Annotated in this window: 232 protein-coding genes, 3 tRNA genes and 3 pseudogenes (2 of these 238 only partly in view); 120 read left to right on the top strand and 118 right to left on the bottom strand. The window is 68.2% G+C overall.

From position 1 onward, the window contains the following. The 4 genes in view from serB to DVW87_RS03805 are tightly spaced (at most 40 nt apart) and all read left to right on the top strand, a layout consistent with a single transcriptional unit that may run on beyond the window. Window positions 1–669, top strand: partial view of a phosphoserine phosphatase SerB gene (gene serB, locus DVW87_RS03820; protein WP_114686398.1) — the 3' portion only. 216 nt of this gene lie to the left of the window's left edge; 669 of the gene's 885 nt are visible here — the last part of the coding sequence; its start codon lies off the left edge, out of view; the stop codon is at window positions 667–669. Further along, on the top strand, window positions 666–1505 hold the full coding sequence (nadC, locus tag DVW87_RS03815; protein ID WP_114686397.1) for a carboxylating nicotinate-nucleotide diphosphorylase: 840 nt from the start codon (window positions 666–668) through the stop codon (window positions 1503–1505). The genes serB and nadC overlap by 4 nt, the downstream gene beginning before the upstream one ends. Before the next feature lie 40 nt (window positions 1506–1545). Beyond that, window positions 1546–1977 (top strand): hypothetical protein, encoded by a 432-nt coding sequence (locus tag DVW87_RS03810; protein WP_114686396.1) that lies wholly within the window; start codon window positions 1546–1548, stop codon window positions 1975–1977. Then, complete coding sequence (locus DVW87_RS03805; RefSeq protein WP_114686395.1) at window positions 1974–2687, top strand: ribonuclease T2 family protein; 714 nt, start codon at window positions 1974–1976, stop codon at window positions 2685–2687. Before DVW87_RS03810 ends, DVW87_RS03805 begins: the two co-directional genes overlap by 4 nt. 4 nt (window positions 2688–2691) lie before the next feature. On the opposite strand, the gene dapE is transcribed toward DVW87_RS03805, so the two are convergent. From dapE to DVW87_RS03765, 9 genes are all read right to left on the bottom strand, one after another. After that, window positions 2692–3810 (bottom strand): succinyl-diaminopimelate desuccinylase, encoded by a 1119-nt coding sequence (gene dapE, locus DVW87_RS03800; RefSeq protein WP_114686394.1) that lies wholly within the window; start codon window positions 3808–3810, stop codon window positions 2692–2694. Window positions 3811–3856: 46 nt separating this feature from the next. After that, a complete protein-coding gene (locus tag DVW87_RS03795; protein WP_114686393.1) occupies window positions 3857–4525 on the bottom strand; it encodes a glutathione S-transferase family protein in 669 nt (222 codons plus the stop codon). 112 nt (window positions 4526–4637) lie between these two features. Further along, entirely contained in the window at window positions 4638–5231 is a 594-nt protein-coding gene (locus DVW87_RS17745; protein WP_147276209.1) for a hypothetical protein, read from the bottom strand. Window positions 5232–5448: 217 nt separating this feature from the next. Continuing rightward, a complete protein-coding gene (gene yihA, locus DVW87_RS03790; protein WP_114687051.1) occupies window positions 5449–6066 on the bottom strand; it encodes a ribosome biogenesis GTP-binding protein YihA/YsxC in 618 nt (205 codons plus the stop codon). Window positions 6067–6095: 29 nt separating this feature from the next. Beyond that, on the bottom strand, window positions 6096–7796 hold the full coding sequence (gene yidC, locus DVW87_RS03785; RefSeq protein WP_114686392.1) for a membrane protein insertase YidC: 1701 nt from the start codon (window positions 7794–7796) through the stop codon (window positions 6096–6098). A gap of 21 nt (window positions 7797–7817) precedes the next feature. Beyond that, window positions 7818–8030: a membrane protein insertion efficiency factor YidD gene (gene yidD / locus DVW87_RS03780; protein WP_114686391.1), complete on the bottom strand. Its 213-nt coding sequence runs from the start codon at window positions 8028–8030 to the stop codon at window positions 7818–7820. Continuing rightward, window positions 8027–8353: a ribonuclease P protein component gene (gene rnpA / locus DVW87_RS03775; RefSeq protein ID WP_420822315.1), complete on the bottom strand. Its 327-nt coding sequence runs from the start codon at window positions 8351–8353 to the stop codon at window positions 8027–8029. The genes yidD and rnpA overlap by 4 nt, the downstream gene beginning before the upstream one ends. 29 nt (window positions 8354–8382) lie before the next feature. Next, a complete protein-coding gene (rpmH, locus tag DVW87_RS03770; protein WP_066813008.1) occupies window positions 8383–8517 on the bottom strand; it encodes a 50S ribosomal protein L34 in 135 nt (44 codons plus the stop codon). Window positions 8518–8604: 87 nt separating this feature from the next. Further along, window positions 8605–8883 carry a hypothetical protein gene (locus tag DVW87_RS03765; protein WP_114686390.1) on the bottom strand — a complete coding sequence of 93 codons (279 nt, stop codon included), beginning with the start codon at window positions 8881–8883 and terminating at the stop codon, window positions 8605–8607. A gap of 246 nt (window positions 8884–9129) precedes the next feature. On the opposite strand from DVW87_RS03765, the pseudogene DVW87_RS03760 reads away from it, so the two are divergent. Further along, a pseudogene (locus DVW87_RS03760) lies at window positions 9130–9861 on the top strand (magnesium chelatase domain-containing protein); the annotation flags it as partial. Between the two features lie 403 nt (window positions 9862–10264). Then, window positions 10265–10699 (top strand): hypothetical protein, encoded by a 435-nt coding sequence (locus tag DVW87_RS03755; RefSeq protein WP_114687049.1) that lies wholly within the window; start codon window positions 10265–10267, stop codon window positions 10697–10699. On the opposite strand, the gene DVW87_RS17740 is transcribed toward DVW87_RS03755, so the two are convergent. Beyond that, window positions 10696–10944 (bottom strand): hypothetical protein, encoded by a 249-nt coding sequence (locus tag DVW87_RS17740; protein WP_147276208.1) that lies wholly within the window; start codon window positions 10942–10944, stop codon window positions 10696–10698. The two genes, DVW87_RS03755 and DVW87_RS17740, sit on opposite strands and share 4 nt — an antisense overlap. Before the next feature lie 218 nt (window positions 10945–11162). Here DVW87_RS17740 and DVW87_RS17735 point away from each other — a divergent pair, with 218 nt between their 5' ends. Together DVW87_RS17735 and DVW87_RS17730 are read left to right on the top strand one after the other, a co-directional pair. Continuing rightward, window positions 11163–11561, top strand: a complete 399-nt coding sequence (locus DVW87_RS17735; RefSeq protein ID WP_147276207.1) for a hypothetical protein — start codon at window positions 11163–11165, stop codon at window positions 11559–11561. A gap of 51 nt (window positions 11562–11612) precedes the next feature. After that, window positions 11613–11810 carry a hypothetical protein gene (locus tag DVW87_RS17730; protein WP_147276206.1) on the top strand — a complete coding sequence of 66 codons (198 nt, stop codon included), beginning with the start codon at window positions 11613–11615 and terminating at the stop codon, window positions 11808–11810. A 259-nt stretch (window positions 11811–12069) separates the two neighbouring features. On the opposite strand, the gene DVW87_RS03750 is transcribed toward DVW87_RS17730, so the two are convergent. Continuing rightward, a complete protein-coding gene (locus tag DVW87_RS03750; protein WP_114686389.1) occupies window positions 12070–13029 on the bottom strand; it encodes an IS1595 family transposase in 960 nt (319 codons plus the stop codon). Between the two features lie 83 nt (window positions 13030–13112). Between DVW87_RS03750 and DVW87_RS18595 the strand changes: the two genes are divergently transcribed. Beyond that, window positions 13113–13337 carry a DUF6471 domain-containing protein gene (locus tag DVW87_RS18595; protein ID WP_114686388.1) on the top strand — a complete coding sequence of 75 codons (225 nt, stop codon included), beginning with the start codon at window positions 13113–13115 and terminating at the stop codon, window positions 13335–13337. Here DVW87_RS18595 and DVW87_RS17725 read toward each other — a convergent pair. Beyond that, window positions 13273–13896, bottom strand: a complete 624-nt coding sequence (locus tag DVW87_RS17725) for a hypothetical protein (protein ID WP_147276205.1) — start codon at window positions 13894–13896, stop codon at window positions 13273–13275. The two genes, DVW87_RS18595 and DVW87_RS17725, sit on opposite strands and share 65 nt — an antisense overlap. Window positions 13897–13994: 98 nt before the next feature. On the opposite strand from DVW87_RS17725, the pseudogene DVW87_RS03740 reads away from it, so the two are divergent. From DVW87_RS03740 to DVW87_RS03710, 8 genes and pseudogenes are all read left to right on the top strand, one after another. Then, window positions 13995–14411 (top strand): annotated as a pseudogene (locus tag DVW87_RS03740) (ATP-binding protein); the annotation flags it as partial. A 29-nt stretch (window positions 14412–14440) separates the two neighbouring features. Beyond that, the gene (locus tag DVW87_RS03735) at window positions 14441–16180 is read left to right on the top strand and encodes a recombinase family protein (RefSeq protein ID WP_114686387.1); all 1740 of its coding nucleotides are present in this window, start codon (window positions 14441–14443) and stop codon (window positions 16178–16180) included. 35 nt (window positions 16181–16215) lie between these two features. Beyond that, window positions 16216–16812, top strand: a complete 597-nt coding sequence (locus tag DVW87_RS17720) for a hypothetical protein (RefSeq protein WP_147276204.1) — start codon at window positions 16216–16218, stop codon at window positions 16810–16812. After that, window positions 16748–20125 (top strand): hypothetical protein, encoded by a 3378-nt coding sequence (locus DVW87_RS03725; RefSeq protein WP_147276203.1) that lies wholly within the window; start codon window positions 16748–16750, stop codon window positions 20123–20125. Before DVW87_RS17720 ends, DVW87_RS03725 begins: the two co-directional genes overlap by 65 nt. A gap of 24 nt (window positions 20126–20149) precedes the next feature. Next, complete coding sequence (locus DVW87_RS03720; protein WP_114686384.1) at window positions 20150–20566, top strand: tail fiber assembly protein; 417 nt, start codon at window positions 20150–20152, stop codon at window positions 20564–20566. Then, window positions 20533–20889, top strand: a complete 357-nt coding sequence (locus tag DVW87_RS03715) for a hypothetical protein (RefSeq protein WP_181814711.1) — start codon at window positions 20533–20535, stop codon at window positions 20887–20889. The genes DVW87_RS03720 and DVW87_RS03715 overlap by 34 nt, the downstream gene beginning before the upstream one ends. Beyond that, the gene (locus DVW87_RS18010) at window positions 20879–21049 is read left to right on the top strand and encodes a hypothetical protein (RefSeq protein ID WP_181814710.1); all 171 of its coding nucleotides are present in this window, start codon (window positions 20879–20881) and stop codon (window positions 21047–21049) included. The genes DVW87_RS03715 and DVW87_RS18010 overlap by 11 nt, the downstream gene beginning before the upstream one ends. Continuing rightward, window positions 21050–21385, top strand: coding sequence for a hypothetical protein (locus tag DVW87_RS03710; RefSeq protein WP_114686382.1), 336 nt, complete (start codon window positions 21050–21052; stop codon window positions 21383–21385). Window positions 21386–21885: 500 nt separating this feature from the next. Here the strand turns inward: DVW87_RS03710 and DVW87_RS17715 are convergent, their stop codons facing one another. After that, entirely contained in the window at window positions 21886–22290 is a 405-nt protein-coding gene (locus tag DVW87_RS17715; RefSeq protein ID WP_147276201.1) for a hypothetical protein, read from the bottom strand. 33 nt (window positions 22291–22323) lie between these two features. On the opposite strand from DVW87_RS17715, the gene DVW87_RS03700 reads away from it, so the two are divergent. After that, a complete protein-coding gene (locus DVW87_RS03700) occupies window positions 22324–22512 on the top strand; it encodes a DUF6771 family protein (protein WP_114687048.1) in 189 nt (62 codons plus the stop codon). A 329-nt stretch (window positions 22513–22841) separates the two neighbouring features. Here the strand turns inward: DVW87_RS03700 and DVW87_RS03695 are convergent, their stop codons facing one another. Both DVW87_RS03695 and DVW87_RS03690 read right to left on the bottom strand, forming a co-directional pair. After that, the gene (locus DVW87_RS03695; RefSeq protein WP_239017806.1) at window positions 22842–23702 is read right to left on the bottom strand and encodes an AbiTii domain-containing protein; all 861 of its coding nucleotides are present in this window, start codon (window positions 23700–23702) and stop codon (window positions 22842–22844) included. Between the two features lie 72 nt (window positions 23703–23774). After that, on the bottom strand, window positions 23775–24266 hold the full coding sequence (locus tag DVW87_RS03690; RefSeq protein ID WP_114686379.1) for a TIGR02594 family protein: 492 nt from the start codon (window positions 24264–24266) through the stop codon (window positions 23775–23777). A 171-nt stretch (window positions 24267–24437) separates the two neighbouring features. Here DVW87_RS03690 and DVW87_RS03685 point away from each other — a divergent pair, with 171 nt between their 5' ends. Then, window positions 24438–25160: a hypothetical protein gene (locus DVW87_RS03685; protein ID WP_114686378.1), complete on the top strand. Its 723-nt coding sequence runs from the start codon at window positions 24438–24440 to the stop codon at window positions 25158–25160. Here DVW87_RS03685 and DVW87_RS03680 read toward each other — a convergent pair. The 6 genes from DVW87_RS03680 to DVW87_RS03655 form a co-directional block, all read right to left on the bottom strand. After that, window positions 25129–25353 carry a hypothetical protein gene (locus DVW87_RS03680; protein WP_147276199.1) on the bottom strand — a complete coding sequence of 75 codons (225 nt, stop codon included), beginning with the start codon at window positions 25351–25353 and terminating at the stop codon, window positions 25129–25131. The genes DVW87_RS03685 and DVW87_RS03680 overlap by 32 nt on opposite strands. After that, complete coding sequence (locus DVW87_RS03675; RefSeq protein WP_114686376.1) at window positions 25346–25681, bottom strand: hypothetical protein; 336 nt, start codon at window positions 25679–25681, stop codon at window positions 25346–25348. Before DVW87_RS03675 ends, DVW87_RS03680 begins: the two co-directional genes overlap by 8 nt. After that, window positions 25678–25992: a hypothetical protein gene (locus tag DVW87_RS03670; RefSeq protein WP_114686375.1), complete on the bottom strand. Its 315-nt coding sequence runs from the start codon at window positions 25990–25992 to the stop codon at window positions 25678–25680. The genes DVW87_RS03675 and DVW87_RS03670 overlap by 4 nt, the downstream gene beginning before the upstream one ends. Then, window positions 25986–26177 (bottom strand): hypothetical protein, encoded by a 192-nt coding sequence (locus DVW87_RS03665; protein WP_114686374.1) that lies wholly within the window; start codon window positions 26175–26177, stop codon window positions 25986–25988. The genes DVW87_RS03670 and DVW87_RS03665 overlap by 7 nt, the downstream gene beginning before the upstream one ends. Window positions 26178–26250: 73 nt before the next feature. Next, entirely contained in the window at window positions 26251–26658 is a 408-nt protein-coding gene (locus DVW87_RS03660) for a hypothetical protein (RefSeq protein WP_114686373.1), read from the bottom strand. After that, a complete protein-coding gene (locus DVW87_RS03655; RefSeq protein WP_114686372.1) occupies window positions 26655–28133 on the bottom strand; it encodes a VapE domain-containing protein in 1479 nt (492 codons plus the stop codon). The genes DVW87_RS03660 and DVW87_RS03655 overlap by 4 nt, the downstream gene beginning before the upstream one ends. Before the next feature lie 577 nt (window positions 28134–28710). On the opposite strand from DVW87_RS03655, the gene DVW87_RS03650 reads away from it, so the two are divergent. Further along, complete coding sequence (locus DVW87_RS03650) at window positions 28711–29124, top strand: hypothetical protein (protein ID WP_147276198.1); 414 nt, start codon at window positions 28711–28713, stop codon at window positions 29122–29124. Here the strand turns inward: DVW87_RS03650 and DVW87_RS17710 are convergent. After that, complete coding sequence (locus DVW87_RS17710) at window positions 29108–29698, bottom strand: hypothetical protein (protein WP_147276197.1); 591 nt, start codon at window positions 29696–29698, stop codon at window positions 29108–29110. The two genes, DVW87_RS03650 and DVW87_RS17710, sit on opposite strands and share 17 nt — an antisense overlap. Before the next feature lie 36 nt (window positions 29699–29734). Here DVW87_RS17710 and DVW87_RS03645 point away from each other — a divergent pair, with 36 nt between their 5' ends. Further along, complete coding sequence (locus DVW87_RS03645) at window positions 29735–30118, top strand: HNH endonuclease (RefSeq protein WP_220149783.1); 384 nt, start codon at window positions 29735–29737, stop codon at window positions 30116–30118. A gap of 18 nt (window positions 30119–30136) precedes the next feature. Here the strand turns inward: DVW87_RS03645 and DVW87_RS03640 are convergent, their stop codons facing one another. Next, a complete protein-coding gene (locus DVW87_RS03640; protein WP_114686370.1) occupies window positions 30137–30685 on the bottom strand; it encodes a hypothetical protein in 549 nt (182 codons plus the stop codon). Window positions 30686–31012: 327 nt separating this feature from the next. Here DVW87_RS03640 and DVW87_RS03635 point away from each other — a divergent pair, with 327 nt between their 5' ends. The 11 genes and pseudogenes from DVW87_RS03635 to DVW87_RS03590 all read left to right on the top strand — a co-directional run bounded on the left by DVW87_RS03635 (window position 31013) and on the right by DVW87_RS03590 (window position 36737). Next, complete coding sequence (locus DVW87_RS03635; RefSeq protein WP_114686369.1) at window positions 31013–31441, top strand: hypothetical protein; 429 nt, start codon at window positions 31013–31015, stop codon at window positions 31439–31441. Continuing rightward, the gene (locus DVW87_RS03630) at window positions 31438–31620 is read left to right on the top strand and encodes a helix-turn-helix transcriptional regulator (protein WP_114686368.1); all 183 of its coding nucleotides are present in this window, start codon (window positions 31438–31440) and stop codon (window positions 31618–31620) included. Before DVW87_RS03635 ends, DVW87_RS03630 begins: the two co-directional genes overlap by 4 nt. A gap of 72 nt (window positions 31621–31692) precedes the next feature. After that, window positions 31693–32046, top strand: a complete 354-nt coding sequence (locus DVW87_RS03625; RefSeq protein ID WP_018251035.1) for a hypothetical protein — start codon at window positions 31693–31695, stop codon at window positions 32044–32046. Further along, window positions 32043–32255: a hypothetical protein gene (locus tag DVW87_RS03620; RefSeq protein WP_114686367.1), complete on the top strand. Its 213-nt coding sequence runs from the start codon at window positions 32043–32045 to the stop codon at window positions 32253–32255. Before DVW87_RS03625 ends, DVW87_RS03620 begins: the two co-directional genes overlap by 4 nt. Then, on the top strand, window positions 32252–32398 hold the full coding sequence (locus tag DVW87_RS18005; protein ID WP_181814709.1) for a hypothetical protein: 147 nt from the start codon (window positions 32252–32254) through the stop codon (window positions 32396–32398). Before DVW87_RS03620 ends, DVW87_RS18005 begins: the two co-directional genes overlap by 4 nt. Further along, on the top strand, window positions 32398–32610 hold the full coding sequence (locus tag DVW87_RS03615; protein ID WP_114686366.1) for a hypothetical protein: 213 nt from the start codon (window positions 32398–32400) through the stop codon (window positions 32608–32610). Before DVW87_RS18005 ends, DVW87_RS03615 begins: the two co-directional genes overlap by 1 nt. Further along, on the top strand, window positions 32580–33332 hold the full coding sequence (locus DVW87_RS03610; RefSeq protein ID WP_338056359.1) for an AbiV family abortive infection protein: 753 nt from the start codon (window positions 32580–32582) through the stop codon (window positions 33330–33332). The genes DVW87_RS03615 and DVW87_RS03610 overlap by 31 nt, the downstream gene beginning before the upstream one ends. A gap of 13 nt (window positions 33333–33345) precedes the next feature. Beyond that, a pseudogene (locus DVW87_RS03605) lies at window positions 33346–33714 on the top strand (magnesium chelatase subunit ChlI family protein); the annotation flags it as partial. A gap of 59 nt (window positions 33715–33773) precedes the next feature. After that, window positions 33774–34547 (top strand): helix-turn-helix domain-containing protein, encoded by a 774-nt coding sequence (locus DVW87_RS03600; RefSeq protein WP_114686364.1) that lies wholly within the window; start codon window positions 33774–33776, stop codon window positions 34545–34547. 71 nt (window positions 34548–34618) lie between these two features. Then, a tRNA-Leu gene (locus DVW87_RS03595) sits at window positions 34619–34703 on the top strand. Window positions 34704–34778: 75 nt separating this feature from the next. Next, the gene (locus DVW87_RS03590) at window positions 34779–36737 is read left to right on the top strand and encodes a CocE/NonD family hydrolase (RefSeq protein WP_114686363.1); all 1959 of its coding nucleotides are present in this window, start codon (window positions 34779–34781) and stop codon (window positions 36735–36737) included. A 106-nt stretch (window positions 36738–36843) separates the two neighbouring features. Here the strand turns inward: DVW87_RS03590 and DVW87_RS03585 are convergent, their stop codons facing one another. Beyond that, a complete protein-coding gene (locus tag DVW87_RS03585) occupies window positions 36844–37269 on the bottom strand; it encodes a winged helix-turn-helix transcriptional regulator (protein WP_220149782.1) in 426 nt (141 codons plus the stop codon). Window positions 37270–37370: 101 nt separating this feature from the next. Here DVW87_RS03585 and DVW87_RS03580 point away from each other — a divergent pair, with 101 nt between their 5' ends. From DVW87_RS03580 to DVW87_RS17705, 4 genes are all read left to right on the top strand, one after another. Further along, the gene (locus DVW87_RS03580; RefSeq protein WP_114686362.1) at window positions 37371–38141 is read left to right on the top strand and encodes an SDR family oxidoreductase; all 771 of its coding nucleotides are present in this window, start codon (window positions 37371–37373) and stop codon (window positions 38139–38141) included. A 137-nt stretch (window positions 38142–38278) separates the two neighbouring features. Continuing rightward, window positions 38279–40609 (top strand): GH92 family glycosyl hydrolase, encoded by a 2331-nt coding sequence (locus tag DVW87_RS03575; protein WP_114686361.1) that lies wholly within the window; start codon window positions 38279–38281, stop codon window positions 40607–40609. A 50-nt stretch (window positions 40610–40659) separates the two neighbouring features. Then, window positions 40660–42636: a hybrid sensor histidine kinase/response regulator gene (locus DVW87_RS03570; RefSeq protein ID WP_239017738.1), complete on the top strand. Its 1977-nt coding sequence runs from the start codon at window positions 40660–40662 to the stop codon at window positions 42634–42636. 217 nt (window positions 42637–42853) lie between these two features. Next, window positions 42854–43240, top strand: coding sequence for a hypothetical protein (locus tag DVW87_RS17705; RefSeq protein ID WP_147276196.1), 387 nt, complete (start codon window positions 42854–42856; stop codon window positions 43238–43240). Window positions 43241–43361: 121 nt separating this feature from the next. On the opposite strand, the gene DVW87_RS03565 is transcribed toward DVW87_RS17705, so the two are convergent. From DVW87_RS03565 to DVW87_RS03545, 5 genes are all read right to left on the bottom strand, one after another. Then, window positions 43362–44702: a sensor histidine kinase gene (locus DVW87_RS03565; protein WP_239017805.1), complete on the bottom strand. Its 1341-nt coding sequence runs from the start codon at window positions 44700–44702 to the stop codon at window positions 43362–43364. A gap of 5 nt (window positions 44703–44707) precedes the next feature. After that, window positions 44708–45427, bottom strand: coding sequence for a response regulator (locus tag DVW87_RS03560; RefSeq protein ID WP_114686359.1), 720 nt, complete (start codon window positions 45425–45427; stop codon window positions 44708–44710). A gap of 83 nt (window positions 45428–45510) precedes the next feature. Then, window positions 45511–45963: an EF-hand domain-containing protein gene (locus tag DVW87_RS03555; protein WP_114686358.1), complete on the bottom strand. Its 453-nt coding sequence runs from the start codon at window positions 45961–45963 to the stop codon at window positions 45511–45513. A 118-nt stretch (window positions 45964–46081) separates the two neighbouring features. After that, a complete protein-coding gene (locus tag DVW87_RS03550) occupies window positions 46082–46855 on the bottom strand; it encodes a thioesterase family protein (protein ID WP_114686357.1) in 774 nt (257 codons plus the stop codon). Beyond that, the gene (locus DVW87_RS03545) at window positions 46852–48384 is read right to left on the bottom strand and encodes a class I adenylate-forming enzyme family protein (protein WP_114687044.1); all 1533 of its coding nucleotides are present in this window, start codon (window positions 48382–48384) and stop codon (window positions 46852–46854) included. The genes DVW87_RS03550 and DVW87_RS03545 overlap by 4 nt, the downstream gene beginning before the upstream one ends. Window positions 48385–48489: 105 nt before the next feature. Here DVW87_RS03545 and DVW87_RS03540 point away from each other — a divergent pair, with 105 nt between their 5' ends. Continuing rightward, on the top strand, window positions 48490–49104 hold the full coding sequence (locus DVW87_RS03540; protein WP_114686356.1) for a glutathione S-transferase family protein: 615 nt from the start codon (window positions 48490–48492) through the stop codon (window positions 49102–49104). A 981-nt stretch (window positions 49105–50085) separates the two neighbouring features. Here DVW87_RS03540 and DVW87_RS03535 read toward each other — a convergent pair. Next, window positions 50086–51303, bottom strand: a complete 1218-nt coding sequence (locus DVW87_RS03535; protein WP_181814707.1) for an MFS transporter — start codon at window positions 51301–51303, stop codon at window positions 50086–50088. A 70-nt stretch (window positions 51304–51373) separates the two neighbouring features. Between DVW87_RS03535 and DVW87_RS03530 the strand changes: the two genes are divergently transcribed. The 7 genes from DVW87_RS03530 to DVW87_RS03500 all read left to right on the top strand — a co-directional run bounded on the left by DVW87_RS03530 (window position 51374) and on the right by DVW87_RS03500 (window position 61562). After that, the gene (locus DVW87_RS03530) at window positions 51374–51580 is read left to right on the top strand and encodes a TOBE domain-containing protein (protein ID WP_114687042.1); all 207 of its coding nucleotides are present in this window, start codon (window positions 51374–51376) and stop codon (window positions 51578–51580) included. Between the two features lie 2 nt (window positions 51581–51582). Further along, window positions 51583–51954: a winged helix-turn-helix domain-containing protein gene (locus DVW87_RS03525; RefSeq protein ID WP_114686355.1), complete on the top strand. Its 372-nt coding sequence runs from the start codon at window positions 51583–51585 to the stop codon at window positions 51952–51954. Window positions 51955–52080: 126 nt separating this feature from the next. Beyond that, complete coding sequence (locus DVW87_RS03520; RefSeq protein WP_114686354.1) at window positions 52081–54474, top strand: TonB-dependent receptor; 2394 nt, start codon at window positions 52081–52083, stop codon at window positions 54472–54474. Window positions 54475–54571: 97 nt separating this feature from the next. Then, on the top strand, window positions 54572–55786 hold the full coding sequence (locus tag DVW87_RS03515; RefSeq protein ID WP_114686353.1) for an acyl-CoA dehydrogenase family protein: 1215 nt from the start codon (window positions 54572–54574) through the stop codon (window positions 55784–55786). Between the two features lie 14 nt (window positions 55787–55800). Further along, window positions 55801–56874 (top strand): acyl-CoA dehydrogenase family protein, encoded by a 1074-nt coding sequence (locus DVW87_RS03510; RefSeq protein WP_114686352.1) that lies wholly within the window; start codon window positions 55801–55803, stop codon window positions 56872–56874. A 200-nt stretch (window positions 56875–57074) separates the two neighbouring features. Next, window positions 57075–60122 carry a TonB-dependent receptor plug domain-containing protein gene (locus tag DVW87_RS03505; RefSeq protein WP_114686351.1) on the top strand — a complete coding sequence of 1016 codons (3048 nt, stop codon included), beginning with the start codon at window positions 57075–57077 and terminating at the stop codon, window positions 60120–60122. A 117-nt stretch (window positions 60123–60239) separates the two neighbouring features. Continuing rightward, window positions 60240–61562, top strand: coding sequence for a spinster family MFS transporter (locus tag DVW87_RS03500; RefSeq protein WP_114686350.1), 1323 nt, complete (start codon window positions 60240–60242; stop codon window positions 61560–61562). Between the two features lie 23 nt (window positions 61563–61585). Here DVW87_RS03500 and cmk read toward each other — a convergent pair whose 3' ends face one another. Then, the gene (gene cmk / locus DVW87_RS03495) at window positions 61586–62224 is read right to left on the bottom strand and encodes a (d)CMP kinase (RefSeq protein WP_114686349.1); all 639 of its coding nucleotides are present in this window, start codon (window positions 62222–62224) and stop codon (window positions 61586–61588) included. Then, window positions 62221–63552, bottom strand: coding sequence for a 3-phosphoshikimate 1-carboxyvinyltransferase (aroA, locus tag DVW87_RS03490; RefSeq protein WP_114686348.1), 1332 nt, complete (start codon window positions 63550–63552; stop codon window positions 62221–62223). The genes cmk and aroA overlap by 4 nt, the downstream gene beginning before the upstream one ends. A gap of 102 nt (window positions 63553–63654) precedes the next feature. On the opposite strand from aroA, the gene DVW87_RS03485 reads away from it, so the two are divergent. The 5 genes from DVW87_RS03485 (at window position 63655) to DVW87_RS03465 (ending at window position 66658) form a co-directional block, all read left to right on the top strand. Then, entirely contained in the window at window positions 63655–63975 is a 321-nt protein-coding gene (locus DVW87_RS03485; RefSeq protein WP_114686347.1) for a TIGR02300 family protein, read from the top strand. Window positions 63976–64115: 140 nt separating this feature from the next. Further along, a tRNA-Ala gene (locus tag DVW87_RS03480) sits at window positions 64116–64191 on the top strand. A 91-nt stretch (window positions 64192–64282) separates the two neighbouring features. Further along, window positions 64283–64495 carry a hypervirulence associated TUDOR domain-containing protein gene (locus DVW87_RS03475; protein WP_114686346.1) on the top strand — a complete coding sequence of 71 codons (213 nt, stop codon included), beginning with the start codon at window positions 64283–64285 and terminating at the stop codon, window positions 64493–64495. Window positions 64496–64578: 83 nt separating this feature from the next. Further along, entirely contained in the window at window positions 64579–65829 is a 1251-nt protein-coding gene (locus DVW87_RS03470; protein ID WP_114686345.1) for an MFS transporter, read from the top strand. 49 nt (window positions 65830–65878) lie between these two features. Beyond that, a complete protein-coding gene (locus DVW87_RS03465) occupies window positions 65879–66658 on the top strand; it encodes an SDR family NAD(P)-dependent oxidoreductase (RefSeq protein WP_181814706.1) in 780 nt (259 codons plus the stop codon). Here DVW87_RS03465 and DVW87_RS03460 read toward each other — a convergent pair. The 6 genes from DVW87_RS03460 to DVW87_RS03435 form a co-directional block, all read right to left on the bottom strand. Next, window positions 66655–68022: a Coenzyme F420 hydrogenase/dehydrogenase, beta subunit C-terminal domain gene (locus tag DVW87_RS03460; protein ID WP_220149781.1), complete on the bottom strand. Its 1368-nt coding sequence runs from the start codon at window positions 68020–68022 to the stop codon at window positions 66655–66657. The two genes, DVW87_RS03465 and DVW87_RS03460, sit on opposite strands and share 4 nt — an antisense overlap. Continuing rightward, on the bottom strand, window positions 68015–69085 hold the full coding sequence (locus DVW87_RS03455; protein ID WP_114686344.1) for a polysaccharide pyruvyl transferase family protein: 1071 nt from the start codon (window positions 69083–69085) through the stop codon (window positions 68015–68017). The genes DVW87_RS03460 and DVW87_RS03455 overlap by 8 nt, the downstream gene beginning before the upstream one ends. Next, entirely contained in the window at window positions 69075–70052 is a 978-nt protein-coding gene (locus DVW87_RS03450; protein ID WP_114686343.1) for a Gfo/Idh/MocA family protein, read from the bottom strand. The genes DVW87_RS03455 and DVW87_RS03450 overlap by 11 nt, the downstream gene beginning before the upstream one ends. 79 nt (window positions 70053–70131) lie before the next feature. Then, entirely contained in the window at window positions 70132–71097 is a 966-nt protein-coding gene (locus DVW87_RS03445) for an MDR/zinc-dependent alcohol dehydrogenase-like family protein (protein ID WP_239017737.1), read from the bottom strand. A gap of 16 nt (window positions 71098–71113) precedes the next feature. Then, on the bottom strand, window positions 71114–72037 hold the full coding sequence (locus tag DVW87_RS03440; RefSeq protein WP_114686342.1) for a glycoside hydrolase 5 family protein: 924 nt from the start codon (window positions 72035–72037) through the stop codon (window positions 71114–71116). Beyond that, window positions 72034–72816, bottom strand: a complete 783-nt coding sequence (locus DVW87_RS03435; protein WP_114686341.1) for a TIGR04290 family methyltransferase — start codon at window positions 72814–72816, stop codon at window positions 72034–72036. The genes DVW87_RS03440 and DVW87_RS03435 overlap by 4 nt, the downstream gene beginning before the upstream one ends. Window positions 72817–73041: 225 nt before the next feature. Between DVW87_RS03435 and DVW87_RS03430 the strand changes: the two genes are divergently transcribed. Together DVW87_RS03430 and DVW87_RS03425 are read left to right on the top strand one after the other, a co-directional pair. Then, window positions 73042–73929, top strand: coding sequence for a glycosyltransferase family 9 protein (locus DVW87_RS03430; protein WP_239017736.1), 888 nt, complete (start codon window positions 73042–73044; stop codon window positions 73927–73929). Beyond that, a complete protein-coding gene (locus DVW87_RS03425) occupies window positions 73926–74375 on the top strand; it encodes a DUF6165 family protein (protein WP_114686340.1) in 450 nt (149 codons plus the stop codon). The genes DVW87_RS03430 and DVW87_RS03425 overlap by 4 nt, the downstream gene beginning before the upstream one ends. Here the strand turns inward: DVW87_RS03425 and DVW87_RS03420 are convergent. Further along, window positions 74356–74940, bottom strand: a complete 585-nt coding sequence (locus DVW87_RS03420) for a histidine phosphatase family protein (protein WP_114686339.1) — start codon at window positions 74938–74940, stop codon at window positions 74356–74358. The genes DVW87_RS03425 and DVW87_RS03420 overlap by 20 nt on opposite strands. Before the next feature lie 153 nt (window positions 74941–75093). Between DVW87_RS03420 and DVW87_RS03415 the strand changes: the two genes are divergently transcribed. Genes DVW87_RS03415 through DVW87_RS18665 form a run of 6 tightly spaced genes read left to right on the top strand, consistent with a single transcriptional unit; the run spans window position 75094 to window position 82702 of the window. Continuing rightward, window positions 75094–76209, top strand: coding sequence for an NAD-dependent epimerase/dehydratase family protein (locus DVW87_RS03415; protein ID WP_114686338.1), 1116 nt, complete (start codon window positions 75094–75096; stop codon window positions 76207–76209). Further along, window positions 76206–77276, top strand: a complete 1071-nt coding sequence (locus tag DVW87_RS03410) for an SDR family NAD(P)-dependent oxidoreductase (protein ID WP_114686337.1) — start codon at window positions 76206–76208, stop codon at window positions 77274–77276. The genes DVW87_RS03415 and DVW87_RS03410 overlap by 4 nt, the downstream gene beginning before the upstream one ends. Window positions 77277–77311: 35 nt before the next feature. Beyond that, entirely contained in the window at window positions 77312–78409 is a 1098-nt protein-coding gene (locus DVW87_RS03405) for a glycosyltransferase family 4 protein (RefSeq protein WP_239017735.1), read from the top strand. Then, a complete protein-coding gene (locus DVW87_RS03400; RefSeq protein ID WP_114686335.1) occupies window positions 78406–79521 on the top strand; it encodes a CgeB family protein in 1116 nt (371 codons plus the stop codon). The genes DVW87_RS03405 and DVW87_RS03400 overlap by 4 nt, the downstream gene beginning before the upstream one ends. Continuing rightward, window positions 79518–80630 (top strand): CgeB family protein, encoded by a 1113-nt coding sequence (locus tag DVW87_RS03395; protein ID WP_114686334.1) that lies wholly within the window; start codon window positions 79518–79520, stop codon window positions 80628–80630. The genes DVW87_RS03400 and DVW87_RS03395 overlap by 4 nt, the downstream gene beginning before the upstream one ends. After that, window positions 80627–82702 (top strand): NAD-dependent epimerase/dehydratase family protein, encoded by a 2076-nt coding sequence (locus DVW87_RS18665; RefSeq protein WP_338056358.1) that lies wholly within the window; start codon window positions 80627–80629, stop codon window positions 82700–82702. The genes DVW87_RS03395 and DVW87_RS18665 overlap by 4 nt, the downstream gene beginning before the upstream one ends. Before the next feature lie 158 nt (window positions 82703–82860). Here the strand turns inward: DVW87_RS18665 and DVW87_RS18000 are convergent, their stop codons facing one another. The 5 genes from DVW87_RS18000 to DVW87_RS17995 form a co-directional block, all read right to left on the bottom strand. Continuing rightward, on the bottom strand, window positions 82861–83025 hold the full coding sequence (locus tag DVW87_RS18000; RefSeq protein ID WP_181814705.1) for a hypothetical protein: 165 nt from the start codon (window positions 83023–83025) through the stop codon (window positions 82861–82863). A 198-nt stretch (window positions 83026–83223) separates the two neighbouring features. Continuing rightward, complete coding sequence (locus DVW87_RS03380; protein WP_239017734.1) at window positions 83224–83622, bottom strand: DUF2147 domain-containing protein; 399 nt, start codon at window positions 83620–83622, stop codon at window positions 83224–83226. After that, window positions 83619–86945 (bottom strand): trifunctional glycoside hydrolase family 18/polysaccharide deacetylase/glycosyltransferase family 2 protein, encoded by a 3327-nt coding sequence (locus DVW87_RS03375; RefSeq protein ID WP_114686332.1) that lies wholly within the window; start codon window positions 86943–86945, stop codon window positions 83619–83621. Before DVW87_RS03375 ends, DVW87_RS03380 begins: the two co-directional genes overlap by 4 nt. 82 nt (window positions 86946–87027) lie before the next feature. After that, window positions 87028–87444, bottom strand: a complete 417-nt coding sequence (locus tag DVW87_RS03370; RefSeq protein ID WP_114686331.1) for a secondary thiamine-phosphate synthase enzyme YjbQ — start codon at window positions 87442–87444, stop codon at window positions 87028–87030. Window positions 87445–87451: 7 nt separating this feature from the next. Next, window positions 87452–87652 (bottom strand): NUDIX hydrolase, encoded by a 201-nt coding sequence (locus DVW87_RS17995; protein WP_181814704.1) that lies wholly within the window; start codon window positions 87650–87652, stop codon window positions 87452–87454. Window positions 87653–87750: 98 nt separating this feature from the next. On the opposite strand from DVW87_RS17995, the gene DVW87_RS03360 reads away from it, so the two are divergent. The 3 genes from DVW87_RS03360 to DVW87_RS03350 are packed head-to-tail and all read left to right on the top strand — an operon-like array spanning window position 87751 to window position 90657. After that, window positions 87751–88578 carry a diacylglycerol/lipid kinase family protein gene (locus tag DVW87_RS03360; protein ID WP_114686330.1) on the top strand — a complete coding sequence of 276 codons (828 nt, stop codon included), beginning with the start codon at window positions 87751–87753 and terminating at the stop codon, window positions 88576–88578. Continuing rightward, a complete protein-coding gene (locus DVW87_RS03355) occupies window positions 88575–89348 on the top strand; it encodes a metallophosphoesterase family protein (RefSeq protein WP_114686329.1) in 774 nt (257 codons plus the stop codon). The genes DVW87_RS03360 and DVW87_RS03355 overlap by 4 nt, the downstream gene beginning before the upstream one ends. Before the next feature lie 31 nt (window positions 89349–89379). Beyond that, complete coding sequence (locus DVW87_RS03350) at window positions 89380–90657, top strand: dipeptidase (RefSeq protein WP_114686328.1); 1278 nt, start codon at window positions 89380–89382, stop codon at window positions 90655–90657. 1 nt (window position 90658) lies between these two features. On the opposite strand, the gene DVW87_RS03345 is transcribed toward DVW87_RS03350, so the two are convergent. From DVW87_RS03345 to DVW87_RS03330, 4 genes are all read right to left on the bottom strand, one after another. After that, window positions 90659–91690, bottom strand: a complete 1032-nt coding sequence (locus DVW87_RS03345; RefSeq protein ID WP_114686327.1) for a winged helix-turn-helix domain-containing protein — start codon at window positions 91688–91690, stop codon at window positions 90659–90661. A gap of 10 nt (window positions 91691–91700) precedes the next feature. After that, window positions 91701–92222: a pantetheine-phosphate adenylyltransferase gene (gene coaD / locus DVW87_RS03340; RefSeq protein WP_114686326.1), complete on the bottom strand. Its 522-nt coding sequence runs from the start codon at window positions 92220–92222 to the stop codon at window positions 91701–91703. 100 nt (window positions 92223–92322) lie between these two features. Then, on the bottom strand, window positions 92323–93222 hold the full coding sequence (locus tag DVW87_RS03335; RefSeq protein WP_181814703.1) for a polyprenyl synthetase family protein: 900 nt from the start codon (window positions 93220–93222) through the stop codon (window positions 92323–92325). Window positions 93223–93227: 5 nt separating this feature from the next. After that, complete coding sequence (locus tag DVW87_RS03330) at window positions 93228–93467, bottom strand: exodeoxyribonuclease VII small subunit (RefSeq protein WP_114686324.1); 240 nt, start codon at window positions 93465–93467, stop codon at window positions 93228–93230. A gap of 96 nt (window positions 93468–93563) precedes the next feature. Between DVW87_RS03330 and DVW87_RS03325 the strand changes: the two genes are divergently transcribed. Beyond that, window positions 93564–94952, top strand: coding sequence for an NAD-dependent succinate-semialdehyde dehydrogenase (locus DVW87_RS03325; protein WP_114686323.1), 1389 nt, complete (start codon window positions 93564–93566; stop codon window positions 94950–94952). A 150-nt stretch (window positions 94953–95102) separates the two neighbouring features. Here the strand turns inward: DVW87_RS03325 and DVW87_RS03320 are convergent, their stop codons facing one another. The 5 genes from DVW87_RS03320 to DVW87_RS03300 all read right to left on the bottom strand — a co-directional run bounded on the left by DVW87_RS03320 (window position 95103) and on the right by DVW87_RS03300 (window position 100809). Beyond that, window positions 95103–96791, bottom strand: coding sequence for a long-chain-fatty-acid--CoA ligase (locus tag DVW87_RS03320; protein WP_239017733.1), 1689 nt, complete (start codon window positions 96789–96791; stop codon window positions 95103–95105). Window positions 96792–96837: 46 nt separating this feature from the next. Beyond that, window positions 96838–97599: an ABC transporter permease gene (locus tag DVW87_RS03315; protein ID WP_114686321.1), complete on the bottom strand. Its 762-nt coding sequence runs from the start codon at window positions 97597–97599 to the stop codon at window positions 96838–96840. Then, window positions 97596–98537, bottom strand: coding sequence for an ABC transporter ATP-binding protein (locus tag DVW87_RS03310; RefSeq protein ID WP_114686320.1), 942 nt, complete (start codon window positions 98535–98537; stop codon window positions 97596–97598). The genes DVW87_RS03315 and DVW87_RS03310 overlap by 4 nt, the downstream gene beginning before the upstream one ends. Window positions 98538–98734: 197 nt before the next feature. Continuing rightward, the gene (locus DVW87_RS03305) at window positions 98735–99457 is read right to left on the bottom strand and encodes a DsbA family protein (RefSeq protein WP_114686319.1); all 723 of its coding nucleotides are present in this window, start codon (window positions 99455–99457) and stop codon (window positions 98735–98737) included. After that, a complete protein-coding gene (locus tag DVW87_RS03300) occupies window positions 99454–100809 on the bottom strand; it encodes a M48 family metalloprotease (RefSeq protein WP_114686318.1) in 1356 nt (451 codons plus the stop codon). The genes DVW87_RS03305 and DVW87_RS03300 overlap by 4 nt, the downstream gene beginning before the upstream one ends. A 143-nt stretch (window positions 100810–100952) precedes the next feature. Here DVW87_RS03300 and DVW87_RS03295 point away from each other — a divergent pair, with 143 nt between their 5' ends. The 3 genes from DVW87_RS03295 to DVW87_RS03285 all read left to right on the top strand — a co-directional run bounded on the left by DVW87_RS03295 (window position 100953) and on the right by DVW87_RS03285 (window position 104633). Next, window positions 100953–102248: a YihY/virulence factor BrkB family protein gene (locus tag DVW87_RS03295; RefSeq protein WP_114686317.1), complete on the top strand. Its 1296-nt coding sequence runs from the start codon at window positions 100953–100955 to the stop codon at window positions 102246–102248. 43 nt (window positions 102249–102291) lie between these two features. Further along, window positions 102292–102903 carry a 5'-methylthioadenosine/S-adenosylhomocysteine nucleosidase gene (locus DVW87_RS03290; RefSeq protein WP_114686316.1) on the top strand — a complete coding sequence of 204 codons (612 nt, stop codon included), beginning with the start codon at window positions 102292–102294 and terminating at the stop codon, window positions 102901–102903. 134 nt (window positions 102904–103037) lie between these two features. Beyond that, the gene (locus DVW87_RS03285) at window positions 103038–104633 is read left to right on the top strand and encodes an isocitrate lyase (protein ID WP_114686315.1); all 1596 of its coding nucleotides are present in this window, start codon (window positions 103038–103040) and stop codon (window positions 104631–104633) included. 380 nt (window positions 104634–105013) lie between these two features. Here DVW87_RS03285 and DVW87_RS03280 read toward each other — a convergent pair whose 3' ends face one another. From DVW87_RS03280 to ychF, 3 genes are all read right to left on the bottom strand, one after another. Continuing rightward, window positions 105014–105463 carry a MaoC family dehydratase gene (locus tag DVW87_RS03280; protein WP_114686314.1) on the bottom strand — a complete coding sequence of 150 codons (450 nt, stop codon included), beginning with the start codon at window positions 105461–105463 and terminating at the stop codon, window positions 105014–105016. A gap of 11 nt (window positions 105464–105474) precedes the next feature. Next, window positions 105475–106749 (bottom strand): alkaline phosphatase family protein, encoded by a 1275-nt coding sequence (locus DVW87_RS03275; RefSeq protein ID WP_114686313.1) that lies wholly within the window; start codon window positions 106747–106749, stop codon window positions 105475–105477. 655 nt (window positions 106750–107404) lie between these two features. Next, window positions 107405–108505, bottom strand: coding sequence for a redox-regulated ATPase YchF (gene ychF / locus DVW87_RS03270; protein WP_114686312.1), 1101 nt, complete (start codon window positions 108503–108505; stop codon window positions 107405–107407). 153 nt (window positions 108506–108658) lie between these two features. On the opposite strand from ychF, the gene DVW87_RS17990 reads away from it, so the two are divergent. Further along, a complete protein-coding gene (locus tag DVW87_RS17990; RefSeq protein WP_181814702.1) occupies window positions 108659–108814 on the top strand; it encodes a hypothetical protein in 156 nt (51 codons plus the stop codon). 36 nt (window positions 108815–108850) lie between these two features. Continuing rightward, window positions 108851–109009, top strand: coding sequence for a hypothetical protein (locus DVW87_RS17985; protein WP_181814701.1), 159 nt, complete (start codon window positions 108851–108853; stop codon window positions 109007–109009). Here the strand turns inward: DVW87_RS17985 and DVW87_RS03260 are convergent. The 6 genes from DVW87_RS03260 to DVW87_RS03235 form a co-directional block, all read right to left on the bottom strand. Then, window positions 109000–109578: a TIGR02466 family protein gene (locus DVW87_RS03260; RefSeq protein WP_114686310.1), complete on the bottom strand. Its 579-nt coding sequence runs from the start codon at window positions 109576–109578 to the stop codon at window positions 109000–109002. The two genes, DVW87_RS17985 and DVW87_RS03260, sit on opposite strands and share 10 nt — an antisense overlap. A gap of 971 nt (window positions 109579–110549) precedes the next feature. Continuing rightward, window positions 110550–111119: an aminoacyl-tRNA hydrolase gene (pth, locus tag DVW87_RS03255; protein ID WP_114686309.1), complete on the bottom strand. Its 570-nt coding sequence runs from the start codon at window positions 111117–111119 to the stop codon at window positions 110550–110552. Between the two features lie 168 nt (window positions 111120–111287). Continuing rightward, window positions 111288–111902 (bottom strand): 50S ribosomal protein L25/general stress protein Ctc, encoded by a 615-nt coding sequence (locus DVW87_RS03250; protein WP_114686308.1) that lies wholly within the window; start codon window positions 111900–111902, stop codon window positions 111288–111290. Window positions 111903–112052: 150 nt separating this feature from the next. After that, window positions 112053–112868, bottom strand: coding sequence for an aldo/keto reductase (locus tag DVW87_RS03245; RefSeq protein WP_114686307.1), 816 nt, complete (start codon window positions 112866–112868; stop codon window positions 112053–112055). Between the two features lie 25 nt (window positions 112869–112893). Further along, window positions 112894–113679, bottom strand: a complete 786-nt coding sequence (locus DVW87_RS03240; protein ID WP_181814700.1) for a TraB/GumN family protein — start codon at window positions 113677–113679, stop codon at window positions 112894–112896. Between the two features lie 156 nt (window positions 113680–113835). After that, window positions 113836–114741, bottom strand: coding sequence for a TraB/GumN family protein (locus DVW87_RS03235; RefSeq protein WP_114687036.1), 906 nt, complete (start codon window positions 114739–114741; stop codon window positions 113836–113838). A 151-nt stretch (window positions 114742–114892) separates the two neighbouring features. Here DVW87_RS03235 and DVW87_RS03230 point away from each other — a divergent pair, with 151 nt between their 5' ends. From DVW87_RS03230 to DVW87_RS03210, 5 genes are all read left to right on the top strand, one after another. Further along, complete coding sequence (locus DVW87_RS03230; RefSeq protein ID WP_114687035.1) at window positions 114893–115759, top strand: glycine--tRNA ligase subunit alpha; 867 nt, start codon at window positions 114893–114895, stop codon at window positions 115757–115759. 56 nt (window positions 115760–115815) lie between these two features. After that, window positions 115816–118170 carry a glycine--tRNA ligase subunit beta gene (glyS, locus tag DVW87_RS03225; RefSeq protein WP_239017804.1) on the top strand — a complete coding sequence of 785 codons (2355 nt, stop codon included), beginning with the start codon at window positions 115816–115818 and terminating at the stop codon, window positions 118168–118170. A gap of 123 nt (window positions 118171–118293) precedes the next feature. Continuing rightward, window positions 118294–120996, top strand: a complete 2703-nt coding sequence (gene ppdK / locus DVW87_RS03220; RefSeq protein WP_114686305.1) for a pyruvate, phosphate dikinase — start codon at window positions 118294–118296, stop codon at window positions 120994–120996. Window positions 120997–121078: 82 nt separating this feature from the next. After that, the gene (locus DVW87_RS03215) at window positions 121079–121657 is read left to right on the top strand and encodes a DUF1214 domain-containing protein (RefSeq protein ID WP_181814699.1); all 579 of its coding nucleotides are present in this window, start codon (window positions 121079–121081) and stop codon (window positions 121655–121657) included. Next, on the top strand, window positions 121657–122178 hold the full coding sequence (locus DVW87_RS03210) for a DUF1254 domain-containing protein (RefSeq protein ID WP_114686303.1): 522 nt from the start codon (window positions 121657–121659) through the stop codon (window positions 122176–122178). The genes DVW87_RS03215 and DVW87_RS03210 overlap by 1 nt, the downstream gene beginning before the upstream one ends. 78 nt (window positions 122179–122256) lie before the next feature. Here DVW87_RS03210 and DVW87_RS03205 read toward each other — a convergent pair whose 3' ends face one another. The 8 genes from DVW87_RS03205 to DVW87_RS03170 all read right to left on the bottom strand — a co-directional run bounded on the left by DVW87_RS03205 (window position 122257) and on the right by DVW87_RS03170 (window position 130161). Further along, window positions 122257–122712: a DUF983 domain-containing protein gene (locus tag DVW87_RS03205; protein WP_114686302.1), complete on the bottom strand. Its 456-nt coding sequence runs from the start codon at window positions 122710–122712 to the stop codon at window positions 122257–122259. 108 nt (window positions 122713–122820) lie between these two features. After that, window positions 122821–123816, bottom strand: a complete 996-nt coding sequence (locus DVW87_RS03200) for a type II secretion system F family protein (RefSeq protein ID WP_114686301.1) — start codon at window positions 123814–123816, stop codon at window positions 122821–122823. Between the two features lie 25 nt (window positions 123817–123841). Beyond that, entirely contained in the window at window positions 123842–124810 is a 969-nt protein-coding gene (locus DVW87_RS03195) for a type II secretion system F family protein (RefSeq protein WP_420822314.1), read from the bottom strand. 54 nt (window positions 124811–124864) lie between these two features. Continuing rightward, window positions 124865–126136, bottom strand: coding sequence for a CpaE/TadZ family protein (locus DVW87_RS03190; protein WP_114686299.1), 1272 nt, complete (start codon window positions 126134–126136; stop codon window positions 124865–124867). A 1-nt stretch (window position 126137) separates the two neighbouring features. Then, on the bottom strand, window positions 126138–126779 hold the full coding sequence (locus tag DVW87_RS03185; RefSeq protein ID WP_114686298.1) for a CpaD family pilus assembly protein: 642 nt from the start codon (window positions 126777–126779) through the stop codon (window positions 126138–126140). Window positions 126780–126805: 26 nt separating this feature from the next. Next, complete coding sequence (locus DVW87_RS03180) at window positions 126806–128566, bottom strand: type II and III secretion system protein family protein (RefSeq protein WP_239017732.1); 1761 nt, start codon at window positions 128564–128566, stop codon at window positions 126806–126808. Window positions 128567–128568: 2 nt separating this feature from the next. After that, a complete protein-coding gene (gene cpaB, locus DVW87_RS03175) occupies window positions 128569–129621 on the bottom strand; it encodes a Flp pilus assembly protein CpaB (protein WP_114686296.1) in 1053 nt (350 codons plus the stop codon). A gap of 51 nt (window positions 129622–129672) precedes the next feature. Next, the gene (locus DVW87_RS03170) at window positions 129673–130161 is read right to left on the bottom strand and encodes an A24 family peptidase (protein ID WP_114686295.1); all 489 of its coding nucleotides are present in this window, start codon (window positions 130159–130161) and stop codon (window positions 129673–129675) included. A gap of 49 nt (window positions 130162–130210) precedes the next feature. Between DVW87_RS03170 and DVW87_RS03165 the strand changes: the two genes are divergently transcribed. Both DVW87_RS03165 and DVW87_RS03160 read left to right on the top strand, forming a co-directional pair. Continuing rightward, window positions 130211–131161: an alpha/beta fold hydrolase gene (locus tag DVW87_RS03165; protein WP_114687033.1), complete on the top strand. Its 951-nt coding sequence runs from the start codon at window positions 130211–130213 to the stop codon at window positions 131159–131161. Beyond that, the gene (locus tag DVW87_RS03160) at window positions 131158–132246 is read left to right on the top strand and encodes an NAD(P)/FAD-dependent oxidoreductase (RefSeq protein WP_114686294.1); all 1089 of its coding nucleotides are present in this window, start codon (window positions 131158–131160) and stop codon (window positions 132244–132246) included. Before DVW87_RS03165 ends, DVW87_RS03160 begins: the two co-directional genes overlap by 4 nt. A 3-nt stretch (window positions 132247–132249) precedes the next feature. Here DVW87_RS03160 and DVW87_RS03155 read toward each other — a convergent pair whose 3' ends face one another. Genes DVW87_RS03155 through DVW87_RS03145 form a run of 3 tightly spaced genes read right to left on the bottom strand, consistent with a single transcriptional unit; the run spans window position 132250 to window position 135246 of the window. Then, the gene (locus tag DVW87_RS03155) at window positions 132250–133017 is read right to left on the bottom strand and encodes an SIMPL domain-containing protein (protein ID WP_114686293.1); all 768 of its coding nucleotides are present in this window, start codon (window positions 133015–133017) and stop codon (window positions 132250–132252) included. 32 nt (window positions 133018–133049) lie between these two features. Beyond that, the gene (locus DVW87_RS03150; RefSeq protein WP_114686292.1) at window positions 133050–134222 is read right to left on the bottom strand and encodes an acetyl-CoA C-acetyltransferase; all 1173 of its coding nucleotides are present in this window, start codon (window positions 134220–134222) and stop codon (window positions 133050–133052) included. A gap of 28 nt (window positions 134223–134250) precedes the next feature. Next, entirely contained in the window at window positions 134251–135246 is a 996-nt protein-coding gene (locus tag DVW87_RS03145; RefSeq protein WP_114686291.1) for an alpha/beta fold hydrolase, read from the bottom strand. Between the two features lie 92 nt (window positions 135247–135338). On the opposite strand from DVW87_RS03145, the gene phaR reads away from it, so the two are divergent. Beyond that, on the top strand, window positions 135339–135899 hold the full coding sequence (gene phaR / locus DVW87_RS03140) for a polyhydroxyalkanoate synthesis repressor PhaR (RefSeq protein ID WP_114687032.1): 561 nt from the start codon (window positions 135339–135341) through the stop codon (window positions 135897–135899). A gap of 5 nt (window positions 135900–135904) precedes the next feature. Next, the gene (locus DVW87_RS03135) at window positions 135905–136102 is read left to right on the top strand and encodes a hypothetical protein (protein ID WP_114686290.1); all 198 of its coding nucleotides are present in this window, start codon (window positions 135905–135907) and stop codon (window positions 136100–136102) included. Here the strand turns inward: DVW87_RS03135 and DVW87_RS03130 are convergent. The 3 genes from DVW87_RS03130 to DVW87_RS03120 all read right to left on the bottom strand — a co-directional run bounded on the left by DVW87_RS03130 (window position 136092) and on the right by DVW87_RS03120 (window position 140332). After that, the gene (locus DVW87_RS03130; protein WP_239017730.1) at window positions 136092–137537 is read right to left on the bottom strand and encodes a hypothetical protein; all 1446 of its coding nucleotides are present in this window, start codon (window positions 137535–137537) and stop codon (window positions 136092–136094) included. The genes DVW87_RS03135 and DVW87_RS03130 overlap by 11 nt on opposite strands. Window positions 137538–137539: 2 nt before the next feature. Beyond that, complete coding sequence (locus tag DVW87_RS03125; protein ID WP_114687030.1) at window positions 137540–138736, bottom strand: aspartyl protease family protein; 1197 nt, start codon at window positions 138734–138736, stop codon at window positions 137540–137542. Window positions 138737–138814: 78 nt separating this feature from the next. Next, entirely contained in the window at window positions 138815–140332 is a 1518-nt protein-coding gene (locus DVW87_RS03120; protein ID WP_114686289.1) for a TadA family conjugal transfer-associated ATPase, read from the bottom strand. A gap of 99 nt (window positions 140333–140431) precedes the next feature. Between DVW87_RS03120 and DVW87_RS17980 the strand changes: the two genes are divergently transcribed. Further along, complete coding sequence (locus DVW87_RS17980) at window positions 140432–140596, top strand: hypothetical protein (protein ID WP_181814698.1); 165 nt, start codon at window positions 140432–140434, stop codon at window positions 140594–140596. Window positions 140597–140959: 363 nt separating this feature from the next. On the opposite strand, the gene DVW87_RS03115 is transcribed toward DVW87_RS17980, so the two are convergent. From DVW87_RS03115 to DVW87_RS03095, 6 genes are all read right to left on the bottom strand, one after another. Beyond that, a complete protein-coding gene (locus DVW87_RS03115; RefSeq protein ID WP_114686288.1) occupies window positions 140960–141214 on the bottom strand; it encodes an ATP synthase F1 subunit epsilon in 255 nt (84 codons plus the stop codon). Continuing rightward, window positions 141214–142692, bottom strand: a complete 1479-nt coding sequence (gene atpD / locus DVW87_RS03110) for a F0F1 ATP synthase subunit beta (protein WP_114686287.1) — start codon at window positions 142690–142692, stop codon at window positions 141214–141216. The genes DVW87_RS03115 and atpD overlap by 1 nt, the downstream gene beginning before the upstream one ends. Window positions 142693–142701: 9 nt before the next feature. Beyond that, entirely contained in the window at window positions 142702–143124 is a 423-nt protein-coding gene (locus DVW87_RS17700; RefSeq protein ID WP_147276194.1) for a DUF6232 family protein, read from the bottom strand. A 1-nt stretch (window position 143125) separates the two neighbouring features. Further along, window positions 143126–144010, bottom strand: a complete 885-nt coding sequence (locus tag DVW87_RS03105; protein ID WP_114686286.1) for a F0F1 ATP synthase subunit gamma — start codon at window positions 144008–144010, stop codon at window positions 143126–143128. 142 nt (window positions 144011–144152) lie between these two features. Beyond that, complete coding sequence (atpA, locus tag DVW87_RS03100; protein WP_114686285.1) at window positions 144153–145682, bottom strand: F0F1 ATP synthase subunit alpha; 1530 nt, start codon at window positions 145680–145682, stop codon at window positions 144153–144155. Between the two features lie 32 nt (window positions 145683–145714). Beyond that, complete coding sequence (locus DVW87_RS03095) at window positions 145715–146269, bottom strand: F0F1 ATP synthase subunit delta (protein WP_114686284.1); 555 nt, start codon at window positions 146267–146269, stop codon at window positions 145715–145717. Window positions 146270–146416: 147 nt separating this feature from the next. Here DVW87_RS03095 and DVW87_RS03090 point away from each other — a divergent pair, with 147 nt between their 5' ends. From DVW87_RS03090 to DVW87_RS03080, 3 genes are all read left to right on the top strand, one after another. Next, window positions 146417–146854: a MarR family winged helix-turn-helix transcriptional regulator gene (locus DVW87_RS03090; RefSeq protein ID WP_114686283.1), complete on the top strand. Its 438-nt coding sequence runs from the start codon at window positions 146417–146419 to the stop codon at window positions 146852–146854. A gap of 57 nt (window positions 146855–146911) precedes the next feature. Next, window positions 146912–147937: a bifunctional DNA-binding transcriptional regulator/O6-methylguanine-DNA methyltransferase Ada gene (gene ada, locus DVW87_RS03085; RefSeq protein ID WP_114686282.1), complete on the top strand. Its 1026-nt coding sequence runs from the start codon at window positions 146912–146914 to the stop codon at window positions 147935–147937. 244 nt (window positions 147938–148181) lie between these two features. Then, window positions 148182–149102: a CPBP family intramembrane glutamic endopeptidase gene (locus DVW87_RS03080; RefSeq protein WP_114686281.1), complete on the top strand. Its 921-nt coding sequence runs from the start codon at window positions 148182–148184 to the stop codon at window positions 149100–149102. Here the strand turns inward: DVW87_RS03080 and DVW87_RS03075 are convergent. From DVW87_RS03075 to DVW87_RS03060, 4 genes are all read right to left on the bottom strand, one after another. After that, a complete protein-coding gene (locus tag DVW87_RS03075) occupies window positions 149066–150604 on the bottom strand; it encodes a S1C family serine protease (RefSeq protein ID WP_114686280.1) in 1539 nt (512 codons plus the stop codon). The genes DVW87_RS03080 and DVW87_RS03075 overlap by 37 nt on opposite strands. 207 nt (window positions 150605–150811) lie before the next feature. Further along, on the bottom strand, window positions 150812–151186 hold the full coding sequence (locus tag DVW87_RS03070) for a hypothetical protein (protein WP_114686279.1): 375 nt from the start codon (window positions 151184–151186) through the stop codon (window positions 150812–150814). A gap of 349 nt (window positions 151187–151535) precedes the next feature. After that, a complete protein-coding gene (locus DVW87_RS03065) occupies window positions 151536–153704 on the bottom strand; it encodes a primosomal protein N' (RefSeq protein WP_114686278.1) in 2169 nt (722 codons plus the stop codon). An 81-nt stretch (window positions 153705–153785) separates the two neighbouring features. Next, window positions 153786–155219, bottom strand: a complete 1434-nt coding sequence (locus DVW87_RS03060; RefSeq protein ID WP_114686277.1) for a diguanylate cyclase domain-containing protein — start codon at window positions 155217–155219, stop codon at window positions 153786–153788. A 57-nt stretch (window positions 155220–155276) separates the two neighbouring features. Here DVW87_RS03060 and DVW87_RS03055 point away from each other — a divergent pair, with 57 nt between their 5' ends. Together DVW87_RS03055 and DVW87_RS03050 are read left to right on the top strand one after the other, a co-directional pair. Continuing rightward, window positions 155277–156158 carry a tyrosine recombinase XerC gene (locus DVW87_RS03055; protein ID WP_114686276.1) on the top strand — a complete coding sequence of 294 codons (882 nt, stop codon included), beginning with the start codon at window positions 155277–155279 and terminating at the stop codon, window positions 156156–156158. A gap of 88 nt (window positions 156159–156246) precedes the next feature. Further along, window positions 156247–156666, top strand: coding sequence for a glycine zipper 2TM domain-containing protein (locus tag DVW87_RS03050; RefSeq protein ID WP_114686275.1), 420 nt, complete (start codon window positions 156247–156249; stop codon window positions 156664–156666). 25 nt (window positions 156667–156691) lie between these two features. Here DVW87_RS03050 and DVW87_RS03045 read toward each other — a convergent pair whose 3' ends face one another. The 5 genes from DVW87_RS03045 to rsmI form a co-directional block, all read right to left on the bottom strand. Beyond that, complete coding sequence (locus DVW87_RS03045; protein ID WP_114686274.1) at window positions 156692–157291, bottom strand: DedA family protein; 600 nt, start codon at window positions 157289–157291, stop codon at window positions 156692–156694. A 5-nt stretch (window positions 157292–157296) separates the two neighbouring features. Next, window positions 157297–158253, bottom strand: a complete 957-nt coding sequence (gene gshB / locus DVW87_RS03040; protein WP_114686273.1) for a glutathione synthase — start codon at window positions 158251–158253, stop codon at window positions 157297–157299. Between the two features lie 108 nt (window positions 158254–158361). Next, a complete protein-coding gene (locus DVW87_RS03035; RefSeq protein ID WP_114686272.1) occupies window positions 158362–158736 on the bottom strand; it encodes a YraN family protein in 375 nt (124 codons plus the stop codon). Between the two features lie 79 nt (window positions 158737–158815). Next, window positions 158816–159280, bottom strand: a complete 465-nt coding sequence (locus tag DVW87_RS03030; protein ID WP_239017729.1) for a VOC family protein — start codon at window positions 159278–159280, stop codon at window positions 158816–158818. Between the two features lie 68 nt (window positions 159281–159348). Then, the gene (rsmI, locus tag DVW87_RS03025; RefSeq protein ID WP_114686271.1) at window positions 159349–160182 is read right to left on the bottom strand and encodes a 16S rRNA (cytidine(1402)-2'-O)-methyltransferase; all 834 of its coding nucleotides are present in this window, start codon (window positions 160180–160182) and stop codon (window positions 159349–159351) included. Between the two features lie 11 nt (window positions 160183–160193). Here rsmI and DVW87_RS03020 point away from each other — a divergent pair, with 11 nt between their 5' ends. Beyond that, on the top strand, window positions 160194–161405 hold the full coding sequence (locus tag DVW87_RS03020) for a penicillin-binding protein activator (RefSeq protein ID WP_114686270.1): 1212 nt from the start codon (window positions 160194–160196) through the stop codon (window positions 161403–161405). A 13-nt stretch (window positions 161406–161418) separates the two neighbouring features. Here the strand turns inward: DVW87_RS03020 and hemW are convergent, their stop codons facing one another. Next, window positions 161419–162576: a radical SAM family heme chaperone HemW gene (gene hemW, locus DVW87_RS03015; RefSeq protein ID WP_114687028.1), complete on the bottom strand. Its 1158-nt coding sequence runs from the start codon at window positions 162574–162576 to the stop codon at window positions 161419–161421. A gap of 24 nt (window positions 162577–162600) precedes the next feature. Here hemW and DVW87_RS03010 point away from each other — a divergent pair, with 24 nt between their 5' ends. Next, a complete protein-coding gene (locus DVW87_RS03010) occupies window positions 162601–163164 on the top strand; it encodes a CAP domain-containing protein (RefSeq protein ID WP_239017728.1) in 564 nt (187 codons plus the stop codon). A 4-nt stretch (window positions 163165–163168) separates the two neighbouring features. On the opposite strand, the gene DVW87_RS03005 is transcribed toward DVW87_RS03010, so the two are convergent. From DVW87_RS03005 to rph, 3 genes are all read right to left on the bottom strand, one after another. Further along, the gene (locus DVW87_RS03005; protein WP_114686268.1) at window positions 163169–164800 is read right to left on the bottom strand and encodes a phospholipase D family protein; all 1632 of its coding nucleotides are present in this window, start codon (window positions 164798–164800) and stop codon (window positions 163169–163171) included. Between the two features lie 61 nt (window positions 164801–164861). Then, window positions 164862–165515 (bottom strand): RdgB/HAM1 family non-canonical purine NTP pyrophosphatase, encoded by a 654-nt coding sequence (gene rdgB, locus DVW87_RS03000; protein ID WP_275402068.1) that lies wholly within the window; start codon window positions 165513–165515, stop codon window positions 164862–164864. Next, entirely contained in the window at window positions 165512–166228 is a 717-nt protein-coding gene (rph, locus tag DVW87_RS02995) for a ribonuclease PH (protein ID WP_114686267.1), read from the bottom strand. Before rph ends, rdgB begins: the two co-directional genes overlap by 4 nt. Before the next feature lie 80 nt (window positions 166229–166308). On the opposite strand from rph, the gene DVW87_RS02990 reads away from it, so the two are divergent. The 6 genes from DVW87_RS02990 (at window position 166309) to trhO (ending at window position 171773) form a co-directional block, all read left to right on the top strand. Further along, window positions 166309–166779 carry a DUF6438 domain-containing protein gene (locus DVW87_RS02990; RefSeq protein WP_114686266.1) on the top strand — a complete coding sequence of 157 codons (471 nt, stop codon included), beginning with the start codon at window positions 166309–166311 and terminating at the stop codon, window positions 166777–166779. A gap of 73 nt (window positions 166780–166852) precedes the next feature. Next, window positions 166853–167896 carry a heat-inducible transcriptional repressor HrcA gene (hrcA, locus tag DVW87_RS02985; protein WP_114686265.1) on the top strand — a complete coding sequence of 348 codons (1044 nt, stop codon included), beginning with the start codon at window positions 166853–166855 and terminating at the stop codon, window positions 167894–167896. A 19-nt stretch (window positions 167897–167915) separates the two neighbouring features. After that, on the top strand, window positions 167916–168467 hold the full coding sequence (grpE, locus tag DVW87_RS02980; RefSeq protein ID WP_114686264.1) for a nucleotide exchange factor GrpE: 552 nt from the start codon (window positions 167916–167918) through the stop codon (window positions 168465–168467). Window positions 168468–168470: 3 nt separating this feature from the next. Next, window positions 168471–169580 carry a hypothetical protein gene (locus DVW87_RS02975; protein WP_114686263.1) on the top strand — a complete coding sequence of 370 codons (1110 nt, stop codon included), beginning with the start codon at window positions 168471–168473 and terminating at the stop codon, window positions 169578–169580. Window positions 169581–169623: 43 nt separating this feature from the next. Further along, entirely contained in the window at window positions 169624–170850 is a 1227-nt protein-coding gene (locus DVW87_RS02970) for a threonine synthase (RefSeq protein ID WP_114686262.1), read from the top strand. Then, window positions 170847–171773 carry an oxygen-dependent tRNA uridine(34) hydroxylase TrhO gene (gene trhO / locus DVW87_RS02965; RefSeq protein WP_114686261.1) on the top strand — a complete coding sequence of 309 codons (927 nt, stop codon included), beginning with the start codon at window positions 170847–170849 and terminating at the stop codon, window positions 171771–171773. The genes DVW87_RS02970 and trhO overlap by 4 nt, the downstream gene beginning before the upstream one ends. 175 nt (window positions 171774–171948) lie before the next feature. Here the strand turns inward: trhO and DVW87_RS02960 are convergent, their stop codons facing one another. Both DVW87_RS02960 and DVW87_RS02955 read right to left on the bottom strand, forming a co-directional pair. Next, window positions 171949–172404: a vgr related protein gene (locus DVW87_RS02960; RefSeq protein WP_114686260.1), complete on the bottom strand. Its 456-nt coding sequence runs from the start codon at window positions 172402–172404 to the stop codon at window positions 171949–171951. Next, window positions 172401–172838: a copper chaperone PCu(A)C gene (locus DVW87_RS02955; protein WP_239017727.1), complete on the bottom strand. Its 438-nt coding sequence runs from the start codon at window positions 172836–172838 to the stop codon at window positions 172401–172403. Before DVW87_RS02955 ends, DVW87_RS02960 begins: the two co-directional genes overlap by 4 nt. A gap of 178 nt (window positions 172839–173016) precedes the next feature. Here DVW87_RS02955 and dnaK point away from each other — a divergent pair, with 178 nt between their 5' ends. Continuing rightward, window positions 173017–174915, top strand: a complete 1899-nt coding sequence (dnaK, locus tag DVW87_RS02950) for a molecular chaperone DnaK (protein WP_114686258.1) — start codon at window positions 173017–173019, stop codon at window positions 174913–174915. A gap of 65 nt (window positions 174916–174980) precedes the next feature. Then, window positions 174981–176114, top strand: coding sequence for a molecular chaperone DnaJ (dnaJ, locus tag DVW87_RS02945; RefSeq protein ID WP_114686257.1), 1134 nt, complete (start codon window positions 174981–174983; stop codon window positions 176112–176114). A 594-nt stretch (window positions 176115–176708) separates the two neighbouring features. Here dnaJ and DVW87_RS02940 read toward each other — a convergent pair. Then, window positions 176709–177002 (bottom strand): hypothetical protein, encoded by a 294-nt coding sequence (locus DVW87_RS02940; protein WP_114686256.1) that lies wholly within the window; start codon window positions 177000–177002, stop codon window positions 176709–176711. A 189-nt stretch (window positions 177003–177191) separates the two neighbouring features. Between DVW87_RS02940 and DVW87_RS02935 the strand changes: the two genes are divergently transcribed. The 14 genes from DVW87_RS02935 (at window position 177192) to tatC (ending at window position 189939) form a co-directional block, all read left to right on the top strand. Beyond that, window positions 177192–178682, top strand: coding sequence for a DUF1800 domain-containing protein (locus DVW87_RS02935; RefSeq protein WP_114686255.1), 1491 nt, complete (start codon window positions 177192–177194; stop codon window positions 178680–178682). A 4-nt stretch (window positions 178683–178686) separates the two neighbouring features. Beyond that, window positions 178687–179838: a DUF1501 domain-containing protein gene (locus DVW87_RS02930; protein ID WP_114686254.1), complete on the top strand. Its 1152-nt coding sequence runs from the start codon at window positions 178687–178689 to the stop codon at window positions 179836–179838. 44 nt (window positions 179839–179882) lie between these two features. After that, complete coding sequence (locus tag DVW87_RS02925) at window positions 179883–181703, top strand: glycoside hydrolase family 35 protein (RefSeq protein ID WP_239017726.1); 1821 nt, start codon at window positions 179883–179885, stop codon at window positions 181701–181703. Window positions 181704–181743: 40 nt separating this feature from the next. Then, entirely contained in the window at window positions 181744–182466 is a 723-nt protein-coding gene (locus tag DVW87_RS02920; RefSeq protein WP_114686252.1) for a hypothetical protein, read from the top strand. A 56-nt stretch (window positions 182467–182522) separates the two neighbouring features. Then, a complete protein-coding gene (locus DVW87_RS17975; protein ID WP_181814697.1) occupies window positions 182523–182669 on the top strand; it encodes a hypothetical protein in 147 nt (48 codons plus the stop codon). A gap of 46 nt (window positions 182670–182715) precedes the next feature. Beyond that, entirely contained in the window at window positions 182716–184443 is a 1728-nt protein-coding gene (gene argS, locus DVW87_RS02915; RefSeq protein ID WP_114686251.1) for an arginine--tRNA ligase, read from the top strand. Further along, window positions 184443–185177: an SPOR domain-containing protein gene (locus DVW87_RS02910; protein WP_114686250.1), complete on the top strand. Its 735-nt coding sequence runs from the start codon at window positions 184443–184445 to the stop codon at window positions 185175–185177. Before argS ends, DVW87_RS02910 begins: the two co-directional genes overlap by 1 nt. Before the next feature lie 80 nt (window positions 185178–185257). After that, on the top strand, window positions 185258–186259 hold the full coding sequence (locus DVW87_RS02905) for a glycoside hydrolase family 3 N-terminal domain-containing protein (RefSeq protein ID WP_114686249.1): 1002 nt from the start codon (window positions 185258–185260) through the stop codon (window positions 186257–186259). 43 nt (window positions 186260–186302) lie between these two features. Then, window positions 186303–187043, top strand: coding sequence for an SRPBCC family protein (locus tag DVW87_RS02900; RefSeq protein WP_114686248.1), 741 nt, complete (start codon window positions 186303–186305; stop codon window positions 187041–187043). Between the two features lie 31 nt (window positions 187044–187074). Next, window positions 187075–187806, top strand: coding sequence for a segregation and condensation protein A (locus tag DVW87_RS02895; RefSeq protein WP_114686247.1), 732 nt, complete (start codon window positions 187075–187077; stop codon window positions 187804–187806). After that, complete coding sequence (gene scpB / locus DVW87_RS02890; RefSeq protein ID WP_114686246.1) at window positions 187803–188396, top strand: SMC-Scp complex subunit ScpB; 594 nt, start codon at window positions 187803–187805, stop codon at window positions 188394–188396. The genes DVW87_RS02895 and scpB overlap by 4 nt, the downstream gene beginning before the upstream one ends. A gap of 44 nt (window positions 188397–188440) precedes the next feature. After that, window positions 188441–188692 (top strand): twin-arginine translocase TatA/TatE family subunit, encoded by a 252-nt coding sequence (locus tag DVW87_RS02885; RefSeq protein WP_114686245.1) that lies wholly within the window; start codon window positions 188441–188443, stop codon window positions 188690–188692. A 39-nt stretch (window positions 188693–188731) separates the two neighbouring features. Next, window positions 188732–189160, top strand: a complete 429-nt coding sequence (gene tatB / locus DVW87_RS02880; RefSeq protein WP_114686244.1) for a Sec-independent protein translocase protein TatB — start codon at window positions 188732–188734, stop codon at window positions 189158–189160. Continuing rightward, window positions 189157–189939 (top strand): twin-arginine translocase subunit TatC, encoded by a 783-nt coding sequence (gene tatC / locus DVW87_RS02875; protein ID WP_114686243.1) that lies wholly within the window; start codon window positions 189157–189159, stop codon window positions 189937–189939. The genes tatB and tatC overlap by 4 nt, the downstream gene beginning before the upstream one ends. Window positions 189940–190001: 62 nt before the next feature. Here the strand turns inward: tatC and DVW87_RS02870 are convergent, their stop codons facing one another. The 3 genes from DVW87_RS02870 to DVW87_RS02860 all read right to left on the bottom strand — a co-directional run bounded on the left by DVW87_RS02870 (window position 190002) and on the right by DVW87_RS02860 (window position 192362). Continuing rightward, window positions 190002–190136, bottom strand: a complete 135-nt coding sequence (locus DVW87_RS02870) for an entericidin A/B family lipoprotein (protein ID WP_114687026.1) — start codon at window positions 190134–190136, stop codon at window positions 190002–190004. 324 nt (window positions 190137–190460) lie between these two features. Next, complete coding sequence (locus DVW87_RS02865; RefSeq protein WP_114686242.1) at window positions 190461–191999, bottom strand: sensor histidine kinase; 1539 nt, start codon at window positions 191997–191999, stop codon at window positions 190461–190463. Window positions 192000–192077: 78 nt separating this feature from the next. Further along, window positions 192078–192362 (bottom strand): NepR family anti-sigma factor, encoded by a 285-nt coding sequence (locus DVW87_RS02860; RefSeq protein ID WP_147276193.1) that lies wholly within the window; start codon window positions 192360–192362, stop codon window positions 192078–192080. Between the two features lie 190 nt (window positions 192363–192552). On the opposite strand from DVW87_RS02860, the gene DVW87_RS02855 reads away from it, so the two are divergent. The 3 genes from DVW87_RS02855 to DVW87_RS02850 all read left to right on the top strand — a co-directional run bounded on the left by DVW87_RS02855 (window position 192553) and on the right by DVW87_RS02850 (window position 194308). Further along, window positions 192553–193353 carry a response regulator gene (locus DVW87_RS02855; RefSeq protein ID WP_114686240.1) on the top strand — a complete coding sequence of 267 codons (801 nt, stop codon included), beginning with the start codon at window positions 192553–192555 and terminating at the stop codon, window positions 193351–193353. A gap of 50 nt (window positions 193354–193403) precedes the next feature. After that, window positions 193404–193556: a hypothetical protein gene (locus tag DVW87_RS17970; protein ID WP_181814696.1), complete on the top strand. Its 153-nt coding sequence runs from the start codon at window positions 193404–193406 to the stop codon at window positions 193554–193556. A gap of 101 nt (window positions 193557–193657) precedes the next feature. Next, on the top strand, window positions 193658–194308 hold the full coding sequence (locus DVW87_RS02850) for a sigma-70 family RNA polymerase sigma factor (RefSeq protein WP_114687025.1): 651 nt from the start codon (window positions 193658–193660) through the stop codon (window positions 194306–194308). Here the strand turns inward: DVW87_RS02850 and DVW87_RS17965 are convergent. Continuing rightward, on the bottom strand, window positions 194305–194445 hold the full coding sequence (locus DVW87_RS17965; RefSeq protein ID WP_181814695.1) for a hypothetical protein: 141 nt from the start codon (window positions 194443–194445) through the stop codon (window positions 194305–194307). The genes DVW87_RS02850 and DVW87_RS17965 overlap by 4 nt on opposite strands. A gap of 97 nt (window positions 194446–194542) precedes the next feature. On the opposite strand from DVW87_RS17965, the gene DVW87_RS02845 reads away from it, so the two are divergent. The 7 genes from DVW87_RS02845 to DVW87_RS02815 all read left to right on the top strand — a co-directional run bounded on the left by DVW87_RS02845 (window position 194543) and on the right by DVW87_RS02815 (window position 201584). Beyond that, window positions 194543–197191, top strand: coding sequence for a bifunctional [glutamine synthetase] adenylyltransferase/[glutamine synthetase]-adenylyl-L-tyrosine phosphorylase (locus DVW87_RS02845; protein WP_114686239.1), 2649 nt, complete (start codon window positions 194543–194545; stop codon window positions 197189–197191). Further along, window positions 197191–197655, top strand: coding sequence for a peroxiredoxin (locus DVW87_RS02840; protein WP_114686238.1), 465 nt, complete (start codon window positions 197191–197193; stop codon window positions 197653–197655). Before DVW87_RS02845 ends, DVW87_RS02840 begins: the two co-directional genes overlap by 1 nt. A 194-nt stretch (window positions 197656–197849) precedes the next feature. Then, complete coding sequence (locus DVW87_RS02835; protein ID WP_114686237.1) at window positions 197850–198596, top strand: M23 family metallopeptidase; 747 nt, start codon at window positions 197850–197852, stop codon at window positions 198594–198596. Between the two features lie 57 nt (window positions 198597–198653). Continuing rightward, window positions 198654–198995 (top strand): iron-sulfur cluster insertion protein ErpA, encoded by a 342-nt coding sequence (erpA, locus tag DVW87_RS02830; RefSeq protein WP_114686236.1) that lies wholly within the window; start codon window positions 198654–198656, stop codon window positions 198993–198995. Window positions 198996–199604: 609 nt separating this feature from the next. After that, complete coding sequence (xth, locus tag DVW87_RS02825; protein WP_114686235.1) at window positions 199605–200381, top strand: exodeoxyribonuclease III; 777 nt, start codon at window positions 199605–199607, stop codon at window positions 200379–200381. Then, window positions 200378–201178, top strand: coding sequence for a transporter (locus DVW87_RS02820; RefSeq protein WP_114686234.1), 801 nt, complete (start codon window positions 200378–200380; stop codon window positions 201176–201178). Before xth ends, DVW87_RS02820 begins: the two co-directional genes overlap by 4 nt. Window positions 201179–201344: 166 nt before the next feature. Then, entirely contained in the window at window positions 201345–201584 is a 240-nt protein-coding gene (locus tag DVW87_RS02815) for a hypothetical protein (RefSeq protein ID WP_114686233.1), read from the top strand. Window positions 201585–201642: 58 nt separating this feature from the next. On the opposite strand, the gene DVW87_RS02810 is transcribed toward DVW87_RS02815, so the two are convergent. Continuing rightward, window positions 201643–202794: an N-acetyltransferase gene (locus DVW87_RS02810; protein WP_114686232.1), complete on the bottom strand. Its 1152-nt coding sequence runs from the start codon at window positions 202792–202794 to the stop codon at window positions 201643–201645. Window positions 202795–202937: 143 nt separating this feature from the next. On the opposite strand from DVW87_RS02810, the gene DVW87_RS02805 reads away from it, so the two are divergent. Next, window positions 202938–204029, top strand: a complete 1092-nt coding sequence (locus DVW87_RS02805) for a fatty acid desaturase family protein (RefSeq protein ID WP_114686231.1) — start codon at window positions 202938–202940, stop codon at window positions 204027–204029. Between the two features lie 949 nt (window positions 204030–204978). Here the strand turns inward: DVW87_RS02805 and DVW87_RS02800 are convergent. The 9 genes from DVW87_RS02800 to obgE form a co-directional block, all read right to left on the bottom strand. Then, the gene (locus DVW87_RS02800) at window positions 204979–205275 is read right to left on the bottom strand and encodes a hypothetical protein (protein WP_114686230.1); all 297 of its coding nucleotides are present in this window, start codon (window positions 205273–205275) and stop codon (window positions 204979–204981) included. A gap of 102 nt (window positions 205276–205377) precedes the next feature. After that, entirely contained in the window at window positions 205378–206475 is a 1098-nt protein-coding gene (gene lptG, locus DVW87_RS02795) for an LPS export ABC transporter permease LptG (RefSeq protein ID WP_114686229.1), read from the bottom strand. After that, window positions 206472–207674, bottom strand: coding sequence for an LptF/LptG family permease (locus DVW87_RS02790; RefSeq protein ID WP_181814694.1), 1203 nt, complete (start codon window positions 207672–207674; stop codon window positions 206472–206474). The genes lptG and DVW87_RS02790 overlap by 4 nt, the downstream gene beginning before the upstream one ends. A 123-nt stretch (window positions 207675–207797) precedes the next feature. Then, on the bottom strand, window positions 207798–209759 hold the full coding sequence (locus tag DVW87_RS02785; protein WP_114686228.1) for an ATP-binding protein: 1962 nt from the start codon (window positions 209757–209759) through the stop codon (window positions 207798–207800). A 38-nt stretch (window positions 209760–209797) separates the two neighbouring features. Further along, on the bottom strand, window positions 209798–211060 hold the full coding sequence (gene spt / locus DVW87_RS02780) for a serine palmitoyltransferase (RefSeq protein ID WP_114686227.1): 1263 nt from the start codon (window positions 211058–211060) through the stop codon (window positions 209798–209800). A 125-nt stretch (window positions 211061–211185) separates the two neighbouring features. After that, complete coding sequence (locus tag DVW87_RS02775; RefSeq protein WP_114686226.1) at window positions 211186–211428, bottom strand: acyl carrier protein; 243 nt, start codon at window positions 211426–211428, stop codon at window positions 211186–211188. Window positions 211429–211500: 72 nt separating this feature from the next. Further along, a complete protein-coding gene (locus DVW87_RS02770; protein WP_114686225.1) occupies window positions 211501–212406 on the bottom strand; it encodes an NAD-dependent epimerase/dehydratase family protein in 906 nt (301 codons plus the stop codon). Next, a complete protein-coding gene (gene proB / locus DVW87_RS02765; protein WP_114686224.1) occupies window positions 212403–213503 on the bottom strand; it encodes a glutamate 5-kinase in 1101 nt (366 codons plus the stop codon). Before proB ends, DVW87_RS02770 begins: the two co-directional genes overlap by 4 nt. Before the next feature lie 48 nt (window positions 213504–213551). Further along, a complete protein-coding gene (gene obgE / locus DVW87_RS02760) occupies window positions 213552–214598 on the bottom strand; it encodes a GTPase ObgE (protein ID WP_114687023.1) in 1047 nt (348 codons plus the stop codon). 124 nt (window positions 214599–214722) lie between these two features. On the opposite strand from obgE, the gene DVW87_RS02755 reads away from it, so the two are divergent. Next, on the top strand, window positions 214723–215709 hold the full coding sequence (locus tag DVW87_RS02755) for a helix-turn-helix domain-containing protein (RefSeq protein WP_181814693.1): 987 nt from the start codon (window positions 214723–214725) through the stop codon (window positions 215707–215709). A 32-nt stretch (window positions 215710–215741) separates the two neighbouring features. Here DVW87_RS02755 and DVW87_RS02750 read toward each other — a convergent pair whose 3' ends face one another. Further along, a complete protein-coding gene (locus DVW87_RS02750) occupies window positions 215742–216326 on the bottom strand; it encodes a TetR/AcrR family transcriptional regulator (protein ID WP_114686222.1) in 585 nt (194 codons plus the stop codon). A gap of 80 nt (window positions 216327–216406) precedes the next feature. Between DVW87_RS02750 and DVW87_RS02745 the strand changes: the two genes are divergently transcribed. Further along, on the top strand, window positions 216407–217282 hold the full coding sequence (locus DVW87_RS02745) for a metal-dependent hydrolase (protein ID WP_181814692.1): 876 nt from the start codon (window positions 216407–216409) through the stop codon (window positions 217280–217282). A gap of 8 nt (window positions 217283–217290) precedes the next feature. Here DVW87_RS02745 and DVW87_RS02740 read toward each other — a convergent pair whose 3' ends face one another. From DVW87_RS02740 to hspQ, 4 genes are all read right to left on the bottom strand, one after another. Continuing rightward, window positions 217291–217836, bottom strand: coding sequence for a GNAT family N-acetyltransferase (locus DVW87_RS02740; RefSeq protein WP_181814691.1), 546 nt, complete (start codon window positions 217834–217836; stop codon window positions 217291–217293). A gap of 169 nt (window positions 217837–218005) precedes the next feature. Continuing rightward, window positions 218006–218278: a 50S ribosomal protein L27 gene (rpmA, locus tag DVW87_RS02735; RefSeq protein ID WP_114686219.1), complete on the bottom strand. Its 273-nt coding sequence runs from the start codon at window positions 218276–218278 to the stop codon at window positions 218006–218008. 31 nt (window positions 218279–218309) lie between these two features. Further along, a complete protein-coding gene (gene rplU, locus DVW87_RS02730; protein WP_114686218.1) occupies window positions 218310–218615 on the bottom strand; it encodes a 50S ribosomal protein L21 in 306 nt (101 codons plus the stop codon). A gap of 129 nt (window positions 218616–218744) precedes the next feature. Further along, complete coding sequence (gene hspQ / locus DVW87_RS02725; protein ID WP_114686217.1) at window positions 218745–219125, bottom strand: heat shock protein HspQ; 381 nt, start codon at window positions 219123–219125, stop codon at window positions 218745–218747. 135 nt (window positions 219126–219260) lie between these two features. Here hspQ and DVW87_RS02720 point away from each other — a divergent pair. Next, a tRNA-Ser gene (locus tag DVW87_RS02720) sits at window positions 219261–219350 on the top strand. 36 nt (window positions 219351–219386) lie between these two features. After that, on the top strand, window positions 219387–219752 hold the full coding sequence (locus DVW87_RS02715) for a DUF6481 family protein (protein WP_114686216.1): 366 nt from the start codon (window positions 219387–219389) through the stop codon (window positions 219750–219752). Between the two features lie 54 nt (window positions 219753–219806). On the opposite strand, the gene DVW87_RS02710 is transcribed toward DVW87_RS02715, so the two are convergent. Then, window positions 219807–220241, bottom strand: partial view of an NAD(+) synthase gene (locus DVW87_RS02710; RefSeq protein WP_114686215.1) — the 3' portion only. It continues 1617 nt past the right edge of the window; only the last 435 of its 2052 coding nucleotides appear in the window; its start codon lies off the right edge, out of view; the stop codon is at window positions 219807–219809.

Raw genomic sequence — 220241 nt, 5'->3', positions numbered from 1 at the left:
CACCGCGAGAAGCGGCTGCTGGTCGCGGACATGGACTCCACCATGATCACGGTGGAGTGCATCGACGAACTGGCCGATTATGCCGGCATCAAGGCCGAGATCGCCGCCGTGACGGAGCGGGCGATGCGCGGCGAGCTCGATTTCGAGGCCGCGCTCGATGCGCGCGTCGCCTTGCTGAAGGACCTGGACGAAAGCGCGATCGACCGCTGCCTTGCCGAGCGGGTGACGCTGACGCCGGGCGCGCGCACGCTGATCGCGACGATGCGCGCGCGCGGCGCCACCTGCATCCTCGTTTCGGGCGGGTTCACCCGCTTTGCGCGGCCGGTCGGCGAGCGGCTGGGCTTCCACCGCGTGATCGCCAACGACCTGCTGATTGAGGATGGCCGCCTGACCGGCACGGTGGCGCGGCCGATCGTCGGCGCGCAGACCAAGCTGGAGACGTTGCGGGAGGCCAGCGCCGAACTCCGCCTGTCGCCCGAACAGACGCTGGCGGTGGGCGACGGCGCCAACGACCTGCCGATGATCCGCGCGGCGGGGCTCGGCGTCGCCTTTCATGCCAAGCCGGTGGTGGCGGCGGCAGCCGCGGCGCGCATCGAGCATGGCGACCTGACGGCGCTGCTCCACGCACAGGGCATTCCGCGCAGCGAGTGGGTGGAGGACGACGCATGACCATCCCCGGCTTCGACATCGACGCATTCGTCGCCGCCACCTTGGCCGAGGATCTGGGGCAGGGCGGCGACATCACCTCCGCCGCGGTCATCCCGGCGGACGCGCGCTTCACCGGCGTGATGGACAGCCGCGACGCGATCACCGTGGCCGGGCTGGAGATCGCCGAGGCGTTCTTCCGCCATCTCGATCCCGAGGTGCGGATCGAGCGGCTGGTGGCGGACGGTGAGCGCATCTCGCCCGGCACGCCGCTGATGCGGCTGGAGGGACAGGCGCGGGCGCTGCTGACGGCCGAGCGGTCCGCACTGAACACGGTGCAGCACCTGTCCGGCATCGCGACGCTCACCCGCACCTATGCGGATCGCCTGCTCGGCACCGGCGCGACGCTGCTGGACACGCGCAAGACCATTCCCGGCCTGCGGCGGCTCGAGAAATATGCCACGCGGATGGGCGGGGCGACCAACCACCGCATGGGCCTGTGGGATGCGGCGATGATCAAGGACAATCACGTCGCGGTCGCCGGAACGGTGGAGGAGGCGGTGCGCCGCGCGGTGGCCGCCGGTATCGAGCGGATCATCGTGGAGGTCGACCGGGTGGAACAGATCGAGCCGGCGCTCGCCGCCGGGGCGACGCACCTGCTGCTCGACAACATGCCGCCCCCCGTACTGCGCGGCGCGGTGACGCTGGTCGGCGGCCGCGTGCACACCGAGGCGTCGGGCGGGGTGTCGCTGGAGACGATCCGCGCCATCGGCGAGACCGGCGTCACCTTTGTCAGCGTCGGCCGGCTCACCCAGTCGGCCCCCGCCGCCGATATCGGGCTGGACTTCACGGCCGCCTGAGCCGCCGCTATCACCCGCGCTGCCTGTCAGGGGAAACCGCATGCGTCCGCCGTCCATCGTCCGCTTCGATCAGCTCTACGGCGCCGCCTTCGCGCTGCAGGTGCTCAACACGATCCTGTCCTGGCAGTCGACCCAGGCCACCCAGGCGACGGTGGCGGCGCAGTTCGGCCCCTGGCTGCTGCCGGCCGCGACCGGGGTGGGCGTGGTCGTGCCGCTGCTTCTGTGGTTCTTCGTCGCCCGGCGCGCCAGCCTCGTCGCCAAGTGGATCGCGGTGGTGCTGACCGCCATTGCCGTCGCGGCGCTGGGCTTTGGCGCCGTGCGCGGCACCCTGGCGCTCGGTGCGCTCGGGCTGCTGGGCATCGCCATTACCGTGCTGCGGGTGATCGCGGTCGCTTTCCTGTTCCGGCCCGATGCGCAGGAATGGCTGGGCGAGTTCGGGGACGAACCGCTGGAAGAGGAGGCAGGCGCATGATCCCGCGCCTCCTGCTCGCCGCCGCCGCGCTGCTTGCACCGTCGCTCGCCGAGGCGCAGGCGCTGCGCTGCGACGTGCCCGCGCGCGTGCCGCGGCCCCGGCCGGACCTGCCGAGCGCCAGCCAGCCGGTGCGACGCCTGCCGATCGGCAGCTACACGCTGGCGCTCACCTGGGCGCCGCAATTCTGCTACGGCAAGGGGCGTGACGCGGCGCAGCGTTTCGAGTGCGGCGGGGGCAACCGCTTCGGCTTCACGCTGCACGGATTGTGGCCGGACGGCGTGGGCAAGGACTGGCCGCAATATTGCGCCGCCACGCCGCTGGTGCCGCAGTCGGTGATCCGCGAGCATTTGTGCAGCACGCCGTCCGCGCAGCTGCTCCAGCACGAATGGGCCAAGCACGGCACCTGCATGCCGCGCGAGACGCCCGCGAGCTATTTCGCACGTTCGGGCCGGCTCTACCGCGCGCTGCGCTACCCGGACATGGACGCGCTTTCCCGCCAGCCGAACCTGACCGTGGGCGCGTTCGCCCGCGCCTTTGCCACCGCCAACCCGGGCGTGCCGGCCGAGGCGGTCCGCGTCACCACGACGACCAAGGGCTGGCTGGACGAGCTGTGGCTGTGCCTCGACACGCGCTTTCGCTACGAGCGCTGCGGTCCGAACACCGGCGGCAAGCCGGCGGCGACGCGCCTGCGCATCTGGCGCGCGCGCTAGCCGGTCAGGAGGCCGCCAGACGGGCGAGCAGGTCCGCGTAGATGTCGGTCAGTTGCAGGAGGTCGGCGATGGCGACCGCTTCGTCCAGCTTGTGCATGGTCGCATTGATCAGCCCGAACTCCACCACCGGGCACAAGGCGGCGAGAAAGCGCGCGTCGGAGGTGCCGCCGCTGGTCGACAGCTCGGGCCTCATCCCGGTGTGCGCATGGATGACGTCCGACAGCAGCGTCGAGAAGGCACCAGGCCGGGTCAGGAACGCCTCGCCCGAAACCCGTCCCGTCACGTGCGCGCCCGGTGCCTGTTCGGTCGCCAGTGCGCGAATGCGCTCGATCAGCGCCTCTCCGCGGTGGCGGTCGTTGAAGCGGATGCTGATCCGGGCGGCGGCCCGCGCCGGGATCACGTTGTGCGCCGGATTGCCGACCTCCAGGTCGGTGATCTCGATATTGGACGGCTGGAACCAGTCGGTGCCCTCGTCCAGCACCACGCGCTCGATCGCGGCAAGGATCTGCACCAGCCGGGGAATGGGATTGTCGGCCAGGTGCGGGTAGGCGACATGGCCCTGCCGTCCGGCCACTTCGATCCCGATGTTCACCGAGCCGCGCCGGCCGATCTTGATCGTGTCGCCGAGCCGGTCGACGCTGGTCGGCTCGCCCACGAGGCACAGGTCCGGCCGCAGCCCGCGGGCCGCCATCCGCTCGATGATCGCGGGCGTGCCGAAAGTCGCGGGCCCTTCCTCGTCGCCGGTCAGCAGCAGGCTGGTGGTGCCGGCGCGGCTGCGGGAAGCGGCGGCGATGAAGGCGGCGATTGCACCTTTCATGTCCACCGCGCCCCGCCCGTAGAGCAGACCGCCGCGCACCTCCGGCGCGAACGGCGCGCTGGTCCAGCCTTCCCCGGGCGGCACCACGTCGAGATGGCCGGCAAAGGCGAGGTGCGGCCCGTCGCCCTCGCGCAGCGCGATGAGGTTCTCGACCGGACCGTCCGGCGCCGCTCCGGCAACGAAGCGGTCGACGGTGAAGCCGAGCGGCACCAAGGCCGCTTCCGCCACGTCGAACACGGCGCCACGCGCCGGCGTCACGCTGGTGCAGGCGAGGAGGTCGGTGGCGAGCGCCACGGGATCGATCATGCCGGTTACCTGTGTTTCCCCGAGGCAAGGACGAGGGCGAGGGCCGTCACTGGGCAGCGGTGGGTTGCTCGTATTTCTCGATCACCCAGTCCTCCGCCTGGGCCGCGGCGATCCAGTCCTGCAGGAACGGGTGGGACAGCACCGACTGCATGTAGGCAAGGGCGAAGCGCGGCGCGGGCAGCGAGTAGGTGACGATGCGGGTGACCACCGGCGCGAACATGATGTCCGCCGCGCCGAACGCGCCGAACAGGAAGTCGCCGCCATTGCCCCAGCGTGCGCGCGCCTGCGCCCACAATTCGATGATGCGGGTGAGATCGGCGAGCACGTCCTCGTCCGGCTGGCGCGGCGAATAGACCTGGCGGATGTTCATGCTGTGCTTGCGGCGCAGCGCCGTGAAGCCCGAATGCATCTCCGCCGCCATGGACCGCGCCATGGCGCGTGCGGCGTCGTCGTCCGGCCAGAACAGCCGACGGTCGCTCTTCTCGGCAAGGTATTCGACGATGGCCAGGCTGTCCCAGACCACCGCGTCGCCATCCCACAGGATCGGCACCTTGCCGGAAGAGGGCGCGAACTCGTCGCCCTGCCGGCGCCGGTCCCATTCCTCGTCGTACAGCGGAACGACGACTTCCTCGAACGGCAGCCCGGACTGGCGCACCGCAAGCCAGCCGCGTAGCGACCAGGAGGAATAGGCCTTGTTGCCGATGATGAGCTTCATGACGCGAGACGTTACGGGCTTCCGACGCGTCCGGCAATGTGGTCAGGAGCGTTCCGGCCGTCGCTCTTTCCGGCGAAAGAGCGGCGGCTTCTCGAAACGCGGTTGGCCAAGATCACCCTGTCTGACCATTTCCGGTTTCGAAGGTGGTCCAGCGATAGGCGGCTTCCGCGATGTACGAACGGAGGAAGGCACGCGGTGCGTCTGCCGGGAGAAGCTTGCCGTCTGTGCAACCCGTGGCGGCGCCAATCAGGAAGTTCAATGCGGCAAGCTCGCCCGGACTTCCTACCGTGCTGAACAGATACCCCTTTGTAGCTTGCGGAGCGTGGCTGACGAGACATTGGGCCAGCATGGTATAAGAACGATCATCGGACAGGGCAGGTGCTACACGGCTGCTTTCCGCCGCCCGGAACTGCGCAACCCTGGTCGGGGTCGCAGGCGACGTCGAACCCGTGCCGAGCGTTCGACGATACAAGGCTTCGGAGATGCCACCGCGCACGAAGGCCGTGAAAAGGCGATACCCACCGGGACCGCAGCCCATCGCGAAGGCGCCGAGCTGACCCAAGGCGATCCGTTCCGCGTTGCTGTTCGGTTGGGTACGCAACAGGGATCGCGCCCGGTTGCCGCTGATCGTCGAGATACAGCGCCCGAAACTTTGCGCCTGTTCATAGTTCCGCTGATAGCCAACATCTTCGACAAACGTCGGCAAGCGCGCATAATCCAGAGCGCGCGCGGTGAACGTTATTCGCGGAACGGACGCTGAAGCGGGGCTGCGGCCCGAAGTAGCCGGCGGTGGCGTCTGCCCCTGTGCTGCGAGAGGAAGGAGAACGAGACCGATAGCTGCACCGAATATCATCCGTTTCCGCATGGTATTTCTCCCGAACGTTGCCACCCGCAGCGAAATATTCAGTACGGGTTGACTGCTGTCAAGTAATCGACTCCGCCACGGCGGCGCGCAGCTCGGCCACACCCCAGCCGGCTTCGCTGGAGGTGGCGAGGATGTCCGGGTGCGCGGCCGGCCGCTTGCGGGCTTCCTCGGCCGTCTGCGCGACCACCGTCTCGAGCTCCGTCGGCTTGATCTTGTCCGCCTTGGTCAGGACGAGGCGATAGCTCACCGCGGCCTTGTCGAGCATGCCGAGGATGTCGCGATCGACGTCCTTGATGCCGTGGCGCGCGTCGATCAGGACAAGCGTGCGCTTCAGCTCCTGCCGCCCGCGCAGATAGTCGTTCACCAGGAAGCGCCACTTCTTCACCACCGCCGGCGGTGCCTTGGCAAAGCCATAGCCGGGCATGTCGACCAGCCGCAGCTGGCGCGGCTCGCCGACGTCGAAGAAGTTCAGCTCCTGCGTGCGCCCCGGCGTGTTGGACGTGCGGGCAAGCGCGTTGCGGCCGGTCAGCGCGTTCAGCAGCGACGACTTGCCGACATTGGAGCGGCCGGCAAAGGCCACTTCCGGCACGTCCGCATCGGGCAGGAACTGGAGCGCGGGCGCGGACTTCAGGAACGCGACCGGCCCGGCAAACAGCTTGCGCGCCGCCTCCAGCATCTCCTCGTCAAAGGCGGGCTTGTCCTCGCTCACTTGGCCGCCGCCACCTTGAGCTGCGGATGCCGGGCATAGAGGATGCGCTGCTGCAGGATGGTCAGCGTGTTGGAGGTGATCCAGTAGACCTGCAGACCCACCGCGAACGGCGCCATCACGAACATCAGCACCCAGGGCAGGATCGCGAAGACCTGCTTCTGCGCCTCGTCCATCGGCTGCGGGTTCAGCTTGAACTGGAAATACATGCTGATGCCCAGCAGGATCGGCACCACGCCGATGGCGATCATGTGCGGCGGGGTGAAGTTCAGGAGGCCGAACAGGTTGAGCGGCGTCAGCGGATCGGGTGCGGACAGGTCCTTGATCCAGGCGACGAACGGCTGGTGGCGCATCTCGATCGTCAGCAGCAGCACCTTGTAGAGCGCATACATGATCGGGATCTGGAGCAGGGTGGGGAGACAGCCGGCCAGCGGATTGGCCTTTTCCTCCTTGTACAGCTTCATGATCTCCTGCTGCTGGCGCGCCTTGTCGTCCTTGTACTTCTCCTGCAGCGCCTTCATCTTCGGCTGCAGCACGCGCATCTTCGCCATGGACGCGAACTGCTTTTGCGCGATGGGGAACAGCAGGAGGCGGATGGTGATCGTCAGCAGGATGATCGCCACGCCGAAGTTAGTGGTCAGGCGGAACAGCCAGTCGAGATAATAGAAGATCGGCTTCTCGACGATGCGGAACCAGCCCCAGTCGATGCCGTAGTCCAGCATCGTCAGGCCCTGCTTGTCGGTGTAGCGGTCGAGCAGCGCGACTTCCTTGGCGCCGGCGAACAGGCGCGTGGTCTGCGTCACCGCCTTGCCGGGTGCCAGCGCGACCGGCGCGCCCGAGAAGTCGGCCTGGTAGCCCTGGCGCGGCGTGGTGCGGAACTGGCCGTCGAAGCTGTGGCCCTGTTCCGGGATCATCGCCGTCAGCCAGTATTTGTCGGTGAAGCCCAGCCAGCCCGTGGTCGCGGAGAAACGCTGCGGCTCCTTGTCCACGTCCGTCCAGTTGATGTCGTAATTGGCGGAATTGTTCTCCACCGCCATCGGGCCGACCTGCACCGTCCAGCCGTCCACGTCCTTGGACTTGGCGGCGCGGTTGACCAGGCCGTAGCTGGCGACCTGCACCGGCTGCTGGCCGGCGTTCAGCACCGTCTGGCGCACGGTGAACAGGTAATCCTCGTCCACCGCGATCTGGATGCGGAAGCGCTGGCCGGTGGCGTTGGCGGCGTCCAGGGTGATCGGGGTGGAGGGGGTCAGCGCAGTGCCGCTGGCGCGCCACACGGTGTCGGCGCTCGGCGGCTGGAGGCCGTTGCCCGCCCAGCCGAAGCCGGCGAAATAGGCGTCCTGCGTGCCCGAGGGCGAGAACAGGCGGATCGGCGCCGAGTCCCTGGCGATCGTTTCCTTGTACTGGACGAGCACCAGGTCGTCGATGCGCGGGCCCTTCAGGTTGATGGAGCCCTTCAGCGTCGGCGTGTCGATCTCCACGCGCGGCGCTTCGGCCAGCACCTGGCGGCGATCGCGGATCGCGCCGGCGGTATCGGCGGTGGGGTCTGCGCCCGGATTGGGCACGACCTTGGTCTTCCCGCCTTCGATCTTCGTCACCGGCGGATTGGCGGGCGCGAAGCGGCTCGCGATCAGCTGCCCGCCGATCAGGATGATCGCCGCGAGCACCGCGAACAGGAGAAAGTTCTTCTGGTCTTCTTTCACAAACGCTTCCTGTTCGAAGGCTTAGGGCACCGGATCGGGGCCATGGCCGCCAAAAGGATGGCAGCGCGCGATTCGCTTGATCGCAAGCCAGCCCCCCTTGGCCGCGCCATAGCGTTCCACGGCGGTGATTGCATAGGCGGAACAGCTGGGCTGATAGCGGCAGCTGGGCGGCAGCACGACGGACGGGTACCGCTGCCAGAAGCGCGCAACGCCGATCAGCAGCCGCGCGATCACCGGCCTACCTTGCGCAGCGCCTTGGCGAGTTCGTCGCGCAGGGCGGAGAAATCGCGCTCGATCCCCCCGGCTCGCGCGATCAGCACATGGTCTGCCCCGTGCACGCCCGCCGTCGGCAGCAGCTCGGCCGCCAGCGCGCGAAGGCGGCGCTTGAAGCGGTTGCGGATCACCGCATTGCCGATCTTCTTGGTCACGGTGTAGCCGATGCGCACCGTTGGGTCGCCATCGGCGCGCGGGCGCATCAACAACACAAAGCCGGGCATCGGCGCGCGACGCCCGGCGTTGGCCGCCAGATAATCCTTCCGCTTGGTCAGCGTGACCACGTCGGCCCGCGGGCCGACGGACGGCTCGCTTACGCCGACAGCTTCTTGCGGCCGCGGTTGCGACGGGCGCGGATCACGTTGCGGCCGCCCACCGTCGCCATCCGCGAGCGGAAGCCGTGGCGACGCGCACGCACCAGGTTGCTCGGCTGAAAGGTCCGCTTCATGATTCATTCCCTGATCGTCAGAATAGAAAAGGGCCGCCCACACAGGACGACCGGATGAGGCGCGCATAAAAGGGGAGGGCGCAAAAGTCAACGCGGTGTCAGCGCCCGCTGGCGCCGCCGCCGCGCGCTCGGCCGCCGCATGGTGCGGTCGAGCAGCCCGCCCACCCGCGGCCAGGCCCGCTTGAACCGGGCAAAGCGCCGCATCGCCCAGCGCGAGTTGGGCAGGATCAGCGCGAGCCCGCCCGCGAACAGGAAGATGCCGCCCGGGCCGGGCAGCGGCCCGAGCACCGCCGCCCCGATCAGCAGCACGACGCCGAGCGCGAGAAAGGCGGTGCGAAGGGCAGGATGTTCCTGGCGCAGCTTCATGGAGCAGCAAGTGGGGCGGGAGGGCGGGCGAAGCAAGCGGCGCCCTCACCCGCTCCACCGGTTCGTGGTGAGTAGCGGCTGAGCGCAGCGAGGATGCGTATCGAACCATCACCCGGGCGAAAGCAGCCCTTCGATACGGCACTTCGCTCGCGCTCGGTGCCGGCTCAGGACGAACGGAGTGGAGGAAGAGGGCTGGCGCTTCCGGAGAATGGCGCTACCCACGCCATCGAACAGGGGTGGGGCAAGGTGGTCGCAAGCGTCTCGACAGTGGCGTATCTCGGGCTGGAGGCGCGCGCCGTCGAGGTGCAGGTGCAGCTGATCGCCGGGCTTCCCGCCTTCAACCTCGTCGGCCTGGCCGACAAGGCGGTGGCGGAAAGCCGCGAGCGCGTGCGCGGGGCGATCGCCGCCATGGGCCTGTCCTTGCCGCCCAAGCGCATCGTGGTGAACCTGTCGCCGGCCGACCTGCCCAAGGAAGGCAGCCATTTCGACCTGCCGATCGCCCTCGGGCTGCTCGCCGCCATGGGCGTGCTCGACGCCGAAGCGCTGGCCGAATTCGTGGTGGTCGGCGAGCTGGGGCTGGACGGCCGGGTCGCCCCGTCGCCGGGCGTGCTGCTCGCCGCGCTGCATGCGTCGGAGGAGGGCAAGGGCCTGATCTGCCCGGCCGCGCAAGGCGCGGAAGCGGCCTGGGCCGGCTCCATCGAGGTGCTGGCGCCCACGGACGTCCTCTCGCTGCTCAACCACTTCAAGGGCCACGGCCTGCTTTCCACCCCGCAGCCGGGCGAGGCGGAGGAGGGCTTCCACGGCCCCGACCTGCGCCAGGTGAAGGGGCAGGAGACGGCCAAGCGCGCGCTGGAGATTGCCGCGGCCGGCGGCCACAATCTGCTGTTCGTCGGTCCGCCCGGTGCCGGCAAGTCGCTGATGGCGGCCTGCCTTCCCGGCATCCTGCCGCCGCTCGATGCCGCGGAGGCGCTCGGCATTATGTAGCAAATGCACCAAACAAAAGACAGACGTAACCGCCCGCGATACGGTATGTAGGCCTATGGAGTGCATTTGCATTTCGTGCTACAATGCCCGTATGTTCAAAGATTTAGCCAGAGATGATATCAAGGTTCCTGGCCTTGATGATGCTATTGTTCAAGAGACAATGCGACGGCGTGAAGCTGAGCGGCGTAGTTTGGGGCAGATTGGCGAGTCTCATAAACTTGCGCCATTTGGCGAAAAAGCTTGACTTGTTCCAGTGAGCTTTCACGGCTTAATAAGCCAGCTTTCTGCATTGCTAAAGCGGAGCCTCACGCGCTTGCGCATACTAAGCCAAGTAACTCGACAATAGCGCCTAGGGCATCTTGATCTGCGGTCATTCCACTCTCCTATGGAGTTCAGAATGACAGATTACATGGTGGAAGGCCTAGCAAAAAAGCGAGCCGAGATAGCAGGCGAGATAGAGCGCACGCACGAACGGCTTAGAGCCTTGGCGTTAGACTTAGAGCATGTGGACGCCACGCTGCGCATTGTCGCACCGAATATGGCCGTAGAGACTATCAAGCCCAAGGTATTCCGCCCTCCTGCCGACTGGAGCAAGCGCGGGGAAATGACGCGGGTTGTGCTGTCCATCCTGCGCACGGCACGCCAGCCCATGACTACGCGAGAGATCGCAGAGCGCATGGTGGTGGAGCGCGGGCTTGTGGCGGATACGGCCACGCTCAACAGCATGGGCAGGCGCGTAGCGTGCGCCTTGCGCCGTCAGCGCGAATTGGGCCGCGCGCGATCAACGGAAGGCGCGGCGGGGTTCTGGCAGCTTTGGGAAATTGTACGTTAGTATCCTGCCGCCTGTTTATCCAAGCTAACGCCTTGGCAGTAAATATCCGCTGTTAGCTTGGCATTCTCGTACTCTTTTTGATTTCCTTCATGCAGATAGGCATTTGCCAGCTTTCCTTTCGCAGCGCATTTTTCATCACCTGAGCCATTTGCTTTGTAGATCATTTCCAATTCGCGCGTGGCGTTCCGGCTTTCGGAATTGCAGGCGCAAAGGGCGAGCAAGGGGAGGATGATGGCGTGGCGCATAGCGCTACCTTTCTCTTGCCCGCCATCACCCGTCAATCTAAGCCGACGATGCCACCCCAATCTTGGTCGTGAGGGGTGGCCGCATTTTTGCGTGAGCGTGAGCCGCCTTGTCGGGTGGCTCCCGGAATACAATAGCGCCTCGCGTAAATACGGGAGGCGCACTGCTCACGCTCGTGCGCGACCAACTGCCCGGCTAGCGGGTGAATGGAGCGTGGGACGTGGCAAACAACACTAAGCGAGATGTGCCGATGATCGCCATCATAGGCGGCGTTGTTGTTCTGTTGTTTGTGGCGCAAGCCACGGGCTTGGCTGGCGATCCACCTAAACCTCAGCCGACGCCCACATTCACGCATCTTGCTAGCACCGGCCCAAGCAATGCCTATCGCCTTATGATGGCGGAAACAGACGTAAAGAAGCGTTTGCGCGATCCATCTTCCGCTGATTTCAGCGCAATGACAGTGCACAACGATGTTGTTTGCGGCACCGTCAATTCGCGGAATGGCTTTGGCGGCATGACGGGCCAGCAACGCTTTATCAGCCGCATGGGGGTGATGACAGTGTTTGCCGATGACGTGGCTGGCGATGGATTTAGAGAAACTTGGAATAGAGTTTGTTAGACGCGCGCTGCTTTAATGCGAACGCGAGCCATAGTATATTACGGTATGCTGATGGATCGTCTAATGATTGATGCGCCGGAAGGATTTGCGGATGCCCTGCAAAGCCGCTTTCCTCACGGCTTCCCGCGCAATGGACTTGAGATCGCCCATAGTCCCAACGATTTCACCGCATCCCTTACAGGTGATGGGCGCGTCATCGTGGAGGTCATCGTGAAACGTAAGCCGGTTCTTGCATACAGCGCAAATTAGCGGCACTTCAAGATTGTAGGGCATTGGGCATCCTTAGTTGTGTCGCTTCACAGCGAGACTATCAAGGCGATCCCTTGGCAAAGTGCTTCCGTTGTGCTATGTAAATGCACAGGGACGAGGCACCTTGATACGCAGATCGCCTCACGATTTGCGCATTAGGCTCCGATCAGAACCCCCGGTTGTTTGTGGCTTCCGGGGGTTCGTCTTTTGGAGACTGTCGCAATACTATCTCACTTCAAGCGATTCGAAAAGCGGGGGGTCACGCCGCCCGTTGCCAATACCCCTTCCATGCCCGCGACACCGGCGCCTCCATTGCGGCGCCAGCCATCTTAGCGGCTTGCCCGCCATTATCGACGCGGCGGTTATCCTCACGCCATGCCATTTCGCCGGCATAAGAGGGAAGGTAGGGGCCTGCGATATGATGATGGACGCCAATCTCCGCGCGGCGGAGACGGGAAAAGAAACTTTCCGCCATATTCGTGCAGGCAACGCCATCCGAGTAGCTAACCGAATGGTTGATGCGATACGTTTCATGGGAGCCGTGCAGAGCATCCCAGTGCGATGCTTCATCGGCGTGTATCACAGCGCTAGACGCAACGTGCTCACGCACCACGGCAACGCCAGCGGCCTCGGACTTGCCGACGAACGTAAGCGTCTCACCGTCACGCTCGCGCATGACGACAACCGATTTGCGCTTGCCAGACTGATTAGCGACAAGGCGACGGTCGCGGCGGTTTTCGCGCTCGTTGGCGGGCTTCACGTATCCGCCGAAATATGCGCCATCGACTTCAACAATGCCGTCTAGCGTGCGGCCATGCGCCTCACGGATCATCGCTTCACGTAGCTTGTGGAACAGCACGAACGCCGTCTTGTATTGAACATCCAAGTCGCGGCTTGCCTGCAACGCTGACACGCCTTTCGCACCGTTTGCGAAGATTGCGATTGCGGCGAGCAAATCCGTGAACGCCAGCTTGCGGCTGGCGAAGATCGTGCCGCTGGTGACGCTGAATTGCGCATAGCAGGCTACGCACTTGAACCGGCGACGGGTCGTGATGTTGTACGTCTCATAACAGCCGCATTTGGGGCAAACTGCCTCGCCATCGGTTTCCGGCCAGCGCATTTCGCAGAACGTGCGATAGGCTGCATCCTCACCCATACGGAAAACCGCCTTGAGGGAAAGCGTGCGCGCCTTGGCGGAAATAAGAAAATGCTGTGCCATGCATCGTATCCAGTGCCTATGCATCTGATATAGTACGTTGCGGCGCACTTGGCAATAATAAACGTATCGCGTATAGTGCTTTTATGAACGATGACGTGACATGGGAGCGGCGCGTTAGCGCCATGCTAAAAGCCGAGTTGAAAAGAAAAGGCGTGACCTACGCCCAGCTTGCCGGAAAACTCGCGGATATAGGCGTGATGGACAGCGAGCCGAACATCCGTAACAAGCTAAGCCGGGGTAAGTTTACAGCGGTGTTTTTGGTGCAGTGTTTGCAAGCGATCGAAGTTCGTCAACTTGTGATTGAGTAAGCCATCTTTCGCTAAGAGCGTTTGAATAAACCGTTTCCATGGCTAAATCGGCCATGGATAGGCGATCTTGCGCTTCGCGCAATTTAGCTATTGCTTCGTCGTAGGATATAACAACCTGGGCTCGATCTATCCTTAATTCCTCAATTAATTGATCGGCTCTATCCATAGTTTCTTGAGCAATCGAGTTATGTTCTTCAATTTGCTCCCGCATAATTCTTTGTCTGTATCCATCTATCAGCCAAGAGCCGCAGCCAATCGCTCCTAATAGTTGCATCGAAAATATAAATGCCGCCCATCCAGCGTTGGCCGTCCAGTATGCGGGAAAGTAAGGCTGGATTAGCCTCCACAAAGGTGGAGTAACAGTCTCTATAACAAATAGAGCAATGCTAATGCCCATAAATGTCGTAAATCGGCCGGTCCATTTCGGACCCCAATACTTTTCCAAAGCCTTGAGGAAGCCCTCTAGTCCAAGCAAATCTCCCATAACCGCCCACCCGAACCACGCCAAAGACGGGTAAGGTGCATAGGCAACAACAGTTTGTCTATTCAATAAATGCACGCCCTAAGCCTCCACGCTCAAGGCACTATGCGCGATACGTTCCGCAGCGCGGGTGCTGACACCCGTAATCGCCTTGGTGCATTTGCTACATAATGCCGGAGGCGCTGGAGGTGTCGATGGTGCAGTCGGTCGCCGGCACACTGCAAGGCGGCCGGCTGACGCGCGTGCGGCCGTTCCGCGCGCCTCACCACTCCGCCTCCATGGCCGCGCTCACCGGCGGCGGGTTGAAGGTGAAGCCGGGCGAGGTGAGCCTCGCGCATCTCGGTGTGCTGTTCCTCGACGAGCTGCCCGAGTTCCAGCGCGCGGTGCTCGATTCGCTGCGCCAGCCGCTGGAGACCGGCACCGTCTCCGTCGCCCGCGCCAACGCGCACGTTACGTTCCCGGCGCGAGTTCAGCTGATCGCGGCGATGAACCCGTGCCGCTGCGGCCATCTCGGCGACGCGGCGCTCGCGTGCAGCCGCGCGCCGAAATGCGCGGCGGATTATCAGGCGAAGGTCAGCGGACCCCTGCTCGACAATAATGCGAACCTCTCAAGAGGTGTCGTATGGGTCGGGACATGGACAAGAAAGCAATCGCGGTGCTTCGGTGGAGCACCCTCGAACAAGGCAACAGTGACCGTAGCAGTGAAGTGCGGCAGGACGCCAATATCTCGCGCATGGCCGCGCTACACGGTTGGCCGATTGTTGAGCGGCATGTTGACGCAGGGCGCTCGGCATTCACGGGCGAAAACCTCACCAAGGGCAAACTTGGCGAGCTAACCCGCCGCTTCCACACCGGGGCACTCGATCCCGCCTCTCACGTCATCGTCGTGGAAGAACTGGACCGCCTATCGCGTCAATCTCCCGGCGTGATGACAGCTTGGCTCACCCCGCTTCTCAACCTTGGCCTCACCATCGCCATCGCGAACACCGGCCAAATCCTCACGCGATCCGTGATGGAAACTGATTTCGGCGGGTTCGTCACGATGATGAGCAGCGCCTTCTCCAACTACGAGTTCAGCCGCAAGCAGCGCGAGCGGGGCAACGCCTCGTGGAACAAGCGCCGTGAAGCCGCTGCGTCCGGGAAAAACCTGTCCCGGCATCGCGCCCGTGGATGGCTCCAGTGGGATGCCGAGAAGAAGGACTACATTCCGATCCCGGATCGCGTGTGGCTCGTCAAAGATATGTTCCGGCTTCGGCTCGCGAGGCAGGGCAAGGCGATGATTGCCAAGGACTTCAACGAGAAGGCGAAGACAAACCCGATCTATCGGCCATGGTCCACCAGCAAGACGCCTCCCAAAGCGTGGACGGCTTCGGCTATCGCCCGCATCGTGCAGGATCGCGCCGTCACCGGCTATGTCCAGTATCACCGCAACCCGCGTGGTGCGGAGAAGAAGGTGCCGATCGGCGACCCGATCAAGGTCTACCCGCCCGTGATCGATGAAGAGACTTGGGCGCGTGCGAACGACATGCGGCTCACCAATCAGTTGAAGACGCAGGGTCGGGGCAGGGCTGTGAGCAACCTGCTTGGCCCGCTCGCCAAGTGCCGGTCATGCGGCGGCACCATGCAGCCGCTCGGCTCGGCTCGCACGCGGATCAACAAGGATGGGAGCAAGTCACAGCACTACTTCCTCTACTGCAACACCGCGAAGATGACCAAAGGCGTGGGCTGCACGAACCAGCGTGGCTGGACCTACTCGAAGGTGGAACAGCCGATCTTGGACCGGCTCCTGTCGCTGGCGATTGATGACCAGCACTTCCGCGCCGACGATGACACGACGGCTCGGCTTGAAGGCGACGTGGTGCGGCTGCAACGGATGGTTACGGACAAGCAGGCGTCGAAGAAGCGCCTTCTCGTGCTGATCGCGGACGGTGAGGATGAGGAAGCCCATGATGCGTATGCGGCAGCAGATGCCGCCCTCAAGCGCGTCAAGGCCGATCTCACGAAGGCGCAGGAAGCGCTTGCCGAAGCCAAGGGTGCTGTGACGCCCGGTGAGCACGTCGTGCGCGTGGCGGAAGTCCGGGAGAAGATGGAGAGCGACGACGTGGACGAGCGCTTCGAGGCGCGGTCGCTGGTGAAGGCTGCATTTCAGGACGTCATCGATCGGATCGTGTTCGACCCGAAGAATGGCATGGTGATCGTGTCGTTGGTGCAGGGATTGGGTGCCATGCACATCCTCGCCGATGGCAGCGTGGGTTACCTCGATCTCGTCCGTGGCGGGAAGGACTATGGACAGGACGAGACGGTGGAAGGCTTCCTCCGGCGTCGTGACGGTCGCAACCTCACGACAGGCGTGGGAGGTTGAGCTACAAAGGCGGGCGGGCAAGGGGGTGATCGGCGTTGGCGGACGGCAAGCGGAAGAAAGAACGGTTCAAGGCGGAACACCCGTGGTGCTGCTTCTGTGGTGGGGAAGCTCCCGCAACGACGATCGACCACATTCCCGCTCGCACCTGCTTTCGTAACCGCGAGTATCCCCATGGCTTCGAGTTTCCAGCCTGTGACCATTGTCAGGGTGCAAGCCGTCTGGACGAGATTGCGTTCGCCTTTTGGGTGCGTGCCCTCGATCACAACGACGACAACCTCACCGACAAGGACTTTGACAAGCTGATCTCCGGCTTGCTGAACAATCTTCCCGACCTCGCACCACAGGGGATCGCGTCTCGGAACGGGAAGCGTCAGGCGCTGCGCAGGATGGGCTTGCGAATGGCTCCGGGGCTCACGTTAGACCATGCGCCGATCGTCAACATCGACACGCGCCTCCACGCTCATATCCATCGCTATGCCCGCAAGATCGCGCTCGCCCTCTACTACCGTGAGCAAGGTCGCATCGCGAAGGCGAGTCACCGGGTGCTGGCGACATGGGGGCAGGCGAGTGACCAGCGCTTCCTCCAGCGCGATCTCCAGCCGCGTCAACGCCATGGAGAGCAGCGCGGGTAGCTCGTTCGGCCTGAACGCCAACGGCGACTTCTCGCTCGGCAGCTTCGGGTGGGGCGCGGGTGATATGGACTTTCCCGCACTTGGAGGCGGTTTCGGCTACCTCGCTTCGAGCCGCCCCGGTGTCTACGGTAATCTCGCGTCTGCGAAGATCATCAAGGTGGCGGACCTCAACCGTGGTCTGCACCTCCAGTGCTTCTACAACGTCTACGGGAACAACTGCCGCATCTATCTTGGCCTCACTTGCTACGACGCCTCCCACAACGGGCTTGGCAACGTCTATGCTCGCGGTTCGACCGATGGTCCGGGCGGCTACCAAGTAGACTGGACCTACAAGGGCGTGATCGACGGCGCTTCGGTGCCCGTTTATGGCGTTCACGATCGCCTGCCACCCGGCACCGCCTACGTTCAGTTGATCTTCTACGCCAACTACCCGGACAGCGGTGGCCCGTTCCCCGGTGGCTACGTCCAGATTTCGCAGTTCTGGCTTGAGGAAGTCGGTTCGGTTCAGCAGGCGCGGGGGCTGATCTCGGATGAGGCTACCACCCGCTCCAACGCGGACAGCGCCTTGTCGGGTCGCGTCTCCACCACCGAAGCCAAGCTGAACCTCGATCAGGACAGCAATCTCTACGCTCGCATCCGCTCGGAAGAGACCGCCCGCGCCAACGGCGACGGAGCGTTGGCGACCCGTGCCTCCAACCTTGAGGTGAGCGCCACGGCGAGCAGCGTCAACACGCTCAATCAGAACCCCTCGTTCAGTTTCTGGACCGATCCGAATGGCCTGCCGAATGGGTGGGGCTGGTGGATCGCGCAGGGCACAGTGACGCGCAACCAGACCGACAACTCCAGCGGTGGCTATGCTTTCCGCCACAACATTCCGGCAGGTTATGAAGGTGGCATCATGCAGGGCGCGTGCCGCCTCCAGCCCGGTTGGTATGTCATGGAAGCCGATATCGAGCTTCTCGACGGCAACCTCACTGGCGCGGGTCTCACCGTCGAAGGCGTTTTCAATCTCGACTTCGCGCGAGAGCCCGACGTGAACAAGGAAGTGTCAGCAGGCGGGTGGAAGCGTCGGCGCTTCACCAAACTGTTCTACTGCGATCGTCCGCTGAACAACTGGCACGCGATGACCAATTGGGGCTCGTTCGCCCCGCTGAACTACAAGTATATGGACTGGCACTATTGCGGTGTCCGTCCTGCGACGGCTGGCGAAATCCTCGCGCAGAAGGTCGATAACGACGTGAACGGTGCCGGTGGTGCAATTGCTCGCATCGGTGCCGAAGAGACCGCTCGTGCCAACGGCGACAGCGCCTTGGCTGGTCGCACCACCGTCGTGGAGGCACAGGTCTCCAATGACAGCAACAATCTCGTCCGCAATGCGACCTTCAACGCTCCGGGTTGGGGACGCGGGAGCTATGGCATTCCGCCGTATTGGGGCGGCTGGGCACAGGACAACGGCGGCTACATCGGCTGGAACGATCGCCCGTCGAAGTATGGCGCACCGTGCCCGCTACAGATTGATCGTCAGGGCGATCAGAACGGCATCACGCAGTATTTTCCGGCTCCGATCGGGGCAGGCTGGTATGTGATCGAAGCCGATGTGGACTTCGAGGACGGCAACCATGCCGGTTCCGGCGTCCACGTCCAGTTCAACAACGGCTACGCGCGCAACCTCTCTTTCGGCACCGAACCCGACACGAACGGTGGGATCGGCAGCTTCGGCAACGTCAATCGCAAGTTCTCGACGCTGTTTTACAACGGTGCCAACTCGCCGGGTGTGAGCCTCTACCTCATGGCGGGCTGGACCGGTTTCACCGGCACTTCGTGGGGCTACGGATTCCTCCGCACCATCTGGCACAAGGTGACGTTCCGTCCCGCCAGTGAGGGCGAGATCGCCGCGCGCAAGGTGCAGGACGCCAATATCACGGCTCGTGTTGCCAGCGTGGAGAGCACTACCGCAACCATTAACGGCAAGACGCAGGCTTACTTCTCCAAGACCGCCAGCGTGCCCGGTGCCACGGCGTTCATCGCCGCGCAGGCCCTGAACGATCAAGGGCAAGCGACCAGCGATGTGGCGATCGGTGGTTCGATGATCGCGCTCTACAACACGCAGGACGGATCGGCGAAGCGTGCCATGTATCTCACGGGCGGGAACGCCGTGTTCGACGGGCAGATCACGGCTCGCACGGGCGTCCGCGTCGGCACCGGCACCTTCGCGCTGGCGCTCGCGCCTGCCGACTTCCCGGTGAGCAACGGCACGGTGATCAACTACGGCTATGACCTTGGTCGCGTTCCGGCGATCACCTTTGGCGCGTGCCCGATCGCGCTCAATCCGGGCGAAGTCTATCAGGCATATGCCGAGAATGCTTCGTCCACCGGCTTCACGGCGCGTCTGTTGATCCAGTCCGCCCCGGTCTCGTCCAATCAGTCGGTTGGACCGGGCTACAGCGTCAACGGATCGCAGGCATATGATATCGGCAAGGGCACGCCCGACGCATCGAACGGCAGCTACACCTTCAACTGCTACGGCACGCTCACCGCCTACGGCTACCGCGAGGACTACTCCGATAGCTGCGTGAGTGCGGACGCCTACGTGCCTTCGGGCAAGCAGGCATTCGAGCTTGCTCCGGGTGATGAAATGCTGGTGCTGAACGAGAGCATGGACGGCTACACCCGCGAGCGCGTGCAGCAGTCTTACGTTGCGGAGGAAGAGTCCGTCAGTATCACCACAGAGACCGGCATCACGCTCACGGCGTCGGTCTCCACCCCGATCACCCTTCGTGACGGTCGCCAAATCCGCATCCGCGAGGTGCTTGGTGAGGACGTGGCCGTGCTCGATCAGGGCACGTTCCGTTGGGAAAAGATCACCTATATTGAGGAAGTCGGTGTCCGCCGCGTCGCTCGTGTGTCGGTGAACAACAACACCTACGCGGCTGGTGATGAGCCGGAGCGGATGATCTTCACTCACAACATCATCAAGGGGCAGACGCCCGGATCGCTGTATTACGCGGAAGGCTCTGCCACGATCGGCCTGTGGACCTTGGTCAACGGCGGGTGGGTGCGGGCTGGACAGGGCTATGTGTGGGCGAACGGAACCTACTCGACCGGTGGTGCCAAGCAGCTTTCGTGGAGCCTGTCACAGGCGGTGAGCAGCGGCGGCTACGTGAGCGGCTTCCGCATCACGATCGATGCCTCCGACTATGGCGCGGCCATCGGCGCATTCCAGTCGGTGACGTGGGTGACGCAGAGCACCAGCGGTAGCCGATCGGCCACCCCGAACGGCGAGATCGTCACGGCGACTGTCCGTCCGCAGTGATGCGGCGGACAGTCTAAATACCCGATGATCAGTTATCAGGACGAATTGGGGCACGGTGCCGCCCCGCTGGAATGCTACGGGTGTGGGAAGAAAACGCCCGTTTGGGCGCTTTATCGCGGCGACCCGGCCAAGGGTGAGCCGGAAGGGTGGATTTGCGGTCTGTGTATCCAGTCCGCCCGCCGCGATCGTGAGGCAGCGGCAGAAGCCGCCGCGAAGCTCCCGGCCTCCGACTGGAACAGCGACCTTGGTATCTTCCTAAAGGCGGAACGCCTTCGCCTGCTTGAGACGTGGCGCTGGACCGTCGCCAACGACACGCCCTTGAGTGAGGCGTCCCGTGTCGAGTTCATGGCCTATCTCGCCGTCCTGAACCGGATGACGGTCGATTGCGCCGATCCCACGACGTGGGCGTGGCCGGAGGCCCCAACGCCCGCATTCGACTAAATAACGACATGGATATCAGCAACCTCACCCCGGCGCAGATTGAAGAAGCTCGTGCCATCGCGGCAGCGGCGATGGAGCAGGAGCGGGCACAGGCTGAAGCCGCTCGTCTCGCGCTTCTCGCGCCCGTCACCGGCCTCGTGAACAGCCCCTCGTTCCGCCGCGTCTACGCCGATCTCGCCACCCTGCGTTCGACCTATTCGGACAACGGCAACTTCTCCGTTCACCTGAACGCCCTCCACGAGATCATGCCGCGCCTCGCACAGGCCGCGAACATCGGGACCATCGGCTCGCCCGACCCGGAGGAGGCTGGCGATGACGAGTAAGGTGAAGAAGGGTCTTCAGACCGTCGCCCACTATGCCAAGATCATTTGGTCCGTTCCGGCTGTGCAGTCGGTGATCCTCACTCGGCTCATCCAGACGGGCATTGGCGCTTCCGGTGCCGGAATCGTGGTCGCGATCTTCGACGCCTTGGTGAAGCAGTAAGTGCCGGATAGCGTTCCGCAGGACTGGCGCGACCTTCTCATCCGTCTCGACCAACGGGTGTCGGACGGGTTCGACACCATGAATAAGCGCTTCGACGCCTATGACCGGCGAGCAGACGCGCTTGAGCGTCGCGTTGGTGAGATCGAGTCCACCCTTGCGGATCGTCCGCTCTATATCGGCCAGCACAACGCATTGATCACCCGCGTGAACGACCTCGAACGAGCACGCGATAGGGTCGATACGACCGTGAAGGTTGTGCAATGGATATTCGGCGGACAGCTTGTCGCACTCGTTGGCGGCATCATCGCATTCGCGAAAGCGATGCACGCGATTTAAGGCGATACCGAAAAAGTGGCCGCATTTAGCGCGAATAATAAGCGCGATATATAAAGCCAAACTAACGATCGCATTTAAAGCGATCAGGACAACGCCAACAAAGCCGTCGAAATTAGAAGCGAAAATAACGTCGAAAAAGCCAACGTAAAAACCAACTGAATATGTGTTGAGTTAAACTAACTTCGGAAAAGCCAAACATTGCACAGGATATTGACGTATCCGCCGCCAGAAACTGACGCGCGCGCGTTCTCTACTTGCAAAAGGGGGTTGCGCTGCGTTCGAATCGGAGTCTATGGAGCGCATACCGGGGCTGGATGACCAGCCCCGGTAAAGCCGAGCAGGAAAGGGGTGCCACCCGATCCGGCTCATCATCGCAGCCCCCGGCGTAGACGGGCAGGAGAAAGCGAGAAACCCATGTGGCAAGCCGCCTTGTTAGCGGATCGCCGGGTTTGATGGTCTATTAGACCCGGCAGGGGCGCGCGTCCAGACGGATGCGCGCCCTATTTCTTTGCGAGCTTGGCTACTTGATCCGCAGACGAGGTTCGCACTTCCACCTTCGCAGCCTCATGTGTCAGGGCAGTGCCGATCGGCTCCGCCACGTGGGCAACGCCCATGATCGCGAGGATCACCGCCACGATGTAGCGAAGGGGTAGGCGGCTTATAATTGCCACCGTCAGCGCGGATCGCGACTGTCCAGCGGCCAAGAACAGGCGCACCTGTTCCGTGGTCGGATCATCCATAGTTCGTGCCTCGATGCGCCGCGCTCCGGTTTGTCGTGAAGCAGCGCCTTCTCTGAAACGACCATAAGGCCGGTGCTGTTTCCGAATCATAAACGCGGGTTTTTTGTTAACCAACGCCATCGAATCGCTCCGGGCAACGAAATCGGGTTGAGCGGTGTTCTGCATATGTTCTACGCTGTAGGACAGGAGATTCGAGCCATGATCATCACACCCGACGTGATCGCCGACGCGATCAGCACCGCGCCTTCGTGGGCGCTCGTTGCCCTCACTGTGCCACAGGAGCGCCTTCGCGAGGACGCCCGCCGCGAGATGGCGCAGCACGTCTACAGTGCCCTCTACCAGCCCTCTCGCGCCGATATGGCGGCACAGCTTCCGCTCCCGCTTTGACCCGTGGTTCAGGCGATCCGGGACTTGGCGGAGGCCGCAAGGGCTGGCGGCACCGTGCAGACGACATGCGTTTGCGGGAACGTCGCCCTGTGGTCGCCCCATGAGCTTGATCGCTATTGGAGCAAGAAGGGTTGGGATCGATCGTGGCCGCGCTTCGCTCGCCATCTAAAATGCTCGTGCGGCGAGAGGAACCCGCGTGTCGCATGGCTGGTGAGCCCGCCGCCCCACGACGACGATCCGCCACCGCCCCGGCCACGGTTTACCCGATCAGCGTTGCCGAAGGCTCCCGCGCCGATCGACTTCGTGGCATACCGGAACCGGAAGATGGGTTAGCCCGGTAGGTAGGATGCGAGGGCAGGAAGGAACGGAGCGATGACCGTCATGTGGTTGGCGGCGGACACGAGGAAGTTAGTGTAGACTTCCTTGAAGCCTCCCGTGCCTTTCTTCTCGTCCATCTGCTTGATTAGCTCAAGCAGCGCGTCTCGATCAGCCGCGTTGTCGATGTTGTTCGTGACGGCTGATTGAAGCTGTTCGAATACGTCAATCGTGAGCGAGTTGGTGGAGGCGTCTACGCCCCCGATAGTGGTTCGGTTCTGGTGACCGTGAGTGTCGCCTTGGTGATAGTGCCCGTAGTTATTAATTTGAATATTGGGAGCGCTTTGCGCCGCCTTCTGCTTCTCGTCCACGGTGAAACTTACTCCCTCGCCAAGGATGCCTTCATTCTCAAGGTTGATTGCCCAATCCAGAATGAGGTTGCGCACGGTATCTACGATACTGACGAGCACGTTCTTGCTGAAATGAACAGCGTAGCTCGCGTTATGTCCGTGGTTCTTGATCGCGCGAGCAAGGTCCGGGTTGATTGGCATCGTGATGGTGCCGGGTTGCGAAGTAAGCAGGGCTTCGAGGCTGGCGACAGGCTCGCGAAAGAAGCTCATCGACAACATTGCGATTGAGTGGGGATCGCCAGTCGCGGGTCGGGTGCCGTGGTGGAAGGTGGTGACGTAGAGACTACCAGCCGCGACCCGATATTCGGGAAGGTCTTTATCCTCACCGCCATACCCGTTTAGCTCACTGTCCACCCAATCGAGCGTTTCAGTCAGCTTCAGCTTCGCTGCCGCGAGCTTAACCCGTCGCAGTAAGTCCGCCACGGGCACATCGCGGTTGAGTGCGCCTGCCTGTATCTCCTCCACCAAACTCAACGGCTTTGCTCCTCTCATTCGAGACGAACATAGAAGCGCTGGGCGATCCGACCAAGCGAGAGTTCACGCCTCGTTCTTCGAGATCGTGCCCCTGCCGTTCACCCACACCGGGGCACCGGAAACCGGCACGCCAGTAGGCCAACGGCGAGCCACGCAGCGCGCTTTCTCGATCCGGGTGATGCTCACGGCGTTGGACTGGTTGCCACCAAGGACGTGGTAGGTGGTCGCATCTTCTCCGACGTAGAACGCTACGTGTCCGCCTCCGGCGCGCTGGAATACCAAGATCGCACCGGGTGCGAGGCGATCGGCGCGAAGGTTGGAGCCCCATGTCGCCCACGAGCTTGCCCGCACAGCGATCGGAGCAGGCGCGATCCCGGCTTCGGCGATGCAGTGGGCGACGAACAGTCCGCACCACGCGGTTTCGTCGTCCACCACGTTGATGCCCAAGATTTTGGACCCGAGCCTCTTTGCCCATGCGAGGATGGTGGGGTTGTGCTTCGGCCCAACGATTTCGCGGGTGCCGATCAGTGAGGTGGCGATATCAAACCATTTCATCGCCTATTTAGGAAAATGGGATCGAGAGGAGCGGACGCTCTACTCTCGATCCCTGTCCACAGCCGATCGTGTCGGCAAGCTCGTGATCCTACTCACAAGCACCATATTTAGCTTCAAGAATAATGAGCGCAGCACGGCGATGAATTATTGTGGATTATGTCCACACATTACTTGAGCAACAAGAACCTACTCGCCGAAATCGCCAAGTCCAAGAACAGCTATTGCTGGTTTGCCAGCCCGGACTTCGCCACACCAACCCGATACACAAACAGCCTCTACGGACCTCACAGGGAAGGGTGTGATCCGTTCCAAGAGGGCGAGATCGTCCGGGTTTACACGTTCAGCCACATTCCAGCGTCCACCATCACCAACCGCTCCCGCGACCACGGCGCACGAGGCAAGGCCCCAATCAACTTCCCGCCCTTCCGCCAATTCCACGTCCGCGATGGCGAGCTTGTCGAAGTCGGGCGCTCGCATTGGAAGGGCGATCTCGCCACCGGTCACTTCTCCGCCGATCACGGGCGGCTCACCGATCGTCTCGGCATGGCTCTGCTGATGATTTCCGAGAAATACACGCTGAAATTCAACTGGCGCGGCTACAGCTACCGCGACGAAATGGCCGGAGACGCACTCGCCCACCTCGTGAAGGTCGCGCTCCGCTTCCATGAAGCCAAGGGGAACAATCCGTTCAGCTTCTACACCACCACCATCTACAACGAGGTGTTGCGACACCACGAGAAGGAAACCCGCGAGCGGGATATCCGGGACGATCTTCTGTTCATGATGGGCAAGACGCCCTCCATCACCCGCCAGTTGGCCGATCCGAAGCCCACTCCCGGCAAGCGTGGCCGTCCGAAGAAGATCAGGCCCGAAGGTGCGCAAATCGCAGCGTGAACAGCATCCGCTCCGTCTCGTCCGGGATAGTGAAGGTGATCCGCTCGTGATCACCCTTCACCGTCCAGCCGATCTCTTCGGTCTGCAACCAGTCCAGCACCTCGAAAGGGATGAACAAGCCCCGGCGAGCCCCGGCCACAAGGATGCAGACTTCGTGGACCAAGGGTCGGCGGGCGATCGTCACCTCATTCATTCAGCAGCCGAATGGTGGGTGCCTCCAAGGCGTCCAGAAGCTCGTTCAGGCTCACCAGCCGTCCCGCATAGGGGTGAACCGGCGCGTCATCGTCGGCGGTTACTGCCCGCGCCATCTGCGTGACCATGTAGCGGGTCCGCTCCGCACCATCGGCGAAGTCGGGAAGATCGAGGTGGAAATCCTCCAACGGCGTCGGCGTCCACCAGCCCTTCGGCTGGTAGCGTGGCCGATCGAGCGGGAGCGGCGGGAGATCATCGTCGGCGAGATCGAGATCGTCCAGCGTGAGGCCGATGCCCTCAAGGTCGAAGTTCGTGCTTTCAGGTATCATGACGACGCTACGTCCATGGCGAGCTTGAACACCGTTGCGTCATCGTCGGTGGCGAAGCTGATGCTGGCGTTGCCGTCCTGATCGAACCAAATCTCGTGCGGCCCTTCGATGTTGCGCTCGACCACGAGGAACAGCGGATAGGAGAGGTTTGGCTTGTAGCGGTCACCTTCGAGCTTTTCGATGCCCACCATGTGGACACCAAGCGCCACCGAGTGGGGCAGCGCCGACGATGCCGGGAGCTTGCCCTGTCCGCGCTTCACCGCGCGATCCACGAGACGGAGGCGGCGCTGTGCGTCTTTGAGGGTCAGCACGAGGCGTCCTCCTCGCGGAAGATGGCGTCGGCGGTGCGCTGTCCCTTGAAGGTGACGGCGACCGCATAAGCGATTTCGAGGCGACGTTCCGCGCGTTCGGCGCGGATGGTCTGGCGAACGAGTGCCGCGAACATCGTGAAAGTAGAGGCGATGCCGAGCAGCGCGACGAGAGTGATAGGTTCCATGTGTATCCTTGGTTGTTGAAGTTATTTGTCGAAAGTATTTAAGCCCACGGCCAAAAAAATCGCCGAATAAGGCTCAAGAATCGCGGTTCTTCCACTTGGCGAACTTGGCCGCGAGCGGGTCCAGCTTCTCCACCCGCGTCGCCTTCACTTCGGCGTAGCGCGCCACCGCCGCCCGGTGGGCGTTCTCCGCATCGTGATCCACGTCACTGGTGTCCCGCCCGATGCTGGACGCGAACTGCCGCCCGATGGTGGCGAGATCGTCGGCGGTGATGGCGTAGCCCTTGAGCAGCGCTCGCGTGCCGGTGCGCACGAGGAACGGGAACATGCGGGTGCCCTGTGCCCCGGTGCTCGCCTTGGCCTTGTCGATGCCGGGGCGCTTGGACTCGCCTTCGAGGTAGTCGGCGAACGACTGCCACGAGGGCAAGGCGTCCGTGACGGGGCGATTGTCGCGGACGTTCCGCACGGTGCTGTAGGCGATCATGCCATCACCCGACCGTGGAACACGTCCAGTGCCTTCGTGGCTTCGGCGATCGGCCCGACATACTGCCAGCCGTTCATCTTGTTGGTCTTCTTCGGCTGGATCGGGAAGCCCGCTTCCTGCGACGACATGCGGCGAAGCTCCGAGAGGAACCCGGCCTGTTCCAGCGCGGCCTTCTTCCGCATCACGGCGCACCAATCGCGGTAGGCGAGGTAGATTTCATCCTTGGCGATCACGCCCGTGCGGAGCGTGCGATCAACGGACCCGCCCTCGAAGCTGGACGGCACGCGGTAGCGGCCTTCGTTCGCCACCAGCGCGTCGGCAAACTCGCCCACGGACGAGCGGTTGGCGTGACGGGATTGGAGAGCCTTCATCGCCTCACGGTGCGGCTCGCACGGATCGGCGGCGAGGTGATCGACCGAACACCACATCGCCGTGAAATCGAGACCGTTGATGAAGGCAAACTCGGCAGGCCCGGAGGCGCTGTTGAAATCGATTTGGAAGAAGCGGCGGATGCCGGTGGGATCGTTGATCAACTGCTCCAGCAGCTTGTTCGACGCGCCGATGAAGCAGGCGTTCTGGTCCATGCTCACGGAGGCGTTGGTCCCCATGGGGCGGTAGGAAAGCTCCTCGCGGGTGATCACCGCCTTAACGGCGTCCATGTCGGCGCGATCCGCCTTGTTCATTTCGTCCAAGAACAGGGCGAAGTTGCGGAACAGGTTGGCTTCGCGGTTGTCGGACAGGCGGTTGAAGTCGGTGGTGGCGAACAGCGATCCAAGCTCACCAAGCAGCTTGGTGATGAAAACCGATTTACCGCAGCCCTGCGACCCGTAGACCACCGGCATGAGGTGGTAGACGATCGGGAGGCCAGCGAGGCGGCGCTTAATCTGCCAAATCAATTTCTGGAGCACCGCGATGGTGATCTCCGCCGACACGTTGGTGGTATCGAAGCTGGTGGCGATCAGGGCATCCCAATCGAACGTGGTGCCGGTCTGCGTGAGCTTTTCCAGAATGGCGGAGCGAACCTCGTGGTCCACCTTGCGCTGGAGATAGACCACTTCGTCCACGACGTTGGCCTTCTTGAACTGGTCGCCAAGCAGGTTGCGGTTCACCGACGTGGCTTCCTCGATCAACTCATCCACCGACAGGCGGACGCGGTTCTTCTGGATCGGGCTCACCCACGACAGGGGATGCGCGGCGTTGGCGTTCAGGCGGAAGGCGTAGGTATCAAGGATCGCTTCGACCAACTCGCGGGGCGTGGCGGGCACGGTGCCAAGGGCGGAGCGGATGCGGTGGGCGCGCTGTGCGGATCGGAACGCCTTCTGCCATTCCGTCTTGCTGGCGATGCCGAGCTTGATGATGGAGGCTTCGAGGTTCGGATAGGTCTCGTTGTCGAAATCGAGTTGCGCGATGATCTCGGAGAGTTCGGGCGTCGGGTTCGTGGTAACGATGAAGTTGAGAATGTCTTGTTCTGTCATGTGTTCCTTCTACTAAATGAAGGAACGCCATCCATGCCATGCGCGGCTCGCATTGTGTTGGTAGGGACGGCATTCCCTGTTGTGCTTTTATTTAGCACCACGCGCCGAACCGGTGCCATATTCATCTGCGCGCAAGAAAAAGGCCCCGGTTGGATGCCGCCAACCGAGGCCAAGTAGACAAAGAAACACAATATGAAGAGATCGGGGAGAGGTATCGAACCCCGTTCGCACTTTTATTTATACCAAGGTGCGAGTTCGCCTGTCTATTACTTCAAGCCATGAGCAAGAAAAAACGGCTTGCCTCCACTTTTTGGCCCTTTTCTCCACCTTCCTCCACCGACTATTTTTGCTTAAACCCGCAGAAATCTTTGGTTTTTGACTGGAGTGGAGGAGGTGGAGGTAGTTTTTATAGATATAGAATTTAAGAAGACAAAACACACCTAATAGCTATGGAGCATGTTGCCTCCACTCCTCCCCTTGGTGCCATAAACGGCAGAAAAACGCCATTTCTGGCTTGAGAAGAGTGGAGTTAGTGGAGGCAGGCGTCCCGCCTCATCTTGGTGGCTCTAAATAGAGGGTGACCACGAATACTTTACCCAAGCCCCGCAAGTGCTCTATCCGATCGGCCAAGGCCAAGGCGTGCCGCCTACAGAACAAGCTCCGGGACGCGATCCGCGCCGACAACCCGGACCTCGATCCCGCCGACGTGCTGTCCTGTCCAATGGGGAGCAGCGGCGCGGATATCATCCTCACCCCGGCTGCAAAACGAGTTCACCCCTACAGCTATGAGGCCAAGGCCCACGCCAACGGCTTCGCCAAAGCCTATGCGGCGATCGACCAAGCCGAACGCGGTGATGGCCTGATGCCCGTGGCGGTGGTCCAGCATGATCGCGCCAAGCCGCTGGCGATCCTCCATCTGGACGATCTCCGGGAGCTACAGCGGCTCGCCCGCAAGGCACGGGAAGCATGTCCCGTCAGCTTTCTACCTTGATCGCGTTCTGAAGCGCTCGTGCCAGCTTGAGGTTAAAGGATCGACGCATTTCAGCGAACACGATCTCTTTCGCGGCAGTGACTGCGCGCTCGTGGGAGAAAGATCGGTTTTCCGCTCGCGCACCGACTTCGAGATAAGCCTCAAGAGCCGCCGCGAGTTTTGAATGGTCTTCGCCTTGATCGTCGGCAAGCACTTTCGCTACCGCCTGCTGCGCAGTAGCGACAACCAAAGAGAGATCGCCTGTGTAGAAAAGGCTCCGGCGATCCGTGTCAAAGGTTGCCGATAAAGCAGTTTGTAGGGCTTTCTCTGCCGCTGTGAGCCCCACGGCAAGGTCGGAAGACAGCGGGGCAAGGAAGACAAACCGCCATGGAGCGTGCTCTTTCAGATTGCCGTTGTTCAGTTGGCTCAACCGCTTTGCGGCGTTGTTTTCCTGCTGGTTCTTTCCGATGACACCGGATCGATGAAGTTGAGCGGTGCCTTCCGAAGCCATGACATAGACAGCGGAGGTGACGGAAGTGAGATAGGCCCGACTGGAAAGTAGCGCCTGATCACTCCATTCATCAAAACCGCTCACATCGCACTCCAGCCCCTTGGAGCGCCTAAATAACAGGTGCCCGACAAGCCCGCCACCTTCTCCAGCCGTCCGAAGCAGCAACGCTCCAAGCAGGGCGGCTCACATGCCCTGCGGGACCGTAGCCGCGCTTACAGCAGGCTTCGCGAGCGTTTGCTGTCCGCAGAGCCCTTGTGCCGTTACTGCCGCTCCACCGGGCTTATACGGGGCGCTACGGTGCTCGATCATATCGTGGCGCTCGCGCTTGGGGGCACCGATGATCCCGCGAACCTCGCACCGACCTGCACCGACTGCAACGACGCCAAGAGCACGGCAGAGAAGCGCTTCCTCGCCAAGGGCTATGATCTCGCCGACGTGACCCGCGATCCTCACCTTGCGGATTGGCTGGCGCGAGCCGAGGCCATCATGTCGCCTCCGGTGTGATGGCGCTGCGAAACTGATTTACCCCGCTAACAGCTTCGTCAGAAGCTCAAGCGACTTCTCCGCACCCTTGCCGATGATCCCGTTAGCAAAGCCCCCTGCGAGGAACAGGAGCGTGGGAAGGGTCCACCGTGCGATGATCCCACGCTCGTCTGTCGCAAGCACGATCTCACGCGATGCCTGCAACTCCGTCAGAACGACTTCTCTCGGATACCCATCAGGGAAGGGTAGATTGCTCGTCATCACGAGCACTCGAAGCTGCGCCAACTCTCGCGCGAGTTCATCACGCGCTTTTTTGATATCGTCCGGCGAAAGCCCTTCGGCTTCGCCCGACGCTCGACCTTCCAGATGGGCGAGGGTGCGCAGACCCGCCGCGCGACGTGCCAGAGGCTCTGTCGCGCCATCCCCGAAGAACACCTTCCCGTCCGACGCTTTGCTGTAGGCGATCCATCGGCGTGTTTCGGCGAGGTAGTGGGACAACTCCACGTTCTCGGCAGGCACCTTCGCATCGATCGAGCCGGTGAACGGCGGCGCGACCCGCAGAGCCTTCGTCTTCGCCGTTCGCGCCATGGTCGAAGGTTAAACGGACTACGGGCAATCGGGCAACGATCTCCTGTAAATCAGTTTCGGCCATCGAGATTAACGCGGGTGATTCGGACTTGACCCGATTTCCGTGAACTTGGTTAACGCACCTACCAGACCCAAAAAGCAGAAAAACTTGACGTATTGGAAAAGTGTGAGACGCTCCGCAGCACGAAGGCGCTACCGGAAGTTGTTCTATAATTGATTATAGACTACACAGTTCGGTTTTTGCACAGTTCGGTCGGAATTTGCTTGTTATATTCGCAGTCTCATGAGACCTACTCGTCATCGCAAAGATGAACGGGACCAGAGATTATGCCCTACAAGATCAACTGGAACGACGACAAGATCACCGCTGTGTTCAAGAGGCCGGATGGTTCGGCGTTCGTGATCCGCGCGAAGAACGGCGGCATGGTGCAGGTGCTGCACTCCAAGACCTTTGGTCTTACGCCTCACCCCACTATCGAGAACGCGAACTACGTGGACCTCGATCCGATGATGGGCTTCTTCACCGCCATGACCATGGACGCCGACGACTTCCTTGATTGGTCGAAGAAGGTGCCGATGGGCTACGGCAAGGGACTGATCATCAACAAGCTCGAAGCCGCCTACAACAAGCCCGCTGGTCACATGGTCCACTGCGAACCGCCTTTGAAGGCGCTCATGGCTTTCATCGGCGCTATTGACGAGCGGGGCGAGGCAGACGGCACCCACGCTCGTGTCCGGGAGCGGGAGGCGGCGTGAACGTCGAAGAAATCCTCGCCCTCACCGGGGCGTCGCGATCGACCTTCTATCGCTGGCGCACAGCCCGGAACTTTCCCGCACCAACCCGGATCGGTCACTTCGATGAAGCGGCGGTGATAGGCTGGTGGGATGCCAACCGCGATCAGATGGGGCGATGGCCGCACAGCGAGCGCGCCTGATTACCCACCAAACTGAAAACCAATTTACCTGACTGGCGGGTCACCTTCGCCAGCATGGCGGAGCTATGACCTATGACTGACAAGAACCGCCGCAAGCTCGCGGCATATGGCAGCACCAAGGTGGTGGACGGCATCACCTTCACCGCGTCCGCGTTCATGATGGACGGTGAGGTGAACCCCAACTTCATCGAATGGAACGGCGGTGCCCGTGGCGGCATCGTCCGCGAGCGGGCGGGAAAGACGGCTACTGGCACCTGTGGTTTTACCCACCAGCCCCGTGTCATCGCGCTATCGCGGTTCGAATGGGAAAACGTAGGTCGCGAGACCTTCCACCCCATTGCCCGACTGTCGATCGCCGCGCAGCGCAATCGTTACCGGGAAGCAAAGACGCTCGTGGAAGCCTTCGAGGCGGAGGCCGCACGATGAACGAGCCCACCACTGCGAAACTGATCGTTGAAGACATCGTGTGGGATGATGACGGTGAGCAGACCGGTCTTCCCACCACCATCACCCTCGATTGGTGGGGCGACCACCCCAACGACGCCCCGGACGGCTTCGTGGACGAGCAGATCGCCGAACACCTCACCCGCACCTACGCATGGGTGGTGGCCGATTTCTCGTGGAGGGTTGCATGATCGATCCCGAGACCATCACCCCGGCAGAAGTCGCCGCGATCATGGAGGCGGCGGTCGCGGCCTACTGGACGCGCAAGCGGGAGACGCAGCTTCGCTCGGATCGGGCGAAGGCCGCGTGGCGTCGGCGAAAGGGCCTGCCCTGATGTGGGTGGGCAAGATCGAGAACGCGATCCTTCGGCTTCAAGCGATCATTCTGAACGCGGAAGTGGCGGCGGCGACCCGCGACCCTGCCGAGCGACGATCCTACGCCCTCCGGTTCTACCGGCAGGCTTACCTTGAAGATCGCCAGACGATGAGCCCGGACGAAGAAGCCGCCTTCGAAGCATGGCTGATGGAGACCTTCGAAGTGGACTGACACCGATCCAGCCGCCACCATCGGCGGCTATGAAGTCACACCTTCAACCATACGCGGGACCGCTAACGCCCGCACATATCACGGAGGGAATCGCCGCTGCACAGGCGAACGCCCTCCGTTTGCTTGATGACGCCAAGCTATTGCTGGAGGCGGGGCGCTACCCGTCCGCTACGGCGCTTGCGATCCTCTCCATGGAGGAACGGGGCAAGGTCATCATCCTCAAGCGCCTCGCCCTCGTGAGCGATCCCGCCGACGTGAAGGCGGCTTGGCGCGAATATCGCAGCCACCGGGCGAAGAATGCCGGTTGGATCATCCCGCAACTGGTGGGGCAGGGTGCCCGGACCATGCAGGGCTTGGCAGCAGGCGTTGACCCCGACGCCGAACACACCGGCATTCTGGACGCCCTCAAGCAGGTGAGCTTCTACACAGACTGCTTGGCGAAGCGGCATTGGAGCATCCCCACCGAAGTGATTGATGAGGGCGTTGCCCGCTCAATCGTCGCGTCTGCCGAGATCATGTGGAGCGCCCGCGCGGTCACGCTGCGCGAAGTGGAGCTATGGGGGCAGATCGTCGGACCTCACTACAACCAACCCGGCATGATGGCCGCTGTGGTCGAATGGCAGCACGCCATGGTCGCCGAGGGCTTGAGCGATACCACACCCGAGTCGCTGGCAGCGTTCATGCGAGGCGAGCCCGTGGAAGTTTCGACAGTTCGCTCTTGAAAGGTGCTCATTTCTCGACCGTATCGACCTCCATGTCGAGGTGCAGGCGGTCAGCGCCGCCGACCTCGTCCTGCCGCCGCCGACCGAGGGCTCCGCCGAAGTCGCCGCCCGCGTGGCGGCCGCCCGCGCGGTGCAGCGGGGCAGGGGCGCGCGCACCAATGCCGAGCTGGAAGGCGAGGCGCTCGACGCCGCCTGCACGCCCGACGAGCCCGGCCGCGCGCTGCTGGCGCAGGCGAGCGAGGCCATGCGGCTGTCGGCGCGCAGCTATACGCGCGTCCTGCGGGTCGCCCGCACCATTGCGGACCTGGCCGGGGCGGAGACTGTCGGCCGCCTGCATGTGGCAGAAGCGCTCAGCTACCGGCGGCAGGCGCCGCGCAGCTGAGGGGCACCCCCAATTTTTTGGGATAGTGGTGCCGCCCCGGCCTTCCTAGTCCTGCGGCCATGATCACGGATGCCCTGAAGCGGCTCGACTCGCTTACCGAGAGGGAGAAGCAAACCCTGCGGCTGATCGTGCGAGGCCATGATGCCAAGTCCATCGCCCGCAGCCTCGACCTGTCGGTCCACACGATCAACGAGCGCCTTCGCGAAGCGCGGCGCAAGGTGGGCGTTTCGAGTAGCCGGGAGGCAGCGCGAATGCTGTTCGAGGCGGAAGCAGCAGGGACGCCGCCGACCCCCGATCCGCTTGTCCGCAACGAAATCGGGGAAGCGATGGACGGATCGGGGCATCAGGAAGAGGCGGCGCCGGACGCCGGTGTGGGACAGCCGCATCGGCTTTCCCCGATCCTCTTCGGAGTTGCCCTCATGGCTCTTGTTGCTGCCTTGCTCGCCCTTGCCGTGCTGCCGCAGAATGCCGCCGCGCCCGCGCCTGCTCCCGTAGCGGAGGCACCGCAGACGGCGGTGGTGGATGCCGCACGGCAGTGGTTGAACCTGCTCGACCAATCGCGCTGGGACGACAGCTACCGCGCTACCGGTACGGTATTCCGTCGGCTGAACAGCGCAGCGGCGTGGGTGGCGGCGTCCCGGAAGGTGCGGGTGCCTCTCGGCGCAATGATGTCGCGCACGCTGGTAAGTCAGGAGAATCTGCCGGCGCCGCCGGATGGCTACGAAGTGGTGAAGTTCCGCACCCGCTTCGCGAACAAGGAGGTGGCGATCGAGACGGTCACGCTCCTTCAGGAGGACGGAGGCTGGCACGTCGTCGGTGTGACGGTCGGCTGAGGTCCGAGCTGTTCCGGCGCGAGGTTGCAGTTGCACCCCCCCGCCGCTTCCCCTATCGCCGCTTCCCACGTGCGGGTGTGGTGGAATTGGTAGACGCGCCGGACTCAAAATCCGGTTCCGCAAGGAGTGTCGGTTCGAGCCCGACCACCCGCACCACCTTTGGCTTTGTTTCCGCTGGCAATGTGTCGCGCGACGATACAATGTCGCCTCCCTGAACCACAGGGAGCTCCCATGCTGAAGCCCGTCCTTCTCGCCACCTCCACTCTCGCGTTGATCGCCGCACCGCTGGTGGCGCAGCAGACGCCCGCGCCCAAGGATGCTGCCGAGCGCGCGCAAGGAGCCGCCGGCGACATCCCCGCCAAGTTCACCCCGCCCGTGCCCGCCGCCGATTACGACAAGCGTGAGGCGATGATCCCGATGCGCGACGGGACGAAGCTCTACACCGTCATCGTCGTGCCGAAGGGGGCGACCAACGCCCCGATCGTGCTCACCCGCACGCCGTACAATGCGAAGGGCCGCGCGACGCGCAGCGAGAGTTCGTCCATGCTCGCCACCCTGCCGCTATCCGACGAGCCGTTCGTGAAGGCCGGGTACATCCGCGTCTATCAGGACGTGCGCGGCAAATACGGGTCGGAAGGCGACTACGTCGTCACGCGGCCGGTGGTCGGCCCGCTCAACAACACCAAGGTCGATCACGTCACCGACGCCTATGACACGATCGACTGGCTGGTGAACAAGGCGAACCTGCCGGAGGCCGCGCCGCGGGTGGCGATGATCGGTTCGTCCTACGAGGGGTTCACCGTCGCCATGGCGCTGCTGAACCCGCACCCCGCGCTGAAGGTGGCGGTGCCGGAAAGCCCGATGATCGACGGCTGGATGGGCGACGACTGGTTCCATCACGGCGCCTTCCGCCTCGCCAACATCGCCTGGCTGGGCAGCCAGACCGGCTACAAGGGCGCGGGCAAGGCACCGCCGACCGGGGCGGATTACGACGACTACAACAACTTCCGCGAGATCGGCTCCGCGGGCGAGTGGGCGAAGCGGTCCGGCTACGACCAGCTGCCGTTCTGGCAGCGCATGGTCGCGCACCCCTCCTATGACGGCTTCTGGCAGGGGCAGGCGCTGGACAAGCTGCTCGCCGCCAACCCGTCGAACGTGCCGACGCTCTGGGAACAGGGCCTGTGGGACCAGGAGGACATGTACGGCGCGATCCATGCCTGGGAAGAACTCGCGGCCAAGGGGAAGACCGGCAACAACTTCCTGGTGATGGGTCCGTGGCGGCACAGCCAGATCAACCGCGAAGGCCGCAGCCTCGGCCCGTTTCAGTGGAATGGCGACACCGCCGCGCAATTCCGCGAACAGATGGTGATGCCGCTGTTCCGCCAGTATCTGGAGGGCGGCCCCGCGGCGAACCTGCCGCAGGCGGCGATCTACAATACGGCCGAGAACCATTGGGACCGCTTCACCCGCTGGCCGCTGTCGTGCCAGTCGGGCTGCGCGGCGCCGCTGAAGCCGATCTGGTTCGGCGCCGACGGCGGACTGGGCTTCACGGCGGGAGCGTCGGGCGGGGACAGCTATGTTTCCGATCCGGCCAGGCCCGTGCCGCACCTGCCGCGCCCGGTGAACTTCGAGGACGGGCGCTGGGGCGACTGGCTCGTTTCCGACCAGCGCCATGCCGACGGGCGCACGGACGTGCTGACCTATCAGACGCCGGTGCTGACCCAGGCGGTGCGTGTTTCGGGTGTGCCCATGGCGGACCTGTTCGCGCGCACCACGGGCACCGACGGCGACTTCATCGTCAAGGTGATCGACGTGCTGCCGACCGAGAACCCGGCCGATCCGAAGATGGGCGGCTATCAGCTGGCGATCAGCCAGGACATCTTCCGCGGCCGCTACCGCGACGGGTTCGACAAGCCGAAGGCGATCCCGGCGGGCCGCGTGCAGGAATACAGGTTCCGGCTGCCGGCGGTGAACCACGTGTTCCAGCCGGGGCACCGCATCATGGTGCAGGTGCAGTCGAGCCAGTTCCCGCTCTACGACCGCAATCCGCAGAAGTACGTGCCCAACATCTTCCTGGCCAAGCCGTCCGACTATCAGAAGGCGACGGTGACGATCGAGCGCGGGGCGAACGGCAGCCGCGTGCTGCTGCCGGTGGTGCCGGTGGACCAGTCGGCGGCGATGGCGCGGTAAGCCGACCTCATCCGTTCGTCTCGAATAGCGATCGAGCCTGTCGAGAGCGCCTATCGAGAGAGGTGGCGGGCGACCTCTCGATACGGCGTCTCGACACGCTCTACGCCTACTCGAGGCGAACGGTGGGAGAGGGTGATGACGCCCCCCGATCGAACGCCGCCCGCGCTTCCTCGATGCGCGCAAGGTTGCGCTCCGCCCACAGCCACACGCCGCAAAACGCCTCGCCGAGGCTGAGGCCGAGGTCGGTCAGGCGATAGTCCACCCGCGGCGGCACGACGGCATGCACCGTGCGCATCACCAGCCCGTCGCGCTCCATCTGGCGCAGCGTCTGGGTCAGCATCTTCTGGCTGATGCCGGGCACCTGCCGGCCCACTTCGGTGAAGCGCAGGGTGCCGTGGTCGGCCAGCGCCTCCAGGATCAGCATCGTCCATTTGTCGGCAACCCGCCCGATCACGTCGGCGGCCAGCGCATCCACGCTCGGGTCCGCTTCGGGCCAGGGTTTGGGAGCGGGGGAACTCGATGGCTGGCTCAACGAACACTCTCCTGGCGGTGCGTAGCAATCTTTGCGGTGCCTTCTTCCGTCCGGAAACAAGGCGCCTAGGTAAGCGGCTCCATAGCCCACAGGAGCATGCCATGAAGCGCAACGGCAACACCATCCTCATCACCGGCGGCGGATCGGGCATCGGCGAGGCGCTGGCGCATCGCCTGCACGATCTGGGCAACACCGTGATCATCGCCGGTCGCCGCCTCGAAGCGCTGCAGGCGGCGGCGGAAGGGCGCGAAAACATCCACCCGATCGCGCTCGATATCGAGAACGGCGCCGCGATCGAGGCGTTCGCCGCCCGCGCGGTCGCCGAGCATCCGGCGCTCAACGTGCTGGTCAACAATGCCGGGATCATGCGCTTCGAGCCGCTGGACACGCAGCGCGACCTCGCCGACGCGGAGGCGACGATCACCACCAACCTGCTCGGCCCCATCCGCCTCACCAACGCGCTGATCGAGCATCTGTGCGCGCAGGAGGACGCCGCGATCGTCAACGTCACGTCCGGGCTCGCCTTCGTGCCGCTGGTCGCCACGCCCACCTACAATGCGACCAAGGCGGCGATCCATTCCTACACGGTGTCGCTGCGCCAGGCGTTGCAGGGCCGGGTGGAAGTGGTCGAGCTGGCGCCGCCGGCGGTGCAGACCGGCCTCACGCCCGGGCAGGAGAACCGCCCCGGCTACCAGCCGCTCGACGAGTTCGCGGACGAGGTGATCGCGCTGTGGACGCAAGCCGGGGGCACCCCGCCCGAGATCCTGGTGGAGCGCGTCCGCTTTCTTCGCAACGCCGAGGCGGAAGGGCGCTTCGACGAGACATTGGTGCAGCTCAACGAGTTCGCCCGCAAGGCGCGCGAGGGGCAATAGGCTGCTTGCGCCGGGCGACGTCGCGGGCCGCCGGGCGGCCGCCGCGCGACGTCGCCCCGCAACGAAGGCGGCGCCGGTTCGGCGGGGTCTCGCCCCGTCCGCTTGGCGCTCGCCCCGCCATCTGCTTAGGTGCCGGAATGCGTATTCCCCGCCTTCGTGCCGCCGCCGCCCTGCCGCTGTTCCTGGTCGGCGCGGCGCCGCCACAGGAAGCCTCCGCGCCCAGCGCCTACGAAACGGTGGACCCGTTCATCGGCACGGGCGGGGAGGGGCATAGCTTTCCGGGTGCAGTGGCGCCGTTCGGCATGGTGCAGCTGTCGCCGGACACCGATGCCACCTGCGAGATCCGAACCTGCTACGGCCATGCGGCTGGCTATCGCCATGACGACCCGACGATCCAGGGTTTCAGCCACACCCACTTTTCGGGCGCCGGCCATTCCGATCTCGGCGACGTGCTGGTCATGCCGCAGCTCACCGCCGGCGCGAAGCTGGAGCCCGGCGATCCCAGGGTGCCAAACTCGGGCTATCGCTCGCGCTTCAGCCATGCGCAGGAGGAGGCGCATCCCGGCTATTATGCGGTCACGCTGGCCGACACCGGCATCCGCGCGGAGCTGACCGCCGGCACGCGTGTCGGCGTACACCGCTACGGCTTCCCGGCGGGGCAGGCGGCGAGCCTGGTGCTCGACCTGCGCACCTCGCTGTACAATTATCCGGGCAAGATCCTGTGGTCGTCGCTGCGCCTGCTGCCCGATGGAACGCTGGTCGGCATGCGCGAGACACGCGGCTGGGCGCCGGCGCGCAAGCTCTGGTTCGCCATGCGCTTTTCGGAAACGATCAAGGCCCATTCGTTTCTGAACCGCGAGGAAAAGGTCGCCTATCGCGGCTTCCAGGGCCCGTTCCGCGGTCGCAGCGATGCCGCCGAGGTGCAGGGGCGCGCGCTGGTGGCGCAGCTGGACTTCGGCGCGCTTGCCCGGCCGCTGGAGGTGAAGGTGGCGCTGTCCGGCGTCGACCAGGCCGGGGCGCTCGCCAATCTGGCTGCGGAACCCGGCGGCTTCGACGCGATCCGCGCCGCCACGCGCAGCGCGTGGGAGAAGTCGCTCGGCGCGGTGGACCTCACCGCCGAGGCGCCGATGCGCAAGACGGTGTATACCGCGCTCTACCACAGCCTGCTGGCGCCCTCCGTCTATGGCGATGCGGACGGCCGCTGGCGGGGGCCGGACGATCAGGTGCACCGTGCGGAGGGCTTCACCTTCCATTCCACCTTTTCGCTTTGGGATACGTTCCGCGCCGAGCATCCGCTGCTCACGCTCGTTCAGCCGGCGACGAGGAATGCGGACTTCGTGAACTCGCTGATCGCCAGCCGGCAGGTAAGCCCCGACGGCATCCTGCCGATCTGGCAATTCCATGGCCGCGAGACGTGGACGATGATCGGCTATCACGCCGTGCCCGTCATCGCCGATGCCTATCTGAAGGGCATCAAGGGCTTCGACGCCAATGCCGCGCTCGACGCCATGGTCGCCAGCGCCGATTACGGCCCCTATGGCGGGCTGGACGAATACAAGAAGCGCGGCTTCGTTCCGATCGACAAGGAACCGGAAGCCGCCTCCAAGACCGTCGAATATGCCTATGACGACTGGACGATCGCGCGCATGGCCCGCGCGCTCGGCCGCACCGACATCGCCCTGCGCTTCGAGAAGCGCAGCGCAAACTGGCGCAACACGTTCGACCGCCGGACCGGCTTCGTCCGCGCGCGCAAGGCGGACGGCAGCTTCCGCACACCCTTCGACCCGACCGCGATCAACTACGGCTCGGACTATACGGAAGGCAATGCCTGGCAATATTCGTGGTTCGTGCCGCAGGACCAGGGCGGGCTGATCCGGCTGCTGGGCGGTGACCGGGCGGCCGTGAAGAAGCTCGACGCCATGTTCGATTACGACAATTCCAGGCTCGACTATAGCCATGCCGAGGACATCGCCGGGCTGATCGGCCAGTATATCCACGGCAACGAGCCGAGCCACCATGTAGCCTATCTCTATTCCTATGCCGGCGCCCCGTGGCGCACGCAGGAACGGCTCGCCCAGATCATGGCCAGCCAGTACAAGCCGACGCCCGACGGCCTGTCCGGCAACGACGATCTCGGCCAGATGTCCGCCTGGGCGGTGTTCACGGCGCTCGGCTTCTATCCCGTCACGCCGGGCAGCGGGCAGTATGTGATCGGCCGTCCGTTCGTGGAGGCCGCCACGCTGAACCTGCCGAACGGCCGGCGCTTTCGCATCGTGGCGGACGGCCTGACGCCGGCCAACCGCTATATCGGCCAGGTCGCGCTGAACGGCCGGCCGCTTGCCCGCGGGTACATCACCCATGACGAGATCCTGGCGGGCGGCGAGCTTCGCTTCACTATGGCCGCCAACCCCGATCGTCGCTGGGCGACCGGCAGAAACAATCGTCCTTATTCCATGACAGGTTACTGATCCCGGGTGTAAAACATGCCGTGGAACGTCGGAGAATGGATGCGGGCCAGGTGACCAAAACAAGCAACCCGGCGATTGTCGGTGATCGGCGCTTCGAACTGCTGGTGAAGGCGGTGAAGGACTATGCGATCTACCTGCTGGATCGCGACGGCTATGTGGTGAGCTGGAACGCCGGGGCGGAGCGGTTCAAGGGGTACACGGCCGAAGAGATCATCGGGCAGCACTTCTCCCGCTTCTACACGGAGGAGGATCGCGCCTCGGGCCTCCCCGCGCGTGCGCTCGCCGCCTCTGCCGAACACGGCACGTTCGAGGCGGAGGGCTGGCGCGTGCGCAAGGACGGCACCCGCTTCTGGACCAGCGTGGTGATCGACCCGGTGATCGACGAGGACGGGTCGCTGATCGGCTTCGCCAAGGTCACGCGCGACATCACCGACAAGCGCCGGATCGACCGCGAGCTTCGCGAAAGCGAGGAACGGTTCCGCCTGCTCGTGCAGGGCGTCAGGGATTGCGCGATCTACATGCTGGACCCCACCGGCGTGGTCACCAACTGGAATGCCGGCGCGGAGGCGATCAAGGGATATACCGAAAGCGAGATCGTCGGGCAGCATTTCTCCCGCTTCTACACGGAGGAGGACCGCCAGGCGGGCGAGCCGGAACGCGCGCTGCGCGTCGCGGTGGAAGAAGGCAAGTACGACATCGAAAGCTGGCGGGTGCGCAAGGACGGCACCCGCTTTCGCGCCGGCGTGCTGCTCGATCCGATCCGCAACGAGGCGGGCGAGCTGATCGGCTTTGCCAAGATCACGCGCGACCTGACCGGGAAGTGGCAGGCGCAGCAGGAGGTGGAGCGCGCGCGCGAGGCCATGGCGCAGGCGCAGAAGATGGAGGCGGTCGGCCGTCTCACGGGCGGCGTGGCGCACGATTTCAACAACCTGCTCACCGTGATCCGTTCCTCGGCGGACCTCCTGAAGATGCCGAACATCGCACCGGAGCGGCGCGAGCGGTACCTTCAGGCGATCTCGGACACGGCGGACCGCGCGGCCGCGCTCACCTCCCAGCTGCTCGCCTTTGCCCGGCGCCAGCCGCTGCGCCCCGAGGTCTTCGACGTGTCAGAGCGGGTCGCGGGCATGCGGCAGATCATCGAGGCAAGCGTCGGGGCGATCATCGAGGTGCGCTTCGACATGGATGCGCCGGATGCCGAACCCGGCAGCGAGCCGCGCATCGTCAACGCCGATCTCAACCAGTTCGAGACGGCGGTGCTGAACCTGGTGGTCAACGCGCGCGACGCGATGCCGGCGGGCGGCTGCCTCACCGTCTCCAGCCGCATCGCGGACGGCCTGCCGGCCGTGCGCGGCCATGGCGCATCGAACGCCGCCTTTGTTGCCGTCCGGGTGGAGGACAGCGGCAGCGGCATCGCCCCGGAAACGCTGAAGCACATCTTCGAGCCGTTCTTCACCACCAAGGGGCTGAACAAGGGCACCGGCCTGGGGCTCAGCCAGGTGCACGGCTTTGCCAAGCAGTCCGGCGGCGAGATCGACGTGGAAAGCCGCATCGGTCACGGCACCGCCTTCACCCTGTACCTGCCGCTGATGCAGGGCGAGCATGCGCAGCCTTCCGCCATCCGCAAGGCGGGTGCGGAGCGGATGGCGACGCAGCGCGTGCTGCTGGTCGAGGACAACGAAGTCGTCGGCCGGTTTGCGCGCGGCCTGCTCGAGGATTTGGGGCAGATCGTCACCTGGGCGCAGAACGGCGAGGCGGCGCTGGAACTGCTGGAAACCGCCGCGGCCAAGTTCGACCTGGTGTTCAGCGACGTCATCATGCCGGGCATCAACGGCCTGGAACTCGCCCGTCGCATCGCCGACCGCTGGCCCGGCCTGCGCGTGGTGCTGACCAGCGGCTACAGCCACGTCCTGGCGCAGGAAAGCGACCACGGCTTCGAGCTGCTGCGTAAACCCTATTCCGTGGACAGCCTGCTGAAGGTGCTGGGCCATCGCCCCGCAGCCGCAGCGGCGGGAGTTGTGGAGAGCTGATTCGGGTACGTATGCGTATGTGGGCGTCGTCGTCTCTCATCAAAACGCGTGGGTGAGCCTCTGTGGCTTGGCGATCACCCTGCGATCACAAGTTGTAGGTTCGCCACTCCGGCGAATGATGCGCAGGCGGCCACCAGAATTGAATCAGCATCGGATCAGGTTTTCATGTTGCCGTTGCACCGATCCCGCTAAGCTGCGCCGTAAAAAAGGAAGCAACATGGACTCTCTGCTGACACACGACCTGCTTGCCGAATTGGCAGCACAATATAGCACATCACCTGGTCGCGTCAGCGCGCTGGCTGCTATAGTTCATCAAGCCGGACCTGGTACTCGAAACTGGGATGATGTAGAAATCTGTGAGTTCTGGACCAAAGTCGATCAGCACCGTGCTGAACACGGCCTAGGCGACGCTGTAATCGCAGGACTAAGCGGGTTTGCATTCGGCAATGAAGGGAATGGTCACATCATCGAAAAGTCCGATCCGATAGGGAGGGGCTCCACCCAGCTCACAACGATGGGCGTCAAGCTCTTTCGCGCGATCGCAACGCTTCTGTCGCAAATTGAAGTTCGTTCCGAACACGGCGCAAGACGCACATCGTCGTGATCAACCTGCCGGCCCTGAGCGCTACCGGATGCAAGTAAAGATGCGCACCCTCGCTTACACCGGCAACTCACTACTTTTTGCCGGCGCGCGGAGATACTTGTAAGAATAACGATATCGCCATCTAGCGCGGCAGCACGATCGTGGCGCGGAGGCCGCCTTCCGGCCGGCTCGCCAGCACCACCTCGCCACCGGCATCGCGCGTGATCGCCCGGGTGAGCGCGAGGCCCAGGCCGATGCCGCCGGTGTCCTTGTTGCGGGAGGCCTCCAGCCGGGTGAACGGATCGAACACGTCGGCCAGCCGGTCGGCGGGGATGCCGGGGCCACGGTCCGCCACCTCGATCACGACTTGCCGTTCGTCCTCGCGCAGGCGGACTTCGGCGGCGCCGCCATATTTCAGCGCGTTCTCGATCAGGTTGCGCACCGCACGGCGCATCAGCGTCGGCCGCAGCTTCATGCGCAGGCGAACGGGCTCGTCGAACTGCACCGGCTGATCGAGGTCGCGGAAATCCTCCACCACCGCATCGACCAGCGCAGCCACATCGACATCGGTGATCGGCTCGCTGGGCTTGCCGACGCGGGCAAGGCTGAGGATGTCGTCCAGCGTGCGGTTCATCTCGTCGATCGTGTCCGCCATGCGCGCGCGATCGTCGTCGTCCTCCACCGACTCGATCCGCACGCGAAGAGCGGCCAGCGGCGTGCGCAGATCATGGCCGATCGCGCCGAGCATCCGGTCCTTTTCGTCCAGCATGCCGGTGACCCGCAGGCGCAGCGCATTGAAGGCGGCGATCACGTCGCGCACGTCCTGCGGCCCGCGTTCCTCGATCGCATCGTGCCGGCCGGGCGTGAAGTCGCGCGCGGCGGCGGCAAGGTCGCGCAAGGGGCGCGACAGGCGCCGGCCGATCCACAGCACCGGCAGCAGGATGATGCCGTACAGGATCAGCGTCTGGGCAACGAGGCCCCAGACGAAGCCCAGGTCGCCCCGTCGCCAAGGCGCACGCAGCACCAGCCAGCCGCGGCCCGGTTGCTGCACCGCGATCACGATCTCGTCCGTCGCGCGCAGCCAGCGTTGCAGCCCGCGCTGCCGCCAGCGCTTCATCCGCGGGTCGTTGGCGGCGATCGGCCGCACCTCCGTCTCGATCCTGCCGAACTTCACGCCGGTATCCGCCAGCGCGTCGCGCAACGCCGCTTCCACATCGGCGCGGTGCTCGCGATCGTTGCGGATGGGAGAGGCAGGCAGGAGGTCGATGCCGCCGTTGCGGCCGAATAGCGGCCCTTCCGCGGAATTGCCGTCCGCCGCGTCCACCAGCCGCGTGACCGCGGGCCGTGTCGCCTGTTCGATGCGGATGCGCTTGCGCTCGTTCAGCAGCAGCGCGAAATTGACCACCTGGGCGACGAACAGCGCCAGCGCGATCAGCAGCGCCATCTGCCCCGACAGGCTGCGCGGCCACAGCTTCAGCCGCATCAGGGTCACAGCCGCGTCACCTCCGCCGCCAGCGTGTATCCGCCACCCCAGACCGTCTTGATGAGCTCGGGATTCTTCGGGTCGCCCTCGATCTTCTTGCGCAGGCGGCTCACCTGATTGTCGATCGCGCGGTCGAACGCCGCCGCCTCGCGCCCCTGGGTGAGGTCCAGCAGCTGGTCGCGGGTCAGCACCTGGCGGGGCCGCGTCACCAGGGCATGGAGCAGGTTGTACTCGCCGGTGGACAGTGGCACGGACACGCCCTCGCGGTCCACCAGCGCGCGCTCGCCCGATTTCAGCACCCAGCCGGCAAAGGCGAACGAGCCGGAATCCGGCGCGTGCTGCCGCATGCCGCCGCCTGCCGCGCGGCGCAGGATCACCTTGACCCGGGCGGCCAGCTCGCGCGGCGAGAACGGCTTCACCACATAATCGTCCGCGCCCATTTCCAGCCCGACGATGCGGTCCGTCTCCTCCGACCGGGCGGTGAGCAGGATCACCGGCGTCTCGCTGGTCTCGCGGATATGGCGGCACAGGCTGAGGCCGTCCTCGCCCGGCATCATGATGTCCAGGATCACGAGATCGATGGCATAGGCCGCCAGCCGGGTGCGCGCGCTTTCCGCGTCGCCGGACTGGGTGACGCGGAAGCCCTGCTTCGTGAGATATTGCGCGAGCGGTTCGCGGATCGAGCGTTCGTCGTCGACGAGCAGCAGGTGCGGCGTGTCTCCCATGGCCTCGGGCTGTAGCATGGCGGAACCCTGAAGAAAGGGGCCGGACGGCAGGGGAGCCGCCGTCCGGCCAGGAAGCGGGCCGCTTACTGGCCCGCGGGGGATCCCTGGCGCGGCGGCATGCGCATCGCGCTCCTCTCGGCCGCGTCGATCGCGCCGTCCTTGTTCGTGTCGAGCCGGTCGAAGCGGGCGGTGGCCGCGGCCTGATCCTCGGCCTGGCTGATCTTGCCGTCGCCGTTGGTGTCCGAGCGCTGCTGCGCACGGTTCAGGCCGGTCCGCGCGGTGTCGCCCTCGCCACCGCGCATCGGTCCGGCAAGCTCGTCGCCGGACAACACGCCGTCCTTGTCGGCATCGCGTCGCGTGAAGCGCTGCGTCACCTGCGCCAGATATTCCTGGCGGGAGATCTTGCCGTCGCCATTGGCGTCCGCGCGCATCATGATGCCGCCGCCTCGCGGCCCCTGCGGTGCGGCGTCCTGCGCCACCGCGGCATTCGCGAGGAGGCCGCCGGCCAGCGCCGCGGCGAGAACGAGCGTGTTCATGGAAAAGCCTTCCCCGGTGCGACGCGGCCGATCCCGCGCCGTCACCGGCCTTTTCCCTGCAAGCTGTCGCTACGGTGTGTCGCGGAAAGCGGCAATTGTCGCAAAGTGTCGCAAGCGATCAGACGAACAGCGCCACGCTCTGCATCGCCTGCACGGCCAGCAGCCCCTCGGCATTCCACAACGTCATGTTCTGGCTGGAGCTGCCGCCCGCCGCCGCGTCCGCTTCGGCGCGGAGCAGCCACCAGCCGTCCTGCGTCTGCGGCGGGGAGGTGGTGAGGTTCAGTTGCCAGGTGAGCGAGGAAACCGGCCCGAAGCTGCCGAGCAGCTTCATCGCGGCAGGGGGCAGGGCATCGGCCACCGCCATCAGCTCCACGGCGGGATGCAGCCCCTCGCGCTCGATCAACCGGCCCCAGCGCAGCCATTCGGTCGGGCCGTGCGCCTCGGCCTTGAGGTCCAGGAACTGGAAGTTGCTCGTGAAGAATTCCGGCGGCCCCTGGTACAGCGCCTGGTCGGGCGCCGGCGGGCGGCGATCGGTGGCGAGCCCGGCATCGTGGCGGACCGCCGACTCGCGCTCCGCCATGAACACGAACGTCGCGCGCAGGCCGAGCCCCGCGTCCGAGGTGACGTCCGCCTGCACGAACGCGGCGTTGCGCCCGCGCCGCAGCTTGGTGGCGGTCACGGTCACGGCGCCTGCGAGCGGGCCGATAAAGGCGATCTGCGCCGATCTGAGCGGCGGCAGGTCCGGCTCGCAGCGCAGCGCCGCCTCCAGCGCCAGCGCGGAGGAGAAGCCGCCATATGCGGTGCGCCCCTGCAGCCAGTTGGCGGGGACGTGCGCGCGAAAGCCGCCCTCGACCGGCTCGGCGGCGGCGAGCAGCGCGGGAAGGGAGGTCATGCCGCGATCTCCTTCAACCGCTCGCGCAGTTCGCGCTTCAGCACCTTGCCGATCGCGCTGCGCGGCAACTCCTCGATCGGGTACAGCGCGGACAATCGCTGCGTCTTGCCGAGCCGCGCGTTGGTCCACTCGCGGACCTCCTCCGCGCTGGCGCCCACGCCCGTATGCGGCACGTAGAAGCCGACCGGCGTTTCGCCCCACGCCTCGCTCGGGGCGCCGATCACGGTGCACTCGGCCACCGCCGGATGCTCGCGCAGCACCGCTTCGAGATCGACCGGATAGATGTTGAAGCCGCCGGAGATGATGAGATCCTTCTTGCGGTCCATCAGGATCAGGAAGCCGTCCGCGTCGAACCGGCCGAGATCGCCGTGGCGGATGTAGCGATTGCCCTCCGAGTCATGCCATTCCGCCTCGCGCGTCGCCTCCGCCCGCCCGTGATAGCCGGTCATCATCGCCGGGGAGCGGCCGACCACCTCGCCCGTCTCCCCCGGCGGCACTTCGCGGCCGTCCTCGTCGATCAGGCGTATCTCGTGGCCGGGCAGCGGCTGGCCCACCGTGTGCAGCTTGTCCGGGAACATGCTGGCGTTCAGCCCGGTGGAGGCGCCGCCCTCGGTCATGCCGTAGAACTCGACCAGCAGCCCCGGCCAGCGCCGCACCACCTCCGCCTTCAGCGCAGCCGAGAAGGGCGCCGAGGTGGACGTCTTCAGCCGGAAGCTCGACAGGTCGAAGCTGTCGAAATCGGGCACCGCCATCAGCCGCTGGTATTGCACCGGCACCAGCATGGTGTGCGTCGCGCGGTGCGCCTGGGCCAGCTCCAGGTAGCGGCGGGCGTCGAACTTCTTCATCAGCACCACCGTGCCGCCCCAGCCGAGCGTCGGCAGGAAGCTGACCAGCGTGGTGTTGGAATAAAGCGGGGTGGAGATCATCGTCACCGCTTCGTCGAACCCGCTCGCCGCGTTGCGCCCGATATGCGCCCAGCGCATCGCGTGGCTCTGCACGATGCCTTTCGGCACGCCGGTGGTGCCGGAGGAATAGAGCAGGTTGAAGCCGTCCTGCGGGCGGATCGCCACCGGCTGCGGGCGGCTGCCGGGCGGGGCCAGCCACGCCTCGAACGCGGGCAGGTCCAGCCGCACGATCCCGGCGGTCACGCTCTGGTGCCGCAGCGCTTCGGCATTGTCGGCGTCGGCGAACAGGATCGGCGCGCCGCAATCGGCGATCATCGCCGCCAGCGCTTCGGGCGTTGCGGAAGGGGAGAGGGGCGCGGCGACGCACCCGGCGCGCACCGCACCCAGGAACACCGCGGCATATTCCACCGATGACGCCGCCAGGATCGCCACTGCCTGGCCCTGGCCGATGCCGTCGCGCTGCAAGGCCGCGGCCACCCGGTCCATGGCGCGGTCGAGCGCTGCATAGGTCATCGAGCGCTGCTCGTCGGCCACCGCCGTCCGCTCGCCGCGCTCCTGCGCATGGGCGGCGATCAGATCGGGCAGGGTGGCGAACTCGCCCAGCAGCAGATCACGCGCCGTCACCATGTTTCTCCATTCCCGTTCGCTGATTTGCTAGGCGATCGGGATAAAGAATGCCATACGCGATCTTCTAAAAACAATCCGCGTTCGGCGCGGGAAAGGGGAGGAATGCTGTTCCACGATGCCGTCAATCCGGCGCCCAATCCGCGCCGCGTGCGCATCTTCCTGGCCGAAAAGGGGCTGGAAGTGCCGATGACGCAGCATTCCATCCCGCGCGGCGAGCATCGCAGCGAGGCGTTCCTCCAGGTCAATCCGCTGGGCCAGATCCCCGCGCTGGAGCTGGACGACGGCACGGTGCTGACGGAAAGCGTCGCCATCTGCCGCTATTTCGAGGCGCTGCACCCCGATCCGCCGCTGTTCGGAACGGGAGCGCTGGGCGCGGCGCGGGTGGACATGTGGATGCGGCGGGTCGAGCTGCGCCTGATGTCGCCCCTGTCGATGGTGTGGGTGCACACGCATCCGTTCACGGCGCGGGTCGTGAAGCACCAATATACCGACTTTGGCGAAAGCCAGCGTCCGCGGGTCGTGCATGCCATGCGCGAGTTCGATGCCGCGCTGGACGGGCGCGCGTGGCTGGCCGCGGAGAGCTACACGATGGCCGACATCCTGCTGCTGACCACGCTCGACTTCGCCGCCTTCATCGGCATGCCCCTGCCGGAGGATGTGCCGCACCTGCACAACTGGCACGCCCGCGCCTCCGCCCGGCCGAGTGCGCAGGCGTAAAGGGGTAGGGGCGCAAAGGAGGTCTGTTCACGCGAAGCCGCGAAGCCGCGAAGACGGTATGTTCACGCGGAGGCGCGGAGGCGCAGAGAGAGAGAGAGAGAGAGAGAGGATCGACGCGCAAAGCGCGTCAGTAATCCCGTTAGACGGCCACCCGCTCTCCTGACGCACGCCCTCCTCCGCGCCTCCGCGCCTCCGCGTGAACCCACCCTCCTTCCGTTCCCCGGCGAAGGCCGGGGCCTAGTTGGGAAGGCCCAGGTTGCAGCGCGAGAACCCCCAACCACCCGCCCCCAACTGGACCCCGGCCTTTCGCCGGGGAACAAGGAGCTTGACAACACGAACCCATATGGCTATACGCCGCAGCGGTTCAGAACCGCGGTAAGGGCCTGCGGCGGGGTTGAACGAAAGCAGCCGGTGGTGGTGCCGTCACAAGCACCATGCCCGGCGATCGACCGGCGCGGAGCCATCCGGGAATACAAGTCGGATGTCCGTTCATCAGGGTCGGGGAAGGTTTGAAGACGTCCGGAGGGCGAGCGGAACCGGTGACAGCGGTTCAACTCAATCTCCATGCCAGAGCCGGTGCGGCAGAGTACCGGGGGCGTCGCCGATACCCGGCAGATACAAGAAGTCTCGACGCTTCGTAGTGTAGCGAGTGTCTCAAAAGTCGTCGAGCCCCGGGTGCAAAACCGTGGCTAGGACGCGCCGGTCGATCCCTTTCCCTTGGTTTTCCAGGCAGCGCACACGTGCGTCCGCCGCACGTATCCTCCCCGCTCTGCGGGGAGGGGGACCAGCCGCAGGCTGGTGGAGGGGCCGGGCCGCAAGCGACCACCTTCCGTCATTTCCGATCCTCCCCGCCCTACGGCGAGGGGAACCAGCCGCAGGCTGGTGGAGGGGCGTCCCCGCAAGCGCGCCGCCGATCCGCCATCTGCGCCGGCGCTCCGATGCAGACCCGTCCGTGTGCGTCCGCCGGCCGCCTCTCCCCGGCTAACCCTTCACGTCCGCCGCCGCCGCCACGCGTGGCAGCCCCACCGCGACGATCAGCGCGGCGAGCGCCATCATGCCGCCCGCCAGCACGAAGGCGGCGCCGTCGAACCCGGCCTGTGCGCCGGCGGCGAGGCTTTGCGCGGCGATCAGCGGGCCCAGGATCTGCGCCACCGAGTTCAGGCTGTTGAGGCCGCCCTGCAAGCCGCCCTGCCGGCTGGCGTCCACCATGCGTGTCGCCAATCCGTTCAGCGCCGGATAGGCCAATGCGTCCACGGCGACGATCACGAACAGCACATAGATCTGCCAGCTTGCGGTGACGACCGCGCAGCCGAACATGCCCACCGCGCCGGCGACAAGCCCGAGCACGCCCGCCCCGCGCTCGCCCAGCCGCCTCACCGCGCGCTCGGTCATCAGCAGCTGCACCAGCACCGTCAGGAAGCCGACCCAGGCGAGGCTCCAGCCGATCGCCGTCGCGTCCCAGCCGAAGCGGATCGCCGCCCAGAAGGACCAGGTCGCCGGATAGACCATGCTGCCGAGCTGCCACAGGAACCATGCCACCAGCAGGGGAGCGGCGCTGCCGGCGGCGAACAGCGGGCGGAACGCGCCGATCACATGCGCGTCGCGCCAGCGGAACGGCCGCCGGTTCTCGTTCGCCAGCGTTTCCGGCAGGAACAGCGCCAGGGCGAGCGCGCTGCCGCCGGCCAGGATCGCGGCCACCACGAACGGGGCGCGCGTGCCCATCGTCGCCGCCAGCCCGCCGAATGCCGGCCCGAGCATGAAGCCGATGCCGAACGCGGCGCCGAGCAGCCCGAACACGCCGGCGCGCTTGTCCGGCGCGTGGGTGTCGGCGATCACCGCGCCGGCCGAGCCATAGGTCGCCCCCGTGATGCCGGCGACCACGCGCCCCAGGAACAGCCAGGCGAGGCTCGGCGCGGCCGCCATCAACAGATAGTCCAGCGCGAACGCGGCCATGGAGGCGACCAGGACCGGGCGCCGCCCGAACCGGTCGGCAAGGTTGCCCAGCACCGGCCCGGCGAAGAACTGCGCCAGCGCGAACACCGCCAGCATCCAGCCCGAGATCCGCGTCGCGGCGGGCAGGTCAACAGGGGCCAGCTCCGTGATGAGTTCGGGCAGCACCGGCATGACGATGCCGAACCCGATTGCGTCCACCGTTACGGCGGCCAGCACGATCGGCACGGCGCGATGCTCGAACTGCATGAACTCTCCTCGGCACGGATGCGCCGCCGCGACGGTAGCGCAGCGGCAGGAGCGGCGCTATGCCGGGGTCATGAAGATCAGCGCACGCAATCAGCTGCCCGGCATCGTCACGGCGATCACGCCCGGCGCGGTCAACGGCACGGTGAAGGTGGATATCGGCGGCGGCCTCACCGTCACCGCGAGCATCACGGAGGAGGCGATCGCCGATCTCGGCCTTGCCGCGGGCGACCGGGTGACCGTGCTGGTCAAGGCCAGCGACGTGCTGATCGCCAAGTAACCGTGCGCCTCGGCCCGCTGAAGCTGAAGCTGCAGCTGGTCTGCGGCGATGGGTATGCGATGGGGCCGGGCAAGGCGGACGTGCTGGAAGCGATCGACGCGCACGGCTCGATCTCCGCTGCCGGGCGGGCGCTGGACATGAGCTACCGGCGCGCCTGGCTGCTGGTGGACGAGATGAACCGCTGCTTTGCCGAGCGCCTGGTGGAAACCGCTCCCGGCGGCGGGCGCGGCGGAGCGCGGCTGACGCAGGGCGGGCGGGCGGCACTGGCGGCCTATCGCGCGCTTGAGGCGCAATCGGCGGCCATCACCGACACCGACGCCTATCGCCGCCTGGCCGGCATGCTGCGCGACGAGCCGCTTCCGCCGAAAGCCTGAGTGCCGACGCGCTCGGCCCCGGGCTCCAGTCCTCCGAGTAGTGCCTTGGCGTAGCTGCCGACCGGCTTTGCACCTCTACCCAAAGCTATATACGGCCGGATATAGAATCAGCAGCAGGGGTACTTCATGCGTCATCACCTGGCCGGCCCGGCCATGGCAATCGTGCTGTCTGCGATCGCCGCGCCGGCGCTCGCCCAATCGGTGTCGGCCGACGGCCCGGCGCAAGTGCAGCAGGGCACGCCGGAGGAGGTGCGTGTCGGCGAGGTGCTCGTCACCGCGCGCCGCCGCACCGAGGATGCGCAGCGCATCCCCGGCTCGCTGTCCGTCGTCGGCGGCGACCTGCTGGACCGTTCGTACACGGTGAACACGCAGCAGCTGGCGCAGCTCGTGCCGTCGCTGAACTACAGCTCCGCCAACCCCCGCAACACCGCCTTCACCATTCGCGGCCTCGGCTCCAGCGTGGTCGCGGTCAGCCAGGCCAATGACGGGCTGGAACCGGGCGTCGGCTTCTACGTCGATCAGGTCTACCATGCCCGGCCCGCCACCGCGGCGTTCGACTTCAGCGATGTCGGGCAGGTGGAGGTGCTGCGCGGGCCACAGGGCACGCTGTTCGGCAAGAATTCCACCGCCGGGGCGATCAACATTACCACCCGCGCGCCCGGCTTCACGCCGTCCGGCGAGGCGGAGCTGTCCTATGGCAGCTTCGACTTCGTTCAGGCCAAGGCGGCGGTGACCGGGCCGATCGCGGGCGATGTGCTGGCGGGGCGGCTGTCCATCGTTTCCACCCGCCGGGACGGCGTGATCCACAACGTGCGCACCGGCCGCGACCACAACACGATCGGCACCCAGGCGGTGCGCGGCCAGCTCCTGTACGGGCCCTCGGAGGGGCTGTCGTTCAAGCTGTCGGGTGACTTCACCAACTTCCAGGCGAACTGCTGCACCCAGGTCTATTACCGCGTGGCTCCCACGCTCAAGCCGGCCGCGCGCCAATATCCCGCGCTCGCCGCCGGCCTCGGTTACACCGTGCCCAGCACCAACCCGTATGACCGCGTCACCGACATCGACGCCAATCTCGGCACCGACACCAACGAGGGCGGCGTCGGCCTGATCGCCGACTGGAACCTCGGCCCGGCGACGCTGACCTCGGTCACCGCCTGGCGCTTCTGGAACTGGGATGCCGACAACGACCGCGATTATACGGGCATCCCGATCCAGACGTCGCAGCACATCCCCTCCCGGCAGGACCAGTACAGCCAGGAACTGCGCCTCGCCTCGAACGGCACCGGCCCGCTGAGCGCGGTCGGCGGGCTGTATTTCTTCCGCCAGCGCGTGATCGGGCGGCCGATCTCGATCTACGGCCGGGAAGCGGCTTACTGGCTGGTCGGGCCGACGACCGGCTCGGGCGCGAGCCTCACAACCGTGCCGCGCAACCTGCTGGACGGCTATGGCACGGACGGGCGCACCGATTTTCAGTCGAACAGCTATGCCGTGTTCGGCGAGGTGAACTGGCGGCTGCTCCCCGGCCTCACCGCCACCGGCGGCCTGCGCTACACCTGGGAGGACAAGAAGGGCACGTACGACACCTTCACCTTTGGCGGGTTGCCGACGAGCAATGCGGCGCTGGTCGCGGCCAAGCTCGGAACCTTACGCGGCCAGAGCTATCGCGCGACCGTCGACGATGGCGCGCTGACCGGGCGGGCCAATCTCTCCTACGAGTTCACCGATGGCGTGTTCGGCTATGCCGGCTTCGCCCGCGGGGCGAAGTCGGGCGGGATCAACATGTCCGGCCTGCCGCTCAACAACCAGAACCTGCCTGCGCTGGGCACCGCCGTCGTCCGCCCGGAGCAGAACACCAACTACGAGGTGGGACTGAAGACCCGCACGCTGGGCGGCCGGCTGATCCTCAATCTAGATGGCTTCTACACGCGGGTGACCGACTTCCAGGCGAACGTGACCGACACGGGCGCGGCGGTGGCGCTGCGCACCTACCTGTCGAACATTCCGCTGGTGACGGTGCGCGGGTTCGAGGGCGACCTCACCGCGCTGCCGGTGCGCGACCTGTCGCTGGGGGCCTCTGTCGCCTATGCCGATGGCCGCTATGACCGCTATCCGAACGGCGGCTGCCCGATCGAGCGCACGGCCAGCGGCACCACCTTCTGCGACCTGAGCGGCGTGATGCTGCCGGGCGTGCCGAAATGGTCGGGCACGCTGGGTGCCGACTACGCGCCGCAGGTGGTGCGCGGCGGTGCGCCGTTCCTGCATCTGGATGCGCTGCTCAAGACCCGGCAGAACGGCGACCCCACCGGCTCCGCCTATACGCGCCTTCCCGGTTACACGCTGGTCAACGGCTCGGTCGGCTTCCGCTCCGAACAGGGGTGGGAAGTGGCGGTGTTCGCGCGCAACCTGTTCGATCGCGACTATATCCAGAACGTGACGGTGCAGGCGGGCAATTCCGGGCTGATCCTTGCGACGCCCAGCGACCCGCGCACCATCGGCGTCACCTTTCGCGTGCGCCGTTAGCCAACATACGCCGCCGCGGGAAAGCAGCGCTTGACCGCGGGCGCGCCGGCTGTCAGCACCATACCCGATCTTCAGAATCGAAGACAGGAGAGGATGCATGGCGACCGCCGCCGAACTCGACAGGCCAGCCAGCTCGCCGGAGGACTTCCGCCAGGAGGTCCGAAGCTGGCTGGCGGAGAACTTCCCGCCGACGCTGAAGGGCATGGACAATGCCCTGGCCTCCGTCGAGGGCCCCACCGAGGAAACGCCCGAAATGACCGCCTGGCGCCGGGCGATGGGCGAAAAGGGCTGGGGCGTGCCCACCTGGCCGAAGGAATATGGCGGCGGCGGCCTCTCGCGCGCCGACGCGCGCGTGCTGAGCCAGGAGATGGCGCGGGCCGGCGCCTGGAACCCGATCGGCGGCATGGGCGTGATGATGTTCGGGCCGACGCTGCTGGAATATGGCAACGAGGCGCAGAAGCAGGAGCATATCCCGCCGATCGCGCGCGGCGAGATCCGCTGGTGCCAGGGCTATTCCGAACCGAATGCCGGCTCCGACCTCGCCAACCTCCAGACCTTCGCCGAGGACAAGGGCGATCACTATCTCGTCAACGGGCAGAAGACCTGGACGAGCGGAGGGCAATGGGCGGACAAATGCTTCTGCCTGGTGCGCACCGACAAGTCGGACAAGCATCGCGGCATCTCGTTCCTGCTGATCGACATGGATGCGCCCGGCGTCGAGGTGAAGCCCATCCGCATGATCTCCGGCATGTCGCCGTTCTGCGAAACGTTCTTTACCAACGTGGAGGTGCCCAAGGAGAACCTCGTCGGCAAGGAAGGCGAGGGCTGGACCATCGGCAAGCGCCTGCTCCAGCACGAGCGCACGAACCTGTCGGGCGGCGGCTCGCGACTCCAGCCTTCGGGGCCGAGCCTGGCGGACATCGCGAAGAAGTTCGTCGGCACCGACGACGAGGGCCGCATCGCCGACCGCGACCTGCGCGCGCGGATCGCGAAATGGGAGATGGACTGGCGCGCGTTCCTGCTCACCGCCATGCGCGTGCAGGCGGAGTCCAAGGAAGCGGGCGGCGTCTCGGTCGTGTCCTCGATCCTCAAGACGGCGGGCACCAAGCTCGGCCAGGAGCGCGCCGAGCTGTTGATCGAGATCCGCGGCCTGCAAGGGCTGGGCTGGGAAGGCGAGGGGTTCAGCGAAGGCGAGCTCGCCAGCGTCCGTGCCTGGCTCTTCGGCAAGGCGACCACGATCTATGGCGGCTCCACCGAGGTGCAGAACAACGTGATCGCCAAGCGCATCCTCGGGATGCTCGACCACCAGTAAAGGGGAGCGGGCTCATGGCCGTACTCAGCGAAGAACAGACAATGCTGCGCGACATGGCGCGCGAATGGACGCAGAACGAAAGCCCGGTCACCGCCTGGCGCAAGGTGCGCGACGCGAACGAGGCGACCGGCTTCGACGCCGGCACCTATGGCACCATGGCGGAGATGGGCTGGGCCGGGATCGTCATCCCCGAAGCGCATGGCGGCAGCGACTTCGGCTGGCTCAGCCTGGGTCTGGTGCTGGAAGAGCTCGGCAAGACGGTGACGGCGAGCCCGCTGGCGGCGACGGCGGCGGCGGCTTCCGCGGTCGTGCTGGGCGGCTCGGAGGAGCAGAAGCAGCTCTGGTTGCCGCGCATCGCCAGCGGCGAGCTGGTCGCGGCTCTGGCGGTCGACGAGGGCCCTCGCCACGATCCCGCGACGATCAAGGCGACCGTGGCGGACGGGCGTCTGTCGGGCACCAAGGCGTTCGTCGCCGAAGGGGACGCCGCGGGGCTCTTCGTGGTCGCGGCGGGCGACGGCCTGTACCTGGTCGACGGCGGCGCCGAGGGGATCACGCGTTCGCGCCGGCACCTGACCGATTTCCGCAGCCATGCCGAAATCCGCTTCGACGGTGTAGCTGCCGAGAAGCTGGAAGGCGGCAAGGACAGCCTGCTGGACGATGTGCTCGATCGCGCGCGGGTGCTGGCGGCGGCGGAGATGCTGGGGCTGGCCGGGCAGGCGTTCGACACGACGCTCGCCTATCTCAAGCAGCGGGTGCAGTTCGGGCAGGTGCTGGCGACGTTTCAGGCGCTGCAACATCGCATGGCGGCGCTGTACGGCGACATCGAGCAGATGCGCTCCGCCGTCGAGGCGGGGCTGGCCGCGATCGACAGCGGCGGGGACACTCGCCAGGCGGCGCTGCTCGCCAAGGCCAAGGCGAACGAAGTCGGCCATGTCATGAGCCGCGAGATGATCCAGCTGCACGGCGGCATCGGCATGACCGACGAATATGACGCCGGATTCTACCTGAAGCGGATGCGCGTGCTGGAGGCGATGTGGGGCAACACCTCGTACCTGCGGGATCGTTTCGCCTCGCTCAGCGGCTTCTGAGCGAAGCCTGCCCGACGAAAAGGCCAGTCTGGCTCGCGCCGGGCTGGCCTTTTCATATTAGAAGATCGGGTTGGCCCTGTTCGGCCACTTCTCACCGCTACTCTCCTGTCTTTACTGCCTTGACGTAGCGGCAGGCTTTGTCATTATCGAGCTTGCGGTACGGAGCCGGCAAAGTGTTCTGGCCGCAAGGGAGAGGACATATGCTGAAAAAGCAGTACCTGGCCGCGTGCGCGTTTTCCGTGCTGGCGCTTGGCCTTGCGGCACCGGCTCATGCGCAGATCGCCGCCGACCAGCAGGCGCAACCCGAGCCCCCCACGCAGACCCTGCCCCGGGAGGAAGTGCAGGACTCGCAGGCGGCAGAGATCGTCGTCACCGGATCGCTGATCCGCGGCACGCCGGAAGACTCGGCGCTGCCCGTCAACGTGATCGGCGGGGATGAACTGGCCAAGATGGGCGCGCCGTCCGCCGTTGAGCTGTTCAAGATGCTGCCCACCGCCTCGGCAAGCCTGGGCGAGGCCAACCAGTTCGACAGCAGGGCGCAGGGCGCGGAGGGCATCGCCACCGCCAACCTGCGCGGCCTTTCCCCGCAGCGCACGCTTGTGCTGCTCAACTCCAAGCGGCTGGCGACGTCGGGCAACGGCGTGCCGGCGGTGGACATCAACCTCATCCCCTCCGCCGCGATCGGGCGCATCGAGGTGCTGAAGGACGGCGCGGCGGCGACCTACGGCTCCGAAGCCGTGGCCGGCGTGGTCAACTTCATCACCCGCACCGATCAGGAAGGCTTCCGCGTTTCCGGCGCGTACAAGTTCGTGCAGGACACCGATGGCGATATCGATGCTTCGGTATCCTACGGCCATGTCGGCGAGAACTTCCGCGTGCTGGCCGCCATCGGCTTCCAGAAGCGCGGCGAGCTGATGGCGCGCGACCGCGAATTCGCGGTGCAGCCGTACCTCAACAATCCGCAGGGCGGGTGGACGGGTGGCGGCAATCCGGCCAACTTCCTGGCCGTTGCGCCCACCGGCGCGCCGCTTTCCGCCGTGCAGCCGGACGCCGGCTGCACGACATTGTCGGGGGTCGTGGGCGCCAACGGCCGCTGCTACACCCAATATACCGGCTTCGACGTGATCTCCGACCTGGAGAAGCGCGGCACCGCCTTTATCGATTTCGAGGCGGACCTCACCTCCAGCACCAAGTTCGAGGTGACGGCGCTGTACGGCCGCTCCACCGTGCCGCACTATCTTACCTCGCCGTCCTATCTGTTGACGCAGTCGCCGTCGGTGGCGGCGCTGGGCGGCACCAATCCGACGCCGTTCGTCGCCGGTTTCTACGTGCCGGCGGCCAATCCCGGCCTGATCGCCTATCGCGCGGCCAATCCCGGCATCCCGGCGGCAGCCAGCGGGGTGGTGTTTCCCACCTTGCTGTTCCGCCCGTTCCTGGCCGGCGGCAATCCGGCCTTTTACGGCGACGACAAGGAGAACGGATCGTCGCGCGGCATGCGCAAGTCGGAGTCGATGCGCTTCACCGCGGATCTCACCCAGCGCCTCACGCCGGACATCGACCTCAATCTCGGCGCGACCTATCATCATTATTACCGCTACATCGACGGCTACGACTCCTTCGGCGACCGCGTGCAGCTGGCGCTGCGCGGCCTTGGCGGCCCGAACTGCAACGTCGCGGCGAACACGCCGGGGCAGAACGGCTGCCAGTGGCTGAACCCGTTCAGCAACGCGATCGGCACGAACCTGGTGACGGGGGCGACCAACCCGCAGGCGACCGCGGCGCTGGCCAACAGCGCCGACCTGGCGCGCTGGTTCTTCGTGAAGTCCTCCACCCGGGTCGACACCGAATTGTTCGTGGCGGACGCCTCGATCAGCGGCAAGACCGGGCTCCACCTGCCGGGCGGCGACGTGGCGTTCGGCGTCGGCGCCCAATATCGCTACAGCTGGTTCGACACGCGCTACGGCGCGAACAACAACCTGGCCATCAACCCGTGCCGCGAATCCCCCATCAACGGCAACACGAACCCGGCGGCCTGCGCGCCCAACACGCAAGGCCAGGCCGCCAGCCCGCCCAATGGCGCGCTCGGTTTCCTGGGCACGAACCGGGATAGCAACCTCAAGGGCGGCGTGTACGCGCTGTTCGGCGAGTTGCAGCTGCCGATCCTCCAGCCGCTGAACGTGCAGCTTGCCGCCCGCTACGAGGATTATGGCGGCGGGGTGGGCTCCACCTTCGATCCGCAGATCCGTGCCCGGTTGCAGATCACCGACTGGCTGGCGGTGCGCGGCGGCTTCGGCACAACGTTCCGTGCACCCACCCTGGCGAACCTCAACGCCAATTCGGTCACCTCGCTGCAGCTGATCGGCTCCACCTTCAAGCCGGTGGACGTGTTCGGCAACGCCAATCTGAAGCCGGAATCGTCCAAGAACTATTCGGGCGGGATCCTGCTCACCGCCGGCGGCTTCACCGCGGCGCTGGATTATTTCCGCTACGAGCTGGAGGACGCGCTGGTCACCGATCCGCTATCCTCCATGGTGGCGACCCTGTTCCCGTCCACGGGGGGCAACACCTGTGCGGCGAACCCGACGCTGGTGGCGCGGTTCACCTTCAACACCGGGCCCTGCACCGCGGCGACCACGGTGGCGAACATCTCGCGCGTGCGTACCGAGCTGCAGAACGGCGCCGCGATCACCAATTCCGGCCTCGACCTTCAGGTGGACTACAAGGCGGACTCGCTGTTCGGCAGCGACATGCGCTTCGGCGCGGGCGCGACCGTCACCTACACGCTGGAGGACAAGATCGGCCCGATCACCGTAGCCGGCGTGCAGGTGGCGCAGGGCTATGACGGCGTGGGCCTGCTCAACTATCAGACCACGCTCTACCCGCTGCCGGAATGGAAGGGGCAGGGGTATATCGACCTGGGCGGCGGGCCGGTCGATACGCGGCTGACGATCAACTATACCGACGGCCTGCACGACCAGCGGGCCGATGCACGCACCGGTCCGTTCGCGCCCGACCTGTCCGTCTCCGCGGCGGGCACCACCCTGCTCCAGGGCGCCGACATCAACGAGTTCGTCACCGCAGACTTCAACATCCAGGTGCGGCTGGCCGGCCAGGTGACGCTGACCGGCACCGTCTACAACATCCTCGACGCGCAGCCGCCATTCGCGCGCGAGGATTACAATTACGAGCCGTTCGTCGGCAATCCATTCGGCCGCATGTTCAAGGTCGGGGTCTCCGCACAATTCTGACGCGCAACACAACGACACGGGAGCGGCTTTCTTATGGCGCCTAGGATCGACAGCGAACCACCCGCCACGACGGCGTGGAAAAACCGGCAACAGCCGACACAGAAGGAGAGGTCGCCCATGTCGCCTGCCGAAACGTCGTCCGGCGAGACGCACCCGGAAATCGCCGCCACGCTGGCCCTGCGCCGGCGTGGCCTCACCCTGACGCTGCTCACCACCGCCTATTTCTTCAGCTATATGGACCGGCAGATCCTGGCGATCCTGCAGGAGCTGATCCGGGTGGACCTGCACCTCTCGGACACGCAGCTGGGGCTGCTCGCCGGGCTGGCGTTCGCGATCTTCTATGCCACCCTGGGCATCCCCGTCGCGCGGCTGGCCGACCGGGGCAACCGGGTGAACCTGATCGCCGGTGCGCTGGCGCTGTGGAGCCTGTTCACCGCGGTGTGCGGGCTGGCGCAGAACTTCTGGCAATTGCTGTTCGCGCGCATCGGCGTGGGCGTGGGCGAGGCGGGGTCGAGCCCGCCGAGCCATTCGATCATCGCCGACCTCTACCCGCCGGAAAAGCGGGCCGGGGCCATGGGCATCTACTCGCTGGGCGTGGTGCTGGGCGCGGCGTTCGGCACCATGATCGGCGGCACCGTTGCGCACCTGTATGGCTGGCGCGCGGCGATGTTCACGGTGGGGCTGCCCGGCATCGTGCTGGCGCTGCTGGTGAAATGGCTGGTGGTGGAGCCGAAGCGCGGCCTGTCCGACGTGCAGATCGTCGCGGAAGGCGAGGCGCACGGCACCATCCCGTCGATCGGCGAAGGCTTTCGCTCGATGTTCGCCAACAAGGCGGCATTCCACCTCGTCATGGGCGTCACCGTTACCTCGCTGATCGGCTACGGCCATTCGGCGTTCGGGCCGAGCTTCATGCAGCGGTCGCTCGGCATCTCGATGTTCGACGTGGCCCGCTACGTCGCGCCGATCGGCGCGATCTGCGGCACCATCTCGGCGGTCGGCGGCGGCTGGGCGGCGAACTGGGTAGCCAAGCGCTGGGGCCTGTATGCGCAGAGCTGGCTGATCGTGGTGATGAAGATCGTCGGCCTGCCGCTCGCCTTCCTGTTCTACACCGAAAGCGACCCGAAGACGGCGGTGGCGATCTACTTCGCGTCCATCCTGCTGGTGAATTCCTATCTCGGGCCGACGTTCGCGCTGATCCAGGGCCTCGCGCCGCTGCGGTTGCGGGCGTTGTGGGCGGCGGTGACGCTGTTCGTCATCAACCTGGTCGGGCTGGGCGCCGGGCCGACGCTGATCGGCGTCATCTCGGACGCGCTGAAGCCGAGCTTCGGCGAGGAAAGCCTGCGCTACGCCATGATGACCTTCGCCGCGGCGACGCCCTGGGCGCTGTTCCATTATTACCGGGCGGGCGTGCTGCTGAAGCGAGGGGCAGCCACCGCCTGACGGGGGAGCGGGGGGGGGGCGGTTCAGGCCTGTTCGGCCCGCCGCCCCTCGACCAGCTCGATCGCCTTTTCCACCGAAGCCTCGATCGACAGGAAACTGGTGTCGAGCAGCATCGCATCGTTCGCCAGCACCAGCGGCGCCGCCTCGCGCCCCATGTCGCGGGCGTCGCGGGCGCGGATGTCGGCAAGCACCTTGTCGAGGCTGACGAAGCTGCCGCGGCCGGTCAGCTCGGCATGGCGGCGCTTGGCGCGGATGCCGGGCGTGGCGCGGACGAACAGCTTGGCCGTCGCATCCGGCGCGATCACCGTGCCGATGTCCCGCCCGTCGAGCACCGCGCCGCCGGGCTGGTGCGCAAACTTGCGCTGGCGCTGCAGCAGGGCGGCCCGGACCAGCGGATGCGCGGACACGATCGAGGCGCGCTTGCCCATCTCGTCGGAGCGCAGCGCTGGCTCGTCCATCAGGCTGTCGGGGAAGTCGGTGGCGGCGACGGCGTCCGCTTCCTGCGCCGGGTCGAGTTCCAGCATGGTGACGTTGGCGGCAACCGCGCGATAGAGAAGGCCGGTGTCGAGGTGCGGCAGGCCGTAATGCCTGGCCAGCGCCCTGGCGATCGTGCCCTTGCCGGAAGCGGCGGGGCCGTCCACCGCGATGATGAGATCCGTCAATCTGCCCCCTGAAGCGCGGCCAGCGTATCGAAGAACGCCGGGTAACTGGTCGCGACCGGCGCGACATCGTCCACCGTGACGGGCGCACGGGCGGCAAGTCCAGCCACGGTCATGCTCATTGCGATACGATGATCGAGTTTCGAGGCGACCTGCGCGCCCCCCGCGATCGGCTCGCCCCCGGAGCCGGTGATGGCCAGCCCGTCTTCGAACTCCTCCACCGGAACCCCGCACGCCCGGAGCGCGGCGGCCATGGCAGCGATGCGGTCCGATTCCTTGACGCGCAGCTCCTCCGCGCCGCGGGCCACGGTGCGCCCCTGCGCAAAGGCGGCGGCGACGAACAGGATCGGATATTCGTCGATCATGCTGGGGGTAAGGTGCGGCGGCACCTCGGCGGCGGCCAGGGCTGCGTGGCGCACGCGCAGATCCGCGACGGGCTCGCCGCCCACCTCCCGCGCGTCCTGCTCGGCAATGTCGGCGCCCATCAGGCGCAGCACCTCGAACAGCCCCGCGCGCGTGGCGTTGAGGCCGACATTCTCGATCACGATGTCGGAACCCGGCACGATGCTGGCGGCCACCGCCCAGAAGGCGGCGGAGGAGGGGTCGCCCGGCACCACGATCTGCTGCGGCCGGAGCTCCGCCTCGCCCCTCAGCGAGAGGATGCGCCCCTCGTTCGTCTGCTCGACGGTCAGGTCCGCGCCGAAGCCGCGCAGCATCCGCTCGCTATGGTCGCGCGTGGCGACCGGCTCGATCACGCGGGTGATGCCGGGCGTGTTGAGGCCGGCGAGCAGCACCGCCGACTTCACCTGCGCCGAGGCGACCGGCAGCGTGTATTCGATCGGCACCGCCGGCACGATCCCGCGCACCGTCAGCGGCAGGCGGTCGCCGGGCGCGGCGGCGAAGCTGGCCCCGGTGCGCGACAGGGGATCGATGACCCGCCCCATCGGGCGGGCGGACAGCGACGCATCGCCGACGAACGTGGCGGTGACGGCGTGGCTCGCGACCAGGCCCATCAGGAGCCGCGTGGAGGTGCCCGAATTGCCCATGTCCAGCGCGCCTGCGGGTTGCAGCAGGCCGCCCACGCCGAGGCCCCAGACGCGCCACACGCCGTCCTCGCCGCGCTCGAGGGTGGCGCCCATGCTGCGCATCGCCGCCGCCGTGGCGAGCACGTCCTCGCCCTCCAGCAGCCCCTCGATGCGGCTTTCGCCCACCGCCAGCGACGAGAACATCAGGGCGCGGTGGCTGATCGACTTGTCGCCCGGCACGCGCAGCCGGCCCTTCAGCGGACCGGAGGCATGGATCTCGAGCGGACGGGAAGGGGAAGGCGCCATGGCGCGCGCGTCTTTGACAGTGCGCTTGCGCTATGGCAAGGCGCGCGCCACTTAGGGCTCCATCCCTATCTTCCCATCTCTGCTGAAAGGCACTGTCGGCACATGATCAAGCCGGAATGGGGCACGAAGCGTACGTGCCCGAAATGCGCGACCCGTTTCTATGACCTGGGCGAGGACGACCCCGTCACGTGCATCAACTGCGGTTCCAACTGGGAGCCGGAGCCGATCCTGAAGTCCAAGCAGCCGCTGCCGTTCGAGGCGGTGAAGACCGAGGCCACGGCCAAGCCGGACGCGGATCTCGCGACCGAGGACGAGGATCTGGACATCGGCGAGGACGAGGAGCCCTCGGCCGACGACGAAGTGGATCTGGGCGGCGACGACGACCTGGGCGTCGAGACGCACGAGGACGAGGACGAGCACTGAGCTGACGGCCGCCGCCCGGGCGTTCTTCCCGGGCGGCGGCAAAAAGTTTCGGGTGGCAACGCGAGCGCGCTTGCCAAACCCGCGAGGCCCCGTTAGTGGGGCCGCCTTCCCGGAGAGCACCAGCCCGGGAAACAAGGTTCGGGGCCGTAGCTCAGCTGGGAGAGCGCTGCAATGGCATTGCAGAGGTCAGGGGTTCGATCCCCCTCGGCTCCACCATTCCCGCAGGATAGACCACCGCGCGCCGCCCGCCAGGGAGAGAGGCGCGCTTTCGTGCGTTCTCCTCGCCGCACAGCGACAGGAGAGCGAGATGGCGGAAAAGACGTTCAAGGCCGGCGACCATGTGAAATGGGGCACGCCGCAGGGCGAGACGCACGGCAAGGTGGTGAAAAAGGAAACCTCCACCACCAAGGCAGGCGGCCATACCGCCAAGGCGACCAAGAGCGATCCGCAGTACCGCGTGAAGAGCGATAAGTCCGGCAAGGAAGCCGTGCACAAGCCGGGCGAGCTGAAGAAGGGCTGAGCTTCCCCCGCTTGCCGCACCGGCGGGTTCCACTTAGGCGGTCAACGTCCTAGGATGTGGCAGGTCGGATAAGAGGAAGCGGAATGGCGGATGCGCGTGGCGGCGGCTGGCGGGATACCATCCTGGCCGGGCTGGCCAACTATATCGATGCCGGCAGCATCGTCGCCGGCTCGGTCGCGCTCGCCTTCTGGAAGCAGATATACGGGCTTTCGGACAGCTTCATCGGCCTGATCGGGGCGTTCAGCGCGAACGCGATCTCGGCCGGTGTCGGCGCGCTGATCGGCGGCTTCCTGTGCGACAGGTTCGGGCGCAAGAAGATCTACCAGTACGACATGCTGTTCTACGCCTTCGGCATGGCGTGGCTGGTGTTCGCTTCCGCGCCGTGGATGATCGTGCTGGGCTTCGTGCTGGTCGGCCTGGCGGTGGGCGCCGACATTCCGGCATCCTGGTCGCTGATTGCCGAGCAGGCGCCGGACGACGCGCGCGGCGCGCATTCGGGCGTGGCGCAGATGCTGTGGTATCTCGGTCCCGTGGCGGTGCTGACCGCCGCCTGGTTCCTCCAGCCCTGGGGCATCACCGGCGCGCGCCTGCTGTTCGCGCACCTGCTGGTGCTGGCCGTGGCGCTGACCTTCCTGCGCTCGCGCATGCGGGAGTCGCAACGCTGGACGGAGGAACAGGCGGCGGCCAGGGCGACGGGCGTGCGTGCCAGCGTTCCCTGGGGCCAGCTGCTGCGCGCGCCCTATCTCGGCTCCATGCTGTTCCTGGCCGGCATGTACGGCTTCTGGAACCTGTGGGCCGGCTATAACGGCTTCTTCACGCCGTATCTCATCGCGCAGAACAACCTGCCGGCCTGGGCAGCGACGATGCTGCCGGCGAGCTATTTCCTGATCGGCATGTTCTCGATCCTGTTCATCTTCATGCGCCTGTCGGACAAGGTGAGCCAGCGCTGGCTGTTCGGCACTTCCGCCGTGCTGCACGTGGTCGGCATGGCGTTGCTCGCCGTGTTCGGCTTCCGGCTGGAGGTGGTGGCGCTGCACATCGTCATCATGGGCGTGGCGGCGGGCTTCGGCGCGCAGAGCTTCTTCCAGCTCTGGTCGGCGGAGATGTTCCCCACCTCTATCCGCTCCACGGCGCAGGGCGCGACCTTTGCGATCGTCCGCATTGGCCTCGGCATCTGGAGCCTCGCCGTGCCGAGCCTTGCCGCCAACGACTTCACGCTGCTCGCCTGGATCCTGACCGGCTTCCTTGCCGCCTCCGGCGTGATCGGACTGGTCTGGGCGCCGAGCAACCAGGGCAAGTCGCTGGAGGAGATCCAGGCGGTCCGCGCCGGCTGAACGATGCCGGCCGCCAGGTGTTCTGCGGGAGGGCACAAGGAGAACGGACATGGCGCAAGTGTTGGCAGGCCGGATCGCGCTGGTGACGGGCGGCGACAGCGGCATCGGCGCGGCGAGCTCGATCGCGCTGGCGGAGGCGGGCGCCGACGTGGCGGTCCTCTACCATTCCAGCAGCGAGGATGCGCAGGCCACCTGCCGCGAGATCGAGGCGCGGGGCCGTCGCGCGCTGGCGCTGCAGGGTGATGTCGGCGTGGAAGCCGATGTCGAGCGCGCCTTCGATCAGGTGGCGGCGCAGCTCGGTCCCGTCAGCGTCCTCGTGAACTCGGCCGGGCTGAACATGAGCGGCACCGAGGTGGCGGACATGTCGCTGGAGCAATGGGAAAAGGTGCTGGCGACGGACCTCACCGGCACGTTCCTCACCTCACGCCGCTTCGTTCGGGAGCGGCGGGCGGCAGAGGGGCCGGCCGCGATCGTCAACATCACCTCCATCCATGATCAGGCGATGCGCGCCGGCGGGGCCGATTACGGCGCCGCGAAGGGCGCGCAGCGGAACCTCACGCGGACGCTGGCGATCGAGGTGGCGGCGCAGGGCATCACCGTCAACGCGATCGCGCCGGGCATGATCCTGACGCCGATGAACCAGGAAGCGACGGACGACGCGGAGACGCGCAAGGAGGCGGAACGGCATATCCCGGCGGCTCGCGCCGGGCAGCCGGAGGAGATCGCGCGCGTGGCGGTCTTCCTGGCCGATCCCGCCAGCGCCTATATCACCGGCGCCACGATCGTGGTGGATGGCGGCCTGTCGCTGATGCAGGCGATCGGCGCCTAGCTCTTGCTGCGATCCAGCCGGTCGAGGAGCTTGCCGAGACGGCCGCGGCTGTAGGTGAGGGCGCCGTAGAGGCCGAGCGATGCCTTCGCCCAGCGGACGTAGAGCTGCGGCCGGTGCAGGCGCTCGGCCGCGGCGGCCATGCGGTGGCTGCCCCAGCTGATCCCGGCGCGGAAGCGGTAGACGAGCCGGCGACGCCACGGCAGGCCCGCCTTGCCCGGCGCCACCCGCTTGCGCGGGCGGATGCCGCGCCGCGCCCAGGTGAGGCGGTAGGCCAGCCCTTCGCGGCGCTGCCTGAAGCCGGCGGCCTGGGTGTTTACGATGAAGTCCGCATCCACCTGGTGCAGCGCCAGCCGGCCGCGGGCGATGGCGTCCTCCACCACCGAGTGGAGTTCGGGCGAGCGGACCACCACCACGTTGGTGCCGCGACCGTCGGACGAATAGGGCTCCACCCAGGCATCGCCGAAGCTGATGTCGGCGGTTTCCGCGACCACGTCGTCGCAGAAATTGCAGGCCGAGTTCTGGAAATAGCCCGCGCCCCAGTCACCATCGGCCAGGTGCCACCAATCCTGCCAGCGGGCGCTGCCATCGGCCAGGGTGAGGTGCGCGGTGTACCAGTTGGCGGGGCGGCCCGGATCCTTGCGCCGATATTCGACAGCGCGCACCTCGCCCGGATCGGCGCCGAGCTGCCAGGCGAAGCTGTCCACGAAGCGCGCGCTCTTCATGTGGCCGCAGAACAGCCCCAGCAGGTGGGTGATGCGCTCGGCGATCACCGGATCCTCGGCGCGCAGCAGATTCACCGCCTTGATGAAGCAGGGAATGCCGATCACCGCATATCGGCCCGGCACGGCGCGCACTTCCTGCAACACGGCGGCGAGGTCGACCGGATAGTAGCGGGACTTGGCGCCGCCGAGGATCGCCTCCTGCGACCGCGAGATGCGGTAGCGGAAGAACGCGCCGTCGGCCTCCCGGTCGGCCGGCGCGACATGGAGCACGCCGTCGATCTCGCCGCGGCGCAGGAGCTCGGCGGCAACCCAGCTGACCATGCCGCCCGACGATCCGGAGGCGCGCCAATCCGCCTCTTCGACATGGCCGACATAATTGGCGACCGCGCGGCCGAGGCGCGGGTCGGCGGACTGGCCGGGGAAGCGCACCGCCGCGATCGCGTCCTCATCGGCGGCGGCGGGCGAGAAGGGGCAGGTGCGCGCGAAGGCCTCGGAGGGCGCGGCAAGCTCCGCCCCGGCGGGCTTGCGCTGGCCGAAGCCGTCCCACGCCATGCCGCGATCCGGGCGTGCCGCGCAGCTGCCGCAGCCGATGCACAGGCCGGAGCGGGTGATGTCGCGCGGGGCCAGCGCCGCGTCAGGCAAGCGCGCGGTCCAGAAACGCGTCGCCGGCCTGGCGCAGGCGGGCGATGGTGGCCGGGATGGCGGGATCGAGCGGGGCACCCAGCAGCCGGCGATACGTCTCCGCAGTGGCGCTCTCGTCCACCAGATGCGCGGCCGCGCCGACCTGCGCGGTGAGGTCGCGCAGCTTGTTGCGGCGATAGGGTGTGGCGGCACAGGCGAAGGGCCGGCCATGGCGCAGCGCAAAGACGCAGCCGTGGAAGTAATTGGTCGCAACCGCCGCCGCGCCGGCCATCAGGCGGTTGAACTCCTCCGGTCCGGCGTCGATGCGCTGCTCGTCCGCCCAATCGTTGCGATAGCCGATGCTGACGAGCCGCAAGCCTTCTGCGTCCGCCCAGCCGCGCACCTGCGGCACGAACCAGTCGGGGAAGGTGTGGCCGTATACCACCGCATAGGCGCTGTCGCCCGCAGCCGTTGCATCGGGGATCTCGCCGGCGAATTGCAGGCAGGGATCGAGCACCATCGCCGGCTCGATGCCGAGCGCCTGGCTGACCAGCTGGCGGGCATTCTCGTCGCGCACGGAGATGGCCGAGAAGCGGCGGAGGAGATCGGCCCAGAACGGGTCCATGCCGGCCTGCGCGTCATGGTTGCCGAAGCTCGCGGCGTAGGAGACGAGCCGCGCGCCCAGCCGCTCGCCGAAGAACAGCGACTTGCCGCCGAACCAGGGGTGCTGGAAGTTCCACACCTCGTCGCTGCCGACGACAACGGCGTCGAACGCTTCGGTCGGTGCGCCGGTGTCGAGATCGAAGCGCCGGGACAGGGGCAGGCCTTCCTGCGCCTGGAGGAAGGTGCGGGTCTTGCGACCATATGCCGGATGGTCGCTGCGCGGTGTGCGCACGGGAAGCTGCGGCTGGAAGGCGCATCGAAGCTCGCGGCTGTTCACTTCCGGCGACACGTGATCCAGCAGCACCGCGTCGTGCCCACGCCCGCGCAGGCCTTCCACCAGGCAGCGCGCTTGCCAGTAGGAGCCGTAATTGATGCAGCGGTGAAAGGTGAGGACGCCGATCTTCAAGGACTTACCGGTCATAGATGCGATCGAGCACCTCCGCCGATCGCGCGAACTGCGCGGCGGCGGGGTCGAAGCGGGGCGAGCGGGCAAGCGCCTCGGCCCAGGCGGAGGCGGCGCGGCCGCCCCATTCCTCCGGCGGGCCGGCCAGTGGCTCGGCCGCGGTGCCGTTGAAGCGTTCGGCGGTGAAATCGTAGAAGGAGCCGCCGACGTTGCGCAGCGACGCACCGCCGCCGGTGCCGTAAAAGGCGGCTTCGATCACCGCGTCGCGGCCGGCGTGCAGCCGCCACGAACAGGCGAGGCGCACGGCGACGCCGCCGGCCTTGAACTGCGCCACGGCATAATCCTCGACCTCGCCCGGCTGCACCGGCTGGCCGCCGCTGCGCAGCTCGGCCGCGACGTCGCTGACCTCCGGGAAGCCGAGCACATGCAGCGCGAGATCGACGAGGTGGACGCCGAGATCGACCACGCAACCGCCGCCCGATTGCGCCGGATCGTAGAACCACGGCTTGTCCGGGCCATAAGCGTTGTGGAAGGTGAGATCGACCGCGAACAGGTCACCCAGCGCGCCTTCGCGCACCAGCTCGGCGATGCGCACCATGCCCGCGGTATGGCGGTAGGAAAGGTCGACGCCGAGCAGCCGGTCGGCCGTGCGCGCCGCATCGATCACGCCCTGCGCCTCACTGGCATCGCGGCCGAGCGGCTTCTGGCAGAACACCGCGGCGCCCGCCTCCAGCGCCTGGATCGACTGCGCGGCGTGCAGCGCGCTGGGCGTGGCGATCACCACCCCGTCGAGCCCCAGCGCCAGCAGGTCCGCCAGCGAGCCGACCACCTGTGCGTCGGGCGCGACCTGGCGCGCGGCATCGACGCACTCCGGCGAGGGGTCGCACACCGCCACCGCCTCGATCGCGCCGGTGGCGACCATCGCCTCCATGCGGTGGCGGCCGATCCAACCGGTGCCGAGAAAACCAACTTTCGGCTTCGTCACGCAATAACTCCGTTGAGCCGGCTCGTTCCCGGCCGTTCGTGCAGGAAGGGCGCTGCCGCGGCAAGCGCCCGAGCCGGCTTCAGGCGAATTCGATCAGGGCCTTGACGAAACCCTGCGGCTTGTCGCGCGTCGCCGCCAGCGCTTCTCCCAGGTCGTTCAGCCCGTAGCGATGGGTGTACAGCGGCGCGGGATCGAAGCGGCCGGTCGCCACCGCGTCCACCGCCTCGCGCAGGCCCTGCATCTGCACCTCCGGGTCGCGCTCGTGCGCGTTGACCACGTCGATGCCCTTCCAGTTCCAGGTCTGCATGTTCACCTGCCGCGGGCCGTCCTGATGGTAACCGGCAACCACCAATTTGCCGCCGAAGCCGACGAGCTCGGTCGCGAGGTCGAGCGGCCATTGCTTGCCTACCGCCTCGATCACGCGCGCGCAGAGGTCCTCGCCGGTCAGCGCCTTGACCTGTTCGATGATCTGCCAGTGATCGTGCATCGGGATGGTCGCGGCCGCGCCATAATGCGTCGCCAGATCGAGCGATTCCTGCCGGCGCGAGATCGCGATCACCCTGGCGCCCGCATCCGTGGCGAGCTTCGTCAGCACCGCGCCGAGAAAGCCGATGCCGATGATCGCCACCCATTGTCCGGGCTTCACGTCCGCGCGGCGGAAGATGTTGAACGCGCAGCCGAGCGGCTCGCCGGGAAAGGGCTGGCCGTCGAGCGCGGACGGCAGCTTCACCAGCCGGTCGGCGGCTGCGAGATCATATTGCGCGAAGCTTCTGCCGGACAGCGTGGCCACGCGGTCGCCGGCCGCCACGGCGGTCACCCCGTCGCCGACCGCATCGACGATCCCCCAGCCTTCATGGCCGAGCCCGCCCGCCTCGCCGGGAAAGGTGGACCAGGGCTGGCCCTGCCACGGCTCGACGTTGGACGCGCACACGCCGCATCCCTCCAGACGGATGCGCGCCTCGCCCGCGGACGGCTGCGGCAGCGGCACGTCGGCAAGCTCGAACGTCTCGGGGGCGGCGAGCACGGCCGCCTTCATGCTGGTCATGATGGTCTCCGACGCGTCAGGCGAGGGCCAGCGTGGGGCTGGCCGCCGACGCGGGCGCATAGCGCTCGATCATGGAGGCGCAGAAATCGGCGAACTGCTGCGGCTCGCGGGCGGCGCTGGTGTGATGCGGCTGGATGCCGAGATGCTCGGGCGTGAAGCAGAAGGTGACGGTCACCTCGAAGTCCTGAAGCGCCTCCATCTGACGATCGAACCAGTCCAGCGCATTGGGGCGGAAGCTGTCGGCCCAGGAAAGGCCGGTGCGCAGCTTCTTGGTGCCGAGCCGCTTCATCCACCTCACCGCATCGTCGAGCCGCGGGTCCTCGTAGTGAAACCATTGCATCAGCCCCATCTCGCCCGCCACCTTCGCATAGTTCTCGAGCGCCGGCTTGGTGCTGCCGTCCTCGCGGATCAGGCCCATGTAGAAATGGCGATAGTAGCTGGAGCCCTCCGCCTCGCGGTGGCGCGTGGTGGCGCCCCAGGCCTGCGGCAGGTCGAACAGCGAATACCAGTAGATGTTGGGCACGCGGCCGACCAGCAGCTCGGCGGTCTTCTGCACGCCGAACACCTGTACCTCCTCCGCGCCGAACGAGCCGACGCCGACCTCGGTGACCCACACCGGCTTGTCCGGCACCACCGCCTCGATCTCCGCGATCTTGGCCGGCCAGTCGTGGATCGACCACAGGTTCCAGTCGAGCGGAAAGCCATGCACCGCGACCACGTCCACCGCGTCCAGCGCGCCCAGCGAGCGCATGTGGTTCACCCAATGCGGGTCGATCGGCGACATGCCGCCCAGCACGCGCGTGACGGCAGGGTTGGCCGCGTGGATCGCGGTGCCGGCGCGGATCACCGTGTCCGCGAACATCCGCCATTCGGGGTCGACTTCCGGATCCCAATGCGACTTGTTGTTGGGCTCGTTCCAGATCATCGCGGCTTCGATCAACGTACTTCCCCCTTGGCAGGATACACCGCGGCTGGCCCGTATTTGGCATAGGGCACTTCGCTCACGCGACAGAGATAGACGTCGCCTTCCGGCTGCGCCTCGATGGTGAAGCCGGCGGCGCGCAGCATGGCGCGGCTCGCGGCGGTGTTGGGCGCCCACCAGTTGGTCCAGTCATGGGCGAACTCGCGCTCGATGAAGTGGAGCTTGGGATAACCGGGGGCGTCGAAAAAGGCCGGGGGCGTGGTCGTGCCCGGCTCGAAGAACGGATAATCGGCCGGCACGTCGAGCACCTCGGTCGAGCCCTGCTGCAGCGTCTGGAACAACATCAGGTCGCCGGCGACATGCTCCCGGATCAGGTCCAGCGCGAGCAGCGGGTGGCGCAGGTGGTAGAGCACGCCCATGAAGATCACGAGATCGAACCGCTCGCCGAGCTGGGCGACCTGATAGACGTCCAGGTTGCGGAACTCGATGCCGTCGAACTCCAGCACCTCGCAGGCCAGGCGCGCCTGGGCGAGGTAACGCTCGTCGCTGTCGATGCCGACCACGCGGGCGGCGCCCCGGCGCTTCATCTCCACCGAGTAGAAACCGGCATTGCAGCCGATGTCGAGCACGGTCTTGCCCGTCAGGTCCGCCGGAATGGCATGGGCGAACATCTCGAACTTGAAGCGCGGATAGTCGCCCAGGAAGTGGTCGGGCGCGGTTTCCACGTCGCCCAGGCGGATGTTGTGGAACCAGGGCGCCAGCTCGGCGACGCGCGCGCGGATCAACTCTGGTGCCATCTGGCTCAACGGCCGGTTCCTTCGGGGCTGTTGCCCCGCGCGGTCGGCAGGGCAGGATAGATCGTTACGCAAACGAATGGACCGTCCAAGCGTTCCGGCCGAGCTTCAACAAAGCCGCACATCGCCGGTTCCGCCACGAAAATCCATTACGCCTCGGCAACGAGGGAACCTCGCGCCTTCAGCAACATTGCTTAGGGGATGAGCGCCGAGATGCAACCTGGGGGAATGCAACAATGGACCGCGGCGATGCGCGCGGGGGACTATCCGGCCGCCTGGGCGATGTCCGCGGCGGCGATGCGCGCGCGCGATCCCGCCACGCGGGACGATCCGGCGCTGCCCTATCACCTGCGCTGGGTATGGGACGGCCGCCCGTTCGAGGGCCGCGACGTGCTGGTGCGCTGCTATCACGGGCTTGGCGACACGATCCAGTTCGCGCGCTTCCTGCCGCTGCTCGCGGACCGAGCGGCGAGCGTCACGGTGGAGGCGCCTGAACGATTGCTGCCGGTGCTGGCGACGGTGGACGCGCGGTTGCGGCTGCTGCCGTTCGACGTGGCGCACCCGCTGCCGCCGGCCGAATGCGACCTGGAGATCACCGAACTCGACCATGCCCTGCGCACGGCGCCCGACGCGGTGCCGGTGCCCTATGTCGTCGCCAGCCGGGCGGTGCTGCCGCGCGGGGCGGTGGGGCTCTGCTACAAGGCGGGCGACTGGGACGCCGGACGCAACGTGCCGCCCGATCTGCTGGCGCCGCTCACCGGCCTCGCGCCGTGCCTGACGCTGAATGCGGAGCCGACCAGCCTTGCCGTGCTCAATCCGGACGGTTGCGCGTTCGACATGGGCGCCACGGTTGCGCTGGTTGCCGGCTGCGACCTCGTCATCACCGTGGACACGATGATCGCGCACCTCGCCGGCGCGCTTGGCCGGCCGGTCTGGCTGATGCTCAAGGCCGAGCCGGACTGGCGCTGGGCGCCCGAGCGCAGCACGAGCGCCTGGTACCCCAGCGCGCGCCTCTACGTGCAGGAGGCGCCGGCCGACTGGTCCGGCGTGGTGGCGCGTGTCGCGCACGATCTTTCCGCCTTCTCGACCGACCGCCGCCAGGAGAGCCTCTCATGACCCGCTTCGCCACGCCAAGCGTCCCCGTGTCCTGGGGCGAGCTGATCGACAAGCTCACCATCCTGGAGATCAAGGCGGCGCGGATCACGCGGGCCGACGCGCTCGACAATGTCGCGCGCGAGCGGCGGGCGCTGGAGGCGATTGCCGCCACCGTGCTGCGGCTGGAGCCTGTTGCGGCGCTGCACGGCACGCTGCGCACGGTGAACGAGGCGCTGTGGGAGATCGAGGACGACATTCGCGAGCACGAGGCGGCCGGCGACTTCGGCGCCGCGTTCGTCCGGCTCGCCCGCGCCGTGTACCGGACCAATGACGAACGCGCCGCGCTGAAACGGCAGATCAACGACCTGCTCGGCTCCGAACTGACCGAGGAGAAGAGCTATGCCGACTGGCAGGCAGCGGCGCCGCGGGGGGCCGCCGGCGCGGTGCTCAACGCGCCCGCTCGTTAAGCGAGACGACCCGCAGCTCGCTGCCGTCCAGCGTCAGCCGCGTCAGCGAGGCCGGCGCGCAATCGAACGAGAACATCCGCTCCAACGGCGCGCCAAGGGCACGGCACACCAGCCCGCGGATCACGTCGCAATGGCTGACCAGCAGGGCAGGGGAGGCTTGGTCCGGTAGCGCGTGGAGATAGGCCAGCGCGCGGTCGGCCGCCTCCGCCATCGTCTCGCCGCCGGGGCAGCGGAAGCTGCCGCGCTCCGCATTCCAGCGGAACCAGTCCGGGTCGTGGTCCAGCGAGGCGAAGCTGCGTCCGGCGAACGCGCCGAAATCCACCTCGTCCAGCGCGGGGGCGGTGCGCACCGGGAGGCCGCGCGGTGCGGCCACGGCCGCGGCGGTTTCCTGCGTGCGGCGGCGGGGGCTGGCATGCACCTCCGCGATCGTCTCCGCCGCCAGCATCGCCGTCAGCGCGCGCGCTTCCTGCCGGCCGGCATCGCTCAACGGGATCTCCGACCGGCCGCTCAGCACATGGCCGACCTCGGCATGGGTGGCATGGCGCGCCAGGAGGATGGTCTTCATGGCGCGGGATCCGAAAACGGGGCTGCAACAAAGTTGAAGAAGCTTAGGAACAAAGCTCAAGAAGAAGCATTGTGGTTGGTATGAAAGCGTAACGAACGGGGAAACGCAAGCATTTGCAATGCTTGGACCCGTCGTCTGAATGGGGGAAGAAGGTTGGCGGAAACGGTTCTCATCACCGGGGGTGCGGGCTTTATCGGGCGCTTCGTGGCCGAGGAGCTGCTGCGTCGCGGCAACAAGGTGCGCGCGCTGGATGCGTTGATCCCGCAGGTGCATGGTGACACGGACCGGCCCGAACTCCTCCACCCCGACGTCGAGCTGATCAAGGCGGACGTGCGCGACGGCGACGCGGTTGCGCGCGCGCTGCAGGGCGTGGACAGCGTCATCCATCTCGCCGCGGAAGTCGGCGTCGGCCAGTCCATGTACGAGGTCGAGCGCTACACCTCCGTCAACGACGTGGGCACGGCGGTGCTGTTCGAGCGGCTGATCGACCATCCGGTGCGCCGCGTGGTCACCGCCTCGTCCATGTCGATCTATGGCGAAGGGCTGTACGCCGATGCCGACGGCGCGCTGGTGGAGAATGCCGAGCGCGGCATCGTTCACGACGGTCAGAAGGTGTGGGATCCGCTGGACGGGCAGGGCCGCCCGCTGAAGCCGATCGCGACGCCCGAGTGGAAGCGCCCCGCGCTGTCCTCGATCTATGCGCTCAACAAGTATGTGCAGGAGCGCACGACGCACATCATGGGCGCGCCCTACGGCATCGAAAGCGTCTGCCTGCGCCTGTTCAACGTCTATGGCCCCGGCCAGGCGCTGTCGAACCCCTATACCGGCGTGCTGGCGATCTTCGCCTCGCGCCTGCTCAACGGGCAGCAGCCGATGATCTTCGAGGATGGCGAGCAGCGCCGCGACTTCGTGCACGTATCCGACGTGGCGCGCGCCTTTGCCGATGCGCTGACCCATCCGGGCATCGCCGGGCAGACGTTCAACATCGGCTCTGGCCATGACCGCTCCGTCACCGAAGTCGCGCAGTCGCTGGCGCAGGCGATGGGCAAGAACGACATCAATCCGGAAATCGTCGGCAAGGCGCGGATCGGCGACATCCGCCACTGCTTCTGCGACGGCGCGCTGGCGGCGGAAAAGCTGAACTTCACCGCCCGGCAGGACTTCGTCGAAGGCCTGGCCGAGCTCGCGGAATGGGTCGGCCAGCAGACCGCGGTGGACAACGTCTCCAAGGCGCGCGCCGAGCTCGAGAAGCGCGGGCTGGTGGCATGACTGGGGCCCCCGTTCTCGTCACCGGCGGGGCAGGGTTCATCGGCTCCAACATCGCCGACCGGCTCGCCGCCGAGGGGCATGACGTCCTGATCTACGACGCGCTCAGCCGGCCGGGCGTGGAGGGCAACCTCCAGTGGCTGCAGGAGCGGCACGGCGCGCGCATCACCTCGATCGTCGCCGACATTCGCGACCGCGACGCGCTGACCCGCGCCGTCGGCGAGGCGCAGGCGGTGTTCCACATGGCGGCGCAGGTGGCGGTGACCACCAGCCTCGATGATCCGCGCGCCGATTACGAGATCAACATCGGCGGCACCTTCAATCTGCTGGAGGCGGTGCGCGAGACGCGCCGCGCGGTTCCCGTCGTCTTTGCGTCCACCAACAAGGTCTATGGCGATCTCGGCGACCTCGACTTCGCGCTCGGCGCGAACGGTTACGCCCCGGTCGATCCGGCGGTGCGCGCCCATGGGATAGGAGAGGATCGGCCGCTCGATTTCCACACGCCCTATGGCGTGTCGAAGGGGGCGGCCGACCAGTATGTGCTTGATTACGCGCGCAGCTTCGGCCTGCCCGCCGCGGTGCTGCGCATGTCGTGCATCTATGGCCAGCGGCAGATGGGGACGGAGGACCAGGGCTGGGTGGCCCATTTCGTGATCCGGGCGCTCACCGGACAACCGATCACGCTCTACGGGGACGGGCATCAGGTGCGCGACATCCTGGACGTGTCGAACGCGGTGGAGGCGTATCTCGCCGCGTGGCGGCAGATCGACAAGGTGAGCGGACAGGCGTTCAACCTGGGCGGCGGCCCGGGCAATGCAGTGTCGTTGCGCGTGCTGCTCGACCATGTGGGCGACCTGATCGGGCGCGAGGTGGACGTTTCCTTCTCCGACTGGCGCGCCGGCGACCAGCGCTACTTCGTTGCCGACACGCGCCGCGTGCGTGAGGCGCTGGGCCTGGGGGCGAAGGTGCCGTGGCGCACCGGTGTCGGCCGGCTTGCGCAATGGCTGGCGGCCGAGCGCCAGATCGCCTTGCCGCCGATCGAGGCGGCGCCGGCCCGGGCAGTCGCCTAGTGGGGAGCGACGGAAAGGCTCCCCTGCGCGTCCTGATGACGGCGGACGCGGTGGGCGGCGTGTGGCAATATGCGACGGACCTTGCCCGCGCGCTGGCGGGGGAGGGGGTGTCGGTGCTGCTGGCGCTGCTCGGCCCGCCGCTGTCCGCCGATCAGCGCCGCACGGCCGAAGAACTGCGCGGCGTGACGCTGATCGAGACGGGCCTGCCGCTCGACTGGCTGTGCGACGGCCCTGCGCCGGTGCTGGCGGCCGGCGCGCGCATCGCCGAGCTGGCGCGCGCCGAGGGCGTCGACCTGCTGCACCTGAACTCGCCCGCCCTGGCGGCGGCGGCCCCCTCCGGGCTGCCCACGGTGGCGGTGGCGCATGGCTGCGTGTCGACCTGGTGGCAGGCGGCGCGTCCCGGCCAGCCGCTCGCGCCCGAATTCACCTGGCACGCCGCGCTGATGCGCGAAGGGCTGCATGCCGCGGACGTGGTCGCGGCCCCGACCATGGCGTATGCGCGAACCGTGCGCCGGCAATACGGCCTGCGGCGAACGCCGGCGGCGGTGCATAACGGACGCCTGCCGCTGGTCGCGACGGAGGTGATGCCGACGGAGGTGTTCACCGCCGGCCGCCTGTGGGATGCGGTGAAGCGGACGGCTTTGCTCGACGGGGTCGCGGCCCTGCTGCCGGTGCCGTTCGACGCCGCCGGCACGCTCACCGCGCCGCATGGGGAAACGGTGGCGCCCCTGCATCTCCGCGCATCGGGAGCGGTGTCCGAAACCGTATTGGCGGCGCACCTCGCCGCGCGGCCGGTGTTCGTCTCGGCGGCCGGTTTCGAGCCGTTCGGGCTGGCCGTGCTGGAAGCGGCCGCGGCGGGCTGTCCGCTGGTCCTGTCCGACATTGCGGGCTTTCGCGAGCTGTGGGACGGGGCGGCGGTGTTCGTCGCCGGCGACGATCCGCGGCGATGGGCCGACGCGATCGAGGCGGTGCGCACCGATCCGGCCGAACGCCATCGCCTTTCCGCCGCCGCTGTGGAGCGCGCGGTCCGCTACACGCCCGCCGCGATGGCCGACGCCACGCTGCGCCTCTACGCCGAGGCGCTCGACGCGCGCGGCTCGCAGGGCAGGGCAGATCTGGGACAAGCAGCATGAAGATCGTCTATTTCACCCACAGCCTCGCTTCCTGCTGGAATCACGGCAACGCCCATTTCCTGCGCGGCGTGCTGTCCGAGCTGATCGCGCGCGACCATGACGTGCGAGTGTTCGCGCCGGAGAACAGCTGGAGCCTGACCAACCTCGTCGCCGATCACGGGCCGGAAGGGCTGGACGCCTATCGCACCGCCTATCCGGAGCTCGGCTCGGTCTGCTATGGCGAGGAGGACGAGATCGCCGCCATGGTGGGGGGCGCCGATCTGGTGATCGTTCATGAATGGAACGAGCACCGGCTGGTCGCCGAGATCGGGCGATTGCGCAAGGCGGGCGCGCCGTTCCACCTGCTGTTCCACGACACCCATCACCGCGCCGTCAGCGCGCCGCACGAGATGCGCGCCTACGACCTGTCCGGCTATGACGGCGTGCTCGCGTTCGGCGAGGCGCTGAGCGAGGTGTATCGCGGCTGGGGCTGGCAGGGCCGGGTGTGGACCTGGCACGAGGCGGCCGACCTGCGCCGCTTCCACCCGCCGGTGGAGGAAGGCACGCGCGAGGGCCTCGTCTGGGTCGGCAACTGGGGCGATGGCGAGCGCACGGAGGAGCTGGAGAACTTTCTGTTCCGGCCGGCGCAGGAGGTCGGCCTGCCGCTCGACATCTACGGCGTTCGCTACCCGGCCGAGGCGCTGGCGACTTTGCAGCGCTACGGCGTGCAATATCATGGCTGGGCACCGAATGCCGCCGCGCCGGCGCTGTTCGCCCGCGCGCTGGCGACGGTGCACGTGCCGCGGCGCTATTATGCGACCATCCTGCCCGGCATCCCGACGATCCGGGTGTTCGAGGCGCTGGCCTGCGGCATTCCGCTGGTGTCCGCGCCGTGGGAGGATGCCGAGCATCTGTTCCGGCCGGGCACCGATTATCTCGTCGCGCGGGACGGGGCGGAGATGGCGCGGCACCTGAACGCGCTGAAGAACGACCCGGACCTGCGGGCCAGCCTGGTCGCACACGGGCTGGAGACGATCCGCGCCCGTCACAGCTGCGCCCACCGGGTCGACGAACTGCTCGCCATCGTCGGCCAGCTCCAGCAATCCACCGTTCGCCAGAGGGAAGCGGCATGAAGCCTTCGACAAGCTCAGGGAGGCTGATCGCCTTTTACGGCTCCAGCCTCGTTTCCTCCTACTGGAACGGCGCGGCCACCTATTATCGCGGCATCCTGAAGGCGCTGGCCGCCCATGGCTACGACATCACCTTCTACGAGCCCGACGCCTTTGACCGGCAGCAGCATCGCGACATCGATCCGCCGCCTTATGCCAGGTCGGTCGTGTACCCGGCGACGACGGACACCCTGAACGAGGTGCTGCGCGAGGCGGCGCGCGCCGACATCGTCGTGAAGGCCAACGGCGTGGGCGTGTTCGACCGCGAGCTGCTGGAAGGCATTGTCGAGCACAGCCGGCCGGATGCGTTGCGCCTGTTCTGGGACGTCGATGCCGCCGCCACGCTGGACGAGATGCGCGCGGACGCCTCGCACCCGGTGCTGAAGGCTCTCCCGGACCTCGACATGGTGCTGACCTATGGCGGCGGCCCGCCGGTGGTGAACGCCTATGAGGGCTTCGGCGCGGCAACCTGCGTGCCGGTCTACAATGCGCTCGATCCCGAGACGCACCACCCGGTCGCGCCCGATCCGCGCTTCACCTGCGACCTGGCGTTCCTCGGCAACCGCCTGCCGGACCGGGAGGCGCGGGTGGAGGAGTTCTTCCTCAAGCCGGCCGCCGCGCTGCCGGAGCAGAGCTTCCTGCTGGGCGGCAACGGCTGGCACGACAAGGCGATGCCGGGCAACGTGCGCAATCTCGGCCATGTCGGCACCAACGAGCACAACGCGTTCAACTGCACGCCGCGCGCGGTGCTGAACGTGGCACGCGATTCCATGGCCCATATCGGCTTCTCGCCCGCCACTCGCGTGTTCGAGGCGGCAGGCGCCGCGGCCTGCCTCATTACCGATGCCTGGGAAGGGATCGAGCAGTTCCTGGTGCCCGACGAGGAAGTGCTGGTCGCGCGCGACGGGCAGGACGTGGCGGAGCATCTGTCGGCCCTCACCACCGACAAGGCGCAGGCGATCGGCCAGGCGGCGCTGGCCCGGATCCTGGCGGAGCATACCTATGCGCTGCGGGGCGAGCAGGTCCACGCCTTGTTCCAGGATCATTTCGCCAAGGCGCGGGAGGCCGCATGAAGCTCATCGTTCTCGGTCTTTCGCTCGGTTCCTCCTGGGGCAATGGCCATGCCACCACCTTTCGCGCGCTGCTGAAGGCCTTTGCCGCACGGGGGCACGACGTGCTGTTCCTCGAACGCGAGGTGCCCTGGTATGCCGGGGCGCACCGCGATCTGGTCGATCCGGATTTCTGCCGCCTCGAATATTATCCGGACCTCGCCGCGCTGGAGAGCTGGAAGGACGAGATCGCCGCCGCCGATGCGGTGATCGTCGGCTCCTACGTGCCCGATGGCGTGGCGGTGGGCCGTTTCGTGCAGGCGCATGCCCGCACGTCCGCCTTTTACGACATCGACACGCCGGTGACGCTCGCCAAGCTGGAGCGCGGCGACTTCGAATATCTCTCGCCGGAGATCGTCCCCGGCTATGACGTCTACCTCTCCTTCACCGGCGGGCCGACGCTCGATCGGCTGGAACGGCACTACGGCTCGCCGGCCGCGCGGGCGCTGTTCTGCTCGGTGGATGCGGACAAGTACCGCCCGCTGGATGTGCCGAAGAAGTGGGATCTCACCTATCTCGGCACCTATAGCCCCGACCGGCAGCCGACGCTGGACACGCTGCTGGTGGAAGTCGCCCGCCGCTGCCCGGACAAGCGCTTCGCCGTGGCCGGGCCGCAATATCCGGACGACATCGACTGGCCGGCCAATGTCGACCGGATCGAGCATCTGCCGCCGGTCGACCACGCGGACTTCTATTCCGCCTCCAGGATGACGCTGAACGTCACCCGCGCGGACATGATCGCGGCGGGCTGGTCGCCCTCCGTGCGCCTGTTCGAGGCGGCGGCCTGCGGCACGCCGATCCTGTCGGATCGCTGGGACGGGCTCGACCAACTGTTCGAGCCCGGTCGCGAGATCATGCTTGCCGACACTACCGAAGATGCCATCGCCGCCTTGCGAGAGGATGCCGCGGCGATGGGGCAGGCGGCGCGCGCCAACGTGCTCGCCGCGCATACCGCCGACCACCGGGCCGAAGAGCTCGAACGGCACCTGAACGAAGCGATGAACAAGAAAGGCGAGAGGATGACCCACACCACCCGGCTCAACGGCAAGCTCACCCTGGTGGCGGGCGGCGCGGGCTTCATCGGATCGCATCTGTGCGCCGCGTTGCTGGCGAAGGGGGATCATGTGGTCTGCCTCGACAATCTGCAGACCGCGCGCCCGTCCAACCTGCGTGAGCTGGAGAGCCATCCGAACTTCGAGTTCGTCGAAGCGGACATCACCGGGCCGCTGCCGGCCTCGGTCGCCGATCGGGCGCATCGCTTCGGGCGGGTCTACAATCTCGCCTGCGCCGCCTCGCCGCCTCAGTATCAGGCCGATCCGGAGCACACGATGCTCACCTGCGTTGTGGGCACGTCCCATCTGCTGCGCCTTGCCGAACAGGCGGGCGCGCGCTTCCTGCTCACCTCGACCAGCGAGGTTTACGGCGATCCGGAGATGCATCCGCAGCAGGAAGGGTATCGCGGGTTCGTCAACTGCACCGGGCCGCGGGCCTGTTATGACGAGGGCAAGCGCGCCGCCGAGGCGCTGACCTTCGATTACGGGCGGATGGGCCGGGCCGAGGTGCGGGTGGCGCGCATCTTCAACACCTATGGCCCGCACATGAACCCGGATGACGGCCGCGTCGTCTCCAACCTCGTCTGCCAGGCGCTGTCGGGCGATCCGATCACCATCTATGGCGACGGCAGCCAGACCCGCAGCTTCTGCTACGTCTCCGACATGGTCGCCGGGCTGATGGCGCTGATGGAAAGCGGGGGCGACGGGTTGCAGCCGGTGAACCTCGGCAATCCCAACGAGATGACCGTCAACGAGCTTCTCGGCCACGTGCTCGCGCTGACCGGCAGCACCGCGGCGGTGGAGCATCGCCCGCTGCCGATCGACGATCCGCGCCGCCGCCGTCCCGACATCGACCGGGCCAAGGCGCTGCTCGACTGGGAGCCGCGGGTGCCGCTGGCCGAGGGGCTCGCCGCCACCTGCGCCTGGTTCGCGGAGGAGCTTGGCGGCGCGGGCGGGCAGCCGATGGTGGCCGCCGCGGAATGAGACTTTGCCGGTGACGGGAAGAACGGCACCCCGGCTCAGGTCGGGGTGCCGTCCGCGGGCGCGTTCAGGAGATCGGCGCCGCGGGGCGGGCGGGCTCGCCTGTCGCCTCGCATTCGGGAACAGGGGAAAGGGGGCGCTTCAGCCGCCGCCCCGTCGCGTCAGTCGGACACCGGCTCCGGCTGCTCCTCATCGGCATAGGCTCGTTCGAGATAGGCGGTCGCCAGCGCGTAATGCGCCTTCACGGCCTGCGGGATGTCGGAGCGCTGGGCTTGTTCAAGTTCGGCTTCGGCACGGTTGTAGTAATAGTCTCGGTCGTCGGTCATCACATACTCAGAAGAAAACCACCGTCGTCAGCCGTTTGCCATCCTGCCGCCGTTGAGGTGAGAAACAGGCGCCCAGTGGCCCTCACGTCGCCCCGCCCGCCGTGGCAGGAAAGACGAGGCGGTTGCCGCAACGCGCATGGTAGAAGAACCGATAACCCCGCTGCCGGGTTCCTCACCTCGGCGCAGGTGCAATGCGGTTCAGGGCACGCGATGCCAGGTCTGCGACTTGCAGATCAGCCCGCCGACCAGGCAGCCGGAGATCTTCAGTTCGCCCGACGGCAGCCGCTGGATGCGCGACGAAAAGGTGCGACCCATGTCCGGCACGAACACCCGCCCGGCCCAGCTGTTCGTTCCCGTTCGGCGATATTCCTGCAGCAACTGCGTGCCGACGAGATGCGTCACGCCGCCCTTCAGCGAATCGGTCTTCGCCTTGTCGGTCGCCCAGACCACGCTGCCGCACAGCTTCTCGCCGCAGGCCGCGGTCTGCACGTGGAGGGTGCCCTTGGCATTGCTCCACACGCCGTAGACGGCTTCGTTGCCCTGCGCCGCTGCGGCACCGTTGCCGGCGAGAAGCGCCATGCCGGCAGTCGCGATCACGCGCCAGCGGCGGCCACCCGGCCCGTTCGTTCCAGCTTGCCCCATCCGATTCCAAACCCCGCGATCGCCGACGCTATGGCCTTGCACACGACCCAGTACATCAGTTGCCGATAGACGAGCCGCTGCGCAACCAGCAGGTGCGCCGGATAACGCCGTTCGCGTGGCTCCAGCCTGAACGCGATCCACCCGCAGATCACGTCGATCGCGGTGAAGGCGATCCAGAACGCGGCCATGGTGCCGACATCGCCGCGCGTCTGCGCCCAGCCGTGCTGATTGACCCGCACTGCCGTGGCGATCACCGAGGTGACCAGCGCGAGGTCGATCAGCGGCGAGATCGCGGCGAACACGATCTGGAACAGCCAGGCCTGCGGCAGACCGACGAACGCCAGCCCCTGCGGGCGCCGCTCGCGCAGGATGCCGCGATGCTTCCACAGGCATTGCAGCGTGCCGAACGCCCAGCGGAAGCGCTGCCGGGCGAGCGCCCTGAAGCTCTCGGGCGCTTCGGTCCAGGCGACCGCATCCACGTCATAGGCGATGCGCCAGCCCGCCCGCTGCACGGCGATGGTCAGGTCCTGGTCCTCGGCCAGTGTGTCCTCCGGATAGCCGCCCACCGCGTCCAGCGCGGCGCGCCGCCAGGCGCCTACCGCGCCGGGGACGACCGTCATCGCGTCGAACTGCGCCAGCGCGCGCCGCTCGACATTCTGGGCGGTGACATATTCCACCGCTTGCCAGCGGGTGGCGAGGTTCACGCGGTTGCCGACCTTGGCATTGCCCGCCACCGCCCCGATGCCGGGATCGGCGAACCAGCGGACCAGCCGGGCGACGGTTTCCGGCTCGAACTGCGTGTCGGCGTCCAGCGCGACCACGATCTCGCCGCGGGCATGGACCAAGGCGCGGTTGAGCGCCGCGGCCTTGCCGCCGTTGGCGAGCGTCAGCACGCGCACCTGCGGGTCGCCATCGAACATGGCGCGCACCATGCCGCTGGTGTTGTCGGAGGAGCCGTCGTCGGCGACGATCACCTCCAGCGTCGCGTCGGTGCTGGCGAGCACGCGGGCAATGAAGGCGCAGATCACCCGTTCCTCGTTGAAGGCCGGGATGATGACCGACAGCAGCATGTCCGGCATCGGAGGCGGCGGGACCGGCTGGTGACGCTTGTTCCACAAGGCAAGCGCGGCCATCAGCAGGGCACGGCCGATGCCGAGGGTAATGGCGGCGAAGAACAGCCAGTCGAGCAGCCAGCCGAGCCCGGCAAGCAGCGCGAACACGCCCACATCGGCGCGCACCGCCAGCAGGTCGCCGCCCGACACGCGCGGCATCACCTGAGCTTGCGAAAGCCCGGCCAGGTGCGAGACCGGCACGAAGCGGAAACCGCGCGCGCGCAGGCCCGCGATGATGCGGGGCAGGGCGGCCACCGTCTCGGCGCGATCGCCGCCGCCATCGTGGAGGAGGATGACGTTGCCCGAGCGATCGGCATTGCCCGCCGCCACCTGCGCGATCGTGCGATCGACGATCGCGTCCACGCCGGGGCGCTGCCAGTCGCCGGGATCGACGTGCAGGCCGACCACGGTGTAGCCGCGGCTCTGCGCGACGAGCGCCGGTTGCAGCTCTTCGGCGGTGGTCGGCTCGGCATCGCCGAAATAGGGCGCGCGGAACAGGTGGGTGGCGCGGCCGGTATAGGCCTCGATCAGGCGCTGCGTGGCGTTGACCTCCAGCGCGATGGCCCGGTCCGAGCTGAACGCCATGTTCGGGTGCGTGTAGCTGTGATTGCCGATCTCGTGCCCCTCGGCGACGATGCGGCGGAGCAGCAGCGGGTGCGCCAGGCCGTTTTCCCCGATCACGAAGAAGGTGGCGGGGACGTGCGCGGCCTTCAGCACGTCCAGGATGCGGGGCGTCCAGGTCGGATCGGGTCCGTCGTCAAAGGTGAGCGCCACCTCGCGCGGCACCGCGCCGGTACGCTGGACGACGAACGGGCTGGGCAGGGCCGAGAAGCGCACGTCGCGCACCAGATTCTGCCGGTCGAACGCCACCTGCCGCGCGCCGTCGCGCGGGGTGTCCGTGATGCGCAGGATCTCGCCATTGCCCTCCACATCGACATTGGCGATCGGTCGCACCGCCGACAGGTCCGGCCGCGCGCCGCCGTGGCGCCAGGCGTCGAGGTCGCTCCACACGCCCGGATCCTCGCTCCCCAGCCGCCACAACGCGACGCGCGGTGTGCCGAGCGCCGCGGCGGCGCGCAGCTGGTTCCAGGCCGAGCCCGCGTCCAGCATCCACACGTCGTGCCGCGTGCCGCCTTCGTCGGCATAGGAGAAGTGGCTGTTGCCGCTCGCCGGATCGAACACCGGCGTCGCCCCGCTATCGGTCGCGGCCAGCCACGCCTCTTCCAGCGTCAGCGCATCCACCTGACCGCCGTGCCAGTCATAGCCGTAGCTGCCGAACGCCACCACCAGCTTGCCCGCCCCGACCTGGCGGATGGCGGCGCGCAGTTGCGCCACGAACCAGGGCTGGGCGGCGATCGGTCCGGCGGTGCCGCCCTGCCAATGCTGGTCGTAATCCATCAGGTACAGCGTGTCCGCCACCCGGGCGAAAGCGGCCAGGTTCCAGGCGGGGTCGCCGGCGGGCACGGTCAGCGACACCGTGCGGTGCTGCGCGGAAAAGCGGGCACGCGCCTCGGCAAGGAAGCGGCGGTAGTCGGGGAGCGCGCGCTCGGGCAGGCTCTCGAAATCGAAGACGACACCGGCGGCGTGGCGCTTGTCGATCAGGGCGGAAAGCGCGTCCAGCGCCGCACGCCGCGCCTGCGGGCTGGCGAAGAGGGCCGCAGCGCCTGCGCCGTCCCACTGCCCGCCCGACAGGTTCTGCACCATCGGCAGCTCGGCGGGCCGGTGCCGCGCGGCGGCGAGGATCGCATCCAGCCGCGGATCGGCGATCTGCTGGAGCAGATGGTGCGGGCCGCTGATCGTGACCGATGCGGGGATCACCGCGTCGACCTGGCCGACATGCGCGCGCAGCGAGGTGGCGCTGGCCTCGTCCCACGGCACGTAGAAGGCACTGACCTGCGCTCCCGTCGCGCCCGCATGCGCCTTGCCCTGCGGCAACCAGGCAAGCGGGCCGATATGGCGCAGCCGGTGGCCAAAGGCGCTGATCCGGTCGGGCAGGGAGCGGCTCTGGGTGAAGCGGATCGGCAGCGGCGTGCCGGCCGGCACGTTCAGGATCGTGGTGGCAAAGACGCAGGCGATCGCCACCAGCAGCAGCAGGAGGGCGAGCAGGCCACGCAGCGACCACCGCCTGCGCGCGCCGGAGGGATCGAAAAAGACGGGCTTGGCCATGCTCGCCGCCTAGCGCCGGCCACTCGCCAGCGCCGTGACCCCCTCATGACAAGTTCGTCATGCGGCCGCCGGCGAAGAGCCTCTACTCGCCCAGCAGATGCGCCACGATCTCGCGCCGGTGGGGCCGGCGGCGATGCTCGAACAGGTAGATGCCCTGCCACGTGCCGAGCGCCGGCGCGCCGTTCAGGAGCGGGATCGACAGCTGCACGCCGGTAAGCGCGGTGCGCAGGTGCGCGGGCATGTCGTCCGGCCCCTCGTCGTCATGGTCGTACACGTCGCTTTCCGGAGCAAGGTGGGCGAAATACGCCTCCAGATCGGAGCGGACCTCGCGCGCGGCATTCTCCTGGATCAGCAGCGAGGCGGAGGTGTGCCGGCAGAACAGCGTCAGCAGGCCTTCGTGCAGGCCCTGTTCCTCCACCCAGCGCACCACGTCGCGCGTGATCTCGTGCAGCCCGGGGCGGTCGGTGCGGACGGTAAGGACGGTGCTGGCCTGGCGCATGGGCTGCCTAACGCGCGAACAGCTCGGGGCGACGCAGCAGCAGCGCCTGAACGAGGATCAGCGTCTTGGCATCGACCAGCATGCCCGCCGCGGCGCGATCGGCCAGCTCCGCCAGGGGCAGTTCGTGGACGGTGATTGCATTCCACCACAGCGCCGTTCGGCTGGCGCAGGGCCACGCGCCAGAGCCGGTAGAACTGGTTGTAGACAAGGGTGCGCTGGACGATGGTTCCGCTCAGGGCAGGCGCGTAGCGGACGGCACCGTCGATCGCCATGACCCAAAACGGCTGCCGCGCGTTCGGAGCCGGGATGCAGAAACTGTGGTTCATCACCAATCCGAACTCCGGCTCCGCCAGCAGGGAGAAGTGCGACGCGCTGGAGGCGGTGTTCGAGGAGCGCGGCCTGGAACTGGTCGGCCGGACCTATTTCCCGGACGAAACGCTGCCGGACGAGGCGGCGCTGGCGGACGTGGACACGGTGGTGCTGTTTGCCGGCGACGGTACGATCAATGCCGCGATCTGCCACCTGGCGGACTGGGACGGATCGATCCTGATCCTGCCGGGCGGCACCATGAACCTGTTGGCCAAGGCGCTGCACGACAGCCTGGATCCGCAGGCTATCGTCCACCTGGCGCATGAAGGCGGGCGGCGGGTGGCGCTGCCCTTCGCGGAGGCGGGAGGAAGCCGGGCGCTCGTCGGCCTCATTCTCGGCCCCGTGACGCGCTGGGCGCGGGCGCGCGAGATCGTCCGCGAGGGCCGGGTGCGCGGGCTCCTGCGCGCGGTGCGGCTCGCCTGGCGACGCACCTTTTCGCGCGGGATCCGGGTGGAGGGCGTGCCGGGCCTGCCCCAGCGTTCGCAGGCGGTGTTCGTGCATCCCGCGGAAGGCCATCTCGACGTGGCGGCGATCGATGCACGCGACTGGCGCTCCATCCTGGAACTGGGCTGGGAATGGCTGACCGGCGACTGGGTCGCGGCCCGCGCCGTCACCCAGGTGCGCACGCAAAGCCTGCGCGTGGCCGGGAACAAGCCGGTGCTGGCGTTGTTCGATGGCGAGCCCGTGACGCTGGCGGCGCATGCGCCGATCACCGGCGGCACCACCCGTCCGATCTTCGTCTCCACCAAGGGAGCATCCGCATGATCCGCCTGTTCCATGTCAGCGACGTGCATTTCGGCCGGGAGGACCCGGCGGCGATCGCCTGGTTCACGCATTGCGTGCACAACGAGAAGCCGGACGCCGTCATCATGACCGGCGACCTGACGATGCGGGCGCGCTCAAGCGAGTTCGACGCGGGGCTCGCCTGGCTGAAGAGCCTGCCGGTGCCGGTGACGATCGAGGTCGGCAACCACGACCTGCCTTATTTCAATCCGCTGGCGCGGCTGCTCAGGCCCTATCATCGCATCCGCAAGGTGGAGAAGGCGATCGAGAAGCCGCTGACCATCCCCGGCATCGCCGTGGTGCCGATGCGCACCACCTCGCGTTTCCAGTTCCGGCTGAACTGGTCCAAGGGGAATGTCACCCGCGCGGAGCTGCGCCGGGCGGTGGCGCTGGTTCAGGCCGCGCCCGACGACGCGGTGGTGTTCGTCGCCGCGCACCATCCGCTGATCGAACCGCACACACAGGCGTCGGCGCGCACCCATGGCGGGGCGGAGGCGCTGAAGGAGCTGGCGGAGGCGGGCGCCGCGGCGGTGCTGACGGGCCATGTGCACGATGCGTTCGATATCCAGCAGGACATTGACGGGCGAGCGATCCGGCTGGTCGGCGCGGGCACGCTGTCCACCCGCACCCGCGCGCAACCGCCCTCGTTCAACGAACTGCGGGTGGCGAATGGCGGGTTCGAGGTGATCTGCCGCACCATCACGCCCGAGCCCGACACGGTGCTGCCGGTGGAGCGGCCGGAACCGGCTTGACGAGCGGCGGCGGGCGCCTAGCCTCACCGCCATGCGCCTTTCCCTCCTCGTCGCTCTCGCCCCGCTGCTTCTCGGCGCGGCGGACCCGTCGCCCTACGCCGCGCGGATCGCGCGCATCCTGAAGACCACGCCGCTGATCGACGGGCATAACGACTGGGCGGAGCGGCAAGGAGAGAATGCGGGGGACCGGCGCTGGACGCTCGACCTCCAGCGGCTCGATCCGAAGCTGTACAACACGGACATTGCCCGGCTGCGCGCCGGGCAGATGGGCGGGCAGTTCTGGTCCGTCTGGGTGCCCGCGACGCTGCCCGGACCGGAGCAGGTCCGCGCGACCATCGAGCAGATCTCGCTGATGCACCGCATCTTCGCGCGCTACCCGGACACGTTCGAGCCGGCGGTCACGGCCGCGGACGTGCGGCGCATCCACAAGGCCGGGCGCATCGCGTCGCTGCTGGGCGTGGAGGGCGGAGGACAGATCGACGGCAGTTTCGCGGTGCTGCGCGCGTACCGCAAGCTCGGCGCTTCCTATCTGACGCTCACTCATTCGAAGACGATCGCCTGGGCGGATTCGGCGACCGACGATCCCAAACACGATGGCCTGACGACGTTCGGCGAAGCGGTGGTATTAGAGTTGAATCGCCTCGGCATGCTGGTCGATCTCAGCCATGTCAGCGAGCCGACGATGGTGGACGCGCTGCGCGTCTCCAAGGCGCCGGTGATCTTCTCGCATTCCTCCGCCAAGGCGGTGTGCGACCATGTGCGCAACGTCTCCGACGAGGTGCTGCGGCTGGTGGCGAGGAATGGCGGCGTGGTGATGGTGAACTATGCGCCGAGCTACGTCTCCAACGCCCGGCGGCTGTGGGAGGCGGACCGCAATGCGGAGAAGGGCCGCTATTACGCGCCCCCTTATGGCGGGCTGTATATCGGCCAGCCGGACAAGGCCAGGGCGGCGCTGGCCGCGTGGGAGGCGGCGCATCCACGGCCGGTCGTGACGCTGGCGATGGTCGCCGATCATATCGACCATATCGCGAAGGTCGCGGGCGTGGACCATGTCGGCATCGGCGGGGACATGGACGGGACCGGCGGCGACCTGCCGGAGGGGCTGGACGGGGTGGACACCTATTCCGCGCTGCTGGCCGAGCTGATGAAGCGCGGCTGGAGCGATGCCGACATCGCCAAACTTGCGGGCGGCAACGTGCTGCGCGCAATGGCGGCGGCGGAAAAGGTGGCGGCCGGGATGAAGCAGGTGCCGGCGGCCACGGGCACGATCGAGGGGATCGACGGAACAGGCCCTTCGCCGCGGACCTGAGCTATTCCTGCGCGGGCGAGCCTCGCGTCACATAGGCGAGCCCCGCCGCGATGCAGGTGGCGAACAGGGCGCCTTCCAGCGCGGCGGTGACGAGCTGGCTTGCCGCGCCGAAGCTGATCTCGCCGAACAGCCGCCCGACGCCGTCCAGCCGCAGGCGCGAGCCGGGGAAATGTGCCGACAGCAGCGCCAGGCTGCCCGCCATCAGCCGGCCGCCGGTGAGCGGGACGGCGAGGCCGGACGCCGCGCCTGCCAGGGCGGCGAGAGGAAGCGTGCGACGGAGCCGTCCCCGTCGGGCAAGCCAGGCGCCGACACCCGCTCCGGCGCCGAGCACCGCTCCCTCCGGACCGCCGGTGATCCCGGCCGGCGCGGCGCCGAACAGCAGGTTGAACGCATCGAGGCCGAGCAGCTTCACCGTGCCGCCCACGACCAGTCCGCCCACCGCGCCGCCGAGCAGCGCCTGCCACCAGCGCGCCTGCGGGTAGCCGGCAAGGACCAGCCCTGCGGTGACCCCCGCGCCGCCGATCAGCGCCATCAGCACGGTGAGGCAGAGGACGACCAGCAGGGCCGACGCCGCCCCCGCGCCGGGCACCGCGGCTGCCGCGATGCCGTAGAGCAATCCTCCGATCACGCCCGCGCCGCCCGCGCCCAGCGTCCCCCCGCTGGCCAGCAGCAGGCGGCTGTCGCGGGCAGGCGGGGCCGCCGGAACGCCGGACGCGGGCTCATCGCGGCAGACCGGGGCGATGAAGCGATAGCCGTGCTTGGGCACCGTTTCGATGAAGCGCGGCCGCGCCGCATCGTCGCCCAGCGCGCGCCGCAACGTGCGGATGCACTGCGTCAGCGCCTCGTCGGTGACCGGCACGCCGCGCCAGACCTCGGCAAGGAAGCGATCCTTGGTGACGAGCTGCCCGGCCTCGCGCACGAGCAGGACGAGCGCATCGAGGTAGCGGGCGTTGAGTTCGACGGGCGCGCCGTCGCGGGTCAGGCGCCGGTTGTCCTCGTCCAGCGTGAGGTTGTCGAAGCGGAAGCGGGCCACCGCCGGCGGCTCAGCCGTCGTTCCGGGGGCTGCCCTTGCGGCCGATCGCCGCCACCCGTGCCGTCACCTCGTCGCGCACCGCGGGCGTGACGAAGCGGTCGATCGGGCCGCCGTACAGCGCGATTTCCTTCACCAGCTTGCTGGCGATCGGTTGCAGCGACACGTCGGCCATCAGGAACACGGTTTCGACCCGCGGATTGATCTGCTGGTTCATGCCGGCCATCTGATATTCGTATTCGAAATCGGCGACCGCGCGCAGGCCGCGGACGATCATGCGCGCACCCTGCGCCTCGGCGAAGTCCATCAGCAGCGAGTCGAACGCGACGACGCGGATCGCCCCGCCGATCGCCGCCACCTCGCGCTCCACCATCGCGATCCGCTCCTCCACGGAGAACATCGGCGACTTGGAGGCATTGGTGGTGACGCCGACGACCAGCTCGTCGACGAGCTTCGCGCCGCGACGGATGATGTCGACATGGCCGAGGGTGATCGGATCGAACGTGCCGGGGTAGACGCCGATGCGGGGGGTCATGCTGACCCTCCATCGTCACCCCGGACTTGTTCCGGGGTCCACTGCGCCGCGGAACGGTGGATGCCGGAACAAGGCCGGCATGACGGGTCGTGGCTGAAAATCACCGGTCCCTCTCCAGAACGAAACGGGCGATCTCGCGGAGCAGGTCCGCTTCCGGGCCGAAGGCGTGGAGGTGGGCGATCGATTGCTCGACCAGCATCCGCGCCTGTTCGCGGGCGCGGTAGAGGCCGAGGAGGGACAGGAAGGTTTCCTTGCCGGCATCGCCGTCCTTGCCGAGCTTCTTGCCGACGGTTTCCTCGTCGCCCTCAACGTCCAGGATGTCGTCGGCGATCTGGAAGGCGAGGCCGATATCGCGGGCATAGCCGCGCAGGCTCGTGCGCGCTTCCGGGCCGGCATGGCCGAGGATCGCGCCGGCCTCCACCGAGAAGGCGATCAGCGCGCCGGTCTTGAGCGCCTGCAGCCGGGTGACGGTGGCGAGGTCAAAGCGGGTCGTTTCGGCGACGAGATCCATCATCTGCCCGCCGGCCATGCCCGCGGCGCCCGACGCGCGGGCCAGCTCCACCACCAGTTCGGCGCGGACCAGCGGATCGGCATGCGCGGTCGCTTCGCCGAGGATCTCGAAGGCGAGCGCGTGGAGGCTGTCGCCGGCCAGGATCGCGGTCGCCTCGTCAAAGGCCTTGTGCACGGTGGGCTTGCCGCGGCGGGTGTCGTCGTCGTCCATCGCCGGCAGGTCGTCATGGATCAGCGAATAGACGTGGATGCACTCGATCGCGGTCGCCACCGCCGCGGTGCAGTCGCGGTTGACGCGGAACATGTCGGCCACCGCGAACACCAGCAGCGGGCGCAGGCGCTTGCCGCCGCCGATCGCGGCATGGCGCATCGCCTGGTACAGGCGCGCGCGCGCATCGTCCGGCACGGCGAGCAGCGCGTCGAAGCGGCGATCGATCTCCGCGCCGACCTCGGCCAGCGCCTGGTGGAGCGACAGGGCGGCGGGCGCCACGGGGCTCAGCCGGCCTGGAACGGAACGGTGCCGGCGGGCCGGCCCTCGCTGTCGAGCCGGATCGCCTCGATCCGCGCCTGCGCCGCATTCAGCCGCTCGTCGCAGCGCCGCCGCAGCCGGTCGCCGCGCTCGTAAAGGCCGATGGCCTCGTCCAGCTTGGCATCGCCGCTTTCCAGCCGGGAGACGATCGTCTCCAGCTCCTTGAGTGCTTCCTCAAACGTCAGCTCTTCGATCGGCCGTTCCATCCCCATGCTATGGGGCAGCGGGGCAACGGGGGTCAACCCGATGAAGGGGATATGCGAAAGGCCCCGCGCGTTGGGCGGGAAACGAGGAGTGTTCCCATGTTCACCACCATCAACCCCGCCACCGGCGAGGCCGCCGGCACCTATCCCGAACTGTCCGCCGAGGAGATCGAGGCGAAGCTCGCACGGGCGGCGGCGACGTTTCGCGCGTGGCGCGTGACCGGCCTTGCCGAGCGGACGGCCTTGCTGGAGCGGATCGCCGACCGGTTCGAGGCGGACAAGCAGCGGCTGGCGGAAATCGCCACGCGGGAGATGGGCAAGACGCTGAAGTCCGCGGTGGCGGAGGTGGAGAAATGCGCCGCCGCCTTCCGCCACTATGCGGAGGCGGGACCCGCGATGCTGGAAGACCGCACCTTCGCGGTCTCCACCGGCACGGCGACCGCGCGGTGGCTGCCGATGGGGCCGGTGCTGGCGATCATGCCGTGGAACTTCCCCTATTGGCAGGTGGTGCGCTTTGCCGCGCCGACGATCATGGCGGGCAATGTCGGCCTGCTGAAACATGCCTCCTCGGTACAGGGCGTGGCGGCGGCGCTGGAGGAGACGATGCTGGCGGCGGGCGCGCCCGAGGGCCTGTTCCAGAACCTGGCGATCCGATCGGACAAGGTGGATGCGCTGATCGCCGACGACCGGATCGTCGCGGTGACGCTGACCGGATCGGAAGGGGCGGGGATCAAGGTGGCGGAGGCGGCGGGTCGCGCGCTGAAGAAGGTGGTGCTGGAGCTGGGCGGATCGGACCCGTTCATCGTCATGCCCTCCGCCGACCTGGACGCGGCGGTCAAGGCGGCGGTGACCGCGCGGGTGCAGAACACCGGCCAGTCGTGCATCTGCGCCAAGCGGATGATCGTCCATGCCGATGTGTACGACGCCTTCCTAGAGAAGTTCTCGGCCGGGATGCAGGCGGTGAAGGCCGGCGACCCGATGGACGAGGGCACCGACATGGGGCCGCTGTCCAGCGAGGAGCAGCGCGAGACGGTGCTGGGCCAGCTCGACATGATCCGGCGCGAGGGCGGGCGGCTGCTGTTCGGCGGCGAGGCGCTGCCCGGTGCGGGCGCCTTCATGTCGGCCGGCATCCTGGTCGACGTGCCGGTGGAGCATGCGGTCGCGAAGGAAGAGCTGTTCGGGCCGGTCGCCATGGTGTTCCGCGCCGGGGATGTGGACGAGGCGGTCCGGCTGGCCAACGACGTGCCGTTCGGGCTCGGCTCCTCGGTGTGGACGAACGACGCCGCCGAGCAGGAGCGGTTCGTGCGCGATGTGGAGGCGGGGATGACCGCGGTGAACCAGATGCTGTCCAGCGCACCCGAAGCGCCGTTCGGCGGGGTGAAGCGGTCCGGCCATGGGCGCGAGCTGGGGCCGTACGGGCTGCACGAATTCATGAACCTGAAGACGGTGGTGCGCGAGGGCGGCACCGGCGAGACGCAGGTGGAGTGAGCTGTCGTCCCTCTCCCCTTGTGGGAGAGGGAAGGGCCCGCTCGCGCCCGCGAGTGGGAAGGGTGAGGGGAAGGCACGAGCCTCCCGTCCCCTCACCCTTCCGCGACTTCGTCGCTCCCTCCCTCTCCCACAAGGGGAGAGGGGTTTGGGTCAGCCTTCGGCCATCACCTCGGTCACCAGGTCCTTGCGGCTGAGCTTGCCGATCATCGTCTTGGGCAGGCTGTCGCGGATCACCACCTGGTCGACGCGCTCGTGCCGGCCGAGCTGCGGGTTCAGCCATTCGCGCAGGGTGGCGCCGTCCGCCAGTTCGCTGTCGTTGAGCGTGACAAAGGCGCGCGGCTGCTCGCCGCGATACGGATCGGGCATGCCGATCACCAGACACTCCTTCACCGCCGGGTGCTTGTAGAGGAGCGCCTCGAGCTGGCTGGGGAACACCTTGAAGCCGGAGACGGTGATCATGTCCTTCAGGCGATCGACGATGCGGACATAGCCGTCCGCGTCGATCGTGCCGACATCGCCGGTGCGCAGCCAGCGGCGGCCTTCGGCATCGTCCACGAACACCTCGGCATCGGCATCCGGGCGCCTCCAATAGCCGCGCATGATCTGCGGACCGTTGGCGACGATCTCGCCGGGCTCGCCGGCGGGAGCGGGCTGGGAGGGATCGCCCTTGTCGACCAGGCGCAGCTCGGTGCCGGGGATCGGCTGGCCGATCGTGCCGGCGCGGTTCTCGCCTTCATAGGGGTTGGCGGTGAGCACGCCGGAGCTTTCCGACAGGCCATAGCCCTCGATCAGGCGCGCGCCCGTCACCGACTGGAAGCGCTTGGCGAGCTCGGCGGGCAGCGGCGCGCCGCCCGAGATGCAGACACGCAGCGAGGAGAAATCCGTCTTGGCGATCTTCGGATGGTCGAGCAGCGCCTGGTACATGGTCGGCACGCCGGGCAGCGAGGTCGTCCTGGTGCGGGTGATCGCGTCCAGCGCCTGGCCGGCGTCGAAGCGCGGCAGCATCACGATCGTGCCACCGTTCACCACCGTGCGGTTGAGCACGCAGGTGTTGGCGAAGACGTGGAAGAAGGGCAGCACGCCCAGGATGCGGTCGTCCGCCTCGGTATGCGGATCGATCCCCTCCACCTGCCGGGCGTTGGCGGCGAGGTTCTGGTGGGTGAGCATGGCGCCCTTGGGCGTGCCGGTGGTGCCGCCGGTATACTGGATCAGTGCGACGTCGTTCGCCGCATCGATCTTCGGCGTGGGGCAGGCGCCCTTGTTGGCGATGAGCTGCGAAAAGGCGGTGATGCGCGGGTCGGCGGGGCGGGGCGCCTCGTCCTTGCGCTTGAACAGGCGGTAGAGGATCGACTTGGTGGCGGGCAGCGCGCCGGCCACGGAGCCGACCACCAGCCGCTCCAGCGCGCTGTCCTCCAGCACCTTGAGCGCGGTGGGCAGCAGGGCGCGGGCGGACAGGGTGAAGAGCAGGCGGGTGCCCGAATCCTCCACCTGATGGGCAAGCTCGGCCGGCGTGTAGAGCGGCGAGAAGTTCACCACCGTCGCGCCAAGCTTGAGGATGCCATAATAAGCCGCGACGTAATGGGGCACGTTGGGCAGGAACAGGCCAATCCGGTCGCCGGGGCCATAGCCCATCTGCGCCAGCCCGCAGGCGACGCGGTTGGCGCCGTCCAGCGTCTCGGCATAGCTGTAATGCCGGCCCATGAAATCGAGCAGCGGCGCCTGCCCCTTCGCGGCGGCGGAGCGTTCGAACAGCTCCACCATCGAGACGGGAGGAAAAGCCGTCTCCCACGGCGTTGGATGGCGATACCCGGTGGTCCAGGCTTCTGTGGCCTCGTTCATTGACACGAGTGTAAGCAGCGGCGCGAGGGCACGCAAGCCTCGCCGGTCAGTTCTTCAGGCGCCAGCCGGTGCGGAAGATCACCATTACAATGCCGAGACACAGCAGCAGGAACGCGAGCGTCACCGCAAGGCTGATCGCGACCGGCACATCGCCGGTGCCGAAGAAGCTCCAGCGGAACACGCTGACGAGATAGACCACCGGGTTGAACAGGGTAACGGTGCGCCACGGCTCCGGCAGCATGTCGATCGAGTAGAACACCCCGCCCAGAAAGGTGAGGGGCGTCACGATCAGCGTCGGCACGAAGTTCAGCTGCTCGAAATTCTTCGCCCAGACCCCGATGATGAAGCCGAACAGGGAAAAGGCCAGGCTGGTGAGGATCAGAAAGCCGAGCATCGCCAGCGGATGATCGACGCGCACGTCCACGAAGGCCGTGGCGGTGGCGAGGATGACGAGGCCGATCGCCACCGACTTGGTGGTCGCCGCGCCGACATAGCCGAGCACCATCTCGAACGCGGAGATCGGCGCGGACAGGAGCTCGAACACGGTGCCGGTGAACTTGGGGAAGTAGATGCCGATGGAGGCGTTGGACACGCTCTGCACCAGCAGCGAGGACATGATGAGGCCGGGGACGAGGAAGCTGCCGTAATCGACCCCGCCCACTTCCTGGATCCGGCTGCCCAGCGCGCCGCCGAAGATGATGAAGTTCAGGCTGGTGAGGAGAACCGGGGTGATGAGGCTCTGCCACAGGGTGCGCAGGCCGCGCGCCATCTCGAAGCGGTAGATGGCCCAGACGCCGTGGGTGTTCATGCCGCCTGCTCCCGCTCGTGCACGCCGTCGTGCACGAGGCCGACGAAGATGTCCTCCAGGCTGCTCTTGTGTGTCTCGAGGTCGGTGAAGGCGATCCCGGCCGCCTCCAGCCGGCGCAGCAGGGCCGGAATGCCGGCGCCTTCGTCCTCGGGCCGGAAGACGTAGCGGAGGGTGCGGCCGTCATTCGCCAGCGTCACCCCGTCGAGCCCCGGCGGCACCGCGGAAAGCGGTTCGGCAAGCGCCACGTCCAGCTCGCGCTTGCCGAGCCGTTTCATCAGCTCGCCCTTTTCCTCGACGAGGAGGAGCCTGCCCTTGGCGATCACGCCGACGCGGTCGGCCATCTCCTCGGCTTCCTCGATATAATGGGTGGTGAGGATGATGGTGGTGCCGTTCTCGCGCAGGCGGTGGATCAGGCGCCACATGTCGCGGCGCAGCTCCACATCGACGCCGGCGGTGGGCTCATCGAGGAACAGCACATCGGGCTCGTGGACCAGCGCCTTGGCGATCAGCACGCGGCGCTTCATGCCGCCGGACAGCTCCATGATCTTGGCGTCGCGCTTGTCCCACAGCGACAGGTCGCGCAGCACCTGCTCGATCAGCGCGTCATGCCCTGCGCGTCCGAACAGGCGGCGGCTGAAGCGGCAGGTGGCCAGCACCGTCTCGAACATGTCGACGGACAGCTCCTGCGGCACCAGGCCGATGCGGCGGCGCGCCTGCTTGTACTCGCGCTGCGCATCGAAGCCGGCGACGGTGATGGAGCCGCTGGACGGCGTGACGATGCCGCAGATGATGGAAATGAGCGTCGTCTTGCCCGCGCCGTTCGGCCCGAGCAGCGCGAAGATCTCGCCGCGGCCGATGTCGAGGTCCACCGCATCGAGCGCGGTGTGGCCGGAGGCGTAGGTCTTGCCCACGCCCTTGACGGAAAGAATGGTGTCCATGGATCGGCCCCCGGCGCCGCGGTGTGGCGCGGGGCATAGCTAGGGTCGTGACGGGGGCGGTACAAGGCTTCTGAAATCCTCCCCGGCAAGGGGAGGTGGCGCGCGTAGCGCGTCGGAGGGGGGACACCCTCTCGATGGCGGCACACCCCTCCGTCAGGCCTGCGGCCTGCCACCTCCCCTTGCAGGGGATGATCGGCTCACTTCGTCCGCGCCTCGGCGACCAGTTGCTGGAGCTTGTCCAGCGGGAGCATGGAGGAGACGACCTTGTCGCCGATCACCCAGCTGGGCGTGCCGTTCAGGCCGAGGTCGCGGGCGACCTGTCGGTTGAGGGCGATTTCCTTGTCCGCGCGATCGCCCAGGCGGGCGACGCCTGCGGGGTCGACCCCGGCCTTCGCCGCGGCGGCGCGCATGGTTTCGGGCGAGACCGGCCCGGCATTGTAGAGCGCGTCATGAAACGCCTCGAACTTGCCCTGCTCGGCTGCGGCGAGGCTCAGCCGGGCGGCGTCCACGCTGGACTGCGCGAGGATCGGCCATTCGCGGAACACCACCTTCACGTTCGGGTCGCTGGCGATCAGCTGGCGGACGAGCGGCAGCGAGGCGCGGCAATACCCGCAATTATAGTCGAAATACTCGACCACGGTGACGTCGCCCCTGGGGTTGCCCGCCCAGGCGTTGCCAAAGGGCGTCTGGATCGCCTTGCGGTTCAGGGCGACGGCGCTGCCGGTCTGCTTGTCCTGCAGCCGCTGCATCGCCTCCGGGATCAGTTCCGGATGGGAGAGGACGTAGTCGCGCACCACCGCCTCCATCCGCGCCCGCTCGCCGAGCGGCGCCCCGTGGCGGGAAGTGGTGAACAGATACACGGCGAGGCCGCCGATCAGCAGGCCGGCCAGCGCGGCAAGGGGCAGGGTGAGGCGGCTCATCGCTTGCGCTTATACTTCTTCGGATTGTCGTCCATCTCGTTCTGCGCGGCCATGGCGATGTCCTGCGCGCGGATCCAGTCGCTGGAGCCGGCCGGCAGCCCCGCCATCGCGCCGCGCGCGGACATGCCGGCGGTGCGTACGTCGCCCGTCAGGCTGGCGCGCTCGGCGGTGGCGAGCATCGCGCGGGTGGTGTCGCCGGTCAGCTCATAGGCGGTGCCGAGCTGCACCCAGGCGAAGGGGTTGTCGTCGTCGCGCGTGGTGGCGGTGCGCAGCACCTTGATCGCCTCCGGATAGTGGGTCGCGTCCTCCGTCGCGATCAGCGCGTGGCCGAAGGTGGTGGCGATCAGCGGGTTGCTGCGCGACAGCTCGGTGGCCTCGCGCAAGGGGCGCAGCGCCTCCTGCGGCTTGCCGGCCTCCAGCAGGATCTGGCCCTTGATCTCCAGGAAATAGGGATCGTTCGGCGCGGCCTTGACCAGTGCTTCCGCCTCTGCATCGGCCTTGTCCGGATACCCGGCCTTGTGCCAGGCATAGGCCCGCGCGTAGCGCGCCGGGATCGTCAGGTTCTCCTCCGGATACTTGTTCAGCGTCTGCTGGTAGGGCGCGACATAGCCCATCAGCTTGGCCCGCACCCGGAAGAACCGCTCGTCCAGCGCCGGATCGCGCGGCTTGTTGAAACTGGGCGAGGCCTGCACGTCGGCCGTCAGGTTCTGGATGCGCTGGCCGGACAGCGGATGGCTCTGCGCGAAGGGATCGATGTTGCCCAGGCCATAGGCATATTCGTCGCTCTGCAGCTTGCGGAAGAAGCTGAGCAGGCCCTTGCCGGTGATGCCGGCCATCTGGAGGTATTTCGCGCCGCTGGCGTCGGCGGTGGTTTCCTGCACGCGGGTGAAGGACAGGAACTTGCCCATCGCCGCGGTCTGCCCGGCGGACAGGATGCCCGCGCCGGCATCGCCCGCGCCCACCGCGATGGCGGCGATGCCCAGCACCATGGACAGGATGGAGATGCCCATGGCGGGGCGCGCGCCATTGTCCATCAGCACGACATGCCCGTCGGCGATATGGCCCAGCTCGTGCGCGATCACGCCCTGCACCTCGTTGGCGTTGTCCGCCGCCTGGAGCAGGCCGGAATGGACGTACACCGTCTGCCCGCCGACCACGAAGGCGTTGATCGAATCGTCGTTGATGAGGACGACCTTGACGTTCGCCGGCGAGAGCCCGGCGGCAACGATGATCGGGCGCGACATGTCGTTGAACAGCGCCTCCGTTTCCGCATCGCGCAGGATCGATTGCGCGGCGGCCGGCTGCGCCAGGAGCAGCACGGAGGCGGCGAACGCGGCGAGGAAACGCTTCATGGGCGACTTATCGGCGGATTCGGGTGCGCGCGCAACGGCATAGGCCGGCGATGACCGTTCCCCGCTGAACCCCCGCTGAAACGACGGGCCGGAACCATGGCGCGCCCGGTTCGCTTGCCCCGCACGTTCAAGAGGGAGCAACGATGGCCGAGGCGGCGCAGGCACGGGAGGAGGCGCGGGAAGCGCGCAGGGCGGGCAGCCCGTGGCAACTCACCTGGCCGGAATGGAAGCAGGTGCTGTGGCGCACCTGGAGCGAGACGGGGCGCGACAATATCGGCCTGATCGCCTCCGGCGTCGGCTTTTACGGCTTTCTGGCGATCGTGCCGATGCTGGGCGCGCTGGTGCTCACATATGGCCTGATCGCGGATCAGGAGACGGTGATCGCCAACGTCCGGCAACTCACCTCCGTGATGCCGGCGGATGCCGCCAGGCTGGTCGGCGAGCAGCTCCTCAACGTCGTCCAGACCTCCGACGACAAGAAGGGCTTCGGCCTTCTGCTGGCGCTCGGCGTGGCGTTGTTCGGCGCGCGCAACGGGGCGGGGGCGATCATCATCGCTCTCAACATCGCCTATGAGGAAGAGGAAAGCCGCGGCATCGTGCAGACCACGCTGCTGGCGCTGGCGATCACCGTCGCCGCGGTGGTCACCCTGCTGCTGGCGATCGGGGCGATCACGGCGCTGAGCTTCCTGGAAGACCTGCTGAAGGGCACGCCGGGGCCGATCGTCGCCATGGGCAAGATCCTGTCCTACCTCGTGCTGCTGATGGTCGGTGCGGCGGGGGCGGCGGCGCTGTACCGCTGGGGGCCGTCGCGGCGGCAGGCGCGCTGGGTGTGGCTGAGCGCGGGATCGGTCTTCACCGCGGTGGTCTGGCTGCTGCTGACCCTCGGGTTCGGCCTCTACGTCTCCTCGTTCGGCAACTACAACGCGACCTATGGCTCGCTGGGCGCGGTGGTGGTGCTGCTGACCTGGCTGTACCTGTCGAGCTATGTGCTGCTGGTCGGCGCCGAGCTGAACGCCGAGCTGGAGCACCAGGTGGCGCAGGATACCACGGTGGGCCATGGCCGCCCGCTGGGCGAGCGGCGCGCCTATGTGGCGGACCATGTGGCCGGGGGCGACACGCCGGCGACGCCCGCCACCAACGCCCCGGAGGGACTGGGCGGGCAGCCTCCCGCCTCCCGGCAGGCGCCCCCGCCTGTGCCGGCGCAGCCTGCGCTGGGCAAGGAACTGCTGGCGAGCCGCGTGGCCGCACGCGCGACGCGGCTGGTGGACGCGGGCAAGGCAGGGCTGGGCGCGACCGCGGCGGCGACCATCGGCCTGCGGCTGGTGCGCAAGGGCCGGCCGGGCGCCGGCGCGGGGTTGCTGGCCGGCGCGGCGGGGCTCGCCTGGCTGATGCGCGATCGGCCGGCCGAGAACGGCGACGCGGGGACGCCGGAGCGCTGAACAACGGTGGCGCGTGCCGGCAAGGCTGCGCTAGGCGGGCGCGATGAAGACGCCTCCTCCGCTTGAGCTTCGCCATGGCCGCCGCCTGCTGTTCGTGATGGCGTGCGAGCCCGAATACGGCCCGGCGCTGCGGTCCCGCATCCGCCCGGTGATGACCGGGGTGGGGCCGATCGAGGCGGCGCTGACCATGGCCTCGGCGCTCCAGCGGCTGGAGGATGCCGGCACGCTGCCGGACCTGGTCGTCTCGCTCGGCTCGGCGGGATCGCGCCGGTGCACGCTGGGCGAGGTGTATCAGGTATCCACCGTGTGCTGGCGCGACATGGACGCCTCGCGCCTGGGCTTCGAGCGCGGCGTGACGCCGCTGGCCGACCACCCAGTGTGCATCGCGCTGGAAACGCCGCTGCCGGGCGTGCCGACGGCGACGCTCTCCACCGGCGCCAACGTGATCGGCGGGGAGGATTATGCCGCAATCGAGGCGGACATGGTGGACATGGAGACCTTTGCCGTGCTGCGCGCCTGCCAGCGCTTCGGCGTGCCGCTGATGGGATTGCGCGGGATTTCGGACGGGCCGGGCGAGCTGGCCGGCATGGCGGGGTGGGAAGCGCTGCTGCACCATCTGGACGAGCGGCTCGCCGAAGCAGTGGATCAGCTGTAAACAACTTTACAGCTTCACACGCGTTTGTGCCCGTGCGCCGACGTTTGTACCTCGTGGCGTGGCCGATTGCGGGTGGCGGCGGGGCGTTATCCTGTAAGTTTCCTTGCATCACTTCACTGCAAGGAACCGCCTCCGTGACCTATCAGGACATCACCGCCGCGACCGATCAGCTGATCCGCCGCCACAATGGCACCTGGGACGGGATCAGCGCGGAAGCGGTGGCGCGCATGCAGATGCAGAACCGTTTCCGCACCGGGCTCGACATCGCCCGCTACACCGCCGCGATCGTGCGGCGGGACATGGCCTCCTATGACGCCGACTCGGCGGCCTACACCCAGTCGCTCGGTTGCTGGCACGGTTTTATCGGACAGCAGAAAATAATCTCCATCAAAAAGCATTTCGGGACGACCAAGGGCCGATATTTGTACCTGTCCGGTTGGATGGTCGCCGCGCTCCGCTCCGAATTCGGCCCGCTGCCGGACCAGTCGATGCACGAAAAGACGAGCGTCCCCGCCCTGATCGAGGAGCTCTACACCTTCCTCAAGCAGGCCGATGCGCGCGAGCTGAACCTTCTCTTTCGCGATCTCGACAAGGCACGCGAGACGGGCAACGAGATCGAGGCGCAGCGCCTGATCCAGGCGATCGACAACCACGAAACGCATGTGGTGCCGACCATCGCCGACATCGACGCGGGCTTCGGCAATGCCGAGGCGACGTATCTGCTGGCGAAGAAGATGATCGAGGCGGGCGCCTGCGCGCTGCAGATCGAGAACCAGGTGTCCGACGAGAAGCAGTGCGGGCACCAGGACGGCAAGGTGACGGTGCCGCACGAGGACTTCCTCCAGAAGGTCCGCGCGTGCCGCTATGCGTTCCTCGAAATGGGCGTGGAGGACGGAATCATCGTCACCCGCACCGACTCGCTGGGCGCGGGGCTGACCAAGCAGATCGCGGTGTCCAGGGAGCCGGGCGATCTGGGTGACCAGTACAACTCCTATCTCGATTGCGAGGAGATCGATCCGGCAACCGCGCGCAACGGCGACGTGATCCTGAACCGCGACGGCAAGCTGATGCGGCCCAGGCGGCTGCCGTCCAACCTGTTCCAGTTCCGCGAGGGCACGGGCGCGGATCGCTGCGTGATGGATTGCATCGCCAGCCTGCAGAACGGCGCCGACCTGCTATGGATCGAGACGGAGAAGCCGCATATCGAACAGATCGCGAGCATGGTGGACCGCATCCGCGAGGTCGTGCCCAACGCCAAGCTGGTCTACAACAACTCGCCGAGCTTCAACTGGACGCTGAACTTCCGCCAGCAGGTCTTCGATGCATGGGCCGCTGAGGGCCGCGACGTGTCGGCCTATGATCGCGCGCGGCTGATGAGCGTGGATTACGACGAGACCGAGCTGGGGCAGGAAGCGGACGAGCGCATCCGCACGTTCCAGAAGGACGCCAGCGCGCGGGCCGGCATCTTCCACCACCTCATCACGCTGCCGACCTATCACACGGCGGCTTTGTCGACCGACAATCTCGCGCGCGAGTATTTCGGCGAGGCGGGGATGCTCGGCTATGTCGCGGGGGTGCAGCGCAAGGAGATCCGCGAGGGGATCGCGACGGTGAAGCACCAGAACATGTCCGGCAGCGACATCGGCGACGAGCACAAGGAGTATTTCGCGGGCGAGGCGGCGCTGAAGGCGGGCGGCGCACACAACACGATGAACCAGTTCGCGGCTTAGGCACGATGCGCCAAGCCCGAGCGAGAGCTCGGGCGAGGCCCCGGGCATCACGCCCGGCCAGCGGCGCCCCAGCGCAGGCTGAGGACGCGGCTTCGCCGCGGCGAGGGGATAGGAGAGGAGAGCCCGGCGCCACGCAAGCGCCGGGCCTTTTCGCAATTCGTCACCCCGGCGCTGGCCGGGGGTCCACCGTGCGGCCCGCAAGCGGCAGGAGCCTCTTGCGGTTGCGCCGGCGGGGACGTGGATCCCGGCCTGCGCCGGGATGGCGAGGGTGGGGAGGCGGCGTACTCTCTTCTCCTGAAGGCGGCGCACTCTTTCTTGGAGGTGGCGACCGAGTTCCGGCGGCGGTCCCCCGCCCCGTGCGGGGAGGAGCGAAGGGGGCCTCAGTCCGCCGGGCGGGTGCGGATCAGGCCGTTCGACACCATCGACAGCACCGCCACGTCCTCCTGGTTGAATACGGTGAGCCGGCTTTTGGTGATGCCCATTTCCGGGCGGCTCTGCGACACGCGCTTCTCGATCACTTCGCTTTCGCAGCGCAGCGTGTCGCCGGGGTAGACGGGCTTGAGCCAGCGCAGTTCGTCGATGCCCGGGGAGCCGAGGCTGGCGGTCTCGTGCGCCTTCATGTTCTCCACCAGCATCGCCATGGTCATCGCGCAGGTGTGCCAGCCGCTCGCGGCGAGGCGGCCGAAATGGGTGGCGGCGGCGGCCTCGTCGGAGAGATGGAAGGGCTGGGGATCGTATCTGCGGGCGAAGTCGAGCACCTCCTCGCGTGTCACCTCGTAACGGCCGAAGCCGTGGGTGCGGCCGATTTCCAGATCCTCGAAATATTGCATGCCGCCTCTCCTTACCGCGCGATGATGTCCTTGAACGGCGCATCCGTGCCGTCGATGCCGGCCGCGGGCGGCAGGCCGATCAGCCGCCGCAGCAAGGGATAGACATCGACATTGTCGAACTTGGGCGGCGCCTTCGCCCCTGCGCGGAAGGCGGGGCCGTTGGCGAGGAACAGCGCGGTCATCGAGGGCAGGTCGGGATCGTAGGCATGATCGCCATGGTTGGTCGGCGGGGTGGCGACCAGCTCCGCGCCGGGCTCCGCCACGCAGACGAACTGCGGCACGCGGGGGTTATGGCCGTAATGGAAGCGGGCGGGCAGCGCCTCCTTGCGCCAGCATTTCACCAGCGGGTGCGGCTTCAGCAGGCCGGCGGCGACCTCCGCCTCATGGCCGGGCAGCGCGTCGATGCTGGCAAAGGGGCCCCATTGCCCCCAGCGGTAGGAGCCGCGGGGGACGAGGCTGTCGAGCAGCACGGCCCTGGCCGGATCGACCTGTTCCATGCCATGGTCCGACACGACGAGCATGTTGGCCGGCTGGCCCAGCGCGCGCAGGCCGGCGACCAGCGTGCCGACCCAGCTATCGACGTCGCGGATGGCGGCGATCGTCTCGGGCGCGAAGGGGCCGAACTTGTGGCCGGCCTTGTCCACCGCATCCTGGTACATCAGCGTGAAGCGCGGCCGGCTGGCGGCGGGGCGGCGCATCCAGTCGAGCACCGTGCGCACGCGCTTGTCGCCGGTATAGTTCGCATCGTAGCGCATCCAGTCGTCGGGGCGGACGCCGTCATGCCCGGTCTCCGAGCCCGGCCAGAACATCACCCCGGTATGGATGCCGTTCCTTTCCGCGGCGATCCACAGCGGCTCGCTTTCGCCCCACCAGAACGGGTCGAACGCCTGCACCGGATCGCTGTTGGTGAACTTCACGTCCGGGCGGCGCGGATCGTACATCTGGGTGGCGACGATGCCGTTGCGATCCGGGTAGAGGCCGGTGATCATCGCGGTGTGATTGGAAAAGGTGAGCGCGGGAAAGCTCGGCCGCATCGTGCCCTGCACGCCGCCCGCCGCCAGCGCATCGAGGTTGGGCGTGTTGCCGCGGCGCAGGTAATCGGGGCGAAAGCCGTCCAGCGAGACGAGGATGGTGACGGGCGTGCGTCGCTCGGCCGGGGCGACGGTCGCCAGCGCGCCGGTGGCAGCGGGGCCGGGCGCGGTGACCGGGGGCAGGGCGGGCGGCGTATAGGGATAGCCGCAGCCGGCGAGCAGCAGCGCGGCAAGGGCGGGGATCAGGCGACGCATGTTCTTCTCCCGGCGCGACTCCGCGGGGCGCCTTGCCCTGCGCGTTATTGTGGAGCGCGGCGATTGGCAAACGCGGCTCCGCCTGCCGGGCGGCAACGACTGAACCGCCCAAGACCTGCCGTTCGTCCTGAAGAACCACTGAGCGCAAGCGAAATGGTGGTTCCAAGGCACGGCCATCACAAAGCAACCGTGCTTCGAGACACGTCTTCGCTTGCGCTCAGCCGCTCCTCAGCACGAACGGCGATATGGGATGGAAGGCGTCAGCAAACGCTCAACAGCGGACAATGTTGGCATCGTCGCTTTTCTCGGTTGTGGACGTTCGTTCATCCCACCTTTACGATATGCACATGCACTTCGAACGAGCCTATGTTGAGCGAAAGAGCTTATCCGATCTTGAGTTGGAGCGACTTCGTGCGAGCCTCGTCGATCAGGTGCAGCGGTATCAATACGCCATCAGAAACTATCCACCTGATCGTATGGAGAAGCATGGAACGCCGTTTTTGGCCCAGCTTCGACGCAAAGTAGCTGACGTGGACGCCCTCATCGCCTCTCGCTCAAATAGCAGCTAAGCGTCACGCCGAGCCGTTAGCGGACAGTCCGCTTTCCCCCCGGAAGCGGACATCCGGCTACGCTGCCCAGCCGGGCCCCGGTCGCCTCAAACGTTGAAGCGGAAGAGCATCACGTCGCCGTCGTGGACGACATATTCCTTGCCTTCCTGGCGCAGCTTGCCGGCCTCGCGCGCGCCGGTTTCGCCGCCCAGCGCGATGTAATCGTCGAAGGCGATGGTTTCGGCGCGAATGAAGCCGCGTTCGAAATCGGTGTGGATCTCGCCCGCCGCTTGCGGAGCCTTGGCGCCGGCATGGACGGTCCAGGCGCGGGCTTCCTTGGGGCCCACGGTGAAGAAGGTGAGGAGGTGGAGCAGCTTGTAGCCGGCGCGGATCACGCGGGCGAGGCCGGTTTCCTCGAGGCCGAGCTCGGCGAGGAACTCCGCGCGGTCCTCGGCTGGCATGGTGGCGATCTCCGCCTCGATCGCGGCGGAAACGACGACGGCCTCCGCGCCCTCGGCGGCGGCCTTCTCGAACACTCGCGCGGAGTGGGCGTTGCCGTTCGCGGCATTCGCTTCCTCGACGTTGCAGACGTAGAGGACGGGCTTGGCGGTGAGCAGCTGCGCCTGCGCGAAGACGCGGGCTTCCTCCTCGTCCTTCGGCTGGGTGAGGCGCGCGGGCTTGCCGTCGCGCAGCAGCTCCAGCGCCTGGCCGAGCACGGCGGCGGCGATCTTGGCTTCCTTGTCGCCCTGCTGGCCCTTCTTGATGAAGTTGGGGACGCGCTTTTCCAGGCTTTCCAGGTCCGACAGCATCAGCTCGGTTTCCACCGTCTCGGCATCGGCGATGGGATCGACCTTGCCCTCGACATGGGTGACGTCGCCATCCTCGAAGCAGCGCAGCACGTGGACGATCGCGTCCACCTCGCGGATGTTGCCGAGGAACTGGTTGCCGAGCCCCTCGCCCTTCGACGCGCCGCGCACCAGGCCGGCGATGTCGACAAAGGCGAGCTGGGTTTCGATGATCTTCGCGGACTTCGCGACCTCGGCCAGCTTCTGGAGGCGCGGATCGGGCACCCCGACATTGCCGACGTTCGGCTCGATGGTGCAGAACGGATAGTTCGCCGCCTGCGCCGCGGCGGTTTCGGTCAGCGCGTTGAAGAGGGTGGACTTGCCGACGTTCGGCAGGCCCACGATGCCGCATTTGAAGCCCATGGGTGTTCCTGAAGGGATTGGATTTTCACGCTTGCGGATAAGGGCAAGTGCGGCAGGATGCCAGCGCAAAGGGCGAGCGGGGAGGAGCCGAGGCGCCGGGTTCCGGCGGGGCCGGGCGTGGTCGCCTTTGCCGGGCCGCAGGGGGCGGGGTGCGTGCCGATCCTCGGCAACGACGCGTGGGTGGAGCGCGCCTTTCCCCTGCCGGTGCGCACCGTGCCGGCGACAGCGGAGGACCGCCGCAATGGGAAACACGGTTATTTGGCCGTCTTAATCAGTGTCATAGCCGCGCAACTCCAGATCCGTCATTGAAGCGCCAGATCACCAAGCGAGCAGGGGTGCACGGCGATGATCGACCGGGTCGAACAGGATTTCTACCGCCGGCGCGAACAGGAATCGCGCGCCATGGCGGCGCGGGCGCAGGACGAGGGCATTCGCGCCATCCACGAGGAGCTCGCCGCCCGCTACGCGCAGCGACTCGCCTCGCTGGGGCCGGCTCACCGATAGTTGAAGCTGATGCCGATGCGGTCCTCCCGGGCCGCATTGGGCATCACTTCATGGCGCAGCCAGCTTTCCCACAGGAAGATGCTGCCCGGCGCAGGCTCGGCATAGACGAAGGTGTCCGGGCGGCGCGGCGCGGCCATCATCATCGGGAGGCGCGGATCCTCCAGCTTCAGCGCGCCCGAGCCCGGCGGCACGGCGATATAGACGGTGCCGGAGACGACGCTGTGCGGATGGAGGTGGCCCGAATGGGTGCCGCCGGGCTTCAGGACATTGACCCACAGGCTGTCCAGTCGGAGCTTGCGCTCGAGCTGGAACCCGCATTCCTGCGCAAAGGCGGCGACGTGGCGGTTGAGGATCTTCACCAGGTCGGCGATCGCCGGATCGCGCTGCGGCAGGTCGTTGAGCGAGGCGTAAGAGGTGTAGCCGCGATAGCCGTGCGCCTTGGACCAGGCCCGGCCGGCGCGATCCTCCTGCGCGAGCGACAGGCAGGCGTCGAGGAGTTCCTCCACCAGGGCGGCCTCGGTGAGCTGGCCCTCGTAGAAGTGGGTGGCGAAGAGCGTGCGGCTGGGCATCGTGTGTCCGTACCGCGGGGAGGACGGATGCGGAAGGGTGCGCTTTGTTGTTCCCGCCTGTGGAGGGAGCGGGGGCGTCTTGTGGGGCGGTGCGTTGTCCGCCGGTCTGGCGCTGGTCCCGCTTTCGTGGGGCGGGGAGCGGCGGGAGTGATGGAAGGCGGTCGCTTGCGGGGACGCCCCTCCACCAGCCTGCGGCTGGTCCCCCTCGCCGTGGGGCGGAGGATCGGAAATGACGGAGGGTCGTCGCTTGCGGCCCGGCCCCTCCACCAGCCTTTGGCTGGTCCCCCTCCCCGCGGAGCGGGGAGGATAAGTGCGGCGGACGCACGTGTGCGCTGCCTGGAAAACCAAGGGAAAGGGATCGACCGGCGCGTCCTAGCCACGGTTTTGCACCCGGGGCTCGACGACTTTTGAGACACTCGCTACACTACGAAGCGTCGAGACTTCTTGTATCTGCCGGGTATCGGCGACGCCCCCGGTACTCTGCCGCACCGGCTCTGGCATGGAGGGATGGTCTGGCTGCTCTCACCTAGCCACACCGTCCCTCCGGACGTCTTCGAACCTTCCCCGACCCTGATGAACGGACATCCGACTTTAGTCCCGGATGGCTCCGCGCCGGTCGATCGCCAGGCATGGTGCTTGTGACGGCACCACCACCGGCTGCTTTCGTCCAAACCCGCCGCAGGCCCTTACCGCGGTTCTGAACTGCTGCGGCTTATAGCCATATGGGTTCGCGTTGTCAAGGCCCTTGTTCCCCGGCGAAAGGCCGGGGTCCAGTTGGGCGCGGGGGGTCGGGGGGCGCCGTGCTGCAACCTGGGCCTTCGCAACTGGGCCCCGGCCTTCGCCGGGGAACGGGAGAAGGGTGGGTTCACGCGGAGGCGCGCAAGCGCGGAGGTGGAGGGGAAGGGGGTGTCCCGAAGGCGCGATGACGCGCGGAGAAGGGGGACGGGCTGGGGTCGGTACGCGTTGCGGGGTCAGCCTTGCAGCCTGAGCGCCACGTCGTTGACGAAGCGGGTGTCGTCGCCGGCCGCCAGCCAGTGCGCCTCGGCCGCCACGGCGCCGAGCAGGTCGGCGAGCGGGTCCATCTCGGCCTTGGCAAAGTTGCCGAGGACATGGCCGGTGACGCGGTCCTTGTGGCCGGGATGGCCGATGCCCAGGCGGATGCGGCGGAAGGGGTCGCCGAGGTGCTGGATGGCGGAGCGGATGCCGTTATGCCCGGCGGCACCCCCGCCGCGCTTCACGCGGACCTTGAAGGGGGCAAGATCGAGCTCGTCGTAGAAGACGGTGACGTCTTCGGGCGCGAGCTTGAAGAAGCGCACCGCCTCGCCGATCGACCGGCCGGATTCGTTCATGAAGGTGGCGGGCTTCAGCAGCAGGATCTTTCCGCCGCCGATCCGGCCTTCCTGGAGCCAGCCCTGGAACTGCTTCTTTGCGGGTGAGAAATCGTACAGATCGGCGATCGCGTCGACCGCCATGAAGCCGATATTGTGCCGGTGCAGCGCATATTGCGGGCCGGGATTGCCGAGGCCTGTCCAGAGTTGCACGGCTATGTCCTCCCAAACGCAAAAACACCGTTCGTCCTGGGTAGAAACCGGGCCTCGGCGAAGGCCCGTATCGAAGGACACGCCCGCGGCTGTCCTTCGATACGCTACCTCGCTGCGCCCGGCAGCTACTCGGGACGAACGGTGAATTTATACCGTTCGCACGAAGGCTTACGCTTCGCCGCCCTCGGGCGTGGCCGCCTCGTCAGCCGAAACCGGCACGGTCGGCGGAACGATGGTGGCGATGGTGAAGTCGCGATCGGTGACCGACGGCTTGATGCCCTGCGGCAGCGAAACGTCCGAGATGTGGATCGAATCGCCCACTTCGCGGCCGGCCAGCGAGATGCTGAGCTCGGTCGGGATGTCGGCGGCGTCGCACACCAGCTCGACCTCGTGGCGGACGACGTTCAGCACGCCGCCGGCGCGGCTGTAGGGTGCCTGGTCCTCGTCAACGAACACGACGGGCACCGAGACGGTGACCTCGGTATGCTCGCCGATGCGCAGGAAGTCGACGTGCGTCGGGCGATCGGTGACCGGGTGGAAGGCGACGTCCTTCGCCAGCGTGCGGATCTGCTGGCCACCGGCATCGACCATGATGACCGAAGACAGGAAGTGACCGGTGTGGAGCAGGCGGGTGAGCTCCTTTTCCTCGACATGGATCGAGGCGGGGGCCTGCTTGTTGCCGTAGATCACGGCGGGGACGCGGCCTTCACGACGCAGCGAACGGGAGGCTCCCTTGCCAACCTGCTCGCGCGTCTCGGCAGCGAGCGTAAGGATGTCGCTCATCTGTTCATTCTCCGAAACGGGTTTGCTTTCCCGGCCAGGCCTCCAGGGATGACCCTGGCCGGAAGCGAGGGCGCCTAGCGGAACGGGGGCGAAAAGGCAACTGGTGGGTGATGCGTTTCAGACCTGGCCAGGCGCCAACGGGGGTGGCGTTCAGTCCCAGTCGGGAGCGAGTGCGGCGGGGCTGACGATGCGACCTTCGCGCGTGCCCATGGCGGAGATGGCGGCCATGTCCTCGTCGGACAGGTGGAAGTCGAAGATGGCGGCGTTTTCGGCCACGCGGTCCGGATTGGCGGTCTTGCTGAGCGCGATCACGCCCTGCTGCACCACCCAGCGCAGCGCGACCTGCGCGGCGCTCTTGCCGTATTTGTCGCCGATCGCGCAGAGGTTCTCGTCCCTGGGCACGCGGCCGTCGGCCATGACGTAATAAGCGGTGAGCGCCACGCCGAGATCGTCGGCGGTGGACTTCAGCCGGGACTGGTCGAGCCAGGGCTGGAACTCCACCTGATCGGTGGCGATGGTGGCGATGCCGGCTGCCTCGCGCAACTGCGCCGAATTGTAGTTGCTGACGCCGATGGCGCGGGTCTTGCCGGCGGCCTGCACCTGCGCGATCATCGCCACCTGATCGGCGACGGGTACGTCGTGGCCGGGCCAGTGAAGGAGCAGGAGGTCGACCTGATCCAGCCCAAGCTGTTCCAGGCTGCGATCGACCGAGTCCGCGAACACGCCGGCCTTGTAGCTGTCCGGCCAGACCTTGGTGGTGAGGAACAGCTCGTCGCGCGGCACGCCGGCGGACTTCAGCGCGCGGCCGAGCGCGGCTTCGTTCTGGTAGAATTGGGCGGTGTCGAAATGGCGGAAGCCGGCCTCCAGCGCGGCGGGGACGACGCGCTCGACCTCCGCATCGCTCATGCGGAAGACGCCGAAGCCGAGCGCGGGGATGCTGGTGCCGTTGCTGGTGATATGGTCCATGGAGAACTCCGGGGAAGAGGCTGGATCAGGCGACCCGTCGCACCCGAAAGCCTCGCGCGCGCAAGCGTTCCACGAGGCCGGCGACATGCCCTGCGCCCACGGCCACCAGCACGCGGCCGGGCGGGCCCATGCGGCGGGAAAGCCACGCCGCCCAGCGCGCGTCGCGGCGGGTGAGCAATGCGTCGCGCAAGGCGGGCGAGGCGGCGAGTTCCGGCTCCACCGCGGCGGCGATGCGCGCCGGGTTGCCGGCGGACCAGGCGGCGAGTTCGGCGCGGTAGTCGGCGCCGTCGCGGGTGACGCCACGGACCGCGCCGGCGAGCAGCGCGCGCTGCGTCGGTTCGGGCAGGGCATCGAAGATCGCGAATTGCTGGTGATCGGTTTCCAGCGCCTGGCGAGGGCGGCCGGCGAAATCGGCGGCGAGCACGGCCTCCACGCCATGCTCGCGGTCGGCCGCGACCGAGCGGGTGGCAAGCGCGGCGAGGTGCAGCGCGGCGGCCCAGGTCTTCCAGCCGTCCAGGGCATCGGGAGCGAGGTCGGCAGTGGTGAGGGCGCGGGCGAGCGCGGCCGGATCGATGGTGCGGGCTGCGAGGGGTGGCAGGCCGCTCGCCTGGCCGGCGGCGGTGAAGCGGGCCATGGCGCTGTCATCGGCGGTGAAGGGGATTTCAGTGACGAGGGTGTCGGCGCTGTCGATCGCCTGTTTAATCGCGGGGGTGCGCCAGTGCACGTCGGCGGGAAGTAGGTGGATAGTCCCGAGCAGCCATATCACGGTGTCGGCGTCGCGGACTTCGTAGAGCGCGGGGTGGGCCTCCACCGCCGGTTTGCAGGCGGCGAGGAGGAGGGCGGCTATAAGAGCGGTTCCCCGGCGGAGGCCGGGGTCCAGTTGAGGGACGATGGTCGCGGGCGTCATCGCTTGGTTATTACCACCTTCCCAACTGGGTCCCGGCTTCGCCGGGGAGCAGGGAAATCATCAATAGCTGACCCGCACGGCCTTCAGCTTGTAGGCGCCGAGATCGTCCTGCACGCTGCCCTTGCCGGCCAGGTGGCCCGCGCCAACCGCGACGAAGACAGTGCCGGGCGTCTTCATCCGCTGCGCGATCCACTTAGCCCAGTTCGCGTTGCGATCCGTAAGGAGGACGCGGCGGACCTCGGGGATCTCGTCCACGCCTTCGTTCACCGTCTCGGCCAGCGCCTCCACGTCGCCGCGCGACCATTCGCCGACCATCTCGTCCAGCGTCGCCCCGATCTTCGGCAGGTCGCGCACGGTGGAGGTGAGGAAGGCGACCTGGCCTGCGTCCGAGATGCCGTCGAAAAAGCCGATCTGCTGCGCGGCGGTTTCCAGCCCGACCACCTTCTTGGCCGATTGCTTCGCGGCGGCGGACAGCACTTCCTCCGGGCCGTTGGTGGGATCGTAGCCGAGCTTCATGACCGGCAGCAGTGAGAGGTTCATCGCGGCGAACCACGGATCGGTGCGGTCGAACGCGGTGACGGGCAGGCCGAGACCGGTGAGCGCGGCCTTGTAGGCGTCGCGATCCTTTGGCGGCAGCTTGTCGGGCAGGGCGGGGCCGGCGGGCGCGGCGGCCCTGGTGGCGATGAGCTGCGCCATCTCGGCCTGGGGCGGCTGCACCATTTCGAGGACCAGCGTGTCGGCGCTGTCGAACGACTTCTTCACGCCCTCGTCGAACCAGGTGACGCCCGGCTTCAGCACGTGGATGGTGCCGAACAGGTAGACGGTCGTGTCCGCGTCCTTGACGACCCACAGCGCGGGGTCGGCGTCGTTGGCGGCCGCCGTACTGGGCGCTGGCTGGGGCGCGGTCTGCGCGCAGGCGGGGGCGGGGAGGAGCAGGGCGGCGGCAAGCGCGAGGCGGGCGATCATAAGCTCTCCATAGCGGGACGAGCGGCCCTTCTCCACGCGCAATCCTTGCCGGGCGGTTGATTCCGCCGCGGGCGTGGGCCAGAGGCCAAGCTCAACTATCTGTTTAGTTAGGGGCCTCCAATTGCCGAGCCAACCGCTCAGCTTCCAGCGCATGATCCTGACGCTCCACGATTACTGGAGCGCGCGCGGGTGCCTGATCCTGCAACCGTACGACATGCGCATGGGCGCGGGCACGTTTCACACCGCGACGACGCTGCGCGCGCTCGGCCCCGAGCCGTGGAACGCCGCCTTTGTCCAGCCGTGCCGCCGGCCGACCGACGGGCGCTATGGCGAGAATCCCAACCGGCTCCAGCATTACTATCAGTATCAGGTGATCCTGAAGCCTTCGCCCGCCGATCTGCAGGAGCTGTATCTCGGCAGCCTGGCCGCCATCGGCATCGATTTCACCCGGCACGACATCCGCTTCGTGGAGGACGATTGGGAAAGCCCGACCTTGGGCGCCTGGGGCCTTGGCTGGGAAGTGTGGTGCGACGGGATGGAGGTGACGCAGTTCACCTATTTCCAGCAGATGGGCGGGTTCGACTGCAAGCCGGTGGCGGGCGAGCTGACCTACGGGCTGGAGCGGCTGGCCATGTACATCCAGAACGTGGACAGCGTGTACGACCTGGCGTTCAACGATGCCGGGGTGTCGTATGGCGACGTGTTCCACGAGAACGAAGTGCAGATGTCGACCTGGAACTTCGAGGTGGCGAACACCGACACGCTGTTCGACCAGTTCCGCAAGGCGGCAGCCGAATGCGAGAACTGCCTGGAGGCCAAGCTGCCGATCCCGGCCTATGAACAGGCGATCGAGGCGAGCCACATCTTCAACCTGTTGCAGGCGCGCGGCGTGATCTCGGTGGCGGAGCGGCAGGCCTATATCGGCCGCGTGCGCGACCTGGCGAAGGGCGCATGCGCCGCATGGATCGAGAAGAACACGCCCGACTGGCAGGCGCGCTATTCGGGGTGGACGCTGTGACCGATCTCGCGACCGACTTCCTGCTGGAACTCCGTTCGGAGGAAATTCCTGCACGCATGCAGGACAAGGCCCGCGAGGATCTGGCGCGGCTGTTCGCGGCCGAGCTGGACCGTGCCGGGATGAAGGCGGGCGAGATCGTCACCTATGCCACGCCGCGGCGGCTGGCGCTGATCGCGCGCGAACTGCCGGCAGAGACGGCGGCGGTGCGCGAGGAGACCAAAGGGCCGCGTACCTCGGCGCCGGCGCAGGCGCTGGAGGGTTTCCTGCGCAAGACCGGGCTGTCCGCCGATCAGTTGACCGAACGCGACGGCGTGTGGTTCGCCGTGTTGGAGAAGCCGGGTCGCAAGGCGGCGGACGTGCTGGCCGAGGCGATCCCGGCGATCGTGCGCGCGTTTCCCTGGCCCAAGTCGATGCGCTGGGGGGCGGCGTCGGCTTCCACCGAGTCCTTGCGCTGGGTGCGGCCGTTGCAGGGCATCGTCGCTTTGTTCGGCGACGACGTGGTGCCGTGCGAGATCGCCGGCGTCGTGTCGGGCGCAGCGACGGTGGGGCATCGCTTCCACCATCCGGGCGTCATCACCATCGGCTCGGCGGCGGACTATGTCGAGAAGCTGCGCGCGTGCCATGTGATCGTCGATCAGGACGAGCGGCGCGCGATCGTGCGCGAGCGGGCTTCGGCGCTGGCGGCGGAGGCCGGGCTGTCGCTGATCGCGGACGAGGGGCTGGTGGCGGAGAATGCCGGGCTGACGGAGTGGCCGGTGCCGCTGCTCGGGCGGTTCGAGCCCGAGTTCCTGTCGGTGCCGCCGGAGGTGATCCAGCTGACCGCGCGGGTGAACCAGAAGTATTTCGTGTGCTCGGATGCTTCAGGGAAGCTGGCGAACGCCTTCGTCTGCACCGCCAATATCGAGGCGGCGGACGGCGGCGAGCGGATCGTGGAGGGCAACCGCAAGGTGCTGGCGGCGCGCTTGTCGGACGCGCGGTTCTTCTACGAGACGGACCTGAAGGTGCCGCTGGCGGAGCAGGCGAAGAAGCTCGAGAAGATCGTGTTTCACGAGAAGCTCGGCACGGTCGCCGACAAGGTGGAGCGCGTGGCGAAGCTCGCGCGCTGGCTGGTGGAGGAGGGGATTGTTTCTTCATCGCTCCCCGGCGAAGGCCGGGGCCCAGTTGGCACGTCCGAGGTCACGGAGCGCAGCGCCAGCCAACAGCAGCCTTCCCGACTGGACCCCGGCCTTCGCCGGGGAACGGAGGAGCTCGCCGACATGGCGGAGCGCGCGGCGCGGCTGGCCAAGGCGGACCTCGTCACCGGCATGGTCGGCGAGTTCCCGGAATTGCAGGGGCTGATGGGCGGCTATTACGCCGGGGCACAGGGCGAGGACGCGCAAGTCGCCGAGGCGGTGCGGGATCATTACAAGCCGGTCGGGCAGGGGGATGAGGTGCCGACCGCGCCGGTGACGGTGGCGGTCAGTCTGGCGGACAAGCTGGACACGTTGCGCGGCTTCTTTCTGCTGGAGGAGCCGCCGACGGGATCGAAGGATCCCTTCGCACTGCGCCGGGCGGCGCTGGGCGTCATTCGGCTGGTGACGGACAACGGCCTGCGCGGCTCGCTGAGCACCTGGCTGACCAAGGCTGTCGACCTGCATCTGGAAACATGCCTGCGAAGCCTCGGCAGGACCGTTCCGGAGAAGCCGATGTATCTGGAGGTGCAGGGCGACACCAGGCGGCTGATGAGCGAGGGCGCGGAAGTGCTATGCTTCCCCGTTGCCGCCGATGCGCCCTTTTATGGCGGGGTGCGCGCGCAAGGGCTGCACCCGGCGTCACCGGTGGATTTCTTCGCCGACCGCCTCAAGGTTCAGCAGCGTGAGGCAGGCGTGCGGCATGACCTGATCGACGCGGTGTTCGCGCTGGGTGGGGAGGACGATCTGGTCCGGCTGCTCGCGCGGGTGCGGGCGTTGCAGGCTTTCGTGACTACCGAGGACGGGGCGAACCTGCTGGCGGGGTACAAGCGGGCGGCGAATATCCTGAAGAAGGAGGGGTATGGCGCCTCCCCCACAGACGTCATCCCCGCGGAGGCGGGGATCCAGACGCCGGGCGATGGCGATGGGGTCGAGACGACAGCGGCTCTGGATTCCCCCCCCCGCGGGAATGACCACAAGGGCGCTATGGAACCCGCCGAGGCCGATCTGCTTGCCGCGCTCGATGCCGCCGAGCCGGCCGCGGCGCGCGCGGTTGCCGCCGAGGATTTCGAGGCGGCCATGGCGGCGCTGGCCACCTTGCGCGGGCCGATCGATGCGTTCTTCGAGGGCGTGATCGTCAACGATCCCGATCCGGCCAAGCGCGCGCGGCGCCTCGCCTTGCTCGATCGCGTGCGGACCGCCGTGCACACCGTTGCCGACTTCTCGAAGATCGAGGGCTGACGACCATGCGGTAGCCCCGCGCCCTCCTCGTTCCCGGTTCGGAACGCGATCCCCCTCCCCAGGATTGAACAAGAACCTGTTGCGGTGCACAATCCCGCAAAACACACACCGAGGAAGAGTATCATGGCCAGCGCAGCGACCCTGAGCACGGATGCGGACGTGCAGTACGTCTACCGCTTCGGCGGCGGTGTCTCCGACGGGGGCAAGGGCGACAAGAACCTGCTCGGCGGCAAGGGATCGAACCTGGCCGAGATGGCGTCCATCGGCCTGCCGGTGCCGCCGGGCTTCACCATCTCCACCGCGATGTGCACGCGCTATTACGAGGAAGGCGAGAGCTTTCCCCAGTCCTTGCGCGATGAAGTGGCGAACGGGATCGCGCATATCGAGGGCGTGACCGGCAAGCGCTTCGGCGATGCCGCCGACCCGCTGCTCGTCTCCGTCCGCTCCGGCGCGCGCGTGTCGATGCCGGGGATGATGGACACGGTGCTGAACCTCGGCCTCAACGACCAGACGGTCGAGGGCCTCGCTGCGGCGTCGGGCGACGACCGCTTCGCCTGGGACAGCTATCGCCGCTTCATCCAGATGTATTCGGACGTGGTGCTGGAACTGGATCACGGCGCGTTCGAGGAAGCGCTGGAGATTGCCAAGGAGGACAAGGGCTTCACCCTCGATACCGAACTTTCCGCCGACGACTGGCGCGCGCTGGTGGCCGAGTACAAGGGGCTCGTCGAGGAGCAATGGGGCAAGCCGTTCCCGCAGGACGTGCACGACCAGCTCTGGGGTGCGATCGGGGCGGTGTTCGGATCGTGGCAGGCGGAGCGCGCCAAGGTCTATCGCCGGCTGAACGACATTCCGCATACCTGGGGCACGGCGGTGAACGTGCAGGCGATGGTGTTCGGCAACATGGGCGATACCTCGGCCACCGGCGTCGCCTTCACCCGCGATCCGTCCAAGGGCGACAACGCTTATTACGGCGAGTTCCTGATCAACGCGCAGGGCGAGGATGTGGTCGCCGGCATCCGCACGCCGCAATATCTGACCAAGGATGCGCGCGAAGCGGCGGGTGCCAAGGCCGCGTCGATGGAAGAAGCGATGCCCGACGCCTATGCCGAGCTGGCGGCGGTGTTCGACCGGCTCGAGCGGCATTACCGCGACATGCAGGATATCGAGTTCACCGTGCAGCAGGGCAAGCTGTGGATGCTGCAGACGCGGAGCGGCAAGCGCACCGCCAAGGCGGCGCTGAAGATCGCGGTGGACATGGCCGAGGAAGGCCTCATCTCGCAGGAGGAAGCGGTCGCCCGCGTCGATCCGGCGGCGCTGGACCAGCTGCTGCACCCGACGCTCGATCCTTCCGCGCAGCGCGACGTGATCGCCAAGGGCCTGCCGGCGTCGCCCGGTGCGGCGAGCGGGGCGGCGGTGTTCGACAGCGACACCGCGGAGAAGCGCGCAGCGGCCGGGGAGGCGGTGATCCTGATCCGCACCGAGACCTCGCCCGAGGATATTCACGGCATGCACGCGGCCAGGGGCATCCTGACGGCGCGCGGCGGCATGACCAGCCACGCCGCGGTGGTGGCGCGCGGCATGGGGCGGCCGTGCGTGTCGGGCGCGGGCGGCATTTCGATCGACGCCAAGGCCAAGGTGATGCGCGTCGGTGGCGGGCGTGAGGTCCGCGAGGGCGATGTCGTCACCATCGACGGTGCGACCGGCGAGGTGATGGCGGGCGCGGTGCCGACGGTGCAGCCCGAGCTGGCGGGCGACTTCGGCACGCTGATGGAATGGGCCGACAAGGTCCGCCGCCTGAAGGTGCGCGCCAATGCCGAGACGCCGCTGGACGCCCGCACCGCGCGCGAGTTCGGGGCGGAGGGGATCGGCCTGTGCCGGACCGAGCACATGTTTTTCGAGGCCGAGCGGATCACCGCGGTGCGCCAGATGATCCTGGCCGAGGACGTGGACGGGCGGAAGGCCGCGCTGGAGCGGCTGCTGCCGGAGCAGCGCAGCGATTTCGTCGAGCTGTTCGAGGTGATGGCGGGCCTGCCTGTCACGATCCGCCTGCTCGATCCGCCGCTGCACGAATTCCTGCCGCACGAGGAAGCCGAGTTCGCCGAGGTCGCGAGCGCGGCGGGGGTCGAGGTGGATGTGCTGAAGCGGCGCGCGGCGGAGTTGCACGAGTTCAACCCGATGCTGGGACATCGCGGGTGCCGGCTGGGCGTGACCTATCCGGAAATCTACGAGATGCAGGCGCGCGCTATCTTCGAGGCGGCGATCGATGTGGCCGAGAAATCGGGGGCGGCGCCGATCCCGGAGATCATGATCCCGCTGGTCGCCACCCGCCGCGAGCTGGAGCTGATGAAGGCGGTGGTCGATGCCGCCGCCAAGCAGGTGTTCGCCGAGCGCGGGCGCGAGATCGAGTATCTCGTCGGCACGATGATCGAGCTGCCGCGTGCCGCGTTGATGGCGGGCGAGATCGCGGAGGTGGGCGAGTTCTTCTCGTTCGGCACCAACGACCTGACCCAGACCACGCTGGGCGTCAGCCGCGACGATGCCGCGCGCTTCCTGACGACCTATGTGGAGCGCGGCATCTATCCGAAGGATCCGTTCGTCAGCCTGGACGTGGAGGGCGTGGGCCAGTTGATCGAGCTGGCGGCCGAGCGGGGTCGCAAGACGCGGGACGGCATCAAGCTGGGCATCTGCGGCGAGCATGGCGGCGATCCGGCGAGCATCGCCTTTTGCGAGAAGGTCGGCCTCGATTACGTGTCCGCGTCGCCCTATCGCGTGCCGATCGCGCGGCTGGCGGCCGCGCAGGCCGCGCTGCACGCGCGCGGCTGAGGGCGGCGCCGGCAATCGGATACGATGGTGCAACGATCCGCGCGTGCGCGGCGTTTGCATCGCCATGACGAGGGGAGAAAAGTTGGCTCGCCGCCGGATCCGCTACGCGCTGTGCGGTGTCGCCGGCCTGGTGCTGGGCGGCGCCACCGCGATCGCCTCGGTCCGGGGCGGCGCGCTGGGCTCCAGCGAGCGGATCGGCGCGTGGACCACGGGGCGCGATCTCGGCACCGACGCGCAGAGCGGGCATGGCCGGGCGGTGGTGGCGTTGCGCGGCCTGCTGGCATTGCCGGGGAGCGAGGCGCGCTATTACAATGCGGCGGTGGACGATGCCGGCGACCCGCTGCGCGCGGAGTGCCGCTACACCGTGCATGGCGGATCGGTGCCGGGCCGCTGGTGGAGCCTGACGCTGTACGATCGCGACGGCTATCTCGTGCCCAATCCGGCCGGGCTCTTTTCGGTCGGCAGCGCCGCGATCCCCGGGCTGGAACAGGACGACTGGACGGTCGAGGTCGCCCCCGATCGCCAGCCGGGGCACTGGCTGCCGAGCGGCGAAGGCGACCGGTTCGAGCTGACCTTTCGCGTGTACCTGCCGGCCGACCGGGGGCAGGGCAATCTGTCGGCGGCGCAATTGCCCAGCATCGTGCGGCGGGATTGCCGGTGATGCGGGGGTGGCTGGGGCCGATCATGGCCGGACTGGTGGTGGCGGCGCTGGCCTATGCGCTGGTGATCGCGCGCACGCCCAAGTTCCTGATGGGCCGCGCGGTGGAGCGGGTCGCGGCGGCGGGCGGCATGAACCGCTTCACCCATGCCCCGCTCGCCACCGACCGGTCGCGGACCATCGTGCGGCCCAGCCCGGACCTCGCTTATTCGAGCTGCCCGTTCGACGTTTCGGCCGGGCCGCTGCTGATCGAGGCGACGCCGGTGGCCGCGCCTTATTGGTCGCTGTCCGTGTTCGACAGCGACACGACGGTCGCCTTCGTCCGCAACGATGCCAGCGGCGCGCGGCGGCGGGTGAAGGTGGCGGTGCTGGCGGATGGCCAGCAGGCGCCGGCCGGATACGAGCCGGTGCGGCTGATGGGACATCGCGGCATCGCGCTGATCCGCATCCTGGTGCCGGACCGGCAATTGTTCGCCCAGATCGACCGGGAACGGCGGCAGGCGACCTGCCGGGTAGCGGGATAGCGGTTCGACCAAGACGCCGGACGCTGGCGACCACTCGGCAGGCGGAGGGACGCGGCTTTGCTCGCGCCGTGAGGCGGCTTACTGGTCGAAGTCGTTGCGGTCCGCCTCCGTGCCGTGCAGCTGCGCCCACAGGTGCTGCGTTCCCGCCTCCTGCGCGCGGTTCACGAATTGCGAGGCCACCAGCCAGCCCTTGATCGGGCGCAGCGGCAGAAACGTGCCCAGCACCATCAGCGGCACCGAGGTGACGAAATGCACCCAGACCGGCGGATCGAAGGCGACCTGAATCCACACCACAATGGCGATCAGCGGCAGCGCGATCACGCAGAGCGAGAAAAAGGCCGGGCCGTCGTCCGGCGCGGCGAAGCGATAGTCCAGCCCGCACACCTCGCAGCGGTCGACGATCTTCAGGAACGACTGGAACATCCGGCCCTTGCCGCAGCGCGGGCACAGGCCCTTCCAGCCGGACTTGAGGATCCAGCGGAACTTGTCCTCGCCCGAGGCCAGCGGCACGGCGGCTACGCGATCGTCGTTCATGCCGGCTAGATAGTCATTGGCCGGTGGATTGCACCCACTTAAGCGAAGGATCGGGCCGGGTGCCGCCGATCCGCTGCGGGCGGCGCCGGACGCCGCCCGCGCGTCGCCTCAGATGCCGCCCTTGAACGCGTCGCTGATCGAGCACGCCGCGGGGCCGAGAATGACGACGAACAGCACCGGCAGGATGAACAGGATCAGCGGCACGGTCATGATCGCGGGAAGGCGCGCGGCCTTTTCCTCGGCGCGCATCATGCGCTCGTTGCGGAATTCGGCCGACAGCACACGCAGGGCGGAGGCGAGCGGCGTGCCGTATTTCTCCGTCTGGATCATGGTGGTGACCACGCCCTTTACGGCCTCCAGATCGACGCGCATGGCGAGGTTCTCGAACGCCTGGCGGCGCTCGGACAGGAAGCCGAGCTCGATGGCGGTGAGGGTGAATTCGTCGCCCAGTTCGGGATAGGCGCGGCCCAGCTCGCGCGCGACGCGGTGAAAGGCGGCGTCCACGGTCAGGCCGGCCTCGGCGCAGATCACCAGCAGGTCGAGCGCGTCCGGCAGGCCCTTGCGGATCGCATCCGACCGCTTCTGGATCTTGTTCTTCAGGAAGATGTCCGGCGCCTTGTAGGCGAGGATGAAGGTGACCGCGACGATGCCGTACTTCTTGAGCGGGCTGTACTCGACGAACGTGTCGGTGCCGTAGACCACGAACACCGTCAGCCCGCCGAACACGATCGGCAGCACAAGGCGGCCGAAGATGACGGCCACGGCCCACTCCTTGGACCGGATGCCAGCCTGCATCAGCTTGAGCTGCGCGACCTTCACCTGGCTGTCCTGCAGCACCTTGAGGTTCAGCAGCAGCGAGCGGATGCGGTCGGTGGTCTCGTTCTTGGTGACCAGCTTGGCGCGCCGCTTGGTGGAGGCGGTGATGCCCGCCTTCAACTGCTCGCGCCGGTCGTTCAGCGCCTTCACCCGCTTGGTCATCGGATCGCGCACGGTGGTGACGGCGTAGATCGCCAGCAGCACCGCGAACGCCGCAACGCCCGACAGCAGGGTGGCCACCAGCAGCACGTCCACGCCGAGGATCTTGGGTCCGCCCGTCTCGCCCATGTTCAGTTTCCCGATCCTGCCCGCATCAGATTTCGAAGTTGATCATCTTGCGCATGATAAGCGCGCCGATGCCCATCCAGCAGAGCCCGCCGCCGCCGGCGACCATCAGCCGCTCGTCCTGGAAGAAGTTCTGCATGTAGGTGCCGTTGATCATCCAGATCATGCCGAACACGACGAACGGCAGCGCGCCGATGATGTACGCCGAGGCCTTCGATTCCGAAGACATGGCCTTGATCTTCAGCTTCATCTGGCCGCGCTGGCGCAGCACGGTGGCCAGGTTCGCCAGCGTTTCGGCAAGGTTGCCGCCGGTCTCACGCTGGATCGCGATGGTGATGACGAAGAACTGGAATTCCGGCGTGCCGAGCCGGTCCGCCGTTTCCTGAAGCGAGGCGTCCATTGAGCGCCCGATCTTCATCTTGTCGGTGATCGCGCGAAATTCCACGCCCACGGGGCCTTCCACCTCGGCGGCGACAACGGCGATCGTTTCCGTGATCGGCAGGCCCGAGCGCAGGCCGCGAACGAGCAGTTCGATCGCGTCGGGGAACTTGGCGTTGAACTTGGCGATCCGCTTCTTGATCGCCATGCCGACGGCCATGTGCGGAATGCCCGCGCCCAGCACCACGCCGATCAGCAGCGACAGGAGGATCGGCGCGCCCTTGAGCCACAACAGGGCCGAGACGACCACGAGGATGCCCAGCGTGGCCATGCCGTACTGGCCGACCGTCCAGGTCTTGCCCGTCATGTTGAGGCGCTTCTGCAGCTGCGCGGGATTGGGCAGCAAGCGCATCGCCGCCGTGTCCATCCTGGTCGCGTTGCGCGCGGTGATCTTGCGCATCTGCGCCTCGACGCCGCCGGCCAGGCCTTCCAGATGACGGTCGCGCGCCGCGGCGAGGCGACGCGCGCTGGCGCGGGCCGGCGAGGGACCGGCAAAGGCGAAGGCGATGAGCAGCAGCGTGGCCAGCGCACCGCCGCCGAGCATCACAAGGGGCATCATGTCCACAGCGTCACCGCTCCCGCAGCGATCCGGCGCGAAGAACCGGCCGGGTCATCACTTCTTCTTGCCGACCAGCGACTTCAGGTCGAACTTGTCCATCAGGGACGCGCCGCGCGCCTTCGCCTTGCCCTTTTTCGGCGCGTCGGCGGCCTCGTCGGCGGCGACGCACAGCACTTCTTCGGAAAGCTCGAGGAGAGGCGCCACGGTCTTGCTGCCCTTGCCGGCCTCCGCCAGCGGCTTGCCCAGCTTGGCGGCGTTGGCGGCCAGCTTCTGGTCGAAGGGGATGACGTAATCGATCTTGCGCTCGATCGAGCCTTCGAAATCCTTGCGGCTGATTTCCAGCTGCGCGGCCGGCGACACGCGGTTGGCGACCACGAACACCTGGGTGCCCGGCGCATTGGATTTCAGCCAGGACAGGATGCGGATCGAATCGCGGGCGGCCGCCAGCGTCAGGTCGGTGACGACCACCACCGCATGCACGTCGCTCATCAGGTGCGGATGCTGCACCAGCATGTTGCGCGGCAGATCCACCACCGTGCATTCGAACGCGGAGCGCATCTCCTCCTGCAACTGGAAGAAGGCGGCGCCATCGGTCATCACCGGCGAATGGATCGGCGCCTCGGCGGAGAGCACCGACAGCATTTCGCTGGACTTCACCATGGCGCGCTCAATGAACAGGCCGTCGATGCGGCTGGGGTTCTCGATCGCGTCGGTGAGGCCGCGGCCGGGCTCCAGGTCGAGCGCCAGCGCGCCCGTGCCGAAATGCACGTCGAGATCGAGCAAGGCGGTGGTGCGCGCGCCCTTTTCGCTGAACAGCCAGGCGATCGACGTGGCGATGGTGGAGGCGCCCACGCCGCCGCGGGTGCCGATCACCGCGGTGGAGCAATGCGGTCGCTCCACGGCACTTTCGGCGGCCTTGGGGGCGTTGAGCATCGTCTGCGCATGGGTGAAGGCCTCGCGCAGCGTGTCGGGCGACAGCGGCTTCAGGAGGTAATCCTGGATGCCGCTGACCACGAGATCGCGGTACAGCCGCACGTCGTTCACCTGGCCGGCGGCGATCACCACCGTGCCCGGCTCGCAGACCTCGGCCAGCGCATTGATGTCGCTGAGCGGATCGCCGGATTCCGACATGTCGACGAACAGGATGTTGGGGCTGGCCGAGACGGACAGGCTCTGCACCGCATTGCGCAGGCCGCCCTTTTGCACCTTGTCCGGGCTCCAGCCCATTTCGGTGGCGATCGGGCGGATCGCCTCGGCGGTGGTCTCGTCGCAGACGAAGGCGACAAAGGGTTCGCGCGTGGCGGCGCGGAGGGCTGGCGCGTTCATCTTACTTGTTCCCTGTGCTTTCGGCGCGCAGCGTGGTGCCGCCGGCACCGGTGGGCGCGGCACGGCGATAGGTGCCGATCGCGCGGGTGGACGTGGCCGGATCCGCCGCCTCGGCGCCGGCCTGGCCGCGCACGAGATCGGTGGGATTGGCGACCATCAGCGCGAGGTTGGAATTGGTCGCACAGCCGAAATTGCTGGAGGTGTTGCCCTCATATTCCGGCTGGCGGACGCGGCTGAAATCGGGGCAGCCCGGCACGGTGGCGCGCGAGCGGGTGACGATCACGCGAACGGTGCCGGGGGCGATGGGGGCGCCGACCGTCGGCGCTTCCTCCGCGATCAGCAGGCCGTAGCGGGCGGTGACCTGCGCCACGTCGTCGCGGGCGCGGGCGGCGCCGTTGCCGCTGTCGTCCACTGACACGCGGTCGCCATAGCCCAGGCGCAGCCCGGCCAGCCAGCCGGCGAGCCGCTGGTCCTCGCCGGGGGCGAGCCCGCCGGCATCGGCCTGCGCATCGAACACGAAGTCGCTGCGGCTCACCACCGGCTGATGGACCGATTCAAGGCCGCGGTTGCGCGTGCCGCTGCACCCCGACACCGCCAGCGCGGCGAGCAGGGTGGAGGCGAGAAGGATCGGGCGCTTGGTCATGGGGTCTGGTGTCCTCGATCAGGCGATCAGTTGCTGAAGCCGGGCATGGCGACGCCGGCGGACTTCTTGGACTTCTTGGTGGTGGCGGCCTTGTCCTCGCGCGGCTCTTGCTGGAGCGGCTGGACAGGGGCCGGCGCGGTGGGCACCGGCGCCGCCGCGCCGAAGGCCGGCTGCGCCTCGGGCGGAGCGGCCATGCTGGGCTTGGGGCGCTGGCCACCGGTCTTGCCGGCATCCACCTGGCCGAACAGCACGCGGCTGAGATCGGTGGGCGACTTGTAGCCGTCGGTCGGCAGGGCGATCTCCGTCGCGTTCACCGGCTTCACCAGATACGGCGTGATGACCACCACCAGCTCGGTTTCGTCGCGCTGCCACGAATTGGAGCGGAACAGCGCGCCCAGCACCGGCAGGTCGCCGACCCCCGGCGTCTTGGTGAGATTGCTGTTGTGCGCGTTCTGGAGGAGGCCGCCGATCACGAAGCTCTGGCCGGAACCCAGCTCCACCGTGGTTTCCACCCGGCGGGTGCTCAGCGCCGGGATGGTCACGCCGCCGATCGACACCGCACCCTGCGAGGTGAGCTGCGACACTTCCGGGCGGACGCGCAGGGAGATGCGGCCGTCCGACAGCACGGTGGGCGTGTAGGCCAGGCTGACGCCGTATTGCTTGTATTCCACCGACTGCGCGCCGAGGCCCTGGCTGACCGGGATCGGGATCTCGCCGCCCGCCAGGAAGCTGCCCGTTTCGCCGGAGATCACCGTCATGTTCGGCTGGGCCAGCGTGTTGACGAGGCCCACGGTCTCGCCGAGGTCGATGGCGGCAAGCAGATCAAGGCCGGCGAGCTTGCCGGCAAGGCCGATCGCCGTGCGCTGACCGCCCTTGCCCAGATCAGCGAAATTGTACGAACTGCCGCTGTTGGGCAGCACGAAGTCGCCGATCTTGGGATCGAACGGCAGCGCGATCGAGCCGGCGGGCAGGCCGAAGCGGGCCGAGGCATCGAGCTGCGGCAGGCCGGCGGTGCTGACCGAACCGATCGTGCCGGCGGCGCGGCCGGAGGAGACGCCGAAGTTGAACCCGCCGGTGGTGTCGCGGCTGACGAGGTTGCCGTTGATGTTCTTGGAGAAGGAGCGGCTGACCTCGGCGATCTTCACCTGCAGGTTGACCTGGAGCGGCGTTGCCGCACGCAGGCGGTTGACCGCCGCGATCTTCAGCTGTGCGCCGGCGGTGCTGATGTCCACGCCGGGGTTGAGCAGGGTGGTGACCAGCCGCTCGGCCTGCACGCTGTCCTCCGGCGAGCCGACGGTGCCGTTCAGCACCGCGATCTGGCCGACCTGGGTGACGCTGATCTGCGCGTCGGGCATGGCGGCCTTCAGCATGCGATCCAGCGAGGTGGAGTTCTGCGCGACGTGGACCACCACCGAATAGATCACCGCGCCGGCGGCGTTGGTGGCGAACACGGTGGAGTCGCCGAACGCCTTGCCGTACAGGTTGATCTGGCGCGGATTGGTGACGTAGACGTCGGCCGCGGCCTGGTTCGACACCCACACGTCGGCGACGTTCGCCGGCAGGGTGACAAGCTCGCCCTCGCCGATCGAAAGCCACTTTTCCGCGGTGGGCCGCTGCGCGCCGACCGGCGGCAGGCCGGCCCGGGCAGGCTTCCACCCGGCATTGCCACGCGGCGCGGGCTTGCCCGGCGCGGCGACGGCGGCGACCGGCGGCAGGGCCAGCGCAGCGGCGGCGACGGCGGCGATGGCCCGCGTCGTCAGGTGCGTCATTCGGTGCTGGGCACGCATGATCAGTTCTTCCCCCCGACCGCAATCTCGGTCACATCATTGCCGCGGGCGATGCGCACCACCGGCCCGCGCGGCGCGGCTCCCCCCGGATAGGCGCCGCCCATGGTGGACGGCGTGCCGGCCGGCGGCACGTAGCCCGGATTTCCCCCGGCGAAGCCGGACTGCTTGCCGGGCACGCTGCGACGCTGGAAGCGCGAGACGTCTGCCCCGGTGGCATAGGTCGAGGAGCCGGTCTGCGGACGCGTGGCGAGCTGGATCAGCATCTGCTTCTCCGCCTTCGGATCGGTGCCGTCGGGCACCTTCACGTCGCCGGACGCGATCGCCTGTTCCAGTTCCTGCGTGTTGTCGGCGATGCTGCGCAGCGACAGCGACAGCGTGCCAAGCGTCTGCGCGACGGCGATCTGCTCGGCGATCTTGGGCGTCGCCTCCACCGTCACGTTGCTGAAGGTGCGGACCACGGTCTTGCCGTCCTCGCCGACCGAATTGTCGGTGCGCTGATCGGTGGCGAGCACGCGCAGGTTGCGCATGATCGTCTCGGACACCTTCAGCGGCGGGCCGTCGCCGCCACCGGGCACCGCCTGGGTGAGGACCAGGTCGATGCGGTCGCCCGGAAAGACGAAGCCGGCCACCGCGCTTTGCGTGGAAACGGGAACGGTAACGGCGCGCATGCCCGGCCCGAGCGCCGCCGCCAGGAAACCGCGGTCGCCCGGCTTCACCAGCGCGCCCTGCGTCACCGGCTGGCCGGCGGTGATGGCGTTGCGCACCACCACGCCCTGCAGCGACTTCATGTCGGTGTTCGCCTTCAGGTAATAGGCATTGTCGACCAGCTCCTTGGGCCAGGGCTGATATTTCAGCGCGGTGGCATCCAGGATGGTGCCGACCGGCAGCGCGCGGGTGGCGACCAGCACCTCCGGCCCGTCGATCACCGGCGCAGGCGCGGCAACCGCGCCGGCGGGCGGCGTGGCGGCGCCCATCAGCAGCGTGCGGGCCATGAACGCGGTGAAGCCGGCGACGAGAAGCGCGCCCACCAGCAAAATGATCTTTCGACTATCCATGACCTGTTGCAGCCTTTCGGGGCCGGATCGCGGTTGAACCGGCGTTAAGCATCACAAGAATTGGTTAAGAATGGGTTCGCGCAGGGCGAGCAGCGCAGCCGCGGCGATCGCCACGCCGTAAGGCACCTCGATCGCGCCTTCGCGAACACGGCCGCGGCGCCCGCTCCACGCCCGCGCGGCGACCAGCACCAGCGTCAGCGCGCCGCCGAACAGCGACATCAGCACCAGCATCCAGACGAGCGCGCCCGGCGGAAACCAGAGCGCCAGCGCGCCGATCATCTTCACGTCGCCACCGCCCATCCAGCCGAGCGCAAACGCGCCGATGAACAGGGCAAAGACGATTGCCGCGAGCCCGATCTGGGCCGCCACGTCCGGCCAGAGCGAGAAATCCAGCGCATGCCACCAGATCGGCGCCAGCAGCGCGATGGCCGCGTTCTTCCAGTTGGCGATCTCGCGAATGCGTGCGTCCTCCACGCCGGCCGAAACCAGCAGCAGCGCGAGCACGCAAAGGCAGAACGCCGACAGAAGTCCCCCAACCATGGTCTTGGGGGTAGACGACATGGCTTTCGAAAACGTAACCATGCCGCCGATGCTCTCCCCACAGCTTTACCGCCGCGCGATTCCTGCCGGTGCGCGGGTTTCCCGCTGGCAGGCGCCGGACGGCTGGGCGCTGCGCCGGTTCGACTGGCCCTCGGACGGCGGGCGGGGCGGCCTGCTGTTCCAGACGGGGCGCGGCGACGTGTTCGAGAAGTATCTGGAAACGCTGGCCTATTGGCACGGGCAGGGTTGGTCGGTGACGGCGGTGGACTGGCGGGGGCAGGGCGGCTCCGGCCGGCTGTGCGCCGATCCGCTGGTCGGCCATTGCGACGCGTTCGAGCCGTGGCTGGACGACCTTGCCGCGTTCTGGACGGGCTGGGCGGCACAGGTCGAGGGGCCGCGCGTGCTGGTGGGGCACTCCATGGGCGGGCACCTGACGCTGCGGGCGCTGGCCGAGGGCCGCGTGGCGGCGGACGCAGCCGTGCTGGTCGCGCCGATGCTCGGCCTGCGCAGCCCGGTGGGCAATTGGGCGGGCGAGCGGGTTGCCCGGCTGATGGCGCGGACCGGCGACCCGGCGCGCGCGGCCTGGGACAGCAACGAGATCCCGACCGCGCGCACAAGCCGGATGGCGCTGCTGACGCACGATCAGGCGCGGTATGACGACGAGCTGTGGTGGTACGCGGCCAAGCCCGAGCTGCGGCTGGGGCCGCCGAGCTGGCGCTGGCTGGCCGAGGCGTTCGCGTCCACGCGGCTGCTTGCGCGTGATCCGCGGCTGGCGGAAATGCGCACGCCGCTGCTGATGCTGCTGGCGGAGGCGGACCGGCTGGTCGACCCGCGCGCGGCGCTGCGCATCGCCGCGCGCCTGCCGGACGTGCAGGTGGTGCGGTTCGGCAAGGAAGCGCGGCACGAGATCCTGCGCGAGGCCGATGCCGTGCGCGGGCCGGCGCTGGACGCGATCGACCGCTTTCTCCAGGTGCGCGCGCCCGCCCGGCAAGTGGCATGAGCGAGCGGTTCGACGTCGCGATCGCCGGCGGCGGCATGGCGGGGGCGAGCCTCGCCGCCGCGCTGGCGCCCGAGGCGCGCGTCCTGCTGCTGGAAGCGGAGGAGATGGCCGGGCTTCACGCCACCGGGCGCTCGGCCGCGTTCTGGTCGGAGACTTATGGCGGGCCTGGGGTGCAGCCGCTGAGCACCGCCTCCGGACCGGCGCTGCGCGAGGGCGGGTTCCTGCAGCCGATGGGCTCGCTGCACATCGGGCGCGGCGGGGACCGGCCGGCGGTTGAGCGGTTCCTGGCGGAGTTCGCGGGCAGCGGCGTGGCGCTGGAGCCGGTCGATCCCGCCAGCCTCGTGCCCGGCCTGCGCGCCGAATGGTGCCTGGGGGTGCTGGAGCCGAGCAGCGCGTTCATCGACGTGGCGGCGCTGCATGCGCGGTATCTTGCCGCCGCGCGCGAGTCCGGCCGCGTGGTGACCGATGCCGCCCTGCTGGCCGCCGAACGCCGCGACGGCGGCTGGCGGCTGGACACCCGCGCCGGGTCGTTCGAGGCGGCGGTGCTGGTCAATGCCGCGGGTGCCTGGGCGGACCGGGTGGCGGCGCTCGCCGGGGCGGCGCCGGTGGGCATCACGCCGTATCGCCGGACCATGGTGCAGTTGCGCACCGATCCCCCCGCGCCGGCCGGGCTGCCGCAGGTGCTGGACATCTCTGGCCGCTTCTACTTCAAGCCGGAGACGGGCGGGCGGCTGTGGCTGACCCCGCATGACGAAACGCCGGCGGTGCCGGGCGACGCGCAACCGGAGGAGCTGGACGTGGCGGAGGCGATCGACCGGTTCGAGCAGGTCGTGGACTGGCAGGTGGAGGCGGTGGAGCGGCGTTGGGCAGGCTTGCGCAGCTTCGCGCCCGATCGGCTGCCGGTCTATGGCTTCGACCCGGAGGTGCCGGGCTTCTTCTGGTGCGCCGGGCAGGGCGGGTTCGGCATCCAGACCGCTCCGGCGGGCAGCGCGCTGGCCGCCGCTTTGCTGCTCGGCCGCGCGACGGAGGCATTCGTCGCCGGGATCGACCCGGCCCGCTACGCCCCCGCCCGGTTCGCGCGCTGAGCCCTACGGCGCGATGGCGTAGCTGACGGACAGGCGCACCGTGGTTTCGATCGGACCGGGCGTAAAGTCGACGGAAACGGGCGGAGGAGCTGGCGGCGGCGGCGGCGGGGGCGCGGCATTTTCCACGCGCGGCCGGATGGCGTTGGCACGGACCACATAGTCGTAGCTGCCGTCCTGCACGCGCCGCAACGAACCCAGCCGCGCACCGGAGCCGGTGGCGATCAGTTCGGCCTGGGTGCGGGCCTCGGCCAGCGCCTTTTGCGTCGCTTCGCGCCGTGCGGCGCTGTCGTCCGCCAGCCAGAAGCGCTGCAGCTGCACGTCGGAGCCGCCGAGCCGGCCGATCAGCCCGGCCAGCGTGCCGGCATCCTTGACGTTCGCCGTGTCGAGCTGCTCGCCGGTGGTCGCGACATAGCCGATGATCGCGCAATCGCCGCTGGACAGGCGTTGCGCGCCGTAGCCGTTCTGGTCGCAGGCGCGCGGGCGGACTTCGCGGATCGAGAGTTGCGACGAGCGCCGTTCCGCACCGCGGCCGGCGAGTGCGGCGGAGCCGGCGCGCACCGCCTTGATCCGCTCCGCCAGCATGCGCGCGGCCTCGTCCGAGGTCGTGCCCTCGCCGCGCACCGTGAAGGCGATGGTCGCGCGATCCGGCGGGGTGCGCGCGGTGCCGGAGGCGGAAACCAGGATCTCGGGCGGTCCGGGCGGTGTCGGAGGCGTCTGTGCCGCAAGCGGCGTGGCGGCGAGCAATCCCCATCCAATCAATATCGTGCGCAAGCCCTATCTCCCCCGGTTCGAACGATCGCGCCTCAGCGCTCGATGCACATGGCGATGCCCATGCCGCCGCCGATGCAAAGCGTGGCGAGACCCTTCTTCGCGTCGCGCTTGCCCATCTCGTAGAGGAGCGTGGTCAGCACGCGCGCGCCGCTGGCGCCGATCGGATGGCCGATGGCGATGGCGCCGCCATTGACGTTCACGCGGTCCGCATCCCAGCCGAGCTCGCGGCCCACCGAGAGCGCCTGCGCGGCGAACGCCTCGTTGGCCTCGATCAGGTCCAGGTCGGCGATCGACCAGCCGGCCTTTTCCAGCGCGCGGCGGGTGGCCGGCACCGGGCCGATGCCCATGATCGACGGATCGACGCCAGCCGAGGCCCAGCTGGCGATGCGGCCGAGGATCGGGCTGCCGCGGCGCTCCGCTTCCTCGCGGCTCATCACCACGAGCGCGGCGGCGCCGTCGTTGATGCCGCTGGCGTTGGCGGCCGTCACGGTGCCGTCCTTCTTGAAGGCGGGGCGCAGGCCGGACACGCTGTCGAGCGTGGCGCCGGCGCGGATATATTCGTCCTGGTCGACGATCGTGTCGCCCTTGCGGCCCTTCACGGTCACCGCGGCGATCTCGTCGGCGAAGCGGCCGGCGCTGCGCGCGGCCTCGGCGAGGTTCTGCGAGCGGACGGCGAACGCGTCCTGCTCCCCGCGAGTCACCTGATACTGCTCCGCCAGGTTCTCGGCGGTGATGCCCATGTGATAGCCGTTGAAGACGTCCGTCAGTCCGTCCTTGATCATGGTATCGACAAGGCTGAGATCGCCCATCTTGGTGCCGGGGCGCAGGTTTTGCGCATGGGCGGACAAGGACATGCTTTCCTGACCGCCGGCGACCACGATGCGCGAGTCGCCGGTGGCCACCGCCTGTGCCGCCAGCGCGACGGCGCGCAGGCCGGAGCCGCAGACCTGGTTGACGCCCCAAGCCGGGATCTCCCGGGGCACGCCGGCGGCCATCGACGCCTGGCGCGCCGGGTTCTGGCCCTGCGCGGCGGTGAGCACCTGGCCGAGGATCACTTCCGACACTTCCTCACCGGACACGTTCGCCTGCGCCAGCGCGGCCACGATCGCCTGCCGGCCCAGCTCGTGCGCGGGAACGCTCGCAAACGCGCCCAGGAAGCTGCCCACGGGCGTGCGCTTGGCCGCGGTGATGACGATGTCCTGCATGGGAACTCTCCGAAAAGCTGGTCGTGAACTAGATAGCGGCCGGCAGCGCGTTAAGCCAGTGGACCAGGGGCTCCCACAATTGCGCGCGCGCGCCCCGGCCGACCACCATGCCGACATGGCCCGCGCCTAGATCGCGGCGGTTCGGCAGATTCGCGGCGCTGGCGGCGGGGACGATGCGATCGGTGAGGGAGACGAACTCGATCGCCGGGCAGGGGAGCGCGTCGGACGAGGCCGCCCCTCCGCCGACGGTCCAGCGGCCGCTGCCGGGAAGATCGGCGGCGAAGAAGTCGTCGAACATCTGCCGACCGGCGGCATAGGTCAGCGGCGCGCCCGCATTGGCCCAGTCCTCCAGCGCGACAAACGAGGCGAACTCGGGCGAGGCGGGATCGGTGCCGGCCAGCCGCTCGTACTTGGCGATGGTGCGCGCCGGGTCGAGCCGCCAGAAGCCGGCCTGCAGCACTTCCATCGGCACCAGCCCCAGCGCCTCGCAGGCGGGTTGCGCCGCATCCCACAGCGCCGCGATCTCGCCGACCGCGCGCTCGCCGAAGCCGGAGAAGCGCCAGGGCGCGGCGACCAGCGCCAGCCCCGCGAGCCTTGAGGCGCAGGCGGCGGCAAGCGCCATGGTGCCGCCCAGGCAATAGCCGACCAGCACCGGCGGCTCCGGCAGCCTGGCGAGCAGCGGCAGGAGCAGCCGTTCGACATGGCCGGTCACGTCCATGTCGCGGTCGGCCGGTGTCGGCTCTCCCCAGTCGAGCAGCCAGGGATGGAAGCCGGCGTCGCGGACGAAGCCCATCAGCGAGGTCTCCGGCGTCAGGTCGAGGATGAAGGGCGGGTTGATGAGCGAAGGCACGAACACCACCGGGCGGCCCTGTCCGCCACCGTCACGCAACCGCGCGCGGCCCTTGCGATACCGCACCGGTCCCGCGCGGTAGCTTTGCGCGCGCGGCGCGTCCTGATAAGCGCGCAGTCCGGCCAGCGCGACGCTACGGCGCGCGGCATTTGCTGCGGTTTCGCTGCGCAACATGTCGAGGAACAGGGGAAGGGGGCGCGGTCCGTGTTGCGGCGCGGCAACCGATGGTGTTACAGCTGGATCAGGCACAGCCCGGGGGCTCCCAGATGAAAAAGCAGAACAGCGCCGACGGCATCGTCATCATCAAGAAATACGCCAATCGGCGGCTCTACAATACCGAAACCTCGTCCTACATCACGCTGGAACATCTGGCCGCGATGACGCGCGAGGGGCGGGACTTCAAGGTGGTGGACGCCAAGAGCGACGACGACATCACCCATTCGATCCTCACCCAGATCATCATGGAGGAGGAAGCGCGCGGGCAGAACATGCTGCCGGTCAATTTCCTGCGCCAGCTGATCTCCATGTATGGCGATTCCATGCAGGCGATGGTGCCCGGTTATCTCGAAGCGTCAATGGACAGCTTCCGCCGCAATCAGCAGCAGTTCAAGACGGCGGTGGAGGGTGCTTTCGCCAACACGCCCTTTGCCGAGGTCGCCAAGAAGAACCTGGAGATGTTCGAGGCCGCGGCGCAGGCGTTCAACGCGCCGCCCGCCGCGTCCGCGCCGGCCGCTCCTGCGGCGCCGGTGAGCAAGGATGACGAGATCGCCGCGCTGCGCGCCGAGCTCGGCCGGCTGAACGACAAGGTGCAGAAGCTCGGCGAGTAGGAGCCGTGGAATGGAGCGCGCGCACCGCCGCCGGCCTCGGCGCGGGCGCGCTGGTGGTGCTGGCGATCGTGGCCGGCGTGCTGAACGCGCGGCGACGGCGGCGGCGCGATCCCGACCGGGTCGGCTTCGTGGACTGGCCCACCGTGCAGTTCGCCGCGTTGCTCGGTGCCTTTCTGCTCGCCAGCGTGGCGTTCAATCTCTGAGCGGCAGGTCGCGACGGAGATACACCAAAGTGCGATAGTTGCTGCGCGGGGCGCTGAACACCAGCCGATAGTTGCGGGCGATCGCGCCGTTCACCGCCGCCAGGCTGGCGCGGTTCCAGATATCGAGCTTGCGATCCGAGGTGACGATCACCGGCGGGCGGTGGGCGAGAATGCGGCGCACCTCGGCGGCCTCGTCGATCCCGGTGGCGCCCTGTTCGGTGGTGTAGGCGAGCAGGTTGGGGAAGACGTACGGCGTCGGCAGGCAGGCGCGGGCCAGCGTGTAGGTGATCGTGTCGCCGATGAACACATAGGGGCAGCCGCCGGCGCTGTTCGCGGCCACGACCCGGGCGACCGCCCGCGCGCCGGTCGCATCGTCCCGCGCGACGGTGCGCTCCACCGCGAACAGCATGGCCGCAAGACCGAGGCTCGCCACCGCCGCACGACCCGACCGGCCGAAGGCACGTCCGGCGATCATCGCCAGCGGCGGCACCAGCGGCAGGGCGTAATGGTCGAAAAAGGTGCCGATCGCGAAGAAGCCGAGCACCGCCGCGCCCAGCCAGCCGAAGGCGATCACCGCGCGCGCGCCGCGCACCCGCCAGCGCCAGGCGAGGCTCGCCGAGACGATCAGCGGCGAGAGCTGGGCGACGATGCCGAGCAGGCGCATCGCCAGCTGCTCGGCAGGATAGCCCGGCCGCGACAGGATGGAGCCGAAATTGGCGAACCAATAGGCGTCCAGCGCGTGCCGGCCGAGCGCGGCATACCAGCCCAGGGCCAGCACGGTCGGCAGCAGCCCCGCGCCGATCCACAGCAGCGCCGCCGCTGCGGCCCCCGCCACGCGCAGGTGACGCCGTGCGAACCACAGATGGGCCAAGCCGAACCACGCCCCCTCGATCGCGGGCAGATACTTCACCTGTATGGCAAGCCCCGCGAGCAGGCAGGCCGCCACGCCGTTCAGGAGCACGGCGCGTCCGCTCGTCAGCGACGGCAGGCGCAGGGTAAGCAGGGCGGCGAGCACCACCGGCAGGTTGTAGAAAACCGGCGCCTGCCCTCCGCGCCCGCCCAGCAGCGAGGTCCACAACAGGGTCGCCGCAGCCGCCGCCCACATGCCGCGCCGGCTCGCGCCGAGCCGCCCCGCGCCGATCGCGACGGCCAGCGCGGTGGCGGCGGCGAAGAGGGTCGCCACGACCTGATAGGCGAGCACGCCATCGCCGGGCAGCGCGGTGATCGCGGCGTAGAGGAGGAACAGGCCGACCGGCTTGCGATCCCAGATGTCGAGATACGGGAGCAGCCCCTCGTGCATCCGCTCGCCGACGAGCAGGTAGAATTGCTCGTCCACATGGATCACCGGATTGCCGAAGTCGCCGCCGCGCAGCAGCAGCGCCAGCAGCAGGATGCCGAGCGCCAGGCCGGCGCGGGAGCGCGCGAATCCGGCCACCGTCAGTAGAAGGACGCGAGCGTCAGGCTGCGGGTCGCACCGCCGCACATCTGAAGCGAGACGGTCGTGCCCGGCGCGCCCACCGTCCAGCGGCCCAGCGAGCCCTGCGCATAGGTCGGGGTCACCGGGGTGCCGTTCACCGCACAGATCGCGTCGCCGCGCTTCCAGCCGGTGGCCGCCGCCGGGCTGCCGCGCATGACGTGCAGCACGTTGAGGCGGTTGGCGGTCACTTCCAGCAACAGGCCGCTGGTGGAGCGAACGGGCGCGGCCGCGGCGTCCGCCGGCGCGCTGAGCACCATTTGCCGGGCGGCGGGGTCGAGCAGCACGCGGTAGCGGCCCAGGAACCCGGCACCGATCCGCCCGGCCAGGCCGATCCGCGTCGAATAACCGTCCGCCGGCTCGACCTGCACCTCCACGTCGCGGGCGGTGACGGCGCCGATCGACACCTGGGGCAGCACCGTCAGGTCGAAGGTGGTGAGGCCGCCCAGGCCGAAGGCGATGGTGTCCGTGAGGCGCGCGCCGCTGACCGCCGCCGTCTTCCAGGACGCGGCCGACAGGGTGACGCCAGAGCCGTCCCCGGTGTCGACCAGGATCGGGCGCAGGCGGCGCCCGTTCAGCGTCAGCTCGGTGACATAGGCGCCATAGGTCGGGTCGATCGCGAGCGGGGCAACGGTGCCGGCAAAGGGCATCCGGCCGCTGGGCAGCAAGCGAAAGCGGCGGGCGGAGAAGTCGACGTCCAGCGCATAGCGGCGCAGCACGTCCGCCCCGACCAGCAGCGAAACGGGCCGTCCCCCCGCCGCGGCCACCGGCAGGCCGGTGACGATCACGTCGGGGCGGGTGAGAGTGAGGCCGCCGAACGCCAGCGAGCCCAAAGTGGCACGCCCGACCTTCACGTCCCCGCCGATCGCCGCGCCCACTTCGGCGCCGGTGGCGGCGATGCCTGCGCCGGCGGCGAATTCGGGCGTGATGATGGTGCGGCTCACCCCGGTGTCGAGGATCGCCTGCACCGGGCGGCCGTTGGCGATGGCGCCGAAGCGGATCTGGTTGCCGGCGGTCACCTCGAAGGGGATCCAGCGCGCCTCGGCGTCCGCCGCCAGCACGCTGGCGACCTGCGCGGGCACCGGCGCCCGGCGCGGCGCCGCGGAAACGACGCACAGGGGAACGGCAAGCAGCAGCAGGGGCAGGGCGCGCGCGATCATGAGGCGCGGCAGCCTTAGCGCCATCAATGCGGCGAAGGAAAGGCGACGGACCCGGTGAGGTCCGTCACCGCGACCCGTTCAGAGACAGGCTTCGAGGAACGCCTGGTCGAACCCGAACTGCCGCGCCTTTTCGATCGTATACGGGCGCAGGCCCATGGAGCGGTACTCGCCGATGATCTTGCCGTCGGCGCTTTCGTCGAGATATTCGAACTTGAACAGCTCCTGCGTCACGATCACCGGACCTTCCATGCCGATCACCTCGGTGACGTTGGTGACGCGGCGCGAGCCGTCGCGCAGGCGCTTCACCTGGATGATCATGTCGACGGAGTCGGCGATCTGGCGGCTGATCGCCTCCTTGGGCACCTTGATGTCCGACATCATGACCATGTTCTCCATACGCGCCAGCGCCTCGCGCGGGGAGTTGGAGTGGAGCGTACACATGGAGCCGTCATGGCCGGTGTTCATGGCCGCGAGCATGTCGAAACACTCGGACCCGCGGATTTCGCCCAGGATGATTCGATCCGGGCGCATACGCAGGGCGTTCTTCACGAGGTCGCGGATCGAGATCTCGCCCTGGCCTTCGAGGTTGGCGGGGCGCGTTTCCAGCGGCAGCCAATGCGGCTGCTGGAGGCGGAGCTCGGCCGCGTCCTCGATCGTCAGCACGCGCTCGCCCGGATCGATCATCTTCGACAGGGCATTGAGCATGGTCGTCTTGCCCGAGCCGGTGCCGCCGGAGATGACGACGTTGAACCGGCTGGCGCCCGCGATCTTCAGCGCCGTCGCCATCTTGGGCGACATGCTGCCGAAGCCGGCCATCATGTCGAGCGTGATCGGCTTGGCGGAGAATTTGCGGATCGAGATGGCGGTGCCGCGCAAGCTGAGCGGCGGCACGATTACGTTGACGCGCGAGCCGTCCTTGAGGCGCGCGTCGGCGAGCGGCGTGGTCTGGTCGACGCGGCGGCCGACCGAGTTGCAGATGCGCTGCGCGATCTGGAACAGGTGCTCTTCGTCGCGGAACTGGATGTTGGCGAGTTCGAGCTGGCCCTTGCGCTCGACAAAGGTCTGTTCCGGCCCGTTGACCATGATGTCGCTGATCGACGGATCGGCGAGCAGCTCCTCGAGCGGCCCCAAGCCGAGCAGCTCGTCCACCAGCACCTTTTCCAGCGCGAACTGTTCGCGCCGGTTGAGCGTCAGCTTCAGCTCGGCGAGCACTTCGCCGATGATCGGGCGGAATTCCTCGGCCAGCTCGTCCTTGTCGAGCGTCGCGGCGGCTTCGGGATCGACGCGTTCGAGCAGGCGCGGCAGCACCTGTTCCTTGATCTTGTGGATCGAGCTTTCGAAGCCCTCGGTGCGGCTGTTGGCCGCGTCGCCGCTGGCATTCTGGCGATCGGACAGGCGCTGGAGCGCATCGGCATTGGCGCCGGGCATCGGGAGGGGCACCGTCTCGCCGACCGGGTCGGTGGGTACCGCGGGGAACTGGTCTCCACCGGGCACATCGTCGGGCCGCGCGGGCGCGCCCTGCATCGGCCGGGCAACGCCGAAGGCCGGCCGACTGCCCGGGCCGGTTGTTCCGCTACGACGCCCGAATGCACTCATTCCCGGTTCTTTCCTTCAAACTCGTGGGTTGGCTAGCGCGGAAGGCTTGACAATTAGCTAACCAAACCCCGCCTTCGACCGCGAGGGCGGCGACACGGGGTGGCGAGCCGAGGCGCGGCGCATGAAGCGCATGGCGACCGCGAGCATGGCCGGGTCGAGGACCCGGCGGCCATGCGCGCCGGCTTGTTCTGCCAGCTCGCCAACAGGAACAGCGTGGGGGCGCGGCTGTGGAAGCTCGGAAAGCGGATGAGCCCGCCGAGCTGAAAGGCGGCGACCTTCCCAGGGCTATCCGCGCGAAGCTCCCGAAACTGCGCATCCAGCCGCAGCAGCAGGAAGATCGGACAGGTGGCCGAAAGCGCCAGAAGGAAAGGGAGGAGAAAAGCGTGCAGTCGTTCGACCCGACACTGGCGACCAGCAGCACGATGGCCGGCGAATCCGTGGTTGCCGCCGGAAAGGGAGCACTGCCCCGAAGGCCAGGATCGCGGCGAGCGCGGCGATGATCGAGGCGGCGCCCTGCACGGCGCTCGCCACTCAGAGCAAGGCACCCGCGTCGCCAGGTTCGACCATCTGCATGGCCGGAACCTGGCGCGGGGATGGCTCGCAATGATTACCGCAGCTTGGTGGCGATCAGCCCGCGCGTTCCGCGAGCACGGTGAGGCCGGTGGCGGAAACCTCGGCAAAGCCGCCCTCGATCGCGATCGTCTCCGGCTGCGCGTTGGCGCTGGCGTAGATCGACAGCGCGCCGTCGCGGATGGTGGACATGAACGGTGCGTGCCCTTCGAGCACACCGAAGTCGCCTTCGGTGCCGGGCACCACCACCATGTACACCTCGTCCGAACGGAGCAGGCGTTCCGGCGTGACGAGTTCGAAGTGCAGCGCCATTACGCTTCCTGCGCCAGCTTCTCGGCCTTGGCGATCGCCTCGTCGATGCCGCCGACCATGTAGAAGGCGCTCTCCGGCAGATGGTCATACTCGCCGTCGACCACCGCCTTGAACGACTTTACCGTGTCCTCGATCTGCACGAACTTGCCCGGAATGCCGGTGAAGACTTCGGCCACGTGGAACGGCTGCGACAGGAAGCGCTGGATCTTGCGCGCGCGGCTGACGGTGAGCTTGTCCTCTTCGGACAGCTCGTCCATGCCCAGGATCGCGATGATGTCCTGCAGCGACTTGTACTTCTGCAGGATCGACTGGACGGCGCGCGCCGTGTCGTAATGCTCCTGGCCGACGATGCGCGGCTCCAGCACGCGGCTGACCGAGTCGAGCGGATCCACCGCCGGGTAGATGCCCAGCTCGGAGATGGCGCGGTTCAGGTTGGTGGTCGCGTCCAAGTGGGCGAACGAGGTCGCCGGCGCCGGATCGGTCAAGTCGTCGGCGGGCACGTAGATCGCCTGCACCGAGGTGATCGAGCCCTTGTTGGTGGAGGTGATGCGCTCCTGCAGCGCGCCCATGTCGGTGGACAGGGTCGGCTGATAGCCCACGGCGGAGGGAATACGGCCGAGCAATGCGGACACTTCCGAGCCCGCCTGGGTGAAGCGGAAGATGTTGTCGACGAAGAACAGCACGTCCTGGCCTTCCACGTCGCGGAAATATTCCGCCATGGTGAGGCCCGACAGGGCGACGCGGGCGCGGGCGCCCGGCGGCTCGTTCATCTGGCCATAAACCAGGGCGACCTTGGAACCCTCCGAGATCGCGTTGCCGTCCGCGTCCTTGGCAATGACGCCCGCGTCGAGGAACTCGTGGTAGAGGTCGTTGCCCTCACGGGTACGCTCGCCCACGCCGGCGAACACGGACACGCCGCCATGACCCTTGGCGATGTTGTTGATCAGCTCCTGGATGAGCACGGTCTTGCCCACGCCCGCGCCGCCGAACAGGCCGATCTTGCCGCCCCGCGCATAAGGCGCGAGCAGGTCGATGACCTTGATGCCGGTCACCAGGATCGCCGCCTCGGTGGACTGGTCGATGAAGTCCGGCGCCTTGGCGTGGATCGGGGCGAACTCCTCGTTGCCCACCGGCCCGCGCTCGTCGATCGGCTCGCCGATCACGTTCATGATGCGGCCCAGCGTCTTGGGGCCAACCGGCACGCGGATCTGCGAGCCGGTGTCGCGCACGGTCTGGCCGCGGGTCAGGCCGTCTGTCGCGTCCATCGCGATGGTGCGCACGGTGTTCTCGCCCAGGTGCTGCGCCACTTCGAGCACCAGCCGCTGGCCGTTGTTGTCGGTTTCCAGCGCGGACAGGATCGACGGCAGCTCGCCTTCGAACGCGACGTCCACGACGGCGCCGATCACCTGGCTGATGCGGCCGACATTGTTGGTGGGGCTGCCCGTTGCCGGGCGGATGTCTTCAGCGGCGGTTGCCATAATCTGTTCCTATCGCCTTGCTTCTACGATCGCCTGCTCCAGCGCAGACTCAATCTCGCTTATTTCGTCCCAAGAAGTGGTTTCAAACGCGGCCACTTCTCCAGCATTCGTGGTGATCATCAAACGATAGACATTTGCGACACTCGAACGTCTCGACTGCATTGTTCGCGCCTTTATCAAGAGCCATGCCGCTCCTGCTAAGATGGCCAGCCCCGAGAGGCCAAGATCTACTCTTCGATCGCCTACCCCGACCACCGTCAGGCCCAGCCCGAAGAGAGTGCCGGTCAATCCCAGAAATGTAGCAGTAAACTTATCGTTGTCGCCTTGCACCTTCGTTGATCTTGTTGTCACCTCGAACGATGTAATCTTATCCGTCGCATATCTCGTCTGACCAAATCTCGCGAATCGATGGTCGATAGAGACATCTGCCATCCTATAGCGCTTCGGCGCCGGAAATGATTTCCACCAGCTCGGTGGTGATCGCCGCCTGACGCTGGCGGTTGTATTCGATGTTCAGCCGCTTGATGAGGTCGCCCGCGTTGCGGGTGGCGTTGTCCATTGCGGTCATCTTGCTGCCCTGCTCAGAGGCGGCGTTCTCGCGCATCGCCTTGAAGATCTGGATCGCGACGTTGCGCGGCAGGAGGTCGGCGAGGATCGACTCCTCGTCCGGCTCATATTCCACCACCGCGCCGCCGGCGTTCGTCGCCGCCGCGGAAGGCGCGGGGATCTTCACCGGCAGGATCTGCTGCTCGGTGGGTTCCTGCGTCAGCACCGACTTGAAATGCGAGTAGAACAGGTGCGCCTTGTCGAACTCGCCGGCGAGGTAGCGGGCGATCAGATCGTCGGCATAGCCGCGGGCATCGGCAAAGGTGAGCTTGCCGAGATCGCCGGGCTCGATGCCGTGCAGCATCAGCTCGCGATACTGGCGGTTGAGCACCGCGCGGCCCTTCCTGCCGATGGTGTAGAAGCGGACGGTCTTGCCCTGCCTGATGAGCTCGTCCGCACGACGACGGGCCAGGCGGGCGATGTTGGTGTTGAACGCGCCGGCCAGGCCGCGATCGGATGTCGCGACCACGAAAAGGTGCACCTGGTCCTTGCCGGTGCCGGCGAGCAGCGGGGACGAGCCTTCCGCGATGTTGGCGCGGGAAGCGAGGGACGCGACCACCGCTTCCAGCCGCTCGGCATAGGGGCGGCCGGCCTCCGCCGCTTCCTGCGCACGGCGCAGCTTGGCGGCGGCGACCATCTTCATCGCCTTGGTGATCTTCTGCGTCGACTTCACCGAGCCGATGCGGATCTTGAGGGCCTTGAGGCTTGCCATTCTACTTCGTCACCATCCCTCAACCGTCATGCCGGACCTGTTCCGGCATCCACTCTTCCACCAGGGCTGTCCGTCCTTGTGGACCCGTGGACCCCGGAACAGGTCCGGGGTGACGGGTTGTGTGTGTCAGTGCGTATGCGCCTTACGCAAACGTCTTCGCGAACGCGTCCAGCGCGCCCTTGAGCTTGCCCTTGGCCTCGTCGCCGAGATCCTTGGTATCGCGGATCATCGTCAGCACGTCCGCATGGTTGGCGCGCAGGTCCGCAAGCATCGCCGCTTCATAGCGGGTCACCTGCTCGACCGGCACCGTGTCGAGATAGCCGTTGGTGCCGGCGAAGATCGACGCGGCCTGCTCCTCGAACGGCAGCGGCGAGAACTGCGGCTGCTTGAGGAGCTCGGTGAGGCGCGCGCCGCGGTTGAGCAGGCGCTGCGTGGAAGCGTCGAGGTCCGAGCCGAACTGCGCGAAGGCCGCCATCTCGCGATACTGCGCCAGCTCCAGCTTGATCGAGCCCGACACCTTCTTCATCGCCTTGGTCTGCGCGGCCGAGCCGACGCGGCTCACCGACAGGCCGACGTTGATCGCGGGGCGGATGCCGGCGAAGAACAGGTCGGTTTCGAGGAAGATCTGGCCATCGGTGATCGAGATCACGTTGGTCGGGATATAGGCCGACACGTCGCCCGCCTGCGTTTCGATGATCGGCAGCGCCGTCAGCGAGCCGCCGCCGTTCGCGTCCGACATCTTGGCGGCGCGCTCCAGCAGGCGGGAGTGGAGGTAGAACACGTCGCCGGGATAGGCTTCGCGGCCCGGCGGACGGCGCAGCAGCAGCGACATCTGGCGATAGGCGACCGCCTGCTTGGACAGATCGTCGAACACGATCAACGCATGCATGCCGTTGTCGCGGAAATACTCGCCCATCGCGGTGCCGGTGTACGGTGCCAGGAACTGGAGCGGCGCGGGATCGGACGCGGTGGCGGCGATGACGATGGAATAGTCCATCGCGCCCTGCTCGGTCAGCGTGCGGACGAGCTGCGCCACGGTGGAGCGCTTCTGCCCCACCGCGACATAGACGCAGTAGAGCTTCTTCTTCTCGTCGGTGCCGGCGTTCGCCGTCTTCTGGTTGATGAAGGTGTCGACCGCGACGGCGGACTTGCCGGTCTGGCGATCGCCGATGATCAGCTCGCGCTGACCACGGCCCACCGGCACCAGCGCGTCGATCGCCTTGAGGCCGGTCTGCATCGGCTCGTGCACGGAGGTGCGCGGGATGATGCCGGGCGCCTTCACCTCGACGCGGCTGCGCTGGTCGGTGACGATCGGGCCCTTGCCGTCGATCGGGTTGCCGAGGCCGTCCACGACACGGCCGAGCAGGCCCTTGCCGACGGGCACGTCGACGATGGTGCCGGTGCGCTTGACGGTGTCGCCCTCGCGGATCTCGGCGTCCGAGCCGAAGATCACGACGCCGACGTTATCGGCCTCGAGGTTCAGCGCCATGCCCTGCACGCCGTTGGCGAACTCGACCATCTCGCCCGCCTGGACGTTGTCGAGGCCGTGGATGCGGGCAATGCCGTCACCCACCGACAGCACCTGGCCGGTTTCCGAGACCTGCGCCTCGGTGCCGAAGGAGGCGATCTGGTCCTTGATGACCTTGGAGATTTCTGCGGCGCGGATGTCCATGTTCTTAGCCCTTCCCAACGGCGTTCACGCCGTCAGCCTTTCATTGCATGCGCGAGAGAATTGAGACGGGTGCGGATCGAGCTGTCGATCTGCTGCGAGCCGATGCGCACGATCATGCCGCCGAGCAGGGCGGGATCAACCGTGAGATCGACGGAAACCTCCCGGCCGACCCGCGCGCGCAGCTGCTGCGTCAGTGCGTCGGTCTGCGCCGGGGAAAGCGGGTGTGCGGTGATGACCTCGGCGCTGGTCTCGCCGCGCTGCTGCGCGGCCAGGCGGCGGAACGCGCGGATGATCGCCGGCAGCTGCGTGAGCCGGCGGTTTTCGGCCAGCACGCCGAGGAACTTGGTGGTGATCGGATCGAGGCCGAGCGCCTGCGCGGTGGCGGCAACGGCGTTGCCGGCATCCTTGCGCGACAGGAGCGGGTTGGTGGTCAGCGTGCGGAAATCGTCCGACTGGTCGAGCGCGTCGCGAACGGTGGCGAGGCTCGCCTCCACCGCGCCGACATTCTTCGATTCGTCGGCCAGGTCGAACAAGGCCTTGGCGTAGCGGCCGCTCAGGCTCGCTTGAATGCCGCTGGATGTCTCCACGCGATCGGGATCCTCACTTCATGTTCGATCAGAAAGGGCCGCAGGCGGCCACAGGGTCGGCGCGCGGTTAGCAAGGGGCCGGGGCGGACGCAACAGAAAGGTGCAGGTAGTTGACACGTCAACTGCTCGGTGCTGTGGCCCGGGCGCATGTCGGCGGTCGATCTTCTCCTGCGCGCCACGGGCGAACGGCTGGCGGCTCGCATTGCGGCGCGGGTGGCGGAGCAGGGCGTATCGGGCGCGGAGGCGGCGCTGATGCGGGTGCTGTTCGAGGGCGGGCCTGCTGCCCCCAGCCTCGCGGCGGAGCGGCTGGGCGTCTCGCGCGGGGCGGTCAGCCGGCTGGCCGACGCGCTGCGGGCCAAGCGGCTCGTCGTTCGCGCGCGGATGCCGGGCGGCGATCGCCGCATGCAGACGCTGGCGCTGACCGGCGCGGGGGCGCTGCTCATGCCGGCGCTGCTGGCGGCGGCGGCGGAGGAAACGGCGGCGATGCTGTCGCCACTCTCGTCCGCAGAACGGGCGCAACTCGCCGCGCTGCTCGGCCGGGTGGTTGCCGGCAGGACGAAATCCCCTGCCGGAACCGCGCCCTGATGCTTTGATGGCAAGCAGCGGGATGCGGCGGGCGGCGGCAGTGCGTATTCCACTCGCATGAACCTCGACACCGATCTTTGCTGGACGGCCTTTGCGGCGCGCGATCGCGGGGCGGATGGGCGCTTCGTGGTCGCGGTGCGCACCACCGGCATCTATTGCAAGCCGAGCTGCCCGGCGCGTCATCCGCGGCGGGAGAATGTCTCGTTTCACCCGACCCCGGAAGCGGCGAAGGCGGCGGGATACCGGGCGTGCCGGCGCTGCCTGCCGGACGAGGTCGGGCGCGACCGCATGGCGGTGGCCGAGGCGATCGCCGCGATCGAGCGGAGCGGGGAGGCGCTCTCGCTGGCCGATCTGGCCGCGACCGTCGGCTATGCGCCGCATCATTTCCACCGCCTGTTCAAGCGCGCCACCGGCGTGACGCCCGCCGCCTTTGCCCGCGCGCGCCGTGCCGAGCGCATGGGTGAGGCCCTGCAACAGGAGAACAGCGTGACCGAGGCGATCTACGAGGCCGGCTATTCGGCGCCGAGCCGGTTCTACGAACGCGCGGCCGGGCGGCTCGGCATGCCGCCCAGCGCCTGGGCGCGGGGCGGGGCAGGCGTCACCATCCGCTGGGCGGTGGCGGAGACCAGCCTCGGACCATTGCTGGTGGCGGCCACCGACAAGGGCCTGTGCCGCATCTCCTTCGACGAGGACGAGGCGGCGTTGGGGGCGCGCTTCCCACAGGCGCTGGTGGAGCCCGGCGCTGCGGGGTTCGCGGAACTGGTCGGCCGGGTGGTTGCCGCCGTGGAGCAGCCGGGGCTCGACCTCGACCTGCCGCGCGACGTGCAGGGCACGGCGTTCCAGGAGCGCGTCTGGCAGGCGCTCGGCACCATTCCCGCGGGCGAGACGCGCACCTATGCGCAACTCGCCGCCGCTGCCGGCACGCCCGCCGCCGTCCGGGCGGTGGGCACGGCTTGCGGCGCGAACCCGCTGGCGGTGCTGGTCCCCTGCCACCGCGCGCTGCGCACGGACGGCAGCCTGGGCGGCTATGCCTATGGCCTTTCGCGCAAGCGGGCCCTGCTCGACCGTGAGCGTGACGGGTGAGCGGGTCCGGCGGATGCGGGCTGGATCCGCCGTTCCGTCCGCTGTTCGGGTGATTCGATGCGGCCCTTGCGATGGTGGCGCGGTGTGCTCGCCATCCGAACCCCGACGCCTCCGGGCGTGCCGTTCCTTGCCGCTCCGGCGGCGCCTTTCGCCGGGCGCGGCTGCCTTGCCGCGCGGGTCGATCGCGGCCGAACATTGCGCGGGCGGCGCGAGCGGCTAGGGTCCGCTTCCTGAAGGAGCCCCGATGCCGCCGATCCTGCCCGTCACCCCGCCCAACAGTCGCCTCTGGCGGGTGATCCATTTTCCGCTCGTCCTGCTCGCAATCGGTGTCGCGCTGCTGTTCGGTGCAGGCGCGCTGATCCAGCCTGCCGCCAACGCGTTGCCCGCGAAGCCGGGCACGATCGCCGCCTGCGCGGTGGCGCTGCTCGTCGCGGTCGGTTTTGCCGCGGCCTATGCCGTGTTCGTGCGCTTCGTGGAGCGCCGGCCGCGCGTGGCCGAGTTCGCGGTGCCCGGCGCGGGACGGGAGTTGCTCGGCGGCATCGCGCTCGGCTTCCTGCTGTTTTCCGCCGCGATCGGCCTTATCGCGCTGTTGGGCGGGTACCGCATCCTCGGCACCAATCCGCCGGCGGCGATGCTGGCGGCGCTCGCCGTCTCGATCTTTTCCGGCGTGGTGGCGGAAATCGCGCTGCGCGGCCTGTTCTTCCGTATCCTCGAAAGCTGGCTGGGCAGCTGGATCGCGCTGGCGCTGTCGGCGGCGTTGTTCGGCGCGCTGCACCTTGCCAATCCGAACGCCACCGCCTTTGCCGCAATCGCCATCGCGCTGGAGGCGGGCGTGATGCTCGCCGCGGTGTACATGCTGACGCGCCGCTTGTGGGCGGCAATCGGGCTTCATGCGATGTGGAACTTCACGCAGGGCGGCATCTACGGCATCGCCATTTCCGGCTTCTCGGCGCCCGGCCTGATCCGCCCTGCGGTCAGCGGGCCGGCTTGGCTGACCGGGGGCGCGTTCGGCGCGGAGGCATCGGTGCCCGCGCTGCTCGTCTGCCTGGCGTTCGGCGTGGCGTTGCTGCGGCTTGCGGTGCGCCGTGGCCGGATCGTCGCGCCGGCCTGGCGTCGCCGGGCGGCGGTTCAGTCCGCTGAATTAGGAGCCGGCGAGCAGGAATAAACGATCTTCTCGTTCGGATAGGCCGGCAGCGCGGCGCGGATCGCCGCCTGCTGCTGCCCCAGCAGCGCCAGTTGCGTGGCATCGGCGGAACAGCCCTTCACCGGCGCCGTGCCGCGCAGCTTGCGGATCGCCTCCATCTGCGCCGCGGACAACAGATACCGGGTGTTCGCATAGCTGCGGGTGGCCGGATCGAATTGCAGCACCGACACCGTCTGCTCCTGCTCCGGCACCAGGATGCGGCTCCAGCGCGAGCCGTCAGAGACATATTGCGTGCGCCGGTTCACGCAGCCCTCGCTGCCCCAGTCGAGCCGCAGGTCGGCGGTGGAGGAGACGGTGATGCGGCTGCGCTCCGCCACCACGCGGCAGTTGAGCGGGCCGCTCGCCAGCACCGCGTCGGGCGTCGGCACGGCACGCGCCGCCGCCGCGGTGTCCGACGGCGAGGCCTCGCCGCTCGGCCGCACCAGGAAGATCACCACCGCGCCGATCACCAGCACCACGCCGCCCGCCGCCGCGACGATCGCCGGCGTGCGCTGCCCGCGGGTCGCCAGCAGGCCCGCGCCGCCCAGCGACAGCGCGCCCAGCACCAGCAGCACGGCGGCCGCGGCCATGAAGTTCTCGCGCTCGCGCTCGGCGTCGGCGCGGGCCTTGTCCAGCGCCTGCTCGCGCTGCACGGCCGCGCGTTCCACCGCCTCGCGCTGCGCCGCCGCGGCATCGGCGATCGCCTGCGCATCGGCGGCGCTGTCCTGCTTCAGGCGGTCGGCCATGCTGGTGCAGCCGGTGCCCACCGCCGTGTAGGGCTGGGCCGCGCCGCGCAGAAAGGTGGCGAGTTCGGAATCGGCGATGGCGAAGCCGAAGCTGGTGTCGCCGTCCTCGCCCCGGGTGATGGCGGAGTTCACCCCGATGACGCGCCCGCATGGATCGAGCAGTGGCCCGCCCGAATTGCCGCGCGCGATCCCGGCGGTGTGCAGCAGCACTTCGATGCCGGACAGGGCGCGGCGGCCGGAAAACACGCCTTCCGAGCGGATCGGGCTCAGCGGGTGGATATAGTCGGTCGCCGACTGCGCGGTGGCGAGATCGACATTGCCGGGATAGCCGAGCGCCGTCACCGGCGCCCCTTCGTCCACCGGGCCGGTATAAAGCGCGACCGGCGGCAGGCGCTGGCCCTCGAACTCGATCAGCGCCAGGTCACGCTGCGCGTCAAAGGCGACGACCTTGCCTTGGAACGACTTGTCGCCCTCGGACGGCACCACGCCGATGACGACGTTTTCGGGATAGCGGCTGGCCAGCTCCACCACATGCGCATTGGTGACGATGCGGTTGGGCGCCACGGCAAAGCCGCTGCCATGGCCGAAGCCGACCACCTGCCCCTCCACCATGGCGATGGTGACGATCCGCACCACGCCGCGCGCCGTGGCGGAGATGTCGTCCGCCCGAGCGGGGGCCGGCGCCAGCGACAGGGTGGCGAAAAGCAGGGCGAGGAGGGCAAGGGCGCGCCGGATCATGGGCCTGTGCTCTGCCAGAAACGAAGCGGAGGCGACAGGGGGTGTACGGCGCGGGGCGAAATCGCCGGGGCGAGTGTCCGCTTGTGGGGTGGGGAGCGGCCCGTCCGCCTTCGGACGGAAGCTTGCGGCAGCTGCCGTCCCGAAAATAAGGAGGGTCAGGCAGAGGGCGGGGTAGCCTTGACCACCGGACGAACGACAAGGTCGGTCTTAGGTTCGCGCCCAGCCAACGTATGTGGCGTGTCCGGTGTCCATGTCGATGGCGAAGGTGTCACCGTTGAAGCGGCTCGCGTAGAAGGTGTCGCCGGCCGCGTAGACGTTCACGAAAGGCTCTGTCGTCCGGATCGCCGGATCGAACTCGTGCGCCCGGCTTCCGGTGGTGCCTGGTTCCGGGTCAATCTGCCAGATCACGTCCCGATGATCGATCAGGAATACTTCGCGACCGGCGATGGGCAGCTGATCGTCCCCGGCGGTCAGGTAATCGTAGACGACCAGTGTGCCTCGCCGGGGCACCGGCAGCGAGAAGCTGATCCGGTATGACCGAAGCGCAGCTGCATCAGGCGTCTCGTCTTTCGCGATAGCCATCAGGCGCCGAGCCTGGGCGTGTGCAGAGCTGAGCATGCCATCTGTAGCCGTGTCTCGTCAGGGGCCATCGCCCGCACTTAACACCTTTCATCGAAGGTTCGCCACCGACTCCATGGTGTTCGAGGCGCGGCACGCAGTCCCGGAAAGGGTATTCTCGGACTTGCGCCGTCTTTCCGACGGGGAAGGCTCGACGGGACAGCCGCTCAAGCGGCCGAGCTGTGGAACGCCCGTGCGTCCGCTGCCCGAGACCTGTTGCCGATTGCTCTGTCCGGGAATCGACGTGGCGCGGATCGCTCGCCTCAAGGACCAAAACCGGCGACAGCGGACGTCGCGAGACAGCGGCGGCCCGCTACAGGAAGCTGTAGGGATCCACGTCCACCGTCACGCGCACCTTGGCGCCCCAGTCGAGCTTGCCCAGCCAGTCGCGGATCACTTCCTGCACGTCCAGCGCGCGGCGGGCATGGACCAGCAGGCGGAAGCGGTGGCGGCCGCGCAGCATGGCGAGCGGGGCGGGGGCGGGGCCGTAGACGTGCATGCCGTCCACCTCCGGCGCGCTGCGGCCGATCAGGGTGGCGGTTTCGTGGGCGCAGGCCTTGTCCTCCGACGAGACGATGATCCCGGCGAAGCGGCCGAAGGGCGGCGCGCCGGCTTCCGCCCGCGCCTCCGTTTCGGCGGCATAGAAGGCGTCGGCATCGCCGGAGACCAGCGCCTGCATCACCTGCGCCGACGGGCTGTGCGTCTGGATATAGACATGGCCCGGCTTGGCCCCGCGGCCCGCGCGGCCCGCAACCTGGCTGATCTGCTGAAAGGTCCGCTCCGCCGCGCGCAGGTCTCCGCCGTCCAGGCCGAGATCGGCGTCGATCACGCCCACCAGCGTGAGGTTAGGGAAGTGATAGCCCTTGGTGACCAGCTGCGTACCGACCACGATGTCGATGTCGCCCGCCTCCATCCGCCCGACGAACTCCGCCGCCTTGGCCGGGGACCAGATCGTGTCGGAGGTGACGATGGCGACGCGCGCCTCGGGGAACAGGGCCTTCACCTCGTCGGCGATCCGCTCCACGCCGGGGCCGACCGGCACCAGGCTTTCCTCGTTCGCGCATTCGGGGCAGGCGCGCGGGGTGGGCTCGACATGGCCGCAATGATGGCAGGCGAGGCGGCGCACCAGCCGGTGCTCAACCATCCAGGCGGTGCAGTTCGGGCATTGAAAGCGGTGGCCGCAGGTGCGGCAGAGCGTCAGCGGGGCATAGCCGCGGCGGTTGAGGAACAGGAGGAGCTGCTCGCGGCGCGCCAGCGTCTCCTCCATCGCCTTGACGAGCCGCGGTGCGATCCAGCGGCCCCGCTCGGGCGGCTCCTGGATCAGGTCGATCGCCTCGATCGCGGGCAGCTCGGCCGCACCCCAGCGGCCCGGCAGCTTCACCTCGGCATAGCGGCCCAGCGCCACCTGCTGCCGCGTCTCGATCGCCGGCGTGGCGGAGGCGAGGATCACCGGCACCCCTTCGAACTTGCCGCGCATCACCGCCACGTCGCGGGCATGGTAGTGGACGCCTTCCTCCTGCTTGAAGCTCGTCTCGTGCGCCTCGTCGACGACGACCAGCCCGAGATTGCGATAGGGCAGGAAAAGCGACGAACGCGCGCCCACCACCACCAGCGCCTGCCCCTGGGCGATCGCCCGCCAGGCGCGGCGGCGCTGCGACTGGCGCAGGCCGGAATGCCAGGCTACGGGCTCGCACCCGAAGCGCGCGGCGAAGCGGCCGAGGAACGGCTCGGTCAGGGCGATCTCGGGGAGCATGACGAGCGTCTGCCGCCCTTCGCGGATCGCCTCGGCGATCGCCTCGAAATAGACCTCCGTCTTGCCCGATCCGGTGACGCCGTCGAGCAGGGTCGGTCGGAACGCCGCGGCGGCCACGTCGCCGGTGAGCACGGAGGCGGCCGCCCGCTGGTCGGCGGACAGCGCCGGCCGGGCATGATCCGGGTCGGGCAGGGGGAAGGGGCTGTCGATGTCCACCTCCACCGCCTCCATCGCGCCGGCCTTGACGAGGCCGCGGATCACCGCGTCGGAGACGTCGGCCGCGGCGGCGAGCTCACGCACCAGCCCCTGCCGCTCGCCGATCCGCTCCAGCGCCTGCGCGCGCTGGGGGGTGAGCCGGTCCGGCACATGGCCGGTGGCGCGATATTCGGTGACGGTGCGCGCGCCCTCCATCGCATAGGAGGAGGGCAGGGCCATGCGCGCGACTGCTGCGGGCGGCGCCAGGTAATAATCGGCGGTCCATTCCACCAGCCGGCGCATCGCCGCGGAGATCGGCGGCACGTCCACCACGCCCAGCAGCGGACGCAGGCGATTGTCGCCCACCTCCGCGTCGGACGGCATGTATTCCGGCTCCCAGACGATGCCGAGCAGCTGGCGCGGGCCGAGCGGCGCGATCACGATCGAACCCGGCTCCACCGCCATGCCGTGCGGCACGCGATAGTCGAGCGGGCCGAGAGCGGAATTCATGACGAGGACGCGGGCGCGGGACATGCCGGCCCCATGTAGGGGCACGCACGCCGTTGCGGAATCCCCGCGAACATTCTCCCCGCAATGGCGGGACGGGCGCGTGCCTTACGCGGCCTGCGCCGTTCCGCGCCGCTCGCGCTTGGCGGCATACAGCGCGGTGTCGGCGGCATGCAGCAGGTCGCGTGCGCTGGCACCGCGGCTGTGCGGGCAGACATAACCGATCGTCGCGGTGGGGCGCAGCTCCACGTCCTGCGACAGGACCGGCGCGCGCAGCTGTTCCAGCAGACGTTGCACCACGGCAGGCGCCGCGGCGCACAGGTCCGGATCGGTGAGGATCAAGGCGAACTCGTCCCCGCCCAGCCGCGCGGCGAAACTGCCGTTAAGAAAGGGCGAACGCAGCCGCTGGCCGATGGACCGCAGCACGTCGTCCCCGGCCAGGTGGCCGTAGGTGTCGTTGATCTGCTTGAACAGGTCGAGGTCGATCAGCGCCAGCACCAGCGGCGCCCCGTCGCGATGCGCCTCCAGCGCGCGCTCCAGCTGGCGATTGAAGGCGGCGCGGTTGGCGATCCTGGTCACCTCATCCACGCTGGCCGATTCGCGCAGCGACCGTTCGATCCGGTAGCGATCGGTGATGTCGTGCATCACGCCGATCAGTGCCACGGCGCGGCCGTTCTGCATTTCCACCTCGCCGCGGGTCTTCACCCGGCGCTTGCGGCCGCGAAAGGTGACGAAATCCACTTCGAGTTCGAACGGCTCGCCTGTTTCCATCGTCCGGTCGACCGCCGCGGTGATCCTGGCGCGCGCTTCGGGCGGGTAATATTCCATCGCGGTGCGCAGGTCGGGGGACGTGGTCGGCTCGATCTCATGGATGCGGTACACGCCGTCCGACCATTGGATGGTCTCGTCCGCCAGCACGAAACGCCACCAGCCGATCGCGCTCATCCGCTCCACCTGGGCGAAGATGCGCTGGCCGCGATGGATCCGGCGGGACTGGCGGTGGACCGATCGCGACACGCGAACCGCCTCTCCCGATACCCGGCGCATGGTGATGAGCGCCTCGGCCAGCGTGGCGAAGTGTTTCAGCGCTCTGCCCTGCTCCGCGGTCAGCTCCCGAGGTTTCTCGTCCAGCACGCACAGGGCGCCGATCGCATGGCTCGTTCCCTGCGGATCGGTGGCGTGGATCGGCGCCCCGGCATAAAAGCGGACGGCGCCATCGGTGACCAGCGGATTGCCGGCGAAGCGAACGTCCTTCGCCGCGTCGGGAACGACGAGAAGATCGTTCTCCCGGATGGTGTAGTCGCAAAAGGCGATGCTGCGGTCGGTTTCGGTCAGCTCAATGCCGGCCTTCGCCTTGAACCATTGCCGGTCGCGATCAACGAGGCTGAGCAGCGAGGTAGGGCAGTCCAGCATCTGGCCGGCAAGCGCGATCAATGCGTCGAACGCGGCTTCCGGCTCGGTATCGAGCAGGTCCAGCGCATGGAGCGCCGCAATGCGGGCTTCCTCGTCGCGCAGGAGAGTGGCGGCGGAGAGTTCGCTCATTCCTTCCAATTGCACCTGCCGGCTTTAACAAATGGTTGGCCGCGTTAGGCTGACGCCATGGACCTTCCCACGGCCTTTGCCGAGCACCTGTTCCGCGACCGGCGCCGGTCGTCGCACACCGTGCGCGCCTATCGCGGAGCGGCGGAGCGACTCGTCGTTTTCCTTCGCCGGCATTGGGGCGGGCCGGTGGACCGTGCCACCCTGGCGGCTGTCAGCCAGGCGGATCTGCGCGCCTTTCTCGCCGCGCGACGCGGAGACGGGCTGGGCAACGCCTCGGCGGCGCGCGAGCTGTCGGCGGTGCGCAGCTTTCTCGGCTTCGTCGCGGGGGGCGACGCCGTTCCCCGCCTGAAGGGGCCGCGGGTCAAGAAGGGCGTGCCGCGCCCGGTCAGCCCGGACGAGGCGGTGGCGCTGGCCGAAGAGGTGGCGGACGCCGCGCGCGAGCAGTGGATCGGCGCGCGCGACTGGGCGGTGCTGCTGCTGCTATACGGTGCCGGGCTGCGCATCGGCGAGGCGATGGCGCTGACCGGCGGGGTCCTGCCGCTGGGCGAAACGATGGCGGTCACGGGAAAGCGCGCCAAGACCCGCATCGTGCCGCTGCTGCCGCAGGTACGCGAGGCGATCGAGGGCTATGTCGCGCTCTGCCCGTATCCGGTGGCGCGGGACGAGCCGCTGTTCCGCGGCGCGCGGGGCGGCCCCCTGTCGCCCGCGCTGATCCGCCGCGCGGTGCAGGGCGCGCGCGGGCGGCTGGGGCTGGGCAGCCGCACCACCCCGCATGCCTTGCGCCATTCCTTTGCCACGCACCTGCTGGGGCGCGGGGCGGACCTGCGCCAGCTGCAGGAACTGCTCGGCCATGCGAGCCTCAGTTCCACGCAGATCTACACTGCCGTGGATGCCGCGCACCTCCTAGACGTATATCGCAACGCGCATCCTCGCGCCTGAACGCCAGCGCCTGAACAGGCGTTCATGAACCTTTCCGGGCCGTAACGAGTTAATCCGCCTGAGTTCCCCCGGAGTAAGGAGTAGCGACATGAAGAAGCAGCTGATGGCGGCCATGCTGGCCGTAACGGTGGCGGCCCCGGTGATCGAGGCCCCGGCAATGGCGCAGAGCGGCGACCGCGACTACCGCTGGAACGGTGATCGCGACAATCGTAACTGGGATCCCAGCCGCAGCTATCGCGAGAACAGCCGCGTGCGCGAGCGTCGCCTTTCGTCCAACGATCGCGTGTATCGCGGCTCGAACGGGCGCTATTACTGCAAGCGCAACGACGGCACGACCGGCCTGGTGATCGGTGCGCTGGGCGGCGGCGTGCTCGGCAATGTGCTGGGCGGCGGTACGCTGGGCACGCTGCTCGGCGCAGGTGGCGGCGCACTGGCCGGTCGCGCGATCGATCGCGACGGCAACAATGCGCGTGACCGCAACGGCAATCGCAACATCCGCTGCCGCTAAGCGGCGCGGGACGGGCGCTCGCGGGTCATCCCCGCGGGCGCCACGTCGCCACGCGGTAGAGATAGAAGACGAGGATCGCGGCAAAGGTCGCGATCGCCGCCGGGCCGATATATCGCTCCAGCTCCGAAAAGCGGCTGTCGAGCACGATCCCGGCCCATAACAGCGCCCCGTTCCAGATCAGGCTGCCCCCGAAAGTCGCCAGCGAAAACCGCCAGTGCGGCATCCTGGCCATCCCCGCGGGCAGCGACACCATCGTGCGGAACGTCGGCAGGAAGCGGAACACGAACACCACCCAGCCGCCGCGATCGTGAAAGAAGCGGATGATCTTCTCGACGTCCTGCCATTCCACCGTCAGCCAGCGGCCCCAGCGTTCCACCCACGGCTTGAGTCCCTGATAGCCCAGCCGCCGCCCGACTTCGTACCAGAAATAATTGCCCGCCAGCGTGCCGGCCGTGCCGACCAGCAGCACCGGCCAGAGCGCGAAGCTGCCGCGCGACACGCCCATGCCGGCCAGGCCCATGATGACCTCGGACGGGATCGGCGGAAACACGTTCTCCACCAGCATCAGCAGGAAGATGCCGAAATAGCCGGCATCGCCCATCAGCTTGAGGATGAACTCGGTCACGGAGTTCAGCCTCGCGCGGCCACCTTTTCCTCGATCGCGTCCCAGATCAGGCCGGCCACGTCCGTGCCGTCGAACCGCTCGATGGCGACAATGCCGGTGGGGGAGGTGACGTTGATCTCGGTCAGCCATTCGCCGCCGATCACGTCGATGCCGACGAAGATCAGCCCGCGCCGCTTCAGCTCGGGGCCGAGCGCCTCGCAGATCTCGCGCTCGCGCGGCGTGAGTTCCGTCTTTTCCGCCGATCCGCCGACCGCGAGGTTGGAGCGGATTTCGCCCTCGCCCGGCAGGCGATTGATCGCGCCGGCGACCTCGCCATCGACCAGCACGATGCGCTTGTCGCCCTTCGCCACCGCCGGCAGGAACGCCTGCACCATGTGCGGCTCGCGCCAGGTCTGGTTGAACACCTCGATCAGCGCCGAGAGGTTCGCGCCGTCCGAGCCGACGCGGAAGATCGCCTTGCCGCCGTTGCCGTGCAGCGGCTTGACGACGATGTCGCCATGCTCGGCCAGGAACGCGCGCGCTTCCTCCAGCGATCGGGTGACGAGGGTGGGCGGCATGAACCGCGCGTAATCCAGCACGAACACCTTTTCCGGCGCGTTGCGCACGCTCACCGGATCGTTGACCACCAGCGTCTCGCCGGCGATCCGCTCCAGCAGGTGCGTGGCGGTGATATAGCCTAGGTCGAAGGGCGGATCCTGCCGCATCAGCACAACGTCCGCTTCGCGACCCAGGTCGAGGCCGACCGGCTCGCCGGCGGTGAAGTGGTTGCCGACTTCCCGCTGCACGGTGACCGGCCGCGCCCTGGCCCAGACGCGGCCGTCGCGGTAGTTGAGCGCATCGGCGGTGTATTCGAACAGGCGATGGCCGCGCGCCTGCGCCGACAGCATCAGCGCGAAGGTAGAATCGCCCGCGATGTTGATCGTTTCGAGCGGGTCCATCTGGACGGCAACGGTAAGCGACATGGCCAAGAACTCCGTTCGCCCCGAACGTGCCGCGGGGCTGATCTTTCTGTCAGCCCGGTAGAGACAAGGGCGGTGCTTCGACAAGCTCCGGACGAACGGCAGAAGCGGCTATCCGATCCACGCATTCTCGATATGGCGCGGCCGCACGCCCGGTGCCAGCAGGATCACGTCCACGCGAATGTCGTCGTCCGGCCCCGCATAATGCGGCATCAACACCTCGGCGGCGGCGGCAACGCGCGCGAGGCGCTGCTGGTCGATGGCAAAGTCCAGCTCGGCCGCCGTCTTGCGCGTCTTCACCTCGACGAAGCTGACGAGATTGTCCTTGCGGGCGACGAGATCGACTTCGCCGTCCTTGGTCCGCACCCGCCGGTCGAGGATCGTCCAGCCCTTCAGCCGCAGCCACCACGCGGCCAGCCGTTCGCCACGTCGCCCGGCGGCCTCGGCCATGCGGCGGTCTCTGGCGGGCAGGGGAATATGGGACATGCGGCAAAGCGTGCCCGCGGCGGCCCGGGCGAGCAAGGGGGAACGCACGAAGCGCGACCCGGCCGCCCTCGCCGGCGGCTCAGTTCGCCGCCGGTTCCGCCTTCGGCTCCCACAGTTCGATCTTGGTGCCGTCGGGATCGACGATCCACGCGAACGTGCCGCTTGCGTCGCTGTCGTCGCGCTTGAGGATGGCGACCCCCTTGGCCTTCAGGCGATCCAGGAACGCCGTCAGATCGTCCACCGCGAAGTTCAACATGAACTCGCGCTTCGAGGGCTCCATATAGTCGGACCCCGCCTTCACTGCGTTGAGGACGAGCACGGGCGGGTGCTGCGGCGCGTCATATGGCAGCGCCGCGCCGCCCCATGATTCCACCTTGACGCCAAGAACGTCCCGGTACCAGGCCATCAACGCCTTGGGGTCCTTGCTCTTGAAGAAGATGCCACCGATGCCGGTGATCCTGCCGGCGGGTTCGGCCGTTGCGGAGCCGGGCGTCAGCATGGCAACGGTCGCGAGGACTGACAGAAGACGCTTGCCGATCGACACAGCATTGGCTCCCCCATTTCGTTGACTGTGGACAAGGTATCAGTCGTCGGGGCGGCCTGCAATTCGCCTTAGGCCTTCATCGCCAGTGCCCGTGCGTACAGCTCCCGCCGGTCGAGCCCGAGTCGCCTGGCCACCTCGCCGGCCGCCTTGCTTGCGGGCAGGCGGGCGAGCGCTTCCCGCAAAGCCGCGTCGGCATCCTCCGCGCTGGCCGGGGCGGGCGCGCCGGGCGGGGCGACCACCACGACGATCTCGCCCTTCGGCCCCGCCTCGGCATAGCGTTCGGCAAGCGTGGACAGCGTGCCGGTGACAGCCTCCTCGAATTTCTTGGAAATCTCCCGGGTCACCGCCGCTTCGCGGTCGCCCAAACCCTCGGCCAACGCCGCCAGCGTCGCGCCCAGCCGGGGGCCGGATTCGTAGAAGACCAGGGTGGCGCGGATCGCCGCCACCTCCGCGATCGCCTCGGCCCGCGCCTGCGCCTTGCTCGGCAGGAAGCCGGCGAACAGGAAGCGATCGGTGGGCAGCCCGGCCAAAGTCAGCGCGGCAATGGCGGCGCAGGGGCCGGGGATCGTCACCACCGCATGGCCGGCCGCGCGCGCATCGCGCACCAGCTTGAAGCCGGGATCGGAGATCAGCGGCGTGCCCGCGTCGGACACTAGGGCGATCGCCTCCGAGCCCAGCCGGGCGACCAGCCCCGGCCGCACCGCATCGGCATTGTGGTCGTGATAGGGCGTCATCGGCCGCTTCACGCCGATATGGCGCAGCAGGCCGGCGGTGACGCGCGTGTCCTCCGCCGCGATCAGGTCCGCCCGCGACAAGATGTCGGCCGCGCGGGGAGACAGGTCTCCGAGATTGCCGATCGGGGTCGCGACGATGTAGAGCCCGGGCTCGAGTGAAGCGTTCATCGGGGGGTCTCATGGCAGAGCAGGCAGGCAGGCCGCAACGGCCGGAATCGAAACGGCTCGGGTTCGGGCGGCTGGCGGCGATCGCCGGCGCGCTGCTCCTGGGCGCGTGCTCGACGGTGGTGCCGCGCGGCGCCGAGTCGCCGAACCGCGCGCCGCCCCCGCCGCCCCGCGCCGTTGCGCCGCGCCCGGTGACCGGCGGCATTCCCGAGGACAACCAGCGCCACCGCGTCGCCCTGCTGGTGCCGCTCAGCGGGCCGAATGCCGGGGTGGGGCGCAGCCTCGCCAACGCGACGCAGATGGCGATCATGGACACCCGCAGCGAGCAGGTGCGCATCACCACCTACGACACCGCAGGCGGCGCCGCTGCCGCGGCACGGCGCGCGCTGGCGGAGGGCAATGGTCTGATCCTGGGGCCGCTTCTGGCGGAGGACGTGCGCGCGGTGGCGCCGATCGCGCGTGCCGCGGCGGTTCCGGTCGTCGGCTTCTCCAACGACGTTTCGGCCGCCGGCGGCGGCGCGTACCTGATGGGCACCGCGCCGGGCCAGTCAATCGAGCGCGTGGTCGGCTATGCCCGCGCGCAGGGCGTGACGACGTTCGGCGGCCTCGTTCCCAACGGCACCTATGGCCAGCGCGCCTCCACCGCGTTCCTCCGCGCGGTGGAAAGCGCTGGCGGGCAGGTGGTCAGCCTGCAGACCTATGACCGCGTGCCCGGCGCGATCTCGGCCGCGGTCACCCGCATGGCCAAGAACGCGCCTTATGGGGCGGTGCTGATCGCCGATGGCAGCGGCAATGCCGCGGCGGCGGCCCCGCTCGTCCGTCGCAACGGCAGCCCGTCCGCGCATATCCTCGGCACCGATCTGTGGAACGCGGAAGGCTCGCTTGCCGCCAAGCCGGCGCTGAACGGCGCGTGGTTCGCCAGCGTCTCGGACGGTTTGTACGGGCAATATGCGGCCAAGTACCGGGCGCGGTTTGGCAGCGCGCCGTATCGCCTGTCGAGCCTCGGCTATGACGCGGTGCTGCTGACGGTGCGCATCGCCCGCGACTGGCCGGTCGGCCGGCCGTTCCCGGAGGAGCGGCTGCGCGACCGGGGCGGCTTCTCCGGCATCGACGGCGCCTTCCGCTTCGGCCGGGACGGCGTGGCCGAGCGCGCGCTGGAAGTGCAGGAAGTGCGCGGCGGCGCGGTCGCCACCGTGGCGCCGGCACCGGGCGGCTTCGGCAAATAGGCTAGTACACGCCCTAACGCACCACCTGCGGCAGGATCGCATCGAGCAGCAGCGCGCCGGCGGGCAGCACCGCCAGCCGGTTTCCCGCGCGCTCCACGAAGCCTTGCGTCGACAGGCGGACGATCGCCGCCTCGTCGACGATCTCCGCGATCGATCGCCCGCCCAGCGAGGCGATGCGCGCCAGGTCGACGCCCTCGGCGAGGCGCAGGCCCATGACCAGCGCCTCGGTGATGCGGTCCTCCGCCGCAAGCGGCTCCTCCAGCTCCGCGCCATGGCTGTTGCGGTCCACCGCCGCCAGCCAGTTCTCCGGCTTGCGGCGCCGCTGCGTGGCTAGTCCATTGCGGCGGCCATGCGCGCCGGGGCCGATGCCGGCATAGTCGCGATACCGCCAGTAGGTCAGGTTGTGGCGGCTCTCCGCGCCGACCCGTGCGTGGTTGCTCGTCTCATAGGCCGGCAGCCCCGCCGCGCCGGTGAGCGCGCGGGTCGCCTCGTAGAGGTCGGCGGCGGCGTCGCCATCCGGCAGCACCAGCCGTCCCGCCGCCGCCTCGGTGGCGAAGCGCGTGCCGGGTTCCACCGTCAGCTGGTACAGCGACAGATGCTCGGTGCCGAAGCCGAGACCGCGCGACAGCTCGGCCTCCCACCCAGCGAGGCTCTGGCCCGGTCGCGCGTAGATCAGGTCGAAGCTCACGCGGCCGAAATGGCGCTGCGCCGTGTCGAGCGCGCCGAGCCCTTCGGCCACGCCGTGCGCCCGGCCGAGGAAGCGCAACGCCGCGTCGTCCAGCGCCTGCAATCCCAGGCTCACCCGGTTCACGCCAACGCTCGCCAGATCGGCGAAGCGCGCCGCCTCGACCGACGAGGGATTGGCCTCCAGCGTGATCTCCAGGTCGGGCTCCGGCACCCAGGCGTTGGTCGCCGCGGCGATCACCGCCGCCACCGTTTCCGGCGGCATCAGCGAGGGGGTGCCGCCGCCAAAGAAGATCGAGCCCAGCCGCCGCCCCGGCAGCGCCGCCGCCTCATAGGCGAGGTCGCGCAGCATCGCCGCGCGCCACCGATCCTGGTCCACGCTGTCGCGAACATGGCTGTTGAAGTCGCAATACGGGCATTTGGAGACGCAGAACGGCCAGTGGACATACAGGGCAAGGGGCGCGTCGAGGGGTTGTTGGGAGGGCATGCGGGTGCGCATATGAGGGCTGCCATGACGAAACGCCATGTTCTTGCGCTCGCCCCGCTGCTTGCCCTCCTGCCGGCCGGCTGCTCCTCCGGCCCGCCGCGCGTGGTGGAGGCCAGGCCCAGCCAGGAGCCGGCCGCACGGGGCAGCGCGCTGCTGCGAGACGCGATGCTGACCGGCCACAATCGCGCGCGGGCGATCGTCGGGGTGCCGCCGCTCGCCTGGGACGACACGCTCGCCGCGCATGCTCGCGCCTATGCGGAGGAGATGGCGCGCACCGGCCGCTTCCAGCATGCCGAGCAGCCGCAAGGGCCGGGCCGGGAAGGCGAGAACCTCTTCACCGGCACGCGCGGCGCCTACAGCTATGCCGAGATGGTGCAGCTGTGGGTGGACGAGCAGAAGTCGTTCGTGAACGAGGTCACGCCCAATTTCAGCCGCACGGGCAACTGGCGCGACGTCGGCCATTACACGCAGATCGTGTGGCGCACCTCGCGCGCGGTCGGCTGTGCGCTCGCCGGCGGGCCGCGCGACGATTACCTGGTGTGCCGCTACAGCCCGCCGGGCAACGTGGTGGGCCAGCGCGCCTTCTGACGCCTCACAGCAGCCACTGGATCGGCAGCGCGGCAGCAACCCGCACCAGCAGGTGATCGAGCGGCGACATGCCCGGTTCCCGCACCTGCGCCTTGCCACCGGGAGCATGCCAGCAAAGCGTGCCGTCCGCGTCGCGCGCCACCCGGTAGCTGTGTTCCGGTATCACCGTGTCGAACGCGTCGGCGACACCGCTCGCAAGCGTCGGGCTTTCGATCAAGAAGCCCAGTTCGGTGTTGAGGTCGATCGAGCGCGGATCGAAGTTGAACGAGCCGATGAACAGCCGCTCGCGATCTACGGTGAAGGTCTTGGCATGCAGCGTGGACGCGCCCGAACGCAGCGCCGCAACCGATCCGGTGCCGGAGCCGCGCAGCTTGCTGCCCACGCCCAGCCGGCTGCCGCGCCGCCGCTCCCGTGCCGAAGGGCCGCTCGCCTCGGCGCACAGCTCGAACAGGCGCACGCCCGCGGCGAGCAGGGCGGGCCGGTAGGGGGCATAGCCGGCATGGACCACCGCCACGTCGTTGGTGGCATACGCGTTGGTCAGCACGGACACGGCAACGCCCCGGCGCGCGAGATCGGACAGCATCTGCGTTCCGCGGTCGCCCGGCACGAAATAGCCGGCAATCACGCCGATCTCGCGTTGCGGCGTGCCGATCGCCTGTTCCAGCTTGCCCGCCAGCAGCCCCGACGGCTCCGCCAGACCCTGCGCCTTGGCGGGATCGTCGGACAGCATCCGCACCTTCGCCCATTCCAGCGACAGGGTGCCGGCGACGAGCTGCTCCACCAGCGGGAGCTCCTTCACCCGCTCCACATAGCGCCGCGCGGACGCGTCCCGCTCGACAACGGAGGCGCGGTGGGCCAGCCGGCGGCGCTGCCGCTCGCGGCGGGTGAGCTTCGGCAGCAACCGCGACGCGCGGCAGGCGGAGGCCGAGCGCCAATAGACGTCGAACCCGGCGGACACGTCGCGCACCACCGGCCCGACCGCCATCACGTCCAGGTCGGCGAACAGCCCGGCATCGCCCGCGCCGAAATATTCGTCGCCGATGTTGCGGCCGCCGACGATGGTCACCGCGCCGTCGGCGACGAAGCTCTTGTTGTGCATGCGCCGGTTCAGCCGCTGAAAGTCGGCAACGTAGCCGATCGACTTGGGGAAGCGGATGCGGAAGGGGTTGAACAGCCGCACCTCGATGTTCGGGTGCTCGTCCAGCCCGGCGAGGACGGGGTCGAGCCCCGCGATGCCGTTGTCGTCCAGGAGCAGGCGGACCTGCACGCCGCGCCCGGCGGCCTGGTGAATCGCTTCCAGCAGGAGCGTGCCCGTGCGATCGCCGTGCCAGATATAATATTGCAGATCGAGGCTGCGCTCGGCCCGGCGCACGAGCAGCATGCGCGCGGCAAAGGCGTCCAGCGGGTCGGACAGCAGGTGCAGCCCCGACAGGTCCGGATGTTCGGCAAGATGCGGCGCGATGCCCTTGCCGAGCGCAGTGGCACCCGGATCGTCAAAGGCGGGCGCGGGCGTGCCCGGCTCGGGTTCGGGAAGGCGGCTGGCCCAGCGCAACAGGGCGAGCGCCGCGACGGAGGCGCCGATGCCGGCGGCCCATCGGCCCGCCGGGGAGGAGGGCAGGAGCTTTCGCGCGTCCATCGTCACCCCGCTCGTTGTGTTGACCCGCCCGGCGAAACCCGGCCGCGGCGGCGGGGTTCCCTCAGAACACCGCCGACACGAGCTGGCGGAAGGCGTCGGCACGGTGGCTGATCGCGTGCTTTTCCTCCGGCGGCAGCTCGGCATAGGTCTGGTCGCGGCCCAGCGGCACGAAAACGGGATCGTAGCCGAAGCCCACCGTGCCGCGCGGCGGCCAGGTGAGCGTGCCTTCGCTGCGTCCTTCGAACCATTCCACATGCCCGTCCGGCCAGGCGAGCGCGAGCACGCAGACGAAATGCGCGTCCCGGCCGACCTCCGGGCCCTTGGCGGCAAGCGCGTCCTCCACCTTGCGCATGGCCAGGTTCCAGTCGCGCGAGCCGTCCGCGGTTTCCGCCCAGTTGGCGGTGTAGACGCCGGGATCGCCGTTCAGCGCGTCCATGCACAAGCCGCTGTCGTCGGCCAGCGCCGGCAGGCCGGACAGGTCGGCCGCCGAGCGCGCCTTCAGCTCGGCATTGGCGACAAAGGTGGTGCCGTTCTCCACCGGCTCCGGCAGGTCCAGCTCCTTGGCCGAAACCGGCTCGATGCCGAAGGGCGCGAGCAGCGCGCGGATCTCGCGCACCTTGCCTTCATTGTGGCTGGCGATGACGAGCTTGCCGGGGGCGAGCTTGCGGATCGCCTGCGGGGCGTCGCCCCCGATCCCCTCGTCGGGGCCGCTCACTTCGCCACGGCCTTTGCCTGCGCGGCAAAGATCTCGCCGCAGCCGATGCGCGCGAGGCGCAGCAGGCGGAGCAGTGCCTCCTCGTCATAGGTCGCGCCTTCGGCGGTCGCCTGCGCCTCGGCAATGTTGCCGTTTTCCAGCAGCACGAAATTGGCATCGGCATCGGCCGCCGAGTCCTCGATGTAATCGAGGTCGAGCACCGGCGTTCCCTGGTGGATGCCGCAGCTCACCGCCGCCACCTTCTGCGTCAGCGGGTCGGCGGTCAGCTTGCCCTCCGCCAAAAGCCCGTCGATCGCGAGGCGCAGCGCCACCCAGGCGCCGGAGATGGACGCGGTGCGCGTGCCGCCATCGGCCTGGATCACGTCGCAGTCGAGCGTGATCTGCCGCTCGCCCAGCATCTTGAGGTCGGTGACGGCGCGCAGGGAACGGCCGATCAGCCGCTGGATCTCCTGGGTACGGCCGGATTGCTTGCCCTTGGCGGCTTCACGGCTGTTGCGGGTGTTGGTGGCGCGCGGGAGCATGCCGTATTCGGCCGTCACCCAGCCTTCGCCACGCCCACGCAGGAAGGGCGGCACGCGCTCCTCGACGGAGGCGGTGACCAGCACCTTGGTGTCGCCGAAACCGATCAGCACCGATCCTTCGGCGTGCTTGGTGAAGCGGGGCTCGATGGTGATTGCCCGCATCTGATCGGGGGCGCGGCCGCTGGGGCGCATTCAACTCTCCTCAAGGTTCGTGTTGGCAGGCGTTAGCGAGGAGGCCGGCGATCCGCCAGCCTCATAAGGGAGCTCTGCCTGTGTCCATCCTTCTTGCCGCGCTGGCGCTTGCCGGCGTGAACGCGCCGGAGACCATCACCTACGAGACGGGCCGCTGCTTTGGCTCCTGCCCGGTGTACAAGGTCAGCGTCTCGGCGGATGGGCAAGGGACGTTCGAGGGCAGGATGTTCACCGCGGCCACCGGCGTGCGGCATTTCCGCGTGAGCAAGCGGCAATATGTCGCCTTTCGCCGGCGCCTGATCGCCAGCCGTCCGGTCGGCACCGTGCGCCTGACGCCGGACAATCCTGCCTGCGGCCCGGCGCCCACCGACATGCCGACGACGGAGATCGGCTGGTCGGGGGGCGGCCGCAAGCCCGCACACCTGTCGCTCTACATGGGCTGCGGCGGCCCCAAGGCGCAGCGCATGCGCGAGACGATCCGCAGCGCGCCCGAGGCGCTGCCGATCGCCGCGTTCATCGGCGATCGCTCGGCGTTCATCGGCAAGCGCTGAATTCCGGCCGATCGATGCGGCGGGAGGGATGGGCGGGGATGACGGACGGCGGGCGGCGGCCTAGATAAGGGTCATGCCCGCTCCTCCCGTCACCGACCTGACCGATCGCGCCCGCGACGTGTTCCGCGTGGTGGTGGAAAGCTACATCGCCAGCGGGTCGCCGGTGGGCTCGCGCACCATTGCGCAGCGATCGGGGCTGAACCTGTCGCCGGCCTCCATCCGCAACGTCATGCAGGATTTGGAGGAAGCCGGCCTGCTCGCCGCGCCGCACACCAGCGCCGGGCGCCTGCCGACCGAAACCGGCCTGCGCCTGTTCGTCGACGGCATGATGCACGCGCTGGAGCCCTCGGCGGAGGAGCGCGCGGCGATCGAGGCGCGAGCGGGCCGCGCCGGGCCGGTGGAGGAGGCGCTTGCCGCCACCACGCTTGCCCTGTCCGGCCTGTCGGCTTGTGCCGGGCTCGTCATGGTGCCCAAGCGCGAGATCGTGCTGCGCCAGCTGGGCTTCGTACGCTTGTCGCCGGACCGGGCGCTGGCCGTGCTGGTGGCCGACGACGGCTCGGTGGAGAACCGGCTGCTCGACCTGCCGCCGGGCATGACGGCCGACGCGCTGACCGAAGCGGGCAATTACCTGACCGCCATGCTGTCCGGCCGCACGCTGACGGAGGCACGCCAGCGCATCGAGCGCGAACTGGCGGATGGGCGCGCCGCGCTCGACGCCGCGGCCCGCGCGCTGATCGAACAGGGGCTGGCGGTGTGGAGCGAGGATGGCGAGCGCCGCCCGGTGCTGATCGTGCGCGGGCAGGGCCGACTGATCGATGCCGCCGCCGCCGAGGATCTGGAGCGCGTGCGCGACCTGCTCGACGATCTCGAAGGCAAGCAGGAGGTGGCCCGCCTGCTGGACAGCGCCGCCGCCGGCGATTCCACCCGCATCTTCATCGGCGCGGAGAACAAGCTGTTCGCGCTGTCCGGCTCGTCCGTGATCGCGCGGCCGTTTCATGGCAGCGACGGCCGGGTGGTCGGCGTGGTGGGCGTGATCGGCCCCACGCGGTTGAACTATGCGCGCGTCGTGCCCATGGTGGATTTCACTGCCGCGACACTCGCGCGGCTCATGTCCTGAGAAGAAACACGGGGAACCGATGACCGAAGAAACGAGCGGCACCGAAACCGCCACCGAAAACCTGCGCGAAGAAACCGCGGAAGCCGCGCCCGAGGTGGCCGAGCATGACCGCACGGCCGAGCTGGAGAACCAGCTGGCGGAGGCCAAGCAGCAGGTGCTGTATGCGCAGGCCGACATCCAGAACATGCGCCGCCGCGCCGAAAAGGAAGCCAGCGACGCGCGCGCCTATGCCGCGACCAGCTTCGCGCGCGACGTGCTGTCGGTGGCGGACAATCTGGAGCGCGCGCTGGCGGCGATCCCCGCCGAGCTGCGCGAGGACGAGAAGTTCAAGGGCCTGGTCGTCGGTCTGGAAGCGACCGGCCGCGAGCTGGCCGCGGTGTTTGGCCGCAACGGCATCACCAAGCTGTCGGCGATGGGCGAAAAGCTCGATCCGAACAAGCACCAGGCGATGATGGAAATGCCCAGCGACCAGGAAGCGGGCACCATCGTGCAGGAGATGCAGTCCGGCTACATGATCAAGGACCGGCTGCTGCGCCCGGCGCTGGTGGCCGTGGCGAAGAAGCCGGACTGACCGGTGGCGGGAGCGCTCGCGGTTCTGGCCACGGCGCTCCTGGCCGGGTCCGCCCAGCCGGCCTCGGCAGGCGATCGGGCGCCGGAGCCGGCATGGGCCGGCGTGTGGCAGGGACAGGTGGGCTCGCTGCCCGTTCGCGCCTGCCTTGCCCGGGACGGCCTGGGCGGCGGTTTCGGCAGCTATTATTATCTGTCCAGGCTGCGCCCGATCCGGCTGGAGCAGGCAGGCGGCTCGCGGGTGTGGGCGGAAAAGGCGGACCGGCCGCAGGGGACCGCCGGGCCGAGCTGGACCTTTGCGACGGTCGGCCCGCGGCTGCTGGCGGGAAGCTGGCGATACGGGGCGCGGCGACTGCCCTTCCGTTTGACGCGGCTTGCCGCCGGAGACGAGGAGCCGTGCGCCGGCGTGGCGTTCAACGGCCCGCGGCTGCGCTTTCTTCGCGTTGCATCCACCCCGGCCAGGCTGGCTGGCGAGAGCTACACGCGGCTGACCTTCGACGCTGGTCCGGCCTTTCCCGACGTGAAGCTGGAAAGCTTCGCCCTTACGGGAACGGACGCCGCCTCGGTGCGGATCAACGCCCGGCTGCGGGAGCTGATGCCGGCAAGCGCGACCGGCAGCGACTGGTACGGTTGCATCACCGGCGCGCTCGCCTCGCCGAGCGGCGGAGGCGATTACGAGGCGCGGGTAACGCCCACGCTGATCACGCCGCGCTGGCTCGCCGCCACCGAATTGGTCGGCTATTATTGCGGCGGGGCGCATCCGGACGGCACCAACAGCTCGCTCGTCTTTGATCGCACCACCGGCCGCGAAGTCGATCTGCACGGCTGGCTCGCGCCGGGCGCGATCGACCGACGGGATCATGGCGTGGCGCTCCGCTCCGCCTTTCGGGACTTCCTGCTTGCCCGCGCCGGCGAGCTGGAGGCGGAATGCCGCGAGACGCTGAACACCGCCGAGTTCTGGGACATCGGCCTGTCGCGCGCCGGCCTGAGCTTCACCCCGGAACTGCCGCATGTGGTGGCGGCCTGCGCCAACCCCGTGGCGGTACCCTGGGCACCGCTGTCGCCGTGGCTGGGCGCGGCCGGCAAGGCGGGCGCCGCTACGCTCGCCGGGCGCTGACACGGGCTTGGCGGCGGGCGCGATTGGCGGCATGGCTGGCGCCATGAACCTCAATCTCACCACCGATCGCCCGACTTTCGTCACGCATCTGGAATGCTCGATGAGCGGCGAGCGCTACGAGGCGGACCAGCTGCATGGCCTGTCGCGTGTCGGCCGACCGCTGCTGGTCCGCTACGATCTGGAGGCGGTGAAGGCGAACCTGCCGCGCCGCCTGCTGGAAAGCCGCGCGACGGACCTGTGGCGCTGGCGGGAGTTGCTGCCGGTGCGTCGCACCGACAGCATCGTCAGCCTGGGCGAGATCGAGACGCCGCTGATCCCGATCCCGAAGTCGGGCGGCGGCGGCAACGTGCTGGTCAAGGACGAAGGCCGCCTGCCGACCGGCAGCTTCAAGGCGCGCGGGCTCGTCATGGCCGTCGCCATGGCCCGCGAACTGGGCGTGACGAAGATCGCCATGCCGACCAACGGCAATGCCGGCGCGGCGCTGGCCGCCTATGCCAGCCGCTGCGGCATCGAGACGATCGTGTTCTGCCCGGAGGACACGCCGGAAGTGAACGTGCGCGAGATCGCGATGCAGGGCGCGCGCGTGTACCGCGTGAACGGCCTGATCGACGATTGCGGCGCCATCGTGGGGAAGGGCGCGGCGGAAGGACGCTGGTTCGATTTCTCCACCCTGAAGGAGCCGTACCGGATCGAGGGCAAGAAGACGATGGGGCTGGAGCTGGCCGCGCAGCTCGGCTGGACGCTGCCCGATGCGATCTTTTACCCCACCGGCGGCGGCACCGGCCTCATCGGCATGTGGAAGGCGTTCGACGAGCTGGAGCAGCTCGGCTGGATCGGCTCCGAACGCCCGCGCATGTATGCGGTGCAGGCCAGCGGCTGCGCGCCGATCGTCCGCGCGTTCGAGGAAGGCCAGGAACATGCCGAGCGTTGGGAGGACGCGCACACCGTCGCCGCCGGCATTCGCGTGCCGCGCGCGGTGGGCGACTTCCTGATCCTGCGCGCGGTGCGGGAAAGCGGCGGCAAGGCGGTGGGCGTCGGCGACCCGGCGATCCTTGCCGCGGTGGACGATTGCGCGCGGCGCGACGGCCTGCTGCTGTGTCCGGAAGGCGGCGCGACGCTGGCCGCGTATCGCGAGGCGCTGCGTACCGGCGAGGTGGACGAGGACGAGCAGGTGGTGCTGTTCAACTGCGCGACCGGCCTCAAATACCCGATGCCCGAGGCGCCGAACTGGCTCGACCGCCACGGGCCGATCGACTTCGACGCGCTGTGAGCGAGGCGCTTCAGGTCGCCGCGCTGTATCGCTTCGCGCGGTTCGACGATCCGGCGGCGTTGCGCGGGCCGCTGCTCGCCTTGTGCCGCGAGCGGGGCGTGAAGGGCACGCTGCTGCTGGCGGGCGAGGGGATCAACGGCACGATCGCCGGCGCCCGGCCTGCGATCGAGGCGGTGCTGGCGCACGTCCGCGCGCTGCCCGGCTGCGCCGACCTGTCGGTGAAGTTCTCCGCTGCGGACGCCCCGCCGTTCCGCCGCATGAAGGTGCGGGTGAAGCGCGAAATCGTGACCATGGGCGTGCCGGGGGTCGATCCGCTGGCGATCGTCGGCACCTATGTGGCGCCGGCCGAGTGGAACGCGCTGATCGCCGATCCGGAAACGCTGCTGATCGACACGCGCAACGATTACGAAGTGGCGATCGGCAGCTTTGCCGGCGCGGTGGACCCGAAGACCGAGAGCTTTCGCGACTTCCCCGCCTGGTTCCGCGACCATCGCGAGGAACTGGTTGCCGGCAAGCGCCGGGTGGCGATGTTCTGCACCGGGGGCATCCGCTGCGAGAAGTCCACCGCCTTTCTGAAGGGCGAGGGCGTCGAGGACGTGTTCCACCTGGACGGCGGCATCCTCAAATATCTGGAAACGGTCGAACAGCACGACAGCCGCTGGCAGGGCGAATGCTTCGTGTTCGACGAGCGGGTGGCGGTCGGCCACCGGCTGTCGCCCGGCACGCACACGCTGTGCCGCGCCTGCCAGCGGCCGCTCGGCGAGGCGGAGCGCGCCTCGCCGCTCTACCGCGAGGGCGTGAGTTGCCCGTCCTGTCACGCCCGGCGCAGCGACGAACAGCGCGCCCGCTATGCCGAACGGCACCGGCAGCAATTGCTCGCAGAGGCACGGGGGCAGGAGCATGTCGGTGCGGCGCTGGATTAGAGCTGCCCTTCATCCCTGAAATGCGCCGTGCCCCCGCGAAAGCGGGGGTCCAGAGCCACAAGACATGCCGCCGGCGGCGCTGGGTTCCCGCTTCCGCGGGAACACGCTTCGGGTGGGGCAGCTCGTAGCTTAAGGGTCGACAGTCTCCGGCAGTCGCGGGGGGCGCTTTGCCCCGTCACCCGCCCTGGAACGGCAGAATGCCCTCATACGTCGCCAGCGGCGGTGCTCCCACCACCTTCGCCCCGCGGCGGAGCAGAAAGGTGTGCCGCACGATCTCCGCCTGCTGCTCGATGCCGTAGCGCTTCAGCGTCCAGCCGGGATGCACCGCATAGCCGTAGCGGCAGAAGGGATGGCGCGCGAGCGGCAGGAAGATGCCGCGCTGATGCTGCCAGACATGCGTCATTTCGTGCAGGAACAGCCCCTGGTCGGCCAGGCCGCAGGTCGCGAAATCGTCGCGGTAGAGCGAGCCCCTGGGATGGAAATGGATGCATCCGCGCGGCGCCATCGCGACCTCGCGCGGCTGGAAGAACGCCCATTTCCGGTCTGATATGCTCGCCCCCGCATAATCGATGGCGTCCCCGAATATCGTCCGGGCAAGCGCGATCTCGCCGGCGGTGAGCGGGCGCGTCACTCGGTGCCGGGCGCCGGATCGCCCGCGCCGATCACCGGCAGGCGGCGTTGCAGCCGCTGGCCGTTGGCGAAGGTGAAGCTGAACAGCATGCGATAGCCCGGCTTCACCCCCGGATTGACGTTGAACAGCATCACGTGGCGGCCGCCCGGCTTGAACTCCAGCGTGCCGTTTGCCGAGACGGGCACGTCCTGCAACGGCTTCATGGACGACATTCCGCCCGCATTCGTCCTGCTTTCGTGCATCTCGCTGCGGATCACCGCCTCGCTCGTCACCGTGATGAGGCGCGTCGCGCTCGGCCCGTTCTGGATCGTGAAATAGGCGGCGGCCGGGTTGCGCGGCACCGCGGACAGGCGGACATAGCCGCCCGTCACCTCCAGCTGCCTGGGCGCCTCCGCGCAGCCGGCAACGGCGGCGATCATCGTCAGGGGTATCAACGCGCGCAACCACCTTCTCCCACAACGGGAAACCACAAGCGGTTCCCTACGCACGTGAAAATCTTGCGGCAAGCGCAAGCCCTCCTATATCGCCTCCGTAACAGGCGTCCGGCCGCCTCTCGTGAGGGGCTCGGGGGCTTTCGGATGAACATTCGTTGATGGGGGCCGTAGAGGACCAATGGCAAAAGTAATCGGTATCGACCTGGGCACGACCAACAGCTGCGTTTCCGTGATGGAAGGCGGCAGCCCCAAGGTGATCGAGAATGCGGAAGGTGCGCGCACCACGCCGTCGATCGTCGCCTTCGCGAAGGATGGCGAGCGCCTGATCGGCCAGCCCGCCAAGCGCCAGGCGGTGACCAACCCGGACAACACCGTGTTTGCGGTGAAGCGCCTGATCGGGCGCCGTTTCGACGATCCGATCACCAAGAAGGACACCGAGCTGGTGCCGTACCACATCGTGCGCGGCCAGAATGGCGACGCGTGGGTGCAGGCCGGCGGCAAGGACTATTCGCCATCGCAGATCTCGGCCTTCACGCTTCAGAAGATGAAGGAAACCGCCGAGGCCTATCTCGGCGAGACGGTGACCCAGGCGGTCATCACCGTGCCGGCATACTTCAACGACGCACAGCGCCAGGCGACTAAGGACGCGGGCCAGATCGCGGGCCTCGAAGTGCTGCGCATCATCAACGAGCCGACGGCGGCGGCGCTCGCCTACGGCCTCGACAAGGACAACAACAAGACCATCGCGGTTTATGACCTTGGCGGCGGCACGTTCGACATCTCCATCCTGGAGATCGGCGATGGCGTGTTCGAGGTGAAGGCCACCAACGGCGACACGTTCCTGGGCGGCGAGGACTTCGACAACAAGCTCCTGAACTTCCTGGCATCGGACTTCCAGAAGGCCGAGGGCATCGACCTCACCAAGGACAAGCTGGCGCTACAGCGGCTGAAGGAAGCCGCCGAGAAGGCGAAGATCGAGCTCAGCTCGGCGCAGTCGACCGAAGTGAACCTGCCCTTCATCACCGCCGACCAGAACGGCCCGAAGCACCTGGTCAAGTCGATCACCCGCGCCGATCTGGAGCGTCTGGTCGATGACCTGATCCAGCGCACGCTGGAGCCGTGCAAGAAGGCGCTGGCCGATGCCGGCGTGAAGGCGGCGGACATCAGCGAAGTGGTGCTGGTGGGCGGCATGACCCGCATGCCCAAGGTGCGCGACGTCGTGAAGTCGTTCTTCGGCAAGGAGCCGCACACCGGCGTGAACCCGGACGAGGTGGTCGCCATGGGCGCGGCCATCCAGGCCGGCGTGCTGCAGGGTGACGTGAAGGACGTGCTGCTGCTCGACGTGACCCCGCTGAGCCTCGGCATCGAGACGCTGGGCGGCGTGTTCACCCGCATGATCGACCGCAACACCACGATCCCGACCAAGAAGGCGCAGACCTACTCGACCGCGGACGACAACCAGCAGGCGGTGACGATCCGCGTGTTCCAGGGCGAGCGCGAGATGGCGGCGGACAACAAGCTGCTCGGCCAGTTCGATCTGGTCGGCATCCCGCCGGCGCCGCGCGGCGTGCCGCAGATCGAGGTGACGTTCGACATCGACGCCAACGGCCTCGTCAACGTGTCCGCCAAGGACAAGGGCACCGGCAAGGAGCAGCAGATCCGCATCCAGGCCTCGGGCGGTCTGTCGGACAACGACATCGAGCAGATGGTGCGCGATGCCGAGAAGTTCGCCGACGAGGACAAGAAGCGGCGCGAAGGCGCGGAGGCGAAGAACAACGCCGAATCGCTGATCCACACCACTGAGAAGCAGCTCGCCGAGAACGGCGACAAGGTGGATGCGAGCCTCAAGTCCGAGATCGAGGCGGCCATTGCCGAGGCGAAGACCGCGGTTGAGTCCAACGACGCCGAGGCGATGAAGGACAAGGCCAACGCGCTGGCGCAGGTGGCCATGAAGCTCGGCCAGGCGATCTACGAGAAGCAGGCCCAGTCCGAGGCGTCGCCTGCCGCGGGCAGCGAGGCCGGCGGCGAAGACGTGGTCGACGCCGAGTTCTCCGACGTCGACGACAACAAGGCGTAAGGGGTGCGAGCCGCCCGTCCTTCGATTGGTGAAGGGCGGGCGGCTCTTGCCTGCGCGGGGATCGCATGACCGAAGTCGATTATTACGAGCTGCTCGAATGCGAGCGCACCGCGGACGATGCGACGATCAAGTCGTCCTATCGCAAGCTGGCGATGAAATTTCACCCGGACCGCAATGCCGGGTGCAAGGACTCCGAGGCGAAGTTCAAGGCCATCAGCGAGGCCTATGACTGCCTGAAGGATCCGCAGAAGCGCGCGGCCTATGATCGCTTCGGCCATGCCGCATTCAAGAACGGCGGGGCCGGCGGCGGGCGCGGAGCGGGCTTCGGCGATGCCTCGGCCTTCAGCGACATTTTCGAGGACATCTTCGGCGAGTTCATGGGCGGCCAGCGCGGCGGCGGCGGTGGCCGTTCCAGCCCGCGGCGCGGCGCGGACCTGCGCTACGACATGGAAATCACGCTGGAAGATGCGTTCCATGGTCGCGAGGAGCAGATCACGGTGGACGTGTCCGCCGCCTGCGACACCTGCGAGGGCTCCGGCGCGACCCCCGGCACGAGCGTGAAGCGGTGCACCACCTGCGGCGGCCACGGCAAGGTGCGCGCGCAGCAGGGCTTCTTCGTGGTCGAGCGCACCTGCCCGACCTGCCACGGCGCGGGCGAGATGATCGCCGACCCGTGCACGGCCTGCCGCGGCGAGGGCCGCGTAGACAAGACCAAGACGCTCACCGTCAACGTGCCGCCCGGGGTGGACGAGGGCACGCGCATCCGTCTTGCCGGCGAAGGCGAGGCGGGCCTGCGCGGCGCGCCGGCGGGTGACCTCTACATCTTCCTGCACGTGCAGCGGCACAGCATCTTCACGCGCGAAGGCACGACCTTGTTCGCCACTGCGCCGATCAGCTTCACTACCGCCGCATTGGGCGGGACGATCGACATTCCCGGCCCGGATGGCGAGCTGTACCCGGTGAAGATCGCGCCGGGCACCCAGTCGGGTCGCGAGGTGCGCCAGCGCGGCGCCGGCATGCCGGTGCTGCAGGGCCGCGGGCGTGGCGATCTGGTCATCCGCGTGGACGTGGAAACGCCGACCCGTCTCACCGCCCGCCAGCGCGAGTTGCTGGAAGCGTTTCGCGAGACCGAAACCGGCGAGGAATGCCCGCAGACCAGCGGCTTCTTCCAGAAGGTGAAAACCGCGTTCGGGGCATAAGCCGGACGGGAGCATGAGGCAACGCGAGCGCCTTGTGCCGCCCGGCCGACGCGGCGGCGGGCATCGTGCCACGGGAGGGCGCTTCGTTGGAAGGCCGCCACGCCGCTTGATCTCATCGCCAGCCGCGCCTGTCTCGCCCGCGCCGCTGATCGGCCTTCCTTCGAGTTTGCGCGCGCCTTGGGCGACGGGGCGGGGTCGGGCCAGGCGGGGCGAGCGTTGTGAGCGAGGGCGTGTGCAGGCGCGCCACGATCCGGGCGGCCGCTGGACGCTGAAGCCCGGCGATCGGATTGTCGCCGCCGAGCGCACTCCCTTCAAAGCGGGAACAACGCGCGCGAGCCATGAGCGGCTCGGTTCCGCGCCTGCCTTCCGGCCGGCAAATTCCGCCACCTTCTACCCGGTTTGGAGCGGAAGCAGGTGGCTTGATGCGTCCTGGCTCAATCGCACCGCCACGCACGACCGCTTCCACAGCGTCTGGCGACCGGCAGGAACGGGGCCATCCTCGTTCTCGCTGAACGTCGTGCCTCGCATGCCGCCACGAAAAAGGCGGCCGCGACTTGCGCCGCGACCGCCTCGAACTATTCGAACCTGCCGAGCTTAGCGCGCGGCAACCGTGATTGCTGCGGTGCCGCGAGCCGATTCCACGCGGAAGGCGACCGGGGTGCCGCCCGAACGGCCGGTCACATAATCGCCACGACGCACCAGGCGGAACGCGCTGCCCGACGGGAAGCGGCGGCCCTGGTAAACGGTCGCGCCCTGCTTGTCGGTGACGGTGTAGACGTAGGTCTGACCTTCATGCTTGAAGCTCTGCTTCTCCGCGGTACGCGCGTAGACGGCGACGGGAGCGAGCAGGCTGAGCGTGACGGCAGCGGCGGCGAGGAACTTCTTCATGGTCGATCCCTTCGATGCTGGAGGATGACCGGTTGCCCGATCTCAATCTTGTGCACCTGCGATATTGCAGTGCAGCATGAGCCTCAAACGCATTGTGATCGAGTCCAGTTGCAGAAATTGCATGCGGGAACCGCCAGCCGGCATACTTCTGCGACAAACCGGGCGTAAGCGGTCAGCAGGAGAGAGCCGATGGTGACTGCCAGTATCGCCCTCAACCGCTTCGGCCTGGGCGCCCGTCCCGACGAGCCCGTGCCCGGCGATCCGAAGCGATGGTTGCTCGACCAGTTCGCCGCCTACCAGCCGCGTCCGCCGGCGCTGGCCGGACTGGCCGGCACCGTGCAGATCGCCGGCCAGCTTGCCGCCTTCTACGATCGCCAGGCACGATTGCGGCAGGAAGCGGGGCCGCGCGGCCGGCGCGCTACCGCTGCCGTGCCGGCGGAAACGACGCCACCGTCACTCCCCGGCACCGCGCAGCCGCCGCCCGCGCCGGCCAGGGATGCGCTTCAGCAAAGCCGCCAGATCGCGCAGCAGCAGATGCGCGGCCATTATCTCGCCGCCGTTGGCGCGCGCACCGCCGCCGCGCTCGTCACCCCCGCGCCGTTTGCGGAACGGCTGGTGCATTTCTGGGCCAATCACTTCGCCGTTTCCGCCGACAAGCTGGAACTGACGGGGCTCGCCGGCGCGTTCGAGGCCGAGGCGATCCGCCCGCATGTCTTCGGCCGCTTCGCCAACATGCTGAACGCCGTGGAGCGGCACCCGGCGATGCTCGTCTATCTCGATCAGGCGCAATCGGTGGGGCCGGACAGCGCCTATGGCCGGCAGGTCGCCGCGCGCGGGCGTCGCACGGTGGGCCTCAACGAGAATCTCGCGCGCGAGATCCTGGAGCTGCACACGCTGGGCGTTCGCACCGGCTATGCGCAGGGCGACGTCACCGAGTTCGCCCGCGCGATGACCGGCTGGACGGTGGCCGGGCTGCGCCGGGGATTGCCGGGCCGGGCCAACGTCGCGGAGCTGGCCCCCGGAACCTTCGTCTTTGCGGCGGCGCTGCACCAGCCGGGCGCGCGCACGGTGCTGGGCAGGGCCTATCCGGAAGGCGGCGTGGAGCAGGCGCAGGCCGTGCTGGACACGCTGGCCGTCCATCCCGCCACCGCGGCGCATGTCGCCACCAAGCTCGCGCGCCACTTTGCCGGCGACACCCCGCCGCCGGCGATGATCGAGCGCCTGCGCGCCGCATTCCTGAAGTCCGGGGGCGATCTGCCGACCGTGTACCGGGCATTGATCGACTCGCCCGAGGCGTGGGCGCCGGCACCGGCGAAGTTCCGCACACCCTGGGAATGGTCGCTCGCCGCCTATCGCGCGCTCGGGCTCCGACAGGTGCAGCCGCAGGCCGCCGTGGGGCTCCTGAACCAGCTCGGGCAGGCGACGTGGCGGCCGGGCCAGCCGGTCGGCTATGAGGACACGGCCGGCAGCTGGGCCGGGCCGGACGCGCTGATGCGCCGGGTGGAGGCGGCCGAGCGCTTCGCCACCCGCGCCGGCGCGGCGCTGGATGCGCGCACGCTGGCGCCCAGGCTCTTTCCGGCCGCGCTGTCGCCCGCCACGGCGCAGGCCATCGCCCGCGCCGAGAGCCCCGGCCAGGGGCTGTCCCTGCTGCTCGTCGCCCCTGAATTCCTGCGGAGATGACATCATGATCGACCGCCGCACCCTGATCCGCTCCGGCGCCGCCGGGCTCGCCGCGCTGGGCCTTGCGCCCCGGCTGGCCTTTGCCCGCGCGGAAACCGACAAGCGCTTCGTTTTCATCATCCAGCGCGGCGCGGCCGATGGCCTGCACACGCTCGCGCCGGTCGGCGACCCGGCCTTTGCGTCCTTGCGCGGCGATTTCGCGCAGGACTTTGCGAGCGCGCCGAAGCTCGACGCCACCTTTGCGCTGCATCCCTCGCTGGCCACCGTGGCCGAGCTGTACGGACAGAAACAGGCGCTGTTCGCCCATGCCGTCGCCTCGCCCTATCGCGACCGCTCGCATTTCGACGGGCAGAACGTGCTCGAATCCGGCGGCGCCTCCGCCTACCAGCTAAAGGACGGCTGGCTGAACCGCATGCTGGGCGTGCTGCCCTCGGGCGAGGCGAAGGCGATCGCCGTTTCCGCCACCATCCCGATGGCGATGCGCGGGCGCCGCGACGTTTCCTCCTATGCGCCCTCCGCGCTGCCGCAGGCGTCGGACGATCTGCTGTCGCGCGTGTCCCTGCTCTACCAGGGCGACAGCCAGCTGCATGGGCTGTGGAGCGAGGCGCTGGAAACGCGCCAGCTCACCAGCGACCTGGCCGCCGACAACGGCCGCAACGCCGCCGCCACCGGCGCGCTGACCGCCCGCCTGCTGGCGCCCGCGGACGGCGCGCGCATCGCCATGATCGAGACAGGCGGGTGGGACACGCATTCGGGCGAGCGTGGCCGGCTGGCGGCGCAGCTCAAGGGCCTGGACGCGCTGGTCGGCGCGCTGAAGAGCGGCATGGGGCCGGCCTGGGCGGACACGATGGTGCTGGTCGCCACCGAATTCGGGCGCACCGCCGCGGTGAACGGCACCGGCGGCACCGATCACGGCACCGCCTCGGCCGCGATGCTGATGGGCGGCGGCGTGAGGGGCGGGCGGGTGCTGGCCGACTGGCCCGGCGTCGCTCCCGCCCAGCTATACGAGAACCGCGATCTCAGGCCTACGACGCAGCTCGACGCGTTCATCGCCGGCGCGGTCTCCAGCCATTTCGGCGTCGAGCCGGGCCGCACGATGGCGACGCTGTTCCCGGTAAGCAAGGACACGCCCGCGCTGTCTGGTCTGACAATATAAGCGATGCCATAAGCGGTCCCGCAACGAGCGGGAGAGAGATGGTCATGCGCAAGGTTCTGGCGGCCGGCGCCTTGATGCTGCTGACCTCCGCCGCGCCGCCTTCGCACAGCTTCTCGGTACACGGCGCCGACCTCCTGCTCGACGGCAAGCCGTTTCAGATCATCTCCGGCGAGCTGCACTATCCCCGCATTCCGCGTGCCTATTGGCGCGACCGCCTGCTCAAGGCGAAGGCGATGGGGCTGAACACCGTGACCACCTACGTCTTCTGGAACCTGCACGAGCCGCGGCCCGGCGTGTACGATTTCGCCGGCCAGAACGACGTGGCGGCGTTCCTCCGCGAGGCGCAGGGCGTCGGCCTGCACGTGATCCTGCGCCCCGGGCCGTACGTCTGCGCGGAATGGGAGCTGGGCGGCTATCCCGCCTGGCTGCTGAAGGATCGCACCTTGCACCTGCGCTCGGCCGATCCGCGCTACACCGCGGCGGTGGAGCGCTGGCTGCTGCGGCTCGGAAAGGAGATGAAGCCGCTGCTGGTGCAGAACGGTGGCCCGGTCATCGCCGTGCAGCTGGAGAACGAATATGGCGCGTTCGGCAGCGACCCGGCCTATCTCAAGGGCCTGCGCGCCAGCTACAAGCGCGCGGGGCTTGCCGAGGGCGTGCTGTTCACGTCCAACCAGGCGGGCGATCTCGCCAGGGGCTCGCTGCCCGATCTGCCCTCGGTGGTGAACTTCGGTTCGGGCGGCGCGCGCAACGCCGCCGCCAGGCTGGAGGCGTTCCGCCCGGACGGGCCGCGCATGGTGGGCGAATACTGGGCCGGCTGGTTCGACAAATGGGGCGAGGACCATCACGAAACCAGCGGCGAGAAGGAAGCGGAGGAGCTGAGCTTTCTGCTGAAGCGCGGCTATTCGGTGTCGCTCTACATGGCGCATGGCGGCACCAGCTTCGGCTGGATGAACGGCGCCGACTCGCACAAGGGCACCGATTACCACCCGGACACGACGAGCTACGATTACGATGCGCCGCTGGACGAGGCCGGCAATCCGCGGGCCAAATATGGCCTGATCGCGCGAGCCGTCGCCGACGCGACCGGCCGGCCGCTCGCGCCGACGCCGGCGGCCACACCCGCCCGGCGCTTCCCCGTGTCGCCGATCCGCCGCAGCGCTTCCTTGTGGGACAATCTGCCGCGGCCGGTGCGCGCCGCCCGGCCGCTCACCTTCGAGGAACTGGGCCAGAATTTTGGCTATGTGCTCTACCGGACGACGCTGCCGGCGGGGCAGGGCGGCACCCTGATGCTCAAGGGCATGCACAGCTACGCGCAGGTCTATCTGGATCGACGCCTCGTCGGCACGCTGGACCGGCGCCTAGGCCAGGAAACGGCCGAGCTGCCGCGCCTGCCGCGTGGCGCGACCTTGGACGTGCTGGTCGAGAATACGGGCCGGGTGAACTATTCGAAGGCGATCCGCACCGAACAGGCCGGGCTGACGGGCGCGGTGACGCTGGCCGGCGCGCCGGTTGCCGACTGGCGGATGTTTTCGCTGCCGATGGACGACCCGTCCCGGCTGCGCTTCAAGGCGCAAGGCTGCACCGGGCCGTGCTTCTTTCAGGCGGAGCTGACCGTGGATCGCCCGGCGGACACGTGGCTGGACACGCGCGGGCTGCACAAGGGGCAGCTCTGGCTCGGCGCGCGCAATCTCGGCCGCTTCTGGTCGATCGGGCCCGCCTTCACGCTCTACGCGCCGGCGCCATGGCTCCGGGCGGGCCGGAACACGATCACCTTCTTCGATCTGAGCGGCGAGGCGGGCGAACGGCTCGACACCATGGCGCGGCCGATCTTCGGCAAGGTCACCAACGTACGCGAGGCGCAATGACCGGCGGGAGCATTGACCGCGATCAGCCGTTCTCGCCGTCATGAACCGCCTCGCCCTCCTGCCGCTGCTCGCCCTCGCCGGCTGCAACCCGTCGCCGCAATCGACAGCCCCCCAGCCGTCGCCAAGTCCCGCGAGGGTCGCTCCCACGCCGGTCGCGGCTTCCTCGCCGGCGGCCCCCGCTTCGGCGCCGCTGCGCAAGCTGTCCTGCGCGCAGGAGATCGGCGCCGCGGCCGCTGCCGAACGGGTGAAGGTGTGCCGCAACGTCTCGCCGGCGACGCACCCGCCGTGCAACGCCGCCAACAGCTGCGCACTGATCGAGGACGAGATCGCGCGCTCCTGCGCCCTGTTCGACGGCAAGGGCGAGGCGATGCCCGGCTGCACCCCGGCGCCCACCAGCGCCGCCGCCGCGGCGGCGGTAGTGCGCCGCTATTATCCCGCGCTCAACGCCCGCGATTTCGGCACCGCCTGGCAGAGCTGGGGCGATGACGGCCCGCCCGGCCAGCCGCTGGAGCTGTTCGAGGCCGGCTTCAGCCGCACCCGCTCCACGCAGGTGACGATCGGCACGCTGCCGCCCAGCGAAGGGGCGGCCGGATCGATCTACCAGGCGGTGCCGGTGCAGGTGGACGCTACCCTGACGAACGGTGTTCGCCAGCATTTCACCGGCACCTACACCGTGCGGCGCGTCAACAACGTGGACGGCGCCACGACCGACCAGCTGCGTTGGCATATCGACGGCGCCAGTTTGCGGCCGGTCGCGCGCTGAGCTTGACGGTGTCGGCGTCCTGCGCTCCCCTGATGCGGCAAGCGGGGGAGACCGGAATGGAAAAGCAGCAGGGCATGGGGTTCGCCATGGGCGTGTGCGCCGGGATCATCCTGGGCGCGCTGATCGACAACATGGCGTTCGGCATCCTCATCGGCTTCGCGCTGGGTTTTGGCATCCTGAAGCTGCCCCGGCCGAGGCGGTAGCGCCGGCACGTTCCCTTCCGCGCGCCTTTGCGCTAGTCGCGCGGGCATGACGCTCTACACCCGTTTCGCCGCCCATCTCGATGCGGTGCTCGATCAGCTGACCAGCGCCGGCGACCTGCCGCCCGCACTCAACCGCGCCGCGGTGACGGTGGAGCCGCCGCGCGACGCTTCCCATGGCGATCTGGCGACCAACGCCGCCATGGTCCTCGCCAAGCCCGCCGGCACCAACCCGCGCGCGCTGGCCGAGAAGATCGCCGGGCAGCTGCGCGCGATCCCCGAGGTCGCCTCCGTCGCCATCGCCGGACCCGGCTTCATCAACATGACCCTGCGCGACGACACCTGGCGCGGCGAGCTGGAGGCGGTGCACGCCGCCGCCGCCGACTATGGCCGCTCGACCAAGGGGCAGGGCACGACGATCAACGTCGAATATGTCTCCGCCAATCCGACAGGCCCGATGCACATGGGCCATTGCCGCGGCGCGGTGGTCGGCGATGCGCTGGCCAGCCTGCTGGAATGGAATGGCGCCAAGGTCATCCGCGAATATTATGTCAACGATGCCGGCGGGCAGGTGGACGTGCTCGCCCGCTCCGCGCACCTGCGCTACCGCGAGGCGTTGGGAGAAGCGGTCGAGATTCCGGAGGGGCTCTATCCCGGCGAGTATCTCGTTCCCGTCGGCCAGGCGCTCGCCGGCGAGTTCGGCGACCGCTTCGTTTCGGCGCCGGAGACGGAGTGGCTGGCCACCTTCCGCACCCATACGGTGGCGGCGATGCTGGTGATGATCCGCGAGGACCTCGCGCTGCTTGGCATCCACCACGACCTGTTCTCGTCCGAAGCCGAGCTCCAGGCCGCCGGCAAGCCCGAGGCGGCCGAGGCGGAGCTGCGCGCCCGCGGGCTCGTCTATGACGGCGTGCTGGAAGCGCCCAAGGGCGAGACGCCGGAGGATTGGGAGCCGGTCGAGCTGCCGCTGTTCCGCTCCAGCCAGTTCGGCGACGATCAGGATCGCCCGATCAGGAAGTCGAACGGCAGCTGGACCTATTTCGGTGCCGATCTCGCCTATCACTGGCAAAAGGCGCAGAACGCCGACCAGCTGATCGACATCTGGGGCGCCGACCATGCCGGCACCGTGAAGCGCATCGTCGCCGCCGTGCAGGCGCTGACCGAAGGGCGCACGCGCTTCGACGTGAAGCTGGTGCAGATGGTGCGCCTGCTGCGCGGCGGCGAGCCGGTGAAGATGTCCAAGCGCGCCGGCAATTTCGTCACGCTGGCCGATGTGGTGCGCGAAGTCGGCAAGGACGTGGTCCGCTTCACCATGCTCACGCGCAAGGCCGATGCGCAGATGGATTTCGACTTCGCCAAGGTGGTGGAGGCGTCCAAGGACAACCCCGTCTTCTACGTCCAGTACGCCCATGCCCGTATCCACTCGCTGCACAGGCGCGCGGCCGAGGCGGGGATCGCGTGCACCGGTGCGGCCGATCTGTCCCGGCTTGAAACGGAGGACCTTGGCCTCGTGAAGCTCGCCGCGCAGTTCCCGCGGGTGGTGGAAACCGCCGCCGCCGCGCGCGAGCCGCACCGGATTGCCTTTTATCTCTACGACTTGGCGGCAGGTTTTCATGCCTTGTGGAACGTCGGCAATGATCGTCCGGAGCGCCGTTTCCTCGTGGCAGAGGATCACGCCGTCACCTGCGCGCGGCTTTATTTGGCGGACGCGATCGGGCAGATCATCCGCAACGGCCTCGCCATCATGGGGGTGGAGGCGGTCGAGGAGATGAACTGATGGCCGGTTCCCGCGACGATTTCGAGATGCGCGACGAGGATCGTCTGCCCTGGCTCGAAACGGTGGAGGAGGACGAATCCGATGGTCCGTCCGTCCTGCGCATCGTTGCCGCCGTGCTGCTCGGCCTGGGCATCGTCGCGGCGCTCGTCTTCGGGTGGCGCGCGGTGTCGGACCTGCGTGGCCCGGCCGGCGACGGCACGCTGATCGCGGCGCAGGAAGGCGACTACAAGGTGCGCCCCGAAACGCCCGGCGGCATGAAGGTGACGGGGGAGGGCGACACCGCGATCGCCACCAGCGACGGCTCCGGCGCCGGCAACGCGTCCATCGATCTTGCCGCGGTTCCGGAAGCTCCGGTGGAGGGCAAGCGCGCCGCCGCGCCGAAGCCCAGCGCCACCGCCGGCGCGCCGCGGGCGGAAGCAACCGTGCCGGCCTCGGGCGGGCAGCTGAAGGCCAGGCCGGTCGCCGCCCCCTTGGCGAGCTCCGGCGGCAAGGGCGGCGGCGCGCTGGTGCAGCTCGGCTCCTTCCCGACGGAAGCGGCCGCCAACACCGCCTGGACCCGCCAGTCGAAGCGGTTCAGCTACCTCGCGCCGCTCGGCAAGGAAGTGGTGAAGGCGGAAGTGAACGGCGCCACCACCTATCGCCTGCGCGTCAACGCCGGCAGCAGCGGCGCGGCGCAGACCCTGTGCGGCAAGCTCAAGGTCGCCGGCGAAGGCTGCTTCATCCCGCGCGACTGATCCTCTTCGCCTTGCGTCAACTGCCGTCCGCTCGGCACGAGCGGGGTTTGTGCCACCCGGCACTCTGCTAAGAGCGTTCCATGAAGCCCGTCATCTACGGCCTGTCCGGCCCCGCGCTCACCGCCGACGAACGCGTCCTGTTCCGGGAAGCGGACCCCGCCGGCTACATCCTGTTTGCGCGCAATTGCGAGAACCGCGAGCAGCTGCGCGCGCTGACCGATGAGCTGCGCGCGCTGTCCGGCCGCGACCGCCTGCCGATCCTGATCGACCAGGAGGGCGGCCGGGTGGTGCGCATGAAGCCGCCCGTCTGGCCCGAATTCCCCGCCGGCCCCGTTTTCGATCGCCTGTACGACATCGCCCCGATCACCGCGATCGAGGCGGCCCGTGCCAACGCGCAGGCGATTGCGCTCACCTTGTCCGAAGTGGGCATCACGGTGGACGCGCTGCCGCTGCTCGACGTGGTGCACGCCGATACCACGGAGGCGATCACCATCCGCGCGCTGGGCAGCGAGCCGATGCGCGTCGCCGCGCTCGGCCGCGCGATCCTGGAGGGGCTGGCCGCGGGCGGGGTGGTCGGCATCGTCAAGCACATGCCCGGCCATGGCCGCGCGCTGGTCGATTCGCACCACCTCCTGCCCACCGTCACCGCCAGCGACGAGGAACTGGAACAGGACATCGCGCCGTTCCGCGCGCTCGCCTCGGCCCCGATGGGCATGACCTCGCACATCGTGTTCGAGGCATGGGACAAGGCGCGCCCCGCCACGCTCTCGCCCACCGTTATCGAGCGGATCATCCGCGGCCGCATCGGCTTCGACGGACTGCTGATGAGCGACGACATCGACATGAAGGCGCTGACCGGCACGGCGGGGGAGAAGGCGACCGCCATCATCGCGGCGGGTTGCGACCTCGTGCTCGATTGCTGGGGGCGGCTGGAGGAAATGGCCGAGATCGCCACCCTGCTCGACGACATTTCCGACCCGTCCCGGGCCCGGCTGGACCGTGCCATGGCCTCGGTCGGCACGCCGCAGGGCGATCTTGCCGAACTGCTCGACCGGCGCGACCGGCTGTTGGCAATCGCTTAACCCACCGCGCCTATGCTCGCGCCCGAACGGGGGAGTTGGGGCGATGTTCGGCAAAATCCTGATCGGCGGGTGCGTGCTGGTGTTCGCCGGCGTGTTCGGCATGGGCACGCGGCTGACGAGCGGCCTGACCGGCGGAGGCGGGGGCGGCGACTCGGTCACGGTGGCGGCGCCGATCAGCGAGGTCTATGCCGCGGTGGACGATGTGAGCCTCAGCAACGAGCTTGGCCAGTCGGTGAACCTGGGCTCGCACGGCACCGTCAACTTCTCGCAAACGCGCGAGGTCGGCAAATCCTACACCATCCACGCCACCCGCGGATCGGAAGCGCTCGCCGACATCGAGGTGAGCCTCGAGAGCACGGGCGACAAGCAGACCGAGCTGACCGTGGCGGTGACTCGCCACGAACTCGCCGGCGGTGAGGAATTGCCGCTCTTGTTCCGCGAGAACGGCTTGCTGGAAGCGGCGGCGGAGAAGCAGGTCGCGCACAAGCTCCAGCAAGTCGATCCCAGGGCGGCGGAGAGGTTGGGCTTTGCCTATGCCCGCAACCAGGCGCGCTTCAAAATCCAGCTCGCCTCCGCGATGGGCAACGATCCGGCCGGAACGACGGCCGAGATGCAGGAGCTTGGCGAGATCGCCCGTGATGGTGGCAGCTCGCCAAACTATTACCGGGACAATTACCGCAACCAGTCCAACGCGAACGTGTCCGCCGGCCGGCCGATGCTGGAGCCCCAAGGCTCCACCCCGCACGGCATGGACCCGACGCCCCCCGGCTCCACGCCCTATTGAGCCCAGCCGCCGCGGCGCTACCGTTGCGTCGATGGATGCGCCCGACAACACGCTGCTGCTGGATCTCGATGGCTGGGAAGGGCCGCTCGACCTCCTGCTCGCGCTCGCCCGCCAGCAGAAGGTGGACCTGCGGGAGATTTCGATCCTCGCGCTGACGGAGCAATATCTCGGCTTTGTCGAACAGGCGCGAGCGCTGCGGCTGGAACTCGCCGCCGATTATCTGGTGATGGCCGCCTGGCTGGCCTATCTCAAATCGGCGCTCCTCCTGCCGCGCGAGCCGGAGCAGGACCCCGATCCCGAAGAACTTGCCCTGCGGCTGCAGCTCCGGCTGGAGCGCCTGCAGGCCATGCGCGAGGCCGGCGCGCGGCTGATGGCGCGCGACCGGCTCGGCCGCGATGTCTTTCCGCGCGGCGCGCCGGAGGGGCTGCGCACGGTGCGCCATGCGCGCTGGCAGGCCGGGATCTACGACCTGATGTCCGCCTATGGCCGCGTGTCCGCGCGCAATCGCCCGGTCATGCATGTGGTCGCGGACCGGCCGGTGATGACGCTGGAGGCGGCGCTGGCGCGCATCTCGGCGCTGCTCGGCACGCGGGTCAGCTGGTCGGCGATCGAAAGCTTCCTCCCCGGACAGGCGCAGGGGGCGTTTCGCCGCTCGGCGCTCGCTTCCTCCTTTCTTGCCGCGCTCGAACTGGCGCGGCAGGGCAGGGTGGAGCTGCGCCAGGCCGCACCCTTCGCCCCGCTCTACCTGCGCGCGCCGGCATGAGGACGGCCGGCGGAACGGTGCCCGACGATCTCCTGCGGGCGGCGGAGGCGATCTTGTTCGCGGCAACCGAGCCGCTCACGCCGGACGCGATCCGCGCGCACCTGGGCCTGGCCGCCGACCTGCGCCCGGTGCTGGAGCGGCTGCGCGCGGAATATGCCGGGCGCGGGATCGAGCTGGTGGAGCGGGCCGGCCGCTGGCATTTCCAGACCGCGGCCGACCTCGCCCATGTCCTGCGCCGCGACCGCGAGGAGCCGCGCCGCCTGAGCCGCGCGGCCACCGAGACGCTGGCGATCATCGCCTATCACGAGCCGGTCACGCGCGCCGAGGTGGAGGCGATCCGCGGCGTGCAGATCTCCAAGGGCACGATCGACGTGCTGATGGAGGCCGGCTGGGTGCGCCCGGCCGGGCGGCGCGAAGTGCCGGGGCGTCCGCTTCTTTATGCCACCACGCCGGGCTTTCTCGCGCATTTCGGCCTTTCCAGCCGCCGCGATCTGCCGGGCATGGAGGATCTCCGCGCCGCCGGGCTTCTTGATCCGATCGATCACGCAATGGCGGCTTTCGAGGTGGAAAGTCCCGCCGAACAGGACTAGATGATCCCCGTCGCCCCCGGCACGGGGGCGTTGGGAGATGCTCCATGGGTAGTTTCAGCCTGATGCACTGGCTGGTGTTCGGTGTGATCGCCATTCTGGTGCTGGGTGGCGGTCGCTTTTCCAGCATGATGGGCGATGTCGCCAAGGGCATCAAGCAGTTCAAGAAGGGCATGGCCGAGGACGACGAGATGCCGTCCGCTGGCACGTCCACGCGCGAGCCGGGCCGTATCGAGGCGCAGAAGGCGGCCGAACCGGCGTTCGACCGCGACGGCAACCGCGTCCGCGACGACCGCTGATCCTTTTCTTGCGCCGCCGGCGCACCAGCGGACTTCTGCATGCTTGATGTTGCGCCAACCGAGCTGATCCTGGTCGCGATCGTCGCGATCGTGGTGATCGGGCCGAAGGACCTGCCGCGCGCGATGCGCGTGGTCGGCTATTGGGTCGGCAAGATGCGCGGCGTCAGCCGCCAGTTCCGGCAGGGCTTCGACAACATGGTGCGCGAGGCCGAGCTGGCGGACATGGAAAAGAAATGGGCGGAGGAAAACGCCCGCATCCTGCGCGAGCATCCGGCGGAGCCGATGCCTGCGGCGGATGCGGCGCCCGATGCGGATGCGCCCGTGACGGCCGTTGAGCGGCCGGAGATCAAGGACGAGCCGACGGCCCAAGTGCCGGCCCAACCGCCGGCCCAACCGCCGGCCCTGCCGCCGATCCCGGCATCGGCCGATCAGCCCTATCTGCGCCCCGACGAAAAGCCTGCCGCATGAGCGAGCCGGACGAACTCGAGGACTCGCGCGCACCGCTGCTCGACCATCTGATCGAGCTGCGCCGTCGCCTGCTTTATTGCATTCTGGCCCTTCTGGCCTGCTTTGGCGTGGCGATGTATTTCGTGGAGCCGATCTTCGCCTTTCTGCTCGCGCCGCTGGCGGATGCAGGGCAGAAGGAAGTCATCTACACCACGGTGTATGGCGGCTTCTTCACCGAGGTGAAGCTGGCCTTTTTCGCCGCCATGATGCTGTCCTTCCCGGTGATCGCTAACCAGATGTGGCAGTTCGTCGCGCCAGGGCTGTACCGCAACGAGAAACGCGCGCTGCTGCCGTTCCTTGTCGCGACGCCCGTCCTGTTCGTGTCCGGCGCGGCGCTGGCCTATTACGTGGCCATCCCGATGGCGCTGCATTTCCTGCTCGGTTACACCGGCATGGTCGGCGACAGCGAGGTGAAGCGGCAATCCATGCCCGAGATCACCGAGTACCTTTCCTTCGTGATGCAGTTCCTGTTCGCGTTCGGCATCTCGTTCCTGCTGCCGGTGCTGCTGATGCTGCTGGAGCGCGCGGGCATCGTCAGCCGCAAGCAGCTGATCGCCGCGCGTCGCTATGCCATCGTCGGCGCCTTTGCGATCGCGGCGGTGCTGACGCCGCCGGATATCGGCTCGCAGCTGCTCCTCGCCATTCCGCTCTGCGCGCTCTACGAACTGGCGATCATCGGCATCTGGTTCACCGAGCGCAAGCGCGGGCGCGACGCCGCCACGGCGATCGAAAAGGCCTGAGCGAAACGGCAAAAGGCCGCCCCGGCATCCCGGGACGGCCCGCACGTTCAGCGCGCGAACGCTTACTTGTTCTTGTTGGCCGTGGTCGACACCGCGTCACCCGCCGAGGACACGTCCTTGCCGACGCCCGACACCGTGTTGCAGCCGCTGATCATCAGCGCGCCTGCGACCAGTGCCATTCCCACCAGCTTGCGCATCACCATTCTCCTTTGTGCGTGAAATCCCGAAGGCGAAGGAGGAATGATCCGAACGCCGGATCGTTCCGGCAGCGATGCGAATGGCGAGGCGATCCGGGCAGGGCGCGACCCGGCAGTGGCGGGCGATCGGCGGTCTGGTCGGAAAGGCCCCAAAAAGATTCGGGGCCCAGAGGCGCAACCGGGGGGGGGAGAGGTTAGCGCGTCTGGGCCCCATGTCTTGGATAGCGAGAGCGGGGGGGCATAAAGTCACTATCCGAAGAGCAGAACGAGCATCGCGAAAGGCGGTTCCGGGAAAAAGTGCGCCCGGGTGAATTTTCCGCGCGCTCAATCCCTTCCGAGCACCGGCACCGCGATCTCATAGGCGCCGACCAGCGGATCGTGGTGCAGCTTGGAGCGCAGCTGGCGCGACAGCCCCTCGATCACCCGGCCATACCGCTCGCGCAGGTTCTCGGCCAGTTCGTCGCCCTCGACCAACGCCGGCGAGCTGACGCGGATGATCGCCCGGTCCGGCGCCCCGGCGCCCTTGGCCGAAACGCGGATATGCGCCACCGGATTGCAGGCCAGCGCCAGTTCCACCAGTTCCGTGATGAGAAAGGCCACGGCGATGGCCGCGTCCTGGCCGAGGAGGAACGGCTCCACTTCCAGCGTGATCGCCATGCCGTGCGATGCTTCCGGCGCCGTTGCCCGGATGTTGGAGGCAAGCTCGCCGATCACCGCGCGCAGCGACAGGCCGCGGCTTTCCTCCATCTCCGCGAAATGGTGGCGATGCACCACGGCCAGCGCGTCCACCCGCCGCTGGATCGAGGCATAGGCCGCGCTCGCTTCCTTGCTGCGCGCGCCGCGGGCATGGAAGTTGATGAGGCTGCCGATCACCTGCAGGTTGTTCTTCACGCGGTGATGCACTTCGCGGGTCAGCTTGGTCTGGCGCACCAGTCCCTCGGCCAGTCCCGCCTCGTGCTGCGCCACCGTGCGGCTGATCGCGCGAAAGGTTTCGCCCAGTTCGCGGATCTCCTGCGCGGGCAGGGCGCGCACTTCGCCCACGTCGATCTCCTCGCCCGGCGTGAACGAGGCCACGCTCGCGCGCAGCTTGCGCAAGGGGCGGATCAGCAGCCGGTCCACCACGAACCAGCTGATGCCCGCAGCGGCCGCCCACATCAGGATGGGCAGGAGCAGCGCGATCAGCAGCGGCGAGGTGATCGGCGCGCTGCGCACCGTCATGCGCAGCTGCAGATCGGCCAGCCCCAGCACCTGGATCAGCGTTTCGCGCCGCTCCAGCGCCTGGCGCGGCGGCAGCCGGGTGAGCGCAAGGTCCTCGCCGTCATGCTCCAGCACCGTTTCATAGGGAGGCGCAAAGCCGCTCGGCTGGCTGACCTCGGCCAGAAAGGCGCTGGGAAAGAAGGCCTGGGCGGTGGTGTCGCCATCGTTGCTGGAGATGGCAAGCACCAGCCCGCGGTCCGGCACCACGCGCGCCGCCACCGGCATGCCCCGGGCCGCCCCGGGCAATGCGAGGTCGGCGGGAAAGGCCGCGCCGCAGAGCGGGCGACCGGCGGCGTCCACCACCGCGAACCGCGTGCCCGCCTCGGCCTGCTGCGCGAACACGCCCTGCGCGCGGGCGCAGCTGGGCGCGTCGCCGGCATCGGCATCGAGAGCGTTGAGCGCCACGCGCAGCGCGGTCATGTCGCCGACCAGCTCGATGGCCAGCTTGCGCCCGCTTTCGCTGGCCGCCAGCCGCAACCGGGCGCGGGCGTCCTGGTCGAAATTCTGCGTCGTCTTGAGGGTGGCGACAAAGGCGATCACGGCCAGCGGCAGCAGCGCGGCGGAAAGGATCAGGAAGATCTTGGTGCCGGTGGGCAGGCCGGCCATGCCCCGCGCACGCGGTGTCGGGGCGGGGCGATCGGCGGCGATGTCAGTGGAAGGCGCGATGTTCGTCAAGCGCCGACATCAATCCAATTTGCGGTGCGTATCAAGGATGCTGGACGGAACTTCTTCGAGAAGCGTGCTGTCGTACACGTCCTTGAGCTTGTCGAGCAGCGCCATCAGGTCCGCGGGCACGTCCTCGTCCACCGTCTTCTGATAGACGGTGCGCAGCGCGGACCCCATGTCGCGGTCCTTGCTCTGCACTTTCGCCGCGCGCGGCGCCGGCTTGTTCGTGTTGCTATCGCCGCCCGAAGCCAATTTCGTCCCCCTGCATCCGGCTTGTCCGGCCTGGCAAATGATGAACGCCACACCACCAGACGGCGGAGCGGCAGGGCGCGCATACATTGCGCGTCGGAGCTGTGAAACAAAAGATCGCTTCGTTGGTTCCATGGGCCGTCACGAAATTCCGGGGGGTGTTTTCAGGCACTCGGAATGTCATTGCATTGGCGTATCGGCCCTCGCACAAGGGCGCGCCTCACCGTAGGAGACACACGTTCCGATGTCGCTTGGTCAGCAGCTTGCTCCGCATCTTCCGTTTCTGCGCCGGTACGGACGCGCGCTCACCGGCAGCCAGGAGCATGGCGACCGCTATGTTCGGGCAACGCTGGAGGCGATCGTCGCCGCGCCCGAGGAATTCCCGCGCGACGTGGATCCCCGCCTCGGCCTGTATCGCATGTTCCAGGCGATCTGGAATTCGACCAACTACGACGAAACGCCGGAAAACTCGGGCAATGACGGGGACGACGCCGAATCGATCGCCCGGGCGCGCCTGTCCCGCATGACGCCGCTGTCGCGCCAGGCCCTGCTGCTCACCGCCATGGAAGGCTTCACCCCGGAAGACGCCGCCTATCTGATCGAGGTGGACACGCAGGAAGTCGACGCGCTGGTCGCCGAGGCGCTGGCCGAGATCGAGAAGCAGACCCGTGCCCGCGTCCTCATCATCGAGGACGAACCGATCATCGCCATGGATATCGAGACCATCGTGCGCGATCTCGGCCATGAGGTGACGGGCGTTGCCGTGACCCGCGACGAAGCGGTGGCGCTGGCGATGGAGGATCGTCCCGGCCTGGTGCTGGCCGACATCCAGCTCGCCGACGACAGCTCGGGCATCGATGCGGTGAAGGACATCCTGGCCGAGCTGCAGGTGCCGGTGATCTTCATCACCGCCTTTCCGGAGCGCCTGCTCACCGGCGAGCGGCCGGAGCCGACCTTTCTCATCACCAAGCCGTTCCAGCGGTCCACGGTGAAGGCGGCGATCAGCCAGGCGCTGTTCTTCGACAGCTCCACCGTGCCGGCATAGCTTTCGCAAAGATTACGGACCCAAAACGTATTTCGGGGGTTTGAACCGCCATGGCTGATCTGAACGACCCGAATGCCGGCAACCGAGTCCATGCCTCCGGCACCGAGGCGCGCGCGGGGGCGACCCCGAAGATGACGCGCTATATCCTCGGTGCCTCGCTGGCGCTGATCATCGTCCTGTTCGCGATTCTGCTGCTGATCTGACGGCCATGCTGCGCGGGGAAGCGACGGGGGAGCCGGGCGCGGCTGGCAATGCGGCCGCGCATCCCCTATCTGCAGAAAATACCAGAAGAGACGGGATGGACATGACGGTGGCGGATGCCAGGGACGATGAGGATGGCACGCCGGCGCCGGTTGAGCATGTCGCGCTGTCCGATCCCGAATTCAAGAAACAGCTGGCGCAGGTCATTCCGCACCTGCGCGCCTTTGGCCGCTCGCTCTCGGGCAACCGCGACCTGGCGGACGATCTGGTGCAGGAAACCCTGCTGAAGGCCTGGGCGGCGCGCCAGCGTTTCCAGGCGGGCACCAACATGCGCGCCTGGACCTTCATCATCCTGCGCAATCTCTACCTTTCCCAGATGCGCCGCGCCCGGTTCAAGGGCGAGTGGGACGATCTGGTGGCCGACCGCATCCTCGCGGCGCCGGCCAGCCAAGACCGCCATGTCGAACTCGGCGACATGCAGCGCGCCCTGCTGCACCTGCCGCAGCCGCAGCGCGAGGCGCTGATCCTCGTCGGCGCGGGCGGCTTTGCCTATGAGGAAGCAGCGGAGATCTGCGGCGTGGCGGTGGGCACGATCAAGAGCCGCGTGGCGCGCGGCCGCGTGGCGCTGGAAGCCGTGCTCAGCGACGGTTCGCTGCCTTCGCGGCGCGAGCATTCGAACGAGCCCGGCATGAGCGCGCTCGACACGATCATGGGCGAGGTCGACGATCTCAGCCGCGAGCGTCGCGACGATTAAAGCCGTGCGGCCTTGCTGGAACAGCGGTCCAGCCTGGCCAGCAGCCGCTGCCAATCCTCGCCCAGCACGTCCGACCCGCCGAAAGCGCGGCGGAGGGCGCCGGCCAGCCGGTCACTGTCGCGCGGGGTGGGGACCACCGTTCGCCGGGTTGCGGTTGCGGAAGGGGATGCGCCTGGGCTCATGCGCGTCAGAACGGGCGTTTCGCCGGTTGGTTTCCTCCGTTTCTGATCCGCAATGACGATTGATTCCGCTCCCCTCGCTTCCGCGATCCATCGCGCAAGGGCGCACGCGCCGTTCCTGGCGTTGCTCCTCGATCGCGAACCGCAGACCGCGGCGACGCTGGCGGAGGGGCGCCTGCCGGAGGTATCGATCCCCGACGCGGGCTCGATCATGCAGCGCCTGCGGGTCGCGCGGCGGCGGCTTGCGCTGACCGTCGGCATCGGCGACCTTGCCGGGGCGCTGGACCTGACCGCCGTCACGGCGCGGCTCACCGCCTTTGCCGACATCGCGCTCGACCTGGCGATCCGCGCGGCCATTGCCGAGCGTACGCCCGACGCAGAACCGCGCGGCTTTGCCGCGATCGCGCTCGGCAAGCAGGGCAGCCACGAGCTCAATTATTCCTCGGACATCGATCCCATCCTGCTGTTCGATCCCGTCACCCTGCCGCATCGTGCGCGCGAGGAGCCGGAGGAGGCCGCCGTGCGCATCGCGCGGCGCGTTGTCGAGATCCTGCAGGCGCGCGACGGCGACGGCTACGTCCTGCGCGTCGACCTGCGCCTCCGCCCCTCGCCGGAGGTCACGCCGATCGCCGTACCGGTGGAGGGCGCGATCACCTATTACGAATCGCTGGCCCTGCCGTGGGAGCGCGCGGCATTCATCCGCGCGCGCGCCGCGGCCGGCGATGTCGCATTGGGCGAGCGCTTCCTCGCCGCCGTGCGCCCCTTTGTCTGGCGACGCAGCCTCGACTACGGCGCGGTGCGCGAGATCCGCGAGATTTCCCGCCGCATCCGCGACCATCATGCACAGGGGCAGGCGTTCGGCCCGGGCTTCGACCTCAAGCGCGGGCGCGGCGGCATTCGTGAGATCGAATTCTTCGCCCAGATCCACCAGTTGATCCACGGTGGCCGCGATCCCGCCCTGCGCACGCCCGCCACCCGCGACGCGCTGGCCGCGCTCGCCGCTGCCGGCTGGATCGGCGCGGAGGAGGCAAGCGACCTTGCGCGCGCCTATGTCCGCCTGCGCACGATCGAACACCGGGTGCAGATGGTGGAGGACCGCCAGACCCACCGCCTGCCGGAAGGCCCCGCGCTCGACAATGTCGCGCAGCTTCATGGCCTGGCCGACAGCGGGGCCTTGCTCGACCTTCTCCGTCCCGCGGTGGCGCGCGTCTCGGCCGTCTATGACGGGCTCGAGCCGGACAGCCCGGACACCTTGTCCTTCGATCCCGTGCGCCTTGCCGAACAGCTCGGCGGCTTTGCCGATCCCGCCGCGGCGCAGGCGCGGGTGGCCGAATGGCGGCGCGGCACGTACCCCGCGCTGCGCAGCCCGGCCGCGCGCGAGGCGCTTGAGGCGGCGCTGCCCGGTCTGATGCAGGCGCTGGCCACGGCACCCGATCCGCAGGCCGCCTTGCTGCGCCTCGACGCGATGCTCGCGCGCCTGCCCAGCGCGATCAACTTCTTCCGCTTGCTGGAAGCGCAGCCGGCGCTGGCCCGGCTCACTGCCGCCATTCTCGCCCAGGCGCCGACGCTGGCCGAGGCCCTGGCGCGTCGTCCGCAACTGCTGGACGGACTGATCGACGCCAGCGCGCTTGCCCCGCTCGGCCCGGTGGAGGAACTGCGCGCCGCCATGGCCGGGCCGGCGGCCTTCGAGGCGCTGCTCGACCATGTGCGCAGCCAGGTGGGCGAGCGGCGCTTCGCTCTCGGCGCGCAGATCGTTGCCGGCGTGGCCGATCCGCTGGCGGTATCCGCCGGCTATGGCCGCCTTGCCGAAGCGACGGTGGAGACGCTGGCGGCGGCGACGGTGGAGGAATTCGCCCGCGCGCATGGCCGCGTGCCGGGCAGCGAGCTGGTCGTCCTTGCGCTCGGCCGGTTCGGCGGGGGGCTGCTCACCCATGCCTCGGACCTCGACCTGATCTACCTGTTCACCGGCGATCACCTTGCCGAATCCGATGGCGGCAAGTCGCTGGGCGCGGTGCAATATTACAACCGTCTGGCGCAGCGGCTGACTGCCGCCCTGTCGGTGCCCACCGCCGCCGGCGCGCTGTACGAGGTCGACACGCGGCTGCGACCCTCCGGCACGCAGGGGCCGCTGGTCGTGTCGCTCGACGGCTTTGCCCGCTACCAGCGGGAAAGCGCCTGGACCTGGGAGCATATGGCGCTGACGCGGGCGCGGCCGGTGTTCGGCTCGGCGCAGGCACGCGCGGCGGTGGACGCGATCGTCGCCGATGTGCTCGCCGGCAATCGGCCCGTCCGCGACGTGGCGGCCGACGCGCGGACGATGCGTGCGGAAATGGCGGCGCACAAGCCGCCGGCCGGCCCGCTCGATGCCAAGCTGCTGCCCGGCGGGCTGGTCGATCTCGAATTCGCGGTCCATGTCGCACAGCTCACCGCGCGCACCGGCTTCGATCCCCGGCTCGACCGCGCCATTCTGCGGCTCGCGGAGGCGGGCAGGGCACCGGCGGCGCTGGCGGACGCGCATGATTTCCTCACCCGCCTGCTCGTCACCGTGCGCCTGATCGCGCCGGACGCCGCCGAGCCTTCCGCCCCCGCCCGCGCGCTGGTCGCCGCGGCGCTGGGCGAGGCGGACTGGCCCGCGGTGCTTGCCCGTTTCGCCGAGGTGCGCCAGATCGTCGGCGATTATTGGCAGGAACAGGGCGGCTCTTGATGGTGGATATCGGCGACATGCTGCCTGACCTTTCCCTCGTCTCGGCGGAGGGCGAGCCGCTCGGCCTGCGCGATTTCGTCGGCCGGCCGCTGGTGCTCTACTTCTACCCTAAGGCGGACACGACCGGCTGCACGCGCGAGGCGCAGGATTTCTCCGCGCTGCTGCCGGCGTTCACCGCGGCGGGCGCCGCCGTGCTCGGCGTCTCGCGCGACACGCCGGCCAGGCTCGCGAAGTTCGCCGCCAAATACGGCCTCGCCGTCCCGCTCGCCTCCGACGAGGCGGGAGCGATCAGCGAGGCGTTCGGCGTGTGGGTGGAAAAGCAGCTCTACGGCAAGCGCTACATGGGCCTGGAACGCGCGACGTTCCTGTTCGAAGCGGGCGGCACGCTGGCCCGGGACTGGCGAAAGGTACGCGTGGCCGGGCATGCGGAATCGGTGCTGGAGAGCGTTCGCGCGCTCGGTTGAACGCCACTGTTCCGTCATTTGCCGCAACTCACCGCACCTTTCCGGCAGCTGAACGTGGCTCCGTTCAATCCTGCTTGCCTCGTTAAGCTTTAAACTGGCAGGAAAATGTCCATCGAGAGCGGCGGGGGTCGCGATCGGAGTTGAAACGCGGCTGCCGGCTCGCCGGCGGTTCGCCAAAGGTCGCTTGGGGATCAATGGCTCGACTTTCCACGTTTGCGCTTGCCGCTCTGGTGCTTGGCAGCCCGGCATTGGCCAATGAGAACACCACGGCCGTGCTCGGCTCGGCCACGGGCAGCACCGCTGCCGCCGCCGCTGCCCCGGCCGCCTCCACCACCGCCGGCACGGCCGGCACCGTTGCCGCCGCCACCGGGGCGGAACTGGCCAGCGAGTTGCAGATGCGCGCGGCGTTCGACGGCTGGAAGAAGCAGGACGGCGGCGCGCCGCTCGCCGCGGCCATCGCGATCCCGTCGATCAAGCCGGTCGACCAGCTGAGCTTCTCCAGCAATTTCGGCATCCGCTCCGATCCGTTCCAGGGCAGTGCGCGGATGCACGCCGGCATCGACATTCGCGGCGCCACCGGCACCCCGGTCTATGCTACCGCTGATGGCGTCATCACCAACGCCGGCCGCCTCGGCGGCTATGGCAACATGGTGGAAGTGAACCATGGCAAGGGCATCGCCACCCGCTATGGCCACCTGTCCAAGATCCTGGTCGCCGACAACACCCGCGTCACCCGCGGCCAGCTGATCGGCCTGATCGGCTCCACCGGCCGTTCCACCGGCCCGCACCTCCATTACGAGGTCCGCATCGACGGCCACGCCGTGAACCCGGTGCCGTTCCTCCAGTCCGCCAACTATCTCGACGCGCTGCAGGATCGCTCCTTGCACGTGATCCCGGTCGCCGCGCCCGGCGCCGCGCCGGCGGACGATTCGACCAACTGATCGGGAGAGGAGGGGAGGGCGGTTGTTCCGACCCTCCCCCCGGCCTATCTTCGCTCCATGGCCACCCTCGCACCCGCACCCGTCTCGCTGACCCCCGCCGCCGCTGCCCGCGTCGCGACCATCGCGGCGAAGCAGGGCAAGCCCGCTATCCTGCGCCTGGCGGTGGATGGCGGGGGCTGTTCCGGGTTCCAGTATCGTTTCGGTTTCGCCGATGCGCCCGAAGGCGACGACACGATCGCCGAGACCGACGGCGTGCGGCTGGTGGTCGACGCGGTCAGCCTCGATCTCGTCCGCGGCTGCGCAGTGGATTACGTCGAGTCGCTCGGCGGCGCGGCTTTCCGCGTCGAAAACCCCAACGCCGCCTCCGGCTGCGGCTGCGGCTCCAGCTTCTCGGTCTGAGCGGGCCGGCATCTTCGTTATCGTTCTGAGCAATCTGACGAGGCGAGCTACTCCCCACCCCATCTCGTCACCCCGGCGCAGGCTGGGGTCAATGTCACCCGAACGATACCGCTTCCATGGATCCCGGCATGCGCCGGGATGACGGGATTTCCTGGGTGCAAAGCGGACATTCTCTAATTACGACTCAGATGCCGCCGGTGAGCCAAACGAAGTGATACGGCCAAACTATAAGGGAGAGACCGCTTACAGCTACGAGAAGCGGACCAGAGAGCCGCATCCTGCGTCCAAGATGCACAGCCACTCCGATAAGCGCGCACAAGATAGACAACCGGACACTGATCGCCCAAAACTGCTCGCCGGCGCTCATGCAGCCCGCAGCACAGCGAACGTTTCGTGATACGTTTTGAACAGCCATGGTCGACAACAGCAGCCAAGGCAGGCTCGCTACCAGCGGCAAGAGATTTCCCGATCGCATTGCCCCTCCCAACATCGAACGCCTAGGTCCGCTATTGGGCGGAAGCAGACGCCTCCATCCATGAGCTTGCACCTTCGCCCTTGCGCCCCACACCCGCCATGGCCCCGCCACCCCGATCCCGCTAAGCAGGCGCCATGGCCCTCAAGATCGTCACCTACAACGTCAACGGCATCAAGGCGCGCCTGCCGCGCTTGCTGGAATATCTCGCCGAGCAGCAGCCGGATATCGTGTGCCTGCAAGAGTTGAAGTCCAGCGACGATACCTTCCCGGAAGCCGACATCCGCGATGCCGGCTATGGCGCGGTCTGGCATGGACAGAAGGGGTTCAACGGCGTCGCCGTGCTCGCCCGCGGCAGCGATCCCGTCGAGCGCCAGCGTGGGCTGGAGGGCGAGCCGGAGGACGATCACAGCCGCTACCTGGAATGCGACGTCGATGGCCTGGTCGTCGCCTCGATCTACCTGCCCAACGGCAATCCGCAGCCCGGCCCCAAGTTCGACTACAAACTGCGCTGGATCGATCGCCTGCGCGCCCGCGCCGCCGCGCTCCTCGCCGAGGAAGTGCCGGTCGTGCTCGCCGGCGACTACAACGTCATCCCCAATGACGACGACACTTATTCCGTCGCCAACATGGCACCCGATGCACTGATGCAGCCGGAAAGCCGCGCCGGCTATCGCCGCCTCCTCGCGCAAGGCTGGACGGATGCGTTGCGGACCCGATACCCCACCGGCGGCGTTTGGACGTTCTGGGACTATCAGGCGGGCGCATGGCAGCGCGATGCGGGCTTCCGCATCGATCACCTGCTGCTCAGCCCGCAGGCGGCGGATCGATTGGTGGAGGCGGGCGTGGACAAGGACTATCGCGGACGCGAAAAGGCGAGCGACCACGCCCCCACCTGGGTGCGCCTGCGATGATCCACCGCCTCGCCGCGCTTGCCGCCTTCCTGGTCGCCACGCCGGCCCTCGCGCAGGAGGAAGGCCCGCGCTTCTGCCCCAACCGCCCCAGCCTGGGCGAGTCCGGCTGCGTGACCGAGCCCGGACATGTCCAGCTGGAAGTCACCGCGCTCGACTGGCAGCTCGACCGCACGCCGGACCAGCGCGAGGATACGGTGATTGCCGGCGACTTCCAGGTCCGCCTGGGCGTCACGCCCACCGGCGAGTTGCAGGTCGACTGGACGCCCTATGGCCACGTCCGCACCCGCGACCGGCTGACCGGCGAGATCGAGCGCGCCGGCCGGGTCGGCGACGTGCAGGTCGGCTGGCGGCAGAACCTGCGCAATCCGGACGGCAAGGGCCTGTCCTTCGCGCTGGAGCCCTCCGTCACGCTGCCGGTCGGCCGCACGCCGGTGGGCGACGGGACCTGGTCCGCCGGCGTGGTGCTGCCCGTCACCTACGACCTCAACGACAAGCTCAACCTCGGCCTCACCAGCGAGGCCGATGCGCAGGCCAACGAATCCGGGCACGGCCGCCACTTCGCCGCGCTGGAAACGGTCACGCTGTCCTACGACCTGTCCGATGCCTTCAACGTCGCCGCCGAGGTGCAGGTGGTGCAGGACAACGATCCCACCGAGCATGTCACCCAGGCAGTGGCGGCCGGATCGTTCGGCTGGCAGCCACGCCAAGGGATGCAGCTCAATGCGCTCGCCGGCGTCGGCCTCAACCGCGACACGCCGGACGTGCGCCTGCTGACGGGCGCATCCTTCGTTTTCTGAACTGCTGCAAGTTGGCGTGATTTGCGAAGCGCAGGTGGGGTTTGCCACCATCGCGGAAATGTCATTCGTCTAAGTATCTGTGATTGCTAGGCGCCAGTGTTTGGCACGGCTGATGCACTGCATAAGGCACGACCGGACGGTCCGGCCGACATGCAGAGGAAACGCCATGAAGACGCTCATCGCCTCGTTCGCCACCGCCGTCGCGCTTGCCGCCGGCGCTCCCGCCTTCGCCTCGGACAGCGCCGCCCCGACGGTCGCCGCCACGCCGTCCGCTCCCGCCGCCAAGACGCAGCGCTACTGCTTCGCCGAGGTGCAGAACGGCGCGCAGGTCCGCCGCAACGTCTGCGCCACCCGCGCCAACTGGCTGCGCCGCAACATCGACCCGCTGCGCTACATGGGCAAGTAAGGCTTGGCCGCCCGGCTCTCCCGTCTTGCCGCAGCGGCGGGGAGACGGGAGCAGGCGGTCAGAGCGTCCGGCCGTACACCACGTAGGTCTTGTTGATCCGGCTCTCGATCGTGGTGGCGATCGATCGCATCCCCTGATTGTCCTCCAGGATCCAGCCGATCTCGCCGCGCGACGCGCCATAGACCTGCACGGAGGCGCGGCGGATATATTCGATCATCATGAAGGCCAGCTGGCTCGCCATGCGCGAGGATTGCAGCTCCTTCACCACCCCCATCAGCGGCACCCGCATCGTGCGCACCTTCGGCCGGCGCAGCCACAGCAGCAGCTTGGCCCAGCCGAACGGCAGCAAACTGCCCTTCAACGGCGCGATCGCCTCGTTCAGGTCGGGCAGGGTGATCATGAACGCCACCGGCTTGCCGTCCAGCTCGGCGATGCGGATAAGGTCGTTGAAGACGATCGGCTTCAGCTTCACGCCCACGTCCCTGATCTCGGGCGGGGTGAGGGGCACGAAACCCCAATTCGCTTCCCAGGCATCGTTCAGGATGGCCAGGATGATCGCCGCCTCCTCCTCGAACCTGCTCTTGTCCACCTCGCGGATGCGGATGCGCGGATTGTTCTCGCCGGAGCGGATGATCCGCTTCACCAGCGGCGGAAACTCCTGCGTGATGTCTAGGTCGTAGGTGTAGAGCGTCTTGACCGCCGCATAGCCCGCGCGCTCGATCCAGCCCTGATATTCGGGCTTGGCATGGCCCATCATCACCGTGGGCGCATGGTCGAAGCCCTGCACCAGCAAGCCCGGCTCCTCCCAGATCGACTGCGAGATCGGCCCCAGCGCGCGCGTCATGCCCTGCTCGCGCAGCCAGGCCTCGGCGCGCTCCAGCAGCAGGCGGAAGATCTCCTCGTCTTCTGCCTCCATCAGCCCCCATTGGCCGACACCGGGTCCGAAACCCTGTTCGGCCGGCATCTGCAGCGCCAGCGTGTCGATATGCGCGGAAATGCGGCCAACCGCGCGCCCGTCCTGTTCCGCCAGGAAAAGCTGAACCTTTGCATGGCTGTACCAGCCGTTCTTCTCCGGCGTGATGAGGCCCAGCGCCTCGCCTTTCAGCGGCGGCACCCAGTGCGGATCGTCCTTGTACAGGCGGAACGGCAGGTCGACGAACGCCTTGCGATCCGCCTTGGTCAGGACGGGGCGGAGTGTCGTGACGGCCATGTACGGGTTCCCTGATCGAACGGTGGCGCGTTTCCTAACCGAGCGGGTCGATCATGGCGAGTGACGTTTCCGTCATGTTGCCGCCGCAGTCACACCTGTCATCGCCATCCTCTCGCCACTATATCCGGGCAATGGACCGAGCCATGGACACGACCTTCGCCCTTGATCGCCAGCACGCCGCGGCCACGCCGCGCGTGGTTCCGTCGCGCCTCGCCGACGACAAGGCCATGCTGCGCGCGGCGGCCGAGCTTACCCGCGACCTGATCCGGCCTCGTCCCGCCCTCTACTGGGCGGACATGATCGGCTCGGCGGCCATCGGCTATGCCGCGTTGGTGCTCGCGGCGACCACCGCCTCGACGGCGGTCGCGATCGTCGCCGGCATCGTTTCCGCACTGGCGCTCTACCGCGCCATCAGCTTCATTCACGAGATCAGCCACCTGAAGAACGGCGCGCTGCCGCACTTCCGCGCCGGCTGGAACGCGCTGGTCGGCGTGCCGATGCTGACGCCCAGCTTCATGTACGAGGGCGTGCACAACCTGCACCACGTCAAGACGCGCTACGGCACGTCGGAGGATCCCGAGTACCTGCCGCTCGCGCTGATGAAGCCGTGGACGCTGCCGCTGTTCATTCTCGTGTCCGCGCTGGCGCCGGCGGGGCTGCTGATCCGCTTCGGCATCCTGTCGCCGCTGTCGCTGGTGGTGCCGGGCTTCCGCCGGGTGGTGGTGGAGCGCTATTCGGCGCTGGCGATCAACCCGCATTTCCGCCGCCGCCTGCCGGAGGGCGAGGACGCGCGCCGCTGGGTGCGGGTGGAGGCCGCCGCCAGCGTGTGGGCGATCGCGCTGCTGGCGCTGGTCGCCACCGGCACGGTGTCGCTGCGGGCGTTTCTGATCGGCATGGCGATCTTCTCCGTGGTGGCGGTGATGAACCAGGTGCGCACGCTGGTCGCGCACCTGTGGAAGAACGAGGGCGAGCAGATGAGCGTCACCGCGCAGTATCTCGACTCGGTGAACGTGCCGCCGCCGGGCTATCTGCCGATGCTCTGGGCGCCGGTGGGCCTGCGCTATCACGCACTGCACCATCTGCTGCCGTCGCTGCCCTACCATTCGCTCGGCGAAGCGCACCGCCGCCTGTCGGCCGCGCTGGACCCCAGCTCGCCATTCCACAAGGCGAGCTACAAGAGCGCCAGCGGCCTGATGCTCCGCATCACCCGCAGCACGCTCGCGCGCGGGCGCTGATCGGCGGGCCTTCGAGCGCGGGAGTAGTTCACGCGGAGGCGGAGCAAGGTTTGCTCACGCGAAGACGCGAAGACGCGAAGACGCGAAGAAGGTTTGTTCACGCGGAGGCGCAGAGGCGCAGAGAGGGAGAGGGGAGTCGACGCGCAAAGCGCGTCAGAAAAGCGATGAGGCGCCCACCCGCTCTCCCGACACGAAACCTCCTCCGCGCCTCCGCGTGAACCCACCCTCCCTGTTCCCCGGCGAAGGCCGGGGCCCAGCTGGGAAGGCCGGAGTGATAGCGCGAGAACCCCCAACCACCCGCCCCCAACTGGACCCCGGCCTCCGCCGGGGAACAAGAAGCTTGACAACACGAACCCATATGGCTATACGCCGCAGCAGTTCAGAACCGCGGTAAGGGCCTGCGGCGGGTTTGGACGAAAGCAGCCGGTGGTGGTGCCGTCACAAGCACCATGCCCGGCGATCGACCGGCGCGGAGCCATCCGGGAACACAAGTCGGATGTCCGTTCATCAGGGTCGGGGAAGGTTTGAAGACGTCCGGAGGGCGAGCGGAACCGGTGACAGCGGTTCAACTCAATTTCCATGCCAGAGCCGGTGCGGCAGAGTACCGGGGGCGTCGCCGATACCCGGCAGATACAAGAAGTCTCGACGCTTCGTAGTGTAGCGAGTGTCTCAAAAGTCGTCGAGCCCCGGGTGCAAAACCGTGGCTAGGACGCGCCGGTCGATCCCTTTCCCCTCGTTCCCACGGGCCGCGTACGCGCGCGCCCGCTATTCCTGTTTATCCTCCCCGGCACGGGGAGGGGACCAGCCACAGGCTGGTGGAGGGGGATCTTCGCAAGCAATGCGCTTGCAAGCATCGGGGCATCCGATCTAGCGAATGTCCCCTCTCGCCCATTTACGGACCTCCAATCTTCCGCCAGCCTGACGCGTCAATGACGGACAGAAGGAGATACTACTCCGTGATCTTCGCGGTATACAGCATCTCGGCGCAACGCTTCCAAGGATTGGCGGCAACCTGCGGCCTTAAGGGTGGCCGCCGACTTGCTTCGGCCGCAGCGCCATAGAGAAAATCAGAAACCGTCCCAACTTCCCAGCCGAGCGGCCCTGACGAATACTTGTAGCGCTCCGGGTCGGCTTCAAACATCTCGCGATCAGCTTCAAAGTCCGCCGCCAAGGCGTGAAGGAACGAGCCAAAGCTCTTTTCATCGTGCACAGCTTCGAGGAGAGCGTCGATATCTGCGGGAGCCATGCTGCGAAGGATGCCTCTGACGCTGACAAAGGACAAGGTCTGCTTTCCACCCAACCCGGACGCAAAGCCGCGTCGTCAGTCGAGGGCTGCGCCTTCGCCGGCCTATTCCTCCGTCCGTACCAGCACCGCCTCGCCGATCAGCAGGAACAGCAGGAACGGCGCCCAGGCGGCGAGGAACGGCGGGTAGGCGCCGATATTGCCCATCGCCAGCGCGAAATTGTCGGCAACGAAATAGGCGAAGCCCAGCGCCATGCCGATCGCCGCGCGCAGGAACAGCTGCCCCGATCGCGCCAGCCCGAACGCCGCCACCGCGCCCAGCAGCGGCATCAGCACCGCCGACAGCGGGCTGGACAATTTGTGCCACAGCGAGCCCTCCAGCGCCTTGGTCGGCCGCCCGGCGTCGCGCAGGTCGGCGATGGTCGTGCGCAGCGCGCCGAAGCTCAGGCCATCGGGATCGACGCTCGACAGCGTGAACTGGTCGGGCCGCACGTCCTTCGCGATCACCATGCCGGGCACCGTCTCCAGCCGCCCGGCGACCACGTCGAAGCGGCTGACCGGCCCGATCCGCCAGCCGTTCGCCACCTTCACGCCGGCCGGCGCGCGCAGGATCGCGCGCAGCGCGCCGCCGTTGCGATCATAGACCACCACGTCCGACAGGCGCGTCGCGGCGCCGCGGCCGCGGCTCTGGCCGACCTGGATCAGGTCGTCGCCGTCGCGCACCCATACGTTGGCCCGGTCGCCGCGATCCACCGGCAGGGGGCCGTAATTCACTTTCTGCCACTGGTTCAGCGTCGCCGAGGCGCGGCTCACCACCCGGTCGTTGAAGGCAAAGGAGACGATCGCCACGCCCACGCTCGCCAGCAGCAGCGGCGTCAGCACCTGGTGCGCCGACAGGCCGGATGCCTTCAGCGCGATCACCTCGCTGTTCTGGTTCATCGTCACAAAGGTGAGGATCGTGCCCAGCAGCACGGAAAAGGGCAGGAAGGTGGAGATGATCTCCGGCGTGCGCAGCGAAACATAGCGCCAGACCTGCGCATCGCCATTGCCCGGATAGGCCAGGATGTTGCCCGACTGGCTCAAGAGGTCCAGCGCCTGCAGCACCAGCACCAGCCCCGCCAGGATGGCAAAGGTCCGCACCAGGAACATCCGCGCCATGTAGATGGCGACGGTGCGCGACGGGAACAGGTTCAGCGCGGTCATGCGCCGTTCTCCACGCGCCGGCGCCGGGCGCTCGGCAGGAACCGGCCGAGCACCTTGCCCAGCTTGCCGAAGCCGCGTTCCAGCGCGCCGATCGGCTGCCCGCCGGGGACATAGGCGATCTGGTAGTACATCCACAGCACCAGCGCCGCGAACAGCGTGAACGGGGTCCACAGCATCACGACCGGGTTGATCTTGCCCAGCCCGGCGATGCTTTCGCCATATTCGTTGACCTTGTGGAAGGCGACCAGCATCACGATGCCCAGCATCACGCCCACGGCCGAGCTCGATCGCTTGGCCGGCACGCCCAGCGCCACCGCCAGCATCGGCAGGAGGAACATCGTCGCCACCTCCACCAGGCGGAAATGGAAGGCCGCGCGGCTGGTGTCGCGCAGCTCCTCGCTGGTCCCGTCATGGCCGAGCCTGGCCAGTTCGGGCAATGTCAGCTCCAGGTTGCGCCCGCCGCGGCGGCGGAAATTCTCGTATTTGGGCAGGGGGATCGGCAGGTCGTGCTGGCTGAAGCTCAGCACGCGCGGCGTCACGAAGCCTTTGGCCGAATGGACCAGCCGCCCGTTGGTCAGGCGGAAGATGATGGTGTCGGGATCGTCGGTCGCCAGGAACTGGCCGCCCTGCGCCGTGACGGCATACCAGCCGCCCTGCTTGTCGTCATAATAGGTGAAGATGCCCGACAGCTTGCGTCCCTCCTCGCGGCTCCGCTCGATGCGCAACGTCATGCGGTCGCCGAAATGGGTGAACTCGCCCACCTTGATCGAGGCGCCCAGCGCGCCGGTCCGCAGCTCGAAGCGCAGCTGCTCGTAATAATAACGCGCCTTGGGCTGGATATAGCCGACGATCGCGAGGTTCACCGCCGCCAGCAGCACCGCGTACATATAGGGAACGCGCAGCAGGCGGGTGTAGCTCATCCCCACGCCGCGCATCACGTCCAGCTCGGACGAGGTCGCCAGCCGCCGGAACGCCAGCAGGATGCCGAGCAGCAGCCCGATCGGAATGCCCAGGCCGAGATATTCCGGCAGGAGGTTGGCCAGCATCTTCCACACGACGCTCACCGGCCCGCCCTCGCTCGCCACGAAGTCGAGCAGGATGCGGATCCGGTCCAGGATCAGCAGCATCGCCGCGATCAGCAGCGTGACGAACAACGGCACCGCGATCAGCCGGGCCATGTAGCGATCGATCGACTTCATGCGGCGGGACGCAAACCTTCGCTGGAGGCGCGGGAACGGTGGGGCACGGCTATAGGCGGCGGAAAAGCGCAGCGCCACCCATCATGCCGAAATCCTGTGGGGTGCGGAAGGCCGTTCGTCCGCTCACTCGGCCGCGATGCTGTGCGGCGGGGCGGGGCGGTCGGCGGCCAGCGCCTGGCCGATCGCGCGTTCCAGCCCGGCCAGCGTATAGGGCTTCCGCAGGACATGGTGGCCGCCGAACTCGGCCTCGCCGCCCGCCTCGCCGGCAAAGCCGGTGACGAACAGCACGGCGACATGGCCGTGCGTGTCGCGCAGGCCCGCCACCATCTCCGGGCCGGTCTGCCCCGGCATCAGCACGTCGGACACGATCAGCTCCACCTGCGGCAGGTCGGCCAGCAGGGCGGGCGCCTTCAGCGGATCGTCGCAGCCATGCGCGCGGTGGCCGAGCTCCTCCAGCGCGCCCAGCGTCGCGGCCAGCACGCGCGGGTCGTCCTCCACCACCAGCACGTCCAGCGCGGACAGCGGGGGCGCCGCCGCCACCGGCACCGCGGGCACCGCCTCCACCCTGGGCGCCGCCACGAAGCGGGGCAGGTAGAGGGTGACGGTGGTCCCCGCGCCCGGCGCGGAGCGGATCGCCAGTTCGCCTTGCGCCTGGCGAACAAAGGCAAAGGCCTGGCTCAGCCCCAGGCCGGTGCCCTTGCCCGCCGGCTTGGTGGTGAAGAACGGCTCGAACACGCGCTCCAGCACATCCGGCGCCATGCCGCATCCGGTGTCGGTCACGGCCACGGTGACATAGTCGCCCGCCGCGCAACTGCCGATCTCGCCCGCCGCCAGCGCCCGCCGGCCGGTCGCCACCTCCAGCGCGCCGCGCCCGTCCATCGCGTCGCGCGCATTCACCGCCAGGTTGAGGATGGCGTTTTCCAGCTGGTGCCGGTCCGCGCACAATTGCCACCCGTCGCTGCTGTCGGGGGTGGAGACGGTGATCGTGTCGCCCAGCGTCCGGTCGAGCAGGTCGCGCATGCCGGAGATCAGCGCGCCCGGCGCGATCGGCTCCAGCTTCAGCGGCTCCTCGCGGGAAAAGGCGAGCAGGCGGCGGGTCAGCGCGGCGGCGCGGTTCGCGCCTTCGGTGGCGCTGTCGAGGTGGCGCGCGGCGCCCGCCGGGTCGCTGTGCAGCTGCCGCCGCGACAGTTCCAGCCCGCCCAGCACCACCGCCAGCATGTTGTTGAAATCGTGCGCGATGCCGCCGGTCAGCTGGCCGACCGCGTCCATCTTCTGCACCTGGCGGAGCTTGGCCTCCTGTTCGCGCAGCTCGGCCGTTGCCCGGGCCACCGCCGCCTCCAGCTCGGCGGCACGCTCCCGCTCCAGCGCCGCCTCGTGTTCGGCATGCGCACGCTCGCCGATCGCCCTGGTGGTCAGCCAGCCGAGCGCCACCGCGCCGACCACCAGCAGCGAGCCGAAGACGGCCAGCACCTTGGCCAGCGCGTTGGCGCGCGCCACCGTGCGCGCGGCCACCGTGCTGCGAGCGGAAAGCAGCTCGCGCTCGCTGTCGATGATCCGCTGCAGCCCCTTGTCGATGGCGTCCAGCGACGGCGAGCGGCCCGCCTTGTAGAAGCGGGCATAGGCCTGCTGGTTCTTGCGGTAGCTGGTGCTCAGCGCCACCGTGGCCAGCTCGGCGCCGCGCTGTTCATAAGCGCGCCGCAGGTCCGCCAGCAGCGCCTGTTGTTCCGGGTTGTCGCCGGTCACGCGGGCAAGCTGCGTCAGCTGGGTGTCGGCCAGCGTCCACTGGTCGGAATAGCGCCGGCCCAGCGCCTTGTCCCCGCTCACCACGTAGCGGCCCAGCGACGCCTCGGACCGGGCGATGGTGCCCGACAGCGAGCGGGCGAGGATCATCACGCCGAAGCTGTGGGTCTGCGCGGTCAGCGCCCGGTCGCGCTGCCGGCTGGCGGAGGCGAGGGTGACGACCAGCGCGACCAGCACCGCCGCCGCCAGCACCGCCAGTGCCACCAGCGCGGTGGTGCGCCAGCGGGCGTCCGGCCCCCCCGGGGCCGCGCCCAAGGCATCGGGTGCGCCCTCATTCCCGCTCATGGCGCCGTCTTAACGCAGAGGCCGATTCGTGGAAAGGCTCAAGCCAGGACGCCCACCGCGCGCCCTGCCGCCTCGAACATGCCCAGCACGCGGTCGATCTGCGCGGGCGTATGTTCCGCGCACAGCGAGCAGCGCAGCAGGAACGTGCCCGCCGGCGTCGCGGGCGGGCGCGCCATGTTCACGTACAGCCCGCCGTCGAGCAGCGCCTGCCACATCGCCGCGGCCTGTTCCTGATCCTCCAGGATCACCGCCACGATCGCACTCTCGCACTGCGCGGTGCCGAGCCTGAAGCCCATCGCGGTCAGCCCGCCATGGAGCTTGCGAGCGTTTTCCCACAGCTGCGCGCGCTTCTTCTCCGCCGTCATCAACTTGCGGATGGAAGCCGCGGCAGTCGCGACCACGCTCGGGGGCAGCGAGGCGGTGAAGATGTACGGGCGGCAGGCGAGCCGGATCGCCTCGAACTTCGGATGGTTGGACACGCAGAAGCCGCCCACCGTGCCGACCGACTTGGAAAAGGTGCCGACGACGAAGTCGACATCCCTTTCCAGCCCCTGGTCCTCGTACACGCCGCGCCCGTTGGGGCCGTAGAAGCCCATGGAATGCGCCTCGTCCGACAGCACCATCGCGCCGTGCTTCTTGGCGACGGCGACCATCTCGCGCAGCGGCGCGACGTCGCCGAGCATCGAATAGACGCCCTCCAGCACGACGAGCTTGCCCGCCTCCTTCGGCAGGCGGCCGAGCCGCTTGTCCAGGTCGTTCACGTCGTTGTGGCGGAAGCGCACGACCTCAGCATAACCCTGCTTGCAGCCGTCATAGATCGAGGCGTGGCTGTCGGCGTCGAGGATCACATACTCGCCCTTGCCGGCGAGCGTGGAGATCATGCCGAGATTGGCCATGTAGCCGGTCGAGAACACGATCGCGCCCGATACGCCATAGAAGTCGCGCAGCGCCTGCTCCACTTCCATGTGGTCGCGGAAGGTGCCGTTGAGCATCCGGCTGCCGTTGGTGCCCGAACCGAACTGGTCCAGCGCGGCGTGGCCGGCGGCGATCACGTCCGGGTCGAACGTCATGCCCATGTAATTGTAGGTGCCCAGCAGGATCGTCTCGCGGCCCTTGATGACCGCCTCGGTCGGCGAGCGCACCTCGTCCATCACGATCGCGAACGGATCGGTCACGCCGCTGTCGAGCAGCGCCTGCCGCTCGGCGATCAGCGGGTCGAACTTGCTCATCAGGTCGCGTTCCGGCGCGAGCGGGGCGGGGTCGGCGGGCAGGGTCTCGGGCTGGAGGCCGGTTTCGGTCATGTTGTCATGTATCCCAACCGTTCGTGTCGAGTAGGGATCGAGCTTGTCGAGATCCCGTATCGAGACAAAAACTCTCGATACGCCGTCTCGGCTGCGCTCGACAGCTACTCGAGACGAACGGGTTATTATGCCTTCAGCTTCTCGACCGCGTCGACCAGCTGGCCGACCGTCTCGATCTCGGCCTGCATGTTCATCGTGATGATGATGTCGAACTCGTCCTCGATCGCGGCGACGAAGTCCATCACGGTCAGGCTGTCCCACTCCAGATCGCCCTGAAACGTGGTGCTCTCGCCCAGCTCCGCCTGCTTCTTGTTGAACGGCTCGATCAGGCGGGTGACGGTGTCGAAGATTTCGGTGCGGTCGCTCATCGGCTTCCTCGAATGGAATGGGGAGGGAAGGGGATTGGTGCCAGCCAAATGCGGCTGCTTTTCGGCCGGATGCTATAGCAGGCCGTTCGCGCGATACCACTGCGCGGTCTGGCGCAACCCGTCGGCCGTCGCGATCTGCGGCCGCCACAGCGTTCCCGGCGGACGCTTGTCGGGCGAGATCGTCCAGTCGGGATGGCAGAAATAGTTCACACGGTCGCGCGTCAGCCGCGCCTTGTCGCCGCGCACCCGCCGGTCGATCGCCGCGCCCAGCCGCAGCAGCGCCGGCGGCAGGCTCATCGGCAGCACGCGCCGCCCCACCGCCATGCCGATCGCCCGCGCGAACTCGGCATAGCTGTAGCCGCCGGGCTGCCCGTCATCGGCCTCATACACCGCCCCTGTAGCCGGCGCGGTCGCCAGCGCCAGCAGCAGGGCCGCAAGGTCGTCGGCATGGATCAGCGACAGCCGGCCCGGCGGCGGCAGGAACGCAAGGCCCAGCCGCGCCATCTTGAACAGCTCCAGCTGGTCCAGATCACCCGGCCCGTACACGCCGGGTGGCCGCACCATGTCCCAGTTGAGATCGGACCGCATCACCGCTTGCTCGGCCGAGGCCTTGGAACCGCCGTAAAGCGACAGCTCCGGCTCGCGCGCGGCAAGCGAGGAGACATGAACGAAGCGGCGGACGCCCGCTCCGATGGCCGAATCCAGCATCGACATGGTGCCGATCACATTACCCATCTCGAACGCGCGGGCAGACGGGGCGTTTACGACGCCGGCGATATGGACGACGGCATCCGCCCCCCGCATCAACTCCAGCTGCTCCATCGGATCACCGAGGCTCCCGGCAACCCACGTCACCCCCGCCTGTTCCGGTTGCGGCCGCCGCGTCAGCGCGCGCACGTGGTGGCCGCGCTCCACCGCCAGCGCCACGAAGCGCTTGCCGACGAACCCGGTCGCCCCGGTCACCGCGAGCACGCTCACAGCAGCGCCATGTGGCTGCGGTGCACCAGCGCCGACCGCGGCGCATAGCCCAGCAGCGCGCCATGTTCCTCGCTCCGCCGCCCGATCAGCCGCTCCGCCTCGCTTGCGTCATACTCCGCGAGCCCGCGCGCCAGCGGCCCGTCCGGCCCGACGATCGCCACCAGATCGCCGCGTCCGAACCGCCCTTCAAGCGCGGTCACCCCCGCCGCCAGCAGGCTCGCGCCTCCGCGCAACGCCTTCGCCGCACCGGCATCGACGCGGATCGTGCCGCGCGCCGTCAGCCCGCCGGCCAGCCACGCCTTGCGCGCGGGCGCGGCGCGCTCCGCCACGAACAAGGTATGCCGCGCCTCGGCCGACAATGGCCGCTCCACCCGCCCCGAGGCGATCGCCAGATGCGCGCCCGCGGCGTTGGCGATGCGCGCCGCCGAGATCTTGGACACCATGCCGCCCGAGCCCATGCCGGAGGCGGAGCCATGGTCGGCCATCGCCTCCACCGCGCCGTCGATCCGCTCCACCCGCGCGATATGGTGGGCGCCGGGCAGGGCCGGATTGCGGTCATACAGCCCGTCCACGTCCGACAGCAGCAGCACGCCGCCCGCGCCTGCCGCCTGTCCCACGCGCGCGGCGAGCCGGTCATTGTCGCCAAAGCGGATCTCGGCGGTGGCCACGCTGTCGTTCTCGTTGAGCACCGGCACGACGCGCAGGGACAGCAGCCGGTCCAGCGTCGCGGCGGCGTTGAGGTACCGCCGGCGATCCTCCAGGTCGTCCAGCGTGACCAGCATCTGCGCCGCGGTCAGCCCCTCCGCGCCGAGCACGGCCGCCCATACCTGCGACAAGGCGATCTGCCCCACCGCGGCCGCGGCCTGCGCGTCCTCCAGGCTGGCGCGTCCGCCCCTGGCCAGCCCCAGCCGCCGTGCCCCCAGCGCGATCGCGCCCGACGACACCACCGCAACCTGCTGGCCGGCGCGCGCGCGCGCGGCGATGTCGGCAGCGATCCCCGCCAGCCAGTCGCGTCGCACCTCGCCGTCGGCGCCGACGAGCAGCGCCGACCCGATCTTCACGATCAGCCGCGAACAGGAAGCGGGCGGAAACAGCATCGCCGAAGCGTTAGCGCAGTCGCGCCGGGCCGCCAATCGGCGCGCCCGTCAGAGCGGCGACCACTCGATCGCGTCCTCGCCCTCGTCGCCGTCGCCCACCGTCGCCGCTTCGGGTCCGATCGCCTCCAGCAGCTTGTCGAGGGTCCAGTCCACGCCCACGCCGCTCGCGCCGGAAATCGGGATCACCTCGGCTCCGCTGGCCTCCTCCAGCTCGCCGACCAGCGCCTCGATCAGTTCGTCGTCCAGCGTGTCGATCTTGTTGAGCGCGAGCACCACCGGCTTGTCGACGAGACCGGCGCCATAGGCCTCCAGCTCGTCCCGCACGACCCGGTACGATTCGGCGACGTCCTCGTCATTGGCGTCGACCAGGTGCAGCAGCACGCGGCACCGCTCGATATGGCCGAGAAAGCGGTCGCCAATGCCGGCGCCCTCGGCCGCGCCCTCGATCAGGCCGGGGATGTCCGCCACCACGAACTCGCGCTGCTTGTGGCGCACCACGCCCAGCTGCGGCCGGGTGGTGGTGAAGGCATATTCGCCCACCTTCGCCTGGGCGTTCGTCACCTGGTTGATGAAGGTGGACTTGCCCGCGTTCGGCAGGCCGACCAGCCCGGCATCGGCCAGCAGCTTGAGCCGCAGCCACACCCAGGCCTCCTGATAGGGCCAGCCGGTGCCGTGCTGGCGCGGCGCGCGGTTGGTGGAGGTCTTGTAGCTGGCATTGCCGCGCCCGCCGTCGCCGCCGCGCAGGAACACGAGGCGCTCGCCGGCCCTGGTGAAGTCCAGCAGCACCTCCTCCTTGTCCTCCGACAGGATCTGCGTGCCCACCGGCACCTGGATGACGAGATCGTCGCCACCCGCGCCGGTGCGGTTGCTGCCGGAGCCGCCCTGGCCGCGCGGGGCGCGGAAATGCTGCGTGTAGCGGAAGTCGATCAGCGTGTTCAGGCCGGCGACGGATTCGAAGACGATGTCGCCCCCCTTGCCGCCGTTGCCGCCGTCGGGGCCGCCATATTCGATGAACTTCTCGCGCCGGAAACTGACGGCGCCGGGGCCGCCCGCGCCGGAGCGGACATAGATCTTTGCCTGGTCGAGGAAATGCATGACCCCGCCATAGCTCGACCACGCCGCCGCCGACAGCCCCGCGCGCCACATTGGGCCGATGCCGCCGCATTTCTGTTTACTTGTGGGCACATGCCGTACATCACCGGGCGGGGGGAAGTCGAAAATGCAGGTCGATCACGGGGGCGAAGGCTCGGGCGGCATCGTGCCGGTCACGCGCTTCACCACCGACGCCTTTGCGCCGCAGGATCGGTTCGCGGCGTGGCGCGAGGAGCATCCGCTCAGCCCCTCCCGGTTCATGGAAAGCCGGCCCGAGACGGAGTTCCGCGCACGCACCGCCTGGTTCTCGCTCGGCCCGCGGCCGCTGCATTTCACCGACATCTCGGCACAGCACTGGCAGCGTACGGCCCGACACTTGCGCGACGACATGGAGGCGGTGGTCGTCAACGTCCGCTTCACGGGTGGGGCGCGCGGCGACATGGACGGAACGGCGCTGTCGGTGCCGGGCGGATCGGTGATCATCACCGATTTCCGGCGCGAACAATCGCACTTTTCCGAGAACTGCTCCTGTCTCGCACTCCTGCTCTCGCGCGAAGAGATCGACGCGATGACCGGCGGCGCGAGCGCGCATGGCATGGCGCTCCAGCCCGACGCCGCCCGGCTGATCCTGGCTAATGCCGCGCGCATCAAGGAGCGTGCGCTTGCCGGCACCTTGCGGCTCGATCAGGCGGGGAGGGCCGACCAGACACTCGTCAGCCTTTTGCACGCGGGCATTGCCGGCCAGCTCGGCCATCGGCTCGATCGCGACACCGCACTGGTCGCCGCGCGCGAGCAGGTGCTGCGCGATATCGAGGACAATCTCGGCTCGCCGACGCTCACCGTGGGGCGGCTCGCCCGGCGGGCGGGGCTGTCGCGCTCCTCGCTGTATCGCCTGTTCGAGGAGGAAAACGGCATTCAGGCCTGGATCCGCCATCGCCGGCTGGAGCGTGTCGCCGCCGTGCTCGGTGCGCCGGGTCCGCAGCCGACGATCGGCGCGCTGGCCGACCGCTGGGGCTTCTGCGATGCCGCCTATCTCGGCCGGCTGTTCCGGGAAGCCTATGGAAAAACCCCGGGCGAGTATCGCGCGCAGGCCGCCGAAGCGCGGGAACCTTAGGGGCTCCGCTCCGGCGCGGCAGGGCGGACCGGCTAGAGCGGGCGCGTCTTCGCGGTGGCCAGCAGCGCGCGGGTGGCCAGCGCGCGCGCCGTCTCGCGCGGCAGGCCGAGCGCCTGCGCCATCGGTCCGCCCAGCAAGGCATCGCCCAGCGCCACCAGCACCAGTTGCAGCGTCTCCTCGGCAAGATTGGCGGCGCTGTCCGCGCGCCCCTCGGCCAGGTCGTCCACCAGCCGGTGGATCGCCTCCAGGATCGGATCCAGCGCGTTGCGGTTGCCGTTCAGGATCATCCAGCTCGCCATGGCGGCGGCGCCCTGCGCGAACGCGTCGAAGGTGAGGTCCACCACTTCGCGCGGGTCCTGGTCGGTCGCCCGCGCGCGCCGCGCGGCGGCGGCGATCTGCGCGGTGATCGTCTCGGCCGGGTGCCGGATCAGCGCCTCCTGCAAGCCCGCGGCCGAGCCGAAATGGTGCAGCAGATTGGCATGGGTGCGGCCGACCCGCGCCGCCACCGCCTTCAGCGTCACGGCATGCGGCCCTTCCTCCACCAGCAGCGCACGCGCCGCCTCGATCGCGGCATCGCGCGATTCCTCGGGGGGCAGCCGGCGGCGGGAAATTGACACGGAGGAGCGCGGAACCTATTTACACGAGTGTCAGCAAGCCGGTCGTCCATCGGCCCTGGCGTTCCTGTTTGGAGCAAAACGTGGCGAAAGCAACCACTCCCGCCGACCTCACCATCACGCCGCGCGACGTGCGCTTCGGCCGCGGCAAGGCGATCCGTCGCTGGTGGCTGAACGACGATCCGTTCGCCACCGCCTTCTACAACGCGCTGTCCGTCACCTTTCCCAAGGGCGAGGGCTTCTTTGTCGACAGCGTGCGCGCGTTCCGCGAAGGCACCCCGCCCAAGCTGGCGGGCGAGATCCAGGCGTTCATCAAGCAGGAAGTGATGCACACCCGCGAGCATGTCGCCTTCAACCGGCACGTCGCGGACCAGGGCTATGACGTGCGCTCGCTGGAGGCGGAGGTCGATCGCGTGCTGGCGATCACCAAGGGGCGCCCGCCGATCGCCAGCCTGGCCGCCACCATGGCGCTGGAGCATTTCACCGCCATCCTCGCCCATGAACTGATCGCCGATCCGCGCCATCTCGCAGGCGGCGACCCGGACGCGGTGGCGCTGTGGAAATGGCACGCGGCCGAGGAGATCGAGCACAAGGGCGTCGCCTATGACACCTGGCTGCACGCAACCCGCCACTGGTCGCGCTGGAAGCGGTGGAAGATCAAGTCGCTGGTCATGCTGATCGCCACCGCCCGCTTCGTGAACGGCCGGGCGAAGGGCATGACCGAGCTGCTGCGCCAGGACGGCATCACCGGCTGGCGCGCCAAATGGGGGCTGATCCGCTATGCGCTCGGCCGCCCCGGCATGGCGCGCAAGGTCGCCTGGACCTGGGCGGAGTTCTTTCTGCCGGGCTTTCACCCGTGGAAGCTCGACGATCGCGCGCTGATCGGCCTGGCGGAAAGCGATTATGTCGACGCGATCATGCCGGTTGCGAAGAAGGCGGCGGTGCCGGCAGCCGCCTGAGCCAGGGCTCAGGCGGCCATTCGCACCTCGTCGCCGGCGCCGGACAGGTCGAGTTCGAACAGGACGCACGGCACGTCCCCGCCGCGGCCGAGCGACGGCCGCTGCTCGATCGCGCCGGTCGGGCGAAAGCCGAGCTTGGTGAGCACGCGGCCCGATGCCGGATTGTCGAGGTGGTGGCATGCATCCAGCCGCCGCAGACCCAGCGCATGCCGCGCCATGTCGATCACGATGCGCCCTGCCTCCGTCGCATAGCCGCGACCCCAGGCCTGCGGGGCGAACCAATAGCCGAACTCCGCCCCGCCGTCGCCCGTGCGGTCGATGGCGATGCCGCCGACGATCGCCGGATAGTCCGCCTCATGGCTCAGCACGAGAAAGCGCGGCTCCGCGGCGCCGCGCGGCAAAGCGAGGAACGCTTCGGCATCGCCCAGCGCATAAGGCCAGGGTGCGCGCGCGAGCTTCTCGATCACCGCTTCATGCGCGATGGCGCGGGCAAGCGCAGGGGCATCCTCCGGCCAGCCGGGCCGGAGCGTCAAACGGGGCGTTCTCGCGAACATGCACACTCTCCTTGGGCAGCGCCCTTGCCGGAGAGACGTGACTCCCACGCGACAGGGCAGGGGAGGGAGCAAGAAAAAAGGGAGCCGGGGTGACCCGTCTCCCTTTTGAAACTGGTTCCGTGATGGAACCCGGGTCACCCTGGTGGGCAACCCGGCTGGTTACCCGATGTTATTCGGCAGCAATCGCCGCCGGCATCTCTACGGAGCAGAATTTACGGCCAAGCTTGCCCTGGTGGAATGCGACGCGACCGTCGGTCAGCGCGAACAGGGTATGGTCCTTGCCGATGCCCACGTTGGTGCCCGGATAGAATTTGGTGCCGCGCTGACGCACGAGGATGTTGCCCGCGACCACTTCCTGGCCACCGAACTTCTTCACGCCAAGGCGACGACCGGCCGAATCGCGACCGTTGCGCGACGAACCGCCTGCTTTCTTATGTGCCATTGTCTAGCTCCTGATCTCTTTGTCGCTGCGCTTACGCCTGGCCACCGATGGCGGTGATCTTCAGGATCGTGTGCTGCTGGCGATGGCCGTTGCGACGGCGGTAGTTGTGACGGCGACGCTTCTTGAAGACGATGACCTTCTCGCCCTTCGCCTGCGCGACGATCTCGGCGGCGACGGTCAGGCCGTCCACCGGCTTCAGCTCCGAACCCTCGCCGGCGAGCAGGACGTCGCCGAGGGTGATCGAGGAACCGGCCTCGCCATCGAGCTTCTCGACGACGATCTTGTCTCCGGCGGCGACGCGATACTGCTTGCCGCCCGTGCGCACGACTGCGAACATGGCTTCCGTTTACCTTCAAATGCTTGTGTCCGCGCCGGGCGCGCCCGACACGGGAAAGACCGGCGACTTATGGGAGCGGCTCGATTCTGTCAACCGCACCCGTGAAGGTTTGCGGCCCGGCCGTGCGGCTCAGTGCCGGTGTTCCCGGCGCAGCGCATAGCGGCCATCGGCGAACCGGTCGAACAGGCCGGCGATGGCGGGATGGTCGATCGGCTCGTCGCTGTCGTCGGCAAGCAGGTTCTGCTGGCTGACATAGGCGACATAGCTCGACTCGCCGTTCTCCGCGAGCAGATGGTAGAAGGGCTGGTCCTTGGCCGGGCGGATGTCGGCGGGGATCGCGTCATACCATTCGTCGGTGTTCGCGAAGATCGGATCGACGTCGAACACGACGCCGCGAAAGTCGAACATGCGATGGCGCACCACATCGCCGATGGAGAAGCGCGCGGTGGCGACGATCGGCAGGGGCAGGGAAGTGTCGGTGGGAAGGGCGGGCGGGATCGAACGGTGCATGACAGCCAATCTAATGTTCCTGCCGCGCTGCACAAGCATCACGCTTGCAGGGCCGGAACGATTGCGATAGAGGGCCCCTCCTTCGACCCCGCGCGCACCCAATCGGGCACCCCGCGCGTTACCGAACATCCTCGCGGAGAGGTGGCAGAGTGGTCGATCGCGCCGCACTCGAAATGCGGTTTACGGGGAACCGTAACGTGGGTTCGAATCCCACCCTCTCCGCCATTATCTGTTGACAACAAAGGACGGCACAGACCTCGCATGGCGTACAAGACTCCCACCTTCCAGGATCGTGCAGCTCTCTCCCAGAGCGCCAAGCTGAAGGCGCTGGAGACGCTGAAGAACAAGCCGACGATGGATCCGGAGGTCGCCGCCGCGCGCCTTGCCGCGCGTGAGGCGAAGGAAGCGGCTGCCGCGGAGAAGCGTGCGGCGAAGAAGGCGGCCGAGGAGGAAGCCCGGCTCGCAAGGATCGCAGCGGAAGAAGAAGCGCGTCGCGCAGAGGCCGAGGCCGCTGCCGCCGCCATCGCCGCCAAGGAAGCGGAAAAGAACCGCGCCGCGCAGTCGCTTCTCGATGCCAAGGCGGCCCGCGACGCCCGCTACGCCGCGCGCAAGGCCCGCAAGCGCTAACGCCTCGCTATCGGCCTGCCGGCCGGGGCCGGTCAGGCGCGACGCTCCGGCTGCTCACGGCAGGTTCGCGGCCAGTTCCTCCAGCCATATCCGTGCCGTGCCGTCCGACGGCGCGCGCCAGTCGCCGCGCGGCGACAGCGCGCCGCCGGCCGAGACCTTCGGCCCGTTCGGAATGGCCGAGCGCTTGAACTGGCTCATGCCGAAGAAGCGCCGCACGAAATTCTCCAGCCAGTGGCGCAGCGTCGGCAGGTCATAGGCATGCCGCGCCTCTTCCGGAAAGCCGATCGGCCAGCGTCCGGCCTCGACATCGGACCAGGCGTGCCAGGCCAGGAACGCGATCTTCGACGGGGACAGGCCGTAGCGCACGACATAGTGCAGGAAGAAGTCGTTGAGTTCGTACGGCCCGATCTTGCTTTCGGTGCTTTGCAGCGCGCCTGAGGCATCGGCCGGCACCAGCTCCGGTGAAATCTCCTGTGCCAGCACCGACTC

Source organism: Sphingomonas aracearum (assembly GCF_003345355.1).
GTDB lineage: Bacteria > Pseudomonadota > Alphaproteobacteria > Sphingomonadales > Sphingomonadaceae > Sphingomonas > Sphingomonas aracearum.
This window is presented reverse-complemented; position numbering and strand designations above follow the sequence as displayed.

What these genes read in the sequence shown, in the direction of transcription:
- tatC (WP_114686243.1), top strand. Translation starts at nt 189,157, where the DNA reads ATGAGCGAGCCGGACGAACTCGAGGACTCGCGCGCACCGCTGCTCGAC.
- grpE (WP_114686264.1), top strand. Translation starts at nt 167,916, where the DNA reads ATGACCGAAGAAACGAGCGGCACCGAAACCGCCACCGAAAACCTGCGC.
- DVW87_RS03070 (WP_114686279.1), bottom strand. Translation starts at nt 151,186, where the DNA reads ATGGCTATCGCGAAAGACGAGACGCCTGATGCAGCTGCGCTTCGGTCA.
- DVW87_RS03065 (WP_114686278.1), bottom strand. Translation starts at nt 153,704, where the DNA reads ATGTCCCGCGCCCGCGTCCTCGTCATGAATTCCGCTCTCGGCCCGCTC.
- lptG (WP_114686229.1), bottom strand. Translation starts at nt 206,475, where the DNA reads ATGACCGCGCTGAACCTGTTCCCGTCGCGCACCGTCGCCATCTACATG.
- DVW87_RS03420 (WP_114686339.1), bottom strand. Translation starts at nt 74,940, where the DNA reads ATGAAGACCATCCTCCTGGCGCGCCATGCCACCCATGCCGAGGTCGGC.
- DVW87_RS03170 (WP_114686295.1), bottom strand. Translation starts at nt 130,161, where the DNA reads ATGGTTGGGGGACTTCTGTCGGCGTTCTGCCTTTGCGTGCTCGCGCTG.
- DVW87_RS02900 (WP_114686248.1), top strand. Translation starts at nt 186,303, where the DNA reads ATGTTCGGCAAAATCCTGATCGGCGGGTGCGTGCTGGTGTTCGCCGGC.
- DVW87_RS17970 (WP_181814696.1), top strand. Translation starts at nt 193,404, where the DNA reads ATGGCTGATCTGAACGACCCGAATGCCGGCAACCGAGTCCATGCCTCC.
- ppdK (WP_114686305.1), top strand. Translation starts at nt 118,294, where the DNA reads ATGGCCAGCGCAGCGACCCTGAGCACGGATGCGGACGTGCAGTACGTC.
- DVW87_RS18010 (WP_181814710.1), top strand. Translation starts at nt 20,879, where the DNA reads ATGACGAGTAAGGTGAAGAAGGGTCTTCAGACCGTCGCCCACTATGCC.
- DVW87_RS03470 (WP_114686345.1), top strand. Translation starts at nt 64,579, where the DNA reads ATGGCGGATGCGCGTGGCGGCGGCTGGCGGGATACCATCCTGGCCGGG.
- dapE (WP_114686394.1), bottom strand. Translation starts at nt 3,810, where the DNA reads ATGATCGATCCCGTGGCGCTCGCCACCGACCTCCTCGCCTGCACCAGC.
- DVW87_RS03620 (WP_114686367.1), top strand. Translation starts at nt 32,043, where the DNA reads ATGAACGAGCCCACCACTGCGAAACTGATCGTTGAAGACATCGTGTGG.
- DVW87_RS03275 (WP_114686313.1), bottom strand. Translation starts at nt 106,749, where the DNA reads ATGCGTCGCCTGATCCCCGCCCTTGCCGCGCTGCTGCTCGCCGGCTGC.
- DVW87_RS03735 (WP_114686387.1), top strand. Translation starts at nt 14,441, where the DNA reads ATGGGTCGGGACATGGACAAGAAAGCAATCGCGGTGCTTCGGTGGAGC.
- DVW87_RS03755 (WP_114687049.1), top strand. Translation starts at nt 10,265, where the DNA reads ATGACAGATTACATGGTGGAAGGCCTAGCAAAAAAGCGAGCCGAGATA.
- DVW87_RS03330 (WP_114686324.1), bottom strand. Translation starts at nt 93,467, where the DNA reads ATGGAACGGCCGATCGAAGAGCTGACGTTTGAGGAAGCACTCAAGGAG.
- DVW87_RS03050 (WP_114686275.1), top strand. Translation starts at nt 156,247, where the DNA reads ATGAAGAAGCAGCTGATGGCGGCCATGCTGGCCGTAACGGTGGCGGCC.
- DVW87_RS03165 (WP_114687033.1), top strand. Translation starts at nt 130,211, where the DNA reads ATGCTCTCCCCACAGCTTTACCGCCGCGCGATTCCTGCCGGTGCGCGG.
- DVW87_RS03795 (WP_114686393.1), bottom strand. Translation starts at nt 4,525, where the DNA reads ATGAAGCTCATCATCGGCAACAAGGCCTATTCCTCCTGGTCGCTACGC.
- DVW87_RS02925 (WP_239017726.1), top strand. Translation starts at nt 179,883, where the DNA reads ATGCGCAAGGTTCTGGCGGCCGGCGCCTTGATGCTGCTGACCTCCGCC.
- DVW87_RS03280 (WP_114686314.1), bottom strand. Translation starts at nt 105,463, where the DNA reads ATGCAATATTTCGAGGATCTGGAAATCGGCCGCACCCACGGCTTCGGC.
- DVW87_RS03150 (WP_114686292.1), bottom strand. Translation starts at nt 134,222, where the DNA reads ATGCAGGACATCGTCATCACCGCGGCCAAGCGCACGCCCGTGGGCAGC.
- DVW87_RS03665 (WP_114686374.1), bottom strand. Translation starts at nt 26,177, where the DNA reads ATGGAACCTATCACTCTCGTCGCGCTGCTCGGCATCGCCTCTACTTTC.
- DVW87_RS03680 (WP_147276199.1), bottom strand. Translation starts at nt 25,353, where the DNA reads ATGAATGAGGTGACGATCGCCCGCCGACCCTTGGTCCACGAAGTCTGC.
- DVW87_RS03125 (WP_114687030.1), bottom strand. Translation starts at nt 138,736, where the DNA reads ATGATCGCGCGCGCCCTGCCCCTGCTGCTGCTTGCCGTTCCCCTGTGC.
- erpA (WP_114686236.1), top strand. Translation starts at nt 198,654, where the DNA reads ATGGCCACCCTCGCACCCGCACCCGTCTCGCTGACCCCCGCCGCCGCT.
- DVW87_RS03750 (WP_114686389.1), bottom strand. Translation starts at nt 13,029, where the DNA reads ATGGCACAGCATTTTCTTATTTCCGCCAAGGCGCGCACGCTTTCCCTC.
- DVW87_RS03430 (WP_239017736.1), top strand. Translation starts at nt 73,042, where the DNA reads ATGCAACAATGGACCGCGGCGATGCGCGCGGGGGACTATCCGGCCGCC.
- DVW87_RS03295 (WP_114686317.1), top strand. Translation starts at nt 100,953, where the DNA reads ATGGCCGAGGCGGCGCAGGCACGGGAGGAGGCGCGGGAAGCGCGCAGG.
- DVW87_RS02870 (WP_114687026.1), bottom strand. Translation starts at nt 190,136, where the DNA reads ATGCGCAAGCTGGTGGGAATGGCACTGGTCGCAGGCGCGCTGATGATC.
- DVW87_RS02775 (WP_114686226.1), bottom strand. Translation starts at nt 211,428, where the DNA reads ATGAGCGACCGCACCGAAATCTTCGACACCGTCACCCGCCTGATCGAG.
- DVW87_RS03075 (WP_114686280.1), bottom strand. Translation starts at nt 150,604, where the DNA reads ATGATCCGGCGCGCCCTTGCCCTCCTCGCCCTGCTTTTCGCCACCCTG.
- DVW87_RS17705 (WP_147276196.1), top strand. Translation starts at nt 42,854, where the DNA reads ATGGACTCTCTGCTGACACACGACCTGCTTGCCGAATTGGCAGCACAA.
- DVW87_RS03325 (WP_114686323.1), top strand. Translation starts at nt 93,564, where the DNA reads ATGTTCACCACCATCAACCCCGCCACCGGCGAGGCCGCCGGCACCTAT.
- DVW87_RS02970 (WP_114686262.1), top strand. Translation starts at nt 169,624, where the DNA reads ATGAACCTCAATCTCACCACCGATCGCCCGACTTTCGTCACGCATCTG.
- DVW87_RS03060 (WP_114686277.1), bottom strand. Translation starts at nt 155,219, where the DNA reads ATGAGCGAACTCTCCGCCGCCACTCTCCTGCGCGACGAGGAAGCCCGC.
- hemW (WP_114687028.1), bottom strand. Translation starts at nt 162,576, where the DNA reads ATGCCCTCCCAACAACCCCTCGACGCGCCCCTTGCCCTGTATGTCCAC.
- hspQ (WP_114686217.1), bottom strand. Translation starts at nt 219,125, where the DNA reads ATGCACCGTTCGATCCCGCCCGCCCTTCCCACCGACACTTCCCTGCCC.
- DVW87_RS03355 (WP_114686329.1), top strand. Translation starts at nt 88,575, where the DNA reads ATGATCCGCCTGTTCCATGTCAGCGACGTGCATTTCGGCCGGGAGGAC.
- DVW87_RS03465 (WP_181814706.1), top strand. Translation starts at nt 65,879, where the DNA reads ATGGCGCAAGTGTTGGCAGGCCGGATCGCGCTGGTGACGGGCGGCGAC.
- DVW87_RS03520 (WP_114686354.1), top strand. Translation starts at nt 52,081, where the DNA reads ATGCGTCATCACCTGGCCGGCCCGGCCATGGCAATCGTGCTGTCTGCG.
- DVW87_RS02920 (WP_114686252.1), top strand. Translation starts at nt 181,744, where the DNA reads ATGAACCGCCTCGCCCTCCTGCCGCTGCTCGCCCTCGCCGGCTGCAAC.
- DVW87_RS02820 (WP_114686234.1), top strand. Translation starts at nt 200,378, where the DNA reads ATGATCCACCGCCTCGCCGCGCTTGCCGCCTTCCTGGTCGCCACGCCG.
- DVW87_RS03560 (WP_114686359.1), bottom strand. Translation starts at nt 45,427, where the DNA reads ATGGGAGACACGCCGCACCTGCTGCTCGTCGACGACGAACGCTCGATC.
- DVW87_RS03515 (WP_114686353.1), top strand. Translation starts at nt 54,572, where the DNA reads ATGGCGACCGCCGCCGAACTCGACAGGCCAGCCAGCTCGCCGGAGGAC.
- scpB (WP_114686246.1), top strand. Translation starts at nt 187,803, where the DNA reads ATGAGGACGGCCGGCGGAACGGTGCCCGACGATCTCCTGCGGGCGGCG.
- DVW87_RS03615 (WP_114686366.1), top strand. Translation starts at nt 32,398, where the DNA reads ATGTGGGTGGGCAAGATCGAGAACGCGATCCTTCGGCTTCAAGCGATC.
- DVW87_RS03020 (WP_114686270.1), top strand. Translation starts at nt 160,194, where the DNA reads ATGGCAGAGCAGGCAGGCAGGCCGCAACGGCCGGAATCGAAACGGCTC.
- DVW87_RS03210 (WP_114686303.1), top strand. Translation starts at nt 121,657, where the DNA reads ATGCGGGGGTGGCTGGGGCCGATCATGGCCGGACTGGTGGTGGCGGCG.
- DVW87_RS03500 (WP_114686350.1), top strand. Translation starts at nt 60,240, where the DNA reads ATGTCGCCTGCCGAAACGTCGTCCGGCGAGACGCACCCGGAAATCGCC.
- DVW87_RS03315 (WP_114686321.1), bottom strand. Translation starts at nt 97,599, where the DNA reads ATGAACACCCACGGCGTCTGGGCCATCTACCGCTTCGAGATGGCGCGC.
- ada (WP_114686282.1), top strand. Translation starts at nt 146,912, where the DNA reads ATGAACCTCGACACCGATCTTTGCTGGACGGCCTTTGCGGCGCGCGAT.
- aroA (WP_114686348.1), bottom strand. Translation starts at nt 63,552, where the DNA reads ATGGCGCCTTCCCCTTCCCGTCCGCTCGAGATCCATGCCTCCGGTCCG.
- DVW87_RS03035 (WP_114686272.1), bottom strand. Translation starts at nt 158,736, where the DNA reads ATGTCCCATATTCCCCTGCCCGCCAGAGACCGCCGCATGGCCGAGGCC.
- DVW87_RS02800 (WP_114686230.1), bottom strand. Translation starts at nt 205,275, where the DNA reads ATGGCTCCCGCAGATATCGACGCTCTCCTCGAAGCTGTGCACGATGAA.
- DVW87_RS03370 (WP_114686331.1), bottom strand. Translation starts at nt 87,444, where the DNA reads ATGCGCCAGGCCAGCACCGTCCTTACCGTCCGCACCGACCGCCCCGGG.
- nadC (WP_114686397.1), top strand. Translation starts at nt 666, where the DNA reads ATGACCATCCCCGGCTTCGACATCGACGCATTCGTCGCCGCCACCTTG.
- DVW87_RS02835 (WP_114686237.1), top strand. Translation starts at nt 197,850, where the DNA reads ATGGCTCGACTTTCCACGTTTGCGCTTGCCGCTCTGGTGCTTGGCAGC.
- coaD (WP_114686326.1), bottom strand. Translation starts at nt 92,222, where the DNA reads ATGACCCCCCGCATCGGCGTCTACCCCGGCACGTTCGATCCGATCACC.
- DVW87_RS03310 (WP_114686320.1), bottom strand. Translation starts at nt 98,537, where the DNA reads ATGGACACCATTCTTTCCGTCAAGGGCGTGGGCAAGACCTACGCCTCC.
- DVW87_RS17975 (WP_181814697.1), top strand. Translation starts at nt 182,523, where the DNA reads ATGGAAAAGCAGCAGGGCATGGGGTTCGCCATGGGCGTGTGCGCCGGG.
- DVW87_RS03185 (WP_114686298.1), bottom strand. Translation starts at nt 126,779, where the DNA reads ATGACCAAGCGCCCGATCCTTCTCGCCTCCACCCTGCTCGCCGCGCTG.
- DVW87_RS03115 (WP_114686288.1), bottom strand. Translation starts at nt 141,214, where the DNA reads ATGGCGCTGCACTTCGAACTCGTCACGCCGGAACGCCTGCTCCGTTCG.
- DVW87_RS03010 (WP_239017728.1), top strand. Translation starts at nt 162,601, where the DNA reads ATGACGAAACGCCATGTTCTTGCGCTCGCCCCGCTGCTTGCCCTCCTG.
- DVW87_RS03090 (WP_114686283.1), top strand. Translation starts at nt 146,417, where the DNA reads ATGTCGGCGGTCGATCTTCTCCTGCGCGCCACGGGCGAACGGCTGGCG.
- DVW87_RS02845 (WP_114686239.1), top strand. Translation starts at nt 194,543, where the DNA reads ATGACGATTGATTCCGCTCCCCTCGCTTCCGCGATCCATCGCGCAAGG.
- DVW87_RS03720 (WP_114686384.1), top strand. Translation starts at nt 20,150, where the DNA reads ATGATCAGTTATCAGGACGAATTGGGGCACGGTGCCGCCCCGCTGGAA.
- glyS (WP_239017804.1), top strand. Translation starts at nt 115,816, where the DNA reads ATGCAGGACAAGGCCCGCGAGGATCTGGCGCGGCTGTTCGCGGCCGAG.
- DVW87_RS03600 (WP_114686364.1), top strand. Translation starts at nt 33,774, where the DNA reads ATGATCACGGATGCCCTGAAGCGGCTCGACTCGCTTACCGAGAGGGAG.
- DVW87_RS02855 (WP_114686240.1), top strand. Translation starts at nt 192,553, where the DNA reads ATGTCGCTTGGTCAGCAGCTTGCTCCGCATCTTCCGTTTCTGCGCCGG.
- rplU (WP_114686218.1), bottom strand. Translation starts at nt 218,615, where the DNA reads ATGTTCGCAGTCGTGCGCACGGGCGGCAAGCAGTATCGCGTCGCCGCC.
- DVW87_RS03550 (WP_114686357.1), bottom strand. Translation starts at nt 46,855, where the DNA reads ATGACCTCCCTTCCCGCGCTGCTCGCCGCCGCCGAGCCGGTCGAGGGC.
- atpD (WP_114686287.1), bottom strand. Translation starts at nt 142,692, where the DNA reads ATGGCAACCGCCGCTGAAGACATCCGCCCGGCAACGGGCAGCCCCACC.
- DVW87_RS03610 (WP_338056359.1), top strand. Translation starts at nt 32,580, where the DNA reads ATGGCTGATGGAGACCTTCGAAGTGGACTGACACCGATCCAGCCGCCA.
- DVW87_RS03260 (WP_114686310.1), bottom strand. Translation starts at nt 109,578, where the DNA reads ATGCCCAGCCGCACGCTCTTCGCCACCCACTTCTACGAGGGCCAGCTC.
- DVW87_RS02930 (WP_114686254.1), top strand. Translation starts at nt 178,687, where the DNA reads ATGATCGACCGCCGCACCCTGATCCGCTCCGGCGCCGCCGGGCTCGCC.
- DVW87_RS03475 (WP_114686346.1), top strand. Translation starts at nt 64,283, where the DNA reads ATGGCGGAAAAGACGTTCAAGGCCGGCGACCATGTGAAATGGGGCACG.
- DVW87_RS03580 (WP_114686362.1), top strand. Translation starts at nt 37,371, where the DNA reads ATGAAGCGCAACGGCAACACCATCCTCATCACCGGCGGCGGATCGGGC.
- ychF (WP_114686312.1), bottom strand. Translation starts at nt 108,505, where the DNA reads ATGGGCTTCAAATGCGGCATCGTGGGCCTGCCGAACGTCGGCAAGTCC.
- yihA (WP_114687051.1), bottom strand. Translation starts at nt 6,066, where the DNA reads ATGCTGGAGGCGGCGCGCAAGCTGTTTGCCGGGCCGGTCGCGTTCCTG.
- DVW87_RS03700 (WP_114687048.1), top strand. Translation starts at nt 22,324, where the DNA reads ATGATCATCACACCCGACGTGATCGCCGACGCGATCAGCACCGCGCCT.
- rsmI (WP_114686271.1), bottom strand. Translation starts at nt 160,182, where the DNA reads ATGAACGCTTCACTCGAGCCCGGGCTCTACATCGTCGCGACCCCGATC.
- DVW87_RS18595 (WP_114686388.1), top strand. Translation starts at nt 13,113, where the DNA reads ATGAACGATGACGTGACATGGGAGCGGCGCGTTAGCGCCATGCTAAAA.
- DVW87_RS03300 (WP_114686318.1), bottom strand. Translation starts at nt 100,809, where the DNA reads ATGAAGCGTTTCCTCGCCGCGTTCGCCGCCTCCGTGCTGCTCCTGGCG.
- DVW87_RS03445 (WP_239017737.1), bottom strand. Translation starts at nt 71,097, where the DNA reads ATGACCAGCATGAAGGCGGCCGTGCTCGCCGCCCCCGAGACGTTCGAG.
- phaR (WP_114687032.1), top strand. Translation starts at nt 135,339, where the DNA reads ATGAAAAAGCAGAACAGCGCCGACGGCATCGTCATCATCAAGAAATAC.
- obgE (WP_114687023.1), bottom strand. Translation starts at nt 214,598, where the DNA reads ATGCATTTCCTCGACCAGGCAAAGATCTATGTCCGCTCCGGCGCGGGC.
- DVW87_RS03455 (WP_114686344.1), bottom strand. Translation starts at nt 69,085, where the DNA reads ATGACCGGTAAGTCCTTGAAGATCGGCGTCCTCACCTTTCACCGCTGC.
- DVW87_RS03505 (WP_114686351.1), top strand. Translation starts at nt 57,075, where the DNA reads ATGCTGAAAAAGCAGTACCTGGCCGCGTGCGCGTTTTCCGTGCTGGCG.
- DVW87_RS03055 (WP_114686276.1), top strand. Translation starts at nt 155,277, where the DNA reads ATGGACCTTCCCACGGCCTTTGCCGAGCACCTGTTCCGCGACCGGCGC.
- DVW87_RS03375 (WP_114686332.1), bottom strand. Translation starts at nt 86,945, where the DNA reads ATGGCCAAGCCCGTCTTTTTCGATCCCTCCGGCGCGCGCAGGCGGTGG.
- DVW87_RS03640 (WP_114686370.1), bottom strand. Translation starts at nt 30,685, where the DNA reads ATGGCGCGAACGGCGAAGACGAAGGCTCTGCGGGTCGCGCCGCCGTTC.
- DVW87_RS17730 (WP_147276206.1), top strand. Translation starts at nt 11,613, where the DNA reads ATGGATCGTCTAATGATTGATGCGCCGGAAGGATTTGCGGATGCCCTG.
- DVW87_RS03635 (WP_114686369.1), top strand. Translation starts at nt 31,013, where the DNA reads ATGCCCTACAAGATCAACTGGAACGACGACAAGATCACCGCTGTGTTC.
- DVW87_RS18000 (WP_181814705.1), bottom strand. Translation starts at nt 83,025, where the DNA reads ATGACCGACGACCGAGACTATTACTACAACCGTGCCGAAGCCGAACTT.
- DVW87_RS02810 (WP_114686232.1), bottom strand. Translation starts at nt 202,794, where the DNA reads ATGGCCGTCACGACACTCCGCCCCGTCCTGACCAAGGCGGATCGCAAG.
- DVW87_RS02840 (WP_114686238.1), top strand. Translation starts at nt 197,191, where the DNA reads ATGGTGGATATCGGCGACATGCTGCCTGACCTTTCCCTCGTCTCGGCG.
- DVW87_RS03530 (WP_114687042.1), top strand. Translation starts at nt 51,374, where the DNA reads ATGAAGATCAGCGCACGCAATCAGCTGCCCGGCATCGTCACGGCGATC.
- rpmH (WP_066813008.1), bottom strand. Translation starts at nt 8,517, where the DNA reads ATGAAGCGGACCTTTCAGCCGAGCAACCTGGTGCGTGCGCGTCGCCAC.
- DVW87_RS17985 (WP_181814701.1), top strand. Translation starts at nt 108,851, where the DNA reads ATGATCGACCGGGTCGAACAGGATTTCTACCGCCGGCGCGAACAGGAA.
- DVW87_RS03435 (WP_114686341.1), bottom strand. Translation starts at nt 72,816, where the DNA reads ATGGCACCAGAGTTGATCCGCGCGCGCGTCGCCGAGCTGGCGCCCTGG.
- DVW87_RS02865 (WP_114686242.1), bottom strand. Translation starts at nt 191,999, where the DNA reads ATGGCCGGCCTGCCCACCGGCACCAAGATCTTCCTGATCCTTTCCGCC.
- atpA (WP_114686285.1), bottom strand. Translation starts at nt 145,682, where the DNA reads ATGGACATCCGCGCCGCAGAAATCTCCAAGGTCATCAAGGACCAGATC.
- DVW87_RS02785 (WP_114686228.1), bottom strand. Translation starts at nt 209,759, where the DNA reads ATGAGCGGGAATGAGGGCGCACCCGATGCCTTGGGCGCGGCCCCGGGG.
- DVW87_RS17700 (WP_147276194.1), bottom strand. Translation starts at nt 143,124, where the DNA reads ATGGCAGATGTCTCTATCGACCATCGATTCGCGAGATTTGGTCAGACG.
- DVW87_RS03555 (WP_114686358.1), bottom strand. Translation starts at nt 45,963, where the DNA reads ATGAACACGCTCGTTCTCGCCGCGGCGCTGGCCGGCGGCCTCCTCGCG.
- xth (WP_114686235.1), top strand. Translation starts at nt 199,605, where the DNA reads ATGGCCCTCAAGATCGTCACCTACAACGTCAACGGCATCAAGGCGCGC.
- DVW87_RS02885 (WP_114686245.1), top strand. Translation starts at nt 188,441, where the DNA reads ATGGGTAGTTTCAGCCTGATGCACTGGCTGGTGTTCGGTGTGATCGCC.
- DVW87_RS03245 (WP_114686307.1), bottom strand. Translation starts at nt 112,868, where the DNA reads ATGGACCATATCACCAGCAACGGCACCAGCATCCCCGCGCTCGGCTTC.
- argS (WP_114686251.1), top strand. Translation starts at nt 182,716, where the DNA reads ATGACGCTCTACACCCGTTTCGCCGCCCATCTCGATGCGGTGCTCGAT.
- DVW87_RS03190 (WP_114686299.1), bottom strand. Translation starts at nt 126,136, where the DNA reads ATGAACGCGCCAGCCCTCCGCGCCGCCACGCGCGAACCCTTTGTCGCC.
- DVW87_RS03160 (WP_114686294.1), top strand. Translation starts at nt 131,158, where the DNA reads ATGAGCGAGCGGTTCGACGTCGCGATCGCCGGCGGCGGCATGGCGGGG.
- DVW87_RS03250 (WP_114686308.1), bottom strand. Translation starts at nt 111,902, where the DNA reads ATGAGCGACATCCTTACGCTCGCTGCCGAGACGCGCGAGCAGGTTGGC.
- dnaJ (WP_114686257.1), top strand. Translation starts at nt 174,981, where the DNA reads ATGACCGAAGTCGATTATTACGAGCTGCTCGAATGCGAGCGCACCGCG.
- DVW87_RS02715 (WP_114686216.1), top strand. Translation starts at nt 219,387, where the DNA reads ATGGCGTACAAGACTCCCACCTTCCAGGATCGTGCAGCTCTCTCCCAG.
- DVW87_RS02850 (WP_114687025.1), top strand. Translation starts at nt 193,658, where the DNA reads ATGACGGTGGCGGATGCCAGGGACGATGAGGATGGCACGCCGGCGCCG.
- DVW87_RS03690 (WP_114686379.1), bottom strand. Translation starts at nt 24,266, where the DNA reads ATGAAATGGTTTGATATCGCCACCTCACTGATCGGCACCCGCGAAATC.
- DVW87_RS03400 (WP_114686335.1), top strand. Translation starts at nt 78,406, where the DNA reads ATGAAGATCGTCTATTTCACCCACAGCCTCGCTTCCTGCTGGAATCAC.
- DVW87_RS03675 (WP_114686376.1), bottom strand. Translation starts at nt 25,681, where the DNA reads ATGATACCTGAAAGCACGAACTTCGACCTTGAGGGCATCGGCCTCACG.
- DVW87_RS03540 (WP_114686356.1), top strand. Translation starts at nt 48,490, where the DNA reads ATGCTGTTCCACGATGCCGTCAATCCGGCGCCCAATCCGCGCCGCGTG.
- DVW87_RS02740 (WP_181814691.1), bottom strand. Translation starts at nt 217,836, where the DNA reads ATGTTCGCGAGAACGCCCCGTTTGACGCTCCGGCCCGGCTGGCCGGAG.
- DVW87_RS03290 (WP_114686316.1), top strand. Translation starts at nt 102,292, where the DNA reads ATGAAGACGCCTCCTCCGCTTGAGCTTCGCCATGGCCGCCGCCTGCTG.
- DVW87_RS03350 (WP_114686328.1), top strand. Translation starts at nt 89,380, where the DNA reads ATGCGCCTTTCCCTCCTCGTCGCTCTCGCCCCGCTGCTTCTCGGCGCG.
- tatB (WP_114686244.1), top strand. Translation starts at nt 188,732, where the DNA reads ATGCTTGATGTTGCGCCAACCGAGCTGATCCTGGTCGCGATCGTCGCG.
- DVW87_RS03810 (WP_114686396.1), top strand. Translation starts at nt 1,546, where the DNA reads ATGCGTCCGCCGTCCATCGTCCGCTTCGATCAGCTCTACGGCGCCGCC.
- DVW87_RS17740 (WP_147276208.1), bottom strand. Translation starts at nt 10,944, where the DNA reads ATGCGCCACGCCATCATCCTCCCCTTGCTCGCCCTTTGCGCCTGCAAT.
- DVW87_RS03765 (WP_114686390.1), bottom strand. Translation starts at nt 8,883, where the DNA reads ATGAAGCTGCGCCAGGAACATCCTGCCCTTCGCACCGCCTTTCTCGCG.
- DVW87_RS18665 (WP_338056358.1), top strand. Translation starts at nt 80,627, where the DNA reads ATGAAGCTCATCGTTCTCGGTCTTTCGCTCGGTTCCTCCTGGGGCAAT.
- DVW87_RS03360 (WP_114686330.1), top strand. Translation starts at nt 87,751, where the DNA reads ATGCAGAAACTGTGGTTCATCACCAATCCGAACTCCGGCTCCGCCAGC.
- spt (WP_114686227.1), bottom strand. Translation starts at nt 211,060, where the DNA reads ATGACCGAAACCGGCCTCCAGCCCGAGACCCTGCCCGCCGACCCCGCC.
- rph (WP_114686267.1), bottom strand. Translation starts at nt 166,228, where the DNA reads ATGCGCCCCAGCGGCCGCGCCCCCGATCAGATGCGGGCAATCACCATC.
- DVW87_RS03230 (WP_114687035.1), top strand. Translation starts at nt 114,893, where the DNA reads ATGATCCTGACGCTCCACGATTACTGGAGCGCGCGCGGGTGCCTGATC.
- DVW87_RS02910 (WP_114686250.1), top strand. Translation starts at nt 184,443, where the DNA reads ATGGCCGGTTCCCGCGACGATTTCGAGATGCGCGACGAGGATCGTCTG.
- DVW87_RS03145 (WP_114686291.1), bottom strand. Translation starts at nt 135,246, where the DNA reads ATGTTGCGCAGCGAAACCGCAGCAAATGCCGCGCGCCGTAGCGTCGCG.
- DVW87_RS02815 (WP_114686233.1), top strand. Translation starts at nt 201,345, where the DNA reads ATGAAGACGCTCATCGCCTCGTTCGCCACCGCCGTCGCGCTTGCCGCC.
- DVW87_RS03410 (WP_114686337.1), top strand. Translation starts at nt 76,206, where the DNA reads ATGACTGGGGCCCCCGTTCTCGTCACCGGCGGGGCAGGGTTCATCGGC.
- hrcA (WP_114686265.1), top strand. Translation starts at nt 166,853, where the DNA reads ATGCCCGCTCCTCCCGTCACCGACCTGACCGATCGCGCCCGCGACGTG.
- DVW87_RS03120 (WP_114686289.1), bottom strand. Translation starts at nt 140,332, where the DNA reads ATGAGTGCATTCGGGCGTCGTAGCGGAACAACCGGCCCGGGCAGTCGG.
- DVW87_RS03205 (WP_114686302.1), bottom strand. Translation starts at nt 122,712, where the DNA reads ATGAACGACGATCGCGTAGCCGCCGTGCCGCTGGCCTCGGGCGAGGAC.
- DVW87_RS02940 (WP_114686256.1), bottom strand. Translation starts at nt 177,002, where the DNA reads ATGAAGAAGTTCCTCGCCGCCGCTGCCGTCACGCTCAGCCTGCTCGCT.
- DVW87_RS03575 (WP_114686361.1), top strand. Translation starts at nt 38,279, where the DNA reads ATGCGTATTCCCCGCCTTCGTGCCGCCGCCGCCCTGCCGCTGTTCCTG.
- DVW87_RS03180 (WP_239017732.1), bottom strand. Translation starts at nt 128,566, where the DNA reads ATGCGTGCCCAGCACCGAATGACGCACCTGACGACGCGGGCCATCGCC.
- DVW87_RS02755 (WP_181814693.1), top strand. Translation starts at nt 214,723, where the DNA reads ATGCAGGTCGATCACGGGGGCGAAGGCTCGGGCGGCATCGTGCCGGTC.
- rpmA (WP_114686219.1), bottom strand. Translation starts at nt 218,278, where the DNA reads ATGGCACATAAGAAAGCAGGCGGTTCGTCGCGCAACGGTCGCGATTCG.
- DVW87_RS02935 (WP_114686255.1), top strand. Translation starts at nt 177,192, where the DNA reads ATGGTGACTGCCAGTATCGCCCTCAACCGCTTCGGCCTGGGCGCCCGT.
- DVW87_RS03535 (WP_181814707.1), bottom strand. Translation starts at nt 51,303, where the DNA reads ATGCAGTTCGAGCATCGCGCCGTGCCGATCGTGCTGGCCGCCGTAACG.
- DVW87_RS03485 (WP_114686347.1), top strand. Translation starts at nt 63,655, where the DNA reads ATGATCAAGCCGGAATGGGGCACGAAGCGTACGTGCCCGAAATGCGCG.
- DVW87_RS03195 (WP_420822314.1), bottom strand. Translation starts at nt 124,810, where the DNA reads ATGATGCCCCTTGTGATGCTCGGCGGCGGTGCGCTGGCCACGCTGCTG.
- DVW87_RS02895 (WP_114686247.1), top strand. Translation starts at nt 187,075, where the DNA reads ATGGATGCGCCCGACAACACGCTGCTGCTGGATCTCGATGGCTGGGAA.
- DVW87_RS02905 (WP_114686249.1), top strand. Translation starts at nt 185,258, where the DNA reads ATGAAGCCCGTCATCTACGGCCTGTCCGGCCCCGCGCTCACCGCCGAC.
- DVW87_RS03805 (WP_114686395.1), top strand. Translation starts at nt 1,974, where the DNA reads ATGATCCCGCGCCTCCTGCTCGCCGCCGCCGCGCTGCTTGCACCGTCG.
- DVW87_RS03565 (WP_239017805.1), bottom strand. Translation starts at nt 44,702, where the DNA reads ATGCGGCTGAAGCTGTGGCCGCGCAGCCTGTCGGGGCAGATGGCGCTG.
- DVW87_RS03660 (WP_114686373.1), bottom strand. Translation starts at nt 26,658, where the DNA reads ATGATCGCCTACAGCACCGTGCGGAACGTCCGCGACAATCGCCCCGTC.
- dnaK (WP_114686258.1), top strand. Translation starts at nt 173,017, where the DNA reads ATGGCAAAAGTAATCGGTATCGACCTGGGCACGACCAACAGCTGCGTT.
- cpaB (WP_114686296.1), bottom strand. Translation starts at nt 129,621, where the DNA reads ATGGATAGTCGAAAGATCATTTTGCTGGTGGGCGCGCTTCTCGTCGCC.
- DVW87_RS03320 (WP_239017733.1), bottom strand. Translation starts at nt 96,791, where the DNA reads ATGAACGAGGCCACAGAAGCCTGGACCACCGGGTATCGCCATCCAACG.
- DVW87_RS03235 (WP_114687036.1), bottom strand. Translation starts at nt 114,741, where the DNA reads ATGATCGCCCGCCTCGCGCTTGCCGCCGCCCTGCTCCTCCCCGCCCCC.
- proB (WP_114686224.1), bottom strand. Translation starts at nt 213,503, where the DNA reads ATGCTGTTTCCGCCCGCTTCCTGTTCGCGGCTGATCGTGAAGATCGGG.
- gshB (WP_114686273.1), bottom strand. Translation starts at nt 158,253, where the DNA reads ATGTCGCTTACCGTTGCCGTCCAGATGGACCCGCTCGAAACGATCAAC.
- DVW87_RS03590 (WP_114686363.1), top strand. Translation starts at nt 34,779, where the DNA reads ATGCTGAAGCCCGTCCTTCTCGCCACCTCCACTCTCGCGTTGATCGCC.
- DVW87_RS03305 (WP_114686319.1), bottom strand. Translation starts at nt 99,457, where the DNA reads ATGAGCCGCCTCACCCTGCCCCTTGCCGCGCTGGCCGGCCTGCTGATC.
- DVW87_RS03395 (WP_114686334.1), top strand. Translation starts at nt 79,518, where the DNA reads ATGAAGCCTTCGACAAGCTCAGGGAGGCTGATCGCCTTTTACGGCTCC.
- DVW87_RS02805 (WP_114686231.1), top strand. Translation starts at nt 202,938, where the DNA reads ATGGACACGACCTTCGCCCTTGATCGCCAGCACGCCGCGGCCACGCCG.
- DVW87_RS03405 (WP_239017735.1), top strand. Translation starts at nt 77,312, where the DNA reads ATGACGGCGGACGCGGTGGGCGGCGTGTGGCAATATGCGACGGACCTT.
- DVW87_RS03425 (WP_114686340.1), top strand. Translation starts at nt 73,926, where the DNA reads ATGACCCGCTTCGCCACGCCAAGCGTCCCCGTGTCCTGGGGCGAGCTG.
- DVW87_RS03080 (WP_114686281.1), top strand. Translation starts at nt 148,182, where the DNA reads ATGCCGCCGATCCTGCCCGTCACCCCGCCCAACAGTCGCCTCTGGCGG.
- DVW87_RS03005 (WP_114686268.1), bottom strand. Translation starts at nt 164,800, where the DNA reads ATGGACGCGCGAAAGCTCCTGCCCTCCTCCCCGGCGGGCCGATGGGCC.
- DVW87_RS03105 (WP_114686286.1), bottom strand. Translation starts at nt 144,010, where the DNA reads ATGGCAAGCCTCAAGGCCCTCAAGATCCGCATCGGCTCGGTGAAGTCG.
- DVW87_RS03510 (WP_114686352.1), top strand. Translation starts at nt 55,801, where the DNA reads ATGGCCGTACTCAGCGAAGAACAGACAATGCTGCGCGACATGGCGCGC.
- DVW87_RS03625 (WP_018251035.1), top strand. Translation starts at nt 31,693, where the DNA reads ATGACTGACAAGAACCGCCGCAAGCTCGCGGCATATGGCAGCACCAAG.
- DVW87_RS17715 (WP_147276201.1), bottom strand. Translation starts at nt 22,290, where the DNA reads ATGCAGAACACCGCTCAACCCGATTTCGTTGCCCGGAGCGATTCGATG.
- DVW87_RS03655 (WP_114686372.1), bottom strand. Translation starts at nt 28,133, where the DNA reads ATGACAGAACAAGACATTCTCAACTTCATCGTTACCACGAACCCGACG.
- DVW87_RS03200 (WP_114686301.1), bottom strand. Translation starts at nt 123,816, where the DNA reads ATGGGCGAGACGGGCGGACCCAAGATCCTCGGCGTGGACGTGCTGCTG.
- DVW87_RS02790 (WP_181814694.1), bottom strand. Translation starts at nt 207,674, where the DNA reads ATGAAGTCGATCGATCGCTACATGGCCCGGCTGATCGCGGTGCCGTTG.
- DVW87_RS18005 (WP_181814709.1), top strand. Translation starts at nt 32,252, where the DNA reads ATGATCGATCCCGAGACCATCACCCCGGCAGAAGTCGCCGCGATCATG.